The 226,907-nt window shown below is 71.2% G+C and carries 220 protein-coding genes, 2 tRNA genes and 4 pseudogenes (2 of these 226 only partly in view); 109 read left to right on the forward strand and 117 right to left on the reverse strand.

The window, feature by feature from the left end; translation table 11 throughout:
* The 5 genes in view from BZB76_RS22025 to uraD are tightly spaced (at most 13 nt apart) and all read right to left on the reverse strand, a layout consistent with a single transcriptional unit that may run on beyond the window.
* Positions 1-97 carry the 5' end (the start) of a (2Fe-2S)-binding protein gene (locus BZB76_RS22025; protein WP_121436332.1) on the reverse strand. 389 nt of this gene lie to the left of the window's left edge, so only the first 97 of its 486 coding nucleotides appear in the window; it begins with the start codon at positions 95-97; the stop codon falls past the left edge of the window.
* On the reverse strand, positions 97-993 hold the full coding sequence (locus BZB76_RS22030; protein WP_121436333.1) for an FAD binding domain-containing protein: 897 nt from the start codon (positions 991-993) through the stop codon (positions 97-99). The genes BZB76_RS22025 and BZB76_RS22030 overlap by 1 nt, the downstream gene beginning before the upstream one ends.
* A gap of 13 nt (positions 994-1,006) precedes the next feature.
* Positions 1,007-1,888 (reverse strand): factor-independent urate hydroxylase, encoded by an 882-nt coding sequence (gene pucL / locus BZB76_RS22035; RefSeq protein WP_121436334.1) that lies wholly within the window; start codon positions 1,886-1,888, stop codon positions 1,007-1,009.
* A gap of 5 nt (positions 1,889-1,893) precedes the next feature.
* A complete protein-coding gene (gene uraH, locus BZB76_RS22040) occupies positions 1,894-2,208 on the reverse strand; it encodes a hydroxyisourate hydrolase (RefSeq protein ID WP_121436335.1) in 315 nt (104 codons plus the stop codon).
* The gene (gene uraD, locus BZB76_RS22045; protein WP_121436336.1) at positions 2,205-2,669 is read right to left on the reverse strand and encodes a 2-oxo-4-hydroxy-4-carboxy-5-ureidoimidazoline decarboxylase; all 465 of its coding nucleotides are present in this window, start codon (positions 2,667-2,669) and stop codon (positions 2,205-2,207) included. The genes uraH and uraD overlap by 4 nt, the downstream gene beginning before the upstream one ends.
* A 111-nt stretch (positions 2,670-2,780) precedes the next feature.
* On the opposite strand from uraD, the gene BZB76_RS22050 reads away from it, so the two are divergent.
* Positions 2,781-4,262, forward strand: a complete 1,482-nt coding sequence (locus BZB76_RS22050; protein WP_121436337.1) for a PucR family transcriptional regulator — start codon at positions 2,781-2,783, stop codon at positions 4,260-4,262.
* Between the two features lies 1 nt (position 4,263).
* On the opposite strand, the gene BZB76_RS22055 is transcribed toward BZB76_RS22050, so the two are convergent.
* Both BZB76_RS22055 and BZB76_RS34885 read right to left on the reverse strand, forming a co-directional pair.
* Positions 4,264-4,992, reverse strand: a complete 729-nt coding sequence (locus tag BZB76_RS22055; RefSeq protein ID WP_121436338.1) for a Clp protease N-terminal domain-containing protein — start codon at positions 4,990-4,992, stop codon at positions 4,264-4,266.
* 56 nt (positions 4,993-5,048) lie between these two features.
* Entirely contained in the window at positions 5,049-5,426 is a 378-nt protein-coding gene (locus BZB76_RS34885; protein WP_170180706.1) for an SCO2583/SCO2584 N-terminal domain-containing protein, read from the reverse strand.
* Positions 5,427-5,629: 203 nt separating this feature from the next.
* Between BZB76_RS34885 and BZB76_RS22065 the strand changes: the two genes are divergently transcribed.
* The 3 genes from BZB76_RS22065 to BZB76_RS22075 are packed head-to-tail and all read left to right on the forward strand — an operon-like array spanning position 5,630 to position 8,826.
* Entirely contained in the window at positions 5,630-6,916 is a 1,287-nt protein-coding gene (locus BZB76_RS22065) for a glycosyltransferase family 4 protein (RefSeq protein ID WP_121436340.1), read from the forward strand.
* Between the two features lie 43 nt (positions 6,917-6,959).
* Positions 6,960-7,724: a class I SAM-dependent methyltransferase gene (locus tag BZB76_RS22070; RefSeq protein ID WP_211343167.1), complete on the forward strand. Its 765-nt coding sequence runs from the start codon at positions 6,960-6,962 to the stop codon at positions 7,722-7,724.
* On the forward strand, positions 7,714-8,826 hold the full coding sequence (locus BZB76_RS22075; protein ID WP_121436342.1) for a prenyltransferase: 1,113 nt from the start codon (positions 7,714-7,716) through the stop codon (positions 8,824-8,826). The genes BZB76_RS22070 and BZB76_RS22075 overlap by 11 nt, the downstream gene beginning before the upstream one ends.
* On the opposite strand, the gene BZB76_RS22080 is transcribed toward BZB76_RS22075, so the two are convergent.
* Complete coding sequence (locus BZB76_RS22080) at positions 8,807-9,526, reverse strand: class I SAM-dependent methyltransferase (RefSeq protein ID WP_246007111.1); 720 nt, start codon at positions 9,524-9,526, stop codon at positions 8,807-8,809. The genes BZB76_RS22075 and BZB76_RS22080 overlap by 20 nt on opposite strands.
* Before the next feature lie 84 nt (positions 9,527-9,610).
* Here BZB76_RS22080 and BZB76_RS22085 point away from each other — a divergent pair, with 84 nt between their 5' ends.
* The 3 genes from BZB76_RS22085 (at position 9,611) to BZB76_RS22095 (ending at position 11,331) form a co-directional block, all read left to right on the forward strand.
* Positions 9,611-9,820 (forward strand): ferredoxin, encoded by a 210-nt coding sequence (locus BZB76_RS22085; protein ID WP_121436343.1) that lies wholly within the window; start codon positions 9,611-9,613, stop codon positions 9,818-9,820.
* A 111-nt stretch (positions 9,821-9,931) separates the two neighbouring features.
* Positions 9,932-11,020 (forward strand): alcohol dehydrogenase catalytic domain-containing protein, encoded by a 1,089-nt coding sequence (locus BZB76_RS22090; RefSeq protein ID WP_121436344.1) that lies wholly within the window; start codon positions 9,932-9,934, stop codon positions 11,018-11,020.
* Positions 11,021-11,145: 125 nt separating this feature from the next.
* Positions 11,146-11,331: a hypothetical protein gene (locus BZB76_RS22095; RefSeq protein WP_117400368.1), complete on the forward strand. Its 186-nt coding sequence runs from the start codon at positions 11,146-11,148 to the stop codon at positions 11,329-11,331.
* A 205-nt stretch (positions 11,332-11,536) separates the two neighbouring features.
* Here BZB76_RS22095 and BZB76_RS22100 read toward each other — a convergent pair whose 3' ends face one another.
* Both BZB76_RS22100 and BZB76_RS22105 read right to left on the reverse strand, forming a co-directional pair.
* Positions 11,537-14,062, reverse strand: coding sequence for a hypothetical protein (locus BZB76_RS22100; protein ID WP_121436345.1), 2,526 nt, complete (start codon positions 14,060-14,062; stop codon positions 11,537-11,539).
* 112 nt (positions 14,063-14,174) lie between these two features.
* Complete coding sequence (locus tag BZB76_RS22105; RefSeq protein WP_121436346.1) at positions 14,175-14,738, reverse strand: DUF1707 SHOCT-like domain-containing protein; 564 nt, start codon at positions 14,736-14,738, stop codon at positions 14,175-14,177.
* Positions 14,739-14,945: 207 nt separating this feature from the next.
* Between BZB76_RS22105 and BZB76_RS22110 the strand changes: the two genes are divergently transcribed.
* Together BZB76_RS22110 and BZB76_RS22115 are read left to right on the forward strand one after the other, a co-directional pair.
* Positions 14,946-15,530: a Uma2 family endonuclease gene (locus BZB76_RS22110; RefSeq protein ID WP_121436347.1), complete on the forward strand. Its 585-nt coding sequence runs from the start codon at positions 14,946-14,948 to the stop codon at positions 15,528-15,530.
* 198 nt (positions 15,531-15,728) lie between these two features.
* Positions 15,729-16,418 carry a cupin domain-containing protein gene (locus BZB76_RS22115; protein ID WP_246007112.1) on the forward strand — a complete coding sequence of 230 codons (690 nt, stop codon included), beginning with the start codon at positions 15,729-15,731 and terminating at the stop codon, positions 16,416-16,418.
* 39 nt (positions 16,419-16,457) lie between these two features.
* Here the strand turns inward: BZB76_RS22115 and BZB76_RS22120 are convergent, their stop codons facing one another.
* From BZB76_RS22120 to BZB76_RS22135, 4 genes are read right to left on the reverse strand one after another with little or no spacing between them, the layout of a single operon-like run.
* The gene (locus BZB76_RS22120; RefSeq protein ID WP_121436349.1) at positions 16,458-17,066 is read right to left on the reverse strand and encodes a GTP-binding protein; all 609 of its coding nucleotides are present in this window, start codon (positions 17,064-17,066) and stop codon (positions 16,458-16,460) included.
* Positions 17,047-17,436 carry a DUF742 domain-containing protein gene (locus BZB76_RS22125; protein ID WP_121436350.1) on the reverse strand — a complete coding sequence of 130 codons (390 nt, stop codon included), beginning with the start codon at positions 17,434-17,436 and terminating at the stop codon, positions 17,047-17,049. Before BZB76_RS22125 ends, BZB76_RS22120 begins: the two co-directional genes overlap by 20 nt.
* 4 nt (positions 17,437-17,440) lie before the next feature.
* Complete coding sequence (locus BZB76_RS22130; RefSeq protein WP_121436351.1) at positions 17,441-17,881, reverse strand: roadblock/LC7 domain-containing protein; 441 nt, start codon at positions 17,879-17,881, stop codon at positions 17,441-17,443.
* Positions 17,878-20,505 carry a nitrate- and nitrite sensing domain-containing protein gene (locus tag BZB76_RS22135; protein WP_121436352.1) on the reverse strand — a complete coding sequence of 876 codons (2,628 nt, stop codon included), beginning with the start codon at positions 20,503-20,505 and terminating at the stop codon, positions 17,878-17,880. The genes BZB76_RS22130 and BZB76_RS22135 overlap by 4 nt, the downstream gene beginning before the upstream one ends.
* A 401-nt stretch (positions 20,506-20,906) precedes the next feature.
* Between BZB76_RS22135 and BZB76_RS22140 the strand changes: the two genes are divergently transcribed.
* Complete coding sequence (locus tag BZB76_RS22140; protein ID WP_121436852.1) at positions 20,907-21,749, forward strand: sirohydrochlorin chelatase; 843 nt, start codon at positions 20,907-20,909, stop codon at positions 21,747-21,749.
* 49 nt (positions 21,750-21,798) lie between these two features.
* Here BZB76_RS22140 and BZB76_RS22145 read toward each other — a convergent pair whose 3' ends face one another.
* Positions 21,799-22,701, reverse strand: coding sequence for an SDR family oxidoreductase (locus BZB76_RS22145; RefSeq protein WP_121436353.1), 903 nt, complete (start codon positions 22,699-22,701; stop codon positions 21,799-21,801).
* 240 nt (positions 22,702-22,941) lie between these two features.
* On the opposite strand from BZB76_RS22145, the gene BZB76_RS22150 reads away from it, so the two are divergent.
* The 7 genes from BZB76_RS22150 (at position 22,942) to BZB76_RS22180 (ending at position 31,819) form a co-directional block, all read left to right on the forward strand.
* Positions 22,942-24,009, forward strand: coding sequence for an NAD(P)H-dependent amine dehydrogenase family protein (locus BZB76_RS22150; protein ID WP_121436354.1), 1,068 nt, complete (start codon positions 22,942-22,944; stop codon positions 24,007-24,009).
* Between the two features lie 23 nt (positions 24,010-24,032).
* A complete protein-coding gene (locus BZB76_RS22155; protein ID WP_121436355.1) occupies positions 24,033-24,941 on the forward strand; it encodes a glutathione S-transferase family protein in 909 nt (302 codons plus the stop codon).
* Between the two features lie 62 nt (positions 24,942-25,003).
* Complete coding sequence (locus BZB76_RS22160; RefSeq protein WP_117400356.1) at positions 25,004-25,675, forward strand: AIM24 family protein; 672 nt, start codon at positions 25,004-25,006, stop codon at positions 25,673-25,675.
* A gap of 554 nt (positions 25,676-26,229) precedes the next feature.
* Complete coding sequence (locus BZB76_RS22165; protein WP_420534808.1) at positions 26,230-29,898, forward strand: multifunctional oxoglutarate decarboxylase/oxoglutarate dehydrogenase thiamine pyrophosphate-binding subunit/dihydrolipoyllysine-residue succinyltransferase subunit; 3,669 nt, start codon at positions 26,230-26,232, stop codon at positions 29,896-29,898.
* A 95-nt stretch (positions 29,899-29,993) separates the two neighbouring features.
* Positions 29,994-30,173 (forward strand): DUF6104 family protein, encoded by a 180-nt coding sequence (locus BZB76_RS22170; protein WP_121436357.1) that lies wholly within the window; start codon positions 29,994-29,996, stop codon positions 30,171-30,173.
* Between the two features lie 85 nt (positions 30,174-30,258).
* On the forward strand, positions 30,259-31,083 hold the full coding sequence (locus BZB76_RS22175; RefSeq protein WP_121436358.1) for a DUF4097 family beta strand repeat-containing protein: 825 nt from the start codon (positions 30,259-30,261) through the stop codon (positions 31,081-31,083).
* A gap of 7 nt (positions 31,084-31,090) precedes the next feature.
* The gene (locus BZB76_RS22180; protein ID WP_121436359.1) at positions 31,091-31,819 is read left to right on the forward strand and encodes a PadR family transcriptional regulator; all 729 of its coding nucleotides are present in this window, start codon (positions 31,091-31,093) and stop codon (positions 31,817-31,819) included.
* Positions 31,820-31,831: 12 nt separating this feature from the next.
* Here the strand turns inward: BZB76_RS22180 and BZB76_RS22185 are convergent, their stop codons facing one another.
* Genes BZB76_RS22185 through BZB76_RS22200 form a run of 4 tightly spaced genes read right to left on the reverse strand, consistent with a single transcriptional unit; the run spans position 31,832 to position 35,527 of the window.
* On the reverse strand, positions 31,832-32,800 hold the full coding sequence (locus tag BZB76_RS22185; protein ID WP_121436360.1) for a zinc-binding dehydrogenase: 969 nt from the start codon (positions 32,798-32,800) through the stop codon (positions 31,832-31,834).
* Between the two features lie 49 nt (positions 32,801-32,849).
* Positions 32,850-33,632 (reverse strand): amino acid ABC transporter ATP-binding protein, encoded by a 783-nt coding sequence (locus tag BZB76_RS22190; protein ID WP_121436361.1) that lies wholly within the window; start codon positions 33,630-33,632, stop codon positions 32,850-32,852.
* Positions 33,629-34,618, reverse strand: coding sequence for an amino acid ABC transporter permease (locus BZB76_RS22195; RefSeq protein WP_121436362.1), 990 nt, complete (start codon positions 34,616-34,618; stop codon positions 33,629-33,631). The genes BZB76_RS22190 and BZB76_RS22195 overlap by 4 nt, the downstream gene beginning before the upstream one ends.
* Before the next feature lie 3 nt (positions 34,619-34,621).
* On the reverse strand, positions 34,622-35,527 hold the full coding sequence (locus BZB76_RS22200; protein WP_121436363.1) for an ABC transporter substrate-binding protein: 906 nt from the start codon (positions 35,525-35,527) through the stop codon (positions 34,622-34,624).
* A 345-nt stretch (positions 35,528-35,872) separates the two neighbouring features.
* Between BZB76_RS22200 and BZB76_RS22205 the strand changes: the two genes are divergently transcribed.
* Complete coding sequence (locus BZB76_RS22205; RefSeq protein WP_121436364.1) at positions 35,873-37,078, forward strand: NAD(P)-dependent malic enzyme; 1,206 nt, start codon at positions 35,873-35,875, stop codon at positions 37,076-37,078.
* Here the strand turns inward: BZB76_RS22205 and BZB76_RS22210 are convergent.
* Entirely contained in the window at positions 37,026-37,433 is a 408-nt protein-coding gene (locus BZB76_RS22210; RefSeq protein WP_121436365.1) for a S24 family peptidase, read from the reverse strand. The two genes, BZB76_RS22205 and BZB76_RS22210, sit on opposite strands and share 53 nt — an antisense overlap.
* A gap of 172 nt (positions 37,434-37,605) precedes the next feature.
* On the opposite strand from BZB76_RS22210, the gene sodN reads away from it, so the two are divergent.
* Positions 37,606-38,007 carry a superoxide dismutase, Ni gene (sodN, locus tag BZB76_RS22215; RefSeq protein WP_199487475.1) on the forward strand — a complete coding sequence of 134 codons (402 nt, stop codon included), beginning with the start codon at positions 37,606-37,608 and terminating at the stop codon, positions 38,005-38,007.
* Positions 38,008-38,395: 388 nt separating this feature from the next.
* On the opposite strand, the gene BZB76_RS22220 is transcribed toward sodN, so the two are convergent.
* Positions 38,396-38,905 carry a GNAT family N-acetyltransferase gene (locus tag BZB76_RS22220; RefSeq protein WP_121436853.1) on the reverse strand — a complete coding sequence of 170 codons (510 nt, stop codon included), beginning with the start codon at positions 38,903-38,905 and terminating at the stop codon, positions 38,396-38,398.
* Between the two features lie 417 nt (positions 38,906-39,322).
* Here BZB76_RS22220 and BZB76_RS22225 point away from each other — a divergent pair, with 417 nt between their 5' ends.
* Entirely contained in the window at positions 39,323-39,751 is a 429-nt protein-coding gene (locus BZB76_RS22225) for an ATP-binding protein (protein WP_117400345.1), read from the forward strand.
* A gap of 50 nt (positions 39,752-39,801) precedes the next feature.
* Complete coding sequence (locus tag BZB76_RS22230) at positions 39,802-40,560, forward strand: RNA polymerase sigma factor SigF (protein ID WP_117400477.1); 759 nt, start codon at positions 39,802-39,804, stop codon at positions 40,558-40,560.
* A 10-nt stretch (positions 40,561-40,570) separates the two neighbouring features.
* Here the strand turns inward: BZB76_RS22230 and BZB76_RS22235 are convergent, their stop codons facing one another.
* The gene (locus tag BZB76_RS22235) at positions 40,571-41,104 is read right to left on the reverse strand and encodes a hypothetical protein (protein WP_211343132.1); all 534 of its coding nucleotides are present in this window, start codon (positions 41,102-41,104) and stop codon (positions 40,571-40,573) included.
* A gap of 110 nt (positions 41,105-41,214) precedes the next feature.
* On the opposite strand from BZB76_RS22235, the gene BZB76_RS22240 reads away from it, so the two are divergent.
* Positions 41,215-42,147, forward strand: a complete 933-nt coding sequence (locus BZB76_RS22240; RefSeq protein ID WP_337959770.1) for a diacylglycerol/lipid kinase family protein — start codon at positions 41,215-41,217, stop codon at positions 42,145-42,147.
* A 291-nt stretch (positions 42,148-42,438) separates the two neighbouring features.
* Positions 42,439-42,687 carry a WhiB family transcriptional regulator gene (locus tag BZB76_RS22245; protein WP_121436367.1) on the forward strand — a complete coding sequence of 83 codons (249 nt, stop codon included), beginning with the start codon at positions 42,439-42,441 and terminating at the stop codon, positions 42,685-42,687.
* Positions 42,688-42,712: 25 nt separating this feature from the next.
* On the opposite strand, the gene BZB76_RS22250 is transcribed toward BZB76_RS22245, so the two are convergent.
* The gene (locus tag BZB76_RS22250; RefSeq protein ID WP_121436368.1) at positions 42,713-44,383 is read right to left on the reverse strand and encodes a sensor histidine kinase; all 1,671 of its coding nucleotides are present in this window, start codon (positions 44,381-44,383) and stop codon (positions 42,713-42,715) included.
* 74 nt (positions 44,384-44,457) lie between these two features.
* On the opposite strand from BZB76_RS22250, the gene BZB76_RS22255 reads away from it, so the two are divergent.
* The 4 genes from BZB76_RS22255 (at position 44,458) to BZB76_RS22270 (ending at position 47,543) form a co-directional block, all read left to right on the forward strand.
* The gene (locus tag BZB76_RS22255) at positions 44,458-45,630 is read left to right on the forward strand and encodes an 8-amino-7-oxononanoate synthase (RefSeq protein WP_121436369.1); all 1,173 of its coding nucleotides are present in this window, start codon (positions 44,458-44,460) and stop codon (positions 45,628-45,630) included.
* Positions 45,631-45,727: 97 nt separating this feature from the next.
* Positions 45,728-46,471 carry a GntR family transcriptional regulator gene (locus BZB76_RS22260; RefSeq protein WP_121436854.1) on the forward strand — a complete coding sequence of 248 codons (744 nt, stop codon included), beginning with the start codon at positions 45,728-45,730 and terminating at the stop codon, positions 46,469-46,471.
* A gap of 95 nt (positions 46,472-46,566) precedes the next feature.
* Complete coding sequence (locus tag BZB76_RS22265) at positions 46,567-47,256, forward strand: Uma2 family endonuclease (RefSeq protein ID WP_147449494.1); 690 nt, start codon at positions 46,567-46,569, stop codon at positions 47,254-47,256.
* 29 nt (positions 47,257-47,285) lie between these two features.
* On the forward strand, positions 47,286-47,543 hold the full coding sequence (locus tag BZB76_RS22270) for a hypothetical protein (protein WP_121436371.1): 258 nt from the start codon (positions 47,286-47,288) through the stop codon (positions 47,541-47,543).
* A 36-nt stretch (positions 47,544-47,579) separates the two neighbouring features.
* Here the strand turns inward: BZB76_RS22270 and bioB are convergent, their stop codons facing one another.
* A complete protein-coding gene (gene bioB, locus BZB76_RS22275; RefSeq protein ID WP_121436372.1) occupies positions 47,580-48,575 on the reverse strand; it encodes a biotin synthase BioB in 996 nt (331 codons plus the stop codon).
* Positions 48,576-48,578: 3 nt separating this feature from the next.
* Entirely contained in the window at positions 48,579-49,304 is a 726-nt protein-coding gene (gene bioD / locus BZB76_RS22280) for a dethiobiotin synthase (RefSeq protein WP_170180707.1), read from the reverse strand.
* A gap of 133 nt (positions 49,305-49,437) precedes the next feature.
* On the opposite strand from bioD, the gene BZB76_RS22285 reads away from it, so the two are divergent.
* Both BZB76_RS22285 and BZB76_RS22290 read left to right on the forward strand, forming a co-directional pair.
* A complete protein-coding gene (locus BZB76_RS22285; protein WP_147449495.1) occupies positions 49,438-50,226 on the forward strand; it encodes a hypothetical protein in 789 nt (262 codons plus the stop codon).
* Between the two features lie 87 nt (positions 50,227-50,313).
* On the forward strand, positions 50,314-50,817 hold the full coding sequence (locus BZB76_RS22290; protein WP_121436375.1) for a GNAT family N-acetyltransferase: 504 nt from the start codon (positions 50,314-50,316) through the stop codon (positions 50,815-50,817).
* 111 nt (positions 50,818-50,928) lie between these two features.
* Here the strand turns inward: BZB76_RS22290 and bsaP are convergent, their stop codons facing one another.
* The 6 genes from bsaP to BZB76_RS22320 form a co-directional block, all read right to left on the reverse strand.
* Positions 50,929-51,159 carry a biotin synthase auxiliary protein BsaP gene (gene bsaP / locus BZB76_RS36835; protein ID WP_121436376.1) on the reverse strand — a complete coding sequence of 77 codons (231 nt, stop codon included), beginning with the start codon at positions 51,157-51,159 and terminating at the stop codon, positions 50,929-50,931.
* Entirely contained in the window at positions 51,156-52,490 is a 1,335-nt protein-coding gene (locus BZB76_RS22300) for an acetyl-CoA carboxylase biotin carboxylase subunit (RefSeq protein WP_121436377.1), read from the reverse strand. The genes bsaP and BZB76_RS22300 overlap by 4 nt, the downstream gene beginning before the upstream one ends.
* 145 nt (positions 52,491-52,635) lie before the next feature.
* Entirely contained in the window at positions 52,636-54,663 is a 2,028-nt protein-coding gene (gene fusA / locus BZB76_RS22305; protein WP_121436378.1) for an elongation factor G, read from the reverse strand.
* A 134-nt stretch (positions 54,664-54,797) separates the two neighbouring features.
* On the reverse strand, positions 54,798-55,355 hold the full coding sequence (locus BZB76_RS22310) for a hypothetical protein (RefSeq protein WP_211343133.1): 558 nt from the start codon (positions 55,353-55,355) through the stop codon (positions 54,798-54,800).
* Between the two features lie 19 nt (positions 55,356-55,374).
* Positions 55,375-56,355 carry a DUF5954 family protein gene (locus BZB76_RS22315; RefSeq protein ID WP_121436379.1) on the reverse strand — a complete coding sequence of 327 codons (981 nt, stop codon included), beginning with the start codon at positions 56,353-56,355 and terminating at the stop codon, positions 55,375-55,377.
* A gap of 54 nt (positions 56,356-56,409) precedes the next feature.
* Positions 56,410-57,378 carry a TIGR03557 family F420-dependent LLM class oxidoreductase gene (locus tag BZB76_RS22320; protein ID WP_121436380.1) on the reverse strand — a complete coding sequence of 323 codons (969 nt, stop codon included), beginning with the start codon at positions 57,376-57,378 and terminating at the stop codon, positions 56,410-56,412.
* 185 nt (positions 57,379-57,563) lie between these two features.
* Here BZB76_RS22320 and BZB76_RS22325 point away from each other — a divergent pair, with 185 nt between their 5' ends.
* The 3 genes from BZB76_RS22325 (at position 57,564) to BZB76_RS22335 (ending at position 59,492) form a co-directional block, all read left to right on the forward strand.
* Positions 57,564-57,803 carry a hypothetical protein gene (locus BZB76_RS22325; RefSeq protein WP_121436381.1) on the forward strand — a complete coding sequence of 80 codons (240 nt, stop codon included), beginning with the start codon at positions 57,564-57,566 and terminating at the stop codon, positions 57,801-57,803.
* Between the two features lie 97 nt (positions 57,804-57,900).
* Positions 57,901-58,146, forward strand: coding sequence for a hypothetical protein (locus BZB76_RS22330; RefSeq protein ID WP_121436382.1), 246 nt, complete (start codon positions 57,901-57,903; stop codon positions 58,144-58,146).
* Positions 58,146-59,492: a hypothetical protein gene (locus BZB76_RS22335; protein WP_121436383.1), complete on the forward strand. Its 1,347-nt coding sequence runs from the start codon at positions 58,146-58,148 to the stop codon at positions 59,490-59,492. Before BZB76_RS22330 ends, BZB76_RS22335 begins: the two co-directional genes overlap by 1 nt.
* A 62-nt stretch (positions 59,493-59,554) precedes the next feature.
* Here BZB76_RS22335 and BZB76_RS22340 read toward each other — a convergent pair whose 3' ends face one another.
* From BZB76_RS22340 to BZB76_RS22365, 6 genes are all read right to left on the reverse strand, one after another.
* Positions 59,555-60,775, reverse strand: a complete 1,221-nt coding sequence (locus BZB76_RS22340; protein WP_121436384.1) for a PP2C family protein-serine/threonine phosphatase — start codon at positions 60,773-60,775, stop codon at positions 59,555-59,557.
* Positions 60,776-60,914: 139 nt separating this feature from the next.
* Entirely contained in the window at positions 60,915-61,466 is a 552-nt protein-coding gene (locus BZB76_RS22345) for an antibiotic biosynthesis monooxygenase (RefSeq protein WP_246007113.1), read from the reverse strand.
* Between the two features lie 61 nt (positions 61,467-61,527).
* Positions 61,528-62,733 (reverse strand): ABC transporter permease, encoded by a 1,206-nt coding sequence (locus tag BZB76_RS22350; RefSeq protein ID WP_246007114.1) that lies wholly within the window; start codon positions 62,731-62,733, stop codon positions 61,528-61,530.
* On the reverse strand, positions 62,730-63,437 hold the full coding sequence (locus BZB76_RS22355; RefSeq protein ID WP_121436386.1) for an ABC transporter ATP-binding protein: 708 nt from the start codon (positions 63,435-63,437) through the stop codon (positions 62,730-62,732). The genes BZB76_RS22350 and BZB76_RS22355 overlap by 4 nt, the downstream gene beginning before the upstream one ends.
* Positions 63,434-64,507, reverse strand: a complete 1,074-nt coding sequence (locus BZB76_RS22360) for a peptidoglycan-binding domain-containing protein (protein ID WP_121436387.1) — start codon at positions 64,505-64,507, stop codon at positions 63,434-63,436. The genes BZB76_RS22355 and BZB76_RS22360 overlap by 4 nt, the downstream gene beginning before the upstream one ends.
* Entirely contained in the window at positions 64,504-65,046 is a 543-nt protein-coding gene (locus BZB76_RS22365; RefSeq protein WP_121436388.1) for a hypothetical protein, read from the reverse strand. The genes BZB76_RS22360 and BZB76_RS22365 overlap by 4 nt, the downstream gene beginning before the upstream one ends.
* A gap of 169 nt (positions 65,047-65,215) precedes the next feature.
* On the opposite strand from BZB76_RS22365, the gene BZB76_RS22370 reads away from it, so the two are divergent.
* The 4 genes from BZB76_RS22370 to BZB76_RS22385 all read left to right on the forward strand — a co-directional run bounded on the left by BZB76_RS22370 (position 65,216) and on the right by BZB76_RS22385 (position 68,720).
* Positions 65,216-65,872: a response regulator transcription factor gene (locus BZB76_RS22370; protein WP_121436389.1), complete on the forward strand. Its 657-nt coding sequence runs from the start codon at positions 65,216-65,218 to the stop codon at positions 65,870-65,872.
* Positions 65,869-67,083, forward strand: coding sequence for a sensor histidine kinase (locus BZB76_RS22375; protein ID WP_121436390.1), 1,215 nt, complete (start codon positions 65,869-65,871; stop codon positions 67,081-67,083). The genes BZB76_RS22370 and BZB76_RS22375 overlap by 4 nt, the downstream gene beginning before the upstream one ends.
* 271 nt (positions 67,084-67,354) lie before the next feature.
* Positions 67,355-67,921 (forward strand): papain-like cysteine protease family protein, encoded by a 567-nt coding sequence (locus tag BZB76_RS22380; RefSeq protein ID WP_121436391.1) that lies wholly within the window; start codon positions 67,355-67,357, stop codon positions 67,919-67,921.
* A 1-nt stretch (position 67,922) separates the two neighbouring features.
* Positions 67,923-68,720 (forward strand): hypothetical protein, encoded by a 798-nt coding sequence (locus BZB76_RS22385; protein ID WP_121436392.1) that lies wholly within the window; start codon positions 67,923-67,925, stop codon positions 68,718-68,720.
* 67 nt (positions 68,721-68,787) lie between these two features.
* Here BZB76_RS22385 and BZB76_RS22390 read toward each other — a convergent pair whose 3' ends face one another.
* Together BZB76_RS22390 and BZB76_RS22395 are read right to left on the reverse strand one after the other, a co-directional pair.
* On the reverse strand, positions 68,788-69,750 hold the full coding sequence (locus BZB76_RS22390) for a LysR family transcriptional regulator (protein WP_147449496.1): 963 nt from the start codon (positions 69,748-69,750) through the stop codon (positions 68,788-68,790).
* Positions 69,751-69,883: 133 nt separating this feature from the next.
* Positions 69,884-70,813, reverse strand: a complete 930-nt coding sequence (locus BZB76_RS22395) for a helix-turn-helix domain-containing protein (RefSeq protein ID WP_246007115.1) — start codon at positions 70,811-70,813, stop codon at positions 69,884-69,886.
* Positions 70,814-71,106: 293 nt separating this feature from the next.
* On the opposite strand from BZB76_RS22395, the gene BZB76_RS22400 reads away from it, so the two are divergent.
* From BZB76_RS22400 to BZB76_RS22425, 6 genes and pseudogenes are all read left to right on the forward strand, one after another.
* On the forward strand, positions 71,107-72,471 hold the full coding sequence (locus tag BZB76_RS22400; RefSeq protein WP_211343135.1) for an ATP-binding protein: 1,365 nt from the start codon (positions 71,107-71,109) through the stop codon (positions 72,469-72,471).
* Entirely contained in the window at positions 72,468-72,902 is a 435-nt protein-coding gene (locus BZB76_RS22405) for a roadblock/LC7 domain-containing protein (protein ID WP_246007116.1), read from the forward strand. The genes BZB76_RS22400 and BZB76_RS22405 overlap by 4 nt, the downstream gene beginning before the upstream one ends.
* Positions 72,899-73,258 carry a DUF742 domain-containing protein gene (locus BZB76_RS22410; RefSeq protein WP_121436395.1) on the forward strand — a complete coding sequence of 120 codons (360 nt, stop codon included), beginning with the start codon at positions 72,899-72,901 and terminating at the stop codon, positions 73,256-73,258. The genes BZB76_RS22405 and BZB76_RS22410 overlap by 4 nt, the downstream gene beginning before the upstream one ends.
* The gene (locus tag BZB76_RS22415; RefSeq protein WP_121436396.1) at positions 73,236-73,832 is read left to right on the forward strand and encodes a GTP-binding protein; all 597 of its coding nucleotides are present in this window, start codon (positions 73,236-73,238) and stop codon (positions 73,830-73,832) included. Before BZB76_RS22410 ends, BZB76_RS22415 begins: the two co-directional genes overlap by 23 nt.
* Positions 73,829-75,019, forward strand: coding sequence for a cytochrome P450 (locus BZB76_RS22420; protein ID WP_121436397.1), 1,191 nt, complete (start codon positions 73,829-73,831; stop codon positions 75,017-75,019). The genes BZB76_RS22415 and BZB76_RS22420 overlap by 4 nt, the downstream gene beginning before the upstream one ends.
* Before the next feature lie 450 nt (positions 75,020-75,469).
* Positions 75,470-76,843 (forward strand): annotated as a pseudogene (locus BZB76_RS22425) (bifunctional copper resistance protein CopD/cytochrome c oxidase assembly protein); the annotation flags it as partial.
* A 23-nt stretch (positions 76,844-76,866) separates the two neighbouring features.
* Here the strand turns inward: BZB76_RS22425 and BZB76_RS35985 are convergent.
* The 6 genes from BZB76_RS35985 to BZB76_RS22450 all read right to left on the reverse strand — a co-directional run bounded on the left by BZB76_RS35985 (position 76,867) and on the right by BZB76_RS22450 (position 82,241).
* Positions 76,867-78,222: an HD-GYP domain-containing protein gene (locus tag BZB76_RS35985; protein WP_121436859.1), complete on the reverse strand. Its 1,356-nt coding sequence runs from the start codon at positions 78,220-78,222 to the stop codon at positions 76,867-76,869.
* 11 nt (positions 78,223-78,233) lie between these two features.
* A complete protein-coding gene (locus tag BZB76_RS22435) occupies positions 78,234-79,643 on the reverse strand; it encodes an HD-GYP domain-containing protein (protein WP_121436399.1) in 1,410 nt (469 codons plus the stop codon).
* A 597-nt stretch (positions 79,644-80,240) separates the two neighbouring features.
* Entirely contained in the window at positions 80,241-81,170 is a 930-nt protein-coding gene (locus BZB76_RS22440; protein WP_121436400.1) for an NAD-dependent epimerase/dehydratase family protein, read from the reverse strand.
* A gap of 22 nt (positions 81,171-81,192) precedes the next feature.
* A complete protein-coding gene (rsrA, locus tag BZB76_RS22445; RefSeq protein ID WP_117400309.1) occupies positions 81,193-81,495 on the reverse strand; it encodes a mycothiol system anti-sigma-R factor in 303 nt (100 codons plus the stop codon).
* 3 nt (positions 81,496-81,498) lie between these two features.
* A complete protein-coding gene (locus BZB76_RS34890) occupies positions 81,499-81,639 on the reverse strand; it encodes a hypothetical protein (RefSeq protein WP_170180708.1) in 141 nt (46 codons plus the stop codon).
* A complete protein-coding gene (locus BZB76_RS22450) occupies positions 81,636-82,241 on the reverse strand; it encodes a sigma-70 family RNA polymerase sigma factor (protein ID WP_117400471.1) in 606 nt (201 codons plus the stop codon). The genes BZB76_RS34890 and BZB76_RS22450 overlap by 4 nt, the downstream gene beginning before the upstream one ends.
* 325 nt (positions 82,242-82,566) lie before the next feature.
* Between BZB76_RS22450 and BZB76_RS22455 the strand changes: the two genes are divergently transcribed.
* Entirely contained in the window at positions 82,567-83,343 is a 777-nt protein-coding gene (locus tag BZB76_RS22455) for a methyltransferase domain-containing protein (RefSeq protein WP_121436401.1), read from the forward strand.
* Between the two features lie 93 nt (positions 83,344-83,436).
* Here the strand turns inward: BZB76_RS22455 and BZB76_RS22460 are convergent, their stop codons facing one another.
* Positions 83,437-83,778 carry a TraR/DksA family transcriptional regulator gene (locus tag BZB76_RS22460; protein WP_211343136.1) on the reverse strand — a complete coding sequence of 114 codons (342 nt, stop codon included), beginning with the start codon at positions 83,776-83,778 and terminating at the stop codon, positions 83,437-83,439.
* Positions 83,779-83,822: 44 nt separating this feature from the next.
* On the reverse strand, positions 83,823-84,653 hold the full coding sequence (locus BZB76_RS22465; RefSeq protein WP_337959765.1) for an SOS response-associated peptidase: 831 nt from the start codon (positions 84,651-84,653) through the stop codon (positions 83,823-83,825).
* Here BZB76_RS22465 and BZB76_RS22470 point away from each other — a divergent pair.
* The 7 genes from BZB76_RS22470 (at position 84,652) to BZB76_RS22500 (ending at position 92,192) form a co-directional block, all read left to right on the forward strand.
* Complete coding sequence (locus tag BZB76_RS22470; protein WP_121436402.1) at positions 84,652-85,413, forward strand: DoxX family protein; 762 nt, start codon at positions 84,652-84,654, stop codon at positions 85,411-85,413. The two genes, BZB76_RS22465 and BZB76_RS22470, sit on opposite strands and share 2 nt — an antisense overlap.
* A 110-nt stretch (positions 85,414-85,523) precedes the next feature.
* Positions 85,524-86,156, forward strand: coding sequence for a sigma-70 family RNA polymerase sigma factor (locus tag BZB76_RS22475; protein WP_121436403.1), 633 nt, complete (start codon positions 85,524-85,526; stop codon positions 86,154-86,156).
* The gene (locus tag BZB76_RS22480; protein WP_121436404.1) at positions 86,153-86,851 is read left to right on the forward strand and encodes an anti-sigma factor family protein; all 699 of its coding nucleotides are present in this window, start codon (positions 86,153-86,155) and stop codon (positions 86,849-86,851) included. The genes BZB76_RS22475 and BZB76_RS22480 overlap by 4 nt, the downstream gene beginning before the upstream one ends.
* Before the next feature lie 66 nt (positions 86,852-86,917).
* Positions 86,918-88,189, forward strand: a complete 1,272-nt coding sequence (gene aroA / locus BZB76_RS22485; protein WP_121436405.1) for a 3-phosphoshikimate 1-carboxyvinyltransferase — start codon at positions 86,918-86,920, stop codon at positions 88,187-88,189.
* Positions 88,190-88,248: 59 nt separating this feature from the next.
* On the forward strand, positions 88,249-89,214 hold the full coding sequence (gene rsgA / locus BZB76_RS22490; RefSeq protein WP_211343137.1) for a ribosome small subunit-dependent GTPase A: 966 nt from the start codon (positions 88,249-88,251) through the stop codon (positions 89,212-89,214).
* A 39-nt stretch (positions 89,215-89,253) separates the two neighbouring features.
* The gene (locus tag BZB76_RS22495; RefSeq protein WP_121436406.1) at positions 89,254-90,807 is read left to right on the forward strand and encodes a serine/threonine-protein kinase; all 1,554 of its coding nucleotides are present in this window, start codon (positions 89,254-89,256) and stop codon (positions 90,805-90,807) included.
* Positions 90,808-90,812: 5 nt separating this feature from the next.
* Positions 90,813-92,192 carry an FAD-binding oxidoreductase gene (locus BZB76_RS22500; protein WP_121436407.1) on the forward strand — a complete coding sequence of 460 codons (1,380 nt, stop codon included), beginning with the start codon at positions 90,813-90,815 and terminating at the stop codon, positions 92,190-92,192.
* Between the two features lie 6 nt (positions 92,193-92,198).
* On the opposite strand, the gene BZB76_RS22505 is transcribed toward BZB76_RS22500, so the two are convergent.
* Entirely contained in the window at positions 92,199-93,050 is an 852-nt protein-coding gene (locus BZB76_RS22505) for a hypothetical protein (RefSeq protein WP_147449498.1), read from the reverse strand.
* Positions 93,051-93,184: 134 nt separating this feature from the next.
* On the opposite strand from BZB76_RS22505, the gene hisN reads away from it, so the two are divergent.
* The 3 genes from hisN to lhgO all read left to right on the forward strand — a co-directional run bounded on the left by hisN (position 93,185) and on the right by lhgO (position 95,525).
* Positions 93,185-93,988: a histidinol-phosphatase gene (hisN, locus tag BZB76_RS22510; protein WP_121436863.1), complete on the forward strand. Its 804-nt coding sequence runs from the start codon at positions 93,185-93,187 to the stop codon at positions 93,986-93,988.
* Positions 93,989-94,103: 115 nt separating this feature from the next.
* On the forward strand, positions 94,104-94,295 hold the full coding sequence (locus BZB76_RS22515; RefSeq protein ID WP_121436409.1) for a hypothetical protein: 192 nt from the start codon (positions 94,104-94,106) through the stop codon (positions 94,293-94,295).
* A 42-nt stretch (positions 94,296-94,337) separates the two neighbouring features.
* Positions 94,338-95,525, forward strand: coding sequence for an L-2-hydroxyglutarate oxidase (gene lhgO / locus BZB76_RS22520; RefSeq protein ID WP_121436410.1), 1,188 nt, complete (start codon positions 94,338-94,340; stop codon positions 95,523-95,525).
* Here the strand turns inward: lhgO and BZB76_RS22525 are convergent.
* The 7 genes from BZB76_RS22525 to BZB76_RS22555 form a co-directional block, all read right to left on the reverse strand.
* Positions 95,509-96,870 carry a cytochrome P450 gene (locus tag BZB76_RS22525; RefSeq protein ID WP_121436411.1) on the reverse strand — a complete coding sequence of 454 codons (1,362 nt, stop codon included), beginning with the start codon at positions 96,868-96,870 and terminating at the stop codon, positions 95,509-95,511. The two genes, lhgO and BZB76_RS22525, sit on opposite strands and share 17 nt — an antisense overlap.
* The gene (locus BZB76_RS22530) at positions 96,870-99,794 is read right to left on the reverse strand and encodes an AMP-binding protein (protein ID WP_246007119.1); all 2,925 of its coding nucleotides are present in this window, start codon (positions 99,792-99,794) and stop codon (positions 96,870-96,872) included. Before BZB76_RS22530 ends, BZB76_RS22525 begins: the two co-directional genes overlap by 1 nt.
* A gap of 40 nt (positions 99,795-99,834) precedes the next feature.
* Positions 99,835-101,484 carry an AMP-binding protein gene (locus BZB76_RS22535; protein WP_121436412.1) on the reverse strand — a complete coding sequence of 550 codons (1,650 nt, stop codon included), beginning with the start codon at positions 101,482-101,484 and terminating at the stop codon, positions 99,835-99,837.
* A gap of 128 nt (positions 101,485-101,612) precedes the next feature.
* On the reverse strand, positions 101,613-101,969 hold the full coding sequence (locus tag BZB76_RS22540; RefSeq protein ID WP_170180709.1) for a DUF3054 family protein: 357 nt from the start codon (positions 101,967-101,969) through the stop codon (positions 101,613-101,615).
* Between the two features lie 256 nt (positions 101,970-102,225).
* Positions 102,226-102,299 (reverse strand) — tRNA-Met (locus BZB76_RS22545).
* Positions 102,300-102,361: 62 nt separating this feature from the next.
* Positions 102,362-103,993, reverse strand: a complete 1,632-nt coding sequence (gene pruA / locus BZB76_RS22550) for an L-glutamate gamma-semialdehyde dehydrogenase (RefSeq protein ID WP_121436414.1) — start codon at positions 103,991-103,993, stop codon at positions 102,362-102,364.
* Positions 103,994-104,007: 14 nt separating this feature from the next.
* Complete coding sequence (locus BZB76_RS22555; protein ID WP_121436415.1) at positions 104,008-104,916, reverse strand: proline dehydrogenase family protein; 909 nt, start codon at positions 104,914-104,916, stop codon at positions 104,008-104,010.
* Positions 104,917-105,029: 113 nt separating this feature from the next.
* On the opposite strand from BZB76_RS22555, the gene BZB76_RS22560 reads away from it, so the two are divergent.
* Complete coding sequence (locus tag BZB76_RS22560) at positions 105,030-106,109, forward strand: PucR family transcriptional regulator (protein ID WP_121436416.1); 1,080 nt, start codon at positions 105,030-105,032, stop codon at positions 106,107-106,109.
* 1,414 nt (positions 106,110-107,523) lie between these two features.
* On the opposite strand, the gene BZB76_RS22565 is transcribed toward BZB76_RS22560, so the two are convergent.
* The 4 genes from BZB76_RS22565 to BZB76_RS22580 all read right to left on the reverse strand — a co-directional run bounded on the left by BZB76_RS22565 (position 107,524) and on the right by BZB76_RS22580 (position 109,709).
* A tRNA-Met gene (locus BZB76_RS22565) sits at positions 107,524-107,597 on the reverse strand.
* Positions 107,598-107,642: 45 nt separating this feature from the next.
* Positions 107,643-108,692: a YlbL family protein gene (locus tag BZB76_RS22570; protein WP_121436417.1), complete on the reverse strand. Its 1,050-nt coding sequence runs from the start codon at positions 108,690-108,692 to the stop codon at positions 107,643-107,645.
* Between the two features lie 27 nt (positions 108,693-108,719).
* Positions 108,720-109,175, reverse strand: coding sequence for a molybdenum cofactor biosynthesis protein MoaE (locus BZB76_RS22575; RefSeq protein WP_246007120.1), 456 nt, complete (start codon positions 109,173-109,175; stop codon positions 108,720-108,722).
* Positions 109,176-109,184: 9 nt separating this feature from the next.
* The gene (locus BZB76_RS22580; RefSeq protein WP_121436418.1) at positions 109,185-109,709 is read right to left on the reverse strand and encodes a PPA1309 family protein; all 525 of its coding nucleotides are present in this window, start codon (positions 109,707-109,709) and stop codon (positions 109,185-109,187) included.
* Positions 109,710-109,832: 123 nt separating this feature from the next.
* On the opposite strand from BZB76_RS22580, the gene BZB76_RS22585 reads away from it, so the two are divergent.
* Entirely contained in the window at positions 109,833-112,754 is a 2,922-nt protein-coding gene (locus BZB76_RS22585) for a UPF0182 family membrane protein (RefSeq protein WP_121436419.1), read from the forward strand.
* A 398-nt stretch (positions 112,755-113,152) separates the two neighbouring features.
* Here the strand turns inward: BZB76_RS22585 and BZB76_RS22595 are convergent, their stop codons facing one another.
* Positions 113,153-114,235: an NAD-dependent epimerase/dehydratase family protein gene (locus BZB76_RS22595; protein WP_121436420.1), complete on the reverse strand. Its 1,083-nt coding sequence runs from the start codon at positions 114,233-114,235 to the stop codon at positions 113,153-113,155.
* A gap of 89 nt (positions 114,236-114,324) precedes the next feature.
* On the opposite strand from BZB76_RS22595, the gene BZB76_RS22600 reads away from it, so the two are divergent.
* The 3 genes from BZB76_RS22600 to BZB76_RS22610 are packed head-to-tail and all read left to right on the forward strand — an operon-like array spanning position 114,325 to position 116,482.
* Complete coding sequence (locus tag BZB76_RS22600; protein WP_121436421.1) at positions 114,325-115,734, forward strand: zinc-dependent metalloprotease; 1,410 nt, start codon at positions 114,325-114,327, stop codon at positions 115,732-115,734.
* On the forward strand, positions 115,731-115,925 hold the full coding sequence (locus BZB76_RS22605) for a hypothetical protein (protein WP_121436422.1): 195 nt from the start codon (positions 115,731-115,733) through the stop codon (positions 115,923-115,925). Before BZB76_RS22600 ends, BZB76_RS22605 begins: the two co-directional genes overlap by 4 nt.
* Positions 115,922-116,482, forward strand: a complete 561-nt coding sequence (locus BZB76_RS22610; RefSeq protein WP_246007121.1) for an NUDIX hydrolase — start codon at positions 115,922-115,924, stop codon at positions 116,480-116,482. The genes BZB76_RS22605 and BZB76_RS22610 overlap by 4 nt, the downstream gene beginning before the upstream one ends.
* On the opposite strand, the gene BZB76_RS22615 is transcribed toward BZB76_RS22610, so the two are convergent.
* Positions 116,472-117,134 carry a hypothetical protein gene (locus BZB76_RS22615; RefSeq protein ID WP_246007122.1) on the reverse strand — a complete coding sequence of 221 codons (663 nt, stop codon included), beginning with the start codon at positions 117,132-117,134 and terminating at the stop codon, positions 116,472-116,474. The genes BZB76_RS22610 and BZB76_RS22615 overlap by 11 nt on opposite strands.
* Positions 117,131-117,712: a M48 metallopeptidase family protein gene (locus tag BZB76_RS22620; RefSeq protein ID WP_246007123.1), complete on the reverse strand. Its 582-nt coding sequence runs from the start codon at positions 117,710-117,712 to the stop codon at positions 117,131-117,133. The genes BZB76_RS22615 and BZB76_RS22620 overlap by 4 nt, the downstream gene beginning before the upstream one ends.
* Positions 117,713-118,059: 347 nt before the next feature.
* On the opposite strand from BZB76_RS22620, the gene BZB76_RS22625 reads away from it, so the two are divergent.
* Positions 118,060-119,391: an ABC1 kinase family protein gene (locus tag BZB76_RS22625; protein WP_246007124.1), complete on the forward strand. Its 1,332-nt coding sequence runs from the start codon at positions 118,060-118,062 to the stop codon at positions 119,389-119,391.
* Positions 119,392-119,604: 213 nt separating this feature from the next.
* Here the strand turns inward: BZB76_RS22625 and BZB76_RS22630 are convergent, their stop codons facing one another.
* The 6 genes from BZB76_RS22630 to BZB76_RS22655 form a co-directional block, all read right to left on the reverse strand.
* A complete protein-coding gene (locus BZB76_RS22630; protein ID WP_121436425.1) occupies positions 119,605-119,853 on the reverse strand; it encodes a hypothetical protein in 249 nt (82 codons plus the stop codon).
* A complete protein-coding gene (locus tag BZB76_RS22635) occupies positions 119,853-120,131 on the reverse strand; it encodes a WhiB family transcriptional regulator (protein WP_117400278.1) in 279 nt (92 codons plus the stop codon). The genes BZB76_RS22630 and BZB76_RS22635 overlap by 1 nt, the downstream gene beginning before the upstream one ends.
* A 121-nt stretch (positions 120,132-120,252) precedes the next feature.
* Positions 120,253-120,564, reverse strand: coding sequence for a hypothetical protein (locus tag BZB76_RS22640; RefSeq protein ID WP_121436426.1), 312 nt, complete (start codon positions 120,562-120,564; stop codon positions 120,253-120,255).
* 273 nt (positions 120,565-120,837) lie between these two features.
* Positions 120,838-122,628, reverse strand: coding sequence for an alpha/beta hydrolase (locus BZB76_RS22645; protein ID WP_121436427.1), 1,791 nt, complete (start codon positions 122,626-122,628; stop codon positions 120,838-120,840).
* Between the two features lie 235 nt (positions 122,629-122,863).
* On the reverse strand, positions 122,864-123,727 hold the full coding sequence (gene tesB / locus BZB76_RS22650; RefSeq protein ID WP_121436868.1) for an acyl-CoA thioesterase II: 864 nt from the start codon (positions 123,725-123,727) through the stop codon (positions 122,864-122,866).
* Positions 123,728-123,753: 26 nt separating this feature from the next.
* Positions 123,754-125,850, reverse strand: a complete 2,097-nt coding sequence (locus BZB76_RS22655) for an ATP-dependent DNA helicase UvrD2 (protein ID WP_121436428.1) — start codon at positions 125,848-125,850, stop codon at positions 123,754-123,756.
* A gap of 143 nt (positions 125,851-125,993) precedes the next feature.
* On the opposite strand from BZB76_RS22655, the gene BZB76_RS22660 reads away from it, so the two are divergent.
* Positions 125,994-126,284 (forward strand): mycoredoxin, encoded by a 291-nt coding sequence (locus BZB76_RS22660; RefSeq protein ID WP_121436429.1) that lies wholly within the window; start codon positions 125,994-125,996, stop codon positions 126,282-126,284.
* Between the two features lie 158 nt (positions 126,285-126,442).
* On the opposite strand, the gene nudC is transcribed toward BZB76_RS22660, so the two are convergent.
* From nudC to BZB76_RS22675, 3 genes are all read right to left on the reverse strand, one after another.
* Complete coding sequence (nudC, locus tag BZB76_RS22665; protein ID WP_121436430.1) at positions 126,443-127,363, reverse strand: NAD(+) diphosphatase; 921 nt, start codon at positions 127,361-127,363, stop codon at positions 126,443-126,445.
* A 41-nt stretch (positions 127,364-127,404) separates the two neighbouring features.
* The gene (locus BZB76_RS22670) at positions 127,405-128,790 is read right to left on the reverse strand and encodes a dipeptidase (protein ID WP_246007125.1); all 1,386 of its coding nucleotides are present in this window, start codon (positions 128,788-128,790) and stop codon (positions 127,405-127,407) included.
* A gap of 171 nt (positions 128,791-128,961) precedes the next feature.
* A complete protein-coding gene (locus BZB76_RS22675; RefSeq protein ID WP_121436432.1) occupies positions 128,962-129,570 on the reverse strand; it encodes an HD domain-containing protein in 609 nt (202 codons plus the stop codon).
* 203 nt (positions 129,571-129,773) lie between these two features.
* Between BZB76_RS22675 and BZB76_RS22680 the strand changes: the two genes are divergently transcribed.
* Genes BZB76_RS22680 through BZB76_RS22695 form a run of 4 tightly spaced genes read left to right on the forward strand, consistent with a single transcriptional unit; the run spans position 129,774 to position 135,311 of the window.
* Positions 129,774-130,946 (forward strand): ATP-grasp domain-containing protein, encoded by a 1,173-nt coding sequence (locus tag BZB76_RS22680; protein ID WP_246007126.1) that lies wholly within the window; start codon positions 129,774-129,776, stop codon positions 130,944-130,946.
* Positions 130,943-132,535, forward strand: a complete 1,593-nt coding sequence (locus tag BZB76_RS22685) for an IucA/IucC family protein (RefSeq protein WP_121436870.1) — start codon at positions 130,943-130,945, stop codon at positions 132,533-132,535. The genes BZB76_RS22680 and BZB76_RS22685 overlap by 4 nt, the downstream gene beginning before the upstream one ends.
* Complete coding sequence (locus tag BZB76_RS22690; protein ID WP_246007127.1) at positions 132,526-134,238, forward strand: IucA/IucC family protein; 1,713 nt, start codon at positions 132,526-132,528, stop codon at positions 134,236-134,238. Before BZB76_RS22685 ends, BZB76_RS22690 begins: the two co-directional genes overlap by 10 nt.
* Entirely contained in the window at positions 134,235-135,311 is a 1,077-nt protein-coding gene (locus BZB76_RS22695; protein ID WP_121436434.1) for an alanine racemase, read from the forward strand. The genes BZB76_RS22690 and BZB76_RS22695 overlap by 4 nt, the downstream gene beginning before the upstream one ends.
* Here BZB76_RS22695 and BZB76_RS22700 read toward each other — a convergent pair.
* Positions 135,299-136,222 (reverse strand): LysR family transcriptional regulator, encoded by a 924-nt coding sequence (locus BZB76_RS22700; RefSeq protein WP_121436435.1) that lies wholly within the window; start codon positions 136,220-136,222, stop codon positions 135,299-135,301. The two genes, BZB76_RS22695 and BZB76_RS22700, sit on opposite strands and share 13 nt — an antisense overlap.
* Before the next feature lie 32 nt (positions 136,223-136,254).
* Positions 136,255-137,121, reverse strand: a complete 867-nt coding sequence (locus tag BZB76_RS22705) for an EamA family transporter (protein ID WP_211343138.1) — start codon at positions 137,119-137,121, stop codon at positions 136,255-136,257.
* A 278-nt stretch (positions 137,122-137,399) separates the two neighbouring features.
* Between BZB76_RS22705 and BZB76_RS22710 the strand changes: the two genes are divergently transcribed.
* Positions 137,400-138,995 (forward strand): AMP-binding protein, encoded by a 1,596-nt coding sequence (locus tag BZB76_RS22710; protein ID WP_246007128.1) that lies wholly within the window; start codon positions 137,400-137,402, stop codon positions 138,993-138,995.
* Positions 138,996-139,060: 65 nt separating this feature from the next.
* Here BZB76_RS22710 and BZB76_RS22715 read toward each other — a convergent pair whose 3' ends face one another.
* The 7 genes from BZB76_RS22715 to BZB76_RS22745 form a co-directional block, all read right to left on the reverse strand.
* Positions 139,061-139,369, reverse strand: a complete 309-nt coding sequence (locus BZB76_RS22715) for a hypothetical protein (RefSeq protein ID WP_121436437.1) — start codon at positions 139,367-139,369, stop codon at positions 139,061-139,063.
* Between the two features lie 72 nt (positions 139,370-139,441).
* On the reverse strand, positions 139,442-140,221 hold the full coding sequence (locus tag BZB76_RS22720) for a class I SAM-dependent methyltransferase (protein WP_121436438.1): 780 nt from the start codon (positions 140,219-140,221) through the stop codon (positions 139,442-139,444).
* A 99-nt stretch (positions 140,222-140,320) separates the two neighbouring features.
* Positions 140,321-143,701, reverse strand: a complete 3,381-nt coding sequence (locus BZB76_RS22725) for an ATP-dependent helicase (protein WP_121436439.1) — start codon at positions 143,699-143,701, stop codon at positions 140,321-140,323.
* Between the two features lie 81 nt (positions 143,702-143,782).
* Complete coding sequence (locus BZB76_RS22730) at positions 143,783-146,956, reverse strand: ATP-dependent helicase (RefSeq protein ID WP_121436440.1); 3,174 nt, start codon at positions 146,954-146,956, stop codon at positions 143,783-143,785.
* A gap of 80 nt (positions 146,957-147,036) precedes the next feature.
* On the reverse strand, positions 147,037-147,345 hold the full coding sequence (locus BZB76_RS22735) for an MGMT family protein (protein WP_121436441.1): 309 nt from the start codon (positions 147,343-147,345) through the stop codon (positions 147,037-147,039).
* 18 nt (positions 147,346-147,363) lie between these two features.
* Positions 147,364-148,785 (reverse strand): S8 family serine peptidase, encoded by a 1,422-nt coding sequence (locus tag BZB76_RS22740; RefSeq protein ID WP_121436442.1) that lies wholly within the window; start codon positions 148,783-148,785, stop codon positions 147,364-147,366.
* 11 nt (positions 148,786-148,796) lie between these two features.
* On the reverse strand, positions 148,797-149,675 hold the full coding sequence (locus BZB76_RS22745; RefSeq protein WP_147449499.1) for a hypothetical protein: 879 nt from the start codon (positions 149,673-149,675) through the stop codon (positions 148,797-148,799).
* 168 nt (positions 149,676-149,843) lie between these two features.
* On the opposite strand from BZB76_RS22745, the gene moeZ reads away from it, so the two are divergent.
* Together moeZ and BZB76_RS22755 are read left to right on the forward strand one after the other, a co-directional pair.
* A complete protein-coding gene (gene moeZ / locus BZB76_RS22750; protein ID WP_121436444.1) occupies positions 149,844-151,025 on the forward strand; it encodes an adenylyltransferase/sulfurtransferase MoeZ in 1,182 nt (393 codons plus the stop codon).
* A gap of 86 nt (positions 151,026-151,111) precedes the next feature.
* On the forward strand, positions 151,112-151,627 hold the full coding sequence (locus BZB76_RS22755; RefSeq protein WP_121436445.1) for a hypothetical protein: 516 nt from the start codon (positions 151,112-151,114) through the stop codon (positions 151,625-151,627).
* 38 nt (positions 151,628-151,665) lie between these two features.
* Here the strand turns inward: BZB76_RS22755 and BZB76_RS22760 are convergent, their stop codons facing one another.
* Complete coding sequence (locus BZB76_RS22760) at positions 151,666-152,355, reverse strand: sulfotransferase family protein (protein ID WP_121436446.1); 690 nt, start codon at positions 152,353-152,355, stop codon at positions 151,666-151,668.
* A 92-nt stretch (positions 152,356-152,447) separates the two neighbouring features.
* On the opposite strand from BZB76_RS22760, the gene BZB76_RS22765 reads away from it, so the two are divergent.
* From BZB76_RS22765 to BZB76_RS22795, 9 genes and pseudogenes are all read left to right on the forward strand, one after another.
* Positions 152,448-153,977 carry a class I adenylate-forming enzyme family protein gene (locus BZB76_RS22765; protein WP_121436447.1) on the forward strand — a complete coding sequence of 510 codons (1,530 nt, stop codon included), beginning with the start codon at positions 152,448-152,450 and terminating at the stop codon, positions 153,975-153,977.
* Between the two features lie 69 nt (positions 153,978-154,046).
* Positions 154,047-155,621, forward strand: coding sequence for an NAD(P)-binding domain-containing protein (locus BZB76_RS22770; RefSeq protein WP_121436448.1), 1,575 nt, complete (start codon positions 154,047-154,049; stop codon positions 155,619-155,621).
* Positions 155,622-155,626: 5 nt separating this feature from the next.
* A pseudogene (locus tag BZB76_RS22775) lies at positions 155,627-156,685 on the forward strand (alpha-hydroxy acid oxidase).
* A complete protein-coding gene (locus tag BZB76_RS22780; RefSeq protein ID WP_121436449.1) occupies positions 156,670-158,055 on the forward strand; it encodes a cytochrome P450 in 1,386 nt (461 codons plus the stop codon). Before BZB76_RS22775 ends, BZB76_RS22780 begins: the two are co-directional and overlap by 16 nt.
* A complete protein-coding gene (locus BZB76_RS22785) occupies positions 158,027-159,337 on the forward strand; it encodes a cation:proton antiporter (protein ID WP_121436450.1) in 1,311 nt (436 codons plus the stop codon). The genes BZB76_RS22780 and BZB76_RS22785 overlap by 29 nt, the downstream gene beginning before the upstream one ends.
* Before the next feature lie 195 nt (positions 159,338-159,532).
* Positions 159,533-159,769, forward strand: a pseudogene (locus tag BZB76_RS36730) (response regulator); the annotation flags it as partial.
* Positions 159,746-159,845, forward strand: a pseudogene (locus BZB76_RS36735) (DNA-binding response regulator); the annotation flags it as partial. The pseudogenes BZB76_RS36730 and BZB76_RS36735, both read left to right, overlap by 24 nt.
* Before the next feature lie 86 nt (positions 159,846-159,931).
* The gene (locus BZB76_RS36740) at positions 159,932-160,144 is read left to right on the forward strand and encodes a winged helix-turn-helix domain-containing protein (RefSeq protein ID WP_420534818.1); all 213 of its coding nucleotides are present in this window, start codon (positions 159,932-159,934) and stop codon (positions 160,142-160,144) included.
* The gene (locus BZB76_RS22795) at positions 160,141-161,145 is read left to right on the forward strand and encodes a sensor histidine kinase (RefSeq protein WP_121436451.1); all 1,005 of its coding nucleotides are present in this window, start codon (positions 160,141-160,143) and stop codon (positions 161,143-161,145) included. The genes BZB76_RS36740 and BZB76_RS22795 overlap by 4 nt, the downstream gene beginning before the upstream one ends.
* On the opposite strand, the gene BZB76_RS22800 is transcribed toward BZB76_RS22795, so the two are convergent.
* The gene (locus BZB76_RS22800) at positions 161,054-161,809 is read right to left on the reverse strand and encodes a TetR/AcrR family transcriptional regulator (protein ID WP_121436452.1); all 756 of its coding nucleotides are present in this window, start codon (positions 161,807-161,809) and stop codon (positions 161,054-161,056) included. The two genes, BZB76_RS22795 and BZB76_RS22800, sit on opposite strands and share 92 nt — an antisense overlap.
* 179 nt (positions 161,810-161,988) lie before the next feature.
* On the opposite strand from BZB76_RS22800, the gene BZB76_RS22805 reads away from it, so the two are divergent.
* The 3 genes from BZB76_RS22805 to BZB76_RS22815 all read left to right on the forward strand — a co-directional run bounded on the left by BZB76_RS22805 (position 161,989) and on the right by BZB76_RS22815 (position 165,308).
* Positions 161,989-164,175: an MMPL family transporter gene (locus BZB76_RS22805; protein WP_121436453.1), complete on the forward strand. Its 2,187-nt coding sequence runs from the start codon at positions 161,989-161,991 to the stop codon at positions 164,173-164,175.
* A 173-nt stretch (positions 164,176-164,348) separates the two neighbouring features.
* On the forward strand, positions 164,349-164,651 hold the full coding sequence (locus BZB76_RS22810) for a hypothetical protein (protein WP_121436454.1): 303 nt from the start codon (positions 164,349-164,351) through the stop codon (positions 164,649-164,651).
* 144 nt (positions 164,652-164,795) lie between these two features.
* A complete protein-coding gene (locus BZB76_RS22815) occupies positions 164,796-165,308 on the forward strand; it encodes a superoxide dismutase family protein (protein ID WP_121436455.1) in 513 nt (170 codons plus the stop codon).
* An 81-nt stretch (positions 165,309-165,389) separates the two neighbouring features.
* On the opposite strand, the gene ku is transcribed toward BZB76_RS22815, so the two are convergent.
* On the reverse strand, positions 165,390-166,328 hold the full coding sequence (gene ku / locus BZB76_RS22820) for a non-homologous end joining protein Ku (RefSeq protein ID WP_121436456.1): 939 nt from the start codon (positions 166,326-166,328) through the stop codon (positions 165,390-165,392).
* A 113-nt stretch (positions 166,329-166,441) separates the two neighbouring features.
* Between ku and ligD (BZB76_RS22825) the strand changes: the two genes are divergently transcribed.
* From ligD (BZB76_RS22825) to BZB76_RS22860, 8 genes are all read left to right on the forward strand, one after another.
* A complete protein-coding gene (gene ligD, locus BZB76_RS22825) occupies positions 166,442-167,416 on the forward strand; it encodes a non-homologous end-joining DNA ligase (protein WP_121436457.1) in 975 nt (324 codons plus the stop codon).
* Positions 167,417-167,431: 15 nt separating this feature from the next.
* On the forward strand, positions 167,432-168,340 hold the full coding sequence (gene ligD, locus BZB76_RS22830) for a non-homologous end-joining DNA ligase (protein WP_121436458.1): 909 nt from the start codon (positions 167,432-167,434) through the stop codon (positions 168,338-168,340).
* Between the two features lie 116 nt (positions 168,341-168,456).
* Positions 168,457-169,803: a dihydrolipoyl dehydrogenase family protein gene (locus BZB76_RS22835; RefSeq protein WP_121436459.1), complete on the forward strand. Its 1,347-nt coding sequence runs from the start codon at positions 168,457-168,459 to the stop codon at positions 169,801-169,803.
* Complete coding sequence (locus BZB76_RS22840; RefSeq protein WP_121436460.1) at positions 169,800-170,027, forward strand: hypothetical protein; 228 nt, start codon at positions 169,800-169,802, stop codon at positions 170,025-170,027. Before BZB76_RS22835 ends, BZB76_RS22840 begins: the two co-directional genes overlap by 4 nt.
* 142 nt (positions 170,028-170,169) lie before the next feature.
* On the forward strand, positions 170,170-170,799 hold the full coding sequence (locus BZB76_RS22845) for a TetR/AcrR family transcriptional regulator (protein ID WP_121436461.1): 630 nt from the start codon (positions 170,170-170,172) through the stop codon (positions 170,797-170,799).
* A 320-nt stretch (positions 170,800-171,119) separates the two neighbouring features.
* Positions 171,120-171,344 carry a DUF3107 domain-containing protein gene (locus tag BZB76_RS22850; protein ID WP_121436462.1) on the forward strand — a complete coding sequence of 75 codons (225 nt, stop codon included), beginning with the start codon at positions 171,120-171,122 and terminating at the stop codon, positions 171,342-171,344.
* Positions 171,345-171,453: 109 nt separating this feature from the next.
* Complete coding sequence (locus BZB76_RS22855) at positions 171,454-171,762, forward strand: GlsB/YeaQ/YmgE family stress response membrane protein (protein WP_211343142.1); 309 nt, start codon at positions 171,454-171,456, stop codon at positions 171,760-171,762.
* 499 nt (positions 171,763-172,261) lie between these two features.
* Positions 172,262-173,764, forward strand: a complete 1,503-nt coding sequence (locus BZB76_RS22860) for a DEAD/DEAH box helicase (protein WP_246007188.1) — start codon at positions 172,262-172,264, stop codon at positions 173,762-173,764.
* Positions 173,765-173,821: 57 nt separating this feature from the next.
* Here the strand turns inward: BZB76_RS22860 and BZB76_RS22865 are convergent, their stop codons facing one another.
* The gene (locus BZB76_RS22865) at positions 173,822-174,502 is read right to left on the reverse strand and encodes a glycerophosphodiester phosphodiesterase (protein ID WP_121436464.1); all 681 of its coding nucleotides are present in this window, start codon (positions 174,500-174,502) and stop codon (positions 173,822-173,824) included.
* Positions 174,503-174,571: 69 nt separating this feature from the next.
* Here BZB76_RS22865 and BZB76_RS22870 point away from each other — a divergent pair, with 69 nt between their 5' ends.
* Entirely contained in the window at positions 174,572-175,459 is an 888-nt protein-coding gene (locus BZB76_RS22870) for an alpha/beta fold hydrolase (RefSeq protein WP_121436465.1), read from the forward strand.
* Here BZB76_RS22870 and BZB76_RS34895 read toward each other — a convergent pair.
* Positions 175,441-175,911 carry a hypothetical protein gene (locus tag BZB76_RS34895; RefSeq protein WP_170180710.1) on the reverse strand — a complete coding sequence of 157 codons (471 nt, stop codon included), beginning with the start codon at positions 175,909-175,911 and terminating at the stop codon, positions 175,441-175,443. The two genes, BZB76_RS22870 and BZB76_RS34895, sit on opposite strands and share 19 nt — an antisense overlap.
* Before the next feature lie 93 nt (positions 175,912-176,004).
* Between BZB76_RS34895 and BZB76_RS22880 the strand changes: the two genes are divergently transcribed.
* Positions 176,005-176,841 carry a helix-turn-helix domain-containing protein gene (locus tag BZB76_RS22880; RefSeq protein WP_121436466.1) on the forward strand — a complete coding sequence of 279 codons (837 nt, stop codon included), beginning with the start codon at positions 176,005-176,007 and terminating at the stop codon, positions 176,839-176,841.
* A gap of 52 nt (positions 176,842-176,893) precedes the next feature.
* On the opposite strand, the gene BZB76_RS22885 is transcribed toward BZB76_RS22880, so the two are convergent.
* Positions 176,894-177,724: a S1 family peptidase gene (locus BZB76_RS22885; protein WP_121436467.1), complete on the reverse strand. Its 831-nt coding sequence runs from the start codon at positions 177,722-177,724 to the stop codon at positions 176,894-176,896.
* 311 nt (positions 177,725-178,035) lie between these two features.
* Between BZB76_RS22885 and BZB76_RS22890 the strand changes: the two genes are divergently transcribed.
* Positions 178,036-178,500 carry a chromosome partitioning protein gene (locus tag BZB76_RS22890; protein ID WP_121436468.1) on the forward strand — a complete coding sequence of 155 codons (465 nt, stop codon included), beginning with the start codon at positions 178,036-178,038 and terminating at the stop codon, positions 178,498-178,500.
* 631 nt (positions 178,501-179,131) lie between these two features.
* On the opposite strand, the gene BZB76_RS22895 is transcribed toward BZB76_RS22890, so the two are convergent.
* From BZB76_RS22895 to BZB76_RS22915, 4 genes are all read right to left on the reverse strand, one after another.
* On the reverse strand, positions 179,132-179,818 hold the full coding sequence (locus BZB76_RS22895) for an eCIS core domain-containing protein (protein ID WP_211343143.1): 687 nt from the start codon (positions 179,816-179,818) through the stop codon (positions 179,132-179,134).
* 191 nt (positions 179,819-180,009) lie between these two features.
* Positions 180,010-180,687, reverse strand: coding sequence for a class I SAM-dependent DNA methyltransferase (locus BZB76_RS22900; protein WP_211343171.1), 678 nt, complete (start codon positions 180,685-180,687; stop codon positions 180,010-180,012).
* Between the two features lie 334 nt (positions 180,688-181,021).
* Entirely contained in the window at positions 181,022-181,594 is a 573-nt protein-coding gene (locus BZB76_RS22910; protein ID WP_337959766.1) for an ATP-binding protein, read from the reverse strand.
* On the reverse strand, positions 181,504-181,788 hold the full coding sequence (locus BZB76_RS22915; protein WP_121436472.1) for a hypothetical protein: 285 nt from the start codon (positions 181,786-181,788) through the stop codon (positions 181,504-181,506). The genes BZB76_RS22910 and BZB76_RS22915 overlap by 91 nt, the downstream gene beginning before the upstream one ends.
* Positions 181,789-181,990: 202 nt before the next feature.
* On the opposite strand from BZB76_RS22915, the gene BZB76_RS22920 reads away from it, so the two are divergent.
* The 3 genes from BZB76_RS22920 to BZB76_RS22930 all read left to right on the forward strand — a co-directional run bounded on the left by BZB76_RS22920 (position 181,991) and on the right by BZB76_RS22930 (position 185,605).
* Positions 181,991-182,848: a helix-turn-helix domain-containing protein gene (locus tag BZB76_RS22920; protein ID WP_121436473.1), complete on the forward strand. Its 858-nt coding sequence runs from the start codon at positions 181,991-181,993 to the stop codon at positions 182,846-182,848.
* A 113-nt stretch (positions 182,849-182,961) separates the two neighbouring features.
* A complete protein-coding gene (locus BZB76_RS22925) occupies positions 182,962-183,273 on the forward strand; it encodes a DUF397 domain-containing protein (RefSeq protein ID WP_121436474.1) in 312 nt (103 codons plus the stop codon).
* 85 nt (positions 183,274-183,358) lie between these two features.
* On the forward strand, positions 183,359-185,605 hold the full coding sequence (locus tag BZB76_RS22930) for an NACHT domain-containing protein (protein WP_121436475.1): 2,247 nt from the start codon (positions 183,359-183,361) through the stop codon (positions 185,603-185,605).
* 3 nt (positions 185,606-185,608) lie between these two features.
* Here BZB76_RS22930 and BZB76_RS22935 read toward each other — a convergent pair whose 3' ends face one another.
* Positions 185,609-186,112: a DinB family protein gene (locus tag BZB76_RS22935; protein ID WP_121436476.1), complete on the reverse strand. Its 504-nt coding sequence runs from the start codon at positions 186,110-186,112 to the stop codon at positions 185,609-185,611.
* Between the two features lie 190 nt (positions 186,113-186,302).
* Between BZB76_RS22935 and BZB76_RS22940 the strand changes: the two genes are divergently transcribed.
* The 4 genes from BZB76_RS22940 (at position 186,303) to BZB76_RS22955 (ending at position 189,853) form a co-directional block, all read left to right on the forward strand.
* Entirely contained in the window at positions 186,303-187,808 is a 1,506-nt protein-coding gene (locus BZB76_RS22940; protein WP_147449501.1) for a CHAP domain-containing protein, read from the forward strand.
* Between the two features lie 116 nt (positions 187,809-187,924).
* Positions 187,925-188,116, forward strand: coding sequence for a DUF1059 domain-containing protein (locus tag BZB76_RS22945; RefSeq protein ID WP_121436478.1), 192 nt, complete (start codon positions 187,925-187,927; stop codon positions 188,114-188,116).
* Positions 188,117-188,188: 72 nt separating this feature from the next.
* A complete protein-coding gene (locus tag BZB76_RS22950) occupies positions 188,189-189,001 on the forward strand; it encodes an alpha/beta fold hydrolase (protein WP_121436873.1) in 813 nt (270 codons plus the stop codon).
* Positions 189,002-189,115: 114 nt separating this feature from the next.
* Positions 189,116-189,853 (forward strand): sporulation protein, encoded by a 738-nt coding sequence (locus BZB76_RS22955; protein WP_121436479.1) that lies wholly within the window; start codon positions 189,116-189,118, stop codon positions 189,851-189,853.
* A gap of 301 nt (positions 189,854-190,154) precedes the next feature.
* Here the strand turns inward: BZB76_RS22955 and BZB76_RS22960 are convergent, their stop codons facing one another.
* The 4 genes from BZB76_RS22960 to BZB76_RS22975 are packed head-to-tail and all read right to left on the reverse strand — an operon-like array spanning position 190,155 to position 193,270.
* A complete protein-coding gene (locus tag BZB76_RS22960) occupies positions 190,155-191,036 on the reverse strand; it encodes a RecB family exonuclease (protein WP_121436480.1) in 882 nt (293 codons plus the stop codon).
* Between the two features lie 2 nt (positions 191,037-191,038).
* Complete coding sequence (locus BZB76_RS22965; protein WP_121436481.1) at positions 191,039-191,743, reverse strand: MBL fold metallo-hydrolase; 705 nt, start codon at positions 191,741-191,743, stop codon at positions 191,039-191,041.
* 46 nt (positions 191,744-191,789) lie between these two features.
* Entirely contained in the window at positions 191,790-192,620 is an 831-nt protein-coding gene (locus BZB76_RS22970; RefSeq protein WP_121436482.1) for a PHP domain-containing protein, read from the reverse strand.
* On the reverse strand, positions 192,620-193,270 hold the full coding sequence (locus BZB76_RS22975; RefSeq protein WP_121436483.1) for a DUF6758 family protein: 651 nt from the start codon (positions 193,268-193,270) through the stop codon (positions 192,620-192,622). The genes BZB76_RS22970 and BZB76_RS22975 overlap by 1 nt, the downstream gene beginning before the upstream one ends.
* A gap of 94 nt (positions 193,271-193,364) precedes the next feature.
* On the opposite strand from BZB76_RS22975, the gene BZB76_RS22980 reads away from it, so the two are divergent.
* Positions 193,365-193,757, forward strand: coding sequence for an NUDIX hydrolase (locus BZB76_RS22980; RefSeq protein ID WP_121436484.1), 393 nt, complete (start codon positions 193,365-193,367; stop codon positions 193,755-193,757).
* Here BZB76_RS22980 and BZB76_RS22985 read toward each other — a convergent pair.
* Both BZB76_RS22985 and BZB76_RS22990 read right to left on the reverse strand, forming a co-directional pair.
* Positions 193,752-195,008, reverse strand: coding sequence for a CPBP family intramembrane glutamic endopeptidase (locus BZB76_RS22985; RefSeq protein WP_121436485.1), 1,257 nt, complete (start codon positions 195,006-195,008; stop codon positions 193,752-193,754). The genes BZB76_RS22980 and BZB76_RS22985 overlap by 6 nt on opposite strands.
* Before the next feature lie 55 nt (positions 195,009-195,063).
* Positions 195,064-196,011: an HpcH/HpaI aldolase/citrate lyase family protein gene (locus BZB76_RS22990; RefSeq protein ID WP_211343144.1), complete on the reverse strand. Its 948-nt coding sequence runs from the start codon at positions 196,009-196,011 to the stop codon at positions 195,064-195,066.
* A 39-nt stretch (positions 196,012-196,050) separates the two neighbouring features.
* On the opposite strand from BZB76_RS22990, the gene BZB76_RS22995 reads away from it, so the two are divergent.
* Together BZB76_RS22995 and BZB76_RS23000 are read left to right on the forward strand one after the other, a co-directional pair.
* Complete coding sequence (locus BZB76_RS22995) at positions 196,051-196,554, forward strand: hypothetical protein (RefSeq protein ID WP_121436875.1); 504 nt, start codon at positions 196,051-196,053, stop codon at positions 196,552-196,554.
* A 319-nt stretch (positions 196,555-196,873) separates the two neighbouring features.
* Positions 196,874-197,740: an NAD(P)-binding domain-containing protein gene (locus BZB76_RS23000; RefSeq protein WP_121436486.1), complete on the forward strand. Its 867-nt coding sequence runs from the start codon at positions 196,874-196,876 to the stop codon at positions 197,738-197,740.
* 34 nt (positions 197,741-197,774) lie between these two features.
* Here BZB76_RS23000 and BZB76_RS23005 read toward each other — a convergent pair whose 3' ends face one another.
* Positions 197,775-198,674: an RNA polymerase sigma-70 factor gene (locus BZB76_RS23005; RefSeq protein WP_121436487.1), complete on the reverse strand. Its 900-nt coding sequence runs from the start codon at positions 198,672-198,674 to the stop codon at positions 197,775-197,777.
* An 86-nt stretch (positions 198,675-198,760) separates the two neighbouring features.
* On the opposite strand from BZB76_RS23005, the gene BZB76_RS23010 reads away from it, so the two are divergent.
* Complete coding sequence (locus BZB76_RS23010; RefSeq protein WP_121436876.1) at positions 198,761-200,065, forward strand: magnesium transporter MgtE N-terminal domain-containing protein; 1,305 nt, start codon at positions 198,761-198,763, stop codon at positions 200,063-200,065.
* 14 nt (positions 200,066-200,079) lie between these two features.
* Complete coding sequence (locus tag BZB76_RS23015) at positions 200,080-200,559, forward strand: DUF1003 domain-containing protein (protein ID WP_211343173.1); 480 nt, start codon at positions 200,080-200,082, stop codon at positions 200,557-200,559.
* Here BZB76_RS23015 and BZB76_RS23020 read toward each other — a convergent pair.
* Positions 200,556-201,023 carry a MarR family winged helix-turn-helix transcriptional regulator gene (locus tag BZB76_RS23020; RefSeq protein WP_246007129.1) on the reverse strand — a complete coding sequence of 156 codons (468 nt, stop codon included), beginning with the start codon at positions 201,021-201,023 and terminating at the stop codon, positions 200,556-200,558. The two genes, BZB76_RS23015 and BZB76_RS23020, sit on opposite strands and share 4 nt — an antisense overlap.
* Positions 201,024-201,116: 93 nt before the next feature.
* Here BZB76_RS23020 and BZB76_RS23025 point away from each other — a divergent pair, with 93 nt between their 5' ends.
* Positions 201,117-202,256 carry an Mrp/NBP35 family ATP-binding protein gene (locus BZB76_RS23025; protein WP_121436490.1) on the forward strand — a complete coding sequence of 380 codons (1,140 nt, stop codon included), beginning with the start codon at positions 201,117-201,119 and terminating at the stop codon, positions 202,254-202,256.
* A gap of 119 nt (positions 202,257-202,375) precedes the next feature.
* Here the strand turns inward: BZB76_RS23025 and BZB76_RS23030 are convergent, their stop codons facing one another.
* From BZB76_RS23030 to sigE, 5 genes are all read right to left on the reverse strand, one after another.
* Positions 202,376-202,735, reverse strand: coding sequence for a sec-independent translocase (locus tag BZB76_RS23030; RefSeq protein ID WP_121436491.1), 360 nt, complete (start codon positions 202,733-202,735; stop codon positions 202,376-202,378).
* A 102-nt stretch (positions 202,736-202,837) separates the two neighbouring features.
* The gene (locus tag BZB76_RS23035) at positions 202,838-204,613 is read right to left on the reverse strand and encodes a S1C family serine protease (protein WP_121436492.1); all 1,776 of its coding nucleotides are present in this window, start codon (positions 204,611-204,613) and stop codon (positions 202,838-202,840) included.
* A 102-nt stretch (positions 204,614-204,715) separates the two neighbouring features.
* Complete coding sequence (locus BZB76_RS23040; protein WP_170180711.1) at positions 204,716-205,843, reverse strand: sigma-E factor regulatory protein RseB domain-containing protein; 1,128 nt, start codon at positions 205,841-205,843, stop codon at positions 204,716-204,718.
* The gene (locus BZB76_RS35370; RefSeq protein ID WP_211343146.1) at positions 205,840-206,484 is read right to left on the reverse strand and encodes an anti-sigma factor family protein; all 645 of its coding nucleotides are present in this window, start codon (positions 206,482-206,484) and stop codon (positions 205,840-205,842) included. Before BZB76_RS35370 ends, BZB76_RS23040 begins: the two co-directional genes overlap by 4 nt.
* A 63-nt stretch (positions 206,485-206,547) precedes the next feature.
* Positions 206,548-207,243 (reverse strand): RNA polymerase sigma factor SigE, encoded by a 696-nt coding sequence (sigE, locus tag BZB76_RS23045; protein ID WP_246007130.1) that lies wholly within the window; start codon positions 207,241-207,243, stop codon positions 206,548-206,550.
* A 251-nt stretch (positions 207,244-207,494) separates the two neighbouring features.
* Here sigE and BZB76_RS23050 point away from each other — a divergent pair, with 251 nt between their 5' ends.
* Positions 207,495-208,100, forward strand: a complete 606-nt coding sequence (locus tag BZB76_RS23050; RefSeq protein ID WP_121436494.1) for an O-methyltransferase — start codon at positions 207,495-207,497, stop codon at positions 208,098-208,100.
* Positions 208,101-208,183: 83 nt separating this feature from the next.
* On the opposite strand, the gene BZB76_RS23055 is transcribed toward BZB76_RS23050, so the two are convergent.
* Both BZB76_RS23055 and BZB76_RS23060 read right to left on the reverse strand, forming a co-directional pair.
* The gene (locus BZB76_RS23055) at positions 208,184-209,644 is read right to left on the reverse strand and encodes a leucyl aminopeptidase (RefSeq protein WP_121436495.1); all 1,461 of its coding nucleotides are present in this window, start codon (positions 209,642-209,644) and stop codon (positions 208,184-208,186) included.
* Positions 209,645-209,769: 125 nt separating this feature from the next.
* A complete protein-coding gene (locus BZB76_RS23060) occupies positions 209,770-209,937 on the reverse strand; it encodes a DUF3117 domain-containing protein (protein ID WP_083946426.1) in 168 nt (55 codons plus the stop codon).
* Between the two features lie 200 nt (positions 209,938-210,137).
* Here BZB76_RS23060 and BZB76_RS23065 point away from each other — a divergent pair, with 200 nt between their 5' ends.
* The 3 genes from BZB76_RS23065 to BZB76_RS23075 all read left to right on the forward strand — a co-directional run bounded on the left by BZB76_RS23065 (position 210,138) and on the right by BZB76_RS23075 (position 214,403).
* Complete coding sequence (locus BZB76_RS23065; protein WP_121436496.1) at positions 210,138-210,923, forward strand: enoyl-CoA hydratase-related protein; 786 nt, start codon at positions 210,138-210,140, stop codon at positions 210,921-210,923.
* A gap of 121 nt (positions 210,924-211,044) precedes the next feature.
* A complete protein-coding gene (locus BZB76_RS23070; protein WP_121436497.1) occupies positions 211,045-211,809 on the forward strand; it encodes an ABC transporter ATP-binding protein in 765 nt (254 codons plus the stop codon).
* A gap of 5 nt (positions 211,810-211,814) precedes the next feature.
* Complete coding sequence (locus tag BZB76_RS23075; RefSeq protein ID WP_121436498.1) at positions 211,815-214,403, forward strand: FtsX-like permease family protein; 2,589 nt, start codon at positions 211,815-211,817, stop codon at positions 214,401-214,403.
* Positions 214,404-214,443: 40 nt separating this feature from the next.
* Here the strand turns inward: BZB76_RS23075 and BZB76_RS23080 are convergent, their stop codons facing one another.
* From BZB76_RS23080 to BZB76_RS23090, 3 genes are read right to left on the reverse strand one after another with little or no spacing between them, the layout of a single operon-like run.
* Positions 214,444-215,019: a DNA-3-methyladenine glycosylase I gene (locus BZB76_RS23080; RefSeq protein WP_121436499.1), complete on the reverse strand. Its 576-nt coding sequence runs from the start codon at positions 215,017-215,019 to the stop codon at positions 214,444-214,446.
* 14 nt (positions 215,020-215,033) lie between these two features.
* Positions 215,034-215,462, reverse strand: a complete 429-nt coding sequence (locus BZB76_RS23085) for an SRPBCC family protein (protein ID WP_121436500.1) — start codon at positions 215,460-215,462, stop codon at positions 215,034-215,036.
* Entirely contained in the window at positions 215,459-215,854 is a 396-nt protein-coding gene (locus BZB76_RS23090; RefSeq protein ID WP_121436501.1) for a hypothetical protein, read from the reverse strand. Before BZB76_RS23090 ends, BZB76_RS23085 begins: the two co-directional genes overlap by 4 nt.
* 70 nt (positions 215,855-215,924) lie before the next feature.
* On the opposite strand from BZB76_RS23090, the gene BZB76_RS23095 reads away from it, so the two are divergent.
* Positions 215,925-216,290 carry a hypothetical protein gene (locus tag BZB76_RS23095; RefSeq protein WP_121436502.1) on the forward strand — a complete coding sequence of 122 codons (366 nt, stop codon included), beginning with the start codon at positions 215,925-215,927 and terminating at the stop codon, positions 216,288-216,290.
* Between the two features lie 22 nt (positions 216,291-216,312).
* On the opposite strand, the gene BZB76_RS23100 is transcribed toward BZB76_RS23095, so the two are convergent.
* The 6 genes from BZB76_RS23100 to BZB76_RS23125 form a co-directional block, all read right to left on the reverse strand.
* A complete protein-coding gene (locus BZB76_RS23100) occupies positions 216,313-217,662 on the reverse strand; it encodes an alkaline phosphatase PhoX (RefSeq protein ID WP_121436503.1) in 1,350 nt (449 codons plus the stop codon).
* 114 nt (positions 217,663-217,776) lie between these two features.
* Positions 217,777-219,651: a 3D-(3,5/4)-trihydroxycyclohexane-1,2-dione acylhydrolase (decyclizing) gene (gene iolD / locus BZB76_RS23105; RefSeq protein ID WP_121436504.1), complete on the reverse strand. Its 1,875-nt coding sequence runs from the start codon at positions 219,649-219,651 to the stop codon at positions 217,777-217,779.
* Positions 219,648-220,502, reverse strand: a complete 855-nt coding sequence (gene iolB / locus BZB76_RS23110) for a 5-deoxy-glucuronate isomerase (protein ID WP_121436505.1) — start codon at positions 220,500-220,502, stop codon at positions 219,648-219,650. Before iolB ends, iolD begins: the two co-directional genes overlap by 4 nt.
* A gap of 14 nt (positions 220,503-220,516) precedes the next feature.
* Positions 220,517-221,479, reverse strand: coding sequence for a 5-dehydro-2-deoxygluconokinase (gene iolC, locus BZB76_RS23115; protein WP_281273896.1), 963 nt, complete (start codon positions 221,477-221,479; stop codon positions 220,517-220,519).
* Complete coding sequence (locus tag BZB76_RS23120) at positions 221,476-222,372, reverse strand: TIM barrel protein (protein WP_246007131.1); 897 nt, start codon at positions 222,370-222,372, stop codon at positions 221,476-221,478. Before BZB76_RS23120 ends, iolC begins: the two co-directional genes overlap by 4 nt.
* Position 222,373: 1 nt before the next feature.
* Entirely contained in the window at positions 222,374-223,234 is an 861-nt protein-coding gene (locus tag BZB76_RS23125; protein WP_121436506.1) for an inositol monophosphatase family protein, read from the reverse strand.
* A gap of 115 nt (positions 223,235-223,349) precedes the next feature.
* On the opposite strand from BZB76_RS23125, the gene BZB76_RS23130 reads away from it, so the two are divergent.
* Positions 223,350-225,152 carry a thiamine pyrophosphate-requiring protein gene (locus BZB76_RS23130; RefSeq protein WP_121436507.1) on the forward strand — a complete coding sequence of 601 codons (1,803 nt, stop codon included), beginning with the start codon at positions 223,350-223,352 and terminating at the stop codon, positions 225,150-225,152.
* A 9-nt stretch (positions 225,153-225,161) separates the two neighbouring features.
* Here BZB76_RS23130 and BZB76_RS23135 read toward each other — a convergent pair whose 3' ends face one another.
* Both BZB76_RS23135 and BZB76_RS23140 read right to left on the reverse strand, forming a co-directional pair.
* Entirely contained in the window at positions 225,162-225,764 is a 603-nt protein-coding gene (locus BZB76_RS23135) for an LOG family protein (protein ID WP_121436508.1), read from the reverse strand.
* Between the two features lie 21 nt (positions 225,765-225,785).
* Positions 225,786-226,907, reverse strand: partial view of an ABC transporter permease gene (locus BZB76_RS23140; RefSeq protein ID WP_121436509.1) — the 3' portion only. 534 nt of this gene lie beyond the right edge of the window; the window shows 1,122 of its 1,656 coding nt (coding positions 535-1,656); its start codon lies off the right edge, out of view; its stop codon occupies positions 225,786-225,788.

The raw sequence follows: 226,907 nt of genomic DNA on the forward strand, positions 1-226,907 counted from the left end.
GGCCCATCCGTTCCCGAAGCAGGAAGAGCAGGCTCTCGCCCTCCCACACATCGTCCACGGCCTGCCGCGAGCCGTTCACCGTGAGGTTCACGCGCATCAGGAGGCCTCCCTTCCCAGCGAGTCCACGCTTCCGGTGGAGCCCGCGCGATGGTCGTTCCAGGCCCAGGTCAACGTGCGGCGCGCCATCACCGACAGGGCCCGTCGGCGGTAGTCGCCCGTGCCGCGGACGTCGTCGATCGGCGACGCCGCCTCCGCCACCAGCTCCCCGAACCGCCGTGCCGCCGCGTCCGGCAGCGGGCCACGGCCGTCCCAGTCCAGCTCGTGCGCGATGAACGCCTCGGCGGCGGAGGCCCGGCGCGGTGTCGGCGCCGCCGAGCCGAGTCCCGTGCCGACGCGCCTGTCCTCCGGACGCAGCGCGACCGCGAACGAGCACACGGCGATCACCATCGCGTTTCTGGTACCGATCTTGGAGAAGTACTGGGGGCCGGACGCCGGGGCCGCCCAGAACGCCCGGATCAGCTCGTCCGGCGCCAGCGCGTTCCGCTTCACGCCGGTGAAGAACTCCGCGACCGGGATCATCCGGACGCCGCGCGCCGCCGACTCCGCCTCGACCACGGCGTCGCCCGCCAGCAGCGGCGGATGAGCGTCCCCGGCGGGCGAGGCGGCGCCGAGGTTCCCGCCGACCGTGCCGCGGTTGCGGATCTGTGGCGAGCCCACGGTCCGGGACGCCTGCGCGAGGCCCGGCAGGCTCCGTCCGAGTTCGGTGATCAGCCGGGCGTACGGGACGCCCGCGCCGACGCGGAGCCGTCCGCCCGCCGGGTCCCAGTCGGTGAGGGCGTGGACGCCGGTCAGGTCGAGCAGCGCCGCGGGCCTTCGCCGGTCGAAGTTGATCTCGACCATGATGTCGGTGCCGCCCTGGACGGGCAGCGCGTCGGGCCGTTCCGCCTTGATGGCGAGCGCGTCCTGCCAGGTCGCCGGTCGTAGGAAGTCCATGTTCCTCGCTCCCTCAGGTCCAGGCGGACGGAGCGTCCGGCGCGTCGTCGGTGAGGACGGTGCCCTCGACGAGCCCGTACGGGCGGTCGGCCGCGAAGTAGACCTCGTTGTCGTTGTCCATGCCGAACGGCTCCAGATCGACCAGATGGTGATGCCTGTTGGGCATCGACAGGCGTATCTCGCACAGCTCCGGACGTTCGTCCAGGACCCGGCGGCCCATCTGGAACAGCGTCTGCTGAAGCGACAGGCTGTGCGTCTCGGCGAACGCGCGCAGCAGGTGGTTCCGGGCCTCGCGGAAGGACACGTCCCAGTCCTGTGCCGCGATGCCCCGGTGACGCCACCGCGCGGTGATGGCCGTCGCGAGGACCCGGTCGTCGGTCGGGGGAAGCGTCGTGTACTCGTCCCGGAGGAAGCCGTGGAACTCGCTGCCGGTCGAGTTCAGGACGGCGAGGTCCCGCAGCCCGGAGACGACCGATTCGGCGCCGCCGTCGCCGTCGCTGTGCACCAGCGCCGTCCGGACCTCCCCGCCGCTCCGGACGAAGGAGTGCCCACCGGTGATGCGGTCCCAGGCGTACTCGTGGATCTCCACGCGGGCATGGGTGATGGTCGGCTGCGAGTCCACGAAGTGGCGCGCGAGCAGGAGACCGAAGTCCTCGATCGTGGCCATGCCGTGCTTCTTGGCGAACGCGAACACGGTGTTCTTCTGGCTGTCGGTGGGCAGGACCGCGGCGTTGTCGCCGGACAGATGGACGTCCTCCATGGCCCCGGAGAGGAGGACGGTGACGTTCACGTCCTTGATCCGGTGGACCTCGCCGTCCCTCCCGGCGTCCCTGGTGACGCGGACGACGCGCGTCTCCGCCTTTCCGTAGCGGTTGGGCCCGAGCACGATGGCCATCGGCGTTAGCTCCCTCGGTACGTCGAGTAGGCGAACGGGCTGATCAGCAGCGGCACGTGCAGATGCCCGCCGGGGTCGGTGATCGTGAACACCACGGTCACCTCGGGGTAGAAGTCCGACAGCGCGGACGTGTCGAACACCAGGCGATGCGTGCCGGCTCCCGGCTCGGCGTTCCAGTGCCTGATCCGGCCGTCGTCGTCGGTGCGCGCCTCGGCCAGGGTGGTCCAGCCGCCGTCCGGGTCGCGCCGCTCCAGCCGGACGGACGTTCCCACGGCGGGCAGGCCCCTGGCCGCGTCCAGCACATGCGTCGAAAGACTCATCGCGCACTCCCCCGGGTCCGGTCGACGAGTTTGGCCAGCCGAAGTTCCACGATCTTCGTGAGTTCCCTCCGGACGACGGCCCGCTCCGTCGCGGTGTCGTTCGCCAGGCGGGCCCGGAGGTCGCCGAGCATGCCGGCGGCGCCACGGCCCGTGGCGCAGATCAGGAACACGTGGCCGAAGCGCTCCTCGTAGGCCCGGTTCCCGTCGACGAGGGCGGCACGCACGTCCGGGGCGGTTCCGTCCATCCCCGACTGCTCGACCCGGGACCAGCCGTCCACCCGGTCGCCGATGCGTGGGTGCTCGGCCAGGGCCTCGATCACGTCGGGCCAGTCCAGGTCGTCCAGGGCCGCGACTCCGGCCGCCCGCAACTCGTCCAGGTCCCGGTAGGGGCGTCCCGCGAGCGCCGCGACCCACCGGCGGGACGCGCAACACGCCGCCAGGTCCGCATCGGTGAACCGCATCCGCGCTCCCTTCTCGCCTGTCAGTACACACAGGCGTTCGGGAGCCGGTCGAGGGACAGGACATCCGAACTCGGGCACCGGCCGCGCGCGGCGCTTTGTAGGTTTCTCCATATGAAGCTGCGCGCCCTGCTCGCGATGCCGGACCTGCGGCTGGAGGTCGTCACCGGGGAGGACGCCCTCGACCGGCCGATCCGGTGGGTCGTCACCACCGATCTCCTCGACCCCGGCCGCTACCTGCGCGGGCGGGAACTCGTGCTCACCGGGCTCGTCTGGCGGTCGGGTCCGGCCGACTCCGAGACCTTCGTGCGGGCCCTCGTCGACGCGGGCGTGTCGGGCCTCGCCGCCGGGGACCTCGCGTTCGGCACCGCCCCGGACGATCTCGTCGACGCCTGCCGCCGGTACGGGCTGCCACTGTTCCGGGTCCCCGAGGACGTGGCGTTCGCGACGGTGACGGAGGAGGTCGTCCGGCATCTGTCCGGGGCCCGCGCGGCGGATCTGACCGCCGTTCTCGACCGGCACCGCCGCCTCGTCGAGGGCACCGGGCTCGGCGCCGTCCTCGACCTCGTCGACCGCGACCTCGGCATGCGCTGCCGGGTCCTCACCGCGACCGGGCGGCTCGTCGCCGGTCCGCGGCCACCCGATCCCGCCGCCCTGGCCGGGGCGTTCGTCGGCGCGCCGCGCCTGCCGCACCACGTGCCCGGCCTCGACACCTCGCTGTTCGCCGTCGACGAGGGCGGCCGGTGCCGCGCGGCCGACTGGTTCATCGCCTGCGACGGAGACTTCGCCGACTGGCCCGCCGAACGCCGCGCCCTCACCGGCGAACTGGCCGCCATCGTCGCGCTGGAACGGGACATGCTGGACGACCGCCGGAGCGCGGACGACCGCCGCGCCCAGGAGGTCGTGACCGCCGCCGTCACCGGCGACGCGCCGACGCTGGAACGCTCCGGCGTCCTGGCGGACGTCCCGCTGGTCGCGGTCGCCGCCACCGGCCGTGGCGAACCGGGCCCGGAGGAGGTGCGCGCCGTCCTCGCCGAGGTCCTTCGGGACGCGGGCCCGGTCCTCGGCCTGGTCGACGACGAGATCGTCGCGCTCGTCCCCGCGACCGGACGCGACGTCGCCACCGAGATCGAGGACGGACTGGGCGCGCTGTCACCCGGCCTGTCCGGCGGCGGCGTCGCGGTCGGGGTCAGCGACACGGTCCAGGACCCCGACCCGCGCGGCGCCGTGGCGGAGGCCAGGCACGCGCGGCGGCTGGCCGCCGCGCGCCCGGCGCCGGTGTGCGTCGTCCGGCACCACGAACTCGCCACGCACGTCCTGTTGCTGGCCGGCGTTCCCGAGGACGTCCGGCGGATGTTCAAGGCGCGCCTGCTGGACCCGCTGCGCGCCTACGACGAGGAGCACGGCGCCGACCTCGTCCTGACCCTGGAGACGTTCCTGCGGTGCTCGGGCTCCTGGACGCGCTGCGCCGAACGGCTCCATCTGCACGTCAACTCGGTGCGCTACCGGATCCAGCGCGTCCAGGACCTCACCGGGCGCGATCTGTCCCGCCTCGAAGACCGCGTCGACTTCTTCCTCGCCCTCCGGTTGGACTGACTCATCCCCGCCCGGTGAGGGCGGACAGGATCTCGGCGATGGACGCCTCGGTGGCCGCCTTGTCGAGGCCGAGGTCGGAGAGGATTCCGCCGCCGTCCTCGAACTCCAGGAGGGCGAGGAGGATGTGCTCGGTGCCGATGTAGTTGTGGCCGAGCCGGAGGGCCTCGCGGAAGGTCAACTCCAGCGTCTTCTTGGCGTCGGCGTCGTAGGGGACGAGTTCGGGGACGCTGTCGGCCTCCGGCGGCAGCGCGGCCGTGGCGGCCTGCCGGACGGAGTCGAGCAGGACGTCCTGCGCGAGGATGGCCTTGGCCGCGACCGCGTCCGGCTCCGCCAGCAGCCCGAGGACGAGGTGGGCCGGGCGCATGTGGTCGTTGCCCGCGGCCTTGGCCTCGTTCATCCCCGCGACGATGACGTTGCGGGCCCGCGGCGTGAAGCGGGAGAAGCCCTGGGAGGGGTCCAGGTCGGGGGCCGTCAGCCCCTTCGGCACGAACCGTTTCTGCGCGGCCTGCTTGCTGACCCCCATGCTCTTGCCGATGTCCGTCCAGGACGCGCCGGAGCGGCGGGCCTGGTCGACGAAGTGGCCGATGAGGTGGTCGGCGACCTCACCGAGATGCTCGGCGGCGAGGACCGCGCTGGCGAGCTGTTCGAGGGCGTCGGTGTGCACGGTCTTGATGGTGGCGATCAGCTCGTCCAGCCGTACCTGGCCGCTCGCCGGAATGGGTTCCGTCATGCGTCAACCATAGGTTGACGCTCCTATCGCGTCAACCCATGGTTGACGGTCGTCGTTCAGACCTCGGGGATGCCGCTCGGGGACGCGGTCGTCGGGGCGGGAGCGGGCGAGTTCGTGACCGTCGGCACGACCGGTCGCACCGGCTCCTCGTGCCGCGACCCCGAGTTCCACCACCAGAGGGCGAACGAGATCGCGAACAGCACCAGGACGCCCGCGATCACCTGGATCACCGCCAGGCGATGGCTCGGCTCACCGCGTCGGCGCCCCCGGAGGCGGGCGCCGGTCGGGCCCCTCGCCACCCGCGCGGCGCGGCGGGCACGGCGCCGTTCGCGTCTCCCGGGCGGTCGGGCCCGTTCTCGCGCGGACGGCTCGGTGAAAGTGGCGCTCCTGACGAAGTCGTCGTCGAACACGGGCTCGTCGAAGTCTGCGGCCATAGGGATCTCCGGCGCGGGGGGCGGCGGTCGCTTCCAGGCTAGTCCACGATCCGGACGTCGATCGGTCGGTGCCGGGCCGTGCCGACGCGCCGGTAACGTACGGAGACTAAGGTCTAGTTACATCAACGGCATTAAGGGGATGCCGGTGCGCGCACGCCCGGCGCCCCTCGGCTGACGGGAGCGGTGTGTGGGCAGGGGCCGGTGTGGGTGAGGCAGTCGAGTCGGGGGCGTCACGGAGCGGCGGCGACGATCCGTTGCGGGTGGCGGTGCTGTCGTACCGGAGCAAGCCGCACTGCGGCGGGCAGGGCGTCTACCTCCGGCATCTGACCAGGGAACTCATCGACCTCGGACACACGGTGGAGGTGTTCTCGGGGCAGCCGTATCCGGAACTGGACCGTGCCGAGATCGTCCTCACCAAGATCCCGAGCCTGGATCTGTACCGGGACGAGGACCCGTTCCGCACCCCGTCCCTCCACGAGTTCCGCGACTGGGTGGACGTCCTGGAGTTCGCGCACATGCGGACCGGCGGCTTCCCCGAGCCGCTGACGTTCAGCCTGCGGGCGCTGCGGACGCTGCGCCGGCGGCGGCGCGACTTCGACGTCGTCCACGACAACCAGGTCCTCGGCCTCGGCAACCTCGGCATCCCCCGGCTCGGGCTGCCGCTGGTGACGAGCATCCACCATCCGATCAGCGTCGACCGGCGCATCGAGCTGGAGGCGGCCGAGGGCCTGAAGGAGCGGCTCGGCAAGCGCCGCTGGTACGGGTTCGTCGCGATGCAGTCGCAGGTGTCGCGGCGGATCGGGACGGTGCTGACGGTGTCGGAGTCGTCCAAGGTCGACATCGTCCGTGACTTCAAGGTCGACCCGCGCGACATCGAGATCCTGCCGCTCGGCGTCGACACCCGGATCTTCCATCCGCGCGGGCCGCGCGTCCCCGGCCGGATCGTCGCGATGGCCAGCGCCGACGCCCCGATCAAGGGGGTGGACGTGCTGCTGCGCGCGGTCGCCAAGGTCGCCACCGAACGGGACGTCCATGTGATCGTCGTGAGCCGGCCGCGCAAGGACGGCCCGACCGAGAGACTCGTCCGGGAACTGGCGCTCGGCGAGCGGGTCCGGTTCGTCAGCGGCATCAGCGACCAGGAGCTGGGCGCGCTGATGGCGTCCGCGGAGATCGCCGTCGTGCCGTCCCGCTACGAGGGGTTCTCGCTGCCCGCGGTGGAGCACATGGCGTCCGGGACGCCGCTCGTCGCGAGCCGCGCCGGGGCGCTGCCCGAGGTCGTCGGTGACGCGGGCGCCCTCGTCGCGCCCGGGGACGCGGAGGAGCTCGCCGCGACGCTGCACCGGCTGCACGACTCCGCCGCCGAACGCGAACGGCTCGGCGCCGCCGGGCTCGCCCGCGTCCAGGAGCGGTTCGCCTGGCCCGCGGTGGCGAAGGCCACGGTCGAGCACTACCGGGCCGCGCGGAACCGCGCGCGGGCGCGGGCCAAGTGAGGGAACGCCTTCCCGGCGCCCTCCGTGAGGAAGGAGCACGACCCTGCTGACCGTGGATTTCCAGCGGTTCCCCGTCGAACCCGGAGACCGCGTCCTCGACATGGGCTGCGGCGCCGGACGGCACGCCTTCGAGCTGTACCGCCGGGGCGCGCACGTCGTGGCGTTCGACCAGGACGCCGACGAGCTGACCGGGGTGGAGACCATGTTCGGGGCCATGCGCCTCGAGGGCGAGGTGCCGGCGGGCGCGACCGCCGAGACGGTGCGGGGTGACGCGCTCGACCTGCCGTTCCCGGACGACCACTTCGACGCCGTCGTCGCGTCGGAGGTGCTGGAGCACATCCCCGACGACATGCGGGCCATGCGCGAACTGTTGCGCGTCCTCAGACCGGGCGGCAAGCTGGCGGTGACCGTGCCGAGCTGGTTGCCGGAACGGGTGTGCTGGGCCCTGTCGGAGGACTACCACACCGCGCCCGGCGGGCATGTGCGGATCTACACGCGCGCCGAGCTGGAGGCCAAACTGAAGTCGGTCGGGTTCCGGGTCGGCGGTCACCACCACGCGCACGGCCTGCACGCCCCCTACTGGTGGATCAAGTGCGCGGTCGGCGTGAACAACGACGACCATCCGCTCGCCAAGGCCTATCACCAGGTCCTCGTCTGGGACATCATGAAACGCCCCCGCGCCACCCGCCTCGCCGAACGCGTCCTGAACCCGCTGATCGGCAAGAGCGTCGTCGTCTACTTCGCCAAGCCCCCGCGTACGGGGTCGGGAGGGGCCGCCCCGGCCGAGGAGACGGCGGATGCGGTCTGAGACCGTCCCGCCCGCGCTGCCGGGAGTGGTGTCACGGGACGACATCGTCGCGACGGCGCGGAGCATCGTCGCGCAGCAGGAGGCGTCCGGCGCGATCCCCTGGTTCGCGCCGACGGCCGGGGTCCCGGGCCATGTGGACGCCTGGAACCATGTCGAGGCGGCGATGGCGTTGACCGTCGCCGGGTTCGGCGCGCAGGCGCGGCGGGCCTACGAGTGGCTGCTCGGCGTCCAGCGGCCGGACGGGTCCTGGCCCGCGAAATGGGTGCTGGGCGAGGTCACCGAGCCGGGCGGCGAGTCCAACCACGCCGCGTACGTGGCGGTGGGCGTGTGGCACGAGCTGGTGCTGACCGGCGACGAGGACTTCGCGCGGCGCATGTGGCCGGCGGTGCGGCGCGCGATCGACTTCACGCTCGGGCTCCAGACCCGGCGCGGGGAGATTCTCTGGATGCGGCACGAGAGCGGCCGCGCGGCCGACCACGCGCTGCTCACCGGCTGCTCGTCGATCTACCAGTCGCTGCGCTGCGCGGTGGCGCTGGCCGAGCATCTCGGCGAACCGGAGCCGGAGTGGGAGCTGGCCGCCGACCAGCTCGGGCATGTCGTCGCCGCGCATCCGGAGGCGTTCGCCGACAAGAGCCGCTGGTCGATGGACTGGTATTACCCGGTGCTCGGCGGGCCCGTCCGCGGCGCGGCGGCGGCGCGGCGGTTCGCGGACGGCTGGGACACCTTCGTCGTGCCGGGCCTCGGCTGCCGCTGCGTGTCCGACCAGCCGTGGGTGACGGCGGCGGAGAGCTGCGAACTGGTGCTGGCGCTGGACGCGGCGGGCGACCGCGACCGGGCGCTGGAACTGTTCGCGACCGTCCAGCATCTGCGGCACGAGGACGGCTCGTACTGGACGGGCTGGCAGTTCGAGAACCGGCGGCACTTCCCCGGCGACCGGTCCACCTACACGGCGGCGGCGGTGATCCTCGCGGCGGACGCGCTGGCCGACGCCTCCCCCGGCGCCCGCCTGTTCAAGGAGATCGCGGGACGTCCGCTGGGGCCGTGCGCGGCCTCCGACCCGGCCGCCTGCGGATGCGCCCTGGTCACGGCCGCCCGGAGGTGAGCGGGTCCGCGTCGCTGACGCGGTGCAGAACGCGGAGCGAGCCGACCGCGCGGCGTTCCTCGAACACGCCGCCGGCGAGCGCCCGCAGATAGACGTGGTACGGGGCCTGCCCGCCGTCCTTCGGGTCGGGGAACACGTCGTGGATGACCAGGGCCCCGCCGACGGCGATGTGCGGCGCCCAGCCCTCGTAGTCGCCCTGCGCGTGCTCCTCCGCGTGGCCGCCGTCGACGAACAGCAGCGCGAGCGGCGTCCGCCAGAGCGCCGAGACCGTGCGGGACTGCCCGACGACCGCCACCACCTGGTCCTCCAGGCCCGCGGCGGCGATCGTCGCGCGGAACGTGGGCAGCGTGTCCATCCGGCCGGTGCGCGGGTCGACGAGGGACGGGTCGTGATGCTCCCAGCCCGCCTGGTTCTCCTCGGAGCCGTGGTGGTGGTCGACGGTGACCACGACGGTTCCGGCGGCCCTGGCGGCGGCGCCCAGGTAGACGGCGGACTTCCCGCAGTAGGTGCCGACCTCCAGAAGCGGGCCGGTGCCCGCGAGGCGCGTCCCGTACTCCAGGGCCGTCTCGTAGAGGGCGAGGCCTTCGTCGTCGGGCATGAAGCCCTTGGCGGAGCGCGCGGCCCGCAGCAGTTCGAGCGGCATCTCAGGGACGGGCCGTGCGGTCGTCCCCGAACCGGTGGACGCCTCGGTGTCGGTCATCGGTCTCCCTCCGTCCGGGCACCATATCCAAGTGCCATGAACACGGGACGAACCCCCTGTTTCAAACGAAGAGCGGAGAAGGCGATGCGAGTACGGGTGGACCCGCTGGTGTGCGAGGCGAACGCCGTGTGCGTCGGGCTCGCGCCCGAGATCTTCGACCTCGATGACGACGACGTGCTGCACGTCCTGCGGCCGGACGTTCCGCCGGCGGACCGCGACCGCGTCCGCCACGCGGTGCGCTCCTGCCCGAAGGCGGCCCTGTCCATCGAGAGTGTTGATACTGACAACACCTGACCTAGAAACATGGAAAGTCCAAAGGCCTTGTGGCAAGCGCCAATGTACCTGTGACCATGGAGACTGTAGACTTTCACAACACCTGAACCCCCGACGCCATACGGAGGCTCCATGGCACGCGCCGCGGTACTGCACGCGTTCGGCGACAAGGAACTCGGACTACACGACGACGTATCGACGGTCGGGCCGGGTCCCGACCAGGTGAAGGTCCAGATCAAGGCGACCGGTGTGTGCCACACCGACCTGCACCTGATCAGGGGCGTGCTGCGGCAGGGCCTGCCGATGATCGTGGGCCATGAGGGCGCCGGAGTGGTGACGGAGGTCGGCGACCGGGTGACGGATGTCCGCCCCGGCGACCATGTCGTGATCAGCTGGATGCCCGACTGCGGCGAGTGCGCCGAATGCCTGCGCGGTCAGCCGTACCTGTGCCTGACCCTGCGGAACGCGGCGCGCACGGATCCCCGGTTCAAGCTCGGCGACGGCACCGCCGCTTACGGCATGTCGGGCATCGGCACCTGGGCGGAGGAACTCGTCACCCACCACCGCAGCGTGATCAAGGTCGCCGAGGACGTCCCGTTCGAATACGCGGCGCTGCTCGGCTGCGGCGTCCCGACCGGCGTCGGCGCGGTCGTCAACACGGCGAAGGTGACTCCGGGCTCGACGGTCGCGGTCATCGGCGCGGGCGGCGTCGGCCTCTCGGTCATCCAGGGCGCCCGGCTGGCGGGCGCGTCCGCGATCCTGGCGATCGACCCGAACGAGGCCAAGCATCCGATCGCCGAGCGGTTCGGCGCCACCCACGCCGTGACCCCGGACGGTCTGGACGAGGCCAAGGCACGGCTCACCGGCGGCGCGGGCTTCGACTACGCCTTCGAGGTCGTCGGCAAGTCCGTCGCGGTCACCACGGCGTGGAACGCGACAAGGCGCGGCGGCGAGGTCGTCATGGTCGGCGCGGGCGCCGCCGACGACATCTGGAGCCTGCCCACGTCCGCGCTGCTGTTCGAGGGCAAGACCCTCAGGTCGGCGGTGTACGGGAGCAGCGACCTCCGGCGTGACATCCCGCGGTTCGTCGACCTGTGGCGGGCGGGGCGGCTCGACATCGAGGGCCTCGTCACCAGCAGGATCGGCTTCGGCGACCTCAACGACGCCGTCCGCACCCTCGCCGAGGGCAAGGCGATCCGCCAGATGGTCCTCTTCGACTGAACGACCCCTATTTCGGACACGACCTAATGTCGGCCGTTCCTGTTCGATAATTCGGGCGGCGTTTTCTCCCGGAGGGGTGGGGCACCAGGCGATCGCCAGACCCCCACCGGGAGGAGACACCGTCCATGAGGACCCGATACCGGCCGCACATCGGCATCGTCGGCCTCATCTATCTTGTCATCGGCCTGTTCGTGGCCTTCGACCGCGACTACATCGACGCGGATCTGATCCGCCGTGTCGGCAGTGCCCTGCTGGCCGTCTTCCTGTGGTTCCTGATTCTGCTGGGCGTGGACCTGCACATCCGCGCCTAGCCACAGACCCGGGCACGGGCCGTCCGTAACCCCCGCCACGTGACGGTCCGTGTCCGGTACGACAGAACCCCCTCGCGTCCCGGTCATAGACCGTGGAGTGCGGCAGGAGTTACCGTCCGCGCATGACGATGAAGGACTGTAGTTGTGGACACGGCGGCGGCTGCTCCTGCCCGAAGGGATGCGGCTGCGGCTGCAACGGCTGACCCTACTTCGGGACGGGCGCCGACCAGAGCAGAGGCACCTCGGACCGGCCGTCGTCGACGACGCCGGTCGCCACCACGGCGGGGCCCAGGGTGGTCACCTCGGTGAGGCGCTGGTCGCCGGGGCCCGTCAGACCCGGGACCTCGACGCGGCGCCAGGTGACCCCGTCGGCCGACGCGAGGACGGCCCCGTCCTGCCCCGAGGCGCTCGCCGTCACGACGAACCCGCTCGGCGTCGCGGTGACGGCGGTGGCGGTGACGTTCGCGCCGAGGTTCTGCGGCGTCCAGGTCGTCCCACCGTCCCCGGACACCAGCGCCGCGGAGTCCGCGCCGATCGCCACCAGGACGCCGCCGTGGGCGGCGATCCCCGTGAGCGGGGCCGAGGCGAGACCGGGCGGTAGCTTCGCGGGCGTCCAGGCCGCCCCGTCGGGCGACGTCCACACGGCCGGTGCCGCCCCCCGGCCGCCGACCGCGACATAGCCGCGCGCCGTCGCCGTCACATCGGCCGGGGCGCCGTCCAGGACGGTCCGCCGCCACGCGGCGAGATCCGGCGAGGCCCACGCCGACTCGGCGCCGACCGCGACATAGCCGGACGGCCCCGCGGCGACGGCCACGGGCGGTGGGCCCGCGGGGAACGGCGACCGCCGCCACACCGCCCCGTCCTGCGAGGTCATCGCCAGCGGGCCGGGCGCCGCGCCGGAGGTGCGTCCCACGGCGAGCCAGCCCCGGTTCCCGCGCACGACGTCCGCGAGCCATCCGGGCGTGGCCGGGAACCCGGCCCGGGTCCACGCGCGGCCGTCGGGGGCGGACCAGATCGCGGCGCCTCCGTTCGTGGCGCCCACCGCGACGGCGCGGCCGGGGCCCCCGGCCAGCGACCGGATCGAGCGGTCCGGACGGACGGCGCCCGGCACCGTCCGCAGGGCGACACCGGACAGGTAGGCGTCATCGCCCTGCCGTCCGGCGATCATGAGCGTGCCCGCGGACACCGTCAGACCACCGGTCCCCACCGGCGCGGGGACGGTGCCGCCCGGACGCCAGGCCCGGCCGTCGTCGCTGCGCAGGACGGCGCGGGCGCCCCGCGCGCCGCGGACGATGACCGCGAGACCGTCCCGGGTCCCGCCGAAGCGCTCGATGCCCGCACCGCCGAACCGGCTCGCGGCCTGCCATCGGAGCCCGTCCGTCGAGGTGAACAGCACCCCGAACCGGTTGATCTTCCGCCTCTTCTTCCGCCGGACCACCTGCCGGGCCTCCCGGACGGTCGCGAACCCGCCCGGCCCGACCGCGAGGCCCTTGGTCGGGCCGTGGGAGCCCTGGGCCTGCGGCACCGCGACGGGCGTCCAGGTCCGTCCGGCGTCGGTGGAGCGCCAGAGGCCCTCGCCCAGCACCGTGCGCACGGCCTTCTTCCGGCCCTTCCTCACGACGACCCGCCGCGCCTGCGTGCCGTGCGCCACGAGCACGTTGCCGTACGCGGCCACGCCGTCGAGGCTCGTGACACCGGTGAGGCCCTCGACACGCCGCCAGGTCTCGCCGTCCGGCGACGTCCACACGACGGCACGGCCGGACGAGTCCCCGACCGCGACGAAGCCGGCGCCGGTGCGGGTCAGGTCGTTCACCCGGTCGGTCGGCGTGAACCCGGCGCCGAGTTGCCGCTTCGTCCAGGTCGTGGCGTTCACGCTCGTCCAGGCCACCGGGCCGCTCCCGCCGGCCGACGCGCCGAACGCCGCCCAGCGACCGGCCCCGCCCGCGACATGGCGCGGGACGTCGCCGCGCGGGGGAACGGAACCGTCGGTCGCGCGCACGCCCGCGACCGACCAGGTGCGTCCCGCGTCCGTGGAGAGGAGAAACCGAGCCCGCTCCCGTCCGGGAACGCCGGGGCCCTCGGTTCCGGCGGCGACGACGGTCGAGCCTGTCGAGGTGACGGCGGTGAGTTCCTGGACGAGCCCGTCGGTCGCGGCGGCCGGGTCGGCGGCGAACAGCGCGTCGGCCGCCACCGCACCGGGGACGGCCGGAACACGAGGCTCCACGGTCTCGTCCCCGCCCCGCGTCACCCCGACGAGCACACCGCCCGCGACCGCGACGAGCCCCACCACGACGGCCAGCCGGACCCCCGACCTCTCCGCACGCGCCTTCTCCGCGCCCGCCTTCTCACGCACCTTCTCCGGACGCGCCGGAACGGGCGGTGGCTGAGCCTCCGCGGGGCCCGCGACCCGCACGTCCTCGGGGTCGGGTTTCGAGCGGGCCGCGTCGCCGGGGGCGAGATCAGGGTCGGGCTTGGAGGCGGGCGGCTCCGCGGGGGCAGGGGGTTCCGCTGGTGTGGCCGGGCGTTCGCGGGGCGGGGCGCCGTGGCCCCAGGTCAGTCCGGCGGTCCGCCACGCCTCGTAGGCGCGCTGCCAGGGCGACAGCGTCGCGGGCATTTCGGCGAGATCGCCGGCGACGCCGAACGTCAGTCGCCGCCGGGCCCGGCGGGAGCCCGCGGGCTCGTCCTCGGCCGTCCGCCGGGCCTCGTTCTGCTCCGGAGTCCTCGCCGTCACACGCGCTCCTTCACGGTCCTCTCGGACCACCATCAAATCGCGCCACGCTCATCCATGTACGGACATCGACGTGAACGGCGGCCAATGGGGGCCGCGGGAGCGTTCTATCACCTCAAGGGCGGCGTATACGATCTTTCGCTTCGATCGACCCCTTGTAGCCGTAACCCCGGATGTGAACGACCGGTGAACCGGCGCGGGGATCGCCGTGGACCTCGGCGGACACGCCGACACCGTCCGTCTCCACGCGCACACCCGGCGGCACGATGATCTCGACCGTGGACTTGTAGGCAAGCACCCGCAGCCTCGTGACGGAGGCGTCCAGCTCGGCGGCGCGCAGGTCCAGCAGGCCGGTGCCCTTGTACACCGCGACCGTGAACCGTTCGGGCAGCCGCCAGCGGCCGGCCCTCGTGACGGAACTCTTGTACGCGACCTGGAAGCGTCCCACCGGGCCGCGCTCGGTGCCCTGGGGAACGACCTCGCGCCCACCGGGCGGCAGGTCGGCGGCCACGGCGCCGAGTTCCCCGTGTGTCCGGGCGGCGAGCACCAGGTCCATGCGCTCGTCGAGCTCCGCCTCGCTCAGCCGCCCCTCCGCGAAGGCCGTGTGCAGCCGGACGAGCATGTCGTCGCGATCGCGGTCCGAGGCCCGCACGGCCGGGGGGTGCCGCTCGACGCTCATCGCATCTCTCCCTTCGGGTGCCTCCGCAGGATCGGCCCTCCACCGACGGGAGGGTCAAGGCCGAGAACGATCGAGATGTATCGTAACCAGTTTCCGCTCGGTTTTCGAGACATTGACCGCATCCCGACGCGCGATCATGAATGCGCGGCCTTCGGACGTCCGTCCGCTAGATTCGGAAACGGCCCGGGAACGAGGGGGGACGATTTCATGGGCGGGACGTCCGGTCGCGCGCACGGTCCGTACACCCTGTACGACCTGGACGCGCTCCCGGAGGACGGCCGCCGCTACGAACTCGCCGACGGCTGGCTGAACGAGCTGCCGGGCGACCTGTGGCACGACCACGCGGCGGACCAGTTGAAGGCCGTCCTCAAGGAGGCGGCCAGCCACGCCGACGCCGACGTCCACGTCGCCGGCGCCCCGCAGGACGTGACCACCCCCGCGGGCGTCCGCAAACCGGACGTCTTCGCCGTGAGCCGCGACACCGCCCGCGCCGCCCTGGAACGCCGGACCCGCACCTACTACGGACCCGACCTCATCCTGGTCGCCGAGGTCGTCACGCCCCGCACGGTCAGCGAGCAGATCGACCGCGTCCGCAAGGTCGACGAGTACGCCGCCACCGGCATCCCCCACTACTGGCTCGTCGACCTGGAGCCACGCCCCACGATCACGCTTCTCGAACTCGTGGACGGCCGTTACGAGGTCACCGGCAAGGCCCGCTCCGGCGAGACCGTCACCCTGCGCCACCCCTACCCCGTGACCTTCGACCCCGCGCGTCTCTCCGAGATGGACTGACTGTACTTATTGCAGGAACGGCCCACTTCGCTCGCCTGGCGGCTCGCTACGTGACCGTCCCTGGGCGAACGCGCATCGCTTCGCGATCCGCCCGGCTCCGCTCGCCTTCGGCTTCGCTGCGCCGGGCGGGTCACGCGTTCGGCGCGGGCTGAGGCCCTCGCTTCGAACACGATCTAGGCTCGGGGGGTGATGTTGCTGATGACGGTTGAGGGGTGGCTGGGGCAGCGGGGGCCGCGGTTCGTGCTGTCGGAGGCGGGGGCGGTGTGGGCGCCCACCGACGACGCCGGTGCGCTGGCCGTGGCCGACGACGTGTTCGCGGACGGGCAGGTCGTCGCCGTCACGCTCGACCCCGAGCCCGGCGCGATGCCGCCACGCGGGGCGATCGACCGGACGACGGCGTCCCGCGTCCGGTACGCGCGCCGCGGGCCCGCCGGCCGGCATGTGGCGCTCCTGGACCGTCCGGCGACGGCCGAGGCGCTGGACCTGCTGCCGCACCCCGAGGGCGGCTGGTTCCGGGAGACGTGGCGGTCGGAGGTGACCTTCACGCCGGATGGCTACCCGGGCGAGCGGGCGTCCGCCACCGGCATCTACTTCCTGCTGCCGCCGGGCGAGGAGTCGATGTGGCACACCGTCCGGTCCGCCGAGCTGTGGCTGTGGCATTCGGGCGGCCCGTTGACGCTGTTCCTCGGCGGCGACGGCGAACGGCCCGCCGAGACGCCGGACCCGGTCACCCTGGGCCCGGACGTGCTCGACGGGCAGGCGCCGCAGGCCGTCGTACCGCCGGGAACCTGGCAGTCCGCGCGCCCCGCCGGGCCCACGGAAGTGCTGGTCAGCTGCGTCGTCTCGCCCGGATTCGACTTCGCCGACTTCCGGGCGCCCGGCGGCTGACCAGCACCGACCGGATCGTTCCGACCGTCAGTAGCCGGGTCAGTAGCTGACCGTCGCCTGCGGGCCGCTCATCGTGCGCATGATGTGCTCGATCAGCGCGATGAGCACCTGCTTGGCGTCCTCCCGGTCGCGCACGTCGCAGGAGATCACCGGGATGTCCGGGGACAGGTCGAGCGCGTCGCGGACCTGCTCGGGCGAGTGCCGTCCGGCCCCGTCGAACCGGTTCACGCCGATGATGAACGGCACGCCGCGCCGTTCGAAGTAGTCCACCGAGGCGAAGCAGTCGGCGAGCCGCCGGGTGTCGACGAGGACGACGGCGCCGAGCGCTCCCTTGGCCAGCTCGTCCCACATGAACCAGAAGCGGTCCTGACCGGGCGTGCCGAACACGAACAGGACGAGACCGTTGGGCAGGGTGATCCGCCCGAAGTCCATCGCCACGGTCGTCGTCGTCTTGCCCGCGACCGCGCTGGTGTCGTCGATCCCGATGCTCTTCTCGGTCAGGGCCTCCTCGGTGCGCAGTGGGCGGATCTCGCTGACCGCGCTGACCAGGGTGGTCTTGCCGACGCCGAAACCACCGGCCACGAGGATCTTCACCGTCAGCGCGGACTCACCCTGGCCGGCGGCCGCGTCAGAGCGCACGGATTCCATCGATCACTTCCTTGAGTACGCGCTCGCTGGGGAACTGCGCCACCGGCGCGGGACGCCGGACCTGTAGCAGCGAGCGGTCGAGCAGATCGCCGAGCAGGACACGGACGACCCCGAGGGGGAGTTCCAGATCCGACGCTATCTCGGCGACCGACAGCGGTGTGCGGCAAAGTTCCAAGATCATATGATGTTCGGGCGCCAGCGGCGACGCCGAGGCGGGGTCCGGTGCGGACTCCGGGGGTTCCACGGCGGCGATCAGGGCGACGAGATCGAGTTCCGCGCCCTCGTAGTGCGTGCGGCCGCCGGTGAGCGCATACGGGCGGACGACCGGCCCCGCCGCGTCATCGTCTTCGTACCAGGTGCCGTCCTCCATGACGTCAACCGCCCGTCCCGGCCGCGGCCCGCGGGTCGGCCGACAGGTGCCGCCCGACGCGGGTGACGAGCATCGCCATCTCGTAGGCGATGATGCCGAGGTCGGCGTCGGCGTCGGCGAGGACGGCGAGGCACGCGCCCTGCCCGGCGGCGGTCACGAACAGGAACGACGACTCCATCTCGACGATCGTCTGTCGGACGGGCCCGCCGCCGAACGCCTCCCCGGCCCCCTTCGCGAGGCTCTGGAAGCTGGCGGCCACGGCGGACAGATGCTCGGACTCCTCACGGGACATCCCGCTCGAGGCCGCCATCCGCAGGCCGTCGCTCGACAGCACCACGGCGTTCTGCACGGCGGCGACCTTCTGGACGAGGCTGTCGAGCAGCCAGTCCAGCTCGCCTCCGGCTCCGCCCGGAGTCTCCGCACCGGACTGCTGGGCCTGTGTCATCGGGTGTCGCCCTCCTGGTGACCTGGTTTCGGAGCGGCCTGTGGTTTCGGCTTCCTGGCGGGTGGTCTCGCCCTCTTGGCGGACGGTCTCGGCCGCTTGGCGGGTGGTTTCGGAGCGGCCGGGGCCTCGGCGCCCTTCGTGCCCTCCGTGCCCTCCGTGCCCTCGGCGCCCTCGGCGCCCTCGGCGTCCTGTCGGCCGCGTTCCCAGCCGCGCTGCATGGCGGACAGCATCGACCGCATCGTCTCGGGCGAGCGCTCCCCGCCCTCCTCGGCCCGGTCCTTCTCGGGGGCCGGGGCGGCGTCCGCCGGGACGGGCGCGGACAGCGGCATCGTCCCGGCCGGTTCGGGCGGGGCGTTGCGCTGCGCGGCCAGGCGCGCGTCCACCCGCTGCCTCAGCTGGGGAGCGAGATGCTGCTGCCGCCGCCGCTTGGGCAGCTCGCCCTTCTTCAGCGGTGTCGCGGGCGGGGGCGGGGCCTCGGGTTCGGAGACGTCTCCGGCGGCGTCCCCGTTCGCGTTCTCAGGCGCCTCCTCGGCGGGGGCCTCGGCGACCAGCCGCACGATCCCGCCGGTCTGGGTGCCGCCGGACGCGGCGGCCGTGTCCTGCACGGTCTGGATCGGGCCGGTCGCCCGGCGCACCGGGGGCTCGTCGGCGTTCTCCACGACGATCGTGCCGGGGATCAGCGCGACGGCGGTCGTCCCGCCGTAGGGGGACGGCCGGAGCGTCACCGTGATCGAGTGCCGTTCCGCCAGCCGCGCGACGACGAACAGCCCGAGCTGGGCGGTGTCGGACGGGTCGAACTCCGGCGGGCGGGCGAGCCGTTCGTTCGCGACGCGCATCGCCTCCTCGGTCATGCCGAGCCCGCGGTCCTCGACCTCGATCGCGAAGCCGTTGGCGACCGCCTGGCCGCTGACCCGCACCGGCGACTGCGGCGGCGAGAACGTGGTGGCGTTCTCCACCACCTCGGCGAGCAGGTGGATGACGTCGGCGACCGCGGAGCCGAGCAGCGCGACCCGTGGCAGCGGCTGCACCTGGACGCGCGGATAGTCCTCGACCTCGGCGACCGCGCCGCGGACCACGTCCACCAGCGGGACGGGACGGCGCCAGCCGCGTCCGGCCGTCCGTCCGGCGAGGATGACCAGGCCTTCGGCATGGCGGCGCATCCGGGTCGCGAGATGGTCGAGGCGGAACAGGTCGGACAGCTCGGACGGGTCCTCGGTGCGACGCTCCATCGTGTCGAGCAGGCTGAGCTGGCGGTGCAGCAACGCCTGGTTGCGGCGCGCGAGGTTGACGAAGACCTCGCTGATGCCGCGCCGGGCCGCGACCTCGCCCTCGGCGGCCAGCCGCACGGCCTCGTGGGCCCGGTCGAACGACTCGGCGATCTGCCGGATCTCGTCGATGTGGTAGGCGACGTCCGGCGCCGGTTCCGGTTCGGGGGTGCGTCCGGCGCGGATCTGCTCGGCCAGCTTCGGGAGCCGCTCGCGGGTGAAGGCGACGACGCCGGAGGCGAGCGTCCGGCACTCGCGCAGCAGCCGCCGGGAGACGCGGACCGCGAGCAGGGCCGACACGATGATGGCGACAAGTCCGAGGCCGCCGGTGAGGCCGAGCCGCAGGAACGCGTCGACCGCGATCTCCCTGGCGTGCTCGGTGACGTCGTCGAGGACCTTGATCTCCAGGGCGTACAGGTCGGCGTTGGCGGTGTCGAACACCGACCGCCAGGTGGCGGGGTCGATGACCTCGACGCGCGCCCTGGCCGGCGCGGCCTCTCGCGCCGGGGCGGCGGCCCGGCCGGCGCCGGGCGCCTGGCGGGTCTTGCGCGGCTCGGCGGCCCCGGGCGGCTCCGCGCCACGGATGACCTGGTCCTCCAGCTCGCGGAGCTGGACGAACCGCGCGGATGCCACGAGACCTTCGTAGCGGGTGCGGTCGGGGTCCGGCAGGTTCGTCGCGGCGTCGGTGAACAGCATCCGCTGGGCCCCGACGAGCTGCGCGAACATTCCGCGCTCGGCGGTGCTGACGCGTCCGGCGGCGAGCGCGCCGGTCAGCAGCGCGTCCTCGCGGGCCATGAACTCGCGGGCGCGGCCGATCTCGGCGAGGGTGCGGGAGTGCGCGGTGATGGAGCCGTCGCCGGGCGCGGTCGCGCCGTGGACGGCGAAGCTCGTGTCGATGAGCGTGTTGTAGTCGCGGAGGATCTGGCCGCGGTCGGCGGTCCGCTGGTCGACGTTCCGGCGGATCGTCTGGAGCGTGTCGAGGCCCCGGACGAGCGCGTCCACCCGCCGGACGGTGTGCGCCGGGAGCGCGTCGCGCAGGTCCCCGTCCGCGCTGCCCGCGCGGACGTCCGCCGCCGCCTTGTCGGTCGCCCGGCGCTGCTCCCGCATCGCTCCGGACGCCGCGAGCCGCCCGCCGACGAGCTCGGCCATCGAGAGGCGCCGCTCCTTCTGCAGCCCGTGGACGAGCCGTTGCATCGGCAGCAACGTCTCCTGCTGGAACTTGCGGCTCTGGATGAGCTCGTTCGCGTCGCCGTAGGTCGTGCCGGTGAGGAAGACCCACAACGAGGCCAGCGCCAGCAACGGCACGAGGACCAGGACGGTGATCCTCGCCCGGATGGAGGAGAATCGAGGAACCTTCACGGCTTCGGCCTCCGGGGGCGGGGCATGCGGGGTTTTCCTCCCGATCTGTGGGAGTAAGGGGCGTGCCGGAGCCTACTACGTGGGCGCGCGTTCCGGGCCGGCATCACGGCCTGCCGCGAAACGGTCACCCCCGGCACCAACGGAGCCCGGATAAACGAATCAACGGCCACAAGATTGCGGCAAAGCGGGATAATTTACATCATTTCGCACTGTTGTCCCGCGCCATTGCGCCATACTCTCGTTCTTCACCCACTGCTCGGCCCCATGGCCGGCACGGGAAGGAGAGCACGATTCACACAGGCGACCCCCACGTCCCCCACGCAGGCGACGGCGGCGACCGGGACGGGAGACCGAGACCCTGGACCGAGGGCGTCCGGGGCGAGGACGTTACGATGCCCGCCGTGAGTTCCGAGAGCCAGGTACCCGACGCACTGCCGTCCCGGCGGCGCCGCGCCCCCCGTGGCGGCCGGCATCGCGGCGACGAGTCCTTCCTGCTGCCCCCCGGACTGCCCACCCTCGTCCTGGCCGTGCCCGGCTCGGCCCGGCGGCCCGGCACCGAGCTCGCCATCGAGCTCGCCCGGCTCGTCGAGATCGAGCACACCGGCCAGCCCGCCCGGGTCGGGTTCCTCGAGGGCGACGAGGCGAACCTGCACACGGTCCTCGCCGGGATGCGGCGTGAGGACGACGAGCTCGCGGCGGTGGTCGTGCCGCTGTCCACCGGGCCCGACCCGGTTCTGGACGCGGCCCTGCACGCCATCGTCACGAACGCACCGGCGCGCGCGGTCGCCGCCGAGCCGCTCGGCCCGCACCCGTTCATCGCCGAGGCCCTCCACGACCGGCTCGCCGACGCCGGCCTCGCCCGCGCCGACCGCATCCGGATGATGACGATGGTGACCGCCGCGTCCGGTGTCATCGTCGCCACCCCCGGCGACGTCACCGCCGTCCGGCAGGCCGAGGTCACCGGCGTACTGCTGGCCTCCCGGCTCGCCGCCCCGGTGTTCACCGCCTCCCTGAGCGACGAGTCGTCCGTCAAGGCCGCGGCGGAGCAGCTGCGCGCGGCGGGCGCCACGTCCATCGCGCTCGCCCCGCACCTGGTCGGCCCGGAGCCGGACACGGCGCTCGTCGCGTCCGCCGCGGCCGCCGTGGGCTGCCCGTACTCCGCCCCGCTGGGCGCCCACCCCGCCCTGGCCCGCCTCGCCGCCCTCCGCTACGTGGAGGCGCTCTCCCTGGCGCTGGCCGAGTAGGGCGGACCGGGCCGGACGGGCCTCGTGGACACCACGGCGTGCCCGCCGTTCAGGTGGTGTGCTGCCGGATCAACGGACCCATCTGCTCCATCATGCTCCGGTGCACCGTCATCGGCGCGGCCGCGTTGACGGCCGCCCAGTTGTCGCGGACGTCCTCCGCCGAAAGCGTCTCCCGCCGCCCGTAGCCGGGGCCCTCCGCCACGAAGACCTTCGCGACGCGGCCGCCGCCGACGGTGTAGACCTCGCCGGACTCCCCGTTGGACTCGTGGACGAGGTAGGTCACGACCGGTGTGACCTGTTCGACGCCGAGCCGGTCGGCGAGGTCGGCGGGCAGCAGGTCCTCGGTCATGCGGGTCCAGGCGATCGGCGCGATGGCGTTGACCTTGATGTCGTACTTGGCGCCCTCGTGCGCCAGGGTCCGGGTGAGTCCGACCAGGCCCATCTTCGCGGCGGCGTAGTTGGCCTGGCCGAAGTTGCCGAACAGGCCCGCCGGGGACGAGGTGTTGACGATCCGTCCGTGACCGTTCTCGCGCAGGTGCGGCCAGGCGGCGCGGGAGACGAGGAACGAGCCGCGCAGGTGCACCGCCACGACCGCGTCGAACTCGTCCACGGTCATGTTCTTCACCGACCGGTCGCGCAGGATCCCCGCGTTGTTGATCACGATGTCGAGCCCGCCGAACGTCTCCAGCGCGGACCGGACGATCGACTCCGCGCCGTCCGGGGTCGCGACGTCGCCGGAGTTCGCGACGGCCTCGCCGCCGTTCTCGGCGATCTCGTCCACGACCTGTTGGGCGGGCCCGGCCGAGGTGCCGGCGCCCGACCGGTCGCCGCCGACGTCGTTGACGACGACCCGGGCGCCGCGCGCGGCGAGTTCCAGCGCGTGCCGCCTGCCGAGACCGTGGCCCGCGCCGGTCACGATCGCCACCCGGCCGTCGAATCGCAGTTCCGCCATCTCCGTCTCCTCCGTCCCGCCGGACGTCTCTCCGGCCGCGCCCCGGGCCGATCATCCAGGGTCCCCCAGTGGTACCACTCGACCGAATCCCGCTCGGCCATGCCCCCCTGTTCGCGATCCGCACTGGACGAGAAATCTTGCCCGCGTACGATGGGAGCTGTCAGAAAGTTGCATGGAAAGCCCCATTTCGCCCGCTGACCGGCGCAGTCTCCTCGCGAGGAGCAACGGAGGTCCCGCCCCATGAGCACTTTCGACGCGGTCGACCCGGGCCCCCGCCCGTACCGGGTCGTGCAGTGGGCGACGGGGGCGATGGGACGCTGTGTGATCAGGGGTGTTCTGGAACGGCCCGACATGGAGCTGGTCGGCGCCTGGGCGCACACCCCCGCCAAGGCGGGCGTCGACGCCGGGACCCTCGCCGGACGCGACCCCGTCGGCGTCGCCGCGACCGGCGACGTGCAGGACATCCTCGACCTCGACGCCGACTGCGTCGTCTACGCCCCGACCCCGGCCCTCGACCGGTACGCCGAACTGGACCTCATCTGCTCGCTGCTGGCCTCCGGCAAGAACCTCATCGCCACGAACGGCTACGTCTACCCGCAGGCGCACGGCCCGCTGTTCGCCGGCGAGCTGGAACAGGCGTGCAAGCGCGGCGGCGTCTCGGTGCACGGCAGCGGCGTCAGCAGCGGGTTCATGGCCGACGTCATGCCGCTGGTGCTGTCGCGGCTGTCCCGCGGCATCACCCATGTCTACGTGCGGGAGTGCACCGACTTCTCCCGGCACCCGTCCTGGCAGATGGTCCACCACCTGATCGGGTTCGGCAGGGACGAGGACGCCTACCTGCGGTCGCTGCGGCCCGTCCGCACCGCGATGTGGGCGCTGTTCACCGAGAGCCTGCACCTGATCGCGACCGGGCTCGGCGTCGATCTCGACGAGATCGACATGGACGTGGAGCACCGGCTCGCCCGCGCCGACCTCGCCATCGCCGCCGGACCGGTCCCGCGCGGCACCGTGGCCGCCACCCGCTGGACGTTCAGCGGCCTGGCCGCCGGCCGGCCCGTGATCACCATCGAGATCGTGCACCGCGCCGACGCGTCCCGGACGTCCGACGAGTGGGGCCGTCCCGGATACTCCCTGCGCGTGGACGGCCGCCCGTCCGTCACGCTGGCGGCCGACGAGAACTGGGTGTCCGACCCGATCGCCGCGGCGGCCGCCCACGTCCTGAACTCCGTCCCGGTCGTCTGCGCCGCCCCTCCCGGCATCCGCACCCACCTCGACCTGCCGGTGGTCTGCGGCCGCATGCGAGTCTGAGGGGAGAGCGAAGGGAGCGCGCCATGACGACACGAGAGATCGAGGACGGACGCTTCGTCCGGCAGCCGAACCGCTTCACCGGGCGGATCACCGCGGACGGGACCGGGGGCCTGCCCGCCGAACCCGGACGCTACCGGCTCTTCGTGTCCTACGCGTGCCCGTGGGCACAGCGCGGCATGATCGTGCGGCGGTTGCTGGGCCTGGAGGACGTGATCGGCCTCGCCGTCGTCGACCCGATCCGGGACGAGCGCGGCTGGCGGATCCCCGGCCGCGACCCCGTGACCGGCGTGGAGTTCCTCTCCGAGCTCTACCTGCGCACCGACCCGTCCTTCGTGGGCCGTTTCACCGTCCCGTGCGTCTGGGACACCGTCACGGAACGCCTGGTGACCAACGACTTCCCGGCCATCACCACGATGATGGAGACCGAGTTCACCGCCCACCACCGTCCCGGCGCGCCCGACCTGTACCCGCAGGCCCTCCGCCCCGAGATCGACGAGCTGAACCGCCGCGTCTACACGACCGTCAACAACGGCGTCTACAAGGCCGGGTTCGCCACCGCCCAGGACGCCTACGAAGAGGCCTTCGACGCCCTCTTCGCCGCCCTCGACGACCTCGAGGCACGCCTCGCGAACCGGCGTTACCTGTTCGGCGACGCGATCACCGAGGCCGACGTCCGCCTCTACACCACGCTCGCCCGTTTCGACGCCGTCTACTACACGCACTTCAAGTGCAACCTGCGCCGCCTCGTCGACTACCCGAACCTGTGGGACTACGCCCGCGACCTGTACTCGATCCCCGCGTTCGGCGAGACCACCGACTTCGACCACATCAAGCGCCACTACTACCTGACGCACCCCCACATCAACCCGTCGGGCATCGTCCCGAAGGGACCGTTCCTCGACTGGACGGCCCCCCATAACCGGGAACGTTGACTCCATCTCCTCGTTATGCTGACGGATCTCTAGCAACCCGATGAGAAGGAACGAACCCGACCATGCGCAGCCAGTTCTTCGGAAACCTTGATCAGGGCCAGCAGCTCCCCGGCCACTTCGCGCTCCAGAACTCCAAGATGCTCAGAGTCCACCTCAACGGGGAGGTCCTGGCCCGGCAGGGCTCCATGGTGGCGTTCCAGGGCCAGATGGAGTTCGACTACGAGGGTTCCGGCGGCATCGGCAAGTTCATGAAGAAGGCCCTCACCGGTGAGGGCGTCCCGCTGATGCGCGTCAAGGGCCAGGGCCTGCTCTTCTGCGCCAACGACGCCGACGACATCCACCTCTTCTACCTGGAGAACGAGGGCATCACCGTCAACGGCAAGAACATCCTCGGTTACGACGCGCACCTCCAGTCGGACATCCAGCGCGTCCAGGGCGCCGGAATCGCGGCGGGCGGCCTTTTCAACACCACCCTGACGGGCACCGGCTGGGTCGCGCTCACCACCCACGGCACACCCGTGATGCTCGACTGCGGCCGCGCCCCGACCTTCGCCGACGGCCAGTCCGCCGTCGCGTGGAGCACCAGCCTCCAGGTCGGCGTCAACCGCACCTTCAAGGCCGGCGCCCTCATCGGACGCGGCAGCGGCGAGGCCATGCAGCTCGCCTACCAGGGCCAGGGCTTCGTCCTCGTCCAGGCAAGCGAAGGCCCCACCGTCCCCCACCACACTCATTAAATGGCATTTCTCTCCTCCTTCGGGCGCGGAGCGCCCTCCATCGTCGAGAAACGCGGTGCGATCGCTGGCATCGCTTCGTCTCGCCTGGCGGCTCGCTGCGCGATCAGGTTCTCGCAGGCTCGAACCTGCCTTCGGACGCGATCGCAGTGGTTCAGGTTGTCGCGGGGTTGCGCAGGCAGGCTGAGGTCAGCTCGTACGGATGACTGAGGTGGTCGCGGCCGGGCAGCTGTGTCGCTTCGGCTCGTCTGGCGCCTCGCTGCGCGATCAGGTTTCTCGCAGGCTCGAAACCTGCCTTCGGACGCGATCGCAGCCGTTGGGGTCGGTTCGGGGTTGCTGTGCGGGTCCCGCTGGTGATTCCTGTCGAAGCCGAGGCCCCGGCTTCGACAGGTTCGGCCGGGGTGGGGCGGCGGGATAGGGGTTACCTTGCCCTACTGGCCTGGGAGGGGGTCGGAGGCGAGTAGCCTTGATTGGTCTTAGAAATTACCTGCGAGCTGCGGAAGAGGGCGATCTCCGCCGTGTCGACAGAGTCGTCGCAAACTAGTGCCGACCCCAAGATGACAGATTTCGGTGCCAACGAGTGGCTGGTCGACGAGCTGTACCAGAAGTACCTCGAAGACCCGAACTCGGTTGATGAGGCCTGGTGGAACTTCTTCGCGGACTACCAGCCGGACAGCCGGCCCACGTCCGTGACCCCCGCCTCCCCCCAGGCGCCGACCGAGGGCGCGGCCGGAAAGGCCGCGAACGGCACCGCGGCCGCTCCGCCGACACCGCAGCAGCCCGTGAAGCCTCCGGCCAGGCCCGCGGCGAAGCGTGAGCAGAAGGCGGAGCAGAAGCCCGCCCCGCCGCCCGTGCCCGAGGGCGCCGAGGAGGTCCGGTTGCGCGGGGTCGCCGCGCGGACGGCGTCCAACATGGAGGCCAGTCTGGGCGTGCCGACGGCGACGAGCGTGCGCGCCGTCCCGGCCAAGTTGCTGATCGACAACCGCATCGTGATCAACAACCATCTGAAGCGCGGGCGCGGTGGCAAGGTCTCGTTCACCCATCTGATCGGTTACGCGATCGTCAAGGCGCTCGCGGTGATGCCGGAGATGAACGCGGCGTTCACCGAGGTCGACGGCAAGCCCGTGCTGATCAGGCCGGAGCATGTGAACTTCGGGTTGGCGATCGACCTGCAGAAGAGCGACGGGTCCCGGCAGCTGGTCGTGCCGAGCATCAAGGCCGCCGAGACGCTCGACTTCCGCCAGTTCTGGGCCGCCTATGAGGAGATCGTTCGCAAGGCCCGCGGCGGCAAGCTCACGTTGGACGACTTCCAGGGCACGACGATCAGCCTGACGAACCCGGGCACGATCGGCACCGTCCATTCGGTGCCGCGGCTGATGCCGGGCCAGGGGACGATCATCGGTGTGGGCGCCATGGAGTACCCGGCGGAGTTCGCGGGCGCGTCCAGCGACACGCTGTCGCGCATGGGGATCAGCAAGGTCATGACGCTGACCTCCACCTACGACCACCGGATCATCCAGGGCGCGCAGTCCGGCGACTTCCTGCGCCGCATCCACGAGCTGCTGCTCGGCGCGGACGGCTTCTACGACGAGATCTTCGAGGCGCTGCGCATCCCGTACGAGCCGGTGCGCTGGGTGAAGGACATCTCCGCCACCCACGAGGACGACGTCGCGAAGGTCGCCCGCGTCCACGAGCTGATCCACGCCTACCGGGTCCGCGGCCATCTGATGGCCGACACCGACCCGCTGGAGTACAAGCAGCGCCGCCACCCCGACCTCGACATCCTCAAGCACGGCCTCACCCTGTGGGACCTGGAGCGCGAGTTCGCGACCGGCGGGTTCGGCGGCAAGCCGACGATGAAGCTGCGCGAGATCCTCGGCGTGCTGCGGATGGCGTACTGCCGGACGGTCGGCATCGAGTACATGCACATGCAGGACCCGGAGGAGCGCGCCTGGATCCAGGAGCGCGTGGAGGTCCCGCACGACAAGCCGTCCCGCGAGGAGCAGCTGCACGTGCTGCGGCGGCTGAACAGCGCGGAGGCGTTCGAGACGTTCCTGCAGACGAAGTTCGTCGGGCAGAAGCGCTTCTCGCTGGAGGGCGGCGAGTCCGTCATCCCGCTGCTGGACGCGGTGATCTCGGCGGCGGCGAAGGAGAGCCTGGACGAGGTCGTCATCGGGATGGCGCACCGGGGACGGCTGAACGTCCTCGCCAACATCGTCGGCAAGTCCTACGGGCAGATCTTCGGCGAGTTCGAGGGCAACCTCGACCCGCGCAGCGCGCAGGGCTCCGGTGACGTGAAGTACCACCTCGGCGCGTCCGGTGACTTCGTCGCCGACGACGGCTCCAAGATCCACTGCGAGCTGGTGGCGAACCCGTCGCATCTGGAGACGGTCGACCCGGTGCTGGAGGGCGTCGTCCGCGCCAAGCAGGACCTCCTCGACGTCGGTGAGGCCGGGTTCAGCGTGCTGCCGATCCTGGTCCACGGCGACGCGGCGTTCGCCGGGCAGGGCGTCGTGGCGGAGACGCTGAACCTGTCGCAGCTGCGCGGCTACCGCACCGGCGGCACCGTGCACGTGATCATCAACAACCAGGTGGGCTTCACGACCGCGCCGGAGTACTCGCGGTCCAGCGTCTACTCCACGGACGTCGCCCGGATGATCCAGGCGCCGATCTTCCATGTGAACGGCGACGACCCGGAGGCGTGCGCGCGGGTCGCGCTGCTGGCGTTCGAGTACCGGCAGACGTTCAAGAAGGACGTCGTCATCGACATGGTGTGCTACCGGCGGCGCGGGCACAACGAGGGCGAGAACCCCTCGTTCACGCAGCCGCTGATGTACGACCTGATCGACGCGAAGCGGTCGGTGCGCAAGCTGTACACCGAGGCGCTGATCGGCCGCGGCGACATCACCGTCGAGGAGGCCGAGCAGGCGCTCCGCGACTACCAGGAGCAGCTGGAGCGGGCGTTCACCGAGACCCGCGAGGCGGTGAAGAAGCCGCTGGAGCCGGGTTCGGTGGTGAAGCCGGACGTCGAGGAGAGCATCCCGATCGACCATGGCGGGGCGGGTTCGGCGATCCCGGCGGAGACCGTCAAGCGGATCATCGAGTCGCAGGTCAGCCTGCCGGAGGGCTTCACGCCGCATCCGCGGCTCCAGCCGATCCTGCAGCGCCGCGCGCAGATGATCGAGGACGACGCGATCGACTGGGCGACCGGGGAGCTGCTGGCGTTCGGTTCGCTGCTGATCGACGGTCATCCGGTGCGGCTCGTCGGGCAGGACACCCGGCGCGGGACGTTCGGCCAGCGGCACGCGGTGCTCGTCGACCGCAAGACGGGCGAGGAGTACACGCCGCTCAAGCAGTTCGGGCACGGGGTGTCGAAGTTCTACGTCCACGACTCGCTGCTCAGCGAGTACGCGGCGATGGGCTTCGAGTACGGCTACTCCATGACCCGCCCGGACGCGCTGGTCTGTTGGGAGGCGCAGTTCGGCGACTTCGCCAACGGCGCCCAGTCGATCGTGGACGAGTACATCTCGTCCGGTGAGCAGAAGTGGGGTCAGCACTCCAGCGTCGTGCTGCTGCTGCCGCACGGCTACGAGGGGCAGGGCCCCGACCACTCGTCCGCGCGGATCGAGCGTTACCTCCAGTTGTGCGCGCAGGACAACATGACGGTCGTGTACCCGACGACCCCGGCGAACTACTTCCATCTGCTGCGCTGGCAGGTGCTGTCGGGCCGGAAGAAGCCGCTGGTCGTGTTCACGCCGAAGTCGCTGCTGCGGCTGAAGGCGGCCACCTCGCCGGTGGCGCAGATCACCGGCGGCGCGTTCCAGCCGGTCATCGCGGACGCCGATCCGGCGATCGACCCGGCGAAGGTGCGGCGCGTGCTGCTCACCACCGGCAAGATCTACTACGAGGTGGCCAAGGCGCGGCAGGAGTCCGGCGCGACCGACACGGCGATCGTCCGGATCGAGCGGCTGTACCCGCCGCCGGTGGACGAGATCAGGGCGGAGCTGGCGAAGTACCCGTCGGACGTCGAGGTCGTGTGGGTGCAGGACGAGCCGGCGAACATGGGCGCCTGGCCGTTCATGGCGTTGAAGCTGCCGCACCACATCGAGGGGCTGCGGATGTCGCGGGTGTCACGCCCGGCGTCCTCGTCCCCGGCCGTGGGCTCGGCGAAGCTGCACCAGGCCGAGCAGGAGGCGTTGATCGCCCGCCTGTTCGGGCAGAAGTAGGTCCCTGGACGGTTGGATCCGAGGGCTCCGGTGCGCGACACCGGGGCCCTCGGCCGTCTTCGGCAGGGAATTTCGGCAGGAAAGAGAACCAGGCGATGTACTTCACCGACCGGGGCATCGAGGAGCTGACGGACCGGCGCGGCGCCGAGGAGGTCAGCCTGGCGTGGCTGGCCGAGCGGCTGCGCGAGTTCGTCGACCTGAACCCCGAGTTCGAGACGCCCGTCGAGCGGCTGGCCACCTGGCTGGCCCGGCTGGACGACGACGAGGACGACTGACCCCCTAACGCGATACATCTTGACTTTCGCTAAACGCGACATATCGTGTTTAGCGCAGCCGTTCAGGACGAAAGGGCAGATCGCGATGTCGCGCTGGACGATCGACGAACCCACCACCCTGGACTTCGACGGCGTGGTCGCGCTGCGGGCCACGCTGATCGCGGGGAACGTCTCCGTGCTCGCCTCCGACGAGCGGCCGGCCGTCATCATCGGCGCTGTCGAGGGCCCTCCCCTGCTGGTCACCCATGACGCGGGCATGCTGACGATCACCCACGAGAGGGTGTGGGAGGGCGTGCTGAGCTGGCTGCGCACCGAGCCGTGCAGCGCGACCGTCACGGTGACCGTCCCGCACGACTGCCCGGTCGGCCTGAACCTCGTGTCGGCGGACGCGGTCGTGACCGGCCTGACGTCCCGGACGTCGGTGAAGAGCGTCTCCGGCGACGTGACGCTCGACGGGGTGACGGGCGCGATCAACGCGAACACCGTCTCCGGCCGGATCGAGGCACAGGGTCTGGACGGCGCGGTCTCGTTCGTCTCGATCACCGGTGACCTGTCCCTGGCGGGCGGGACCGTCGACCGGCTGACGGCGCGGACGGTCGGTGGGCGCATCGCCGCCGACGCGGCCCTGTCCGGCGACGGCCTGGTCGAGGTCACCACCGTGTCCGGCGGGGTGGCGCTGCGGATCCCCGACTCCACCGACGCGCGGGTCGGCCTGAACTCGGCGGCCGGCAGGATCGAGACGACGTTCGTCGAACTCGACGAGCAGGAGAGCTTCGTCGCGCGCGGCCGGTCGGGGACGCTCGGGAACGGCTCGGCGCGCCTCACCGTCAACACGGTGTCCGGCTCGATCACCCTCATCGGGCGGGACGACGCCGCCCCCGACACCACCACCCCGCGAAGGGACAAGTGAGGATCACGTGAGCCCCGTTTTCGGCCACGGTCGCCTGCGGCTGTACCTGCTGAAGCTGCTGGAGGAGAGCCCGCGCCACGGGTACGAGGTGATCCGGCTTCTCCAGGACCGGTTTCTCGGGGTGTACTCGCCGTCCCCCGGCACGATCTACCCGCGGCTCGCGCGGCTGGAGTCGGACGGCCTGGTCACCCATGAGGTGATCAAGGGCAAGAAGGTGTACTCGCTGACCGACAAGGGCCGCGAGGAGCTGGAACGCCGGATGGACGAGCTGGCCGAGCTGGAGGAGGAGATCTCCGCGTCGGCGCAGGAGTTCGCCCGCGGCGTGCAGGAGGACGTCCGGCAGACCGTCCGGTCGCTGCGCGAGGAGCTGACCCAGGCCGCCCGGACGATGCGCGCCCAGGGCAAGGCGACGTCCAAGGACGCGTGGAAGGAGACCGGCGAGCGCCAGAAGGAAGAGTGGAAACGCCACAAGGAGTACTGGCGCGAGCAGCGGCAGGCGTGGAAGGAAGAGTGGCGGCGGAACTGGGAGGACGCCTGGAAGACGGCGACCGGCACCCGCGAGGACGTCGCCCGCCTCAAGCTGGAGCGGCTGCTCCGCACGTTCGTCGAGGACGTCCGCGAGGCCGCGACGTCGTCGGGACTGGACGACGACGGTCTCGCCGCCGCCCAGTCCCTTCTGGACGAGACCCGCGACCGGCTGCGGGCCGAGGTCTTCCACCGCACCGACCGGGACTGACTCCGGCCGCCCTCAGGGCGTGAAGACGATCTTGCCGAAGAGGTCGCCCTCGGCCATCGCGGCGAATCCCTCCCGGGCCCGGCTCAGCGGCAGCGTCCGGTCGATCAGCGGCCTGGTCCCCGTCTTGACGAGGAACCGCGCCAGCCGCTCCAGCTGGTCACGCGTGCCCATCGTGGAGCCGACCACCGACAGCTGGAGGAAGAACACCCGGTTCAGCTCCGCGGGGGGTACCGGCCCGCTGGTCGCGCCGGACACCACGATCCGGCCGCCGGGGCGCAGCGACTTCAGCGAGTGCGACCAGGTCGCCTGCCCGACGGTCTCGATGACGGCGTCCACGCGCTCGGGCAGCCGCGCGCCCGTCTCGAACGCCGCGTCCGCGCCGAGTTCCAGCGCCCGCCGGCGCTTGGCCTCGCTGCGGCTGGTGGCGTAGACGCGGAGCCCGGCCGCCGACGCCAGCGCGATCGCCGCGGTCGCGACCCCGCCGCCCGCGCCCTGCACCAGCACCGACGCCCCCGGCTCCAGTTCCGCCTTGGCGAACAGCATCCGGTACGCGGTCAGCCACGCCGTGGGCAGGCAGGCCGCCTCCTCGAACGACAGTCCGGCGGGCTTCGGGACGAGGTTGCGGCGCGGCACCGCGACCTTCTCCGCCAGCGTTCCGGGGTGGATCTCCGACAGCAGCGACCGCTTCGGGTCGAGGGTCTCGTCGCCGCCGCCCCGGTCCGGGTCGCCGATCACCGCGTGCACGATGACCTCGTTGCCGTCCTCGTCGACCCCGGCCGCGTCGCAGCCGAGGATCATCGGGAGCCGGTCGGCGGGCAGCCCGACCCCCTTGAGCGACCACAGGTCGTGATGGTTGAGGGCGGCCGCCCGCACCGTGACGGTCGTCCAGCCGTCCGGCACCTCGGGGTCGGGCCGCTCCCCGGTCGTCAGCCCGTCCAGCGGATTGTCTGCGTCGATCTGCGTAGCCGTGACAGCGAACATGGACGCACGATAGTCCTCCGTCCCATGTCCGAAATGGTCCGGCCCCCGGTCAGAGCACCTTGGACAGGAAATCCCGGGTGCGCTGGTGGCGCGGTTCGGTCAGGACGTCGCGGGGCGTGCCCTTCTCGACGACGACACCGCCGTCCATGAACACCAGCGAGTCGCCGACCTCACGCGCGAAGCCCATCTCGTGCGTCACCACGACCATGGTCATGCCGTCGAGCGCGAGCTGTTTCATGACCTCCAGGACCTCGCCGACCAGCTCGGGGTCCAGCGCCGAGGTCGGCTCGTCGAACAGCATCAGCGCGGGCTCCATCGCGAGCGCCCGCGCGATCGCGACCCGCTGCTGCTGCCCGCCGGACAGTTGCGCCGGGTGGCTGCCCGCCTTGTCGCCGAGGCCCACGCGCTCCAGCAGCGCCAGGGAACGCGACCTGACCTCCGCCTTCGGCTGCCGCTTCACCCGGTACGGCGCCTCCATGATGTTCTCCAGCGCCGTCATGTGCGGGAACAGGTTGAACCGCTGGAAGACCATGCCGATGTCACGGCGCTGCGCGGCCACCTCGCGATCGCGCAGTTCGTAGAGTTTGCCGCCCGACTCCCGGTAGCCGACCAGGTGGCCGTTCACCCAGAGCCGTCCCGCGTCGATCTTCTCCAGGTGGTTGATACAACGCAGGAACGTGGACTTGCCCGACCCGGACGGTCCGACGACGCACATCACCTCGCCGGCCTTGACCTCCAGATCGATGCCGCGAAGCACGTCGAGCCGTCCGAAGCTCTTGTGCACCGCCTCGGCCTTGACCATCAGACCGCCGGTCTCGTCCGCCGTGGTCATGCTCCGCCACCTCCCCCTGCGGCTCCGCCTCCGCTACCGAAGCCGAGGGCGCGCAGGGCCGTCCGCTTGTCCCTGGGCTGCTCTCCCGCGCCGCGGGCGAAGTGCCGCTCGATGAAGTACTGACCCGCCAGCAGGAAACTGGTCAGGATCAAGTACCACATGCAGGCCGCGACGAGCATCGGGAAGACGTTGAACGTCCGGGAGCCCACCGCCTGGAGTTGGAAGAACAGCTCGTTGGTGACCGGCACGAAGGCCACCAGCGAGGTGTCCTTCAGCATCGCGATGGTCTCGTTGCCGGTCGGCGGGATGATGACCCGCATCGCCTGCGGCAGGATGATCCGCCGCAGGGTCAGCGCCCGCGACATCCCGAGTGCGCCCGCGGCCTCCTCCTGGCCCGGGTCGACCGACAGGATCCCGGCCCGGACGATCTCCGCCATGTAGGCGGCCTCCGACAGCGCGAGCGCCAGCAGACCGGCCATGAAGCCGCTCAGCAGGGTGCGCGCGTCGACGGTGAACAGCGTCCCGTCGATGTCGACGCCCATCAGGTCACCGAGCGGGCCCGCGAACGGCACGCCGCCGATGTGGTACTTCGCGTACAGGATGCCCATGTTGCCGAACAGGATCGCGAGCACCAGCCGGGGAACGGCCCGGAAGAACCACGTGTAGAGCCAGGCGACACCGCTGAGGATGGGGTTGTCCGACAGCCGCATCACGGCGAGCACCACACCGAGGAGGACGCCGATCACCATCGCCAGCACGGTCAGCGCGATGGTGGTGTAGACCCCCTCGACGATGTTCGGCCGGAAGGCGTTGTCGATGATGAACGACCACTTGAAGTTCTCGTTCGTCACCAGCATGTTGACGAACATCGCGGCCAGGACGGCGATGACCACCACCGCCACCCAGCGGCCGGGGTGCCGGACCGGCACGGCCTTGATGGCCTCGGGCCGCGCCGGGTCCGGCGTGTCCTTGGAGAGATCGGTCATGGGTTACGGGTTCACGACCGAATCGTTGATCGCCCCGGCCTGGACGTTCCACTTCTCCAGGATCTTCTTGTAGGTGCCGTCGCCCTGAAGCGCCTTGGTCGCGCCCGCGATGGCCTTGGCGAACCGCGACTGCTCCTTGGCCACGACGAAGCCGTACGGGGCGGCCTCGTAGATGTCGCCGAGCAGTTCGAGCTGGCCGTTGGTCTTCTGCACCGCGTAGGCGATGATCGGCGAGTCGGCGAGCCCGGCGTCGTCCTTACCGGACACGACCGCCGCGGTCGCCTGGTCCTGCCCCTGGTACTGGTCGATGGTGATCGCGGGCTTCCCGGCGTCCGTGCACGCCTTCGACCGCTTCTGCACGTCCTCGACCTGGACGGTGGCCTTCTGCACGGCGACCTTCTTGCCGCACGCGTTGTCGGGCTGGATCCCCGCGGGGTTGCCCTTCTTGGTCGCCCACTGGGTGCCCGCGTTGAAGTAGCTCACCATGGTGACGGCCTGCTTGCGCTCGTCGTTGATGGTGAACGAGGAGACGCCCGCCTCGTACTTGCCGGACTGCACGCCCGGAATGATGTCGTCGAACTTGCTGGTGACCCATTCGGTCTTGAGACCGAGCTTGGCGGCCACCGCGTCGAACAGCTCGCGGTCCCAACCGACGACGGTCTTGCCGTCGGACTCCAGGAACTCGTTGGGAGCGTAGGACGAGTCCACGCCGATCACGATCTTGCCGTCCGACTTGATCGAGTCCGGGACCATGGCGACCAGTCCCTGGTCCACGCCGCCGGAGGCGGTGATCGACGGGCCCGCACCCGTGTCGTCCTTCTTCTCGCCGCAGGCCGACAGCGCGAGCGCGCCCGTCAGCACAAGCACGCTCGTCACGATCCCGTGACGGCGCAGAGAACCGGTGATCACTGGTCCCCCTTCAGGTGGTTGCGTCGGATCCGCGTAGATCCAAAGGTCAGGTGCACATCTTTCACCACAACTTCCTTGATCCGGATAAAGGGTGCGAAACAATAACGCAACGAGCGGGCCCCGGACCCGTGCACCAACCCCCCTTTACCCCACGGACGGCAACCGGACGGCTACAGGTCGGCAACGCTCGCGTGACTGTCACCACCACCCCGGCCCACGGGCCCGCGACGGCGGGTATGGCACAATCGGACAACGGGTGACCCCCGTTTGTCGCACGAGATGACCACCGGGTGACCGGCCACCACACCACTCCACCTCGGCGGCGTCCAAGAGAGCCATTTCTTCATGACAGGGGTCGCTGTGTCCGCTCAGCCCGTTTCCACCGATCCGTCCTCACTGGACGACGATCCGGCCTTTCCACTGCATCGCGGCGGAAAGCTGGAGATGCGCTCGACCATCCCCGTCCGAAACAAGGACGACCTTTCCCTGGCCTACACACCCGGCGTCGCCCGCGTGTGCACGGCGATCGCCGACCGCCCGGAACTGGCGTACGACTACACGTGGTCGTCGCGGGTCGTCGCCGTCGTCACCGACGGCACCGCCGTGCTCGGCCTCGGCGACATCGGCCCCGCCGCGTCCATGCCGGTGATGGAGGGCAAGTCCCTGCTGTTCAAGGAGTTCGCCGGGGTCGACTCCGTGCCGATCGCGCTGAGCTGCACGGGCGTCGACGAGATCGTCGACACGGTGGTCCGGATGGCGCCGAGCTTCGGCGGCATCAATCTGGAGGACATCAGCGCCCCCCGCTGCTTCGAGATCGAGGACCGGCTCCGCGCCGCGCTCGACATCCCCGTCTTCCACGACGACCAGCACGGCACCGCGATCGTGGTGCTCGCCGCCCTCACCAACGCGGCCCGCCTGGTCGGCCGCCCGCTCTCGGACCTGCGCGCGGTCGTCGCCGGCGCGGGCGCCTCGGGCATCGCGGTCTCCCGGATCCTCATCGAGGCGGGCATCGGCGACATCGCCCTCGCCGACAGCAAGGGCATCATCTACGAGGGACGCGACGGCCTGAACCTGCACAAGGAGCGGATCGCCGCCATCACCAACCGGTCGAAGCTGAAGGGCTCCACCGAGGAGGCGCTGCGCGGCGCGGACGTGTTCCTCGGCCTGTCCGGCAGCACCGTCCGGGAGTCGTGCATCGCCACGATGTCGGACGACGCGATCGTCTTCGCCCTCTCCAACCCCACCCCTGAGGTCCACCCGGAGGTGGCGCGCCGGCACGCCAGGGTGGTCGCCACGGGCCGCAGCGACTATCCCAACCAGATCAACAACGTGCTGGCGTTCCCCGGCATCTTCCGCGGCGCCCTGGACGTCCGCGCCCACTCGATCACCGAGGGCATGAAGCTCGCGGCGGCGACCGCCCTCGCCGACATCGTCGGCGAGGACCTGTCCGCCGACTACGTCATCCCCGGCCCCTTCGACGAGCGGGTGGCCCCCGCCGTCACCGAGGCCGTGGCCGAGCAGGCCCGCCGCGACGGCGTCGCCCGCGCGTGACGAGGGGCCAGTAGCGTCCGACGACCCGTCCGACGATGAGCGCGTCGGGAACGGCGCCGAAGTCCCAACTGTCCCGCCGTCCCGGCGCGCTCTGGTTGTCGCTCTCCAGCCACCACCCGTCCCCCGACCGGCGAACCGCCCGCTTGACGATGAGCACGTCCTCCCGCTCGGGATGCCGCGCCACGACAAGGTCACCGACCCCTGCCCGGACACCGGCACGCACGAGCAGCCAGTCCCCGGGCCGCAGCCCCGGCGCCATCGATTCGCCGGTGACCTCCACGGTCAGCAGCCGCCGACGCGCCCACACCAGGACGAGTACGGCCACACCGACCGACCAAACCGCCGGGTGCCGCATGGTCCTCCTCAACCGCCCGCATACATCGACGGACGGCGGTCATGAAGTATTTCCGGGGCCAGACCCCGGGTCTTAGGCCGAATTACCGAGCGCCCTGGCCGGACGGCCCCGGTGCCACAAGGGTAATGTCGGTGACCTGAGCATGATCCGCAACGAGGGAAGGGATTCGCAGGTGTTGCTCAAGCTTCTGCGCCCGAAGACCACGGTGTCCGCGCACTGCGACCTGCCGTGCGGCGTCTACGACCCGGCGCAGGCCCGGATCGAGGCCGAGTCGGTCAAGGCGATCGCCGAGAAGTACGCGGCCAACGACGACCCGGAGTTCCGCGCCCGCGCAATCCTGATCAAGGAGCAGCGCTCGCAGCTCGTCAAGGAACACCTGTGGGTCCTGTGGACCGACTACTTCAAGCCGCCGCACTTCGAGAAGTACCCGCAGCTCCACCAGCTCTTCAACGAGGCCACCAAGCTGGCGGGGGCGTCCGGCACCAAGGGCAGCATGGACGTCAAGGTCGCGGACGAACTGCTCGCGAAGATCGCGGAGATCGACAAGATCTTCTGGGAGACCAAGCAGGCCTGACCCGCACCGTCGAGGCCCGACCCCGCTCCGGGGCCGGGCCTCAGCCATGCCGAATTCGATTTTCGGACGGGAAGAACGTTGCCGGGCGCCCCGTGCGCCGGTCATCCTTCTAGGTGGGTGTCCGGGCAAGGTCGTGCCCGGCGCGGACTGCGAACGTGGCGGTGCGTGTGAGCGACGAGATCGAATGCCCGGAGTGCGGCGGAACAGGAGAGGAGCGTCTAGGCTCCCTCCGCCTGTTGTGCGCGTTCTGCCAGGGCCGCAAACAGGTCGGCGGCACAGGCGAGCCACCCGAAGACGAACCACGCGCGGTATGGGAACACCCGGCCGTCAGAGGCTCGGGCCTGTGCCCCCATTGCCTGGGCGCAGGGGTAGTAGTCGCAGGCGGCAACTACACCGAAGCCCCCTGCCCGGTCTGCTCAGGCCGCGGCCGATAATCACCCGCCGCCGCGATCGCGTCCCCGGTCAGCCGGTACACCATCCACTCGTCCTGCGGCCGAGCCCCCATCGCCTCATAGAACGAGATCGCCGGCTCATTCCACGTGAGAACAGACCACTCGACCCGCCCGTACCCCCGCTCATCCGCGATCCGCGCCAACTCGCCCAACAACGCCTTCCCGTACCCGACCCCCCGCACCCCAGGCTCCACATAGAGATCCTCCAGATAGATCCCATGCGTCCCGTTCCAGGTCGAGTACGTGAGAAACCACACAGCGAACCCGACCACACGCCCCTCATGCTCAACGACATGAGCAAACACCTTGGGATCGTCCCCAAAAAGACTCTCCCGCACCTGCTCCTCGGTCGCCTTCACCGACTCCAGGCTGCGCTCATACTCCGCGAGCTCCCGAATCAGCCGCAAAATCTCAGGAACGTCCTCAACCACAGCACCCCGGATCACCACCCCAGGCTATAAGACCCACCCACCCCCAAACCCCACCCGGCGGCCACGCACCCCGCCTCCCATGCAGCCCACCCACCCGCACCGGATCACCAACCAGGACCCGCAGACGCACCAATCAGCACCCCCAGACGCAACAACCCCAGCCACCACAGCAACCACAGCAACCACGCGACAACATGGGGCACTGCGATCGCGTCCGAAGGCAGGTTCAAGCGAAGCGAGAACCTGATCGCGCAGCGAGCCGTAAGGCGAGTCGAAGTCGATGCAGCGATCGCACCGTAGTACGTGGCGGGCGAGGCCCCCCAGGGCCTCGCCCGCCACGTACTACAAATAAACACAGCGCGGCGAAGTCTCGCAGTGGGGCTCTCAGGCGGTAGTTTCGGAAGCAGCGGGACCATCCTGCGAGGGAGTGACGTGACCGAGGAAACCGCTGCAATGCCGACCAGTACGAAGTTGTCCGTCCGCGACGTGGTGACGGTGAAGTTGCCTGCCGCGAGCGCCTACCTGTCCGTCCTGCGGACCGCGACCGCGGGTCTTGCGGCGAGGTTGGACTTCACGCTGGATGAGATAGAGGACTTGCGCATCGCCGTGGACGAGGCGTGCGCGATGCTGCTCGCCCAGGCGCTGCCGGGGACGGACCTGGTGTGCGAGTTCGAGTTGACGGGGGACGCGATGCGCATCTCCGTCTCGGTGCTCACGGTGGACGGTGAGGTGCCGAGCCGCGACACGTTCGCGTGGACGGTGCTGTCGTCGCTGGCGGGCGAGGTGGACGCTCAGGCGGGCGCCGACGACCGGGTCACCGTGACGCTGCAGAAGCGCCGCGGTTCGGCGGGGGTCTCGTGACGGAGAAGACGACGATCGCCGGTGCGGGCAACGAGCGGTCCGACAGCGCGGTGCCGGACCGTGCGCGGGCGCGTGCCTTGTTCGAGCGCCTCGCGGTCCTGCCGGAGGGCGATCCGGAGCGTCAGCGCATCCGCGACGAGCTGGTGGAGTTGCATCTTCCGCTGGTGGAGTATCTCGCCCGCCGGTTCCGTAACCGCGGTGAGTGGCTGGACGATCTCATCCAGGTCGCCACGATCGGTTTGATCAAGTCGATCGACCGGTTCGATCTGGAACGTGGGGTGGAGTTCTCCACGTATGCGACGCCGACGATCGTCGGTGAGATCAAGCGGCATTTCCGCGACAAGGGCTGGGCGGTGCGGGTGCCGCGGCGGCTGCAGGAGTTGAAGCTGTCGCTGACGAAGGCGATCAGTGATCTCGCGCAGCGGGAGGGCCGCGCTCCGACGGTGAGCGAGCTGGCGGCGCATCTGCAGATGAGCGAGGAGGAGGTGTTGGAGGGCCTGGAGTCCGCCAACGCCTATTCCACGGTGTCGTTGGACGCGCCGGACTCGGGTGACGAGGACGCTCCGGCGGTGGCCGATTCGCTCGGGATGGTGGACGAGTCGCTGGAGGGCGTCGAGTACCGCGAGTCGTTGAAGCCGCTGTTGGAGAAGCTTCCGGCGCGGGAGAAGAAGATCCTTCTGCTGCGGTTCTTCGGGAACATGACCCAGTCGCAGATCGCGGCGGAGCTCGGCATCTCGCAGATGCACGTGTCCCGGTTGCTGGCCCGGACGTTGGCGCAGCTCCGGGAGGGGCTCACCGCCGACGAGTAGGGCGCCGGGGTCAGTCCTTGGTGGGCTGTTCCTTGAGGCGGTCCTTGAGGCGCTGCCCGAGGCTGCGGGGTTCGCCGGGGCGTGCCGCGGGCTCGGCGGCCTTCGGGGCCGCTTCGGCGTCGTCTCTGTCCTCACCGTCGTCGCCGTGCTCGGTGTCGTCGTCTTCGTCGTCTTCGAGGAGCCAGGCGGTGCTGGGCGGGCTGAGGACGGCGATGAGGGCGAGGACGGCGACGACGCCCATGGGGATCGCGATTGCGGGTCGTTCGGACTGCCACAGCGACCATGCGATGGGCAGGGCGAACAGTTGGGTGAGGACCGTGGGGGCGCGGCTCCACTGGTCGGCGCGCAGGAGTCCGCGGGCGCAGACGAGCATGCCGAGTCCGCCGGCGAGGGCGAGGACGGTGACGCCGATGGCGCTGGCCGCGTCGACGGCGGCGCCGGTGGCCGTCTCGTAGCCGGTGTAGACGCCGAATCCGATGGCGCCGGCGCCTTCGAGGGCTTCGAGGGCGGCGGCGGCCCGCACGGTGTTGGGACGTTTCGACACAACCCGAAACCCTACTCGCCCGGGGTGGGGCCTCGCGCGGAGGCGAACACGGGGCGAACGCGGGGCGAACGCATTTCGGAACGATCGATACCCTGAACGCCGTGCGCGCGATGCTCATCGCCAACCCCATGGCGACCTCCACCTCCCGGCGGGCCCGTGACATTCTCATCCGGGCGTTCTCCGGTGATCTCGATCTGGTTCTCGCGGAGACGGCCCATCGCGGTCATGCGATGGAGTTGTCCCGGCAGGCGGCGGTGGACGGCTATGACGTCGTGATCACGCTGGGTGGGGACGGCACGGTGAACGAGGCGGTGAACGGGCTGCTCGCGGAGGGGCCGTCGCCGGAGGTGCCGGCGCTCGCGGTGTTGCCGACGGGGAGCACGAACGTGTTCGCCCGGACGCTGGGCCTGCCGGGCGATCCGATCGGCGCGACGAAGGCGGTGCTGGAGGCGCTGCGGGCGGGCCGGTACCGGACGATCGGGCTCGGCACGGCGTCCGATCCGGACGGCGGCGAACGCTTCTTCACGTTCTGTGCGGGCGTCGGGTTCGACGCGGAGGTCGTCCGGGAGGTGGAGCGGCGCCGCGCGGCGGGGGCGACGGCCTACAACTCGTTGTACGTTCGGACGGCGCTCCGGCATTTCTTCTCCGGGACCGATCGCCGGCACCCGGCCCTCACTTTGGAACAACCCGGACGTCCGCCGAAAACTGGACTGTTCCTTGCTTTCATCTCGAATACATCGCCGTGGACTTTCATGGGCCGCCTTCCGGTGAATCCGAGTCCCAAGGCGAACTTCTCCCGGGGTCTGGACGTGTTCGGAATGCGTTCACTGGACGTCGGCGCGACGCTCGGCGCGGTGGCGCAGATGCTGACCGCGCGGCACCGTCCCGTCCTGGGACGACACGTGGTGAACGTGCATGACGCGGCGGAGGTCACATTGCGCGCGGAGCGTCCGATGGCCTTTCAGTTGGACGGCGACTACCTTGGTGAGCAGCGCAGTGTGACGTTCCGGTCGGTCCCGAAGGCGATACGCATCGTCATTTGACTCCGTAAGCCCCGCCAGGTGAGAGCCAAGTAACAGGCCTGACCTCCGGGTGTGACACATGCGACACCCATACTTTGAGAATCCTTTCTCAAAGGTCTTGCGTCGCCCCACACCCCCCTGACACGCTCAAAGTGCGCCCGCCGATGAGAGACCCCAACGCCGTCGGTCTCCGTCTCGCAGCGCCGCCGAACATTCACCCTGGACCTGGCCACCGCCACCCGGGTGTTCGCGACATGTGAAATCGTTCACAAGAGTGGAGTTCCTCCACTACCCGACGAAGGAGTGGACCGCATGGACTGGCGCCACCGCGCAGCCTGCCGTGACGTGGACCCCGAGTTGTTCTTCCCGATCGGCAACACCGGACCCGCGATTCTCCAGATCGAAGAGGCCAAGCAGGTGTGTCGCCGCTGCGACGTGAGCGACGCCTGTCTGCGCTGGGCGCTGGAGTCCGGCCAGGAGTCGGGCGTGTGGGGCGGCATGGGCGAGGACGAACGCCGCGCGTTGCGGCGCCGCGTCTCCCGGGCCCGCGCACGCGTCTGACCGCGCCCCTTTTCGAGGCCACGGCTCAGGTCGTCCCGGGCGGCGGTTGGCGCCGCTGGAACTGCGGGTTGGTGAGGGGCACGTCCACGACCACCTCGGTGCCGCCGCCGGGCCGGGGCCGAAAGTCGAGGCGACCGCCCAACTCCCCGACGATCAGCGTCCGGACGATCTGAAGGCCGAGGCTGGTGGCGCCCTCCACGTCGATGTCCTCCGGAAGGCCGACACCGTCATCGGCGACGATCGTGACGAGCCGGCCGCCTGTGTCGTCCGACCCCGCACTCCCCGCCCCCTCACCGTCAGGCCTCTCACCCGAGGCTTCGCGGTCGGCGGGGCCGTCGCCGTCGCCGTAGCGGTGCGCGACCACTTCGAGGGTCCCGAAACGGTTCGCCAGGCCGTGCTCGAGGGCGTTCTGGAGCAGCTCGGTGAGCGCCATCGCCAACGGTGTGGCGATCTCGGCGGGCAGCACCCCGAAACTGCCGGTCCGCTTCGGGGTGACCTTGGTCTCCGGGGTGGAGACCTCCCCCGCCATCGTGATGACCCGGTCCGCGATGTCGTCGAAGTCGATCAGCTCGTCGGGGGTGTGCGACAGCGTCTCGTGCACGATCGCGATGGATCCGACACGGCGGACCGCCTCGTCCAGCGCCGCCCGTCCCTCCGGGATCTGCAACCGCCGCGCCTGGAGCCGCAGCAGCGCCGCGACCGTCTGCAGGTTGTTCTTCACCCGGTGGTGGATCTCCCGGATGGTGGCGTCCTTGGACAGCAGCTCACGGTCCCGCCACCGCAGTTCGGTGACGTCCCGGCACAGCACGATCGCGCCGATCCGCTCCTCGCTGACGACCAGCGGGATCGTCCGGAGCTGCATGATCGACCCGTGCGCCTCCACCTCGACCTCGCGGGGCGCCCGGCCCGACAGCACGACGCTCAGCGCCTCCTCCCGCGGCTCCCCCGTGTCGCACAGGTCGGCGGTGACCTGCCCGAGCGCCTCCCCGACGAGGTCGGCCGGGTAGCCGAGCCGCCGGTACGCCGACTGCGCGTTCGGGCTGGCGTAGACGACGCGGCCGGAGCGGTCCAACCGCATCAGACCGTCGCCGACGCGCGGCGAGCGGACCATGTTGGGCCCGTCGTCCGACGCGGGGAACGTCCCCTCGCAGATCATCGTCGCGAGGTCGCTGGCGCTCTGTAGATACGTCAGTTCCAACCGGCTCGGGGTCCGGGCGGAGCTGAGGTTCGTGCTCCGCTGGATCACGCCGAGGACCTTGTCGGCGCGGCGCACCGGGATCGACTCCTCCCGGACGGGAATGCCGCTGCCCCACTCGGGGTCGCCCTCCCGGACGATCCGTCCCTCGCGCCACGCCACGTCGATCAGCCCGCGCCGGCCCGTCCGGACGATCTTCCCGACGAGATCCTCCGGGTAGGCGGTCGGCCCGGTCGTCGGCCGCATCTGCGCGATCGCCACCCAGCCCGGCACGCTCGCCCCCGGGTCCGGCGCGGGACGCCGACCGCCGCGGGAGTGCCGGTCGGTGTCCGGCGCGGCCGCGTCCAGCGCGTCCGCCGACCGCAGCGGCACCCAGAGCAGCAGGTCCGCGAACGACAGGTCGGCGAGGAGTTGCCAGTCGGACACCAGCGCGTGCAGCCACTCAAGGTCTTCGGCCGCGAGATCGCTGTGATCGCGGACAAGATCGGTCAAGGTAGGCACGCCACCATCATCGCCGATGGGTTTTGGTGCCCCGGCCCGCACCCCGAATTCCGGCGACCTGGGAGAATTCCCGCATGTTCGCAGCAGGGGATCCGCTGGCCAGGCTTCGTGACGCGGCGGCGCGGCGCGCCGAGGCCGGGCTGCGCCGGACGCTGCGTCCCCGGCACGGCGGCCCCGGCGGGCTCGTGGACCTGGCGTCCAACGACTATCTCGGGCTCGCCGCCGACCCCCGCGTCGTCGAGGGCGCCGTCGCCGCGGCCCGCGCGTGGGGCACCGGCTCGACCGGTTCCCGCCTCGTCACCGGGACGACGGAACTGCACGCCGAACTGGACCGGCGGCTCGCGGCGTTCACCGGCAGCGCAGCCGGGCTCGTGTTCTCCTCCGGCTTCCTCGCCAACCTCGGCGCCGTCACCGCCCTCGCCGGGCCGGGCACGCTCGTGGTGTCCGACCGGGTCAACCACGCCTCGATCGTGGACGCCTGCCGGCTGTCGCGAGCACGGGTCGTGATCGCCCCGCACCGCGACGTCGCCGCCGTCGACAAGGCCCTCGCGGACCGGGACGAGGAGCACGCGGTCGTCGTCACCGACGCCGTGTTCTCCGTGGACGGCGATCTCGCGCCGCTGCGGGCCCTGCACACCGTCGTCCGCACGCACGGCGCGCTGCTGGTCGTCGACGAGGCGCACGCGCTCGGCGTCGTCGGCGACCACGGCCGCGGCGCCGCGCACGCCGCGGGCCTCGCGGGCGAACCCGACGTGATCCTCACCGTCACGCTGTCGAAGTCGCTGGCGGCGCAGGGCGGCGCCGTCCTCGGCGCCGCCGAGGTGATCGACACGCTGGTCGACACCGGCCGGTCGTTCATCTTCGACACCGGCCTCAACCCGCCCGCCGCCGGGGCCGCGCTCGCCGCGCTCGACATCCTCGAGACCGATCCCGGCCTTCCCGTCCGCGCCCGCGGCCGGGCCCGCCGGATCGCGGACCTCGCGGCCGGTTCCGGCCTGGAGACCGCCGACCCGGCCGCGGCCGTCGTCCCGGTGTTCCTCGGCGAACCGCACACCGCCGTCCACGCCGCCGAGATCTGCGCCGAACACGGGCTTCACGTCGGCTGCTTCCGGCCACCGTCCGTCCCCGTGGGCCGCGCGTGCCTGCGTCTCACCGCACGCGCCACACTGGACGAGGCGGACCTCGTCCACCTCCGGGAGGCCCTGGCCAAGATCGCTTGTTCTACCGGCCGTAGTCTTCACACGTAACATCGGGGAAAACCGGTGATGAACGTGAGGAGATGCCGTGACGGAGGTCAGGGGCGGGCCCCGGCACGGGGGCGGATTCGAGCACGGGTACGACCGGGTGTCGCTGGGTGACGTCGGCAAACGCCACCCGAACCAGGCGCCCCGCATTCCCAAGTACTACAAACTCAAAGAGCTTCTGGTCGAGCTGATCCAGTCGCTTCCCCCGGGCAGTCCGCTGCCTCCCGAACGGGCCCTCGCCGAGAAGTACGAGACGTCCCGCACGACCGTCCGCCAGGCCCTCACCGAACTCGTCGTCGAGGGGCGCCTGCAACGCATCCAGGGCAAGGGCACCTTCGTCGCCAAACCGAAGGTGTCGCAGGAACTCCAGCTCGTCAGCTACACCGAGGACATGCGGCACCACGGGCTCCGCCCCGAGACCCGCATCCTGGACGCCGGTTACGTCAGCGCCGACGAACGCCTCGCCACCCTCCTCGCCATCCGTCCCGGCGGCCGTGTCCTGCGCGTCCACCGGCTCCGTCTCGCCGACGGCGAGGCCATGTCGATCGACACCTCGCACCTGCCGGCCCGCCGCTTCCCCGGCCTGCGCCGCGAACTCCCCCGGCACCGCTCCCTGTACGAGACGCTCGCCACCGCCTACGACGTCCACCTCACCGAGGCCGAGGAGACGATCGAGACCGTCCTCGCCACCCCCCACGACGCGCAACTTCTCGGCGTGGACGTCGGCCTCCCCATGCTGCTGCTCTCCCGGCACGCCTTCGACACCACGGGCCAGCCCGTCGAGTGGGCCCAGTCCCTCTACCGGGGCGACCGTTACAAGTTCGTCACCCGCCTCCGGCGCTGACCCCGGCCAGCCACCGCGTCCAGATTTCGACCACAAGTTCGAAGGATCTGGCTACGCTGAGTACAAACCTTCTCTACGATGACCGGGAGCAGATCGTGAGGGAAAGGTCGCAGAACGTGGCGGAGACCCTGGTTTTCAACCTTGACGACCTGTCCGACAACACCTTGTGGGACATGTGGGTGCGCGGCGAAGTGGAGGACCTTCTCGATCTTCCGTACGAAGGTATACGGGTCGAGATCATCGGGGGTCAGATCGTCGTGTCACCGGCACCGACCGTGGCGCATGCAGTGATTCTCACCGACATCAGCACGGCGTTTACGACCGCCCCGTCGAGGGACCGCGACGTCCCATGGGTGCCCACGCAGGTCGTCAACCTGTGGCGAGAGACGGCGGGCAAGTCCGCGATCCCCGATCTCGTCGTTCTGGCGGCGGACGTGCTGGAAGCGGCCGCCAACGCCGACGCTTTCGGGCTGTCGCCCGACGAGGTCGAGATGGTCGTCGAAGTCACCTCGCCCAGCAACTCCGAACAGGACCGCCCACCGACAGGCGGGCGCCGACTGGCGGAACCCAACAAATGGTCCCGCTACGCCCAAGTCGAGATCCCCTACTACCTTCTCGTCGATCGATCACCGAAGGAGGCCAAGACGACCCTCTACTGCATCCCAGACAGATCCACGGGCGCTTACCTACATCGGGAGTCGTGGGAGTTCGGCGAGACGATCCAGTTGCCGGAGCCGTTCAACGTCGAGATCGAGACCAGGCATTGGCAGCCGTGGAAGAAGTAGAGCAGGAAGCAGCGGCCAGGATTCCCCCCATGGCCACGACGGTCGACCAACGGACCAAGATTGTCGTTCATGGCGTGGTCTACCCCAAGGACCCCCGCGACATGACCGCCGAAGAGGTCCGGGAACACCTCTTCCTGCCGGAGGAAGCCGGCATCGAGGTCCTCGATCATCAGGACGAGGGGACCCTTACCGAGGTCGGCATCTCCTGGGCCGAAGGCGTCGACGACAAGACCGTGCTCTACCACCTTCGTCGCATCATCCGGGAGCGGATGATCCATATCGTGTGAACGCGCGGCTGACGGGCCACGTGCTCACCATGAGGGTCACAAGGTCTGGCTGAGGGCCTTGATGGGCATTTTCAGGGTGTTGAGGAGTTCCAGGTCCTTGGCGGCGGGGCGACCGAGGGTGGTGAGGTAGTTGCCGACGATGAGGGCGTTGATGCCGCCGAGCATCCCGTCGCGGGTGCCGAGGTCGCCGAGGGTGAGTTCACGACCGCCCGCGTAGCGGAGGATGGTGCGGGGCAGGGCGAGGCGGAACGCGGCGATCGTCTTCAGCGCCTCGGTGCCCTCGACCAGCGGGAAGTCGGCGAACGGGGTGCCGGGACGCGGGGCGAGGAAGTTCAGCGGAACCTCGTCGGGGTCCAGTTCGGCGAGCTGACCGGCGAACTCGGCGCGCTGCTCGACCGATTCGCCCATGCCGACGATGCCGCCGCAGCACACCTCCATTCCGGCGTCCTTCACCATGCGGAGCGTGTCCCGGCGTTCCTCCCACGTGTGGGTGGTGACGACGTTCGGGAAATGGGAGCGGGCCGTCTCCAGGTTGTGGTTGTAGCGGTGGACGCCCATCGCGGCCAGCTCGTCCACCTGCTTCTGGGTGAGCATTCCGAGCGAACACGCGATGTTGATCTCCACGGCCTCGTTGATGGCGGTGATGCCGTCGCGGACCTGGGCCATCAGCCGTTCGTCGGGGCCGCGGACGGCCGCGACGATGCAGAACTCGGACGCGCCGGTCCGCGCGGTCTCCTTCGCCGCCTCGACCAGGTCCGGGATGTTCAGCCACACCGACCGGACCGGTGACTCGAACCTGCCGGACTGCGAGCAGAAGTGGCAGTCCTCGGGGCAGCCGCCGGTCTTCAGCGACACGATGCCCTCGACCTCGACCTCCGGTCCGCACCACCGCATCCGCACCTCGTGGGCGACGGCGAGCAGGGCCTCCAGCCGGTCGTCGGGGAGGGTGAGGCATTCCAGGGCCTGCTCGGCGGAGAGGCCCGTGCCCTCGTCCAGAACCTGGCGGCGGGCGACGTCGAGGATGTCGGTCACGTGTTACTCCTTGTCGAGGCCGTGACGGTCGCGGAACTCGGCGGGGTCGAACGCGCCGCCGAACGAGGGGGCCAGGCCGCGGTGCGCGGCCAGGAGGAACTCCGCCGGGTCGAGCGCGCCCGCCCCCACGTGCAGGACGCCCGACAGCGGCCGGGCCGCGATGGTCTCCAGGTCGCGGATGTTGCTGCGCATCGCGAGGTCCGGGTCGTCCGGCCACGCGCCGACGACGACGCCCGCGAGTTCGACGCCGCGGTGCGCCATCGCCTCCAGTGTCAGCGCCGTGTGGTTGAGGGTGCCGAGGTCGGGGCGGGTGACGACGACGGCGGCGGCGCCGACCTCGCGCGCCAGGTCGGCGATCGTGGCGCCCTCCTCGTCATAGCGGACGAGGAGACCGCCCGCGCCCTCGACCAGCACCAGCCGACGGTCGGCGGACAGGTCCCGGACGTGGTTCGCCGCGTCCGCCAGCCGGACGGGCGCGGCACCGGCGCGCCGGGCCGCCGCGGCGGGCGACAGCGGGTCGGGGAAACGGGCGAGTTCGTGCACGTCGTCGACGGCGGCGAGGCGTCGCACCTCGTCCACGTCACCGGGCTCCCCGTCGCCGACACCGGTCTGGCCGGGTTTGACGACCGCGACGGACGCGCCCCGCGCGGCGGCGACCGCCGCCAGTGCCGCGGTGACGACGGTCTTGCCGACACCCGTACACGTCCCGGTCACCACGAGCACACTCACAAGGCGGCACACTAGCGCGGGCCCGGCACGGCCACGACGCCCGCATCCCCTCCCCCGGCGGAACCACGCGGAACCGGGCGGCGCGGTCAGGCGTCCAAGGGTCATGGCCGGTTCACACACACGCTCCCACCGGGTGCCGGCGTTCGCCGCCGTGGCCGTCGCGACCTGCGCGGCGCTGACCTCCTGCGGCGACGGCTCCGAGACGGCCGGGCCGTCACCGTCGTCCACCGCACCCGCCACGTCCGCCACGGCGCCCCCGACCGGGTCCCCCGCCGAGGACTCCCCCGCCGAAGAGAGACTCGTCCTGCGCTGGCGCGAGACCGGCGGCATCGCCGGGCTCGGCGGCCCCGGCAGCATCCCGGAGTTCTCCCTGTACTCCACCGGACGCGCGGTCGTGTCGTCCGGCCCGCCGCAGTACGCGCTGACGGAGTACCGGCTCAAGCCGGAGGCGCTCCAGCGGCTCCTCGACGAGGCCCGCGACGCCGGTCTGAGCCGCTCCCACACCGTGGGCTCCGACCAGATCATGGACGCGATCATCGCCGAGATCACGATGGGCGACGCCACGACCCGCGTCATCCAGCCAGGGTCCGAGTCCGCGACCGCCCCGGAGGCGAGGTTCCTCAAGCGCCTCGACCCACGTGTCTGGCCCGCGTCCGACCAGGCCGCACCGCCCAAGCCGTACCGGCCGGAGAAGACGGCCGTCCTCGCGGGCGAGACCAGCGGCGGCGCCAAGGTCAAGAACTGGCCCCTCGCCCCGCTCGGCAGGGGCGAGGAGGCGGCGGGCGCCCGCTGCACGGTCGTCCCGGCGTCGAAGCTCCCCGCCACCGCGCCCGACACCGTCTGGCGCAGCGAGGGCAAGACGTACTCCGTGCGGCTCCGCCCGCTCCTGCCCGCCGAGTCCACCTGTCAGGACGTCATCTAGATCTCGCTCCCGCCGGGTGGATTCACGCGAGACGGTTGTTCATGCATACACTTTCCTGTGCACATGGGAAGTGATGACATAGGAGAAATGTCGTATTCGGACGGTGCGGTGGTCGTCCGGGCGGCGCGGGTGGACGAGTACGACCTCATCGGCGATCTGACCGTGGAGGTCTATGTCGGCGGCGGGCTGATGTCGCCCGCGTCGCCCTACATAAGCAAGCTCCGGGACACCGCGAGCCGCGCCGCCGAGTCTGAGCTGCTCGTCGCCGAGATCGGCGGCAAGATCGGCGGGGCCGTGACCTACTGCCCGCCGGGCAGCCCCTACGCGGCGCTGGCCGGGCCGGACGAGGCGGAGTTCCGGATGCTCGCCGTCCTGGACGAGGCGCGCGGCCACGGCCTCGGACGTGCCCTGGTGTGGGCGTGCGCGGATCGGGCACGCGCGGCCGGACTCACCGCGCTGCGCCTGTCGACCCAGCGGAACATGACGCAGGCGCATCGAATGTACGAAGGCATGGGATTCGTCCGCACCCCCGACCGCGACTGGGAAGTAGAGCCAGGGGTCAACCTCTTGACCTACGCGCTAAAGCTCTAGGGGCCTGTCAGGAACGTCGGGCCACCGCGCGAGCGCGTTACCTGGTCGAGGAGGCGACGCCGAAGGCGAGCCTCCTTGACCAGATCGCGAAGCGATGCAGCGCTCGCACAATCACGAGCAGGGTTGCGAGCCGCCAGGCGAGCAGCCCTGATCGAGATTGAATGAACAGGTGCAGTGGGCTGTCCAGGTCAGTGGGCTGACTTGGACGATCATGCGGCGGCGGCATTGGGGGCAGTAGCGGGGCGGTTCCAATTCGCGGGCGGCGCGGCAGGCGGTGTGGTCCGTGCTCGCGGTGGGTTCTCCGCAGCGGTCGCAGAAGGGGTGGTTCTGCGGGTCGGTCATCGGTGGCCGTTCATGCGTTCCGCGATGGCGGTGTCGTAGGTTCCGGCCGCGAATTCGGGGTGGTCGAGGAGTGCGCTCAGGAAGGGCAGGTTCGTGCGTGGGCCCTCGATGCGGAACGCGTCGAGGGCGGCGCGGGCTCGGCGCAGGGCGTGGGCGCGGTCGTCGCCGTGGACGGACAGCTTCGCGAGCAGCGAGTCGTAGTGCGGGGTGACGGTGTTGCCCTCGGCGTATCCGGCGTCGATGCGGATGCCGTCGCCGACGGGCTCCTCCCACACCTTGATCTCCTCCGTGGAGGGGGCGGGCGGGTGTTCGGCGTGGACGCGGAACTCGATGGCGTGGCCCCGCGGGGCCGCGTTCGGGAAGGAGACGGGTTCGCCTGCGGCGACGCGGAACTGCTGTTCGACGAGGTCGATTCCGGTGACGAGTTCGGTGATCGGGTGCTCGGTCGTGAGGCGGGTGTTCATCTCCAGGAAGTAGTACTCCTGCGCGGCGGGGTCGACGAGGAACTCCACGGTGCCGGCGCCCCGGTGCCCGACCGTCTCGGCGGCGTGGACGGCGGCGGCGAGCATCCGTTCGCGCAGCGGCGCGGCGACACCGGGCGACGGGGTCTCCCCCGCCATCTTCTGGCTGCCGAGCTGGACGGAGCAGTCGCGGTCGCCGAGCGCGACGACGGCGCCGTCGGCGAGGCCGAGGATCTGCACCTCGACGTGCCGGGCGCCCGCCACATACCGTTCGAGCAGGATGTCGCCCTGCCCGAAGACGCGTTCGGCGTCGGCGCGGGCCCTGGCGTACGCGGCGCGCAGCGTCGTCTCGTCATGGGCGGCGGCGAGACCGACGCCGCCCGCGCCGGCGGCGGGCTTCACCATCACCGGGTAGCCGATGCGCTCGGCCTCCTCGACGGCGGTCCCGACGTCGGGGACGGGCTCCCACACGCCGGGGGCGACGGGAAGGCCCGCCTCCTTCATCAGGTTCCGGGCGTTGATCTTGTCGCTCATCCGGGCGACGGTGAGCGGCGGCGGACCGATCCAGACGAGGCCGCGGTCGACGACGGCGCGGGCGAACTCGGCGTGCTCGGCGAGATATCCGCAGCCGGGGTGGACGGCCTGCGCGTTCGTGCGGTGCGCGGCCTCCAGGATCGCGGGCACGTTCAGATAGCTGCGGGCGGGGTCGGCGGGGCCGATGAGGATGGCCTCGTCCGCCTCGGCCACGTACGGCAGGTCGGCGTCGGCGTCCGCGTACACGGCGATGGCCTTGACGCCCATCGCGCGGGCGGTGTGGACGATCCGGCCGGCGATCTCGCCGCGGTTCGCCACGAGCACGGACTCGAACACCTGCGGACCCCCTCGCGGTCTTCGGGGCCGGGCGGCCCCGCCCCGGCCGAGACTAGCGGTTTCCGGGGCGCGGTGGTGCCGCGGTTCCGGGTCGTCCGCCCGGCACGGACGGCGGGGACCGTGTCCCCGCCGTCCGTTCTCCCGGTCAGGTGCCGACCGTCCGCGCGATCGAGGGCGGAACCTCGGCGTAGGAGTCGAACTCCATGACGAACATGCCTCGGCCCGACGTCATGCCGCGCAGGTCGCCGACATAGCCGAACATCTCCGACAGCGGCACCAGGGCGCGGACGATCCGGGCCCCGGCGCGCTCGGCGGTCCCCTCGACCCGGCCGCGGCGCCGGTTCAGGTCGCCGATCACCGAGCCCAGATGGTCGTCGGGGACGGTGACCTCGACGGCCATGACCGGTTCGAGCAGCACCGGGGACGCGCGGCGGACGGCCTCCTTGAACGCCATCGAACCGGCGACCTTGAAGGCGAGTTCGGACGAGTCGACCGGGTGGAAGTCGCCGTCGAGCAGGGTGACCCGCACGCCGGTCATCTCGTGTCCGGTGAGGACGCCCATGAGCATCGCCTCCTGGCAGCCCGCGTCCACGGACGGGACGAACTCCCTCGGGATCCGCCCGCCGGTGACCTTGTTGACGAACTCGTACCCGTCCTCGATCGGCTCGACGGCGATCCGGACCTTCGCGTACTGGCCCTTGCCGCCGTCCTGCTTGCGGTGCAGGTGGTCGACATCGCGCACCGGCCGCCGGATCGTCTCGCGGTAGGCGACACGGGGACGGCCGACCCTGGCGTCGACCTGGAACTCCTCCTTCATCCGGTCGATGAGGATCTCCAGGTGGAGTTCGCCCATACCGCCGATGACGGTCTGCCCGCCGTCCTCGCGGACCTGGAACGACGGGTCCTCCTCCGCCAGCCGCCGGAGGGCGACGCCCAGCCTGTCCAGGTCGCCCTTCGACGTCGGCTCGACCGCGACCTCGATGACCGGGGCAGGGAAGTCCATCGACTCCAGGATCACCGGATGGTCGGCGTCGCACAGCGTCTCACCGGTCGTGGTCCGTTTCAGGCCCATGACCGCGACGATGTCGCCCGCGCCCGCCGACTCGATCTCCTCCCGGTCACCCGCGTGCACCCGGTAGATCTTGCCGATGCGCTCCTTGCGCGCCTTGACGCTGTTCAGCACCGAGGCGCCGGACACCAGCCGTCCGGAGTAGATCCGGACGAAGGTGAGCCGCCCGAGGAAACGATCGGTCATGATCTTGAAGGCGAGCGCGGACAGCGGCGCGTCGTCGTCCGGCACGCCGTGCGCGGCATCGACGTCCAGCGGCGACGGCAGATACCGGACGACGGCGTCCAGCAGCGGCTGGACGCCCTTGTTCCGGTACGCGCTGCCGCAGAACACGGGTGTCACCACGGATGCGACCGTCAGCCGCCGGATCGCCGCGTGCAACTGCTCCGGCGACGGTTCCGTGCCGCCGAGGAACAGGTCCATGAGCTCCTCGTCGTGCTCGGCGACCGTCTCGACCAGCGCGGCCCGCCACCGCCGGGCGTCCTCGGCCAGGTCTGCCGGGACGTCGACGACCGTGTGCCGGTCGTCCGGCCAGACGTGCGCCCGCCCGGACACCAGGTCGACGACGCCCTCGAACCCGGCCTCGGCCCCGATCGGAAGCTGCATGACCAGCGGAACGGCGCCGAGCCGTTCCCGGATCATGCCGACGCAGCGGTGGAGGTCGGCGCCGGCGCGGTCCATCTTGTTGACGAAGCAGATCCGCGGCACCCCGTACCGGTCGGCCTGCCGCCACACCGTCTCCGACTGCGGTTCGACGCCCGCGACGCCGTCGAACACCGTCACCGCGCCGTCGAGGACGCGCAGACATCGTTCGACCTCGACGGTGAAGTCGACATGTCCGGGCGTGTCGATCAGGTTGACGGTGTGCTCGGTGCCGTCGACCGTCCAATGGCAGGTCGTGGCGGCGGACGTGATCGTGATGCCGCGGTCGCGTTCCTGTTTCAGGAAGTCCAGCGCGGCGGCGCCGTCGTGCACCTCACCGATGCGGCGCGAGACGCCGGTGAAGAACAGGATGCGCTCGGCGGTCGTCGTCTTCCCGGCGTCGATGTGCGCCATGATCCCGGTGTTGCGGACGGTGGTGAGGCTGCGAACCGTGGTTGTCATCGGGGATCTCCTTTCCTCTCTGATGACGACCGCCGCAAAACAAGATCGTTCCTGCGGCAGCCTGCACCGTAACCGCGCGGAATGTGCGGGCGCGAAGGGTTTTCCGAGGAGGAGGCCGCTACGGCGCGGTCCGTTCAGATGGAGTCGACCCGCTGGACGAGGCCCCACACGAAATGCGCCACGTAGGTGGCGTCGGAGATGTGGAACGTGGTGTGCCAGCGGCTCGGGGCCTCGCCGTCCTGGTGGGCGACGGATCCGAAGCGCGCGTCGACGTCACCGACGACGCATGACCAGGGTGTGATGTCGGCGACCGTGTCCAGCCGCGGGACCGGAACGCCGTCGTCGCGGACGAGCCACTCGTGCGCGACGGAGCCGTCCAACCCCGTCATGATCTCGAAGCGCAGGCCGGGCCACAGCGGGAACGGCGGCCACCATGCGACCTCGCACGTCACCGACGGGCCGGCCGGGCGCCGTTCGACGGCGGCGGGCGGGCCGAGGACGGCCTCGTAGCGGCGCCGCCCGGGGGGAAACGTCCGGGATCGGACGATGCGCTGCCACCGGGCGTTGACCTCCCGCATCTCGGTGCGGGACGCGTCCAGCTCGCCCATCGCGTTCTCGACGAGGCCCGGCTGGTAGTCGGCCATCCGGCGGAGCAGGACGAGCTGGAACTCCCGCCGCGCGAGACCTTTCACCTGCCCCTCACCCGCCGACTCACCAGTCGTCGTCGATGAGGTCGTGCGCGCCCTCGGGCTCGCCGGTGAGGGGTTCCTCGGGGTCGTAGTCGGACGGCCGGGGACGCTCCGGCCCGTCCGTCCCGACACGGACCACGTACTCGACGCGGATGACGCGGAAGCGGCGTCCGAGGACGGTCACCTCGGTGCGTCGCGTCCCGTCGCGGAGCAGGTCGGCCGCGTGCCGGTACTCGGCGAGCACGTCCGGGGACGACGGCAGCATCATCGGCACGATCGTGTCGAAGTAGGTGGCCAGATGGTCGCGGACGGACGCGGGGCTGTGCAGGAACGGGCCGTGCGGCGGCCACGTCCCGTTCTCCCGCTCGGCGGCGGTGAACCGGACGGCGAGCCGGGCGATGCCCGGGTGGGTGACGAGCGCCCGGCGGGCGTCGCGGGTCACCTCGGACGGGACGAGCGGCCCGTCGGGGACCGTCTCCCACCGTTCGCCGAGCAGCTCCGGCGACCCGGGCGCGTACGCGGGCGGCAGCAGCCCGTGGTCGAACCGGCGGGCGTCGCGGCGGGTGCGCGGCTCCGGCAGGTCGTCGGGGTCGGTGGGCCGCGGCTGTTCGGGACCGTCCACGCCGAAACGGCAGAACCGGTCGGCGCGGACGACGCGGAACACGCGCCCGGCGACGGTGAGTTCGTCGGGACGGCCGCGTTCGAGGAACGCCGCGCCCTCCCGGTACTGCGGGCGGTGCGCGTCGGGCGTCCCGGGGTTCCGGGCCATGTTCCGGAACCACCACGCCAGGGAGTCGCGGGCGTCCTGCGGTGTCATCCGCTCCATCCCGGACATCATCCATCCGTTCGCGACGCGTTCCATCACCCCGTACGTCGGGCCGTACCAGAGCACGAGCGGATGGGTTCGCCGCGCCCGTACCTCCGCGCGCCGCGCCGACGTCGCCGCGCCCGACAGGCAGTGCGGCAGATCGCCGGCGAGTGCCGCGCCATCGCTTCCGGTCATACGTCCATCGTCACAGGCGCGGCCCCTCGGCGCTCGCAAATCCCCGAACCGGATTCAGCCGAAGCGTTCGCGGAGGGCGGGAAGCAGGTCGGCCTCCGCCCAGGTTCGGAAGTCTTTCTGGTGGTCGGGGCCGGATTGGCAGAACGCGATGTGGGTGAAGCCCGCGTCCGCCCACTGCTGGACGGCCCGTAGATAGTCGTCCACGTCGTTCCCGCACGGCACCGACGCGGCGACGTCCTCCGGTCGGACGGTCTCCGTCGCGGCCTCGAAGTTCCCCGGGCCGGGCAGCTCGGCCATCACCTTCCAGCCGGGCGCCGAGAACTTCCAGTAGCGGTGTGCGCGGCGCACGCACTCGTCGTGGTCGTCGCCGTACGCGACGGGAATCTGCCCGTACACGGGTCGGTCTGCGCCGCCCTCGCCGTGGAAGAGGTCGACGACGTCCTTGACGGGCTGGTCGGAGATCAGCAGGTCGGCGTGCCGGGCCGCGAGCCGGCCGGCGCGCGTGCCGTAGGCGGCCATCCCGATCCGGACGGGCTGGTCCGGCAGGTCGTACAGCTTCGCCGAGTCGACGGTGAAGTGCCGGCCCCGGTAGTTGACGTACTCGCCGCCGAACAGGGCCCTGATGATCTCGACGGCCTCCTCGAACATCTCGTGGCGGACGTCCACCGAGGGCCAGCCGCGGCCGACGACGTGCTCGTTGAGGTTCTCGCCCGAGCCGAGGCCGAGGGTGAACCGGCCGTCCGACAGCACGCCCATCGTGGCGGCCTTCTGCGCCACCACGGCGGGGTGGTACCGCATGATGGGGCAGGTCACGAACGTCATCAGCGGGATGCGGTGGGTGGCCTGCGCCAGCGCGCCGAGGACCGACCAGGCGTAGGCGGAGTGGCCCTGGTCCTCCAGCCAGGGGAAGTAGTGGTCGGAGATGACCGAGTACTCGAACCCGGCCTCCTCCGCCTCGACGAGGTCGGCGACGAGTTGCCTGGGCGGTGTCTGCTCGCACAGCAGCGTGTATCCGAATTCCATGCGGGATCGCCTACCCCGTCCGCACGACGATTCACGGCTCGGCTCCGCCGCAGGCCACCCCCTTCTTGGCCACTGTCTGTCACATCTGATATACGTAGAGCTACCCCGCTCCGATCTGGTGCGGGGGCAGAGACATCCGGTCCCCACCGAGGGATTCCGGGCGTGACAAGGGAGACGAGAACCACATGAAGTCTTTCAGCTACAGCGAACTGGACAAGCTGGCCGGCGAGGTTCTGCCGGAGCGCGCGGTGCTGTCCACCCTCCTCGCAGGTGGCGGCGGCAACGGCGGCGGCGACACGGTCGTCTCCAGCTCCTGCTCCAGCAACAACAACCAGCCGCAGATGGGCCTCCTCAGCCTGTTCACCACGGCTCCTGCGGGCAACTCGCAGATCTGCACCACGACCAACACCGCGATCAACGGCTGACCTCAGGTCTGACGTAGCGGGCCGCGGCCCGCACGGGAAGGGCTGGCGTATTCCCGCCAGCCCTTCCTCCCTGTTCCCGCACAAAGAAAGTGGTCACATGAGCCCCAAGCACCCGCAGAGCCTCACCTACGCCGATCTCGACCGGCTCGACGCCGAGGTGCTGCCGCAGCGCCTGGCGATGTCCGCCCTCCGCGGCGACGGCCATGGCACCACCGTGGTCGCCTACGCCTGTTCGGCCAGCTACTCGGCCGGCACCACGGGCCTGCTCGGCACCGGCCTGTTCGCCCAGCCCGCCTACTCCTCGATGACCTGCATGCCCGCCACCGTGGTCACCAAGGACTGATGGGCACGCCCGCGACACCGGCCGTGGGCGGCGCGGAGCCTCCCACGGCTCTCACGCTGCCCACGCTGGTCGACGGCGCGGAGTTCGTCGGCGAGTTCAAGAACTCGGGCTACCGGGAGCCGCCGCAGCTCGTCCGGTTGCCCTCCGGCCGGCTCGTCCGGCTGCCACCGCTGCTGTTCCTCGTCGTCAAGGCCCTGCACGAGCACCGCGACCTCGCCGACACCGACGTCGCGCAGGCCCTCGACCGGGTGGCCGACACGGTCAGCGCGCGGGCCGGGGCGCGACTGACCGCCGAGCAGATCGTCTACCTCACCGACCAGAAGCTCGCCCCACTCGGCGTCACGACCTACAGCGACGGCACACCGCCGCCGGACACCAAGAACGACCCTTTCCTGGCGTTGCGGTGGAAGGTCGCGGTCTTCCCCTCGTCGTTCAGCTCGTTCGTCGGCGGGCTCTTCTCCTGGCTGTTCCGGCCCGTGGTGCTGGCGGTGATGCTCGCCTCTTTCGTGACCGCCGAGGTGTGGGTGCTCACCAGCCGGTCGGTGGTGAGCGCGCTCTCGGCCCTGATCCTCAACCCGGTGAGCATCCTGCTGGTCATGGGCCTCGGCATCGCGTCGGTGGCGTTCCACGAGGTGGGGCATGCCGCGGCCTGCCGGTACGGCGGGGTCCGGCCCGGCGTCATGGGCTGCGGCATCTACCTGGTGTGGCCCGCGTTCTACACCGACATCAGCGAGTCGTACCGGCTCGGCCGGGGCGGACGGCTGCGCGCCGACCTCGCGGGCGTCTACTTCAACGCGATCTTCGTCGTGGGGTTGACGGTGGCGTACCTGCAGACGGGCTTCGAGCCGCTGCTCGTCGCCGTCCTGTACGTCAACCTGGAGATGGTCCAGCAGTTGCTGCCGACACTGCGGTTCGACGGCTACTACATCATGTCGGACCTGATCGGCATTCCCGACCTGTTCAAGTACATCGGGCCGATCCTGCGCCGGACGCTGCTGCGGCGTCCCGCCGACGCGCGGCTCGACGACCTGAAACGCTGGCCGCAGATCTTCGTCACCGTGTGGGTGCTGACCGTGATCCCGGTGCTGCTGTTCCAGCTCGGTCTCATCATCAGCCAGATCCCCCACCTGGTCGCCAAGGACTGGTGGATGATGCGGCGGCTCGCGACCGAGGCCGCGCAGGGGGCCGGGGTGCTCGATCTGGTCACCTCGGGAATGCAGATCATTTTGCTGGTGCTGCCGCTGGCCGGTGTGGCGCTGATCCTCTACGGGGTGGCCGCCGGGCTGGTGCGGTGGGCCGTCCGGTACGTGCGCGGTTCCGCGCCGGAACCGATGCCGCACGCCTGAGAACACCGCGTCCGGAACGCGCCGCGCGCCGGGCCCCGCGAGGGGTGCCCGGCGCGTGGCGTTCAGGTCTGCCGCATCGGTGCAATCGGGTCCTTGGGCACCGAGGGCGGTCCGTGCCATTCGAGGAGCAGGACGGTCGCGTCGTCGTCGAGGGTTCCGGCGTGGTGTTCGAGGATGCTGTGGACGAGGCGCCGCAACGTCTCCGGCACGGCCATCCCGGCGGCGTTGCTGCGGATGATGAAGTCCACGAACCGTTGCAGGCCGAACTCCTGCTTGCGCGGGTCGCGGGCCTCCACGATGCCGTCGCTGTAGAGCAGGACCCGGTCGCCCGGTTCGAGCTGCTCGGTGCACAGCTCCGGAACGACGCCGAGGCCCGTGCCGAGCGGCGTTCCGGGTCGGCACTCCAGCGAGCTGACCCACCGGCTCTTCCGGATGATCACCGGTGCGGGATGGCCGTGCGTGATCCACGACAGCAGGCCCGACTGGAGGTCGATCTCCATCAGCACGGCGGTGACGAACCGTCCGTCCCGGTCCTGCTCCATCAGGGTCTCCTCGATGGCCTGGCCCGTTTCGACGAGGCCCGCGCCCTGGAGCCGGCTGTTGCGGCAGGCCGCGACGGCGAGGTTGGACGTCAGCCCGGCGGTGGTGTCGTGCCCCATCGCGTCGAAGATCGCGAGATGGACGGTGTCGTCGGCCAGCGCGTAGTCGAAGGTGTCGCCGCCGAGCATGTACGCCGGTTCCAGCGCGGCGCCGATCACCACCTGGTCGTTGGCGAAGGTCAGGGGCGGCATCAGCCGCCACTGCATCTCCGCCGACACCGTCATGTCCCTGGTCCGCACCAGCCGGGAGTAGGAGTCGCTGTACGGCCCCTTGCTGACGATCATCAACGCGACCATTCCGGCCAGATACTCGGCGTCGTCCCTGGCCTGCGCGTCGTCGCGGCCGATGGTGACCCTGAGCACCCCGACCCGTTCGGCCCCGTCGAGGATCGGGATCCAGTAGTGGCAGGTCCCGTCGTCGAACCCCTGCCCGACCACCGGCTCCATGGTCTGGAACGCCCGTCCGGCGATGGTTCTGTTGATCTTGAGTTCCGGGGCCTCCGGACCGGGGTCCCGGGCGGCGTCGCTCCCCTTGCCGGTCAGCAGCCGCAGCACGGTCTGCTGCAGGTCCGCCACGTAGATCACCGCGTCGTGGAGGCCCGCGTCCGCCGCGTGCCGGGCCATCGTGCCCGGCAACTGTTCCAGGGACATCAGATGGCTGGCCGCCACCAGTTCTCTCAGCATCGGTCGCCGTCCCGCATCGTCCGCTCCCGCCGAGGTACCGTTCCGAGCCCCTTACCCGTCCTGGCGGCGCCTAATTTTCCGGCGCGTCGCGTCCCGAGTTCGGGTCCCGCGTGTGGTGCGGCTTCGCGGTCGGTGCCGGTCAGCGGCCGGGTTTCGCCGGACGGTGCGTCCGTCCGATCGGATACAGCCACCGCCTGAACAGCCTGCTCAGCGTGGGCATGACGAACAGGGTGAGCAGGGGGATCACGATGACCGGGAACGTCAGGGCCTTCAGGGGCAGCGGCCACGACTGCGTCGCCGGGGTGACGAACGCCTGGAGGAGGAGGCTCAGCGGGTAGACGGCGCAGAACGTGACGACGATCATCTTGAGGTCGGACGGCGGCGGAACCGACTCGCCGGGCAGGCTGAACCAGGTCTCCAGGCCGGTGGTGTCGCGGTGATGCTCCTTCGCGATCCCGCGCACCCGGTCGATCCACTCGGCGCGTTCCGCGGACCCCAGCCACGCGTCGAGCCGCTCCCGGTCGGCGAAGTTGACCACGGTGTAGTACCGGTGGCGGGACCCCTCGGCGCGCAGCCAGGTCGCGCCCTGGTGCCCCGGGTAGCGGGTCGCGGCCCGGTGCAGGCCCGCGGCCCACTCCTCGAAGTCGCGTTCCCGACCGGGCCTGACATCCCAGGTGAGCACCGTTGTCACGGCTTCTCCGTCTTCTTCCTGCATGTCCCGACTTTGACCGGTTCCGCCGTGTCCATGCGCATCAGGGTGCCGCAAGCGCCTCCGTGGGGCTCAGGCGCGACGCGCGGATCGCCGGGTAGAGCCCGGCCAACGCGCCGATGACCAGGGTCGCCGCGACGCCGCCCAGCACGGCCCACGCCGGGATGACGATCGGCCACCCCTGGTAGAGCCCGTACCCGGAGGTCACCACCGCGCCGAGAAAGGCGCCGCCGACGCCGCCGAGCGCCGACAGCAGCAGCGACTCGGCGAGGAACTGCGTGCGGACCTGGCCCCGGGTCGCGCCGAGCGAACGGCGCAACCCGATCTCCGAACGCCGCTCCAGCACCGAGATCACCATGGTGTTGGCCACCCCGACACCGCCGACGAGCAGCGCGACCGCGCCGAGGCCGAGCAGCAGCCCGGTGAAGGCCTCGCCCGCCGCCTTTCGCGCGGCCAGCGCGTCGGACGGCCGGGACACCTCCACCTCGTTCGGCGCCTCCGGGTTCGCGGTCGCGCCGAGCACGCTCCGCACGTCCTCGACGTTCGCGTCCCGCGACCGGGTGTAGATCGTCGTCGGATGCCCGTCGAAGCCGAGCCGCGCCTGCGCCGCCGTCCAGCCGACCAGCGCGGCGGAGTCGAGTTCGGGGGCGAGCGGCGCCCGGTCGAGGATGCCGATGACCGTGAACCGGTGGCCGCCGACGAGGACCTGGACGTCCGGTCCCGCGCGGCCGATCCCGAGACGTTCCGCGGCGGTCGCCCCGAGCACCGTGGCCGGGTAGGAGCCGGTCGCGGCGTTCAGCCAGGCACCGCCGCGCAGCCGCGCCCCCGTCGCCTCGCGCAGGTCGGTGCGGGCGGCGTAGGTCGCGATGCCCTTGGTCTCGGTCTCGGGCATCCTGCCGTGCCGGTAGACCTTCGCGTCGTCCAGCAAGGCGATGGCCGACACCTCCCGCACCGGCGTGATCCGCGCGACCATCGCCTCCGACTCGACGGGAAGCTGTGCCTCCTCCCCGGTCAGGGTGTTGCCGGGCGACACGGTCAGCACGTTCGTGCCGAGGGCGGCGAGGGCCCGGTCGAGGTCGGCGCGCGACGACGACGAGACACCGACGACCGCGACCATCGCCGCGATCCCGATCGCGATGCCGAGCGCCGACAGGAACGCCCGCATCGGACGGGTCCGCAACCCGACCGCGCCGACCCGGACGACATCGCCGGGCCACATCCGCGCCGGTCGCAGCGCCCCGGCGGTCACGGCGTCGCCCCGGTGAGCGACGTGTCCCCGGTGTCCGCTGTGTCCGCTGTGTCCGCTACCAAGCGGCCGTCGCGCATCCGGACCTGCCGGGCCAGCCCCGCCGCGATCTCCCGGTCATGCGTGATGATCACCACGGTGGTGCCGGCGGCGTGCAGGTCGCGCAGCAGCTCCATCACCCCGTCGCCGGACGCCGTGTCCAGCGCGCCGGTCGGCTCGTCCGCGAGCAGCAGCGGCGGTTCGCCCGCGACCGCCCGCGCGATCGCGACACGCTGCCGCTCGCCGCCGGACAGCTCGTGCGGCTCGTGGTGCAGCCGGTGGCCGAGACCGACCCGTTCCAGCGCCGCGACGGCCCTGCGCCGCCGCACCGCCGCGCGCAGCCCCGAGTAGAGGAGGCCGTCGGCGACGTTGTCGAGCGCCGGTGTGCCGGCCGCCAGGTGGAAATGCTGGAAGACGAAACCGATACGGCTCGCCCGCAGTGCCGACAGCTCGGCGTCCGCCAGCCGTCCCACATCGTGCCCGTCGATGTGGACGGTGCCCGAGGTAGGCCGGTCCAGCGTGCCGAGGATGTTCAGCATCGTCGACTTGCCCGAGCCGGACGGCCCGACGATCGCGACCTGTTCGCCCGCGTCGATGTGCAGGGACACCCCGGCGAGCGCGTGGACGCCGCCGGAGTACTCCTTCGTCACCTCCCGCAGTTTGATCATTTCGGCACCCCCACGACGGTGCCCGCCGCGACGCCCCGCCCGGAGATCTCGACCTTCCCGTCGGCGAACAGGCCCGTCTCGACCGGGACATAGGACGACGTGGCGCCGCGCACGACCTCGACTCCGAAGCCGCCCTCCCGCAGCGCCACGAGCGCCGACACCGGAACGGTCAGCACGTTCTCACGCGTCCCGGCGGTGAACGTGACGTCGACGGAGGCGAGCGCGTACGCGGCGGCGGCCTTCTTCGCCTTGGCCGAGTCGAGCCAGATGGTGACCTCGACCTTCGTCGTCGGGTCCTCGTTCTGTTGCCCCGGCTTGATGACCGTGGTGACCTCGTCGATCTCGGCGGTGACGGTCTCGTTCTCGGGGAGCGTCACCTCGACCGCGGCGCCCTTCTTCGCCAGCCGCTGGTCGGCGGTGTCCAGTTCGACGGTGACGGCCTTCGCGGTGCCGGTGTGGTCGAGGACCTTCCTGCCGGGCGCCGTCGGCTCACCCGGGCCGGCCTGGACGGTCTCCACCCGGACCGGCCCGGACGCGAACGCGACCCGTCCGAGTTCCACGATCCCGGTCTCCTCGACGCCGATGTCGTCCTGCCACCGCCGGACGGCGTCGGCGGTGCCCTCGGTGTACTCGTCGTCCACGGTGAAGCCGTCGTAGCCGAGCGCGGCGAGGTTCGCCTCGAACCGCTTCACGTCGGAGCCCTCCGTCCCGACCCGAAGCGGCCGGTACGACGGCTTGGACCCGTACATCAGCACCACCGGATCCCCGTCCACCTCGTACAGCTCGTGCCCACGGGTGATCTCGTCGCCGCTGTCGGGAAGTTTGGTCAGGGTGCCCTTCGTCTGGCTCGTCACCGTGTGCGCCGGGCCGTGGCCGAGCCGCCCGTCCTCGGTCCGGGTGTCCCTGAGGGTCTGTTTCGTGACCTTCGTGGTGCCGGGCGGCAGGCCGGTGGCCGTCCCGCCGCCGGACCCGCCGCCGCCCGCGAAGGCCGCCACGGAGGTGAATCCCCCGGCCGCGACCAGCACGGCGACGCCGAGCGCGACGCGCGGCCGGGTGAGGCGGCCCGTCACTTCCGCCCGCCCTGGAGGACGTCCTGGCACGCGCGCTGCGCCGACTCCAGGTCCGGGTCGTCCCCGACCGTCCTCTTGTCGATCATGATGCCGCGCTGGCCCGGCTTCGGGTCGGGGAACTTCTCGACGCCGTTGCGCCGCATGCACTCGGCGAACTTGCGGCCCCGCTCCTGCTGGGCCGGGTCCGGCGCTCCGGTGGCGTTGGCCTGCGGGTTGTACTGGCGGCATGTCTCCATCGCCTTGTCCACGGTCGCCTTGGGCACGTCCTTGATCATGAGCCGGACGGGTTCGCCGGGCTTCGGGTCGTCCATGTGCACGCCGTTCTCGCGCATGCACTGCGCGAACTTCACGCCCATCTCGTCCCGGCTCAGCTTCGTGCCGCCACCGGTCGCGCCCCCCTTGGTACCGGTGCCCTTCGTCCCGGCGTCCTTCGTGCCTTCCGCCGACGCCACCCCCTCGCCGCCGTCGTCACCGCCGCACCCGGCCGTCAACGCCAGGGTCAGCGCGACGGGCAGCGCCGCGAGAATTCGAAGTCGCATGTGTCCCACTCCTCGCCTTCGCGGCCGGAACGGCTCCGACCGGACGAGAAGCGATGCAACCGGCCCGTGTGTTTCCCCTCCGTTTCCCGCCGCGGCGGCCACCGGCTAACGGAAACGAAACAAGCGATCCGCCACCATCACGACGGAGCAGGTCTGGGGAAGGAGCGCGATGCGGGTTCTGGTGGTGGAGGACGAGCGGCTTCTCGCCGACGCGATCGCCGAATGGCTGCGCGACGACGCGCACGCCGTCGACCTCGCCTACGACGGGGCCTCCGCCCTGGAACGCGTCGGCGTCAACGACTACGACGTGGTGGTCCTCGACCGCGACCTTCCGCTGGTGCACGGCGACGACGTCTGCCGCGAGATCGTGGCCGGGGAGACGGCGGCGCGGGTGCTGATGCTCACCGCCGCCGCGGAGATCACCGACCGGGTCGACGGTCTCGGGCTCGGCGCGGACGACTATCTCACCAAGCCGTTCGCGTTCCCCGAGCTGGCGGCGCGCGTCCACGCGCTCGGCCGCCGGTGCCGTCCCGCCGCGCCGCCGACGCTGCGCCGCGCGGGCATCACCCTCGACCCGGCGCGCCGCGAGGTGTTCCGGGACGGGCGCTACGTCCCGCTCGCGAGGAAGGAGTTCGCCGTCCTCGCCGAACTCCTGCGGGCCGACGGCGCCGTCGTCTCCGCCGAACGGCTGCTGGAGAAGGCGTGGGACGAGCACGCCGACCCGTTCACCGGGGCCGTCCGCCTCACCGTCCTGAAACTGCGGCGCAAGCTGGCCGACCCGCCCGTCGTCGAGACCGTCAAGGGAGCGGGGTACCGGATCCCATGAGGCTCTCGCTGCGCGCCCGGCTGACCCTCACCTTCGGCGGTCTGTTCTTCGTCGCCGGGGTGGTGCTCCTCGCCGCCACCTACGCCCTGTTCGACCAGCAACTGTCGCGGTCGGGCACGAACTTCATCGCGAAGGTGAACAATCCCCCGGCCACGTCACCCACGTCACCCACCTCGCCCTCGACGCCGCAGGGGCGGCGGATTCTGGGCGATGACCCCGCGTTCGTGGGCGAGGTGGAGCGGATGATGCGCAGGCAGCGCGAGGAGGTGCACGACGCGGCCGTCACCTCGCTGATCACGCAGGGGTCCATCGCGCTCGGCGTGGTCGGCGGCGCCGCGGTGGGCTTCGGCTGGCTCATCGCCGGACGCGTCCTGAGCCCGCTGCACCGCGTCACCGAGACCGCCCGCCGCATCGCCGGCTCGGCCGCCGCCGACCGCGGCCTGCACGAGCGGATCGCGCTGCGGGGGCCGCGCGACGAGGTCAGGGAACTCGCCGACGCCTTCGACACGATGGTCGAACGGCTCGACCGGTCCTTCGACGGCCAGCGCCGGTTCGTCGCCAACGCCTCCCACGAGCTGCGCACGCCCCTCACGCTCGGCCGCGCGCTGGTCGAGGTCGCGATGCACCGCGCGTCGGCGTCCTCGGACGTCGTCCGGCTCGGCGAGACCCTGCTGCAGATCAACGCGCGGCACGAGCGTCTCATCGGCGGGCTGCTGCTGCTCGCGCGCTCGGAGAACGAGATCACGGGCCGGGCGCCGGTGGATCTGGCCGACATCGTCGGGCATGTCTCGTCCCAGGCGGCCCGGGAGGCCGCGGAGTCCGGCGTCACCGTCGAGGCGGACGCCGCCGAGGCCATAACGACAGGTGACGCCCTCCTTCTCGAAAAGGTCGTGCAGAACCTTCTGGAGAACGGACTGCGCCACAACGTTTCGTCCGGCTGGGTCAAGGTGTCGTGCAGGGCCTGCCAGGACTCCGCCGTCCTGGAGGTGTCGAACTCCGGGCCCGTGATCCCGCCCTACGAGATTCCCGCGCTCTTCGAACCGTTCCGGCGCCTGGACGCCGACCGGGTCGTCACCGCGAAAGGCGCGGGCCTCGGGTTGTCGATCGTCCGGTCGATCATCCGCGCGCATGACGGCACCGTCACCGCCACGCCCCGCCGTTCCGGTGGTCTGGACGTCACCGTCACCCTGCCACGAGCCGCCGCGCCCTGAATCCCGAAGTTCCTGAGCCGCCCGGACATAAGCCCTCGTTATGACGTATTGGCATTACCCGGATTCGGCCACGGATGAGACTTTTATCGCGTTCCCTCTGCCTCTCGCGCGGGGATCCCACCCCGGAACTCCCCGGCACCGGGAGGGAACGCCCGGTGGGCGGCTCCCCGTTTTCCGTGGCGGCCAGGCACCGCCTCAGCCCCCTGGATGACGCACGCGCACCACCCGCGCGAGAGGCCGTACAAGACGCCGGGAGAAAAGGCGGAAGCCAATGACAACGCGTACCCGACCCGCCCGGGCACGCCGGCGGCTCGCGGTCGGAATCGCGGGGGTGGCCATCACCACCTTCGCCTCGACCGGGGTCGCCTCGGCCGGAGTACTGCAGATCCAACAGCTCGTCCAGGAACAGAACCAGTGGTGCTGGGCCGCCAGCGGACTGACGATCGCCAAGTTCCACGGTAAGGGCAACGTCAGCCAGAACGAGTTCTGCAACATGGCGAGGAACCGGTCGAGCGGCCAGTGTCCGAACCAGCCCGGCTACCTCGAATGGGACCAGGTGGCGTTCCGCAAGCTCGGCCTGTCCGCCGGCACGGTCAGCGGACCGCTGTCGTACCAGCAGGTCGTCACCGAGATCGACGGCAGGCGCCCGATCGAGACCGGCATCTACTGGACCGCCGGCGGCGGCCACGCCCAGGTGATCTACGGGTACAACGGCCAGACGCTCTCCTACGGCGACCCGTGGCCCTCCAGCCCCAGGTACGCGGAGATGAGCCACAGCAGCTACCGCAGCAACGGCCAGTTCCGCTGGGGACAGGCCCTGTACCAGGTAGGAGCCTGACATGCGCACTACCGCCAAGGTCACCGCTGCCGCTCTGATCGGTGGAACCGTCCTGCTGGGCGGCAACGCGGCGATGGCCGCCGGACCGCCGTCGGCCGACGAGGCCGCCGCCGCCAAGGTCGCCTCGTCCGCGACCGTCAAGCAGCGGCTCGGGACGTTCTTCGTCCACCTCGACCAGCACCAGAAGGGTCAGACGACGAACCAGGCCGTCACGCAGGCCGCGGCCGCCGCCAAGGCGCCGAAGGTGGAGGGTGACGTCCAGCGCGTCTACTCCCTCAGCCCGGCGTTCGTGAAGGGCACGCCGAACGCGGCCGTCGCCGACTTCGTCTACCTCGCCGTCGGCGCGAAGTCCGCGTCCGGGCAGCAGGCGACGATGTGGCTGACCAAGTCCGGCAAGAGCTGGAACGTCATGAACATCATCTCCGGGAACGACGAGTCCGCGTACCCGGCGATGGCGGACGGCGGCCTGGTGTTCACCGAGCCGCAGATCCGCGCCTGGTACCGGGTGAAGGACGGCCGTGTGACCGGCCTGAACGACGCCGCCAAGACGTCGGTCGGGAAGGGCATGACGGTCGGGTCGTACCAGAAGCTCGTCCAGACCAGGTACGCCGACAAGCTCCCGGGGTCGGCCTACCAGCGGTCCGGTCAGCTCGGCGGCTACTCGCCGACCACCGGGGTCGGCGACCGGGCGCCGGACAGGGGCGCGGCGCCCGTGCTGCTGGCACTCGGCGCGGGCGGCGCGCTCACCGCGGCCGCCGGCGTCGCCGTGGCGCGGCGCCGCCGCCTGGGCAGCTACTAGCCGCCCTGCGCGGGTTCCGGGAACCGCCCCCCTTCCCGGAACCCGCGTCCCGGCCCGCGGCGACCGGTCACGCTCCGACCGGTCCCGCGGTGACCGGGACCGCGGGATGCGCCTCGGGATGCGCGTCCCACCAGTCGCTGTAGACCGGGTGGGCCCGGACGAGTTCCAGGTAGATGTCGCTGAAGACGGCGCGGAGCCGCCGCGCCGCCTGTTCGGCCTCAGGGCGCCACACCAGGACGACGCGCTGGCCGATCGGATCGCCGGTAAGGCGACGGAACGCGATCCCCTCGCGGGCCCGCGCCGTCGGATGGTACAGGGCGATGGCGCGTCCCGAGCGGATCAGTGAGGAGGAGATCTGCCAGTCGCTCGACCAGTACCGCACCCGCGGCTGGAACCCCGCCCCGGCGCACACGCCGCGGACGTAGGCGGGCCACGGCCCGTCGTCGAGCGGGTCGTCGAGCCAGTCCTCGTCGGCGAGGTCGGCGAGGTCCACGGTGATGCGCGCGGCGAGCGGGCTGGACGAGGACATGCCGACGAGGAGCGGTTCGCGTTCGATGAGGACGAGCCGTTCCAGCGCGTCGCGGGGACGCGGCACGTGATCGACCGGCTCATGGAACAGGCCCACGTCGAGCGCGCCCGAGGCCAGGAGCGCGGGGATCCGTCCACCGCCCTGATCCACCCGCAGGTGCAGGCGCGACACCGGTGACAGCGCGCCGAGATGGTCACCGAGCCCGGTCAGCGCCGGACAGGCCTGCACCCCGACCCGCAGCAGCGGCATCGCGGAGGGGTCGCGGATCCGGTGCGCCAGGGCGGCGTTGAGGTCGTCGATGCTGGCCAGGGCCGCGCGTGCGCGGGTGGCGACCTCAGCGCCGACCGGGGTGGGCGTGACACCCTCCGGAGAGCGGACGAACAGCTGCACGCCGAGATGGGTCTCGACGCGCCGCAGCATCGTGCTGACCGCCGGTTGGGTGAGGCCGAGCCGGGCCGCGGCCTTGCTGATGCTGCCCGTCGCGGCGATCGCTTCGATCATCCTGAGATGGTGGGGTCCGAGGTCCACGAGCGCGCTCCTGTACCGTCTTCGCCCCGTATAACTCAACTCACTCGAAATGCTAACCCCGCACGAACCTTCGCAATATGGAAATCCGTGCCAACCGAATCCGGCGTCATCGTGCGGCGCGCCGCCGGTCCCGCTGCCGTAGTTCGCGCGGGCTGACACCGAAGCGGCGCCGGAAGGCGTGGCTGAGCGCGCTCGCCGAGGAGAACCCGGTGGCGTGCGCGAGGTCGGTGATGGTGACGTCCCCGTCCAGGGGGTTGCGGAGCCGGTCCCGGACGAGCCGGAGCCGCTCCTCGCGGATCAGCTCGCGCGGTGTCGTCCCGGCGCGCTGCAACGCCAGCTGGATCTGTCGCAGCGACCAGCCCAGGTCCTGTGCCATCGCGGCGCCGGTGAGCCCCGGGTCGGTGGCGTGCGCACGGACATGGCGGCGCACGACCGCCTCGACCTCGGCGAGATGACCGGGCCCGGACGGGCGGGCGCCGTCCGCGTCGTCGAAGTCGGTGACGACGATGCACAGCAGCTCGGTGATCCGGTCGCAGGCGGCGTCGAACTGCCGGGCGGTGAGCGTCTCGTGCTCCTCGCCGACGGCCCGGACCATGTCGGCGACGACCCGGCCGAGCCCGGTCGTCAGGTCGAGGTCGGCGGCGAGCGGCGCGGCGCGCGAGGCGACGCCGTGCAACCGGCCGTCCACCTCGTGCGCGGGAATCGTCATGACGAACGCCCGCGCGGGCCGGTGCGGGACGACCCGGACGGGCGCGGTCGACGAGACGAGCCCGCCGGTGCCCGGCCGCAGCCGCGCCTCCGCGCCGTCCCGGAGCATGAGCATCTCGCCGTGGAGCGGCAGCAGGAACCGGTAGGCGCCGCCCCCGGGGGTGCGGTCGGGCGCCCGACCGGGGTCGTGCTCGGGGGCGTCGTCGGGGCCGGAGGCGGCCTCCGTGGAATCGGACGTCCGGATGTGGTCGCCGCCGTCCGACCGGTACAGAACGAGCCGGTAGGCGGTGTCCCCGCGCCGGTCCGGGCCGCCGAGGAAGTCGTCCACCGCAGGCTCCTCCACCGATCCGACCTGCCCAGAGAGCGTATATGACCAGAAATATCTATCAGGCCGGTTTCCCGGGAACGGACGCGGCTCCACACGCCGCTCCGCGCGGGCGTGATCACCCGATGCGTCCGGCCGCAAAATCTTTGCGCGCACGCACATGCGCGCACGCGCATTTCCGTCTTACGGTGCCGAAACCGCGGCGCATCCGCACGCCCGCAACCCACCCCCGATCCGGCCATGAGGCTGCCGACGCCGGTCCGCCTCCACCCGACTTCGTGTGCACCGAGGATGTGATGGAGCCCTTCCTCCTGGCGACGGCGTTCGTCGTCGTGGCCGGCGCCTGCATCGCCGCCACGGTCCAGCTGGTCCGCGAGCAGCGGGCGTCCGCCGTGCTCCGTGAACGGAACGCGGCCCTGACCCGCGGTATCGAGCTGCGCGAGCAGGAGCTGCGGCACCTGGCCGACGTCCGGCTGCCCGAGCTGATGGAGTCCCTGACGAACCCCGGCGGGGACGTCAGCGGCCCCCTGCACGACCTCGCCCGCGAGGCGCCCGCCTACGACAAGGCCCTCCGGACGGTTTTGGAGCTGTTCGCCGGATCGGCCGAAGGCGTCAGGCAGCGCTCCGACCAGGCCGCGAAGGCGACGCTGCGGGCGATGATGCGCGCCGTGCAGAGCCTCGCCAACGAGCAGCAGCTCGCCATCACCACCATGCAGGAACGCCACGACGACCCCGACGTCCTGGAGGGCCTGCTCCGCATCGACCACATGAACGCGCAGCTCGGCCGCCGCGCCCAGGCCACCGCCGTGCTGTGCGGGTCATGGCCGGGACAGCAGCGCTCGGCGTCCTCGCTGAGCGATGTGGTCCGCGGCGCGACCTCCCGCATCCGCGACTACCTTCGCGTCAACCTGGAGGGGGCGGCCGGCAACGCGGTGACGAGCCGGGCCGTGGAACCGCTCGTGCTGACGCTGGCCGAGCTGCTCGACAACGCCGCGCGGCACTCCCGGCCCGACACCACCGTCGAGGTCAACTTCCGGCCCGCGCACAACGGCGTCGCCGTCATCGTCGACGACGCGGGCGTCGCGATGGAGGCCGAGGAGCTGCAACGCGCGTCGGAGCTGCTGTCCGGGGAGGTGTCGGTGGACGTGCACCGGCTCGGCGACCCGCCGCGGATCGGGTTCGCGGTGGCGGGCGTCCTCGCCGCCCGCTACGGCTTCCGCGTGACGGTCGACAGCCGCTCGCCGTACGGCGGTGTGCGGGCCGTGGTGTTCGTCCCGAACGCGCTGCTCACCACCGTCCCGGAGGCCCGGCGGCCCGAACCGGTGCCCGCGTCCCTCCCGGCCGTGGCGGCGGGCCCCGAGCCGGGCGGCGCCCCGGCCGTGCCGTCCGTGCCGTCCCTGCCGTCCACCGCGGGTGGTCTGCCCAAGCGGACCCGGGCCGCGGTTCCCCGGCCAACGACCGACGCGCCCGACGCCGCGGCCGAGCCGCCGCCCAGACCGGCGCGGGAGACCGCCGCGGGCCTCGGCGCCTGGCAGCGCGGAACGCGGTCCGGCCGCGCGTCCACGCCGCCCGACCTCGACGGACCCGCCGACCGTGCTCCTTCCGATACTTCTTCCGACGCTCCCTTCGACGCTCCTTCTACGGAAGGCGAACGGCCATGAACGAGGGGTGGAACGGCGCGATGGACGACGGCACGAACCGGCTCGGCTGGATGCTGGACGACGCACTGCGGATGCCGGAGACGAGGTACGCGATCCTCCTGTCGGCCGACGGCCTGCTCATGGCGCACTCCGAGCGGATCGGCCGTGACGACGCGGAACGGCAGGCGGCGGGCATGGCGGGCCTGCAGTCGCTCGCCCGCAGCACCGCCGAGTTCTGCGGCGACGCCGGCACGACGTGGCGGCAGACCGTGAACGAGTTCGACGACGGGTACGTGTTCCTCGTCGCCGCGGGGCCCGGCGCCTACCTCGCGGTGTCGGCGACCCAGCACGTGGACATGGAGACGGTGTCGTTCCGGCTGCAGGAACTGGTGCAGCGGCTGGGCAAGGAGCTGACCAGTCCACCGCGTCCCGTCACGGACCGTCGCGCATGACCCCGCGCCGGAACGAGCGGGCGCTGGTGCGGCCGCACGTCGTCACCGGCGGGCGCGCCCACCCTTCCCGCAACGTCTTCGACGTCGTCACGCTCGTGTTCGCGACCGGCGACCTGCCGCGCACGGGGCTGTCCCCGGAGAAGGTCCGGATCGTGGAGTTGTGCCTCGGCGGCGCGCTGTCGGTCGCGGAGGTCGCCGGGCATCTCGGCCTGCCGGTCGGCGTCACCAAGGTCCTGCTCTCCGACCTGGTCGACAGCGGACATCTCACCACCCGCGCGGGCGCGTCCGCGGCGGCCCGGTCGTCGAAGGTCCGGCTTCTTCAGGAGGTGCTCGATGGACTCCGCGCTCGCCTCTGAGACGTTCCACCTGCGCGACACCGTCCGCACCGCCGTCAAGATCCTCGTCGTGGGGCATTTCGCCGTCGGCAAGACCACCTTCGTCGGGACCCTGTCGGAGATCCGGCCGCTGCGCACCGAGGAGCGGATGACGCGGGCGGGCGCGTCCGTCGACGACCTCGCCGGCATCCGGGACAAGACGACCACCACGGTCGCGATGGACTTCGGCCGGCTCACCCTGACCGACGAGATCGTCCTGTACCTGTTCGGCACCCCGGGCCAGCAGCGCTTCTCCCGGCTGTGGGAGGACCTCGCGCGCGGCGCGCTCGGCGCGCTGATCCTGGTCGACACGGCCCGGCTGGAACAGTCGTTCGCGATCATGGACGTGGTGGAGCGGCAGGGCCTCACCTACGCCGTGGCCGTCAACCACTTCGACGGCTCGCCCGCCTACCCCGAGGACGAGGTCCGCGAGGCCCTGGACCTCGCGCCCACCACCCCCCTGGTCGTCTGCGACGCCCGCGACCGCAGATCGTCCACCGAGGCGCTGATCTCACTCGTCGACCACCTCCTCACCCTCGACACGGAGAGCACGTGACCGTCCCGACAGATCAGGAGCAGAGCCGGACCCCCCTGTACGGACCGGAGTTCACCGAGACCCCCGAACGCGTCTACGAGCGGCTGCGCGCCCACGGCGACCTCGCGCCCGTCGAACTGGCGCCGGGCGTCCCGGCGACGTTGGTCCTCGGGTACGACGCCGCCCTGGAGATCCTGCGCGACCCGGACCGGTTCCCGCGGTGCAGCGAGGTGTGGGAGGCGGAGGTCGGCCCGGACTGCCCCGTCCTGCCGATGCTGGCGGCCCGGCCGAACGCGCTGTTCACCAACGGGCCCGTGCACGCCAGGTTCCGGTCGGCGATCGTGGACAGCCTCGCCCGCGTCCACCCGGCGGCGCTGCGCCAGTACGTGGAGGAGGCCGCGGACGGGCTCCTCGACGCGTTCGCGGGCGACGGAGAGGCCGACCTCATCGCCCAGTACACCCGGCCCCTGCCGCTGCTGGTGTTCGCCGAGCTGTTCGGCTGCCCGGGTGACATCGCCGACCGGCTCGAACGCGGCATGACCGGCATGATCGAGGGCGTCGATCCCGGGGCGTCGCTCGCCATGCTCATCGAGGCGGCCACGGAGCTGGTGGCGCTGAAGAGCGAGAAGGCGGGCGCGGACGTGCCGTCCTGGATGCTGCGGCATCCCGCCGGGCTCGACGAGGAGGAGGTGATGAACCAGGTCGGGCTGCTGCTCGCCTCCGGCACCGAGCCGGCCAACTCCCTCATCGCCAACGGCGTCCGGCTGCTGCTGTCGGACGACCGGTTCTTCGGCGACCTGTCCGGCGGCAGCCTGCCCGTCGAGGACGCGCTGGACGAGATCCTGTGGACCGACCCGCCGATCTCCAACTACGGGCCGACGTTCCCCCGCCAGGACGTGAACTTCCACGGGTACCGGCTGCCCGCCCACCAGCCCGTCATCATCAGCTACACGGCCGCGAACACCGACCCGTCCCGGTCGACGGAGAACCGGACGGGCAACCGGGCGCATCTCGCGTTCGCCGGCGGACCGCACACCTGCCCCGCCAAGAACCACGCCCGGCTGATCGCGTCGGTCGCCATCGAGAAACTCCTCGATCGGCTCCCCGACATGGAACTCGCCGTACCCGTCGACGAACTGGAATGGCGGCCCGGCGCGTTCCACCGCGCCCTGGCCGCCCTCCCCGTGACGTTTCCCCCCGCCCCCTGAAACGGCAGCAGCCGTTGAACCGTTCGGGCGGGTCGGTGCGTACGTCCACGCGTGGCGACAGAGGCGACCGATGAGCGGCGGACTCCCCCGGCCGCCGGGCCGATGCTCGCGATCGGTGCGGCGGCGGTCGCGCTGGTCGTCCTCGCGCTGGCGGTGCGGCTCGGCGGGGCGCTCAGCGCCACGGCCGCGCCGGGACTGTCACAGGCGGGGGCGCTGACGAAGGTCGGGCTGTCGGTCGCGAAGCTCGGCGTGAACGTCGCGGCGGTCCTCACCGTCGGGTGGCTGCTGGTCGCGGCGGTGTTCGTCCGTGCGCCGTCGCCGACGGCACGTCGCTGCCTGCGCGCCGTGTCGCTCACCGCGTCGGCATGGGCCCTCAGCGCACTCGCGCTGATCGTGTTCACGGTCCTGGACCTGTTCGGCACCGGGGTCGGCGGCGTGACCGCCGGCATGATGCGGACGTTCCTCATCGAACTGCCGCAGGGCCGGGCGTTGCTGCTCGTCGTCGCGGTCGCGGTCGCGCTGGCGGTCGCGGCGACCCGGCCCTCGGCCGCCGACCACGCCGGACATCTCCTGGCGGGCGCGCTCGCCGGGCTGCTGCCGCCGCTGTTCACCGGGCACGCGGCGGACGCGTCCCACCACGCGCTCGCCGTCCACAGCCTGGCCGCGCACGTCGTCGGGGCGGCGCTGTGGATCGGGGGGCTCGTCGCCCTCGTCACCGTCGCGCCGGACGTGCCCGGCGGGCTGGCACGGCTCGTCGAGCGCTACAGCACGCTGGCGCTGGTGTCGTTCACGGTCGTCGCGGTGAGCGGCGCGGTGAACGCGTGGGTGCGGCTCGGCGGTCTCCATCTCGGGTCGCGGTACGGGGCGCTGGTCGCGGCGAAGCTCGTGGCGCTCGCCGTCCTCGGCGCGCTCGGCCGGTGGCATCGCCGTGTCACGATCCCCGCGCTCGGGGACGGAGCGGGGACGCGGGCGTTCGTCCGGCTCGGCGCGGTGGAGATCCTCATCATGGCGGCGACGGTGGCGCTCGCGGCGGGACTGGCCCGCACGCCGCCGCCCGAGAACCCGCCGGGCACCCTCGACGTCGTCGCGCTGCGCCTCGGCTTCAGGCTGCCCGGCCCGGCGGGTCCCGGCCGCTACCTGGTCGACTGGTGGATCGACCCGCTGTTCCTCGTGCTGATCGTGACGGGCGCCGTCCTGTACGGGGTGGGCGTGGCACGGGTGCGGGACCGGCCGTGGCGGCGCGTCGTGTCCTGGGCCGCGGGGCTGCTCGTCCTGCTCCTTGCGACATGCGGGGGGATCTCCCGGTACAGCATGGTCCTGTTCAGCGCGCACGCCGTCCAGCACGTCCTGGTCGGGGTGGTGGCGCCGCCGCTGCTGCTGTACGGGGCGCCGCTGCGGCTGGCGCTGCGGGCCGTCCGGGGCGAGGGCCCGCAGCTGCTGGCGGGGGTCGCGGGCAGCCGAGCGATTCGGGCGTTGACGCATCCGGTCGCCGCGTCCGCGCTGCTCCTGTCGAGCCTCTACGCGTTTCCCGTGTCGCCGCTGTTCGGGGCGTCCCTCGCCAACCATGCCCTGCACTCGCTCGCGCTGGTGTGCTTCGTCGTCATCGGCCTGGCGTACTTCCACGGGACGTCCGGGACGCTCCTACCGGCATTCGTCCTGCCGCTGCACGTGGCCGCCGGGCTGGCGCTGACGCGGGACGGGACCGTCCACGGCGGCTGGTACGAGGACCTCGGCCGCCGCTGGGGCGCGTCACCCCTCGCCGACCAGCGGCTGGGCGCACTTCTCCTCTGGACGGTCGCCGCGACCGTCACCGTCGCCGTCCCGCTCGCCGTCACGCTGACGCGGCGTCACTGGCGGGGCAGGCGGTCCACGACCCGGCTGAGCGCCTCCACGACGGTCGGGTCGTACTCGGCGGCGGAGTCCAGCCTCAGCCGCTCCAGCACGGCGGCGCCGCGGTCGCGGTCGGCGGAGTCGCCGACCAGGTCGTCGTAGGCGTTGGCGACCTTGATGATACGGCCGGCGAGCGGCGGCGGCAGCGGCCTGCTCGCGGCCTCCCCCGTCGTGTCGTCGGCGACGGGCTCGGCGCCGGGCTCGCGGCCCGTCCGGTACGGATGGGACGAGAGCTGGACGATATGCGCGACCCGGTCCAGCACCCCGGTCTGTTTGATCACCTCGGCGCCGAGTTCGGCGATGCGCCGCTGCTCGGCCGGGGACGCCAGCACGGTCGCGCCGCCGGGGATCGGATCGCCGAGGGACAGCTGCCCGATGTCGTGCATGAGCGCCGCGTACTCCAGTTCGAGCAGTTCCTCCTCGGTCATACCGAGTTCGCGTCCCATCGCGACCGCGAGCCGCGACACGCGCCGCGAGTGGCCCGCCTCGACATAGCCGCCGACCTCGGTGACGCGGGACAGGGCCCGGACGGTCTGCAGGTAGGTGGCGCGGGTGCCGGCGTAGCGGCGGAAGGCGAACTGCGTCACCAGGATCGGCAGCGTGAAGATCAGCAGCGCGGCCTCGCCCATCGCGGTGGTCGCCACGGCGATCAGCATGGCGGTGGCGCTGGTCGCCGCGCACAGCGCCATCTTCGCCTCGATCTCGTCGCGCAGCGCGATGCCGAACCGCACCCGGACGGCCTCCGCCCGGATCACCGCGGCGATCAGCACATCGGTGAAGCAGGAGGCGATCACGACGCTGCTCATGACGGCGAGCAGCAGTTGCCAGGGCAGGTCGAGGGTCAGCACGGGCCGGAAGCACAGCGCCACGAGCGCGACGGTGAACAGCCGCAGCGCCATCGCGTCGGGGCGCGGCCACCGGCCGACCGCGACATGCGGCAGCGAGCCGACCAGCATGCCGACCGCGGTGACGGCGACGACCTGGAGGGCCGAGTGGTCGGCGGCGACGACGCCGAGCGGCGCGTCCTCGGGGGCGCCCTCGGGACCGAGGCCGACCAGCAGCGCGTAGCCCAGCGCCCCGGCTCCGGCGATCGGGGCGACCTCCCGGTTGCCGGGCATGACCATCCGGAACAGCTCGCCGAGCGCGATCAGCACCCCGAAGATGATCGCGACGTCCGGCTGGCGCAGACCGGCGGCCGCGACCTGCGCGAGCGCGACGACGACGAACAGCCCGACGGTGGCGATCAGCAGTAGCTGGCCGGTGTCGATCGGCTGCCATACGGCCCGCTCCCGGACCTGGCTCTCACCGCTCATGGGGGCGCCGTTCACCGCCGCACTTCGTCGCCGGGCCGTTCTCGCGTGGGTGGACGTCCTCCCCCGCCTCCCGGCTCCTGCCGTTCCTCGTCACCGGCCACGCGCAGGGGCGTGCTCGGGTCGTCGTGGTCCTGCTGGGTGGTCTCGACGATGTCGTCGTCGGGGAGCACGACGGGACGCGGCGGCTCCCAGCCCTCCCGGTCGAGCGCCCGCAGGAACGCCTCGACCATCGCGGGGTCGAAGTGGTCGCCCATGGAACGGCGCAGCTCGGCCACGGCCTCGTCGACGCTGCGGGCGGGCCGGTAGGAGCGGGTGGAGGTCATCGAGTCGAACGCGTCGGCGACGGCGATGACCCGGGCGAACTCGGGGATCTCGTCGCCCGCGAGGCCCATGGGGTAGCCGCGGCCGTTCATCTTCTCGTGGTGGTGCATGATCCCGGCGAGCGCCTCGTCCAGGAACCCGATCTCCCGGACGATCTGCAGCCCGCGCATCGGGTGCAGCTGGATCGCGGCGAACTCCTCCTCGGTCATCGGACCGTTCTTCTGGAGCACCTTGGTGGGCACGCCGAGCTTGCCGACGTCGTGCAGCATCCCGGCGTAGCGGATCGCCTCGACCCGGTCGGCGCGCATCCCGATCTCCTGCGCGATCATCACCGAGCCGCGGGAGACGCGTTCGGAGTGGCCGCGGGTGTAGTAGTCCTTGGTCTCGACGGCCTGGCACAGCGCGGCGAGGGTGGCGGCGTGGGCCTGCTGCTGCACGTACGCCTGGTCCATCGCCCACCGGGCGATGAGCAGCGGCAGCAGCACGAGCACGGCGGCGAACGGCCCGACGCGCGGCCACAGCCCGGCGATCAGCAGGCCGACCATGCCGTAGCCGAGGTAGCCGACCGACAGCTGCCCGTACTCGTGCAGCAGCTCGCGCGGCTTGACCTGCCGGCTGAGCAGCAGGACCCCGGCCATCAGCGTCAGGTTGACGACGACGAAGGTGACGAGGGCGCCGAGGAACGGGCCGATGACGTTCTCGACCCAGCGGATCTGCCCGGGGTCGAAGCGGTCGCCGCCGAGGAGGTTGAAGACCGTTCCCGCGACGAAGCCGCTGAGGGCGAGCTGCGCGCCGTTGAAGACGCGTTTGACCGGTGCGAAGAACCGCTGGCCGGTGACCACGGCGCAGATGCCGAGCAGCGCCGCGCCGGCGGCGCCGAACAGCACGACGGAGGCCAGGCTGGCGGCGAAGCTCATCGACACCCGGGCCCGGGCGACGTTCAGCCGGGCGGGCGCGGAGTCGCAGACGAGGAACAGCAGGGCCAGCACGGCGAGTTCGGCCCAGTCGATGTCCGTGAAGGACGACGTCGCGATCAGTCCGGTCGCGAGTGCGACCACGCCACTGACGTACGCCCAGGCAGCGAGAGGTAGTCCACGCATTGCCGCCCCCTCGGGGAGTGAACGCCTTTCCTCCGGCGTCTCCGCGACGGCGCGGCCTGCGCGGGCGCGGCCGGTGCGGGGTCGCCGGAAACGAAAGGTGTTCGGTGACGAAAGGCGGGCCACCGGGCGGAACGCGTGCCTACCGGCACTACACCCAGGACACGCCCTCGGGCATCATCAGCGACGACGCCGAGGCGCTCCGGCGCCGGACGGTCTCCGCCGGCGTCACGCGCTTGAGCATGGCTCCTTGCCTCCCCCCGCGAACCGGGCCGTCCGGCCTCGCGGCCGGTCACCGGGACCGGGACGGTCCAGGCTTCCGGCCGTGCACATACCCCGGAATTCCCGGGTATGCACATGCTCCCGTCGCTGATTTCGGCTCAAGCCTAACGCGGACCGGCAAGGTCACACAGGCATGCACGAAAACGTGAACGAAGCGTGAACCAATCGTCACGTGTTGTGATCATTTGTTCGGCAGGAATACGGGTTACGTATGCGCACCATATCCCGGGGCAGCGGAAATCATGTGCAAATGCAATAGCAACTGACAGCGCATCGGGACGAGGTTACGAAACGACAACATCCGGCATTAGGGGGTATTCAGCCGCGCGCCTCGGCGTTGCGCTCCCGCGCCCACGCGACCGTCGCGGCGAGACCGTCCCGCAACCCGACCTTCGGCTCCCAGCCGAGCGCCTCGCGCGTGCGTCGCGGATCGATGGACATCGCGGGGAGGTCGCCGAGCCGGGGCGGCGCGAACTCCGGGTCGTCGGGGGCGCCGGCCGCCTCGGCGACCAGCGTGTGCAGGTCACGGTCGGTGGTCTGCACACCGGTGCCGACGTTGAGGCGGCGCCCGCCGCCCCCGCCCTCGGCGGCGCGGGCGAACGCGTCCACCACGTCCAGCACGTACACGTAGTCGCGGGTCTGGGTGCCGTCGCCGTAGACGCGGGTGGGACGGCCGGACAGCAGCGCGTCGGTGAAGATCGAGATGACGCCCGCCTCACCGTCGGGCGTCTGTCTCGGCCCGTACACGTTCGCCAGCGTCAGCGTCGTGTGGTCGATGCCGTGCAGGGTCGTGTACATCCCCGCGTAGATCTCGCCGGACACCTTCGACGCCGCGTACGGCGAAGCGGGCCGCAGCTCGGCGTCCGGCGGGACGGGCAGCGCGTCCGGCACCCCGTACACCGCGCAACTGGAGGTGAACACGACCTTGCGCGCGCCCGCCGCCCGCGCCGCCTCCAGGACGTTCGCCGTCCCGACCACGTTGGTCCGCGCGTCATGAAGCGGGTCGGCGACGCTGGCCCGCACGCTGACCTGCGCCGCCAGATGGCAGATCACCTCGGGCCGCCGCGCCGCCGCCTTCTCGACGAGGGTCGGGTCGGTGACGTCCGTCTCCCACAGCTCCACGCCGGGGCGCACGTTCCGGCCGGACGACAGATCGTCCACGCCGATGACCTCGTGGCCGTCGGCGACGAGCCGGTCGACGAGATGGGACCCGATGAAACCGGCGGCGCCGGTGACGAGTGCGAGCACCCGCGAAACGATACCGGGGCGCTCAGCCGCCCGCGGACCCGGTCTTCTCGGCGCCTCCGGACGCCTTGATCTCGCCGCAGATCTCCTCGATGCGGCCGAGCACCTTGGCGCGCAGGTCGGTGGGCGCCGACTCGCAGCCGCAGGACTTGTTCACCAGTTTCTTGACGGCCTCTTCGAGCCCGTACTCGCGCAGGCACGGCCCGCACTCGTCCAGGTGCTGGCGCACCTCGCCGCAGCCGCCCTGGTCGAGCTCGCCGTCAAGATAGGTGTAGACCCGTGCCAGGACCTCGTCGCACGGGGTCTCATGGTGGTTGCCACAGCTCATGGCTCACTCACCCTTCTCGCACACCGCGCCATGGCAGGGCACGATGTCCGGCGTCACAGTGTCCGGCTTCACGGTGTCCGGCATCGCGACCACGCTCGTCGAAACCACGCTCGTCGAAACCACGCTCGTCGAAACCGCGCTCATCGGGACCCCCCGCTCGCCCGCGTGAGGCCCCTCTCTTCAGCGTAGTCCTCCAGCATGACGCGCAGCTGCCGTCTTCCGCGATGCAGTCGCGACATCACCGTGCCGATGGGCGTGCCCATGATCTCGGCGATCTCCTTGTAGGCGAAGCCCTCGACGTCGGCGAGGTAGACGGCGATGCGGAACTCCTCGGGCAGTTCCTGCAGCGCCCGCTTGACGTCCGTGTCGGGCAGGTGCTCCAGTGCCTCCGACTCGGCGGACTTCAGCCCGCTGGAGGTGTGCGACTCCGCGCGGGCGATCTGCCAGTCCTCGATGTCCTCGGTGGCGGCCTGCTGCGGCTGTCGCTGCTTCTTGCGGTAGGAGTTGATGAACGTGTTGGTCAGGATTCGGTAGAGCCACGCCTTGAGGTTGGTGCCTTCCTTGAACTGGTGGAAGGACGCGAACGCCTTGGCGAAGGTCTCCTGGACGAGATCCTCGGCGTCCGCGGGGTTGCGCGTCATGCGCAGCGCGGCCGAATACAGCTGGTCCAAGAACGGGAGCACGTCGCGCTGGAACCGTTCCTGACGCTGCTCCACGGTTTCCGTGGTGCCCGGTACCTGACCCACCTCCTCGGCTGTGGCGCCCTTGGCCCCGACTAGGCCCGTGGCGTCGTATCCCACAGACGATATCGGTCCGCGCGGCATGCCGAGGCGGGCGGGTGCCCGCGCGGCGTCGCGCGCCGTCCGCTGCTGATCGGCAACGGCTGTGGTCATCGGTGTGCACCTCCGCTGTACTCCCTGTGCGTCGGTGCAACACCGCTACATCGCCGCCGATTCCCCGTCAGGGAGTGACGAAAAGAACAGGCGTCCGCGCCCTCGTCGTGTACGGAGGGTGCTGATCACCGCGGAACGGGGAAGGACGAGACGTATACGGCGAGAACAGGAGCAAACGGTGCATCCGGTGCTTCCGGCGCAACCTTCCGAGCCCACCATCGCCAGTCTGCGTGACACCGACGGGGACTCCCTGGCGCGCTACTGGAGGTTCTACTGGGCGGTCGCGGCCGCCCAGCTGGCCCGCTGGCTCCCGCGCGGCCCGTCCCGCGTGCTGGACGTCTCGGGCGGGCGCTGTGCCGCCCAGGCCGCCGCGGCCGGACACACCGTCCTCGAGGTGCGCGATCCGGGCGAGACATCGGAACCCGGACGGCCCGCGCAGGGCACCGCGATCCCGATCATCGGCGACACCGGCACGCTCGGCTTCCTCGCCGACGGCACCATGGACGCCGTCATCGCCGAGAACCGCGTGCTGTCCCGGCACCTGGCCACGGAGACGACGATCGCCGAGATCGCCCGCGTCCTGCGTCCCGGCGGCCGTGTCCTGCTCTGCGTCGACTCCCTCACCCTCGGCATGGCGCTGCTCGCCGAACGGAACTACTGGGCGCACCTGTCCGACCTGCCGAGCGCGGAGGTCTGCCTCGTCCCCTGGCCGGACGGGACGATCACGCGTTCCTTCTCCGCCCACCAGCTCCGCGAACTCCTCGCCGACGCGGGCCTAGAGGTCGAGTGGATCAGGCCCCGCACGGTGCTGTCCCCCTCGACCGTCGAGCATGTCCTCGCCCAGCGGCCCCGCGCCCTCGGGAGACTCGTCCGCACCGAACTCAACGCCCCGGCCTCGGACGAGTCCCTCGGCATGGGCCTGCTCGCGAGCGCCGTCCGCCGCGCGTCACCGTGAGTCGCGGGTCACCGTGAGTCGCGGGTCACCGTGAGTCGCGGGTCACCGTGAGTCGCGGGTCACCGTGAGTCGCGGGTCACCGTGAGTTGCGGGTCACCGTGAGTTGCGCGTCGCCCGGTCGTGTTTGGACTGGCAGGTGATGCAGCGGGCGGCGTCCGGACGGACCTCCAGGCGTCCCTCGGGGACGGCCTTGCCGCAGCCCAGGCACCGGCCGTAGACACCGGCGTCGATCCTCTCCAGGGCGGCGGCGACGCCGCGCCGGTGCCGGTCCAGGGACTCCAGGGCGGCCTCCACCCGATCGTGGTCGGTGAGACCGGCCCCGGCGTCCGCGGCCGAATTGTCGCGTTCTGAACTTTCGCCGCTGAGAATGGCGATGGAGCGGTCCAGGTCCTGGAGCATGGCCTCCAGGCGGGAGCGGGCTACGGCGGTGTCCACGATGCTGCGAACTCCTCCCGGTGGGGGGCTCCGGGCAATGCGGTTCAGAACAAACCGTCGGAATGGTTGCCAGAACTATCCCCAGAAGCCGCCGGTTCTATGAGTTCCGGTCCGTTGTTTTTCACGCTGTTGACGGCCTTCGACACAGGGTAGGCGTCCATTGTTCCGGCCATGGCGGGCACGAGCAGTCCGTGCACCTCCTCGGTGTCGGTGAGCGCCGGGTCGAGCCAGGCGTCCCAACGGTCCCGTTCGACGATCATCGGCATGCGGTCGTGGATGCGGCCGAGGTCGTCTGGGGCGTTGGTCGTGATGACGGTGCACGTCCAGACCCACTCGTCCTCGGGCGACTTCCACAGCTCGTAGAGACCGGCCATCGCCATGATCGCGCCGTCGTTGGGGCGGATGAAGAACGGCTGCTTCTGCGGCTTCTTCGCCTTCTTCTCGCCGTCGGCCGGATCCTGCTGGAGGGTGTACCACTCGAAGTAGCCGTCGGCGGGCAGCAAGCAGCGCCGCCGGGCGAACGCGCGGCGGTACGACGGCTTCTCGTGCACGGTCTCGACCCGCGCGTTGATCATGCGGGAGCCGATGGACAGGTCCTTGGCCCAGGACGGGACGAGGCCCCAGCGGACCGTGCGGAGCTGCCGGACGGCGGGCTCCTCCTCCGGCGCGTCCTTCGGGCGCCGGTCGAGCACGACCGGGACCTGTTTGGTCGGAGCGACGTTGTAGTCGGGCTGGATGTCCCCGTCGACGGCGTCGAGCTGCACCTGGAACTCGTCCAGCAGCTCCTGACGCGCGCGGGTGGTGGCATAACGTCCGCACATGGCCCCCATCCTGCCGCGCTTGAGGCGCGGCCCGCTGGGCATGTAGCGGGTCATGCGACCCTTCACCACTCTCGCCCGCCCGTTCGTGGCGGCCCCGTACATCATGAACGGCCTGGACGCGCTCCGGGATCCGCGCGAGCGCGCCGAGCGGGTCGGCCCGACGGTCAAGCCGGTCGCGGACCGGATCGACTGGCTGCCGAAGGACCCGGAGTCCCTCGTCCGCCTCCAGGGCGCCCTCAGCCTCGGCACCGGCGCGCTGCTGTTGACCGGTAGGTTCCGGCGGCTCACGACCATGCTGATGGCGGCGCAGCTGGTGCCGGTCCTGGCGACCGAGCACCGCTACTGGACGGAGGACGACCCCGAGCGCCGCGCCGGCGAACGGTCCCATCTGCTGAAGAACGCCGGGCTGTTCGGCGCGCTGCTGATGGTCGCGTCCGAGCCGCGCCGCCCGCCGCGCCTGGCGGAGGTGCGGCGGCAGGCGCGGGAGGCGCAGATCAAGAGCGGCGCGGAGGCGAAGGCGATGCGCCGGGAGGCGGCCCTCGCGCTGCGGGACGCGCGCCGCGAGGCGGCCCGGCAGGTGCGCACGGCACGCGCCGAGACCGGCCGCAAGGCCGCGAAGGCCGGGGCCAAGACCGGTAAGGCCGGCATCAAGGCCGGCAAGGCCGCCAAGGTCGGTAAGACGGCCAAGGCCGGTAAGACGGCGACCGCGGGAGTGGTGAAGAACGCCGGGCGCGCGTTCCGCCCGGGGCGGACGTCCAAGCCCGGTCGCGTGGCCGCCCAGGCGGGCAGGGTCAAACAGGCCGTGAAGCGCTGAGGTTTCCGAAGGGAACCTTAAAGGAGGCTCAAATCCGTTGAACCCCGGGGCGGCTCGGTTCCGTACTGCCAGATGACCGGCTCGTAGACGAGGACGGAGACGCCCCGGCCATGGCAGTTCCCGGATCGACCGGTCGGCAGACCGGCGGGCTACGGAGCCTGCTCCGCCGCCCCGGCACGCGCGGTGACGACCGTGAGGTGGACGGTGTCGCCGACCGTGCCGCCCCCAGTGCCGCCGACAGCGACGAGGACATCGCCGCTGGGTTGTACCGCGAGTACCATCGCCCGCTTCTCGCGTTCGTCCTCCGGCTGACCGGCGGTGACCGTCCGTGGGCCGAGGACGTGGTGCAGGAGACCATGATCCGGGCGTGGCGGAGCGCGGACCGGCTGGACGACCGCACGTCCTCGCTGATGCCGTGGCTGGCGACCGTCTCCCGGCGTATCGTGATCGACAACCGGCGGCAGCGGGAGGTCAGGCCGCCGGAGGTCGGCGACGCCCCCCTGGAGAACCTGCCAATGGCGGACGAACTGGACGGCCTGCTGCGCAAGGTCGTCGTGACGGAGGCGCTGGAGTCGCTGTCCCCGGCGCACCGGCAGGCGCTCACCGAGACGGTGCTGCGGGATCGGACGGTCAACCAGGCCGCCGAGTACCTCGGCATCCCGGTGGGGACGGTCAAGTCCCGGGTCTACTACGCGCTGCGCGCGTTGCGCGTCGCCCTGGAGGAGAGGGGGGTGACCTCGTGAGCTCCCAGGTCGAGCACACCGATGTCGGCGCCTACGCGCTGGGACTTCTGGAGGACGGGGACCGCCGGGCCTTCGAGGCGCATCTGCGCGGGTGCGCGCCCTGCCGGGCCGAGCTGAACGAGATGTCGGGAACGGCCGGGATCCTCGCGTCCCTCGGGGAGGCGGCCGCGGCGGCGCCGTCCCCGCCTCCGGCGCCGGTGGTCGACATGATGCGGCGCAAGCGGAGCGCGGACCGGCGTTCGTCACGCCGCGCCGTCCTCGCGACCGGCGCCGCCGCCGCGGCCGTCGCGCTCGCCGCGGGCATCGGTGTCGGAACGATCCTCGGTGACGACGACACGACACCGACGCCGACGCCGCCGGTGGAGCAGGCGTTGCCCGGCGACAGGTTCCGGGCGACCGACCCGCGGACCGGCGCGTCCGGCACGGTCGGCCTGGTCGACAAGGGATGGGGAACGCAGGTCAGCCTGGAACTGCGCGGCATCAAGGGCCCGCTGCGGTGCCACCTGGAGGCCGTGTCCCGGGACGGCGAACGCAGCGTCGTCGCCGGATGGCGCGTCCCGGACAAGGGGTACGGCGTCCCCGAGCAGCCGAAGCCGCTCGTCATGCGGGGCGGAACGGGCCTGACCCGCCAGGAGATCACCCGCTTCGAGGTCCGCCTCGACACCGGCGGCACCCTGCTGAGCATCCCCCTCTGACCGCCACCGCTGACCGCCCCGCCGAACGTTTCCCGCCGGGAGCGGACCGGCGGATACCCTTGGATCATGCCCTCTCCGCACTGGTCCGCCCCCGTCGCGCATGCCCCGGTGGACGCCGTGGTGCCGCTGCCCGGGTCGAAGTCGATGACGAACCGGGCGCTGGTGCTCGCCGCGCTCGCGGACGCGCCGTCCCGCATCGTGCGACCGCTGCGCAGCCGCGACACCGACCTGATGGCGGGCGCCCTGCGCGCGCTCGGCGTGGACGTCGCCGACGACGACGCCGACTGGCTGGTCCGTCCGGGCGGCCTGACCGGTCCCGCGCGGGTCGACGTGGGTCTCGCCGGGACGGTGATGCGGTTCCTGCCGCCCGTCGCGGCGCTGGCGTCCGGTGACGTGGCCGTGGACGGCGACCCGCGCGCCAGGGAACGTCCGATGGGCCCGATCATCACGGCGCTGCGGGCGCTCGGCGCCGTGATCGACGACGGCGGTCGGGGCGCGCTCCCGTTCACCGTCCGCGGAACGGGCACCGTCAACGGCGGCGAGGTCACGATCGACGCGTCCGGGTCGTCGCAGCTGGTGTCGGGGCTGCTGCTGGCCGCGCCGCGCTTCGAGAAGGGCGCGCAGGTCAGGCATGCGGGCCCGCCGGTGCCGTCGGCGCCGCACCTGGCGATGACGGTCCGGATGCTGCGGGACGCGGGCGCGACCGTCGAGACGGAGCCGGACCTGTGGCGGGTCGCGCCGGGCCCACTCCGGGGCGGCGAATGGAAGATCGAACCGGACCTGTCGAACGCGGCGCAGTTCCTCGGCGCGGCGCTCGTCACCGGCGGCCGGGTCACCGTGCCCGGCTGGCCGGCGGAGACGACGCAGCCGGGCGACGCGCTGCGCGGCCTGCTCACCGGGATGGGCGCGCGGGTGTCCCTCGGCCCGGACGGTCTCACGGTCCGCGGCGGCGACGGCTTCCGCGGGCTGGACGCCGACCTGCGCGAGGTCGGTGAGCTGACCCCGGTGCTCGCGGCGCTCGCCGCGCTCGCCGACTCGCCGTCCCGGCTGACCGGCATCGCGCACCTGCGCGGCCACGAGACCGACCGGCTCGCGGCGCTCGTCACCGAGATCAACGGGCTGGGCGGCGATGTCAGGGAACTGCCGGACGGGCTGGACATCCGGCCGCGCCCGCTGCGCGGCGGCGTGTTCCACACCTACGACGACCACCGGATGGTGATGGCGGCGGCCGTGCTGGGCCTGGCCGTTCCCGGCGTCGAGGTGGAGAATCCGGGCACCGTGGGCAAGACTCTTCCGGATTTCACCGAGTTGTGGGCGTCGATGCTCGCGCCCGCCTGAGAGCAGGGACAGGACCACTGGCACGACGAACAGGGGACTACGACGAGGACGATGTCCGGGTGCGGCCGGGGCGGCGCGGGTCGCGGCCACGCACCCGCCGCCGTCCCGCGCATGAGGACGCCTCGCCCGGTTTCGTGATCGCGGTGGACCGGGGCCGGTACCGTTGCGTCGTCGACCGGGGCACCGACGACGAACGCGGCGTCACCGCGATGCGGGCCCGCGAACTCGGCCGCAAGGGCGTGGTCGTCGGCGACCGGGTGGCGCTGGTCGGGGACGTGTCCGGCGCGCCCGACACCCTCGCCCGCATCGTCCGCGTCGAGCCGCGGACGTCGTCGCTGCGCCGCACCGCCGACGACACCGACCCGTTCGAACGGATCGTCGTCGCGAACGCCGACCAGCTCGTGATCGTCACGGCGCTCGCCGATCCCGAACCCCGCCCCCGCATGATCGACCGGCAGCTCGTCGCCGCGTACGACGCGGGGATGGACCCGCTGCTGTGCCTCACCAAGGCCGACCTCGCGGGCCCCGACGATCTGATCGCCGAGTACGCGCCGCTCGGCGTCCCGTACGCCGTGACGCGCCGCGACGGCGACCCGGACGAGCTGCGCCGCCATCTGACCGGCCGGACGAGCGTCCTCGTCGGCCATTCGGGCGTCGGCAAGTCGACGCTGGTGAACGCGCTCGTCCCGGACGCCGAACGGGCCGTCAGCCATGTCAACGCGGTCACCGGCCGGGGCCGGCACACCTCGTCCTCGGCGATCGCGCTGGAGCTGCCCGACGACGACGGCTGGATCATCGACACGCCGGGCGTGCGGAGCTTCGGGCTCGCGCACGTCGAACCCGAGCATGTCGTCGACGCGTTCGAGGACCTCGCGGCGGGCGCGGCGGAACGCTGTCCGCCGCACTGCGACCACCTACAGGACAGTTGCGGGCTGGACGGCTGGGTCGAGGACGGGCACGCCAGCCGGGCCCGCCTCGACTCGCTGCGGCGCCTGCTCGCCAGCCGCGAGGGAGAGCCCGAATAGCGGGCGACTCGCCCGGCTCGCGTCGGTATCGTCGCTGCCATGGTCCAGTTGATCGCAGCGCGCTACGAGCTGGTGGAGGTGCTCGGACGCGGCGGGATGGGCCGCGTGTGGCTGGCCCGCGACCGCACGCTCGGCCGCGAGGTGGCCGTCAAGGAGGTGGCGCTGCCACCGGGCCTGGACGAGGCGCAGGTGGAACGGACGTACGCGCGGACGTTCCGGGAGGCGAGATCGGCGGCGCGACTGGATCACCCCGGCATCGTGACCGTCCACGACGTCGTCGAGGAGGACGGCCGCCCCTGGATCGTGATGCGGCTCGTCCGCGCCGAGAGCCTCGACAAGCTGATCGCGTGTGAGGGGCCGCTGCCGCCGCAGCGGGTCGCGGCGATCGGCGCCGACCTGCTGGACGCGCTGCGCGCCGCGCATACCGCCGGGGTCGTGCACCGGGACGTCAAGCCCGGCAACGTGCTGCTGCCCCCGGACCGGGCGGTGCTCACCGACTTCGGCATCGCGACCGTCGCCGGGGACGAGACCCTCACCCAGGCGGGCGCCATCGTCGGGTCGCCCGCCTACCTGGCGCCCGAGCAGGCCCGCTACCAGAAGGCCACGCCCGCGTCCGACCTGTGGTCTCTCGGCGCGACCCTGTACGCCGCCGTGGAGGGCCGTCCCCCGTACAAACGGCCGGACGTGTGGGGGGTGATGGCCGCCGTCCTGTCGGACGACCCCGATCCGCTCCAGCTCGCCGGGCCTCTCGCCCCCGTCCTGTACGGCCTGCTCCACAAGGACCCGGACCGGCGGATGAGCCCCGACGAGGCGGGGCGGCTGCTCCGCCAGATCGCCCAGGGACCCGCCGCACCCCTTGCACCGCCGCCGCGGTTCGCGCCGCCGCACAACCTGACGCTTCCGCCGCCACCGGCCGCGCCGACGGTCCCCGGGACCGTGCCGCCGCATCCGCCGCGCCCGCCGAGACGCGTGCCATGGCCGCTGATCGTCCCGGCCGGGGTCTTCGCCGCCGCGCTGGTCATCGCCATCGCCTCCATCGTGATCTTCACCGCCGACGGCGACGACGACCCGGGGACGTCGGCGTCGGGCAGGCCGCCGGCGTCCGGCCAGGCGTCCACGTCGCCGCGACAGATCGCTCCCCGGCCCGCCGGGTACCGCCTACATCGCGGTTCGGCCTTCGTCGCGGCGGTTCCGCAGGGCTGGCAGGCCGAGGTCTCGGGTGACGACCTGACGCTCAAGGACCCGACCGAGGGAGTGGTGCGGGGCCTGGCGATCCAGCGTCTGGTGTCCACGGCCTTCCCCGATCCGGGAAACGGCCTGGCCTCCGCGCTCGGCAAGATGAAGGCGGACACGACCCAGTACCCGAAGTTCAAGGAGGAGAGTTTCGACCGGAAGATCCCCTACCAGGGGGACATGGCCGCCGAGGCCCAGTTCACCTTCGTCCGGAACGACATTCCCGGCCGGGCCCGTGTCCGGGTGTTCCGTTTCGACGGCGCCATCTATCAGATCATCCTCATGGCGAGCCAGAAGGACTGGAACGGAGCGGTCCCGGTCTACAAGACGTTCCTCGACACGCTGCGCGGCACCGCCTGACGGCCATGGGCGGTTCCGGCGACTGGAACGCTCCGGAACGCGGCCTGGACGGCACGCTGATCCGTCCGTCGGACGCCTTGTACGTCGAGGCGCGCCGCCTCCACATCCCGCGCCACGACCGCATCACTCCGGCGGCCATCGCCTACTGCGCGACACCCGAGGACGTCTCCGAATGCCTCAGGTTCGCGACGCTGACACGAACGCCGGTCGCGGTGGGCAGCGGCGGCCACGGTTACGCGGGCTGGTCGACCGGCCCGGGACTCGTCGTCGACGTGTCCCCGATGGACGCGGTGCGACGCGACGGCGACCACGCGACCGTGGGCGCGGGAACCCGTCTGATCGACCTGTACGCCGGCCTGGCCCGCGAGGGCATGAGCGTCCCGGCGGGCAGTTGCCCGACCGTGGGCGTGGCGGGCCTGACGCTCGGCGGCGGCCTCGGCGTGACGTGCCGCGCGTACGGGCTGACCTGCGACGCCCTGGAGTCGGCACGAATCGTCACCGCGACCGGCCGGGTCCTGACCTGCGACGCCGAGCGCCACCCCGACCTGTTCTGGGCGTGCCGCGGCGGCGGGGGCGGCAACTTCGGTGTCGCGGTGTCGTTCACGTTCCGCGTCCACAAGGCAGGCGATGCCACGCCGTTCACCATGCGCTGGCCCTGGTCGGACGCCCCCGCCGTGATCCGCGCCTGGCAACGCTGGGCACCGAACGCGCCCTCCGAGGTATGGACGAGCCTGCACCTCGACACCGCACCGGACCGCGCGACCCCGAGCATCGAGGTCATCGCTGTCGCACTGGCCGACGCGACCGACCACATGAACGCGCTGACGGCAGCGACCGGCGCCGACCCGGAATCGGTTACCGCCGAGACACTCCCCCACCTGGAAGCCATGAAGTCCATGGCCGGATGCGCGGGCCTGACCATCGACCAGTGCCACACACAAGGCACGCTGCCAGGCCAACGCCCCACGGGCACGTCCCCGAGAACCGACTACGCCGGGAAATCCCACATCGCCTACAACCCGCTACCTGAGGCCGCCATCACCTCACTACTGGACCGCTTCCAGCAGGGCAACGACGTCCGGAACCGTTCCGTCCTCATGGACGCGATGGGCGGCGCGATCGCCCGCGTGGGACCGGGCGACACCGCCTTCCCACATCGCAAGGCCCTGTTCTGCGTCCAATACCTGGCCTCGGAGGCCCCATGGCTCCGCGCCACCCACACAACAATGGAGCCCTACATGGGCGGGTCCGCCTACGTGAACTACGTCGACCCGGACCTGAAGAACTGGCCGCACGCCTACTACGGCCACAACCTGGACCGCCTCAGACGAACAAAAGCCAACTACGACCCGGCCAGACTGTTCGACTTCCCGCAGGCGCTCTGACCCCGCCTAGCTGTTGGAAGGTTCCTCGAACAGGCTCCGCGCCCGCGCCTCGGCGTCGTTGAGGGCCTTGATGTGGTCGGGCGCGAGTTCCTCCACGCACCGGGTCATCTCCTCGGTGACGCGGCTGAACGCGCTCTCCTCCGCGCCGCGCAGTGCCGCCCGGACGCTCGCCGACCGGGCGCCGAGCGCCGCCCATTCCAGTTCGAGGCGCGCGACGGCCTCGTCGAAGGCGCGGGCCGTCTCGGCGCCGGCCTCCTTCAGCTCCTCCGGGACCGGTCCACGTCCCGCCTTGCGGGCGTGGCCCGACAGCGTCGAGATCCGTCCGGCGAGAGCGAGCCCCTCCCGGGCCAGGGGGAGCACGTCGTGGATCAGGTCGGTGACGGCCCGCGCGAGGTCCTCCACACGGGTGAGCAGGGTCTGTGTCGCCTCCTCCAGCGCCGTCGAGGTGCGTTCGGCGACCCGTTCGGCGACGTCCCGCTGCCGCTGCGACAGCACCGGCACGATGTCACGGTCCAGCCTGCGTCGCAGTTCCCGCTCCCGGTCGTCGCGCCCGGCGGGCCCGGCCCGTCCGGCCCAGTCCGCGACGACCCGGTCGATGCGCTGCTCTCCCGACGCGGCGATCTCCGAGGTGATCTCGTCGAGGGCCTCGCCCACCCGGGCCTTCAGCCGCTCCACGCGCCCGTAGAGGGCCTCGCGCTTGAACGGGTCGTTGAGCTCGTTGAGCTGGGTCTGCAGCCGCCGGGACACGTCGATGGCGTGTTCGGCGAGCGGGACGAGGCGGTCGGCGAGCTCGTCGAGCGTCTCCGCCCGGCGCGGGTCGGTCAGCTCGGCCACCCAAGCGGGAAGATCGTGCGCCATGCGCCCATGCTGCCATTCCCGGACGCGATCATCGGGCCGGAACGCCGCGCCGCGCCGTAGGCGGCCGACCGAAAAGCCGGAACGGCCGGGTAAGTGTGTCTGGATCGGCGGTGCTCAGGGTAGCGTTGCTCGCCGTGGCGGGCTATTCCGATGACCTGCGTCTCGCTCATGTGCTGGCGGACGGGGCCGACGACATCACGACCAGGCGTTTCCGTGCGCTCGATCTCGACATCGAGACCAAGCCGGACCTGACGCCGGTCAGCGACGCCGACCGCAGCGTCGAGGAGCAGATCCGCGGCACGTTGAAGCGGGCCCGTCCCCGCGACGCGGTGTACGGCGAGGAGTTCGGCAAGACCGGCTTCGGAAACCGGTGCTGGATCATCGACCCGATCGACGGGACGAAGAACTTCGTGCGGGGCGTGCCGGTGTGGGCGACGCTGATCGCGCTGATGGAGAACGACGAGATCGTCGTCGGGGTCGTGTCGGCGCCCGCGCTGAACCGCCGCTGGTGGGCGGCGCGCGGCGGCGGCGCCTGGACGGGCCGTAGCCTCACCCGCGCCACCCGGATGACCGTGTCGGCGGTGTCGGAGCTGACGGACGCGTCCCTGTCGTTCTCCAGCCTGAGCGGCTGGGAGGAGCAGGGCCGTCTCGACCGGTTCCTCGACCTGACCCGCGAGGTGTGGCGGACGAGGGCGTTCGGCGACTTCTGGTCGCACATGATGGTCGCCGAGGGCGCCGTCGACATCTCCGCCGAGCCGGAGGTGTCGCTGTGGGATCTCGCCGCGCTCCAGGTCATCGTGGAGGAGGCCGGGGGAATGTTCACGGACCTGTCCGGCAAGCCCGGCGTGGAGGGCGGCAGTGTCGTGTGCACGAACGGCAAACTGCACGCCGAGGTCCTGCGCACGCTCGGCGGAGGCCAGCTCTCGCTGCGCATCTGACCGGGGCCCGGACGGGTCGCGGTGGTGGCCAACGCCCAGACTCGCGACATATCGTGGAACAGCGGTCGCGGGGCGGCCGTTGTACTAGGTGGCGGCCCGTCTACGGAGGTACCAGATGTCGGCCCAGACAAAGTTCGTGATCGGCGGCGTCGTCGTCGGCTTCCTGACCCTGTTCATCTTTCCCTGGTGGCTGACCGCGCTGATCATCCTCGGTGTCCTCGGCACACCGCTCGTCGGATACCTGATGCTCGACCCGTCCCAGCGCAGACGCGTACGCGCGCAGGGGCGCAAGCGCCTCGGCAGCTGACCCGGGGAGTTCGCGCGTACCCCGCCGAACTAGGGTGCGGGTGTGGCGAACGTACAGGTCGGCGTGGTCGGCGCGGGCATCGTCGGGCTGGCGATCGCGCGCCGGCTGGCGCGGACGCGCCCGGACGTGACGGTCACGGTCCTGGAGAAGGAGGACCGTGTCGCGGTCCATCAGACCGGGCGTAACAGCGGGGTCGCGCACGCGGGTCTCTACTACGCTCCGGGTTCGTTGAAGGCGACGCTGTGCAGGCGCGGAATCGTCAAGCTCAGGGAATATTGCCATGACCGTAACCTGCCCTACGTGGAGTGCGGCAAGATCGTCGTGGCGCGGAACGCGGCGGAGCTGGCCGCGCTGGACGAGATCGAGCGCCGCGCCACCGCGAACGGGGTCCCCGGGCTGCGGCGGCTGACGCCGGGCGGTCTGCGCGAGATCGAACCGCACGCGTCCGGGATCGCCGCCCTGCACTCCCCCACCACCGCGATCACCGACTTCGGCGCGGTGGCCCAGTCCTTCGCCGACGACATCGTGGCGGCAGGCGGCGAACTGAGGTTCGGCTTCGAACTCAGGCGACTCGACCGGACCGGAGACCGGGTCACGGCCGTCTCCCCCCACGACCGCGTGACGTTCGACCGGCTGGTGATTTGCGCGGGCCTGCACTCCGACCGGGTGGCAAGGCTGGCGGGCGACACGGCGGCACCGGCGATCGTCCCGTTCCGGGGCGAGTATCTACGCCTGCTCCCCTCTCGGACGGACCTGGTCCGCGGCCTGATCTATCCCGTCCCCGACCCGCGCTACCCGTTCCTCGGGGTGCATTTCACGCGCCGGGTGGACGGCGGCGTGGACATCGGCCCGAACGCCGTCCTCGCCCTGGCCAGGGAGGGCTACCGGTGGCGTGACGTGCGTCCGGCGGACGTGTGGGAGACGGTCCGCTGGCCGGGTTTCCGCAGGCTGGCCCGCGCGCACTGGCGGACGGGCGCACGGGAACTGTACGGCTCGGCGGTGCGGCGGGCGTTCATCAAGGAGGCGCGGAGCTTCGTCCCGGAACTGGAGGCGAGCGACGTCGTCCGGGCACCCGCAGGCGTCCGCGCCCAGGCCGTCGACCGAGACGGCTCCCTCGTCGACGACTTCCGCGTCAACCAGCTCGGCCCGATCGTCACCCTCCGGAACGCCCCCTCTCCAGCGGCGACGTCGTCCCTGGCCATCGCGGAACACATCACCGCGACGCTCTAGGCTCCAGCGCTTCGAGGCGGACGGGCAGCCCGTCCTTCGGCGACGGCAGGGACGTGGTGTCGAGGGGCATCTCGTACCCCGCGGGCACGCTCCAGCGGTGGCGCCGCAGCATCTCATGCATGATCGTCTTCACCTGCATGCCGGCGAAGTGGATGCCGATACAGGTGTGCGCGCCACCACCGAACGGCGACCACGCGTACCGGTGGATCTTGTCCTCGCGGCGTTCCGGGGAGAAGCGCTCCGGATCGAAGGTGTCCGGGTCGGGCCACCAGTCGGCCATGCGATGGTTACTGAGCATCGGCACCACCACAGTAGTACCGGCAGGGATGTAAAACCCCAGCACAGCGGTGTCCTTGACGACCTTTCGCGGCAGCGCCGGAACGGGCGCGACCAACCGCATGGACTCCTTCATCACCGCATCCAGACCGTCGAGAGCGCCCAGATCCTCGAACGCGAGCGCAGCGGGCCCAAGCGCCAGCGACTCGTCCCGAAGCCTCTCCTGCCATTCGGGATATCGAGCAAGGTGGTACGCCATCGATGTCAGCGTGATGGTGGTCGTGTCATGTGCCGCCATCAACGCGAAGATCATGTGGTTGACGACATCCTCGTCGGTGAACCGTTGCCCCTCATCGGACTCCGCCGAGCACAGCGCCGCGAACAGGTCGTTCCCGCCGTCCCGCCGCTTGGCGGGCAGGTGCCGACGAAAGAACTCCTCCAGCGCCCGCCGGGCCCGAAGCCCGCGATGCCAACGCAGCCCGGGAACGGGAAAACGCACATAAGCCGTTCCAGCCCGCACGGCGTCAATAAAGGCACCATTGACCCGCCGACGCTCGACGTCCCCCAACTCGACGCCCATGAGCACGTCCACGGCAAGGTCAAGAGTGAGCTGCTTGACATGGTCATAGACCCGAAACCCCGAACCAGCCCTCCAAGCCCCCACCCCCTCACTCACACCGGGCGCCATCGCGTCCAGATAAGCGCGAAGCCGGGGACGGGTGAACGCCTGCCGCATGATGCGCCGGTGGTGCAGGTGCTCCTCGAAGTCGAGAAGCATGAGCCCCCGCCGGAAGAACGGCCCGATGAAGTAACTCCACGCGGGTCCACTCGCGAACGCGTCGTCCCGGTCGACGAGAACGACTTCGGCGGCTTCCGGCCCGTGGACGGTGACCATCCGCTGCCCGAGCAACCATCCCCAGCCGACCGGCCCGAGTTCCGCATATCGTTTGCGTGCCATCCCCACCGGATCGCGCATGACAGCGACAGTGCTGCCGATCAGGGGGATGCCGCCCCCACCGGGAACCGCTTTGAGGCCGCTGCCCGCCGGTGGCGGCGCGAGATCGCCCATCAGCGTCCGCCCAGCAGCCGCCGCCGCGCCGTAACGGTCAACGGCCGGTACGCGCCCGCCTTGTCCCGGTAGTACGTGACCGCCTCCCCAGGGACAGGAACACCTTCGTCCCGCAACGGCGCCGTCCACAGCCGCCGCCCGGCCGTGACGGGCACCTCGTCCACCACCCGGACGATCGAGGGCCGCAACCCCGGTTCGACCCGCAGCAGCGCCTCCGAAAGATCCACCGCCTTCAACCCGACGGCATCCCGAAGGCTCACAGCCGCCCCGACCACTTCCGACTCCCCCACCGGAATTCCATAAACGGCCACGGTATCGACGTAGGGCAGGTCGCCGAGCGCGTCCAGGATCGGCCCAGGCGGAACAAGCCCATCGACCGTCCGAATGAGTTCACTCTCCCGCCCGACCAACCAGAAGTCACCATCGCCGTCCCTGCGGAACAGATCTCCAGTAATCGCCCACGCGTCTTCGGCCTCGAACACACCTCGCAAGCACCGCACCTCCGCCCCAGGGCGCACCCGCGCGAGTAGCATCCCGATCTCGCCGGCCCCACATTCGACGGCGAACCCGTCCGTCCCCTCACACAGCCGCCCGTTCTCCAGGTCATACCGGGCGAGCCGCACCTCCGCACCCCCAGGCAGCGGCCGCCCCAACGCCCCGGGTTTCCTCCCGGTCAGGTTGACCAGGATGGCCTCCCCCTCCGTCGAGGCGTAGAACTCCAGAACCCGGGCCGGGGCGAACCGTTCCTCAACTCGCCGCCACAGCCCGCGCGGCATTCCAGACCCGATGAACAGCCGAATGGCGTGGTGCCGTTCCGCCGGATCGATCGGCGCGTCCACCAGGTCACTCAGCAACGTCCACGTATAGGACGCGACGGTGACGCCATAACGGCGCGCCTCGTCCCAGAACGTCTCCGGGTCATAGCCACTGGCGAGCGCGAGCCGCGCACCTCCCGCGACGGCACCGCCGAGACTCATCAACAACGCGGACGGATGCTGAAGCGGCGTGCTGCTGTACACGGTGTCGGACGAGGTCAGCGCCGCGGACGACGCCGTCCCGAACGCCGACAGCGCCCACCGCCGATTGGTGATCCGACTCGCCCGCAGCCGCTCCCCGTCCCCCCGAAAAACCACGAACGCGACATCCCCACCCCGCCCCGGATTCGCCACATACCACCCAGGCAGGTGCACACCCTCAGGGTCAATGGCCTCCATATCGACCAACACCCCGCGCTCACCCCGCCCAGGCGCACCAAGCAGATACGCCTCGACCCCCTCGATCTTCGCGGCGAGATCCGCATGCTCCGGATCAGCGATCACCCTGTTCACACCACCCAGCCGCACCTCGGCGGCCGGGTCGCCATCGGACCGCAACAGCACGGCGACGGCCCCGAGACGGCTGATCGCGGCGACGAGCGCGAGCGCGGTGGGCCGGGTTCCCATCAGCACGCCGACCGCGTCGCCGCGCCGCACCCCGATGTGGATCAGCCCGCGCACCACGGCGTCGACGCGTCCCCTGACGGCGCCGTGCGTGTAGGGCCGCCCCTTGTACAGGAAGAACACCTCGTCGGGCATCCGCCGGGCCTGTTCGTCCAGCAGCAGCCCCAGGGACATGCGGGTGTCGGTGTGGATGCGTTCCAGTCGCGTCAGCCGTGGCAGGTTCCGCGCGGCCTCACCGGTGAGCTGCCGTGTGCCGTGCACCACCCGCGACGCCGTCCGGTACGCCGATCGCGCGGCGCCGCCGCCGACGCCCAGGGCGAGGTGGAGCCCGTATCCGGTGGGACGGCCCGCGGGTTCGGCCTCCTCGTCCCCGGAGACGGGCGCGACGATGTCGGGCAGCCCGCCGTCGCCCGCGCGCCACCGCGCCCAGGCGGCCACGGCGGGCCAGGTCCGCGCGACCGCGTGCCCGCCGACGACGAGCCCGAAGTGCCCGGCGTGCAGGGACGCCTCGTACACCTGGGCGCGGGGCGCGGCCCGCCGGATCCCGCGGACGGTCGGCGGCGGCGCGATCTCGTCGACCTCCCCGACGAACGTCAGCACGGGGCAGGTGATGTCGGCGAGCGTCACGATCCGGTCTCCGATGACGAACCCACCGGTGAGCATGCGGTTGTGCTGGACGAACTGGCGGACGAACTCGGCGAGCGCCGGTCCCGGCCACGAGACCCAGCCTTCCCGTTCCAGGAACCTCCGTTGCCGTTCCCTGGACGCGAGCCGTTCCCGATCGTGCAGCTGCATGAGGAACTCGACCCGTGACCGCACCGACTTCACCGGGCTCAACACCTGGAACCCGAGCCGGGTCACCCACCCGGGGACGGCGAATCCGCCGAGCGCCCAGTCGGGGAGCCGTTCGACCCCTTCGGACGCGAGCCAGCGCGGCAGCCCGAACGGAAGCCCGACACTCGTATCCGTAGGGCTCCCGAACGTCACCACAGATGCGATGCCGTCGCTGCGCCGGTACGCCGCGGCCTGGTAGACGAACATGCCGCCCTGCGAGTACCCGGCGAGATGCACATCGCGCCCCGTCAACCCACGAATGCGCTCCACGGCGTCCGACACCGCCAGAACATGATCGCTGACGGTCCGTTCGAGCCCACCCGGTTCACGTTCGGGCGCCCCGAAGTCGACGATCCATGGATCGATCCCGTTCTCCCGCAGCACCCGCACCGCGCTGATCCGCGACGCGATGTCGTACACCTCCGCGGTGATCATCAACGGCGGCACGAGCAGCACAACGGGTCCCTCACCCCCCGGAAAGTAGTGCCGCAACCGGTAGACCCGCTGCTCGGCCACGACCTCGAAGGACGAGGCGTCCTCCTCGATGTCGAACCCCCCGAACCGTGCGATCTCCAGGGCGTTCTGGGCGGTGGAGCCCACACGGGCACCCAGACGGAGCACCGTGGCGGCAATTTCCGGCATCGAGGACATCACCGCCATGGTGTCCTGCTGTCCCCGACCTAATCAAACCTCAGGGCACCACCCGCGCCCCGTCCATCTTCCCGGCCCGCAGCCGTTCCCACATGTACCGGCGCCGCGGTTTGCCGCTGGACGTCCGCTGGATCAACCCACTCCCCACCACGACCGTGATTTCGACATCGCCACCCAGCCTGCGACGCAACATCTCACGAACACCACCAACCCAGGCCTCGTCCCGAGTCTCGGCGAACAACGCGAGCCCCTTCTGCCCAGCCCCGGGCACCCCCACCACCACGATCCGCCCTTTCCCGAGCCCACTGGCCTCGGCGATCTTCGCCTCGAGATCCTCCACATAGACGGACCGCCCCCGAACCTTGATGCTGTCGCCCATCCTCCCGAGAACGAACAACTGCCCCCGATGGAAGAACCCGGCATCCCCCGTGAAAACCGTCCCACCAACAAACCGCGTCGACTTCCCCTCAGCCCCCGCGTAGTACCCAGGACAGGCGGAAGCGCCCCCCACCACGATCTCCCCGAGCGTCCCCTCCCCCAACTCAACCCCGTCATCGTCCACGATCGTCACCGGCACACCCGCCTCGGGCGTCCCGCACCCGACGACCCACCCCGCCTTGGCACCAAGCGATTCGGGCCCGAGCGGGTGCTCCTCCAGGATCCGAACGCTCTGCCCGAACGCCAGCGACTCCGGATCGGGCCGCACCGTCAACGGGTCACGCCGCTCCTGGTCCATGGTCACCAGCAGCGTGGTCTCCGCCATCCCGTACGCGGGTTTGAACGCCGTGCGGGAGAACCCGAACGGTTCCAAGAGCCGCGCGAACGATTCGAGGGCGTGCGGGTCGATGGGTTCGGCGCCGACGATCGCCGTCCGCCAACCGGACAGGTCGACACCCTCCAACTGCTCGGCCTTGACGCGCCGCGCGCAGTACGCGTACGCGAACGGCGGCGCGGCCGTATGCGCGGCCTCCGAAAAACACCGAATCCACCGCGCCGGATCCCGAATGAATTGATCCGGCCGCATGAGCCGCAACGTCGCCTGCCGCGCGATCGGCGTCAGGAAACACCCGATCAACCCCATGTCGTGGTAGAGCGGCAGCCAGGACGCGACCGAGTCATCATCCGTGAACCCCGCGGCACGCCCGATCAGCTCGCTGTTGGCCTCCAGGTTGCCCCAGGTGACCATGACCCCACGAGGCGCTCCGCTGGACCCGGACGTGAACTGCAGAAGCGCCAGCTCGCCGACCGGCTGCACCTCGGCCTCCTCCGCGGCCTGCCGCGGCTGCCACGGCTCACCGCTCAGCCCCGCCGCGTTCATGGCCTGTGCGGCGTACTCGCTCAGTTCCTTGGACGCGACGACAAGCACGGGCGCGGCCTGCCGCAGAATGGCCGCGACGTGCGCCACGTAATCGTCACCGTCCTGAAACAGCGGCGGCGTGATCAGACAAACGGTCGCCCCCGCCGCCCACACCCCGAAGTAGGCCTCGATACAGGTGAAGTCCGTGGAGAGGATGAGACACACAACGTCCCCGGGCCGAACCCCCTCCTCAATGAGCGCCCCCGCGGTCCGCCGCGCGGCGGTGGCCAGTTCCCCATACTCGCGGAACTCCCACCCGCCATCGTCAGTGGCGAGGTGCACACCCCGTCCCGCGGTCGGTTCGTCCAGCCAGCCGCGCAGCCCAGATGCCATCGTGTCTCTCCTCGCCCACTCGGGAAACTCGCCGGTAACTTCACCAGCACGCGCGAACCCCGTCAATCACCCCGACCAGCAAAGACACCGGCGACCCGTTTGGAGACGTCCCACAACCCAGGACCGCACTACAGACGCCGAGCCAGGGCCCGCCCACCCACGACCCTCCACCCAAGCAACGCGGCCCCCAAGAACAGGGTCGCCACAACCACGAACGCAACCGCAGTCCCCTGCCCCGAAAGCACCCGCAACACCATCCCCAAGCCCACGGTCGTCCCCCACACACCAACCCCCGAGGGCAGGATCACCTCCGGCCGCCGCCAAACCCGCCAAGCACCCCACCCGACTCCCAGCCCCACAAGAAACGGCCAGAGAGCAGACAAAAACCCCACAAGGTCACCCGCATCATCATGCGTGGCCCGCCCAACCCCCACGAAGACGAGCACACAGACGACATCAAGCACAACCCCCACAACAACCCGCACACAAAAACCTTAACCACCCCACCCACCAACCCCCGAAGGGGGTCGAGGGGCAAAGCCCCAAGGGCCAAGCGAAGACCCGGGCCGCCCCCACCATCAGCCCCCACCTGCACCGGCAGGGGGGACAGGGGCGGAGCCCCGGGGGCGGGCGGGTGGGGGACGGCGGAGGCACCGGGGGGCACGGGGGGTCGCCCCCCCGAAAAAAGCGAAGGATCCCCACGGAAGGCGCAAAGCGCCGACCGTGGGGACCCCAGATCCGTAGCGGGGGCAGGATTTGAACCTGCGACCTCTGGGTTATGAGCCCAGCGAGCTACCGAACTGCTCCACCCCGCGGTGATGGGTTAACTGTATGGGGCGGGGGGTGGTTGTGCAAACCGGTTTGATCGGGGGTGGGCTCAGCCCATGTGGGGGTACCGGTGGTCGGTCGGCGGCACGAGGGTTTCTTTGATCGATCGGGTTGATGTCCAGCGGAGGAGGTTGAAGACGGATCCGGCTTTGTCGTTGGTGCCGGATGCGCGTGCGCCGCCGAAGGGTTGTTGTCCGACGACGGCTCCGGTGGGTTTGTCGTTGATGTAGAAGTTGCCCGCGGCGTAGCGGAGAGTGTGGGCGGTGTGTGCGGCGGCGGCGCGGTCGTTGGCGATGACGGCGCCGGTGAGGGCGTAGGGGGCGACGTTTTCCATCTGGGTGAGCATGGCGTCGTACTGGTCGTCGTCGTAGACGTGGATGCCGAGGATGGGCCCGAAGTATTCGGTGCGGAAGATGTCGTTGTCCGGATCGTCGGAGAGAAGCAGGGTGGGCCGGACGAAGTATCCAGTGGAGTCGTCGCAGGTTCCACCAGCAATGACATCGACGTCGGGGTCGGCTTGGGCCCGTTCGATGGCGGCTTTGTTCTTGGCGAAGGCCCGTTCGTCGATGAGGGCGCCCATGAAGTTGGAGAGGTCGGCGACGTCACCCATGGTAAGCGCATCGGTCTCGGCAACAAGCTCCTCCCTGAACCCGCCATCCCAAAGGCTCCGCGGAACATAGGCACGCGACGCGGCAGAGCATTTCTGCCCCTGATATTCGAACGCCCCCCTGATGAGCGCGGTCTTCAGCACATCCCGGTCAGCGGACGGATGCGCGACAACGAAGTCCTTGCCTCCCGTCTCCCCCACAAGCCGCGGATACCCACGATACCGATCAATATTCGCCCCCACCCTCTTCCAGAGATGCTGGAATGTGGCGGTAGACCCGGTGAAGTGAATCCCTGCCAACTCGGGATGCTGAAGAGCAACCTCGGAAACAGCGAATCCGTCCCCAGTAAGAAGGTTGATGACACCGGGCGGCAGCCCCGCCTCCTCCAGAAGCCGCATCAACAACACAGCCGAATATGTCTGCGTCGGGGACGGCTTCCAGATGACGACATTGCCCATGAGCGCCGGAGCGGTCGGAAGGTTGCCGGCGATCGCGGTGAAGTTGAACGGCGTGATCGCGTAGATGAACCCTTCGAGGGGCCGATGGTCGATCCGGTTCCACACGCCGGGGCTGTTGATGGGCTGTTCGGCGAGGATCCGACGGGCGAAGTGGACGTTGAACCGCCAGAAGTCGACGAGTTCGCAGGGGCTGTCGATTTCGGCCTGCTGGACGGTCTTGGACTGCCCGAGCATGGTGGCGGCGAGCAGCGTCTCGCGCCAGGGCCCGGCGAGCAGATCAGCGGCCCGAAGGAAGATCGCGGCCCGGTCGTCGAAGCTCAGCGCCCGCCACGCCGGCGCGGCCTTGAGAGCGGCCGCGATGGCCTCCCGAGCATCGTCCTCGGTAGCCGTCCCGAACGTCCCGAGCACAGACGAATGCTTGTGCGGCTGCACAACGGCGACTTTCGCTCCACCCCCCAACCGGCGCCGCCCGCCGATGGTCATGGGCAGGTCGATCGGCGCCTGGGCGGTCAGTTCGGCGAGTTTGCCTTCGAGCCGGGTCCGTTCGGCGCTGCCGGGGGCGTACCCGCGTACCGGCTCGTTCTCGGGCGTCGGAACAGTGGTCACGGCGTCCATCGGGAGGCTCCTTCTCAGCGGTTGACGAACGAACGGAGAAAGAAGACGAGGTTGGCGGGCCGTTCGGCGAGGCGGCGCATGAAGTACCCGTACCAGTCGGCCCCGTAGGGCACGTATACGCGCATCTGGTGGGCCTCGGCAAGCCGCCGCTGTTCGGCGACGCGAATCCCGTAAAGCATCTGGAACTCATAGGACGACGGGGCTCTCCCCGAGGCCAGCGAAAGCGCAATGTCGATCATCCGCGGGTCATGGCTGCCGATCATCGGATACCCGTCACCCTTCATAAGAACCCGCAGCCCCCGCACATAAGCCCGGTCAACGTCCCTCTTCCCCTGGAACGCCACCGACGCGGGCTCCGCGTAAGCCCCCTTCACCAACCGCACCCGCGACCCTTCACCCACCAACTCCCGAAGATCCCCCGCCGTCCGCCGCAACATCGCCTGAACGGCCACACCCACCCACGGGAAGTCGACACGCAGCTTTCCAAGGATCTCCAACGTGGAGTCCACAGTCGTGTGGTCCTCCATGTCGAGGGTGACGGTCATGCCGACCCGTCCCGCCGCCGCACAGATCTCCCCCGCATGGTCGAGCGCCAAGTCCCCGTCCAACCCCTGCCCGAGCGCAGACAACTTCACCGAAGCGTCAGCACCCCCCGCGAACCCCCACTCCTCAAAGGCACCGAACAAATCCAGGTAAGCGTCCCGCACAGCCACGGCCTGCTCACGCTCAACGGTGTCCTCACCAAGGTGATCGAGAGTGACCTTCAGCCCACCCTCCCGAAGCTCCCGCACCACCCTAAGAGCCGCACCAAGATCCTCCCCGGCGACGAACCGGTCAACGACCCCTCTGGTCAGTGGCACGGACGTAACAAAGTCACGCGTCCGCCGACTGCGTGCGGCGGCGAGCAGAAGTGTGCTGAGCATCAGGACCTCCGACGTTGAACACCTCGCACGCTAGGAGCAGCCACCCCAACCTCGTATAGTCAGATGCCACTTTCATTACCCCGATACTTCATACAAACGTACGAAGGACCAGGATGGACCTCCAGGAGATCACGGAACAGGCGGCCGACCTGCTCCGAGCCCCCGCCACACTCGAGGACCGCGATTTCCACCTGGTCGCCTACGCCGCCCACGGCGACACGATCGACCCGGTCCGGATGAACTCGATCCTGCACCGCCGCGCCACGGCCGCCGTCCGCACCCGTTTCGAGAGCTACGGCATAACCCGCGCCACGACACCCGTCCGGATCCCGGCCGACCGGTCGATCAACCAGCTGGGCCGCCTCTGCCTCCCCATCCGCTGGAACAACGTCACCTACGGCTACCTCTGGCTCCTGGACGACGAGGAGCGGATAACGAACACCCGGGCCACCCGCGCCATGCCCCTCTGCGAACGCGCCGGCCTACTGATGGCCCGCCAGGCCCGCGAACGCGACGACCTGGGCTGGAAGCTCGCCGACCTACTCTCCACCCACCCCGACGCCCGCACCCAAGCAGTGGACGACCTGACCAACGCCGGCGTGACGGACCCACCCTTCACGGTGGCGGTGCTCCGCACCCCAAGCCCCGAGCCCCTGAACCCGTGGCTGCTCCCCCACTCCACCCTCACCACGGTGTGGCAACGAGACCACGTCCTCCTGCACCCGGCGGAAGCCCCCACCACGGCGGACCGAGCCCGCCGCCTCCTGGAGGAACGCAACGTCCCCGTCCGCACAGGCGTGTTCTCCCCCTGCCCCACCCTCAACGACGTCCACGAGGGCTGGCAACGCGCCCGCGTGGCCGCCCGAACCGCCGCCCCCGGCGAGACCCGCGACTGGACGTCCCTGGGCGTCCTCCGCCTCCTCCGCACCGCAGGCGACGAGGCCCTGACCCAGGCAACCCACACCGAAGGCATGGCCCGCCTCCAAGAACACCCCGTCCTCCTGGAAACAGCCCGCACCTACCTAGACCTGGCAGGCAACACCCAAAAAACCGCCCAGTCCCTAAACATCCACCGCCAAACCCTCTACCACCGCCTAACCCGCATAGAAGCACTGACAGCCCTCTCCCTAACAAACGGCCAAGACCGCCTAACCCTCCACCTGGCCCTAACCCTGACCCCCCACCTGGACTAGCTGTGTTGATTGCAGGCGTGTTTGTTGCAGGACCGGCCCACTACGCTCGCCTGGCGGCTGTACTTATTGCAGGCCCGGCCCACTTCGCTCGCCTGGCGGCTCGCTGCGTGACCGTTCCTGGGGCGAACGCGGCATCGCTTCGCGATCCGCCCGGTTCCGCTCGCCTCCGGCTTCGCTGCACCGGGCGGGTAACGCGTTCGCGCGCGGGGCTGAGGTCGCTGTGTTGATTTCAGGCCCGGCCGCACTGTGCTCCCCTTGCGGCTCGCTGCGTGACCGGGCCTGGGGGAACGCGGCACCGCTTCCCGATCAGCCTGGTTTCGCTTGCCTTCGGCGTCGTTGCGCCGGGCGGGTCACGCGTTCGCGCGCGGGGCTGAGGTCACACCGAACGCCGGTCGGCGGCGCGGGACCTTCCACGTAGACGAGAACGGGTCCGCCGCAACGCCGCCCGCATCACCCATGCGCACTTGAAATCGAAGAGGCCCAGTCGTACAACGGCACAGTCGAGGACGCCCCACCCCGAAGGCTGAGACTCGATCCGCCGCCGATGCTCTGGACCCCACCCCACGAAGAGGCACAGCCCCGTGGCAGACCGCCCGGCTCGGTGTCCTCCGAAGCAAGACAGAGCCTCCAGAACCACCGCTAGCACCAACCATCTGCCCGCCACCCGCACGGAAGGGGTCAGGGGCCTGCGATGACGAGAGGCGAAAGACCGACGGAAGCCGAAGCACCGATCTCCTCCTGCCCCGGAACCGAACGGGAGGAGGTCTAGAGGCGAAGTTGCAGGTCCACACAGGAGCGGCGGTAACGCAGAAGCTCCTGCCCACACCCGAGCGAAGCGAAGAACCAGGAGACCCGCAGCCCCCGACCATGTGCCGCCGCTTGTACGGCAGGGGGCCAGGTACGAAGTACTGAAGCACAGCCCTTCTACGCCCCACCTGAACTGGAAGAGGTCCAGAGCGAAGCTTCAAAGCCAGGCTGGGCTGGTAGCGACACAAAGGCTTCGGGCTGCCCTCGAGCGAGGCGAAGGATCCAGAAGGGCCGCAAGGCCCCGATCACCCGCCACCAGCTGCACCGCAGGGGGCAGGGGCGAAGCCCGAAAGGCAGGCGGCAGTTGGCGACGGCACCGAGAGGTGCCTCCGAAGAGGCAAAGGATCCGAGGAAGCCGAAATGCACCAACCTCCTACTCCCACCAGACGGGGGCAAGCCTAGGGACGAAGCCCCAGGGGCCAAGCGGAGATGCTGGCGCCCCCAACCATTAACCACAACCTGCACCAACGAGGGGGACAGGGGCGGAGCCCCGGGGGCGGGCGGGTGGGGGATGGCGGAGGCACCGGGGGGCACGGGGGGTCGTCCCCCCGAAAAAAGCGAAGGATCCCCACGGAAGGCGCAAGCCGACCATGGGGACCCAGATCCGTAGCGGGGGCAGGATTTGAACCTGCGACCTCTGGGTTATGAGCCCAGCGAGCTACCGAACTGCTCCACCCCGCGGTGATGGTTTAAGTGTAGGGCATGGGGTGGGGTGGTGGGGACGGGTTATCGGGTGCAGCTGGGGATGGGGCCTTTGCCGGTGTTGAGGGCGTTGATGGCTTGGACGGTGCTGTGGAGGGTGTCGGCGCGGATGAGGCGGAGGCCGTCGGGGCGGGCGGCGGCGGCGTCGGCGCAGTTGTCCTTGGGGGTGAGGAAGACGGTGGCGCCGGCGCGGCGGGCGGCGATCATTTTTTGTTGGATGCCGCCGATGGGGCCGACTTCGCCGTTGGGGGTGATGGTGCCGGTGCCGGCGATGAAGCGGCCTTTGGTGAGGGGGCCGGGGGTGAGTTTGTCGATGATGGCGAGGGAGAACATGAGGCCGGCGGAGGGGCCGCCGATGTCGCCGACGCTGATGTCGATTTTGAAGGGGAATTTGTACTGGTCGGCGATGACGATGCCGACGGCGGCGCGGTCTCCGCCGGGGGTGGCGACGGTTTTGAGGGTGGCGGTGTGGGGTTTGCCGGCGCGGGTGTAGGCGACGGTGACGGTGTCGCCGATCTTGTGTTTGGCCATGGTGCCGGTGACCTGGGCGACGTTGGTGACCTTGGTGCCGTCCACAGCGGTGATCTCGTCGTCGGGTTTGAGGATGCCGTCGGCGGGGCGGCCTTTCTGGACGCCTTCGACGATGACGCGGGTGGTGACGGGGATGCCGAGTTCGTGGAGGGCGGCGGCTTCGGCGTTCTGTTGGGAGTCTTCCATCTGGCGGGTGTTCTCTTCGTCGACCTGCTTCGGCGTTTCGTCCTGGGGGAAGATGGTTTCTTCGGGGACGATGGCGGTGTCGTCGGCGAGCCAGCCGCGGAGGGCGGTGAGGAGGTCGATGCGGCCGCCGGGTCCGCCGCGGTAGGTGACGGTGGTGAAGTTGAGGTGGCCGGTGTCGGGGTAGGTCTGGCGGCCTTCGATCTTGATGAGGGGTTGGCCTTTGTCGTTGGTGCCGAGGGTGTTGCTCGTCGGTCCGGGGGTGAGCGCGACGTACGGGACGCGCATGACGGAGCCGATGACGGCGAGCACGAGGACGATCAGGCTCGCTGCGGTGAGCGTGGCGGCACGACGGGACATGGTCGGAACTCTATTCGGTGCGGGGGGTCAGCAGGCGCCGACCCATTCGTCGCCGCCGTCGGTGAAGGTCTGGTGTTTCCAGAGTGGTACGTGCGCCTTGAGGTCGTCGATGAGGCGGCGGCAGGCGGTGAAGGCTTCGTCGCGGTGGGCTCCGGCGGCGGCGACGATGACGGCGGTGTCGCCGACGCGGAGGTCTCCGACGCGGTGGACGGCGGCGAGGCCGAGGACGGGGTGGTCGACGGCGACTTTCTCCATGACGGCGCGGAGCCGCTGGTGGGCGGTGGGGTGCGCACTGTAGGAGAGGGCGTGGACGGCGCGGGCGTGGTCGTTGTCGCGGACCGTTCCGATGAAGACGGCGGTGCCGCCGACGCCGGGCGCGGCGACGGCGGCGAGCGCTTCGTCGACGGACAGGGGCGTGTCGCGGACGTCGACCAGCTTGATCACCTCGTCGGTGGAGGTGGTGGCGGCGCTGTCTGTGGTCACGTCGGCAGGCTACCCGTCCGTGGCCGGTTCGTCCGGTTCGAGGGTGGCGGCGAGGGCTTCGGGGAGGTTGCGGACGAGTTCGGTGCCGGTGAGGACGGCGTCTTCGCTGTCGTGGCTGCGCATGCGGATGGCGGAGAGGCGGGCGCCGTCGCGGAGGACGCCGATGACCATGCGGACGTCTTCGCGGGCGGGGTGGGCGCCGACGAACGCTTCGGCTTCGGCGGCGTCGTCGGGGATCTCGGCTTCGACGTCGGCGGGGAGGATGACGCGTTCGAGGACGAGGGCGCAGCCGTCGACGGTGTCGGGCCAGACGATTCCGGCGAGGGATCGTTCGAGGTCGTTCGGTTCGGGGAGGGTGTCCTGTTCGACGGGGACGAGGGCGTCGGCGTCGGGGGGAAGCTGGTCGGCGATGCCCGGTTCGGCGCGGCGGAGGACGCCGCTGCGGACGAGGGCGTACAGGCTCGGCGGGGCGTCCCAGCCCTTCTGGGCCGAATGACGTTCGAGGTCGAGGACGACTTCTTCCAGATGGTTCACGGGCCCATCTTTCCCCCTTTCGCCCTGGGGACATGCGGGAACCCCCGTGTCAGTCGGTAAGTTGCTTATTCAGCGCAGCACCGGCGGGCGGCCGGTGGCGAGATTCTCGATCGGAGGGGTCAGTTGACCTTCCGGACTCCCGGCTTCGGGCGCCGGCTCGGTACCGGACGGACACGGCTGGTGTTGCCGACACTGGTGGTGCTCGCCGTCCTCCTTGTCGCGTTCATGGTGTTCACGGCGACGTACACGAATGTCCTGTGGTACGACTCCATCGGCTTCCAGAAGGTGTACACGACGCAGCTTCAGGCGAAGGTGGTGCTGTTCTTCGGGGCGGGGCTGCTGATGTCGCTGGTGGTGGGCGCGAATGTGGCGGTGGCGTATCGGCTGCGTCCGGCGTACCGGCCGTTGTCGGTGGAGCAACAGGGCCTGGAGCGGTACCGAACCGTGATCGATCCGCGCCGGCGGCTGATCGCGTGGTCGTTGTTGGGGCTGCTCGGGGTGTTGACGGGTTCGTCGGTGGCGGGCCAGTGGGCGGTCTGGTTGGCGTTCCTGAACCGGACGTCGTTCGGTGTGGAGGATCCGCAGTTCCACAAGGACGTGTCGTTCTACGTCTTCACGTATCCGTTCCTGCGTCTCGTCCTCGGTGTGGCCTTCGCGACGTTGATCCTGTCGATTCTGGCCGCGGTGGTGGTGCACTACCTGTACGGGGGGCTGCGGCTGCAGGGGCCGGGTGACAAGGCGAGCCCGCCCGCGCGCGCCCATCTGTCGGTGCTGTTCGGGCTGTTCATCCTGTTGAAGGCGGTCGCGTACTGGTTCGACCGGTACGGTCTGGTGCATTCGGAGCGGGGCGTGACGACGGGCGCGTCCTATACCGATGTCAACGCGCTACTGCCTGCGAAGACGATCCTCATGATCATCGCGCTGTTGTGCTCGGTGATGTTCTTCAGCAACCTGATGCGGCGCGGGATGATGCTGCCGGGCGTGGGGGCGACGCTGCTGGTCCTGTCGGCGATCCTGCTGGGCGGGGTGTATCCGCTGCTGATCCAGCAGTTCCAGGTGAAGCCGGACGAGCTGGCCAAGGAGCAGACGTTCATCCAGCGCAACATCGAGTTCACCCGTAAGGCGTACGGCGTCGACAAGGCGAGCGTCGTCCAGTACGGGTCGCAGCCGGTGACCGACAAGGAGAAGCTGCGCCAGGAGGCGGACAAGCTCGTCCAGGGTGGTGTGCGCGTCCTCGACCCGGCCGTGCTGGGCGAGACGTTCGAGCAGCTTCAGCGCATCAGGCCGTTCTACAAGTTCCCCGACACGCTCGACGTCGACCGGTACCAGGTGGACGGCAGGATGGTCGACACGATCGTCGCGCTGCGGGAGCTGTCCGGGGCGCCTTCGGGGCAGCGGAGCTGGGTGAAGGACCACATGGTCTACACCCACGGCTACGGGCTGGTGTCGGCGTACGGGGATCGTTTCGACGGCAAGCTGCCCGACTTCATCACCAAGAACATGCCGGTCTCCCCGCAGCACAAGATCCAGGTGGCGAAGCCGGAGATCTACTTCGGGGAGCGGTCGCCGCGGTACTCGGTGGTCGGCGGGCGCGGCCAGAAGGAGCTGAACTACCCGGACAACAGCAAGGCGGGGCAGCAGAGCAGCAACTACGACGGTGACGGCGGCGTCCCGATCGACTCGTTCTTCCACAAGTTGCTGTTCGCGTCGAAGTTCCAGGACAAGAACCTGCTGCTGTCCGGCGCGATCAACAAGGACGCGAAGATCCTCTACGACCGGTCGCCGCGGGAGATGGTGCGCAAGGCGGCGCCGTGGCTGACGCTGGACGGCGACCCGTACCCGGCGGTGGTCAAGGGGCGCATCCTGTGGATCGTGGACGGCTACACCACGTCCAACGCCTACCCGTACTCGGAGGAGATGAGCCTGGCGGAGGCGACCCGTGACACCATCACCGACACGCGGTCGGCGGTGGCGCGGCAGGCCGACGACCACATCAATTACATGCGCAACTCGGTGAAGGCGACGGTGGACGCCTATAACGGGTCGGTGCACCTGTACCAGTGGGACGAGAACGACCCGATCACGAAGACGTGGATGAAGGTCTTCGACAAGACCGTCCAGCCGAGGTCGTCGATCCCGCCGGACCTGGAGGCGCATTTCCGGTACCCGCAGGACCTGTTCAAGGTGCAGCGGAAGATCCTCACCAAGTACCACGTGACGGACCCGTCGGCGTTCTACAACGGTGAGGGTTTCTGGGAGGTGCCGGAGGACCCGTCCACGAAGGACAGGCGCCAGCCGCCGTACTACCAGAGCATGCGGATGCCCGGTCAGGACTCCGAGTCGTTCCTGCTCACGACGGTGTTCAACCCGCGCGGCAACGCCCAGTTGGCGGCGTTCATGGCGGTGGGGTCGACGCCGGGACGCGACTACGGGCAGATCCAGATCCTGCAGATGCCGCGGGACGCGCAACCCGCCGGGCCGGGGCAGGTACAGAACTCGTTCGAGACGGACGACCAGGTGAAGGGCGATCTGTTCGCGCTGAGACAGGGCGGTACGAAGACCGTGGCGGGCAACCTGCTGACGATCCCGTTCGGCGGGAGCCTGCTGTACGTCGAGCCGATGTACAAGAAGGCCGCGGGCGGTAAGGAACAGCAGCCGTATCCGATCCTCGGCAAGATCCTCGTCCAGTACGGGAACAGCAGCGCGTCGGCGGACACGCTGAAGGAGGCGCTGGCGAAGATCCTCGGCGGCACCGGCGCGCTACCGCCGGCGGACGCTCCACCGGGGACGGCGCCGGGCGGGCAGCTCAACGCGGAGGCGCAGAAGGCGGTCGGTGACCTGCAGAAGGCCATCCAGGACTTCGAGACCGCCCGCAAGGACGGCAACTACCCGGAGATGGGCAAGGCCTGGCAGCGGATCAAGGACGCGCAGGCGGCGCTGTCGGCGGCGAGCCAGGCGAAGCCCGCGGCGCCGTCTCCGTCGCCGCGCCCGAGCGGGTCGCCGTCCGGTTCTCCGACCCCGACCACGACACCGTCCACGGGCTGAGGCTGTATTCGTCACGGCTCCGGCCCACGGCGCTCGCCTGCCGGCTCGCGCCGTGTCCGGGCCTGGGCGAACGCGACATCGCCTCGCGATCCGCGCGGTGAGGCTCGCCTCCGGCGTCGCCTCGCCGCGCGGGCGACTGCGTATTCTGGTTGCGGGTCAGCTATCCGCGGATGCGCAAGGACCAGTTGTAGAAACTCGCCTGGGCGTGGCTGATACCGCTGTCGCTGGCGCAGCTCGCCCTCACCGGCGTGCTGAAGGTCGTCCCCTGACCACGGGCTCTGACCGATGGCTTTGACCGCGAACCCTCGGCGGGCGTCACCTCGGGAAGAGCGTTCGCGTGCGTGACAGATGCCGAAAAGGCGAGGCGTCTGCCTGAGGCCGTGGCCCGCGGCCCGGGTTCAGCGGCGGCGTTTGCGGGCGCGGCGGATGGCGGCGGCGGCACCGATCGCGGCGACGGTGGCACCGGCGGCGGTCGCCATGGTGGCCTCCTTGCCGCCGACACGGCGGCCGACGACGGCGTGCCGTCCCGCGGTCTCGTCGACCAGCGCGCGCAGCGCGGTGGCGTTGTCGTAGAGGGGTTTCCAGCCGGCGGCGCGCAGCCGCGCGCAGTCCACGACCCAGGGGTAGGCGACATAGTGCAGGTCGGTGGCGGGCGCGGGTGTCATGCCGAGCCTGTGCAGCCGCTGCGCCATGCCGAAGGTGAGCGCGGCGGGCAGTTCGAAGGTCCGCTTCCCGGTGATCTCGGTGACCTCGTCGGGGCCGAGCCAGCCGTCGCAGCCGACGGCGACGGGCCCGGCGACCTTCTCGGTGACGACGACGTCCAGCGCGGACGCGAGGTCCTCGATGTGGCAGAACTGCCAGCCGGGGGTGCTGCCCTTGACCGACAGCAGCCGCGGCGCCTCGAAATGCCGGGTGATGACGGTGTCGACGCCGGGCCCGGTGAGCGCGGCGGGGCGGACGACGGTGACGTCCAGTCCCGGGTGGGTGATCGGCGCGGTCGCGGCCAGTTCCTCGATCTCCAGGTAGTCGCCGGCGATGCTGGTGCTGGCCTCGGCGAGCAGCGGCGCGTCCTCGTCCAGCGGCACCTCGTTGCCGGGTTCGGCCCCGTACACCATCGCGGACGTGACGAGGACCACGCGGCGGACGCGGGCGGCAGCGGCGGCGGTCACCACGGTCTGCGCGCCGCGGACGTTGTGGGTGCGGCGCTCGCGGGGGTCCACGTCCGGGGAGTCCTCGACGTCCAGGTTGACGATCACGTCGACGTCCGAGAGCCGGTTGGACAGCAGCGGGTCGCGGATGTCGACGACACGCCACGTGACGGCGGGCACATCACCGCGGTGCCCGTCGATGGCGACGACCTTGCGGATCTCTTCCCGTTCGGCGAGCCGGGCGGCGAGCAACCGTCCCGCGCCGGTGGCGGCGCCGGTGACGGCGACGACCGGGCCCTTGCTACGCCGAGGGCGAACCTTGCCCGTTGCCACGGAGGCGCCCCCTTCCTTGTGTACGCGACCTTGCCGGGACCGGCTAACGTTGCGGATATGAGCCCATCATGCATCCCAGGGGCAAACCGATGAGTGACAACCCGTTCGGTTTCAACCGTCCCGGCAACGGTGACGACGACGACCGGCCCCAGGATCCATTCAAGGGCATGGGCGGCGACATGGCGCAGTTCGCCGACATGCTGCACCGCTTCGCGGACATGATCGGCGGCCAGGGCCTGGGCGGCGGCGCCGCCGGCGGCGGTCCCCTGAACTGGGATCTGGCCAAGAACATCGCGCGGCACACGGTGGTGGAGCAGGGCGACCCGTCGATCGTCGACGCCGAGCGGCGCCAGGTGGAGGAGGCGCTGCGCCTCGCCGACCTGTGGCTGGACGAGAAGACGACTTTGCCCGCCGGTATCCGCACGCCGCGGGCGTGGAGCCGGTCCGAGTGGATCGAGCAGACGCTGCCGGTGTGGGCGAAGGTGTGCGACCCGATCGCGGACCGCATGGTCGACTCGATGGGCGGAGCCCTCGGCGGCGGGGAGATTCCCGCCGACATGCAGGCGATGGCGGGTCCGCTGATCGGGATGGTCAAGCAGATGGCGGGCGCGATGGTCGGCGGCCAGGCGGGGCAGGCGCTCGGCGCGCTGGCGCGCGAGGTGACCGGGTCCGCCGATGTGGGCCTGCCGCTCGCCCCGGACGGCGTCGGCGCGCTGCTGCCCGCGGGCGTCGAGGCGTTCGGCTCCGGGCTGGAGGTCTCCGCCGACGAGGTCCGGCTGTATCTGGCTTTGCGGGAGGCCGCGCACCAGCGGCTCTTCGCGCATGTGCCGTGGCTGCGGTCGCATCTGCTGGGCGCGGTCGAGGAGTACGCGCGGGGCATCACGGTCGACCTGTCGGGCATCGAGCAGGCCGTCCAGGGCCTGGACCTGTCGAATCCGGAGGCGATCCAGGAGGCGCTCGGCGGCGAGATCCAGCTCCAGCCGGAGGAGACGCCGCGGCAGAAGGCGGCGCTGGCCCGGTTGGAGACGACGCTCGCGCTGGTCGAGGGCTGGGTCGACACGGTGGTCAACGAGGCGGCGGAGGGCCGGCTGCCCGACTCGGTGAAGCTGGCCGAGGCGGTGCGGCGGCGCCGCGCGACGGGTGGCCCGGCGGAGCGGACGTTCGCGACGCTGGTCGGCCTGGAGCTGCGGCCGCGGCGGCTGCGGGAGGCGGCGGCGCTGTGGCGGACGCTCACGCAGGTGCGGGGCGTGCAGGACCGGGACGCGATCTGGGATCACCCCGACCTGCTCCCGACGTCCGATGATCTCGACGATCCCGACGGGTTCGTCCATGGTCGCGACGAGATCGAGGGCCTGTCCGACCTGGACCTGTCCAAGCTCACCAAGGCCGAGGAATCCGGAAAGCCCGACGAGAGGGCCGACGAGAAGCCCGACGACCGGGATCTCGGTGACGATGAGAGGCCGGGCGACGACTCCGGACAGGACGGGCCCCGAGCATGAGCCGGTCCCGTGAGTCGCACCTGCCGCCGGTGGTCCGTGTGAACGGCTGCCGGTACGAGTCGTGCTCGTCGACGAACGCGATCAGGCGGCGTATCGCGCGGGCGAGCCTGTGCTGGCACCGTCCGGTCGATCAGGAACGGCGGCGCCGCACCCTGGACAACTCCCGTTACCCGCGCGTGGGTCGCCGGTGACGCGGGAGCCCCTGTACCGGGAGCCTCTGTACGCGGACGCGGTGCGCGTCCTGTCGGCCTGGGAGGCGCCCGACGCCGGTCAGGAGGACGTCCGGCTCGGTTTCCTGCGGCATCTGGAGGAGCATCCGGCGGACGGCATGTGGCGGGAGTGCGCGGCCGGGCACATCACCGCCAGCACGGCGGTGCTCGACGCGTCCAGGTCCCGGGTGCTGCTGACCCTGCACGCGAAGTTCAAGGCGTGGTTCCAGCTCGGCGGGCACTGCGAGCCGGGGGACGTCACGTTGGCGGGCGCGGCGCTGCGGGAGGCGACGGAGGAGTCCGGGATCGCGGGGCTGCGGCTGCGGCCGGTGCCCGTCCGGCTCGACCGGCACGCCGTCCGCTGCCATCCGGAGGGAACCTGGCATCTGGACGTCCAGTATGTCGCGATAGCCCCGGTGGACGCGCGGCACACGGTGAGCGACGAGTCGGACGCCCTCGACTGGTTCCCGGTGGACGATCTTCCCGGTTCTACGGACGACGTCGTCCGCGACCTCGTGGCGCACGCCGTCAGGAGTTGAGCGGGTGGCCTTCGAGGAGGGCGCGGGTGCATTCCCAGCCCTCCAGGCCGGGGTCGAGGAACCGCAGGTCGTGGACGGTGCGGATGCGGTGCCAGCCCGGCCCCTGCGGGACGAGGCCGGGGCGCGGGGCGGCGGCGCGGAGCCGGGCCAGCGCGTCCGGCGTGTCGAGGTCGACGTCGTGCAGGGCCGTGGCGAGCCAGCCGGGGAGCGGGAGCCGGGCGGCGAGCGCGACGAGCCCGTCGGGGCGGGCGGCGCAGGCGGCGGCGGGGGCGGCGCCGAGGGCGCGGAAGAGTTTGCCGACGAGCAGCGGCGGCAGGTCGGGGGCGTCCGCCGCGACCAGTGCGGCGGTGTCGGCGCCGCGCGCGTGCAGCGCCGCGAACGCGCCCGCGAGGGTCGGCTCTCTGACGATGGGGGTGCCGGGCCAGGTGACGGCCTCGGCTTCCGGCTGGTCGGGCGGGTCGAGGACGAGCGCGCAGGTCACCAGTTCGAGCCCGGCGACGGCTTCGTAGGTGTCTTCGAGCAGCGCGAGCCGGAACTCGTCGGGGTCGACGCCGGGCGGGACGCTCGACCGCGAGCCCGACCGGGCGGGGAACGACAGGACGGCGGCGTAACGCGCCGGGACACCGGATGGTGGCACCGGGGCGTCGGTCATCCGGCGACCTCGTGGGGGAAGTCGTCGCCGTGGTGGACGGCCTCGCCGGCGATCTCGCCGTCCGGCGCGTCCGCCTCCAGCGGCAGGTGCGCGGCGGCGGCGACGCCCTCCAGGTAGCCGCGGGCCCGGTCGGCCTTCGGATAGTTGCCGACGAGTTCCCAGAAGTCGGCGCCGTGCCCGGGGATCAGCAGATGGGCCAGCTCGTGGACGAGGACGTAGTCGACGACCCAGCCCGGCATGCCGCGCAGGCGGGTGGACAGCCGGATCGTGCCGTCGTCGGGGGTGCACGATCCCCATCGGGTGCGTTGGTTGGCGACCCAGCGGACGCTCACGGGGTCGGCCCGGCCGGCGAGGTAGCGGCGGGACAGTTCCCTGGCGCGCGACTGGAGGTCGGCGTCGCTCGGCCGCCGGCGGCGCTCCCGCTCCGCGAGGCGCTCGAGGATGGTCGCGATCCACTGTTCCTCTTCGGCTTTGCTCAGCCTGGACGGAACCATCACCACCACCTTGTCGCCATCGCGGTAGGCGGACACGGTGCGCCGGCGCCTTGCGCTGCGGCGGACCTCAACGTTAGGGGGCACGCCTGAACCGTACTCGAAATTTTGCGTTCACCACAGGGGGTGTTTGACGTTGCCGCAGGTCAGAACCTATGTTTTGGACGGGTGTCCACCCATCGAGGCGATGCGCGGGAGGTGCTTGCCGGCATGGCGTCCACGCCGGTTCGGCGGCGCCGCGACCCCGTACTCGCGGGCCGTCGCGCATTCGGCGCACTCTGTGCTCCCGCCTCGTCCATGCTCCCCGGGGACGGCGTGAAAAAGCGCACACTTACCACGACGTCGCAGGTCGTGGGGTTCGACGGCACTCGGGTCCGGCGAGACTTCCTGGTGGTTGTGGCGTGAACGACAATCGATCATCGACAATGGTCAGCGTGAGCGATCTTCCCCGCCGCGCGGTGACGCGGTCAGCAAAGCTGGCGTCCCTCCCCATCGGTTTCGCGGGGCGCACCGCGCTCGGCGTGGGGAAGCGGACGTTGGGGCGCCCGGCCGAGACCGTCGCGGCGGAGATCCAGGCCCGGACCGCCGAGCAGCTGTTCAAGGTGCTCGGCGAGCTCAAGGGCGGGGCGATGAAGCTCGGCCAGATGCTGTCGATCTTCGAGGCGGCGCTGCCGCCGGAGATCGCCGGCCCGTACCGCGCCACGTTGACACGGTTGCAGGAGGCCGCTCCCCCGCTGCCCGCCGCGACCGTCCACCGGGTGCTGGCGGAGTTCCTCGGTGACGACTGGCGCGACTACTTCGAGTCGTTCGACGACGAGCCGGCCGCGGCCGCGTCCATCGGGCAGGTGCACCGCGCCGTGTGGCACGACGGCCGCGCGGTCGCCGTCAAGGTGCAGTATCCCGGCGCCGGCAAGGCGCTGATCAGCGACTTCAACCAGCTCGCGCGGCTCGGCCGACTGTTCGGGGTGCTGATGCCCGGCCTGGACGTCAAGGCGATGCTCGCGGAGCTGAAGGAACGGGTGGTCGAGGAGCTCGACTACACGATCGAGGCCGAATCCCAGACGATCTTCCGCAACGCCTACGCGGACGACCCCGACTTCTACATTCCCGAGGTCATCGCGCAGAGCGGCGACATCCTGATCACCGAATGGATGGACGGCACGCTCCTCTCGAAGATCATCAGCGAGGGCGACCAGGAGACGCGTGACCACGCGGCCCTGCTGTACTGCCGGTTCCTGCTGTCGGGGCCGAAGCGGTCCGGGATGCTGCACGGCGACCCGCATCCCGGCAACTTCCGGCTGCTGGAGGACGGCCGGCTCGGCGTCCTCGACTTCGGCGCCGTCGACCGCATCCCCGGCGGTTTCCAGCGGCGCCTCGGGCTGCTGCTGCGGATCGGCACGATGGCCGACATCGACGAGATCGAGGAGGCGCTGCGCCGCGAGGACTTCATCCGGGAGGGCGTGGAGATCGACGCCGACTCCCTCCAGGCGTTCCTCGCCCCGATCACCGAGCCGTTCGTCACCGACACGTTCAGGTTCAGCCGCGAGTGGCTCCGCGACATGGCCGCCCGCGTCACCGACCTGCGCCCGTCCAACGTGGTCCGGCAGCTCAACCTGCCGCCCCAGTACGTCATCATCCACCGGGTCCTGTCGGCCGGGACCGGGGTGCTGTGCCAGCTCGAATGCGAGATCCCGGCGCGGGCCGAGTCGCTGAAGTGGGTCCCCGGGTTCGCCGACGACGAGGACGGCGAACTCGTCGCCACCTGATTCCTTCGAGAAAGCCCGGCGGGCCCCGCGCATTGATGAGATGCGCGGGGCCCGCTCATTCGCGCGTCCAGGTCGTGGGAGTCCGGACGCGCTCCACATGCCCGCCGGGAGGCGCGCCGCCCGTCAAACCATCCAAGAAAGAACGGGCGACGGCCTGCGACCTGCGCGGGCGGTTCGATCATTCATCGGTGTCGATCTCTCGGTGCCGATCTCTCAGTGCCGATCTCTCGGTGTCCGTTGCGTGTACGTGCCGTCGGGAACGGTCGGCGCGAGCAGGACGCGCCGCACGCGCGACGCCCTCGTCCGGGCGTCGCGGCGCGCCCGCCGCAGGGCGTGCAGGCGCACGGCCAGGTCGGCGGGCACGTCCCGGGCCTCGACCGGGTCCGCTCCGGTGTCCCGGAGACGCGCCCCCCGTGCGGGGAGCGTGTCTCCGGGGCCGGCGACCGTGGGCGCCGTCGGCATCACACGGTCACTTCGTCGGGCCGCGGGTGCTTGCGCGGGCGGCCACGCGGCCGCTTGCGCGGAACGATCACACCGCGGACGAACAGTTCGCCGCCCCAGACGCCCCAGGGCTCCTTGCGCTCGAGCGCCCCGGCGAGGCACTCCTTGCGAAGCGGGCACTCCAGGCACAGGGCCTTGGCGAGCTCGACATCGGCGGGAGCCTCGGCGAAGAACAGCTCCGGGTCAGTCCGGCACGGAAGAGTGAGGTCCTCCTCGCTGATCGCGAGAGCCCCCTGCATCACAGTCACCCTTGTTCCTCTCGTTGGATCTCAACGGGCGTGTCGGTGGGTTGTCCGGGCAAATAAGAAGGCCGCGGATCCGGTTCGGGATCCGCGGCCTGGGGGGCTTGCCGGTCTGTTTCTAAACCGGTTGCCTCCAGGGGTACGGACCCGACACGTCACCCGTGACGGTGACGCCCACGTGGGCCGTGGCCGGAGCCTGGACGGTCATGCCTTCGAGAAGGTGTTCGAAGACACTCCGCCCTTGGTCCTGGATTCGCTGCTCTATGCGCAGATCGGTGCCGCACATGGTCAGCCCGCGCAGTCCGCGCAGTCGCGCTCCGGGGTTCGTCGCTTCGGCGACGGAGGCGCCGTACAGCGGGGTGCCGAACATCGAGGTGCCAGAGCATGCGGCGGCGGTCCAGGACGCGGATTTGATCAACGTGTTGCTCACCGGACTGCACACCACCTTTCTGGCTCCTCGGGGCCGCACCGGCGGATCGAAGATCGATCCGCACCGGCGCGCGCCGGTTGATTGCTCGCGTTCGAGACTACGGGGATCTTGGCGAATCAAGCAAGATATTTTTGACCTGCGACTTTGTGGGTGACTTCACTCTTTCCTTCGCGGAATACGCGCCGGGCCGGACGGGCGGTGAGCCGGACGGGCCGGGCCGGTCCCCCGCTGACCCGACCCGTCCGGCGTCACGTCCATCTACGTCCGCTCAGGTCACCTCGTGCCGAGCAGGGTGGACGGCGGCACGCGCGTGGCGACCGGCGGCAGGTGCGTGGGCCTGTCGGCGGCGGGCACCCGCGTCGTCGTCGCCCCGGGGTTCGCGGGCGCCGGGGCGTCGAGCGCCGACACGGGGTCGTTCTCGAACGGCTGGATGTCGCCGACGCAGACCTTGCCCACGGGCGGGAGTTCGCCGCGGAGCAGGTAGGCGTCGACGGCGTTCGTCACGCACGCGGAGGTGCCGTAGGCGGTGTGGCCCCAGCTGTCGCTGGACAGCAGGCGGCTGCCGGGCAGCAGTTTGCTGGACGACACCGCGTCGTCGTAGTTCGTGGCCGGGTCGTAGTAGTTCCCGACGAACAGGACGGGCGCGTTCGTCCGCCGGTTGAACGGGCCGGTGTAGGCGTCCTTGTCGCGGACTTTCCAGGCGTCACCGGCGCACTGGACGGACGACCAGCCCCACGCCCGACCGAAGTGCGGCGCGCGCTTGTCGGACGCGGCGGTCAGCGCGGGCCAGTCCCCGGCCTTCTTCGGGTGCAGGGCGTCGGTGCAGATGACGGAACTCGTCGCCTCGAAGGAGTTGTCGTAGGGGAAGCCCTTGGCGGCGTCGAGCCGCGCCGCCTCGGCGCGCCGCTTGGCGATGCGGGCGGCGATGGCCTTGCGCGCCTTGTCCGCCCGCGCCTTTGTCGAGGTGGGCGAGGACGCCTCCCACAGCTCGGTGAGCTGCATGTCGATGAACGTGTAGCCGTCCACGTCGTAGAGGCCGGACAGCGCACCGCCGATGAGGTCGGCGTAGGTGACCTTCCAGGGACCGAGGTCGAGGGGCTCGGCCTTCAGCCGCGCGGCGAGGACCTCGAAGTTCTTGACGGGGTCGCCGTACGCCGCGAACGTGCATTTCACCTCGCCCGCCTTCCCGCACCGGACGAGCATCTCCCGTAGTGCCCGGTAGGCTCCGTCGCCGGACTTCAACCGGTCGTCGATGAGCTGGTTCGCGGTCTTCTTGGTGCCCGCCCAGGAGACCGGGTTGAGGATGGCGTCCACGGCCAGGGCACGCAGCCGGTCGGGGAACATGTTGGCGTAGTACTGGCCGAGCGCCGACCCGTAGCTGAAGCCCAGGTAGGTCAGCTTCTTGTCGCCGACCGCGCGTCGCAGGACGTCCATGTCCCGCGCGACCTGGGCGGTGGACATCGCGCCCGCCAGCTTCCTGCCGGTGGTGGCGCACCCCTTGCCGAGCGCCTTCGCGGACTTGATGTAGGCCGCTTCCTCCTTCTCGCCCATGGGGAACGCCACGTTCATCCCGGCCAGCGCGAGCTTCTGGTCCCTGTCGCTCTTGAAACACTTGACCTGGTCACTGAAGTTGATACCGCGCGGGTCGAAGCCGACGATGTCGAAGCGGTCGAGTATGTCCTCGCCGAGGAACAGCGGCGCGTCGATGGCCATGAGGGTGCCGGAACCGCCGGGTCCGCCGGGGTTGAGGAACAGGCTGCCGATCCGCTTCTCGGGGTCGCGGGCCTTCAGCCGCGCGACGGCGATCTCGGTGGTCGCGCCCTTCGGTGAGTCATAGTCCAAGGGCAGCCGGACGGTCGCGCACTCCGCGGAGCCGAAGCACTCGTACCAGCCGAGTTTCGGGGTGGGCACGCCGTCGACGCGCTTCTTCTCGGCCGCGCTCGTCCTGTCGCCCGCGGCGGCGGGGGCGGGGGCGCCGGGTTCGGCGAGGGCGGTGGCGGCGGCGGCCGGTACGAGCGCCGCCCCGGCCACGGCGACCGCGAGAATTCTGGTTCTCAGGTGCATACGGTTCCCCGGTGGGATCAGTGGACATGTCCACGCAAATACGCGGATTGGATTACATGATCTTGGGGGTACACCCATTGCCGCGTGATCCACCGACCGGCGGCTCGTGAAGTCGGGCGAATCAGCCCACAGGAGGATTGACGCGCGACGTCATCCTCTGAAACAGCAGGCACCGACCTCGCCCGGCCCGTCGCCGCGGCCATCGGCGCCGTAGAACCGTCCTGTCCTGTTCCGGTCAGGAGCCGGCGACCCGGATCAGACCTTCCTGCATCACGGACACGACCAGTTCCCCGGAACGGGTGAAGACCTGCCCGCGGGCGAGACCGCGGGCACCGCCGGCGAAGGGAGTGTCCTGGTGGTAGAGAAGCCATTCGTCGGCGCGGAACGGCCGGTGGAACCACATCGCGTGGTCGAGGCTGGCGCCCATCGTCCGCTTGTCGCCCCAGAACAGCCCGTGGTTGAGCAGGACGGTGTCGAGCAGCGTCATGTCGGACGCGTACGTCATCAGGCACACGTGGAGCAGCGGGTCGTCGGGGAGTTCGCCGTCCACGCGCAGCCACACCTTCGACACGGGCGTCACCAGCGACGGGTCCTTCGCGGCCTCCAGGGACAGCGGTGTCGCGTGCCGGATGTCGAACGGCCGCCGGGTGACGAACTCGCGCGCCCCGACCTCGCCGAAGTACGGGGTCATGCGGGTCAGGCCGTCCGGCAGCGTCTCGGGTGGGGGCGCGTCCGGCATCTCCGCCTGGTGGGTGGGCCCGTCCTCCACGATCTGGAACGACGCCGACAGCGTGAAGATCGCCTTGCCGTGCTGGACGGCGGTGACCCGCCGCGTGGTGAAGGACCGTCCGTCCCGGACCCGGTCGACGGTGTAGACGATCGGGACGAGCGGGTCGCCCGGACGGATGAAGTAGGCGTGCAGCGAGTGCACGGGCCGGTTCACTGGAACGGTCCGACCGGCGGCGACGAGGGCCTGACCGGCGACCTGCCCGCCGAAGACGCGCTGCCGGCGCTCGTCGGACGTGCGTCCGCGGAAGATGTCGTTCTCGATCTGTTCGAGGTCCAGCAGGTCCAGCAGCGCCTTCAGCGATTCCCTCACGCCCGTCAGTCTCCCCCAGCGCGTGCTCAGCAGCCGCACAGGGTCAGCACCTCGTCGCCGTAGCGGTCGAGTTTGACCTTGCCGACGCCGGGGATCCGCGCCAGTTCCTCCCGCGACCCGGGGCCGTGCTCGGCGATCGCCTGGAGTGTCGCGTCGGTGAAGACGACGTAGGCGGGGATCTTCTGCTCGGCGGAGATCCGGGCGCGCCACTCCTTCAACGCGAGAAGGAGTTCCTCGTTCAGTTCGGAGGGGCAGTCCTCACAGCGGCCGAGTTTGCGTTCGACGGCTGCGGTCAGCGGCCGGCCGCACACCCGGCACGGTTGCGGCCCCTTCGTCGCGCGGCGTTTCGTGCGGTCGGCGCGGGGTGGCGCGAGGGTCGCGGCCTTGCTCGTCAGGCCGTTCAGGAAGCGGGACGGGCGGCGGTGCCGCGCCCCGCCCGGCGCCCGTGACAGCGCCCACGACAGCGACAGGTGCACGCGCGCCCGGGTGATCCCGACGTACAGCAGCCGCCGCTCCTCCTCGATCTGGGCCGGGGTCTCGGCGTAGACGATCGGCAGGGTGCCCTCGACGACCCCGACGAGGAACACCGCGTCCCACTCCAGGCCCTTGGCGGCGTGCAGGGACGCCAGGGTGACGCCCTCCAGCGGTGGCGCGTGCTGGGCGGCGGCGCGTTCCTCCAGGTCGGCGACGAAGTCGGGCAGGCCCGCCTGCGGGTCGTCGGCGGCGATGTCCTCCGCGAGCTGCGCCAGCGCGGCCAGCGACTCCCAGCGGGCGCGCACCGCGCCCGCGCCCTCGGGCGGCCGGTCGGAGAACCCGGCCCCGGACAGGACGTGCCGGACGGTCTGGATCAATCCCATGCCGTCGGTCTCGGCGTCCGCGCCGACCCGGGTGGCGGCGCGCAGCATGAAGACGGCCTGTTTGACCTCGGGCCGCTCGAAGAACCGTTCCGCGCCGCGCAGGACGTACGGGACGCCCGCCGCCGCCAGCGCCGACTCGTACGTCTCCGACTGCGCGTTGATCCGGTAGAGGATCGCGATCTCCCGCGCGGGGACGCCCTCGTCGATGAGCTTGCGGGCGCGCCGCGCCGCGTCGTCGGCCTCGGCGATCTCGTCGTCGTACTCGTTGAACACCGGCTCGGGCCCGGAGTCCCGCTGGGCCACCAGCTCCAGCCCGTGATCAGCCGGACGGCCACCGGGGGCGTCCGGCGCCGCGCGTCTCCCCTGCCCGATCACCGCGTTGGCGAGCCGGACGACCTGCGGCGTCGACCGGTAGTCCCGGACGAGCTTGACGACCTTCGCGTCCGGGTGCTCGCGGGTGAAGTCGAGCAGGTGCGACGGGCTCGCGCCGGTGAACGAGTAGATCGTCTGGTTCGGGTCGCCGACGACGCACAGGTCGTCGCGGTCGCCGAGCCAGGTGTCGAGAAGCAGCTTCTGGAGCGGGTTGACGTCCTGGAACTCGTCCACGACGAAGTGCCGGTACTGCTCGCGGACCTGGTTGGCGACCTCCCGGTGCTCGGTGAGGACGGCCGCGGTCAGCTCCAGCATCCCCTCGAAGTCGAGCAGGTTGCGTTCGCGTCTGAGCTGCTCGTACATGGCGTAGACGCGGGCGACGTCGACGACCTCGGCGGGCGGTCGCCGACCGGCCTTGGCGACGGCCGCCGGGTAGTCCTCGGGACGGTTCTGGGTGACCTTCGCCCATTCGATCTCGCTCGCGACATCGCGCAGTTCCGTCCGGCCGAGCGACAGCCGGCACGCGCGGGCCGCGTCGGCGACCAGCCCCGCCTTCTTCTCAATGATCTTGGGCGGGTCGCCGCCGACGACCCGCGGCCAGAAGTAGGTGAGCTGGCGCAGCGCCGCCGCGTGGAACGTCCGGGCCTGGACGCCGGGCGCGCCGAGCTGCCGCAACCGGCTGCGCAGCTCCCCCGCCGCGCGCGTGGTGAACGTCACGGCCAGCACCCGCTGCGGCGTCACGACGCCGGTCAGGGTGGCGTAGGCGATCCGGTGCGTGATGGCCCTGGTCTTGCCGGTCCCGGCGCCCGCGAGCACGCACACCGGACCCTGCACCGCCTCGGCCACCGCCCGCTGTTCGGGGTCGAGTCCCTCCAACACCGACTCAGCCATCATCCCCCCATACTCGCAGGCCGCCCCATCCGTATCAGCCATACCTCAGCCCCGTGAAGGGGGCGGAACGGCGCGGAATGCGCGGGCCCGCGACACTGTTCTCCGGTAGGCCGACGTGTGACACGAACGAGGGAGACGACACAGCGATGGCGACGCCGACGACCGACCGGGCGAAGGACCAGGCCGGCCAGCTCACCATGTACACGACGTCCTGGTGTGGGTTCTGCCGGCGGCTCAAGAGCCAGCTCGCCCGTGACGGCATCGAGATGGTGGAGGTCGACATCGAACGCGACCCCGCCGCCGCCGAGTTCGTCATGAGCGTCAACGGCGGGAACGCCACCGTGCCCACGCTGGTCTTCCCCGACGGCACGGCCGCGACCAACCCGAGCGCCAAGGAGGTCAAGCGCCGCCTCGCGGAAATCGCCGCCGCAGACTAGGCCCTTTCGAAGTGGCCCAAGCCCCGCGCGCGAACGCGTTACCCGCCCGGTGCGGCGACGCCGAAGGCGAGCGGAACCGGGCGGATCGCGAAGCGATGCCGCGTTCGCCCCAGGGACGGTCACGTAGCGAGCCGCAAGGCGAGCGAAGTGGGCCGGGACTAGGCAAACACAGCGGGCATGTCAGGCAACGGACCGCCGTACCAGCGCATGATGAGTTGCGCGGCGATGGACAGCGGGCCGGGCGCGACGAGTTCGCCGGTGTCGATGGCGGTGCGGAGTTCGGCGCGGGTGTACCAGGCGGCGTCCGAGATCTCCTCCGGGTCGGGACGGAGCGGGACGTCGCCGTCCGCCCTCGCGGTGAAGCCGAGCATGAGGCTCTGCGGTAGCGGCCACGGCTGGCTGCCGAGGTAGCGGATGTCGCGGACGGACAGCCCGACCTCCTCGTGCACCTCGCGCGCGACGGCCTGTTCGAGGGATTCGCCTGGTTCGACGAAACCGGCGAGGATCGACCGGCGGTCGGCGGGCCACTGCGGGCCGCGGGCGAGCAGGATCCGGTCGGCCTCGTCGGTCACCAGCATGATGACGGCGGGGTCGACGCGCGGGAAGTGCTGGGAGCCGTCCTCGGGGCACACGCGCACGTGCCCGGCGGAGGCCACCCGCGTCGCGGCGCCGCAGCGGGTGCAGTGCAGGTGGGTCCGGTGCCAGTTCTCCAGCGCGACGGCGTGCGTGAGCAGACCGGAGTCGCGGTCGCCGAGGAGCGCGCCGACGCGGCGCAGGCCGACCGGGCGGGCGCCCTCGATGGTGGGCAGCGGGCCGGACGTCCCGAAGTAGACGGTTCCGTCTTCGTCTTCGCCGAGGAGCCAGCGGTCGCCGTCCGGCGCCTGGTCCGGCGGGACGAGGACGAGCGCGGGTTCGGGCCCGTCCGTCACGAGCGCCCGGCCGTCGTCGACCACGACGACCCGGGTTCCGGAGGCCGTCCAGGCGTCGTCCAGCCAGGTGTCGTCGCGGCGGTTCAGCGCGACCCGGTCGAGCGTTCCCCGCGCGAGCGCGAGCCACCCCAGCGGAGCGTGGTGCGTCATCCGCCCAGTCTCCACGCTTTCCACGTACTCCACGTGGGTCGTCAGCGCAACGCGGTCGCGAGCTCTTCCCACAGGTACGCGGCGGCCTCGGCGCCCTTGAGGAGGCGCGGTATCTCGACGTGCTCGTTCGGCGCGTGGATGCGGTCGTCGTCCAACCCGACCGCGACGAAGATCAGCGGCGCCTCCAGGATGTCGGCGAGGTCCGCTTCGGGGCCGCTGCCGCCTTCGCGGGTGAACAGCACCTCGGTGCCGAACGCCCGTTCCATCGCGCGCCGCGCGGCCTTGACCCCGGGAGAGTCGATCGGCGAGAAGCACGGCCGGACACCGCCGCCCGGAACGCGCACCTCGGCCTCGACACCCGCCGGGACGTGCTCGGCGACCCACGACTCGAACGCCATCTGGATCTTGCTGGGGTCCTGGGCGGCGACCAGCCGGAACGAGATCTTGGCGTGCGCCTCGGCCGGGACGATCGTCTTGCCGCCGGGCCCGGTGTGCCCGCCCCACATGCCGTTGACCTCGGCGGTCGGCCGCGCCCAGATCCGTTCGAGGGTGGTGTGGCCACGCTCTCCGTGGGCGGCGCGGCTGTCGCCGGCGGTGCGCAGCCACTCGTCCTCGTCGAACGGGAGACGCGCGAACAGCTCCCGTTCCTCGTCCGTCAACGGGATGACGTCGTTGTAGAAGCCGGGGACGGTGACGCGGCCGTCGGCGTCGTGCAGCGCGGCGAGCAGGTCCGCCATGGCGTGCAGCGGGTTCGGCACGGCGCCGCCGAACGAGCCGGAGTGCAGGTCGCGCGACGGTCCGCGCAGCGTGACCTCGGCCTCGGTGAGCCCGCGCATCCCCGTGCACATCGACGGGACGTCCGCGCTCCACATCGTCGTGTCGCTGATGACGACGGCGTCGCAGGCGAGCCGTTCGCGGCGTGCCCGGAGCAGCTCGGCGAAGTGCGCCGAGCCCGCCTCCTCCTCGCCCTCGACGAGGACCTTGACCGTGACGGGCGGCGCCTGCCGGCCGGACGCGGCGAGGCCCGCGCGGAGCCCGAGCGTGTGGAAGAGGATCTGGCCTTTGTCGTCGGACGTGCCGCGCCCGATGAGCCGATCGCTCTCCTCGACGGGGTCGAAGGGGTCGGTGTCCCACTCGTCCAGCGGCTCGACGGGCTGGACGTCGTGGTGGCCGTACACGACGACCGTGGGGGCGTCCGGGTCGTCGGCGGGCCATTCGGCGTAGACGGCGGGGTGCCCGGGGGTCTCCCAGATCTCGACGGTCGGGAAGCCCTGTGCGCGCAGGTGGTCGGCGAGCCAGTCCGCGGAGCGACGCACATCCGCGGCACGACCGGGGTCCCCGGAGATCGACGGGATCGTCAGCCACTCCTTGAGGTCGGCGACGAACCGGTCCCGCCCGGCCTGGATGTACGCGACTACGTCGTTCACCTGCATGCCCCTTCGCATGTCGTGCCGTCAGGCGGAGTTCTTCCGTGTTGCTCCGTGTTTCTTCCGTGTTCTTCCGGCCGGGAGACGAGAGAATTACAGTAAGGGATCCCGTCGCCGGAGCCCATGCCTCGCGCTCGTCCCCTCGGCGGCGTCCGTCGGTGCCGTCGATCCTCAGGCGCTCAGCAGCGTCAGCTCCGTGCGGATGTTGTTCCGGGCGCGTCGTTCGTAGCGTTCGTGTGCCGTGGCCGTGTGGAAGAGCTTCGGCAGCGCGAGCAGCCCGTTGAGGACCTCGGACCGTCCGGCGCGGAACAGCTCGTCGGGGACGAACGCGTACTCCTCGCGGACGGCGGCGGCGTAGGCGGCGTACCGGTCGGGTTCCGCGCCGAGGATCGCTAGGTCGGCGTCGCACAGGACCTGGCCGTCGCGGTCGTCGTCCGCCGGGGCGTGCGTCGCGGTCAGCTCCACGAGGCGGACGACCTGCTCGACGTCGGCCGCCGGGAGGTCGGTGTCGGCGAGCATCCGGGCGGCGAGGCGGGCGCTGCGCTCCTCGTTGTCGGCGCGTTCCGGGTCGTAGACGGCGTCGTGGAACCACGCGGCGAGCCGGACGACGTCGGGCGCGGCGGCGTATCCGGCCAGCTCGTCGACGACGTCGAGCACCTCGGTCAGGTGGTCCCGGGTGTGGTGGCGCCGATGAGGCTCGCCATATCGCTTGTCCAGTTCCGTTCCGATATGCCGGGTGTGCGGTCCCGCAAGCGCGACCCACCGGTCGACAAGATCCATGGCCACATCCTGACGGACGACCGAACGACCGGAACAGGCGGTCGGAGCAGACGGCCGGGTCAGGCGCGGGCCCGACCGGAACACGCGTCCGGGACACGCGAGCCGCCGTCCTTGCCCCCGCGGACCGCCCCCGCCACTATGGTGCTGCGGGTTAGGCAAGCCTTACCTCACTGTCCGGGATCGTGCACTGGAAAGGCCGATGCGTGGCCGCCTCTGTCAACCTGTCCGCCGGTAAGGCGACCCTCCATCTGGTCGCCGGCAAGCCGACCGACGCGGTGACGCACGGCTTCCTGCCCGCCGCCGCCCGCCTGGGCCTGGACGTGACGCTCCTCACCGACCGTCCGGCGGACCACGCCGACAGGCACGACGGCCGGATCGTCGAATGCGACGTCTCCGATTACCGCGAGATCATCGCCGCCGTCGACCGCGACCCGGCGGCCGTGTTCTCCAACAGCGACTTCCTCCAGGCGCCCACCGCGCTCGCCGCCGCCTACTTCGGGCTCCCGGCCAAGGACTGGCGGGCGGCGACCCGGACGAAGGACAAGGCGCTGATGCGTCGCCATCTGGCGCCGATCGACCCCGTCTTCTCGGCGGACGCCCGCCACGTACCGGCGGACGCGCCGTATCCCCTCGTCCTGAAGCCCCGTGCGGGCGTCGCCAGCGAAGACGTGTTCCTCGTCCAGAACGCTCTGGAGCTGCACACGCGCGTCGACGAAATCGCCGCGCACCGGAACGATCCCCTGGTGGTCGAGGAATTCCTTCCAGGCCGTCTTCACACCCTCGAAACGCTCGGTGACGGACGGGAACTGCGCGTCCTGGGCTCGTTCCGTACGACGCTGTCTCCGCCGCCCTTCTTCATCGAAGAGCGCCTTGAGTGGACGGCCCCGCCACCGGAAACGCCACAGGTTCTGGAGCAGCTCGACGCGCTCGGCGTGGGTTTCGGTGCCTGCCACACGGAGTTCGTCGTCCACGAGGGTCGCGCCCGGATCATCGAGGTCAACTACAGGCTGATCGGCGACCACTGTGACTTCCTGCTGGCCGACCTCCTCGGAGTGCCGCTGTTCGAGGAGATCCTGACCGTCCATCTGGGCGGACGTCTCACCGACCGGCGCACTCCCCGCGAACGTCACGCCATAGCCGAACCGGTCATCGCCGACCGGTCCGGCACACTCGCGTCGGCTCCAGGCCCACTGCATATCGACGACGGGCCGGTCCGGGTCTCGTACCGTCCGCAGCGCGCGGTCGGCGAGCCCGTCGCCGTCACCCGCACCAACCGCGACTATCTGGGCACCGTCCGCGCCATCGGCCCCGGACCGGACGAAGTGAACGCCGCCCTGGCCCGCTTCCGCGCCGCCCACGAGTGGACGATCACGTGACCGGCGACCACGTCGAGGGCCGCCTCGCCGCACGCGTACTGGACGCGCTGCTGCGCGAGAACTACGCGGGGCTGAAGGGTCTCGTCCAGGACCGGACGTTAAGGCTCCCGAACCGATCCGTGCGCCTGATACGAGCACGTCCGGCCTTCCTGTCCGAACTCGTCGTGGACCCGGCGCAGGACGTCCGGCTGAGCGAGGTCCTCACCGCCGTCCGCGCCCTGGCGGACCCGCGCGACGACACGGCCGCGTTCGAGCGGGAATGCCGCGACGCGCTGGCGACGATCAGGCTGCATCGGGACGCGCGACCGGCGGTCCACCGGCGGCTGGCCCGCCTGCCGGACGAGCTGCGGACCGGCCCCGGCGCCTTCTACGAGACGCTGGCGGCCTACAACGACCATCCGGTACACCCGACCGGCCGGAGCCGCGCCGGGCTCTCCATGGCCGATCTGAGCCGCTACGCGCCCGAGTTCGCGCCGTCGTTCCCACTGCGCTGGGCGGCGGTGCGGAACCCGACCCTCGCCGGGTCGCCGCCCGGCTGGTGGCCGACCCCCTCCGACATCGGCCTCGACGCCTCCGACGCCCCGTCCCCGGCGCATCTGTTCCCCGTCCATCCGCTGGCGGCGCGGCAGGTGGGCGAACTCCCCGGCGCGACCCTGGCACCCGACCCGTACCTCCAGGTCAGCCCCACCCTCTCCATGCGAACCGTCGCCGCGGCGCCGCTCGACCACCTGAAGATGCCGCTGCCGACCAGCACGCTCGGCCTCCGCAACCGCCGCACGATCATGCCCGGGACGCTTCCGGACGGCGCGCTCGTCGAACGCCTTCTCCGCGAGGTCCTGCGACGGGAACCGGGCCTTCCCGTCCTGCTCGCCGACGAGCAGACCTACGGCCACGCACAGCACCCGCTCCTCGGCTATCTGGTGCGACGCTTCCCACCCGAGACCGCGCACGCGCACATCGTCCCGGTGGCGGCCCTGCTCGCCGAGGCCCCCGACGGCAGCGGTCATGTGATCGAACGCTGGGACGTCCGTTCCCTCTTCGACGCGTACCTGTCGGCGCTGTTCTCCTGGAACGTCACGCTGTTCCGGTACGGCATCACGCTGGAGGCGCACCAACAGAACGTCGCCCTGGTCCTGGACGAGGGCCCGCCGTGCCTCCTGGTCAAGGACAACGACGGCGCGCTCATCAACCCGGCGCGTCTCCGCGAGCGCCTCACGCCGTCCCACGACACGGATCCGCGCGACCTCGTCGACCACCGCATGACGACCAGGGACGACGAGGCGTTGGCCCGCGTGTTCGTCACCATCACGCTGCACCTGTGCGCGGCGGCGCCCGCCCTGGGAATGGCGGAACGGGGGCTGCTCCCCTGGCGCACCGGGCTGACAATGATCCGTGACCGGCTCGACGAGGCGCTCGGCCCCGAGGAGGCGTTCCTGCGCGCCCGCACGCTGGACGCCGACACGCTCCCCGGCAAGGCCATGGTCACCGCCGGAACCCTCGTCGACAAGGCCAGAACCGGCGCGGCCGACATCAACAAGCACTACGGCCCACCGGGCCCCAACTATCTACGGGACGCGACGTGCCCGTGACACGACCCGACCGTCCAGACCAACCCGCGCTATCGACCGGATGCGACGTGCTGCTGTCACAACCCACAGAACTGACGGAACCGGCCATCTCCGCCGACGAGACCACCTCGACCGCGCTGCTCAACTGTTTGATCCGTGAGGTGTGCGCGCCCGAGCACCAACTATGGCCGGACGACGCGCATCTGCTGGCGCGCCTTCCCCGTGTCGGAGTCATGCTGCGCACGGGCCTGGCCCGTCCCCCGGTCGGCGCCACCCACCGTCTGGCGCCACCGTATGAGGAGCGCCGCGGCGACGACTGGATCCCCGCCCCCTGGGACAGGCTGGCGAACCTGGTGGCCGGTGAACTGGAACTGGCGACCGGCCGTCCTAACCCGGAGTTCCTCGCGCAGGTGCACGACAGCCACTCCGCCCTGGCCGCGATCATCACCGCCCGACGCGAACACACCCCGTCGAACGACCTCTATGTCGACTCGGAGCAGTCTCTGGTGGCGGGCCATCGTTTCCACCCGTCCCCGAAGTCCCGGCAGGGTTCACCGACCGACTGGCTCCGGTACGCGCCGGAGACGAGGGCCCGGTTTCGTCCGCTGTGGCTGGCGGTTCCCGAAAACCTCGTCGCCGAGGAGGGGGCCGGAGAGGCGTTCACGGCCCTTGAGTCCTACGGCCCCGGCGTTCCGTCTGGGCGCAGACTGCTGCCCGTCCACCCGTGGCAGTTCTCTCTGTTGGCGGACAACCCGGTCTTGCGTCGAGCGTTGGATCGGGGTCTGGTGCTGAACCTGGGCCCGTCCGAACTCGAAGCGGTGCCGACGTCGTCCGTCCGGACGGCCTACCTGCCGGACGCGGACGTGTTCTGCAAGTTCAGCCTGGACGTGCGCATCACCAACTGCGTCCGCAAGAACGCCTGGTACGAACTGGCCAGCGCGATGACCCTCAACGACCTGGTGCCGCCCATCTTCAGGAAACTTAACTCCGCGTCACCGCACCCGGACACCGAACGATTCTCGTTCCTGACGGAACCCACCTATCGCAGCCTCAACCTCGCCGACCGTCGCCTGTACGAAGGTCTGGGCGTGATCCTGCGGGAGGGCGTCAGCTCCCTCCCAGGCACGCCTCTCCTCGCGGGCGCCCTCGCCGACCCCTACGGCACGTTCCTCGCGGACCTGCCCGCCCTCACCGACCCCGACGGCGCCCAAGCCTGGTGGGACGCCTACGTGACACTTGTGGCGCCTCCGGTCCTGGGCGCCTACCTCGACCACGGAGTCGTCCTGGAACCTCACCTTCAGAACGTCCTCATCTGCGTGGACGCGGAGGGCATGCCCATACACGCCGCGTTCCGCGACCTGGAGGGCACAAAGCTCACGGCGGGCCACTGGGACCTGACGCACCTTCCGTCCCGGGTCGCCGAAAGCCTCACCTACGCACCCGACCGAGGGTGGAACCGCATCGTCTACTGCCTGGTCGTCAATCACCTCACCGAAATCGCGGCCGCGATAGCCGACCTCCATCCCGTGCTGGAGAGAACACTGTGGCGAACAGCGAGGAAGCACTTCACCGTGTACGACGACCATCCGCAGGTAAGGGCCTTGCTGGCCGGGGTGCCGCTGCCCGCCAAGGCGAACCTCCGCACCCGCTGGTCACGTACCGCCGACCGCGGCGCCACCTACGTCCCGGCCCCCAACCCGCTCGCCGCACCTCGACCGCTATGAACGAACACGCCATCGACCTCAAGAGCTACCCGGCCTACATCTACGACCTCGCCGGGCTGGAAGACCACATCACCGCGATCCGCGCGTCACTACGCTCCACGGAGATCTTCTACGCCGCCAAGGCCAATCCCGACGCCGAGATACTCCGCACGCTCGCCCCCCATGTCGACGGAATAGAGGTGTCGTCCGGCGGGGAACTCAACCACGTCCGGAAAACACTTCCCAAAACCCCCACGGTCTTCGGCGGCCCCGGCAAAACGAACGAGGAACTCGCCCTCGCCCGCCGGGCCAGCCGAATCCACGTCGAAAGCCCGAGCGAACTGGCCCGTCTGGCCCCGCTGGGCTACGCGGACGTCCTCCTCCGCGCGAACCTCCCGCTGCGCACACCGAACGCCGCGCTGACCATGAGCGGCCCTTTCGGCATGGACGAGGACGCCCTCAACGAATGCGCCTTCCTCCTGACCGACCACCCGCAACTCACCCTGCACGGCATCCACGCCCACCTCGCCTCGGGCCTGGACGCGCCCACCATGCTCAAGCTGGCGTACCGCATAGCCGAATGGGCGCTCCCCTGGCTGAAGGCCCAGGGCGTGGACAATCCCGAACTGAATCTGGGCGGCGGAATGGCCGTCGACTACACGCGCCCGCAGAACCGTTTCGACTGGGAAAGCTACGGCGCGGGCCTCAGCCTCATCCCCGCCAAAACGCGCATCGAACCCGGCCGCGCGATAACCGCCTACCACGGCTGGTACGTCACCGACGTCCTGGACGTCAAAACGACACACGGCGAGACCTACATCATTCTCCGGGGCGGCACACACCACCTGCGAACCCCCGTGACGAAGGGCCACAACCAGCCCTTCAAGGTCCTCACGACAAGCGGCCCGGAAAGCCCCGCCACCCTGGTGGGCCAACTGTGCACGCCCAAGGACGTCTTCGCCCGCGACGTCCTCGTCCCGCCCCTGACCCCCGGCGACGTCATCGCCTTCACGATGGCGGGCGCCTACGCCTGGAACATCTCCCACCACGATTTCCTCATGCACCCCAAACCAACATTCCACTACATCCGCTGACCGTGTGACGCGCGTGCGGCGGCCTCGTGGAGGGCCGCGAGCCCCGCGGCCACGGCGGGCCGCGCGCCGCTCCCCCGGCGCACGCAGGTCAGCAGGCGGCGCCGGGGGAGGGGCGCGCCGCGCAAGGGGACGCGGACGACGCCGGCGTCCGCCCGCACGGGCGCGAGCCGGGGCATGAGGCTCACCCCGAAGCCCGCCCCGACGAGGGAGACGATGGCGTTCCACTCCTGAGCCCGGTGACCCACGCGAGGGACGAACCCCGCCGCCTGGCAGGCGGCCAGGATGAGTTGATGCTGGTCGATGCTGCCGGGCGCGGCGACGAAGGTCTCCTCGGCGGCGTCGGCGAGTTCGACCGGGCCGCCTCCCGCGAGCCGGTGCCCGGCGGGGACGATGAGGTCCTGGACGTCGTCGACGAGCGCCTCCTGCTCGAACCGCTCGTCGTGCCGGGTCGGGTCGTCCGGCAACGGGACGACGATCCCGATGTCGATGGACCGGGACAGCAGCAGGTCGAAGCACTCGGAGGATTCCGCCTCGACAAGCTCCAACGACAGTTCCGCGTGTGCGCGCCGGAGTTCACGCGCCGCGGGCGCGACCAGCGCGGCGAGCGCGGTCGGGAACGCGCCCAGGCGCAACGGGCCTCCACTGCCCTCGCGGAGCGCGGCCAGTTCCGCCTCCGCGCGCTCCCACTGCGCGTAGATCTCGCCGCCGTGGCGCAGCAGGACGTACGCCGCCGGCGTGAGGACGGCGTGCCGCCCCTCGCGCCGCACCAGTTCCGCGCCCACGTCATCGCCCAGCGAATGCAGTTGCTGCGAGACCGCGGACACCGTCAGGTGCAGGGCCGAGGCCGCGGCGGTCACCGACCCGTACTGCTGGACGGCGCGCAACACGTGAAGCCTTCGCACATCGATCACCGGCCGCTTCTCCTCTCGGGCGGAAGGCGGTATCAGTCCCTTCCCTGTTCGCGGGTCTTCACCGTCCTGACGCGGCCCCGGCGTGGCGTGAGGACGGCGCCCAACGAGGAGACGACCACGCAGGACATGGCGACCCACTGCGAGCGATCGAGGATCTCGCCGAGGATCACGGCGGCGGCGATCCCCGCGACCACGGGTTCGAGGCACTCCAGCACCGCGACGACCCTGGACGGCAACCGGCGGAGCGCGGCCATGTCCAAGCTGTACGGGAGCACCGCCGACAGCACCGCCACCCCCAGGCCCGCCAGCAGGACGGACGGTCGGAGCAACTGTGGACCCGCGTGCGCGAGCCCCGTCGGCAGGGACAGCAGCGCGGCCCAGACGACGGCGTAGGCGAGCTGGCTCCCGTCCGGTGACCGGGCGCCCGCCCGTTTGTTGAGCACCACGTAGGCGGCCATCGAGGCCCCGGAGACGAGCGCGAAGATCAATCCTGTCACCGGCACCGCGCTCCCCGAACCCAGCGGGTCCACGAACAACCAGACCCCGCACCAGGCAAGGCCCGCCCACAGCACGTCAAGGGCCCGGCGCGAGCCGAGCAGCGCGAGCACCAGAGGCCCGAGGAACTGGACGGAGACCGCGACGCCCATCTCCAGACGCTCCAGGGCCAGATAGATCACGTTCATGCCCGCGACCGCCGTGCCCAGCGCGAGAACCAGGCAGAGTTCCCGCCGGCTCGACGGCAGCCTCGGCCGCCGCACCAGCACCAACACCGCGGCGGCGAGGACCAGGCGCAATGTGACCACCCCGAAGGCCCCCACGGCGCCGAAGAGCTCCTTGCCGCACGCCTGGCCGACCTGAATGCTGACCACACTCCCGACCACGTAGAAGGCCGGTGTCACGGGAAGACGCCCCCGTCTCCCGCTCTCTCCTTCCGACAACTGCCGCTGCGACCACCCAGTTACAGCCATAAGGGAAGGCTGTTCGTGAGAACGTCAACAAAACTCTGAAATGTCCTTAGCTCATACTTCAGTCGCGCCTAAACCGACCCGCCTCCGGACGGTGAGCGTGCAGACATCCACGAGCAGCGCCCCGGCCTTCATCTCGTGCAGTGCCAAGCAGATCAATATCTTGGGTAAAGCCGGGTATGCGGTGAGCAGGAGCCGGAGGGAAGCGTTCAGTGCGGATACTCGACCGGGTGGACGACCTCGCCAACCGTGGAGCACGGGCGGCCCGCGCCGTACGGGACGTCGGGGTCATGCGGCCGATACGGCCCGACAGAGCCGTGCGGCTGCTGTTCGCCTATGCGCGGTTCGGGCCTGTTCCCGCGACGATCGGCGCCATGTCGGCGTTGCGTTTCCCGGGCCGGACGGCGTTGATCGACGAACGCGGAGCGCTGTCGTACCGGGAACTCGAACGGCGGGCGGCGTCACTCGCCACCGCGCTGCACCATCGGCTGGACGGCGACAGAGTCGGAATCCTGTGCCGTAACCATCGAGGATTCGTCGAAACGGTGCTCGCCGCGTCCCGGCTGGGCAATGACGTGGTGCTGCTCAACACCGACTTCTCCGCCACCCAACTGGGTCAGGTCATCGAACGCGAACACATCGGGGTGCTCGTCCACGACGAGGAGTTCGGCTCGACCGTGGCCGAGTCGGGATTCGCCGGGCGTCAACTGCTCGCCTGGACGGACGACGACGCACACGAGTCGATCGACGCGCTCATGGCCGACACCGAACCCGAGCCGCTCAACCCGGCGAACACCAGCCGCGTCATCGTGATGACCTCGGGCACCACCGGCACACCGAAGGGCGCCAGACACGACATCTCCCTCTCGGCGCTGCTGCCCGTGGCGCTCAGCCATCTCATGCGCGTTCCGGTCAGGTCGGGCGCGCCGATCGTGATCGCGCCGCCGCTTTTCCACATTCTGGGTTTCGCGTACACGGCGGTCGGGCTGGCGCTCGGCATGCCGCTCGTCCTGTCCCGCCGCTTCGACGCGCACGCCATGTTGCAGGCGGTCGCGGACAACGAAGCGGAGGCACTGGTCGCGGTCCCGGTGATGCTCCAGCGCATTCTCGACCTGGAAGAGCGGCCGGGAACACCGTCGCTCCGCACCGTCGTGTGCGGCGGTTCGGCGCTCCACCCGCACCTGTCGGACGCGTTCATGGACGAGTTCGGCGACGTCCTCGTCAACGTGTACGGCGCGACCGAGACGGGTTGGGCCACGATCGCGACCCCCGACGATCTGCGGAAGGCGCCCGGCACGGCCGGAAAACCCACCTTCCGCCTCACCATCAAAATTCTCAACGAGAACGGCGAAGAAGTGCCGATCGGCCACACCGGCGAGATCTACACCGGTGGCGGGCTGCGGTTCGCCGGGTACACGACCGGCGGGGGCAAACGGCTGCGCGACGGTCTCACCGGCACCGGCGACCTCGGGCATCTCGACGAGGCCGGGCGGCTGTTCATCGACGGACGAACCGACGACATGATCGTCTCGGGTGGCGAGAACGTGTTCCCCGGCGAGGTCGAGGCCCTGCTCGACGGTCACCCGGAGATCGCCGAGGTGTCGGTCACGGGCGTGGACGACGAACGATTCGGCCAGCGTCTCGCCGCGCACATCGTCCGCAAACCGACATCGCAGATCACAGAGGACGAGGTCAGAACTTACGTAAAGGAGCACCTCGCCCGCTACAAGGCCCCAAGGGACGTCACCTTCGTCGACGAACTCCCGCGCACCAGCACCGGCAAGGTGAAGGCGAGCACCCTGCGCTGAGGAGCGGAACGCCCGGGACCAAGGCCGCACGGCCCCGGACGCCCACTCCCGCACGCAGGGAGCCGTCAGGCGACCTCGACGCGCCCCTTGGCCGCCATGCAGATGCGGGCGAGGTCGTTCAGGGCGTCGGCGCGCCGCTCGTCCAAGGTGCGGCGGTCACCCGGGCCCGCCTCGGCGAGCGTGTCGATGACCAGGGAGAACACGGGCCATTCGGCGGGGCCGATGGCGCCCTGGAAGTCGATGCCGTCCTCCAGGTCGTCCACGTCGAGGTTGCGGGCGAAGGTGGCGAGGGCGGCCTCCGCCGCGACGACGCCGATGCGCATCGCCAGCGCGGCCGGTTCGCGATCGAGGGCACGCACATTGGTAGAACCCATGTTCGACAACCTAGACCACACGAGCCACACCCGTCGAACGTTTGATCGAATCGTTGCCGGACGATCCAGGATCTACTCGGCGATCGACTGCTGGAAGAGATACGAGTGCGTGAAGTGCAGGACCCCGTCCGTCTTGCTCGGCCGCATCCCCGTCGCGGGGCCGCCCTTCAACTCCTCTTCCAGCTCCCGTCTGATCTGCGCGGCGACCTCGTCCGGCGTCTGCGAGAGCTCCAGCCACGGCTCCAGCGGCCGGACGAAGTCGAACCGCTCGGCCCGTTTCACTTCCGCGCCCGCCGCCGTGACGAACTCCGTGATCTGGGCCTCGGTCAACACGGTCCCGTGCGAGGGATCACGCAGCCGCTCGATCCGATCGAGGTCACCGTCCAACCCGTCCGGACGCACCAGATCCGCGATGATCAGCGCCGCCCCCGGCCGACTGACCCTGACCATCTCCTGCACGACGGCCTTCGGATCGGCGACCTGGTGCAGCGAGAACCGGGTGACGACGAGCGTGAACGACCGGTCGACATAGGGCAGCTCCGCGGCGTCGCCGCGCGTGAAGGTGACGTTCGTGAGCCCCGCGTGGTCGGCGCCGCGCTTGCCCTCGACGAGCATCGCGGGCGTGAGATCGAGCGCCGTCGCGTGACGGACGCGGGGGGCGATCGCGCGAGAGACGAGTCCGGTCCCGGCGGCGACCTCCAGCACGACGTCCTCAAGGTCGAGTTCGGGCTCCATGAACCGGACGAGCCGGTCCAGATGGCGGGTGAACGCGACGTTCAGCCCGGGATCGGTGAACCCCGCCGCCTGCTTGGAGAACTCCCGTACGACTCTCTCGTCATGCGTCACGGTCACGTCGCCTCCTCGGATGTTTGTCCCGGATCATCCCCGAAACGCCCCCCGGTGAACAGAGGTGAGTGAGACTCCTCACCTGTGGCGAAAGCAACGCGGGTCTCAGGCGGTGGGGACGGTGTCGAGGAGGGCGGCGAGGCCTTCGGCGTCCAGGAGGTCGGTGGGGCGGACGGTGAGGTTGGCGCGGACGTAGTGGAAGGCGGCGCTGACCCGGTCGACGTCCACCCCGGCCAACTCCGCCCAGGCCAGTCGGTACGCGGCGAGCTGCACCGACGCGAACTTGGCCTCGTCTCCGGAGGGTGGGGCGCCGGTCTTCCAGTCGACGATCTCGTAGCCGCCGTCGGACGAGCGGAACACGGCGTCCATGCGGCCTCGGATCAGGCGGTCGCCGATGATGGTCTCGAACGGGACCTCGATGTCGAGCGGTTCCCGGGCCGCCCATTCGGATTCTTCGAACCGGTCGCGCAGGCGGGCGAGTTGGGCGTCGTCGGCGGCGCCCTCGTCGGCTGCGCCGGGGAGTTCGTCGGGGTCGAGGAGGCGCTGCTGGCCCCAGCGGCTTTCCAGCCAGGCGTGGAACGCGGTGCCGCGCCGGACGTAGGGGGCGGGCGGGCGTGGCATGGGACGGCGGATCTGCCGGGCCAGGGCGGCGGGGTCGCGGGCCAGCGACACCAGTGACGAGACCGACAGGTGCGCGGGCAGTTCGACGAGCGTTCCGTCGCCGCCGCGGCCACGGTCGCGTTCGGCCAGGAGGAGTTCCACGTCGCGGGCCCAGGCGGTCATGAGGGCGCGGTCCGCGTCGGACAGTCCGGCGTGGCCCGCCCAGTGCCGGGTTCGCCCGGCGATCTCGTCCTCGACCATGCGGGCGGCCTCGACGACGGCCTCGTACCGTTCGCGGGCGGTGATGTCGCCGCCGCCGCGTTCGCCGGGCGCCACCGGCCACCGCGCCTCGTCCGCGTCGGCGAGCAGCGGGTTCTGGGCGTCCTCCTCCGGCGGGTCGGCCCACTCGGCGACGGTTCCGGCGCCCGCCATGCACACGGCCCGGATCTCCTCCAGGTACGGGGACGGTCCGAGCGGACGCCCCGACGAACCCCACCAGTAGCCCGTGGCGATGAGCAGGCTCGACGCCCGGGTGACCGCGACGTAGGCGAGCCGCCGCTCCTCCCGCAGGTCACGTTCGGAGCACGCCTCGTCGAAAGCGGTGAGGTCGTCCTTCTCCAGACCGTTCAGGGGTGGGAGGTCGGCGCGGTCGCCGCGCAGCATGAAGGGGAGGACGCGCGGGTTGGCGGTCCAGCGGGTCGCGTTCTGGGGCGGCGACGGGAAGATCGACCCCTTGGCGGGTGCGCCGTTCTTCTGCGGGACGTAGGAGAGGCCGGGCACGATCACGACCGGCCATTCCAGCCCCTTGGACGCGTGGACGGTGAGCAGTTTGACGCTGTCGGTCTCGCCGACGCGTCCGGCCTCCAGCCCGAACTCCTCCGTCTCGGCGGCCTTGAGGTAGGCGAGGAACGCGCCGAGCGTCGGGTCTTCGGCGTCGCCGGCGAAGGTGGTGGCGGCGTCGATGAAGGCGTCCAGGTCGGCGCGGGCGGTGATCGGGTCGAGGCCGGAGCGGGCGGCGACCTCGATGTCGAGGCCGAGGGCGCGTTCGACCTCGTTGACGAGGTCGGGCAGCGGAAGGCCGACCTGGCCGCGCAGCGTGCGCAGTTCGTCGCGAAGGCGCCGGAGCCGCCCGTAGCCCTCCGGTGAGTAGGCCTGCGGCGGGCCGAGGTCGTCGAGGGCGTCGACGAGGCTGCCCGTCTCCTGGTTCAGTTCGCTGACGAGCTGCCGCAGCGGGTCGGACGACGGGTCGTCCGACGGCGGGGTCTCGGGTGGGGGGTCGTCCGGGGGGCTCTCCGGTTCCGAGGTCTCCGGGCGGGTGATGTCGCGGGCGGCCTCCTGGGCGAGGGTGCGGGCGCGGCGGCCCAGGGCGACGAGGTCGCGCGGGCCGAGGCGCCAGCGAGGGCCGGTGAGCAGCCGGGCGAGGGACGCCCCGGCGGTCGGGTCGTGCATGGTCCGCAGCGTCGCGACGACGTCCTGGACCTCGGGGACGGTGAGCAGCCCGCCGAGACCGACCACCTCCACCGGGATGCCGCGCGCCTCCAGGGCCCGTCTGATCAGCGGGAACTGCGATCGTTTACGGGCGAGGACGGCGATGTCGCCGTACCGGAGCGGCGCGGAGTGCGGGCCGCCGTCCGGTGCCGTGTCGGGGTCGGCGGCGGCCATGAGACCGGCGATGCGCGCGGCGATGCGCTCGGCCTCCTCCTCCACGGTGGTGAACAGCGCGCATTCGACGCGTCCGCGGCCTTCGCGTCCGGCGCCGGGGATGAGGCGCGGTACGGCCTTCGTCTCCGCGCGCAGCTCGTCCTGGACCCGGGCGGCCGCCTCAAGGATCTGTTCGCCGTTGCGGAACGACCGGCTCAGTTGGACGACCGGCGCGGGCGTCGGACGCCCCCCGGCCACCCCGGGCCGCAGCGGGAAGTCGTAGGCGAAACGCAGCAGGTTCCCGGCGCTCGCCCCGCGCCAACCGTAGATCGACTGGCAGGGGTCGCCGACCGCCGTCACCGGGTGCCCGCCCGCGAACAGCGACTTCAGCAGGACGAGCTGCGCCTGGGACGTGTCCTGGTACTCGTCCAGCAGGACCACCGAGAACCGGGACCGTTCGATCATCCCGACGTCGGGATGCCGGTGGGCGATCCGGGCGGCGAGGGCCATCTGGTCGCCGTGGTCGACGACCTCCCGGTCGGCCTTGGCGCGTCCGTACGCCTCGATCAGCGGGAGGAGCTGCTCCCGGACGGCCTGTTTCCCGAGAATGTCGCGCTGCGCCTTGAGCGGTTTCTTCAGCGCGGCGAACCGTTCGCCGAGCCAGGTGCCGACCTTGCGGACGTCGTCGGCGGTCCGCAGATGCTCCGACAGGTCACCGGCGAGTTCCATGACGGCCTTCGTCACGGTGTCGGGCTGCCATTCGACGAGGTCCATGGGCCCGTCGTAGGCGTCGACGACCCGCGAGCAGATCTGCCACGCGACGGCCGGTGAGATCAGCCGCATCGTCGGTTCGAGCGCCTCGCGGAGCGCGTGGTCGCCGAACAGCCGCGCCGCGTACGAGTGGTACGTCGACACCATCGGCTCGCCGTCGAACAGCGCCTCCCCGCCGAGCCGTTCCAGCTCGTCGTCGGGCAGGACCTCGCGGAGCTTGTCGAGCCGCTTGCGCACCCGCGCGCCCAGTTCGGCGGCGGCCTTACGGGTGAACGTGAGGCCGAGCACCCGTTCCGGCCGGACGAACCCGTTGGCGACGAGCCACACCACGCGCGCGGCCATCGTCTCGCTCTTGCCCGACCCGGCGCCCGCGATCACCGCCATCGGCGCCAGCGGCGCCTCGATCACCCGGGCCTGCTCGTCGGTCGGCTCCGGGATCTCCAGCAGCCGGGCCAGCTCTGCCGGCGTGATCACCTCGCTCCCCCCGAGCTCGTCGATCCCTGCGGCCCGCTCGTCCGCGGCGCCGCGTCGGCAGCAGCGTAGAGGACCGGGCGGTCAGCCGCCGACCTGGCCGCCCTCGTCGTGGACCGGGCAGCAGGAGCGTACGGGGCAGGTCCGACACTTGTCGTTCGCCCGCGCCTGGAACACCTCGCCCGCCATCCCGGTCGCGACGATCTCGACGAGTTTCTTCGGCCACTCGGGGTCGGCGTCCTCGGCGGGCGGCGGCTGCTCCTGCTCGCGTGCCCTCGCGGCGAACGCGGCCTTGCCGACCTGCACGAGCTTCGCCCCGCCCGGCTCGATCAGCCCGTGCCGTTCGAACGCGCCGAGCATCACCGCGTACTGGTAGACGCCGAGCTGCGGATGCCGGCCCAGTTCGTCCTTCGGCACGGCCGTCGACGATGTCTTGATGTCGATGATGACGGCACGGCCGTGCTCGTCGCGTTCGGCGCGGTCGATGCGGCCCTTGATGACGACGCGACCGAGGTCGACCTTGAACGACTCCTCCAACGCGACGACCTCGTTGGGGTTGTCGCGGTGCCAGGCGAGGAACTTGTCGACCATCCGCGACGCCTGTTCGCGTTGTTTCTCCGAGTACCAGGAACTGCGGAAGTCCAGGTCTTTCCAGATCTCGTCGAGGCGTTGGGCCACATGCACCTCGTCGATGCCGTCGTCCGCGCCCGCCATCTCGGCGACCGCGTGGACGACCTTGCCCATGGTGCTGTACTCGTTCGGGCCGCCGTCCTGCGCGCCGACCGCGGACGCCAGCAGCCACCGCAGCCCGCACGTCGTGAACGCCTCGACCTGGGACGGCGAGATGGTGATGGACTCGTCCTCACCGAACGCGGGCCCGGAGTCGGACAGCGCGGTGATGGCGTACCAGTTCTCCGGCTTCGCGCCGCGCACACCCGCCCGCGCCAGACGCGCCAGGTGCCCGGCTGCGGCGCGTCGAAGCGGTTGGGGACGGCCCGGGTCCGCGACGACGGAACGCAGGTCGGCGACCAGCGCCGACAGTGAGAGCCACCGTGTCTTCTCGTCCAACTGCGATCGCTCGATGGCGCCCGGAAGAAGCTCGTTCAGAAACCGGGACGGTCGTTCCTCGGTGTCGTCACCGCCCACCGCCGTCACGACGAGCCGTTTACGTGCGCGCGTCACCGCCACGTAGAACAGGCGCCGTTCCTCGTCGAGCATCTTCGCCGCCATCGACGCACCGGCGGCCTCCTCACCGTCCGGCTCGGCACCGGCGGCGTGCTCGATCAGCTCCTCGATGCCCAGCAGCGACCCGCGCAGCCGCACGTCGGGCCACACACCCTCCTGGACGCCGGCGATCACGACGACGTCCCACTCCAGGCCCTTGGCGCGGTGCGCGGTGAGGATTCTGACCGCTTCACCGTCCGGCGACTGTTCGGCGAGCGTGTCACCGGCGATCTCCTGGGACGCGATGTTGTCGACGAACAACTCCGGCCCGGCTTGAGGCAGCCGGTCGACGAACCGTGCCGCATGGTCGAACAACGCGACGACGGCGTCGAGGTCACGGTCGGCCGCCGCGCCCCGGGTTCCGCCCTTCGCGCTCTGCTCCAGCAGGACGTCCGCCTGTCCGCTCTCCTCCCACACGGCCCAGAGGACGTCTTCGGCGGAACCACCGTCGTGGACGCTGCGCCGTGCCACCTCGATGAGCCGCGCGACCCGTTCGGCCGGTGCGCGGACCTTCTCATGGATCAGGACGAGTTCGCGCGGGTCGTCCAGGGCCGCGACCAGCAACTCCCCGAGCGGCCGGTCGCCTCCCGACAGTTCCTCCAGGTCGCGCAGGGCTCGTTTCAACCGCCGCATGGCCAGCGCGTCGGCGCCGCCCAGCGGGCCCGTCAACAGGTCTTCGGCGACGACGCCGTCCAGGAAGCCCTTCCTCAACGCCGCCCGCAACAACACCAGGAACGGACGGACGGCAGGCTCGCCCATCAGCGGAACCTCGTCACCCGCCACGACCACCGGCACGCCCGCCTGGGCCAGCGCACGCCGCAGGGCCGGGACCTGCCGTACGGCGCTGCGCACGAGCACCGCCATCCGTGACCAGGGAACGCCGTCGAGAAGATGCGCGCGACGGAGTTCATCCGCGACGAGAGCCGACTCCTGGCTTTCGGAGTCGGCGATGACGGCACGCACTTCACCGTCCTCAAGCGTCTCCAGAGAAAGCAGGGCGCGGTGCTCGGCCGCCCCGGCGGACCCGGCGGGCAGGCGCCGCGCGATCCGCCGCGACGCGGTGAGGATCTCCGGGCCCATACGGCGGCAGGTCCGCAACGCCACGACGGGCGCCGGGTCGCCGTCCAGGGTGAGGAACCGGTTCGGGAACTCCTGGATGCCGCGCACGTCGGCGCCCCGGAACCCGTAGATCGACTGGTCGGGGTCGCCGACGACGACGAGGTCGCGCCCGTCGCCCGCGAGATGGTGCAGCAGCACTTCCTGCGCGGGGTCGGTGTCCTGGTACTCGTCCACGAACACGACGTCGTAGGCGTCCTGCTCCCGGATCCGGGTCTCCTCGTCCGCGAGCATGGCGGCGGCCACGTGAATCAGCTCGCCGTAGTCGTACGTCGGGACGGGGTCGAGCGCGAACCGGTCCGCGTACCGTTCCATGAACTCGCCGATGGCAGGCCAGTCGTCGCGTCCGCGCATGCGTCCGAGCGCGACGAGTTCGTCCCCGACGACCAGTCGTTCCGCCGCGCGCAGGGCGAAGTCACGAAGTTCTTCGGCGAACCCGCGTGTCGCCAGGGCGGCTCTCAACCGTTCCGGCCAGGCGCGGGCGCCGTCCGTCAGCTCTCCTTCCAGGAACCGCCGCACCTCCAGGAGTTGCTCCGGCCCGGACAGCAGCCGAGGCGCGGGCTCCTCGTCGAGGACCGCGTCGCGTCTGAGCAGCGCGTAGGCGTAGCTGTGGAACGTGAGCGCGAGGGGGGTCCGCGTCGTCCGCTGCAACCGTCCGGTGATCCGCTGCCGCAGCTCCCCCGCCGCCTTGCGGCTGAACGTCAGGACGAGCACGCGCTCCGGGTCGACGCCGCGGTTCTCGATGCGGTCGACGACGGCCTCCACGATCGTCGTCGTCTTCCCGGTTCCGGGCCCCGCGAGCACCAGCAGCGGCCCGCCCGCATGCTCGACGACCCGCCGCTGCTGCTCGTCGAGCACAGGCGGAACGGCCCGCGCGGGACCGGCGCGGCGAACGAGACGGTAGGAACCTGACGGCACAACAGGCTATTGGAACAGATCAGCGGGGCCGTTCTGGCCACAATGCACGCATGTCGTCAGAGAAACCACGGCGACGCGGCCTACGACCGCCCGTCCCAGCGGGCGCGCGCCATGTCGACACGGCGACCGTCGGGACGCAGCGGCGTGCTCTCGGCGCGGTAGTTCTCGTGCGCCTCGATCTCGTGACCGCTCGGCGGGCTGCCGTCCGCCCGGACGACCCGCCACCATGGCACGGCGCCCCCGTAGAGGGACATCACACGTCCGACCTGCCGGGGTCCACCGCGCCCGACCAGCTCGGCCACATCGCCGTAGGCGAGGACGCGGCCCGGTGGGATCCGCTCCACCGCGTCCAGGACGGTCTCGGCGTACTCATCGGGTTCCGACGACATCCGGAGATTCTCCCGCGCTCAGGACGGCGCGTCGGGCGGTCCGAACATCGGAGACCGCCCCGACCCCAAGGGCGGCGGACCCGACGGCGGCGGACCCGTCCGGGGCGGCAGCGGAGGCGGCCCGGACCGGTGACCACCCGTCGGCGGCCCGGGAGGCGGCCCCATCGGACCCATCGGACCCATCGGCCCGGTCGGTCCCACCGGCGGACCGCCCGCGACACGCGGATGACGGCGCCGGAAGGCCAGCGCGATCGCGCCGGCCGTGACCGTCCCACCGAGCCCGAGGAGAACCAGCCCGATGATCAGCGGCCGGACCCAGGCGGGCCGGGGAATGATCTGCACCGGTCCGGGATCGTTCTTCCCGAACCGCTGCCCGGCGGGCTTGTCGCGCGTCGCGGAGGCCTCGGCGAGGGCATCGGCCGCCGACAGCGCCCGGGCCGCGTGGACCTCGCCGAACCCGACCTCGGAGTCGTACCCGCCGGACGGCCTGTGCCGGGTGCTCTGGATCAGCGCCTGCGAGACCAGCGCCGGTGACAGGTCCGGGTGCCTGGCGCGGATCAGCGCGGCGATGCCGGACACGAGCGCGGTGGAGTCGCTGGTGCCGCGGCTGGCGAAGTACTGGCCGCCGGGGGCCGCGACGGGCACGTCCATCCCGGGAGCGGACAGCACCACCGAGTAGTTCCGGTTGGAGAACGGCGCGCGAGCGTGGCCGGGCTCGGTCGCCGCGACCGCGATGACCCCCGGATAGGACGCCGGGTACGAGTACGGCGCGTACCCGTCACCGTCGATCTCGTCCGGATCGTCGCCGTCGTTCCCGGCGGCGGACACCACGACGACACCCTTCTGGATGGCGTAGGCGATGGCCGCGCGCTCCTCGGCGACCTCGTTCTTCTTGCCCAGCGACAGGTTGATGACGTCGGCGCCGTGGTCGGCGGCGTAGCGGACGCCGCGGGCGATCGCCGTGTCGGCCCGTTCGGACCTCCGGTAACGGGCGAAGCTCCGGTCCTCCGGCTCGGCGATGGCCCGGATGGCGAGGACGCGGGACTCCGGCGCGATCCCGATGACCCCGGAGCCGCGCCCCGGGCCGTGCCCGTGGCCCGCGATCAGCGATGCCATCCCGGTCCCGTGCAGCCGGGCGGGCTTCGTCGTCCCGTCGATCTCGGCGATCATGTTCGGGCCGGTGGTGACGGAACCGGTCAGGTCCGCCTGTGTGGCGTCGACACCGGAGTCGACGACCGCGACGGTCACCCCCTTCCCCTTGGTGACCTTCCAGGCGGCGTCCATGCCGAGGACGTTCAGGATGGGTTTCTGCCGGTCGCGGACGATGTCGGCGTGCGCGGGCACGGGCGTCAGCCACGTCCCGGCCAACGCCACCGCGAACGCGCCGCCCGCCACCCGGACCGCACGCCGCGTCCCGGCCCCCGCCTCACGCCCCCGCATCCGTGCTCCCGTCAGCATTCCCACTCGGGACTGTCGCAGTCCGGCAGGGCCTTCGCCGACAGCGACCGGGCGACCGCGTGCCCGATCTGCGGCGCCCCGACGAACGGCTCACCGGGCCGCTTCCTCTTGATCGCCGCGGCCGGGCGCCCGTCGGTCTGGCCCGACGTCGTCAACACCACGTACGGGCCGCCGCGGTCGATGGTTCGGTCCTGCCGCGCCTCGTCGGTGAACCGGGCGGCGGCCGTCCCGGGGAACGCCGCCGCGTGGAGCGCCGGGCGGACCGTGCCCGTCCCGTCCGGGCCCTGCGAACCGGGCAGCTCCTTGTACGCCTTGTCGGCCCTCCACGGGTCGGGGAACACCACCACGCCGACCGTGGTGACGATGCCCTGGAGCTGGTCGACGTAGGTGGCGCGCAGCACGGCCCGGCACCCGTGCCTGCTGATCGTCGCCATCATCTCCGTGTCGACGCCCTGCGCGCAGGCGGTGTCGGGGACGATGCCCATCCGCGTCGCGTACTCGCTGTGCCCCGTCACCGGCCGGTAGCTGATCCGCTCGGGAAAGATGCGGCTCGCGGGCCACGCCTGCCACCGGCGCGCCACTTCCTCGTTCGCGGCCACCTGCAGCTCGGCGTTCGTGGGTTCGCGGTTCAGCGTCGCCCAGGCACCGGTGAGAGAGATACCACTGGCGACCAGGTAACAGAAGGCGACCACGATCGCGACGACCATCCACTGCCGTCCCCGCAGCCCGAGCACCGTCGGCGGCGGCGGACCCATGTGGACGGGAGGAGGAGGCACCACACCGGGCGGGCCTCCCGGCGGCCCGGCGGGCATGCCGAACCGCTGCGGGGGCCGCGGCGGAGGCGGCTGCTGGGAGGGGGGCAGGAATGCCACAACAGCCAAGATTATCTGTGCTTCACGACATTACGCCCTTACATTGCGGTGAGGGGACGGTCCGGTGTGGGCGACGCCCGGGAATGCCGCAGCACATGGCAAGGTTGTGCGGTGAGAAGGACGAAAGACGTCCCCGCCCCAACTCGCGTCAGCACAGGAGCACCCACCGTGTCGTTGCCACCTCTGGTCGAGCCCGCAGCGGAGCTCACCCGCGACGAGGTCAACCGCTACTCGCGGCATCTGATCATCCCCGACGTGGGCATGTCCGGGCAGAAGCGCCTCAAGAACTCGAAGGTCCTGGTCGTGGGCGCGGGCGGCCTGGGCTCCCCCGCCCTGCTCTACCTCGCCGCCGCCGGAATCGGCACCCTCGGCGTGATCGACTTCGACGTCGTCGACGAGTCCAACCTCCAGCGCCAGATCATCCACCGCCAGTCGTCCCTCGGCAAGCCGAAGGTCGAGTCCGCGGCCGAGACCGTCCGTGAGATCAACCCGCTGATCAACGTGGTCGTGCACGACACCGCGCTCGACCGCGACAACGTCATGGACATCTTCAGCGGCTACGACCTGATCCTGGACGGCACCGACAACTTCGCCACCCGCTACATGGTGAACGACGCCGCCGTCCTGCTCGGCAAGCCGTACGTCTGGGGCTCCATCTACCGCTTCGACGGCCAGGCCTCCGTCTTCTGGGCCGAGCACGGCCCGTGCTACCGCTGCCTCTACCCCGAGCCCCCGCCGCCCGGAATGGTCCCGTCCTGCGCCGAGGGCGGCGTCCTCGGCGTCCTGTGCTCGTCGATCGGCTCCATCCAGGTGAACGAGGCCATCAAGCTCCTCACCGGCATCGGCGAGCCCCTGGTCGGCCGCCTGATGATCTACGACGCCCTGGAGATGAACTACCGCTCGGTCAAGGTCCGCAAGGACCCGGAATGCACGCTGTGCGGCAAGAACCCGACACAGACCGAACTCCTCGAGGACTACGAGGCGTTCTGCGGCGCCATCTCCGACGAGGCCGCCGAGGCCGCCCAGGACTCCACGATCACCGTCCTGGACCTGAAGGCCATGCAGGACCGTGACGACGACATCTTCCTGGTGGACGTGCGCGAGCCCAACGAGTACGAGATCGTCTCGATCCCCGGGGCGACCCTCATCCCCAAGGGCGACTTCCTGAACGGCTCCGCGCTGGAGCGCCTCCCCCAGGACAAGAAGATCGTCCTGCACTGCAAGTCGGGCGCCCGCTCCGCCGAGGCCCTGGCCGTGGTGAAGAACGCGGGCTTCGCCGACGCCGTCCACGTGGGCGGCGGCGTCCTGGCCTGGGTCAACCAGATCGACCCGTCCCAGCCGACCTACTGACCCGTTCGGCCCCCGGACCCCACAAGGGTTCGGGGGCCGACGACGATCTTGTCGCCACAATTCCAAGATCCTGACAAAGTGGCCATGTGTCGAGAAGTCCACAGACGTTCGGCGGGCGCGTCGCCCTCTGGCTGATCCTCGGCGCCCTGACATTCGGCGCCGGTGCGATCACCTACTCGATGTACAACCAGGCGAACCTTCGCTACCAGGTCGGACACGGCTCGGCGGGCACACCTGGCACGGTCCACATCGACTACTGGATGAGCGGCAAGTCCTCGGGTTGCTACGGACGCTTCCGTCCCAACACCGGCGAACCCTCATCAACCGTCATCCGCATCAACGGCCTAAAACACGAGGCCTGCAAACGCAACACCACGGTCCCGGCCCGCCTCCTCAAGGGAGACGGCGGCGGCTTCCTCAACACCGACGACCGCGACGAGGCCTTCACCGCCGACAGCAATGGCGGCTGGCTCACCCACGCCGTCGTCGCCACCGTCTTCGCCATCCTGACCCTGATCCTGGGAATCCCCTGGGCCCTCCTCACCGTCCTGACGCCCCTGGCCGCCCTGACAATAACAAAGCCCGAACACCCCCACTCCTGAAATCCGCGGCCATTGACCGTCCATATGCAGAGTGGTGGTCAGCGGCCGTGGAGAAGGAGGTGGAGGAGGCGGCGGGGGCGTTTGCGGTGCCAGGTGGTGCGTTCGTTGGATTGTGGGAAAGGCTCGTCGGGGATCGGGACGGCGAGGAAATCGCAGAGGGGGCTCCAGCCCTGACTGACGTCGAAGATCAGGAGTCGGTCGGGTGGGAGCGTGGACTCGACCTCGGTGATGTGGCGGTCGAAGACGGTGAGGACGTGGTCGCGGTCGGCGATGCGGCCGTCGAAGACGCGGTCGAAGATGGTCGCTCGGGCCATGCGGGGGTAGAGGGCGAAGTCCGGTGAGCGCCGCGCTACCAGCCATCGGAGGAGCCTTCGGCGCAAGGACGGCGGGCGGCGCTCCGCGAGGGCGCGGGCGAAGATGGTGGACGCGACGCTGTCGTACCAGCGTTCCCCGTCTCGGACGGTGAGGATCACCTTGGCGTCCGGGTAGTGGTCGGCGAGTTCGCGCCAGTAGGACGCGGCGGGCCAGTCCAGGGCCGACTGGAACCCGGCGAAGATCTCGTCCCAGTCGGCGGGGGCGCCCTCGCCGATGTCGAGCCACTGGCGGACGCGGTGGGGCTCGGCGATGACGGTGGACATGTGGTAGCAGGGGCCGAGGCCGAGCCGTTCCAGTGCCGCCTTCAGGGAGGCGGTGCCCGTCCGGCCGAAGCCCGCGCCGATCACCTGCATCAGCGTCTCCGTTCCTCTTATCGAGTTCTTATGAGCGCCGCCTACGTTGAGGTGGGACGACCGAATTGTCAGCGGAATCGAGGAGCGGAGCAATGAGGCTCTTTCCCGGATCTCTTCTGGACGCGCTTCGAGAATCGCCCGGAACGGCCGCGTTCGAGCACGGCGGGCGGGTGGTCACGCGGGCGGAGTTAACGCAGCTCATCGGCAGGTTGGCGGCGGGGCTGCGGGACGCGGGCCTCGGGCCGGGCGACGGTCTGGCGATCCGGACCACGGTGTCGCCGGAGGCGTTCGCCGCGCACATCGCGGCGCATGTGGTCGGGTGCCGCGTCATCGGCGTCCGGCCCGGGTACGCGGCCGGGCAGCTCGCGCACGTGCTCGGGATGGGCGTCGACGCCGTGCTCGTCGACGCGGAGGCCGTGGCCACGACGCCCGGTCTGTTCGGCGCGGCGGGACCGGTGCAGGTGTTGTCGCTCGGGCCGTGCGAGGCGGCGCGCGACCTGTTGGACGGTTCGAGCGAGGAGACGCTCGACATCACGGCCCGTCCCGACGACGTGGCCCTGCTGGCGTTCACGAGTGGGAGCACCGGGCGACCGAAGGGGTGTGCGACCACCTACCGGGCGTTGAGCGAGCACTGGGCGTGGCAGCCGCACGTGTGGGGGGAGGTGGCCGAGGACTTCGCGGCGGCGTTCGAGCGGTACCTGCTGTTCGGCACGCTGGCCAGCATGGTGGTGTTCGAGTTCCTCGCGCCGTGCCTGCTCGGCGGCGGCACCGCCGTGATTCCCGAGGACGACGGCCGTCCCGTGTTCCCGTACGCGATCGAGCGGCACCGGATCACCGGGTCGATCATCACCGTGCCGAAGTTGGGGCGGATGCTCGACGTGCTGCGGGACGACCCGGTCGACGTGGGGAGCCTGCGGGCGCTGATGGTGTCGGGGTCGCCGCTCGGCCCGCAGCGGCTGGCGGAGGCGGTCACGCGGCTCGGGCCCGTCGTCTACAACGGATACGGGCAGACGGAGACCGGTTCGGTGTCGATGCTGACGCCCGCCGACATCGCGGCGGGCCGCCTGGCGTCGGTCGGACGGCCCCATCCGGGCGTCGAGATCAGGGTGCGGGACGAGGGCGGCCGGGTCCTGCGCCGGGGCCGGACCGGCGAGATCTACGTCCGTGCCCCGTACATGATGGCGGGCTACTGGGGAGACCCGGTGGAGAACCGGGACACGGTGCGCAACGGCTGGATGCGCACCCGCGACCTCGGACATCTCGACCGGGACGGGTTGCTGTACCTCGACGGCCGCGCCCGCGACGTGATCATGGTGAACGCGATGGTGGTGTACGCGGGCCCGGTCGAACGGGTGCTGGCCGGGCATCCGGACGTCGCCGAGGCGTACGTGGTGGGGGCGCCCGACGAGCGGACGGGTGAGGCCGTGCACGCGTTCGTCGTCCCGGCGGTCGGCCGGTACCCGGACGGGACGGCGCTGAAGGAGATGGCCGCGCTCGTCCAGGACGAACTCGGCGAGGACTCCGTCCCGCAGACGATCACCGCGGTGCCGGTGGTGCCGACCGCCGCGAACGGCAAGCCCGACAAACGGGCCCTGCTGCGGCGGCACCGTCCGGGTTTCTGATCAACCTCTGAGAATCGGGGCCTTCACTTGGGTTGAGCATTCAATCATCTCGTCGTCGCGGAGGGTGTCATGGCGAACCGGTCCCTGGACCACCTGATCATCGGCGCGGGACCTGCCGGTCTCCAGCTGGGCCAGCTGCTCCAGAAGTCGCGGCGCGGCTATCTGATCCTGGAGGCGGGCGACGCGCCCGGCACGTTCTTCCGGACGTTCCCCCGCCACCGCACGCTCATCTCCAGCAACAAGAAGCACACCGGGACGGACGACCCGGAGCTGAACCTGCGCATGGACTGGAACTCCCTCCTGTCCGACGACCCGGAGCTGCTGTTCACCCGCTATAGCGACCGGTACTTCCCCGCCGCCGACGACATGGTCCGCTACCTCGCCGACTACGCCGAGCGCTGCCGCCTGAACATCGCCTACGGCACGCGGGCCACGAATGTCACCCGGACCGCCGAGGGCGTGTTCCGGGTCACCTGCGATACCGGCGACACCTACGAGGCGAAACGGCTGATCGTCGCGGCGGGCTTCACCCGGCCGAACGTCCCGCCGATCCCGGGCGTCGAGACCGCCGACCTGTACGGCGAGCACTCCACCGACCCCGCCGAGTACGTCGACAAGCGGGTGCTGATCATCGGGAAGGGCAACTCGGCGTTCGAGACGGCGGAGAACCTGATCGAGTCGGCCGCGGTGATCCACGTCGCCGGGCCCCGCTCCCTCCGGCTCGCGTGGCGGACGCACTTCGTCGGGCACGTGCGCGCCGTCAACAACAACTTTCTCGACACCTACCAGCTGAAGTCGCAGAACGCGATCCTGGACGGCGAGGTCAGACGCATCGAACGGCGCCCGGACGGCGGCTACCTCGTCACGGTAGCGTTCGTCCGCGCGGACGAGGTCACCAAGGACATCCCCTACGACCGGGTGATCGTCTGTACCGGCTTCCGGCTGGACGCCTCGATCTTCGACGGGTCCTGTCGCCCCGAACTGACGATCGACGAGCGGTTCCCGGCGCTCACCCCCGCCTACGAGTCCGTCAACGTCCCGGACCTGTACTTCGCCGGGACGCTGACGCAGTCCCGCGACTTCAAGCGCGGCACGAGCGGCTTCATCCACGGTTTCCGGTACGGGACGCGGGCGCTGCACCGCGTCATGGAGTACCGCCACCACGGCGCCGAATGGCCGGGCCGGACGCTCACCGCCGACCCGCGGGACCTCGCGGACGCGGTGCTCGCCCGGGTCAACCGCAGTTCGGCGCTGTGGCAGCAGTTCGGCACGCTCGCCGACGTGATCGTCCTGGATTCGGCGGGCGGCGCCCGCTACCTGGAGGAGCTGCCCGTCGACTTCGGGGACGCGCCGGTCTCCGACGCCGGTCCCGGCGGTCACTTCACGATCACCCTGGACTACGGGCCGGACCACGACAAGGTCGACCCGTTCGACGTGTCCGTCACGCGGATCTCGCAGCGCGACGCGGGCCGCGCGCACGAGGGTCACTACCTGCATCCGATCGTCCGGCATCATCGGGGCGGCGAGGTGACGGCCGTCCATCATGTGACCGAGAACCTGGAGAACGACTGGACGTCCGAGGACGTCCACGCCGAGCCGCTGCGGGAGTTCTTCGCCCGGCAGACCGCGTCCACGCCGGTGTGACCGCCATGCGGTCACCCTCCGACCTGCGCGGGTTCGAGGCCGTCGCCCGTGAACGCCTCGACCCGGCGCACTACGACTTCTTCGCGGGCGGCGCCGGAGACGAGATCACGCTGCGCGCCAACGAGGCGGCGTTCGGACGGCTCGCGCTGCTCCCCCGCGTCCTGCGCGGCACCGACAAGCCGGAGCTGGGCGTGACGCTCCTCGGCCGCCGCGCGTCGATGCCGGTCCTGGTGGCGCCGACCGCGTTCCACCGGCTCGCCGACCCGGAGGGCGAGCGGGCCACGGCGCGGGCCGCCGCCACCGCCGAGACGATCATGATGGTGAGCATGGCCTCGACGGTCGCCGTCGGGGACGTCGCGGCCGCCGCTCCCGACGCCCGGTTGTGGTTCCAACTGCACGTCCAGCCGGACATGGCGTTCACCGAGACGCTGGTCCGGCGCGCGGAGGCCGCGGGTTGCGGCGCGCTCGTCGTCACGGTCGACGCGCCGGTCTTCGGCAGGCGCGGTCGCGACGACCGCAACGGCTTCCACGACCTGCCGGACGGTCTGTGCTGCGAGAACATGCGGGACGGCGACCGCATCCGCTCCATCGGGTTCTCCCCCACGATCTCGTGGGAGCACATCGGCCGCCTCATGGAACTCACCTCGCTCCCGATCGTTGTGAAAGGCGTCCTGCATCCGCAGGACGCCCGGGCGGCCCTCGACCACGGCGTCTCGGCGCTGATCGTCTCCAATCACGGCGGACGGCAACTCGACACGGCCCCGGCCACGATCGACGTCCTGCCGGAGGTCGTGGCGGCGGTCGCGGGGGCGGTGCCGGTGCTGCTGGACGGCGGCGTCCGGCGCGGCACCGACGTGCTGAAGGCGCTGGCGCTCGGCGCGGACGCCGTGGCGGTCGGACGGCCGGTCCTGTGAGGCTTGGGCGCGGACGGCGAGAGGGGGGTCGTCCGCGTCCTCGGCCTGTTGCGAGCGGAGATCGAGGACGCGCTGGCCCTGTGCGGCGTCGCGTCCGTCCACGACCTCGAACCGGGCATGGTGAGGCGGGCACGGTGCGGGGCGTCGTGATCGCGGCGCTCGCCGCTCTGGTGAGCCTGCCGTGGTGGCTGCCCGGCCGGGTCGTGGCGCTGCGCGGATGGCTGTTCGCCCGCGTCAACGGTGACGAGGGCATTCCCGTTCCCGGAGACCTGGTCGGTGTGGAGGAGTTCAGGGACGTCTACTCCCACCCGGCGGCAGGCGGCCGCAGCAGGGGCGCCGCGCTGTCGGACCTGTTCTGGTACTGGCTGTCGCCGGGCGCGCACGTCCATCAGGAGCACCTGGAGGCGGGCGAACGGTACGACGAGGTGGCCCGTGCGACGCGCCGGTTCCTGGCCGTCCCGCGCGCGGAGGCCGAGGAGCTGACGGTCCGCTGCGTCACCCGCGTCCTGCGCGAGCGGCTTCCGCGCGGGGACGCGGCGCGGATCGTCCGGCTGCGCGACCTGATGATGCCGGTCTGGGCGGAGTTCTACTACGAGCTGGTGTTCGGTGAGCCGTGCCCGCGCGCGGCACGCGATCTGATCGTCGGGAACGCCGACGACGTCGTCACCGCGCTGAAGTGCTGCGGGCTCCGCCACATGGGACGCCGCCACCGGCTGACCCGCTACCTCGCCGGACGGCTCGACCACGTCCGGCATCCGCTGCCCGCGGGCCTTTCGGACGAGGAACACGCCTACTACCTGCAAGGAACGTTCTTCAACACCGCGGTCGTGCAGATGTCGGAGGCGATGGCGCACCTGCTGATGGTCCTCGCGCGGCACCCGGACGCGGCGGCGACCGCGCTCACCGGCGACGAGCGCGCGTTCGACCGGGTGCTCCAGGAGACGATGCGGCTCTACCCGCTGTTCGGGGTCGCGCACCGCATCACCACCGGGGACATCGGTCTCGCCGACGGGACGACCATCCCGGAGGGATCGGTGCTGTGCTTCGGCTACCCCGAGTTCCACCGCGCCGGATTCACCGACCCGGACCGGTTCGACCCGGACCGGTTCCGGAACGGTCCGGCCGCCAAGGACCTGAACCACATCCCGTTCGGTGTGGCGACGAACCGGCCCTGCCCCGCCTGGCGGCTCGCGCCGATCACGATGCGGGCCGCGGCGCGGGAGGTGCTGCGCCGGTACTCGCTCGCCACGTCCGCGTCGCACACCAGGTCGATGCCCAACCGGGGGCCGTGCCTGCTCGTCCCCCGCCACACCACGCCCCGCCGGTCGGTCCGGTCGTCGCGACGTGCGGCCCTGCTGTTCCTGCGCTCACGCGACCGGGTCGAGGACGTGTGGCGCGGCGTCGTCCAACTCGTCCTCGGCACCTTCATGGTCTGGGACGCCCGCAGGCAGCGACTCTGCGAACGCCACTTCGCACACTTGGAGGACAGTCATGCTCCCTCTCGCAGCGGCCCCCGCTGAGGACCCCAACCTCGCGCTGACCCTGAAGGTGCTCCCGGCCCTCGTCGTCATCCTCCTCGCCGCGGGCGTGTGCGGACGCCTGGCCCGGACGGTCGGCCAGCCGCGCGTCCTCGGCGAGATGGTCGCCGGCGTCCTGCTCGGCCCGACGCTGTTCGGGCAGGTGTGGCCGGACGCGCAGGAGAAGGTGTTCCCGAGCGAGGTCGTCCCCGTCCTGTACATCGTGAGCAACATCGGGTTGACGCTCTACATGTTCCTCGTCGGCGCGGGTTTGGACCACGGGTCGCGGACGCCGGGCGAGGGACGGCGCGCGCCGCTGCTGGCACTGTCGGGGATCCTGCCGTCGATCGTCCTCGGTTTCGTCGTCGGCGCCGCGCTGTACGGCACGCTGTCGCGCGACGACGTCGGCCGGTGGGAGTTCGCCCTGTTCGTCGGCGGCGCGCTCTCGCTCACCGCGTTCCCGATGCTGGCGCGGATCCTGTACGAGCGGGGGCTGGAGAACTCGCCGCTCGGACGGCTGTCGCTGCTGGCCGCGTCGATCGACGACGCGGCGGCCTGGTGCCTGCTCGCCGTCCTGTCCGCATGGCATCTCGGCACCGGTCCGGGCGGGGCGCTGCGCACGATCGCGCTCGCGGGCGTCTTCGCGGCGGTGATGCTGCTGGTGGTGTCCCGGCTGCTGCGTCCGCTGGGCCGGGAGGTCGCCCGGGCGGGTTCGCTCGGCCCGACCGCGCTGTACATCGTCGTCATCGTGCCGTTGACGGCGGGCTGGTTCACCGACTGGATCGGCGTCTACTCGGTGTTCGGCGGGTTCGTCGCGGGTCTGGCGATGCCCCGCGACCGGGAGTTCCGGGAGGCGCTGCACGCGAAGACGATGGGGATCGTCTCGACGCTGCTGCTGCCGGTGTTCTTCGCCTTCTCCGGGCTGAACACCGAACTCGGCGGCATCACCGGCGCCACCATGCTGCTCTCGTTCGCCGCGATCATCACGGCGGGCTTCTGCGGCAAGTACTTCGGTTGCGCGCTGGCGATGCGCGGGCTCGGGTTCGGCTGGCGTGACGCCTACGCGGTCGGCGGGTTGATGAACGCGCGCGGTCTGATGATTCTGATCTTCATCAATATCGGCCTGGCCCAGGGCATGATCACCCGGGAGCTGTTCGCGATGCTGGTGCTGGTCGCGGTCATCACCACCGCGGCGGCCGTCCCGCTCTACCGGCTGGCGCTGCCGGACCGGCTGGAACGCGCCCGCATCCCCGAGGACCCCGAGCCCGTCCCCCGGGCCGCCTGACGCTCGGGGCGGCGCTGGCGCAAGACGAGCGACCCGACGATTCGGTTCAAATTTAAAGAAAGTTGTCCACTAGTGTCCGTGTCTCTGGTGGGACGGGGACGACGGTGGGAGCGTGGGATCGTGGCCGATTCAACGGGCCCCGGCGACCCGCCACGCCGGCTGTTGATCGTCGAGGACGACCGCGAGCTCGCCCGGATGCTCGCCGCCCTGTTCGTCGAGCAGGGCTACGCGGTCGACCTCGCCGCCGAGGGCCAGCGCGGGCTGCATCTCGGGCTGAGCAGGAACTACGACGCACTGATCATCGATCGTGGGCTGCCCGTGCTCGACGGCGTCGAGCTGGTCCGCCGCCTGCGCGGCCGGGGTGTCACCGCGCCCGCGCTCGTGCTGACCGCGTTCGGATCGCTCGCCGACCGGGTCACCGGGCTCGACGCGGGCGCCGACGACTACCTCGTCAAACCGTTCGAGATCGACGAGCTGCTCGCCCGGGTGCGGGCGCTGCACCGCCGCCATCTGGACCGCGCGCAGGTGCTGCCGCTCGGCGCGGGACGGCTCGACCCGCTGTCCCGGCTGGTGAGCCTGCCGACCGGTGAGCATGTGGCGCTGTCGGGGCGGGAGGCGCGGCTGCTGATGGCGCTGGCGACCCGTCCGGGGCAGGTGCACACGCGCGCGTCGCTGCGGCAACGCGTGTTCGACGAGGCCCGGACGGAGTCGATCGTCGACACCTACGTCTACTACTTACGCAGCAAGTTGGGCGCGGACGTCGTGCGCACCGTGCGCGGCGTGGGCTACCGGCTGGGTGAGCTGTGAACGGCCGTCCCATCCGGGACCCGGACCGGCGGCTGCTGTCAAAGATCCGCGGCGATGTCACCGTCCAGGTCGCGGGTGTCGCCGTGCTGCTGTTGGGGATCCTCGGTACGGTCGTCTACCGCACGGCCGCGACCGGTCTCGACGCGCCCGCGCGGCGCAGGCTGCTGCGGACGGTCGCCGCCACGGAGGCCGCGGCCCTGCCGGTCGCGCTGCTGACCGGCCGCGCCATCGCCGACCGGACGCTCGCGCCGCTGGACGAGGCCCTCGCGCGACGGCGACGGTTCGCGGCGGACGTCGGCCACGAGCTGCGCGCCCCGCTGACCCGCTTACACACCCGCGCGCAGCTCACCGCGCGGCGGCTGCGCAACGGCACGGACGTCACCGCGGACGTGGACCGGCTCGTCACCGGCACCCGGCAGCTCGGCGAGGTCGTCGAGGACGTGCTGGCGTCGGCGGTGCCGCCGGGGCGGGGTCCGGCGGCGCTCGTCCCCGTCGACCTCGGCGCGCTCGCCCGGGAACTGGCCGCCGCCGAGTCGGCGCGGGCGCTGGAACGCGGCGTGACGATCGAGGTCACCGGACCCGACGGCGCGTCCACCGGCGGGCCCGTCGTCCCGGGGCGGGAGACGGCGCTGCGGCGGGTGCTGTCCGCGCTGGTCGACAACGCGCTCGGCCACACGCATCGCGGCGGACGTGTCCGGCTGTCGCTGTCGAGCACACCGGCGCTGGTGGAGTTGACCGTCCGCGACGACGGCGACGGCTTCGACCCGCGCGGCGCGGGGCACCTGTTCGACCGGTTCGCCAGCGGACGGAGCGGTGGTCACGGCCTCGGTCTCGCCCTGGCCCGGGAGGTCGTGGAGGGTCTCGGCGGCACGCTCACCGCCGAGGGCGGGCCGGGCGCCGGAGCGGCGTTCACGATCCGTTTTCCGACCGACCCCCATGTGCGGGCGCGCGGTCGTCGGGTGGACTGTAGGTCAGGCCGAGCGTGCCGGAGACCTCGATGAGCATCAGCTCGAACATCGGCTCGGCGTCGTCCAGCGAGAAGTCGAGGTGGCCGAAGGCCTCCAGGCTGACGCCGCCCTGCAACCTGATCCAGCACTTGAGGAACTGCTGGATCACGCCGAGCGGCAGCTCCACGCCGATCTCGTCGCGGTAGCGGCGGAGCTGCGGCCGCAGGACGGGGTCGATCTCGTCGTCGGCCGGGATGGGGAACGGCTTCTTCCGCCACAGCTCCAGGAACAGGTTCATGAACGTCCAGCCGAACCTGCGGGCGCACTCCTCGGCGAAGTCGGCCCTCTCCTGGTCGGTCGCGCGGCCGCGCACGGGCGCCCCGAACAACAGCCCGTACTCGCGGGGATGCGACAGGGCCCAGCGCCGGAACTGGCGTGACACGGCCAGGAACTTGCCGCTCATGTCGCCCGGCGTGACCCGGTGGATCGCCTCGTGCAAGTCGTCGGTCAGCTCGGTGAAGATGTCGCCGACGACGTGCCGGAGCAGCTCCCCGTGGCTGTCGAAGTAGCGGTAGAGCGCCGGGGCCGTCATGCCCATCTCCCGGGCGATGGCCCGGAGCGTCACCGCCTCCGGGCCCTGTTCGACAAGGATCCGCCGGGCCGTCTCGGAGATCTCCTTGACCGTCGCCGCCCGCAGCCGGTCACGCCGGGATTCCACAGCGTCGCCCCTCCTCTCTTGGTCCGCGGTTCCGCTCACCGGTTCCCCCGCATGATTCCTCAAGAACACCCTTGACGACAGCGAACGACGTATGCATAGTTAACAGCGTTCTCAGTTTACAACGTTCACTACGGTGACGGGATGTCACACCGCGTGCCGGACAGGCAGGAGGAACGGGGATGTTCGAGCGATGGGGACGATGGGTCCATCGGCGCCGCAGATGGGTCCTCGCCGTCGCGGGCGCGGCACTGGTCTTCGCCGGTGTCTGGGGGACGGGCGTGTTCGGCGCGCTGGCGTCGGCCGGCGGCTTCCACACCCCCGGCAGCGAGAGCGTGCGGGCGGCCGAGATCGCCGAGCGCGATCTCGGGCGCGACGCGGCCGACGTCGTGATCCTCTACGAGGGCCGCACGACCGTCGACGATCCGCGGTTCCGCGCGTCGGTCGAGCAGGCGCTCGGTGCCCTGCCCAAGGACAAGATCGCCGGGACGACCACCTACTGGACGACCGGCTCCCCGCAGTTCGTCAGCGAGGACAAGACCGCCACCTACGCGGTCCTGCGGCTCGCGGGCGCCGACGAGGCGGCCCGCGAGGACGGCTATGAGGCGATCCGGGACGATCTCACCAAGGTCGGCGGCGGGCTGACCGCCAAGGTCGGTGGGGGCGTCGGCACCGAGACCGCCGTCAACGAGCGCGTCTCGTCCGACATCGCCCGCGCCGAGAGCATGGCCATGCCCGTGCTGCTCGTCCTGCTGGTGCTGATCTTCGGCGGGCTGGTCGCGGCGAGCCTGCCGCTGCTGATCGGGGGTTTCGCGATCCTCGGCTCGTTCACCGCGCTGCACGCCCTCACCTATGTGACCGACGTGTCGATCTTCGCGGTGAACATCACCACGTTCCTCGGGCTCGGCCTCGCCATCGACTACGGCCTGTTCGTGGTGACCCGCTTCCGGGACGAGTCGCGCAAGCCCGGCGTCACCCCCGAGGACGTCATGGCCACGACGATGGCCACGGCCGGACGCACCGTCGCCGTCTCCGGCATCACCGTCGCCGTGTCACTGTCCGGGCTGCTGCTGTTCGACCAGGCGTTCCTCGTCTCCATGGGCTACGGCGGCATCGCGACCGTGATCGTCTGCATGATCGGCGCGCTGACCGTGCTGCCCGCGATGCTGGCCGTCCTCGGCCCGAAGGTGAACGCGCTGTCGGTCCGCGGGCGCCGGGGCCGCCGCGCCCGGGAGGCGGGGGGCGAGAGCCGGTTCGACGCCTGGTGGGGACGGCTCGCGGTCAGCGTCATGCGCCGTCCGATCGTCTACATCGTCGCCACGTTCGCGCTGCTCCTCGCGCTCGGCGCCCCGTTCCTGCACGTCAGTTGGGGCGGCCTGGACGCCAGGGTGCTGCCCACGGGCACCGACGCCCGGGTCGTCGCCGAGACGCTGGAGACCAGGTTCGAGCGCAACTCCACCGTTCCCATCGAGGCCGTGGTGACGGGGACGTCCGACCAGGCGGCCGTCCAGGCGTACCGGGGCCGCCTGGACGCGCTGCCGGGAGTCACCGCCGCCACCGTGACCGGCGCCAAGGGCACCACGACGCGGATCGCGCTGCAGTACGAGGTCGACCCGAACTCCGGCGCCGCCCGCGACCTGGTCCGGCAGGTGCGGGACGTGCCCGCCCCGCCCGGCGCGCAGGCCCGGATCGGCGGCGACACCGCCGAGCTCGTCGACCAGCTCGACAGCATCGGCTCGAAACTGCCATGGCTCGCCCTGTTCGTCGGCGGCGCGACGTTCATCCTGCTCTTCCTGGCCTTCGGATCGCTGCTGCTGCCGCTGAAGGCGATCCTGATGAACATGCTGTCGCTGACGGCCACGTTCGGCATCGTCGTGCTGATCTTCCAGGACGGCAATCTGTCCGGGCTGCTGAACTTCACCGCGACCGGCGACCTCAGCCCGGCCATGCCGATCCTGATGCTGGCCATGCTGTTCGGCATCTCGATGGACTACGAGGTGTTCCTGCTGTCGCGGGTCAGGGAGCAGTACGACAAGACCGGTGACAACACGGCCGCGGTCGCCGCGGGCGTGCAGCGCACCGGCGCCATCATCACCAGCGCGGCGCTGCTGTTCATCATCGTGATCGGCGCGTTCTCCACGTCCGGCATCACGTTCATCAAGATGACCGGCGTCGGCATGGCGATCGCGATCCTGCTGGACGCGACCGTCGTCCGGGCCCTGCTGGTGCCCGCGACGATGCGGCTGATGGGCCGCGCGAACTGGTGGGCGCCCGGCCCGCTCGGCCGCGTCTACGGCCGGTTCGGCATCCGCGAGGGCGGCGACGCGCCCGACCCGGCGCCGCGACCCCCGCTGGAGCCCGTGGCCTGACCCGGCCGTCCGCACGCTCATCTCCGCATATCAGTGCCCCGGACCTCGCGAGGGCCGGGGCACTGATATGCGCAAACCACTTGTGATCCGCCTCACCCGCCAAGACACTGAATCCAATTCCACCCCCCGCCGCGCCCTTTCTTGCGCGCGCTCTTGTGCATTTGGAGGAAAGCATGTCCGCGCAGGTGATCATCGAAGGGGAGGAGGCGCTCGGGCACCTGGAGCGCCTCACCGCCGAGCTGCGCTCCCGCGGTTGGACGGTCGAGGTCGCCGCTCCCCACGACCGCCGTCCGTCCGCGATCGTCGCCGACCCGCGGAACCCGCACCTGAGCGACGGCGTCATCGCCGCCCAGGAAGGCCCGGACGGCTCCTGGTCGTACTTCTACGCCTGGGGCGAGCGGATCGCTTCGTGCGCCGACCCGTCCGCCGCGGCGGCGGCGCTCGGCCGCGTGCTCGACGCACGTCGCGACGCCTGAACCGTTCGGCGCACGGGAACGACCTCTCACCGCACCCAAGGGGTGAGAACTCCCGCCCGGTGGGGATGATCGTGAGTCATCGACCGCGGGGGACCGGTCCGCACCGGTGCCCCGCGACCGCTCCCGCAACCGAAGAAGGACGTCATGCGAACAACCGCCCGCGCCGCCCTCACCCTGGCGGCCGCCGGAGCCGTGCTCGTTCCGCTCGCGACCCCCGCCCTGGCCCGTCCCGACAAGATCGTCGTCAATGGCCCGACCTACGTCTACGACCAGGCGTTCAAGGACGTCAAAACCAAGATCACGGCGCAGCGCACGAAGGACACGACGAGCGTGCTGCTCCAGGCGTCGGGCTTCCCCGCCGAGGCCGCCGGCAAGACCTTCGGCGTCCACGTGCACGTGAACCCGTGCGGACCGAAGGGCGAGGACGCCGGCCCGCACTACATGAACCCCGACGGCTCCCACGACCTGCCGATGGAGCAGATGGAGATCTGGCTCGACGTCACGGTCGCCAAGGACGGCACCGGCCACTCCGGTGACACCGTGCCGTGGAGGGTCGCCAAGAAGGCGGCCGGTTCGGTCATCATCCACGCCCTGCCCACCGACCCCGCGACCGGCGGCGCCGGGGCACGGAACATCTGCACCACCGTTCCGTTCTAGCGGAGCCCGTCGAACCGCCGCGGTCCTGACCCTCGCGGTGGAACACGTCGACGCGCGGCCGCAGGACGACCTGTGGCGGGGTCAGGCCGACTTGCGGCCGCGGCTCTTCGCCGGCTCCTTCTTCGAGCCGGACTTCGACGACCCTCTCCCGGTGGACTTCTTCTCGTCCGACTTCCCGGACGCGGCCCCGCTCTTGCCGCCCTTGCCACCGCCCTTGGCGGTCTCCTTGGCGCCGTCCCGTTCGCCGCGGCTCTTCTTCGCCGCCTCGACGCTGGCGCGCAGCGCGCTCAGCAGGTCGGCCGCCGGTTCCTCCGCCGCCTCCTCGGCGGGCCGCGCGACCTCCCGACCCTCGACCTTGGCGTCGATCACCGCCTGCAGCGCCTCCCGGTAGGCGTCCTTGTACTCCGCCGGGTCGAACTCGCCCTCCATGGACTCGATCAGCGACGTCGCCATCGACAGTTCCTGCTTGCGGACCTCGATGTCCTCGTCCAGGAACGGGAAGTCGGGGGTGCGGACCTCGTCCGGCCACAGCATCGTCTCCAGCACGAAGACGCCGCCGCGCACCCGCAGCGTCGCCAGCGACTCCCGCTGCCGGATCGCGATCTTGACGATGGCGACCTGCCCGGACTCCTCCAGCGCGTCGCGCAGCAGCACGTACGGCTTGGCGCCCTGCGCGTCGGGCTCCAGGTAGTACGACTTCGCGAAGTAGATCGGGTCGACCTCCTCCTGTTCCACGAACTGGAGGACGTCGATACGGCGGCTGGACGACAACGGCAGGTCGGCGAAGTCCTCGTCGGTGAGCACGACCATCTCGCCGCTCGGCAGCTCGAACCCCTTGGCGATGTCGGAGTACGGCACCTCCTCACCGTCGGCCGTGCACACCCGCTTGTACTTGATGCGCGCCCCGTCCTCGCGGTGCACCTGGTGGAAACTGACGTCCCTCTGCTCGGTCGCCGAATACAGCTTCACCGGTATCGTCACCAGCCCGAACGAGATGGCGCCCTTCCAGATACTGCGCATGACCAGTCCCTACCCAGCGCGTTCCTGCCCCTAGCGTCGCAAAATCGCTCGATTTCGCGCCACCGGGGCCCCTTGATCCTTTGCCGTGCGGTGGTATCGGGTAAGACGGCGGTATGACCATGCCGTGGCCCGTTGAGCCGATGATGGCCGCCACCGGAGACCTCCCCTCCGACGGCGAGAAATGGGGCCTGGAGCTGAAGTGGGACGGCGTCCGCGTCCTGTCGCACGTCTCCGCGGGAGGCGTGCGGGCCTGCGGGCGCCGCGGCGGGGACGTCACCGGCCGCTACCCCGAGCTCTCCGCCCTGGCCGACCTTCTCCCCCACCACGACGTGATCCTGGACGGCGAGGTCGTCGCCTTCGAGGAGGGACGACCCAGCTTCGGACGGCTCCAACGCCGTATGCACGTGGCCCACCCCGACCCGAGACTGATCCGCGAGGTTCCCGTCCGCTACGTCGTCTTCGACGTCCTCTACCTGGACGGGCACTTCCTCTACGACATGCCGTACGCGCAGCGCCGCACCGTACTGGCCGAACTGGACGTCGCGGGCTCCGGGCCCGTGGAGGTGCCCCCCTACCTGCACGGCGGCGACACCGCCCAGGTGGACGAACTCCTCGACTTCACCCGCGAGCAGCACCTGGAGGGGCTGCTCGCCAAACGCCTGAACTCCCCGTACCGTCCCGGCCGCCGCGTCGACTTCTGGCGCAAGGTGAAGAACTTCCTGACCCGCGAGGTCATCGTCTGCGGCTGGAAGCCCGGCAAGGGACGCCGCGAGGGCGGCGTCGGCTCGCTGCTGCTCGGCGAGTACGACGTGAAGGGCCTGCTCGGCTTCGTCGGGCATGTCGGCACCGGCTTCAGCGACCGCGCCCTGGACGAGCTGTACGAGACGCTGTGGCCGCTGCGCCGTCCCACCAGCCCCTACGACGAGCCCGTTCCGCGCGAGTTCGCCCGCGACGCCCAGTGGGTCGAACCGCTGCTCGTCGGCGAGGTCGCCTACAGCGCCCGGACCAGGGACGGCCGCCTGCGCTTCCCGTCCTGGCGCGGCCTCCGCGACGACAAGGACCCCCTGGAGGTCACCAGTGAAGAGTGAGAGTGAGAGTGACGCGTGACCTCGAAGCGCACGACCGTGGAGGTCGAGGGACGGCAGGTGTCGCTGTCCAACCTCGACAAGAACCTGTATCCCGAGTTCACCAAGGGCGAGGTCATCGACTACTACGCCCGGATCGCCCCCGTGATGCTACCGCATCTGAAGGACCGCGCGGCGACCCGTATCCGCTGGCCCGACGGCGTGGACGGCGCCAAGTTCTTCGAGAAGAACGCGCCGTCCCACACCCCCGACTGGGTCCGGACGGCGACGATCCCGACGCCCGGCAGTTCCACGGGCCGCGACACCCTCGACTTCGTCGTCGTCGACGACCTGCCCACGCTCGTGTGGTGCGCCAACCTCGCCGCGCTGGAACTGCACGTCCCGCAGTGGAAGGTCGGGCCGCGCGGCGGGGTGCGCAACCCCGACCTTGTCGTCTTCGACCTCGATCCGGGCGAACCGGCGACGATCGTGGAGGCGTGCGAGGTGGCGCACCTGCTCCGCGACCTGCTCGCCGAGGACGGTCTGGAGTCGTATCCGAAGACCAGCGGCAAGAAGGGCCTGCACCTGTACGTGCCGATCAAGGAGCCGACGAACGCGGAGCGGACGTCGGAGTACGCCAAGACCGCCGCGCGGCGGCTCGCCGAGGAGCATCCCCGGCTCGTCGTCGCGAAGATGGAGAAGCGGCTGCGCAAGGGCAGGATCTTCGTCGACTGGAGCCAGAACAACCCGGCCAAGACGACCGTCGCGCCCTACTCGCTGCGCGCGGCCCGGCGGCCGTCGGTGTCCACGCCGGTCACCTGGGACGAGTTGGAGTCCTGCGCCGACGCCGCCGACCTGGTGTTCACGCCCGCCGAGATCCTCGACCGCGTCGACGAGCACGGCGACCTGCTCGAACCGCTGCTGAAGGACCACCGGCCCCTCCCCTGAACGGCTCGGTCGAACGGCTCGGCACCCCAGACCGATGCCGCATGTAGTCGAACCGGCACGCTCCGCCGCCGCCGTCCGCCACCATGGTCCGCGGGGGACCACCATGGTTCGGAGGGATGAACGTGTCGCAGAACCACCACTACGACGCCGTCGTGCTGGGCGGGGGAACCGCCGGGGAGCTGGTGGCGTCCGGCCTCGCCCGCGCGGGACGGGACGTCGCGCTCGTCGAGTGCCGTCTCGTCGGCGGCGAGTCGCCGTACTTCGCGTGCGTGCCGTCGAAGTCGCTGCTGTCGTCGGCGCGGCGCGGCGAGACCTGGGAGCTGGCCGTCGCCCGCCGGGACGAGCTGACCCGGCGCCGCTCCGACGACCCCGCCGTCGCGCGGATGGCCGAGGCGGGCGTGACCGTGCTGCGCGGCCGGGGCCGCGTCCTCGAACCCGGCCGGATCGAGGTGGCCGGCGCGGTGCACGGTTACCGCGACCTCGTCGTCTGCACGGGCGGGGAGCCGGTGATCCCGCCCGTCGACGGCCTCGCCGACGTTCCGCTGTGGACCAGCGCCGAGGCGCTGTCGGTTCCCGACCTGCCGCGCCGCCTGGCCGTCCTCGGCGGCGGCCCGGTCGGCTGCGAGCTGGCGCAGGTGTACGCGGCGTTCGGGTCGCAGGTGGCGGTCGTCGAGGCGTCCGGGCGGCTGCTGACCGCCGAGGCACCGTTCGCCGGGGAGGTCCTCGCCGACGCGCTCCGCCGGATGGGCGTCGACCTGCGGCTCGGCGCGGCGCTCACCTCCGTCGAACGCAAGGACACCGGGCTGCGGCTGTGGCTGTCGGACGGCGGAACGCTCGACGCCGACCGGATCCTCGTCGCCGCCGGCCGCCGCCCGCGCGTCACGGGTCTCGGACTCGAGAAGCTCGGCGTCGTCGTCCGGCCCGGGCACGGGCTGCCGGTGGACGAGACATGCCGGGTGCCGTCCGAGTCGGGCGGCGTGTGGGCGGCCGGTGACGTCACCGGAGTCGCCCGGACGACGCACGCGGCCCGCCACCAGGCGGGGGTGGCGCTGTCCAACCTCCTCGGACACCGCCGCGAGGCCGACTACCGCGCCGTCCCCCGCGTCGTCCACACCACGCCGACCGTCTACTCCGTGGGCGTCTCGCCGACACGGGCCGCCGAACTCGGCATAGACCTGCTCACCGCCGGGTACGACCTCGCCGCGACGGCCCGGGCGGCGGTCGAGGCGGACGAGCGCGGCCGGGTGGAACTGTACGCCGACCGCGACCGCGGAGTACTGATCGGCGCGGCCGCGGCCGGAGTGGGCGCGGCGGAGTGGATGGGCGAGATCGCGCTGGCCATCCGCGCGGAGACACCGCTCCGCCTGCTCGCCGACGTCGTCCACCCGTTCCCGACCTATGGCGAGTCCGTCGAGGCGCCGCTGCGGGAACTGGCCGAACATGTGCGAGGAGGACCCGAATGAGCGAGATCGACGACCTGGAACCCCCGGTGCCGGGCGACGCCGACCCCGCGGAGGCCGCCCGGATCGGCCGGGCCGACGAGGCGGACGCCGCGGAGCAGCTCGCCGCGATCGACGACGAGGAGACGCCACGCGAGTGGTTCGCGCAGCTCCCCGACGACGTCAACGAGGCGGACGCGGCCGAGCAGCGGCTCGAGGTCCCGCTCGACGAGGACGACTACCGGTGACCGCAATACACTGACCCGCGTGGCGGACCCCCGGCGGCCGTTGTCCGTGACCGACGGAGTTACCCACGCGTAGGATGGTGGGATTGTTCCCGCGCGGCGGACACCCCTGATCCGTCGCCAGAACGGCTGATCGGAGAGTGTGGTGACCGCGACCCCGGACGCACGCCCCCGCGGCACGAGGCTGCCACGGCTGGCGCGCCGCAGGCAGTTGCTCGGCGCGGCGCAGGAGGTGTTCGTCGCCCAGGGGTACCACGCCGCGGCGATGGACGAGATCGCCGAACGCGCGGGCGTCAGCAAACCCGTTCTCTACCAGCACTTCCCCGGAAAACTGGAGCTGTATCTGGCGCTGCTCGACGAGCACGCCGAGGCACTGGTGAAGATCGTCCGGGAGGCGCTGGACTCCACGTCGGACAACAAGCTGCGCGTCCAGGCGAGCATCCGGGCCTTCTACGACTTCGTCGCCGGTGAGGGCGAGGCGTACCGGCTGGTCTTCGAGTCCGACCTGCGCAACGTCGCGCCCGTCCGCGCCCGCGTCGACCGCGCCAACCAGCAGTGCGCCGAGATGATCGCCCAGGTCATCGCCGAGGACACCGACGCCCCGAGCGACGAGGCCCACCTGCTCGGCATGGGCCTGGTCGGCATGGCCGAGGTCAGCGCCCGCTACTGGCTGTCCCAGCACCGCGCCATCCCCAAGGACACCGCCGAGAAGATCATCGCCCGGCTGGCCTGGCGCGGCATCTCCGGCTTCCCCCGCTCCGGCGACCTCTCGTAACTGTGTTGATTGCAGGACCGGCCCACTTCGCTCGCCTGGCGGCTCGCTACGTGACCGTTCCTGGGCGAACGCGACATCGCTTTGCGATCCGCCCGGTTCCGCTCGCCTTCGGCTTCGCTACACCGGGCGGGGCACGCGTTCGTGTGGGCGGCTGAGGCCACTTCGCAACAGGCCTTCGACCCGGCGCGCCGGCCGGACGCCGGTTTCACCCTCGGCCGAACCCCGGGACGGCGCGTCCGGCCGTCCGCGTGCGACCATCGGAAGGGTCCGCCGGTGGTCGGTGGGACATATGGGTCTTGTGGGACGAGGGGAGCATTCGCGTGCAGGTTCGCATCGGCGTGCAGAACATCGCGAGGGAACTCACGGTCGACACCCGGCAGTCGGCCGACGAGGTGCAGGCCGCGCTGGCCGACGCGCTCGCCCAGCCGCACGGGGTGCTCGTCCTTCACGACCGCCGCTCCGGACGCGTCGTCGTCCCCGCCGACCAGGTCGGCTACCTGGAGATCTCCGAGGACGAACAGCGCAGCGTCGGCTTCGGCGGCTAGCTCTTCCGCGGGCATCTCGACCGGGACTTGACCCGGGTTTTGTTTGAAACTTGCACGGTGGGCACAACGATCTCCGACCACGGGCTTCGGCCCCACGGAAAAAGAATGGATGATCGACATGCTCACGACGATCCTCTGGTTCATCGTGGTCGGTGCCGTCATCGGAGCCTTGGCACGACTGCTCGTCCCGGGACGGAACCCGATCGGAATGCTGCTCACGGTGCTCGTCGGGATCGCCGGCGCCATCGTCGGTGGCGTGATCGCCGGCGCGCTCGGCGCGGGGAGCCTCGTCGCCTTCGTCTTCGCCGTGCTGATCGCGGCGCTCGGCGTCGTCGCGCTCACCTCGGCGAACACCCGGGGCCACGGTCGGCGCGGCGGCTGGCGGGGCGGCTGGCGACCGCGCCGCCGCACCTACTGACCCACCGATCTCCACGCATCGAACGGGGAGGCCCCCGCCCCTGAACGGCGGGGGCCTCCCCGTTCCCGCGTCCCATGTCCGGAAGTGGCCGTCGCGGAGGCGGTGCCCGACCCGCCGTCCCGCCCGCGTCCCCGCCACGAGAAGGCCCTGGCGGGCAAGGCTTGGAATAGACCGAACCACACGAACGTTAGGTACGGAGATCGGCTATTGGTGTATGCAATCAACGGTCGGTACACTGCGTCGCGGAGTGTGACCGCACGCAGCCACAGCGAGTGACTGCTTTCAACCCCTGACTGCGGTCGCCGAGAGATTTGAGCAACGGCTGGTCCCTCCCGCGCGAGCGCGCGGCCGGAGGAAACGATCGGCGGGCGCGACCGTACGGGGAGATCCGTACGACGACCGCCCTCCGCCGTGCCGCGCCGCACCCGGGAGCGGAGACCCCGCACATTGGAGGCTGAAAGCCCTGACTACCTTTCGTGAACTCGGGGTCGTCCCCGAAATAGCAGATGCCCTCGAGGCCGAGGGCATCGTCGAAGCGTTCCCCATCCAGGAGCTCGCCCTGCCGATCGCGCTGGGCGGGCACGACATCATCGGCCAGGCCCGCACGGGCACCGGCAAGACCCTCGCGTTCGGCGCCGCGCTGCTCCAGCGCATCGAGCACGGCGGCCGTGAGCCGCGCGCGCTCGTGGTCGCGCCGACCCGCGAACTGGCCCTCCAGGTCACCGACGACCTCCTCGTGGCGGGCGGCAAGCTCGGCACGCGTGTCCTGTCGGTGTACGGGGGGCGGGCCTACGAGCCGCAGATCAGCGCGCTGCGCGACGGCGTCGACGTCGTCGTCGGCACGCCCGGGCGGCTGCTCGACCTCGTCAAGCAGAAGCATCTCGACCTCTCCAAGATCGGGGTCCTGGTGCTGGACGAGGCCGACCGGATGCTCGACCTCGGGTTCCTGCCCGACATCGAGCGGATCGTCGAGCGGATCCCGGCGCAGCGGCAGACCATGCTGTTCTCCGCGACCATGCCCGGCGAGATCGTCGCGCTGTCGCGCCGGTACCTGACCCGGCCCACCAACGTCCGGGCCGAGTCGCACACCGAGTCGGACGCGACGCCGCAGGTCGTCCAGCACGTCTTCCAGGCCCACCAGATGGACAAGCCGGAGATGCTGGCCCGGCTGCTCCAGGCCGAGGGCCGTGGTCTCACCATGGTCTTCTGCCAGACGAAGCGGGCGTGCGACCGGGTCGCCGCCGACCTGGAGCAGCGCGGCTTCGACGCCGCCGCGGTCCATGGCGACCTCGGGCAGAGCCAGCGGGAGCGGGCGCTGCGCGCGTTCCGCAACGGCAAGATCGGCGTGCTGGTCGCCACCGACGTCGCCGCGCGCGGCCTCGACGTCGACGACGTGACCCATGTCGTCAACTTCGAGTGCCCCGACAGCGCCGACACCTACGTGCACCGCATCGGCCGGACGGGCCGCGCGGGCAAGGAGGGTGTGGCCGTCACGTTCGTCGACTGGTCCGACCTCACCCGGTGGAAGCTGATCAACGGCACGCTCGACCTGCCGTTCGCCAACCCGGAGGAGACGTACTCCACGTCCCCGCACTTCTTCGAGACGCTCGGCATTCCCGAGGGCACGAAGGGCCGCCTGCCCGCCGACCAGCGGAACGGGCGCGCCGGGCTGGCGGCCGAGGAGCTGGAGGACATCGGCGAGACCGGCAAGGTCCGCACCGGCCATGTCCGGGAGGACCGGGAGCGTCCGCGGCCGCGTCGCCGCAAGCGCAACCGGGCCCGTACCCGCGCCGGGAAGCCCATCGAGGCCGGCGCCGCGGCCGGCACCGCGGCGAGCGCGGCGCGGTCCGACAAGGCGACCGCCTCGTCCGGCGACAACGTCGTCGACGCCGTCGCCACCGAGCGCAAGCGCAGCCGTAACCGGCGCCGCACCCGCTCGGGCAAGCCGACCGGCGCACCGGCGGCGACCGGGGCCGACACGGCCGGGTCGCAGAGCGCCTGAGGGCCGACCGCGAGACTCCCGTTCGTCTCGCGGTGGCCCGCCCGCCTCGTCTCCGACCTACCCGTCCCGCAGTTTCAACGCGGTGGCGGGATGGTCGGTGACCAGCACGGCGACGCGCGGATCACTGAGGAAGCGCTGCATCACGGGCTCGGCGTTGACCGTCCACACCATGGCGGGGATCCCGGCGCGCCCGCACTGCCGCAGCACGCCCACCCGCGCGAGGCGGTGGTTCACGGCGACCATGTCGGCGCCCGCCTTCCGGATGAGCCGCAGCGGCGCGAAGTCGTGCGCGGCGCCGCGTTCCCACAGGTTGCGGCCGACCGACAGCGCCGTCCGGACGCCGGGAAAGCTCTTCTTGATCTCGACCAGGGAGAGCACCTCCCGGGTGGTGACGACGAAACGGTCCCGTCCGAACGCCTCCATGGCCATCGCGACGGTCTCGTGCTCGCAGCCGCGTTCCTTGAGGTCGAGGTGGCCCATCGCCCGGGTCGCGATGATCTGCATCGCCTCGCCGACCAGCGGAACCGGACGCGGCGAAAGCTCCTGCGCCCGCTCGTAGGTGAGGCGTTTCAGGGGCAGCCCCGCGAGGTCGGGGTCATGGTGGACGACGAGTCGCCCGTCCGCCGTCCGCCGGATGTCGATCTCCACATACTCGGCACCGGACTCGACGGCCTCGGTGAGGCCCGTCAGCCCCGCTTCGTCGCGGCGATGCGCGGAGACGGCAGGCTTCGGACGCACCCTGCGACGCTACCACCGGCGGGTTTTCGGCATGGGTCCGCCGCGGGGCTTTGAGTATGGTTGTCACCTGTGAGTACGCCCCGGTTCCTGAAGCTGCCTCCCGGCGTTCGCCGGACCACCATCGAGACCTCCCGCGGCGCCTTCGCCGTCCTGGAGGCCCTGCCGGGTTCCGGCGTTCCCGAACGCCGTCCCGCGCTCCTCGTTCCGGGTTTCACCGGCAGCAAGGAGGACTTCCTCGGCGTGCTCCAGACGCTCGCCGCGTCCGGGCGCCGCGTCGTGTCGATCGACATGCGCGGCCAGTACGAGTCGATCGGCGGGGACGACCCGTCCGCGTACACACGTGCCGCCCTGGCCGAGGACCTCACCTCGCTGCTCGACGCGCTCGGTCCCGAGCCCGCCCATCTGGTCGGCCACTCGTTCGGCGGCCTGGTGTGCCAGGAGACCGTCCTCGCGGCCGAGGCCCCGGTCTCGTCGCTCACGTTGATGAGCTCCGGGCCGTCCGCCGTCACCGGGCAGGCCGCCACGAAGGCGCAGATGCTCCGCGACGCCATCCCGGAACTCGGCATGCCGACGATCTGGGAGATCGCCCTCGGGCCCGACTACGGCAAACGCGGCCTCCAGGACGAGATCGTCGCGTTCATCAAGGCCCGCACGCTCGGCAACTCCGAGACCGGCCTGATCGGCATGGCCAACGAGATCCTCACCGCCGCCGACCGCGTCGACGATCTCATCAAGCACTGCGCCGACACGGGCCTGCGCACCCTCGTCCTGTACGGCGAGGACGACGACGTGTGGACGCCCGAAGCGCAGGCGGCGATGGCCGAGCGGCTCAACGCGTCCAAGGTCGTCATCCCCGGCGCCGCGCACTCCCCCGCCTGGGACGCGCCCGAGACGACGGCGACGGCCCTGACGACGTTCTGGAACAGGTGCGAGAACCCTCAGACGTCGTCGCGGTAGGCGACCCCGGCGAGGGCCTCGGCGTCACCGAGCATGTGCAGGACGACCGGTTCGTCACGCCGCAGGCCCTCGCGCGCCACCTCCAACGGATCAACGTGCCGTTCGCGACCGTCCCCACCGGTCACCGTCACCACGTACCGAGGGCCGTCGTCGGCTGCGACGACGTCCCAGCGCCCGCCATGCTCGCTCAGCAGGACGAGCGCGATGAACGCGGCGATCTGTGTCCGGAGCCACGACCGGTCGTCGTCGTCGAACTCGCCGAGGGGGAGGCTCGACAGGAACCCGTCCCAGGGGCCGAGCAGGACCAGCGGGTCCTCCTCGACGTCCCGCGCGGGCACCCCGAGTTCCTCGGCCATCGACAGCGCGGCGTCGCGCCCCTCCCGCGCCCACTCCCCGAGCCCGGCCCGCGCCTCGGTCAGGCGGTCCGGCCCGTCGCTCGATAAGTCAGCCATGCCTCTCCTTCGCGATCAGACCATTGTCGTCGCGATCACGTTCGGCTACCGAAAGACCGCACACCGGAGCCGAATTCGCCCTAGGCTGGGCGTATGCCGGTGGATTACCGAGCCCCGAACATCAATGCCCGGAGCCTGGGGCAACAACTGCGAAAGATCCGGGAAATCCTCGAACTGTCCTACACCGACGCGGCCTCGCTCCTCAACCGGAACGCCGACTGGCTCGCCCGCGTCGAGACGGGCTTCGGGCACGTCACGCCCGACGAGGTCGCCGCGATCCTGGACGCCTACGGCGCGCCGCTCAAACTCCGCGACTTCCTGGTCGACCTCGCGTCCCGCCCGGACGGCCCGCCGTGGCTGGCCCGCCATGTCGGCAGGCTGAAGGCACTGGTCCGCGACATCTACACCGTCGAGTCGGAGTCGCCGCTGATCCACACCTTCGGCATCGCGCGGATACCGGAACTCGTCCGCTGCGAGGCGTACGCCCGGCTGATCTTCGAGCACAACGTCCCCGAGGTGGACGTCGACGAGGAGTGGGACCTGCTCGCCCACCGCCAGCGCCACCGCCCCGGCGGCGAGCCCCGCACCTTCGACGTGATCCTCGACGGCTACATGCTGGAGCATCACGGCGGCCCACCGGCCGTCATGCACGCCCAGCTGACCCACCTGCTCGACCTCGGCGCCGACGGCCGGTCGACGGTCCGCGTCATTCCCACGTCCACGGGTGGCCACGCGGGCCTGAACGGCTCCTTCGACGTCCTGGACTTCCCCGGCGTCACCGACCGGGTCTCCATCGTCCACACCGCCCTCGGCATCGACGCGGCCAGCGCCGACCTGTGGGACACGTGGACCGATCTCGAGGCCGTCACCCTCACCGCCGCCGATTCCCGCGTCCTCCTCGAAACCCACCGCGCCGCCCTGAACGTCTAGCGGACGGCGAGGCCGGTCCGGCCCCCTCTCCGGACCGACCTCGCCCCGACCGCTACGAGCCGGACATCACGCTCTCCAGCCATTCCCGATGCACGGTCACATCGGTGTAGATGCCCAACCCCGTCGAACAGTCGGCGATGTGGCTGTCACGCGGGATCTCGACGCGGCTGAACGCGCCGAGCAACCGCCAACCGGTGGCGGTCCGGCGCAGCAACGGCCCACCGGAATCTCCGAAGCAGGGGCCGCCGACGTCGGTGTCGCCCGCCGGGTTACCGGCGCACAGCTCGGTGTTCTTCTCGATGGGCGCTCTCACGTTCACGCATTCCGCGACCTGGTGGACGGTCGAGTCGAGCTGCTGCAACGTCTCGGGCATGTCGCTGGGGCAGCGGTCGACGTCCCTCTTGGGCGCGGTGCATCCCCATCCGAGCATCCGGACCCGGGTACCGGTGGGCGGGCGGACGTCCAACGCGACCGGGGCGTACGAGACGGGCTCGTCGAGCTGGATCAGCGCGATGTCGAAATAGGAGGGGTCGCCCTCGGGGTGCAGGACGATCCGCTCCGCGCCGCGAAGGCTTCCGCCTTCCGACTTGTGGGGACTGCCGATCCGGAGCCGGACGTCCTCGGGTTCGGTACCGAAATCCACGCAGTGAAAGGCGGTGACGACCCATTCGGGGTCGATCAGGCTGCCTCCGCAGAAGTGCCCGACCTCGTCGCTCTGCAACGAGGCCATGAACGGATACGGTTCGGTCGCGTCCCGCCCACCAATGATCATGGTGGAGGGGCCGCCGCCGGGCTCGGGTCCGGCCAGCGCGGCCGGCGTCCCGAGGCCGAGCCCCAGCAGCGTCACGGCCCACGCGAGCAGCGCGAATCGGAGATTGTGCACGGTGCACGTCCTCCCGATGTCGAAGGGATGATCTTGCGCTTCGACGCTAGGACCCGCCGACCACAGCAGACGATCCAGCCACCACGTCAACCTCGGTACGGCGACCTGTACTTCGCCGGGCCCGGGAAAGACCGTCGGCGGGCGTCGGATCGCCGGTCCCGTGCGGTTCGAAAACCCCGAGCCCGATCCTCTGCCGCGAAGATCGGCCGGATTCGGTCTGGATCATTGTGGGTGACTGGGGGCCGGACCGATGAAAGTGTGCACCAATAGGTTCTGTCCCGTGCGGGCAGGAGGCGGAAAGGAGGCGTCCGGTGACGGGGACCGAGTGGGTGGCGGAGACCGCGGTCGGGTTTCTGGTGCGGAGGCTTCGGCGGGCGGATTCGGAGGCGGAGCGGGCGCTGGACGCGGGGATGGACGCGGTCCACGACCTGATCGTCGCCCGGCTGGGCGCCGATCCGGCGCTGGCGCTCCTGGCCGAGCAGGCGATGGTCGGGCCGGTGAGCGACCGGACGGTGCGACGGGTCACGGACGCGGTCGCCGAGGAGGCCGACACCGACCCCGACTTCGCGGAGCGGTTGCGATGCCTGGTGGAGGATCTCCAGCGCGCCGAGCGCGCCGTGACGGCGTCGGGTGAGCGGTCGGTCGCGATCGGCGGCGACAACTCCGGCATCGTCTCGACCGGCGACGACGCGACGAACACCGCCCAGCACGCGAAGGCGTCCGGAGACGCCGTCGTCTACCAGGCCGGACGGGACCAGACGTTCAACGACCGATGACCGGCACCCCACCGGCGGAAGGCGTGCGCGGCACGCGGTCGCCTCGGGGTTCGCGAAGGTGTTCCAGGCCGCCGGAGACCTGTCCCGTCCGCGCGCCCGCGAATTCGGCCCGGCTCGCGGGCGTGGGAGCGGCCGAGCGTGCTGCTGCGGGCGTCCAACGAGCTGGTCGGGTTCACCGGCCGCACCGAGGAACGGCGGCGGTCACGGGAGTGGCGGGACGAGCCGGTGCCGCTGCCGGTGCGACTCGTGCGCGGCCCCGGCGGGCAGGGCAAGACCCGGCCGGCCGGGCAACTCGCTCACGAGTGGACGGCGCGGGGATGGCGCGCCCTCTGTCTTCGGCCGACCCCGCATCGGCCACCAGCTTCAGGAACCTCCGCCCTCGGGCGGCGGCTTCGTGCCGTCATGGTGCGGTCGGCTGCCCGTGGACCAGAAGATCCGATCGCTGCGGCCCTTCCCCGAGGCCGTCAGTCCCTTTTGCCGTGAGATCAGCCACTGGTGGTAAAGCTGCCGGTTGGCCGCGTACTTCTCCCACAGCGTGGGGTCGGCGCAGACGACGATCTGTAGGGCTGGGACTGCGGGAGCAGGTGGGGCTTGGGTTGCCCGACGCCCGCTGGACATGCATGGCGGCGCGCTAAACGCGCCCGCCACCGGTGGCGCGGTCCCCGGGCGACGTCAGGTCGGGGGCCTCTCCCCGCGCCATCCGCCGCCCGTTCTCGGAGGCCTGCACCTCGAAGGGGTCGCGGGGGCTGGAGATCTTCGTCCCGGTCCCGTCGTCGGTGCCGGCCACCTCGCCCATGGCCTGCTGCCAGACGTGTCCGGCCTCGTGGTACAGCGTCTCGTCGTCGAGGCCCGACCGGCCACTGATGATGTGCGAGCCGGTGGTGTAGGCCATGGCGCCGTGGTCGTCCGCCGAACGCTGCGCGACGGGACCGTCATGGATACGGACGTGGCCGAACTTCATCGGGTACGCCTGCTCCATGCGCTCGACGATGTGCGCGGGCAGCGGCCTGCCGGGGGTGGCGATCGCCTCGGTCGGCGACACCCGGCGCTGCACGGGTGTCTCCCCGTGGCCGCATCCCGGACCGTGCTCGTGCAGATCGGTGTCCACGCGGCGCTGCACCGAGGGATTCGCGTGCCCGCACCCGGGCCCGTGCTGGTGCCGGGCCTCGACGATCGCGCCGGAGACGGCCGCGTTCCCGGCCAGCCGCTGGAGCGAGAGGAACCGGCCCGCCAACCCGGGCGGCTGAGGCGGCCGGGGCCGGTGCCCGGCCGGCTCGTTGCCACGGTCCCGGTCCTTGCCGGTGTCCTGCGCGCGCACGAGCGCCTCCTCCAGCGTGGTTGCACATCCGTACGACATCGTCCTCCGGCCCGCCCGGACCGGGTAGGGCCATGAGGGCACCTTCGGGGGCAGAGGGACTGCCCCCGAGAACCCTTCGGCGGACGCGGGTGGCCGAAGGCGTCCGACCACCGCCCGCCGGAAGGCGGGGTGGAACCGTCCGGTGGTCGACCTCAGATCGGCTTGCGCCACACGGAGACGTGCTTCGCGGAGTCCTCGGTGAACGGCGTCCCGTCCCAGTCCGCGACGCGACGTTCCAGCTCAAGGCCCGCGATCCGTGCCATCAGGTCGAGTTCCGCGGGCCAGGCGTACCGGTGCCGGGAGCTGTCGCGACGGTAACGGCCGTCGTCACCGTCGCGGGTGAGGTGGTGCGAGACGAGGATCTGCTCCACCAGGTCGAAGGTGTCGAAGCCGAGATGCCGCTCGGAGACGTCGAACGGCACCGCGACCTGGCCCGGCGGCAGGAACCGCAGCGACGGCACGCCCAGCTCGATGACGAACCGGCCGCCGGGCCGCAGATGGCGTGCGGCGTTGCGGAAGCATTCGACCTGCTCGTCCTGCGTGAGCAGGTTGGAGATCGTGTTGTAGACGAGATAGACCAGGGCGAACTCGCCGGGAACGACGGTGGTGGCCATGTCCCCGATGGTCACCGGGAGGGTCTCCTCGTCGATCTTGCGCCGCAGCACGGCCGCCATGTGCTCGGACAGCTCGATGCCCGCAACCGGTACGCCGCGTTCCCGGAGCGGAACGCCCACCCGTCCCGTTCCGATGGCGAACTCCAGCGCCCGGCCATCCCCGGCGAGTTCGGCGAGGAAGTCGAGCGTCGGGCCGAGAACGGCGGCCGAGGACATCTCGGTCTCCTCGGCGTCGTAGCGGTCTGCGGTCGCACGAGTCCACAGTTCACTGCTTGTCACAGGCGGCCACTCTGCCGCGAGCCGAGGGGCGATGTCGACGCATTTATGGTCTTCGCTCGCCGGTGGCGCCGCCGATGCGTTCGCGGAGAAAGTCGGCGCGGCCGTTGCGGCGAGCGTGGACGTCCAACGCCACGACCACGCCGTGACGGTGTCGGGCGAACGGTCGGTCGCGATCGGAGGCGACAACTCCGGCATCGTCTCGACCGGTGACCGGCACCCCACCGACCGACGCCATGCACCGGCACGCGGTTCGCGAAGGTGTTCCGGGTGATCACGGGCCTGGTTTTCCCGTACTCGTCGAAGTGATCACCCTCGTCCGAGTGCCACCGGGTTCACCGGCCGGACGATCGTTGTCGTCGGGGACGAGCGTGTGCGGGAGTTCGAACCAGACGCGGAGGCGGCCGTCGTCGAGGTGCACGAAGCCCCACGACTTGGCGAGCGCCCCCAGGATCGGCAGGCCGCGCCCGGACTCGCCGTCCGGGTCGTCGCGATGGTGCGGCAGGGTGCTGCCGCCCTCGTCGGTGACCTCGATCCGGACGTTGAGGGCGTCCACGAAGACGTCCACCTCCACGAAGGCACCGGTGCCGTGGACGATCGCGTTGGTGAGCGTCTCGGAGAGCAGCAGAACGCCCTCCTCACAGACACTGTGCTCCGGGCCGAACAGCGGTTCGAGCAGAGCCATCAGCCACCGGCGACCATTCGCCACGTTCTGGGGCGCGGACGGGATGGCGCACGCCCCCAGGTGAAGCCGCTTCACCGGACACCCGCCGTCCACGCCACCCGCGCGGCGGTCTCGGCGACGTCCGCCGCCGCGCACCACTGGCCGCCGAAGGCGTAGAGCCACCGCCCCCGGTAGTCGACCGCCGCAACCCCTAGCCACTGCCGAGGCCACGCCGCCCCCGCCACCCACAGGACGGACTCCCCCGCCTTCGGGTGGACGAGCATGGACGTGCACCGCTGCCGCTCCCCCAGCCGGTAACAGAGATCAGCCAGGAGGCCGAACCGCACCTCGTGCGGTCGCTGATCCACAGACATCATCGGACGCCCCTTCTCCGGGCAAGCGGGCACCAGAAATCACGGACTTTATTCCGTGATCACCCACCTACCGTGCGTGATTGTCGCTACGGTCAGAGTGTGAGCCGACGACGTCCAATCCGCAACAGAAACGAACTGAACTATCGCAGTTTGTTTCTTTGATCTTGGTTGCAGAGCACCCTAAATGGGGCATTAGGAGGACAAGGTGACCACCCGCAAAAGCCCAACCGTCCGCAAGCGTCGCGTCGCCGCTGAGCTCCGACGACTCCGCAAGGAGGCTGGGCTAACGCGAGAACAGGTCGCCGACCAGATCGGCTGCGCGCCCGTAACGATCACACGCATCGAGACAGGCCAGAGCGGCGCGCGGGTAGGTGAAGTGTCTCTGATGTTGGAGGTGTACGGCGTCACCGGGGAAGAGCGCGAAGCCTTCTTGCAGGTCGCCAAGGATGCCCGCAAGCGCGGCTGGTGGCATCAGTACTCCAGTGCCATGCCTAAGTGGTTCGAGGTCTACGTCGGCCTGGAAGAGGAGGCCGCCGAGATACTTGACTATTCGCCAGAGACGATTCCCGGTCCACTTCAGATCGAGGACTACATTCGCGCGGTCTCGCTCGCCAATCTTCAGCCACCGCCCGAAGGCGAGCTGGAGCGACGAGTCGCCCTCCGGCTGAGGCGGAAGGAGCGGTTGACCAGCAACGACGCGCCAAGGCTATGGGCCGTCCTCAACGAGGGCGCCATCCGCAGACAGGTTGGAGGGGAGGAAACCATGCGAGCTCAGCTCAACCATCTCGTCGAGCTGTCACAGATGAGCCATATCAATCTGCTCGTCCTGCCGTTCAGCGCCGGTGCCCACCCAGCCATGCACGGCCCTTGCACCGTCCTTCGTTTCCCGCATCCCGCCGACTCGGATGTCGTATACGTTCAGTATCGCCGCGGGAGTGTGTACTTGGAAGATCCGACCGACGTTGAGCACTACATCGGACTCTTCGATCAGCTACGCGCCAGAGCGCTAGGTCCAGGCGAGTCTCGCGCCTTGATTGTTAGGGTAGCTGACGAAATGTCCTAGTGTCTGTAACCGATGTGGGTTGACTCGCGCAGAGGCGTCGATCGAGAACGGCTGCCTTCCCGGCAATGCTCACGTCGGTACCGACGCTAGCTGGCCGATGAGAGGCGTGAACGATGCTCGTGAATCTCTCCCGCGTTATCTGGCGCAAGAGTCGCAGGAGCGCCGACGAAGGACACTGTGTCGAAGTGGGTGCCTGGCGCACCAGCAGCCACAGCGCCCAAGAGGGCAACTGCGTGGAGTTGAGCGCATGGCGGAAGAGCAGCCGGAGCACCGACGAAGGTAACTGCGTTGAGATCGCTGGCGACGAGGCGATGGTGTTGGCGCGGGACTCCAATGATCCGGACGGGCCGGTACTCGGCTTTGGGGTCGAGGCCTGGGGTGTCTTCCTCAGTGCTGTGAAGAGTGGGCGGCTCGACCTGCGTTAGGGGCTTGGTGGGCGGCTTTTCGTGACGGCGTCGGTCGTTGTTGGGATGCTTGGGGGATGGGTCCGACGATGCGCCGGGGCGGCTGATGGCGTGGAAGCGGAAGCCGGACGTCGTCGCCAGGTTCGGGAAGCAGAGCGTCGCTGAGAACCGGGTGGGCGGGGACGTTGCGCTCGTTCAGCAGGTCATCGTGGACGGGCGGTCGCCGGAAAGCCGGGCCGTCAGGCTGCTTGCCGAGTCGGTGGATCGGCAACTGTCGGCGGAAGTGCAGCGGCAGCAGTTGGAGCGTCCGGCGCCGATCGTGTTGCGGGTGCGGGAGACCGAACGTCCGGTCGGGCCGCTGCCGGGGGCCGTGTCCGGCGAAGTGCGGCTGGAGGGGGACACGAGCCGGATGGTCGACCTTTTCCAGGGGTTGCCGGATCGGCAGTTGGTGATCCTCGGGGAGCCCGGGGCCGGGAAGAGCGTGCAGGCAACGCTGCTGGCGCACGGTCTGTTGCGGGCGCGCGAGCCTGACGGGCCGGTGCCGGTGCTCTTTCAGATGTCGTCGTGGCGTCCGCACACCATGCCGCTTGAGGCGTGGATGGAGAAGCGGCTGCTGGAGGATCATCCGCTGTTGGGTGACCAGGAGATGGCGCGGCGGCTCGTCCAGGGGCGGCGTATCTTGCCGGTGCTCGATGGGCTGGACGAGATCACGGCGGAGTCCTTCCGTGATGTGATCATGAAGCTCGATCAGGCGCTCGACAGTGGTACGCCGTTCGTCTTGACCTGCCGGGCCAAGCAGTACGAGGACGCCGCGACCGAGTTCGGCCAGCGGCTCACTCGGGCGCCGGTCATCGAGATCGAGCCCGTCCGGAGCGGCGACGCCCTTCGTTTTTTGGAAGGCGCCGTTGGGGACGACGAGCGTTGGCGGCCCGTACTCGACCATCTGCGTGCTGAGCCGGGAGGGACGCTCGCCGAGGCACTGACGACGCCGTTGATGTTGTTCCTCGCGCGGGTCGCCTACAGTGCGCCGGGGTCGGATCCGAAGGCGTTGTTGTCCTTCACCGAGCGGGCGGACGTCGAGAAGCATGTGCTGGAGGCGTATCTTCCGGCCGTTTACGCGGAGTACCTGTATCCGCGTTATCCCGAGCGGAAGGCTCGTCGGTGGCTCGCGACGTTGGCGAGCGGGCCCCGGGAGATCCGCTGGTGGAACGTGTCCTCGCGTAACGCCGAGGCCGCGTCCTGGCTGTTGTACGCGCTCGGGACCGCCTGGATCGTCTGGCTCGGCTGGAACCTCTGGTTCGCGATCGCGACCGCCGCCCTCGTGCTGGGTGTCAACGCCTGGTTCCACGCCGGGCTCCTCGCGGACAAGGTCGAGATCGTCGCGACCGAGCGCGAAGCCGCCGATCCCCGCTCCCATCTGCGGCGTTACGGCCTGTTCGCGGCGCTGTTCTCGGGGGTGTCCGGGGCCCTGGTCGGCGCGGCGATGGGCGCGTGGTTCGGCGGTGCCTCGATCGGCGCGGACTCCGCCACGGCCCGGGGGTACGCCCTCGCCGCCGGGCTTCTCTTCGGCACCGCCACACTGATCACCACGGCCTGGGGACGGTACCTGCTGGCCCGCTGTGAGTACGTCCTCCGGGGACGGCTCCCGTTGCGGCTCGGCGCGTTCATCAAGGACGCCGGGGAGCGCGGGGTGCTGCGCCGTCCCGGATCGGTCTACCAGTTCCGGCACGCGCGGGTTCAGGACGTGCTGAGGGCGGAGGGCCCGGCGCTCCTGGACGACGAGCCCTACGCCGTGCTTCCGCCGGACACATCGCGGGCCCGCCTGATGGCCAAGCTCTTCACCGTCCCATCGATGCGGCTGTTCGCGCACGCCTGCACGGTCGGGGTGACGTTGGCCGTCCTCGGCGGGGTGTTCGCCCAGGTGAGTGTCGACTACGAGTCCGGTGTGAAGCCCAGAAGCGGAACGAACACCTACTGCCTCAAAGACGGCTGCGCCAGCGTTGACTACCTCTCCTGGCGGATGCCCGGGGGCGCTTCGGCCACGACCGTCTTCCGTCCGGGCACCCGCTTCCGGGACGCGCCGTTCGACGGACTCGACGGCCAGATGAACATCTTCGACTGCGACGGCGCCGAGATCTTCATAGAGGTCAGGGCGGACGGCTCGTCCCCCCGCCACCGGACGATCACGGACGGCCGCTGGCAGAGCCTCCGTGGCTGGCCGCTCCCCGCATCCTTCGAGCACCTCACGGTCGCCGTTCGCCGTCTCGACACCAAGTCCTGCACCGCCAGGCTGGTGTGGGAGAGGGCGGGGCTGACCACGAACCAGTACTTCCAGATCAAGGAGCGGCTCTGAACCTCACTCGCCGGTGGCGCCGTCGATGCGTTCGCGGAGGAAGTCGGCGTGGCCGTTGTGGCGGGCGTACTCCTCGATCATGTGGGTGAGGATCCAGCGGAGCGAGAAGTCGCTGTCGCGGTGACGCATGGTGGCGTCGAGGGAATCGGCGGCGTCGACGATGGCGCGGGCGTGCGCGCATTCCTCGTGCCAGGCCGCGAACGCCTCGTCGGGGTCGGCGTCGTCGACCTCGAAGTCGGTGTCGTCACCGGAACCCTTGATCCAGCGTCCGGGGAGGGGCTCGCCGTTGAACCTGATCCGGAACCAGGCCCGTTCGACCTCCGCCATATGCCGGACGAGACCCAGCAGGGTGAGGTTCGACGGCGGGACGGCCTGCTGTCTGAGCTGCTCGGTCGTCAACCCCGCGCATTTCATGGCCAGTGTGTCGCGGTGATATTGGAGGAACCCGGCCAGCGTCGCGCGTTCGTCGCCGGTCTGGGGTGGATCGATTCTTCCTTGATCATCCATCGAACAATCCTGCCACGGCCGGGGTGATGGTGCCCGCTCACGCGGGTGAGGAAGGTATGTCCACGACGGCCACTGGTCGTCGCACGCGGATTGGGTGAACCATTGTCCAGCCGGGGCTCCACCACCCTCATGCGTCCTGTGAGGTGGTCGCTTTCACATCGCGCCGATCGGCGCGTGCGGGGAGAGAAACGTGAGCTCTTGTCTGCGGCAACGACTGTTATTCCTGTTCGCGTCCATGCTCGTCGTCGTGGGGCTGGTGGCTCCGGGGCAGGTCGGCACGGCGCACGCGGCGGCGACCGGCGGCTACCCCTACGCCAATGACTCGTCCGCCGCGATCGATCCGTGGGGGTTCTACAAGCGGTACTGCACCAGTTACGTCGCGTGGAAGCTGAACCAGAACGGCGCGGGATTCTCCAACGGAATGGCCGGGCCCAACGGCGCGGCGGGACAATTCGGGGACGCCAAGAACTGGGACGACAACGCGCAGACCATCGGGTTCGCGGTCGACCAGACACCGGCGGTCGGTGCGGTGGCCGTATGGAACGGCGGCACGTACGGGCACGTGGCCTACGTCGAGTCGGTGAACGCGAACGGGACGGTGAACGTCTCCGAGTACAACCACGGCGTCAGCCTAGGGTACGGGACGCGGCAGAACGTCACCGCCGACCGCTACATCCACATCAAGGACATCGGCGGTTCCGGGCCGGGTGAGGTCGCGCCCAACGTCGTCCGGGTGAAGAAGAAAATGGCGTCGGACGGCGCCCACCTGGTGTACGCGGCGACGCGATCACGCGTCTACGAGAGCTGGTGGCGGCCCGGTGGCGACGGCGTCCACACGGCTCAGCTGATCCACATCGCGCAGAACGACATCGTCGACATCGACAAGGTCGAGCAGCCCGACGGGACGCACAACCTCTACACCGCCGTGGGCGACGGGGTCTGGGAGACGTGGTGGCGTCCCGGGCAGGGCCTGCACCACAACAAGATCATCTCTGGGCTGTCCGGAGTGCGGCGCGTCATCGCGCTCAACCAGACGGACGGCGGCCAGCTCACCCACCTGGTGTACGTGCTGGCCGCCGACGGGCCGCACGAGTACTGGTGGCGCGACGGCGGCGACGGCATCCACCACTCCCGGCTGGCGCACCTGATCGACCCGGTCGACTTCGTCAGGTCCACCACGGCCAACGGCGCCGCCCAACTGCTGACCGCCACCGCGGGCGCGGTGTGGGAGACCACGTGGGTCCCCGGGGGCACCGTCAGCACCCGCAACGTCATCGGCATCTCCCAGAACGACATCGTCGCCGTGGACAAGTACGCCATGCCCGACGGCACACAGATGCTCTACACCGCCGTCGCCGGAGGCGTCTGGCAGAGCAGGTGGCAGGGAACCGGCGCTCCCGCCCACACCCATGTCGTGAACAACCTGCCGAACGTGGTCGGCGTCAAGGGCCGCCTGGACTCCGACGGCGTCCACCAGCTCTACGTCGCCGCCACCGGCAAGGTCCAGGAGTACTGGTGGCATTCGGGAGGCAGCGGCGGAAGCACCCTCGTCGTCGCCGCCGGGATCAAGGATCTGGCCATCAGCAAGAGCGGCGGGGACTACCAGCTCTACGTCGGCAGCAACGCCAACGTCCTGGAGACCTGGTGGCGCCACGGACGGGCGCCCGGCACCAGCGAGATCGCCAGCTTCGACTGACCCACCCGGGTTCCGTCTGACCTGGGCTTATGTCACGATGAAAAGGAGATGCGAAAGCGGTCGGCGCCGCGATGTCGCTTCCTCGCGGGCCGACCGGCCAAGAGGGGGGAGACGCCATGCGGAAGGTGGCCGACTGTCGGGACCAGCCCAGTGAGATGAACTGCACGCTCATGATCAGCGGCGAGGAGGACGAGGTCGTCCGCGCCGCCGCCGAGCACGCGGCCTCCGTGCACGGGCACGCCGACACCCCGGAGTTCCGGGAAGAGATCCGCGGCATGTTGAAGGACGAAGAACCGGCCATGCACTGACCGGCGATGAGTTTCGGCCAGGTTCGGGGTCTGCTCCTCCGAACCATGGCCGTTCTCATGCCGGGAGGATCGATGACAACTGTTTCGTCCACGCTGCGGGTCCCCGACGGACGTCTGCACTACGAGGTCCGCGGGCGGGGGCCGCTGGTGGCGCTCGTCGGCTCCCCCATGGGCGCGGCGGCGTTCGAGCCGCTCGCCGACCTGCTCGCCGACGGCTTCACCGTCCTGACGACGGACCCGCGGGGCATCAACCGGAGCCCCCTGGACGATCCCGCGCAGGACTCGACGCCGGAGCTGCGCGCCGACGATCTCGCGCGGCTCATCGGGCACGTGGACGCGGGACCGGCCGTGGCGTTCGGCTCCAGCGGCGGGGCGTGCACCGTCCTGGCGCTGGCGCAGGCCCACGGTGAGCACGTCCGGGCGGTCATCGCGCACGAGCCGCCCCTGGTGGAGCTGCTCGACGACCGCGACGCGCAGCACAAGAAGACGGACGAGCTGATCGGCACCTATCTCGGCGGCGACGTACTCGGGGCCTGGGGGATGTTCATGGAGCAGGCGAACATCCAGCTGCCGCCGGGGGCGCTGGAGCACATGTTCGGCGGGGAACGCGACCTCCAGCAGATCGCCGACGAGCGGCGCTGGTTCGAACACGAACTGCGCGAGACCACGCGGTGGCGGCCCGATCTCGACGCGCTGGGCAAGGCGCACGTCATCGTCGGCATCGGGGAGGACTCGGCCGGGGAGCTGTGCGACCGGACGTCCAGGGTGCTCGCCGGTGCGCTCGGCGCCGACCTCGTGATGTTCCCCGGCGGCCACACCGGCTTCGAGGAGGACCCCGAGACGTTCGCCGTCCGGCTCCGCCCGGTTCTGGACGCGATCGAGTAAGGCTTCACGTCAGCCGGAAGCGGGCGTTCTCGTCGTGGCGCGCGGCTCCACGGGCGTCCCAGACCCTAGTCTTGGACGCCCGTTTTGGGACCGTTCCTCTGGAGGTGGCCGCACATGGCGTTCCGCACGTTCCTCAGCTCGTTCGGCATCAACGCGCCCGAGGTGACGACGGTCCTGGGCTCCCACGAGGTCCGGCCGGGCGGCACCCTGAACGCGCGGGTGACCGTCAGGGGCGGCGCCGCAGACGTCCGGGTCGAGCGGATCGCCGTGCAGCTCGTCACGCGGGTGGAGGCGGCCGAGCCGACCGAGAAGAGCTGGGACAACCCGGGGGTGGTCGCCCTCCAGGCTGTTCCGGCCTTCGACCTCGCCGCCGGTGAGGAGCGGGAACATCGGCTCGCGATCGAGGTCCCCTGGGAGATGCCCGTCACGCACGCGCTGGGCCGGAACCTGCGCGGCACACGGGCCGCCGTCCGGACGATCCTGGAGATCGACAACGCGGTCGACCGGGGCGACTTCGACGAGATCGCCGTCCACGCCCTGCCCGCGCAGGACCTGTTCGTCGACGCCTACCAGACGCTCGGGTTCCGCTTCGACGAGGCCGAGGTCAAGACGGGCCGGGTGAACGGCGGGCACAACCAGCTCTCCAAGTTCTGGCAGGAGCTGGAGTTCTTCTTCCCGGCGGACTACGGACGCGGCCCCAACGCGCAGTTGGAGACGGTGTTCATCGCCCGCCACGACTCACTGGACCTGATCACCGGCCCGCACGGCCCCTACCCGTTCGACTACGCGGGCCTCACCCTCGACCAGTGCGTCACCTGGCTGGACCGCCACTGCCGAGCCCTCTGGGGGTAGCGCTGGGACGCTTGCTTCGATGGCCGCTCTGCGATGGCAGGGCAGCCATGGGAGGGGCGCGAATCTCCGGTAGCAGTTCGCCCCATGCCCTCGGCGCCCGCACAGTCACCGACGGCCGACATCACCCAGAGCGGCGCGACGCACGTCTTAGGTGACGTCCGCCTGGCCTTCGGGGCACACGAAGGTCCAGTAGCAGTTCAGGCAGGACGCCCGGTCATTGATGTTCTCGGTCAACCCATGCTTTCGGCACCCGCACGGTCGCCAACAGCAAACGTCATCCGGAGCGGGCGCGGTGCACGTCTCAGGTGACGTCGACCGGGAGGGCGGCCCAGGGTTCCTTACGGGGGGCCGCGGCCTGGCCTTCGGGGCAGTGGCGGGCGAAGTCGCACCAGGAGCACAGGGTGCCCGGACGGGGCGGGAACGCGTCGTCGTGCGGGGTGTGGTCGACCTCGGCGTCGGCCGACGGGCGGGGCCGTGGGACGCGGGCGCGGTACGTCTCGTCGGCCGCGGCGGCCTCGGCGGCGATCTGCTCGGCGCGGCGCAGGTGCCGGGCCAGCGACTCGTCGGTGTGCTCCCACACCGCGACCTCGCCGGACGGCAGATGGTGCAGTTCGACGCGGCGGCACGGGCGGCGCAGCACCCGGGACGCGGACACCGCGTAGATCGCGAGGGCGAGGGAGCCGCGGGCGTCGTCGGAGGTCGGGACGTGGCGGCCCGTCTTGTAGTCGACGACGGCGAGTTCGGAACCCCGGGCGTCCAACCGGTCGATACGGCCCGACACGGCGATGCGGTCGGTACGGGTCGCGACGGTACGTTCCACGCCGAGCGGCTCGTCGTCCGGGTCGAGGCCCGCGACGTACCGTTCGGTCATCTCGCGGGCCTTGTCACGCCACTGCGCCGACTGGGCCTCGTCGCGGAAACCGTCCGTCAGCCAGCCCCGGGCCAGCAGGCGTCCGGCGGCCTCGGGGGTGCGTTCGGAGACGGGCAGCCGCCACCAGCCCGCCAGCGCGTTGTGGACGCTGGAGCCGACGCTGTTGTGCGCCCACCGCGGCCCCCGCTGCGGCTGCGGACGGTCCAGATACGTCATCCGGTACCGGCGCGGGCAGTCCAGCCACGTGTTGAGTCGCGACGGCGTGCACGGATACAGCCGCCGGGGCATGCCCTCTAAACCGAGCTGCTCCACCCTCAGTCGTCTTCTTGCGCCAGCTCGCCCCACGACTCCCAGCGGGCGTCCTCGTCGCCGACCGTGGTCTCCTCGCCCTGCGCGGGCAGGACCTGGAGGTCCTTCGGCAGCGGGGTCAGCAGCGCGCCGATCGAGTTGAGCTGCTTGCGCAGGTCCTCGTAGACGCCGCCGACCGAGCCGGGACGGCCGCGGTGCAGGGTGTCGCCGGAGAACAGCGTGCCGAGCTGCTCGCTGATCACGCAGACGCTGCCGGGGGTGTGACCGGGCGTGTGCACGATCTCCAGCTGGGCGTCGGCGATCTCGAAGACGCCGCCGTCCTCCAGCCAGATGTCGGGTTCGAGGGCCCGCAGCGCCTTGGCGTCGTCCTCGTCCTCCTCCTCTTTGGCGAGGCGGCCGAAGTAGTCGCGCCACAGCAGCCGGTCGGCGCGGTGCAGCGCGATGGGAGCCCAGTTCTCCTCGTCCTCCTCCCCTCCGGCGGCGACCTCGAGCACCACGCTCAGGCGGTGTTCGTTGCCGTCGGTGAGCAGGACGGCCATGACCTCGCGGTCACCGACCTCCTTGAGAACGGCCTCGGCGTCGTTCGCCGGATCGATCACGATGACCTCGTCGTCGTCGCCGACGATGTAGGTGTTGTTCTCGACGTCGTACTCGGTGTCGTCCAGGGTCAGCGTCCCCGACGTCACCACCTGTTCGATGCGCGCGTCCACGCCACGCACCCTACCGTGATTCGCGCCACTCGACGGCATCGGATGATCATCCGGTGGACGCGGCGGCGGTGAGCCGCTCGAACGCGTCCGGCGCGGTGGTCTCGACGCCGAGCCGGTCACCGGTCAGCGCGCCGTGGTCGTCGCTGGACCCGGTCGCGGCCAGGCCCAGCGCGGCGGCGAGATCGCGCAGGTGGGCGCGATCCTCCGGAACGTGGCCCGGGTGATCGACCTCGACTCCGGCGAGCCCGGCCTCGGCGAGGGTTTCGATCACCTCGTCCTCGAACACGTAGCCTCGGCCGCGTGCCCGGGGGTGGGCGAGGACGCACACTCCCCCGGCCGCGCGGACGAGCCCGACCGCCCGGACCGGGTCCAGCGCGTACCGTTCGACATAGGCGCGGCCGCCCTGGGCGATCCACTGCGCGGTGAACGCTTCGTCGGGGTCCGCGATCGCGCCCGCGTCGACCATGGCGCGGGCGATGTGGGGGCGTCCCACCGCCTCGCCCCTGGCGAGGGCGCGGACCATGCCCCAGGTCACGTCGACGCCGAGTTCGCGGAGCCGGTCGACCATGCTCCGCGCCCTGATCACCCGGTCGTCGCAGATCCGGGCCAGTTCGGCGGCGAGCGTGGGCTCGTCCGGGTCGAACAGGTAGCCGAGGAGGTGGAGGCTGCGTCCGCCTTGGGAGCAGGACAGTTCGATGCCGGGGACGAGGGTCAGGCCGTCGGGCAGCGCGGCGGCGGCCTCGTCCCATCCGGCGACGGTGTCGTGGTCGGTGAGCGCGAGGACGTCCAGGCCCCGCTCCCGCGCCCGCCGGACGACCTCCGCGGGCGGGCGGGTTCCGTCGGACGCGTCGCTGTGGCTGTGCAGGTCGATGCGCATCAGTCGTCGAGCCTAGGGCTGTGCGCGCCGTACGGCAGGTCGATCTCCATTCCCGGTTCGCGCAGGTCGAGAAGGCGCTGGTTCTCCAGCATGAGGACGCCCGCGTCGGCGGGCCACAGCACCGCCCACAGCCACTCCCCCATCGCCTCCCCGACATGGACGGCCCGGTCGGGTTCGGCGCCGACCGCCCACATCGGCACCGACCGGCCGCAGGTCGCCGCCGGCCCGCTGAGGTCGAGTTTCACATGCGGCGGGCTGCTGTCGAACACCTCGGGTCCGGGGTCGGGGCCGTCCAGGCCCGCGTAGTGGGCGCCGAGGCCGATGCCGGGCTCCTCGGCGATCAGCAGCAGGTCGGCGGGGCCGCTGACCAGCCCCGGCCCGGACAGGGCGACGGCCGACGCCCGTCCGCCCGACCGCTCGTCCCCGACCGTGGTGAACCCCGTGACGAGCCAGCCCAGCGGAAGGGGCCAGGGCGTCCAGACGGGGACCTTCGTGTCGCGCAGCACGGCGGCCAACCCCTCCGGGCCGGGCCGCTTCGACGGCTGCCTCGGCAGAACGGCGCCGTGCACGTCGCACGTCCAGTCGCTCGACCAGAGGCTCGGCGTGTGCAGCGGACCCGCGCAGCGCGGGCAACTGGGCTCCGCCCTCATGACTATCCACCCTGCGCGGCGACGTCCCGGCTCGTCAAGCCGGGTGGGTTCCGACCCGGGCAACGCGCGGGAAAGTTGGGGACAATGGGGAGTCATGCGGGTGCGTTGTGTCGGCGGCATCGTCCGGGACGAGGGCGGGCGGCTGCTCATGGTGCGGCGGGGACGTCCGCCGAGCGCGGGCCTGTGGTCCATTCCGGGCGGGCGGGTCGAGCCGGGCGAGGACGACGTGTCGGCGGTCGCGCGGGAGCTGCGGGAGGAGACCGGGCTCGACGTCTCCGTCGCGGATGCCGAGGTGGGGATGGTGGAGCGTCCCGGGCCCGGTGGGGTCGTCTACGAGATCCACGACTACGCGGCGACGGTGACGGGCGGGACGCCGCGCGCCGGTGACGACGCGGCGGAGGTCCGCTGGGTGTCCGCGGCGGAGCTGCGGGAACTGCCCGTGGCCCCCGGCCTGCTCGACGCGCTCGCCGCGTGGGGGCTGCTATGACACGGGCGCCGGATACGCGGGCGACGCGACCGGCACGCCGCCCTCGTCGTCCGGCCCGGCCGTGACGGTCTGGACGCGCATCCGCCGCGCCAGCCACACCACGGCCGCCGCGTACAGCGCCATCGGGACGATGTCGGCCACGACGACCTGCCACGGCACGCCGCCCTGCTCGATGTCCAGCTCGCCGATCGCCGCCGGGATGAGGAACGCCATCAGGTTGTTGAACACGTGCAGCGCGATGCTCGCCTCCAGGCCGCCGGTGCGGACCGCCAGCCACGCCGCGATGGCGCCGAACGCGAAGATGTCGAGAATGCCCCAGCCGGTGTACCCGTGCCCGGACGTGAACAGGGCCGAGCCGACGACGATGCCGGGCCACGGGGTGCGGAACACGACGCTGAGGGCCCGTCCGACGCGGCGCCTGGCGTTCTCCAGCGTGCAGGAGGCCACGGCCTGGAGCATCCAGCCGCGGAACACGTACTCCTCCGCCGTCGCCTGGAACGGCACCAGCACGATGATCAGGACCGCGGGGAGAAGGAAGTCGCCCCAGCCCACCCAGTGGGCGTCCTCGCTGGTCTTGTCGTCCAGGGTGACGCCCGCGAGGATCGACGTCCCGAACGACACCACGCAGAACAGGATCGCCAGGCCGGAGCAGGCCAGCATCCAACGCCAGCGCAGGCGTCCCGCGACCGACGAGAGGGTGCCGGGCCGGCGCCGCGTGACGCCCCACGCCACGAGCAGCGCGACCGGCAGGAACACCGCGAGCGCCGCGAGGTTGAACGCCAGGTCGGCCGTGTCGTTGCCGAGGAGCGTGTCCGAGTCGGGCCCGGACGACTCGGGCAGATCGCCCGTCACCCCGAGTCGGACGATCATGCCGACGAGCAGGAGCAGCATGGCCAGGAACATGCCGCCCGCGGCGATCGCCAGCGTTCCGACCAGCGGCCGCCACCAGCGGTGCGCCTCGGTGCGGGCCATCCGGTGGAACGGCGTGCCCTTCGGGGGCGAGGTCGTCCAGGGCGGCTTCACCGGCGGCGGCCCGTAACCGCCGTACGCGGCGCCGTACGGGCCCTGCGGCCACGCGTAGCCGGGGGCCTGGCCCGCCTCGTGCGGCTGCGGCCAGCCGTAGGGATGCGCCTGCGGGGGTGGTTGCGGATGAGCGGGTGGTCGCGGGGGCTGCTCGGGAGGGGGTGTCTCGTCGTTGGGGAGGCTCGGGTCGAGCGGGGCCCAGCCGTCGGCGTCCCCTCGTTCTGACACGTGCGCCCCTCCCGATTTCCCCCACGAGCTTTTCGCGTAGGTGGGACGAATCGTATTAGGCGTCAGTTCCCGGCGGGTCGAGGCGTGTGGTGCGGCCCAGTCCGGCCGCACGGCCCTTCACCGCGACCGCCAGCGCCATCTTCCGGGACGCCTCGTCGATCATCTCGTCGCCGAACCGGACGGCGCCGCGTCCCTCGACGCCGGTGGCGTGCTCGTAGGCCTCCAGGATCGACTCCGCGCGGTCGTAGTCGTCCTGGGACGGGGCGAACACCTCGTTCCCCGCCTCGACCTGCGACGGGTGCAGCACCCACTTGCCGTCGAAGCCGAGCGCCGCCGACCGCCGCGCGACCCGGGTGAAGCCGTCCACGTCCTTGATGTTGAAGTACGGACCGTCGATGGCCTGGAGGCCGTTGGCGCGGGCCGCCACCAGGATGTGCATGAGGATGTAGTGGTAGGCGTCGCCCTCGGTGTAGCCGGGCGGCTGCTCGCCGACGACCAGGGTCTTCATGTTGAGCGACGCCATCAGGTCGCCGGGGCCGAGGACGAGGGACTCCAGCCGCGGCGAGGACGCCGCGATGGCGTCGATGTCGATCATGCTGCGGGCGTCCTCGATCTGCGCCTCGATGCCGATGCGCCCCACCGGAAGGCCCATGGCCCGCTCGATCTGGGTGAGGAGCCGGTCGAGCCACTGGACGTGGGTGGCGTCCTGCGCCTTGGGCAGCATGATCGCGTCGAGTCGGGCGCCGGCGCCCTCCACGACCTCGATCACGTCCCGGTAGGCGTGGTGGGTGTCCAGGTCGTTGATGCGGACCACCCGGACCTTCCCCGACCAGTCGCCCTCGTTCAGCGCGGCGACGACGGCCTTGCGGGCGTCCTCCTTCGCGGAGGGGGCGACGGCGTCCTCCAGGTCCAGCAGGACCTCGTCCACAGGGAGACCCTGCGCCTTCTCGATGAAACGGGGGTTGCTGCCGGGCACGGAGAGGGTGGTACGTCGAGCGCGCATGGCCCGGATGCTATCCCGCCGGTGTGAGACCCTCGGAGGATGGGTGAGCTGAACGCGGCGCTGGTGGAGGAGGCGGCCAAGAAGTCCGGGCTGCTGTGGCTGGATCTTCCCGGCCTTCCGCAGCCGAGGGCCGCCTGGCATGTGTGGCACGAGGGCTCGGCGTACGTGCTGACCGGCGGGGAGGGCGAGCAGCCGCTCCCCGGGCTGCCGGACGCCGAACGGGTGACGGTGATCCTGCGCAGCAAGGACAAGGGCGGACGGCTCGTCACGTTCACCGCCGCCGTCGAGATCGTCGAACCGGGCACCGAGACGTGGGACGCCGTGGCGCCGCAGCTCGCGAAGGACCGCCTGAACGCCCGCTCCCACGAGGGGCAGGTGGAGCGGTGGGCCACCGAGTCGTGGATCGTGCGGCTCACCCCGGTCGACGGGGTCGTCGAGGCGGCGGACGAGTACGCGACCGTCCGGCCCGTCCCTACCCCCGCGACGACCGCGGGCCCGCCGCCGCGCCTGTTCGGCGGCAAACGCCGCGCCGTCGACCGCTAGTTTCTGCAGTCCCCGGCCCACTCCGCTCGCCCGGGCCGTGTCTCGAAGTCTCGTGTGTGACGGTGTGTCGTGATCGGCTGGGGGTCGCCCGCTCGGGGCCGGTCTGCCGATGCCGCCGCCGGGGGTGTTCCTGATCGCGGCGTCGGTGCCGGTCCCGCGCCGTTCGAACGTGGGGCGCGCAAGCCTGCGTCCTGCCCGGTGTCGGCTGCACCGCGCTCGCCATGATCACCATCGCGATGGTCGCGCGGCCGGTCCGGGCGGGCGCGCCCCAGGGCCCCGGGTTGACCTGAAGTTAGGTTGATGTTCCAGGGTAGGTGGCATGGCGGAGAACAAGCACGCGCGGAGCCGCGTGGCAGTGGTCGGGACGGGAGCGATCGGGACCGCGGTGGCGCGGCGGTTGCTCGGCGGTGGCCACGAGGTGGTGGTGTGGAACCGGACGGCGAGCCGGACGTCCGGCGCGGTGGACGCGGGCGCGTCGGCGGCCGGGTCGGTCGCGGAGGCGGCGGCGTCCAGCGACCTGATCCTGCTCACCCTCACCGATCACGCGGCGGTGCGGGACTGCCTCGACCGGCTGGACGCGGACGTGTCCGGACGGACGATCGTCGCGCTGACCACCGGGACCGCCGACGACGCCCGGGAGGCCGCCCGGCGGGTCACCGCGCTCGGCGCGCACTACCTGGACGCGGGCCTGCAGACCTCGCCCGAGATGATCGGCACCGCCGCGGCGACGATCCTGTACAGCGGCTCGCGTACCGCGTTCGAGGAGCACCGCGCGACGCTCGGGCTGCTGAGCGAGCCCCGGTTCGTCGGGGACGCGCCGGACGCCGCCGCGATCTGGGACCTCGCCCTCTTCGGCGTCTGGTACGACGCCCAGCTCGGCCTGCTGCGGGCGCTCGACACCGTCCAGGCCGCGGGCATCGACGTCGCCGGGTTCTCGTCCACGGCGGCGGCCCAGCTCGGTCATGTGGTCTCGGCGGTTCCGGACACGGTGTCGGAGGTGGAGCGGGCCGACTATCCGAGGGGCCCGGCGAACCTCGCCGAGCACCTGGTGGTGCTGCGCCACCTCATCGAACTGCGGGCCGGGCGGCCGCTCGGCGACGGCGGGCTGGCGCCGGTGGCGGACAGGATCCAGCGGCTCATCGCGGACGGGCGAGAGGCCGAGGGCCTGACCGCGACGATCGGCTAGCGCCTGGTTCGCCGGCAAGGCGTACTCGTCCTGGTCACATCGAGAGCGTGCGGCCCTCTGCGACGGAGGTGAGTTTGTCGGGGTTGGCGACGAGGTGCACGGCCCGGACGCGTTCGTTCTCGTCGACCTCCACGGTGATCGTGGCGAGCGGTTCGTCCGGCCCGTCCACGATGAGGGCCGGCTCTCCGTTGAGATCGACGCGGCGGATGCGCATGTCGGCGGCCTCGACGCCCCGGTAGCTCTGGCCGACGACCATGGACAGCCAGCGGGCGACCTTGGTGACGCCCTCGATGACCCGGCGGGCCGCGCGGACCTTGCCGCCGCCGTCCGTCCACAGCGTCACGTCGGGGGCGAGGACCTCCATGAGGCGATTGATGTCGCCGCCCACGACCACGTCCAGGAACCGTTCGGTCGCGGCGCGCCGCTCCGTGCCGCCCGCCTCGAACCGCGGTCGCCGCGCCTCCACGTGCTTGCGGGCGCGCGTGCCGAGCTGCCGGACGGACGTCTCCGACCGGTCCAGCGCCGCCGCGATCTCCGCGTACGGGTAGCCGAAGACGTCCTTGAGGACGAACACGGCGCGTTCCAGCGGGCTCAGCGTCTCCAGGACGACGAGCATCGCCATCGACACCGACTCCGACAGTTCGGCGTTCTCGGCGACGTCCGGGGAGGTCAGCATCGGCTCCGGCAGCCACGGCCCGACATAGGTCTCCCGCCTGGCCCGCACCGACCGCAACCGGTCGAGCGCGACGTTCGTGGTGATCCGGACGAGATAGGCCTTGGGATCGGCCACTCCGGACCGGTCGGCGGCGGACCAGCGCAACCACGCGTCCTGAACGGCGTCCTCCGCGTCGGCGGCCGTGCCCAGCATCCGGTAGGCGACGGCGAACAACAGGCTGCGGTATTCCTCGAACGGCTCGGTCTTGACGTCGCTCACGCCGTCAGCCTCTCATGGGATGCCGGACGCCCGGTTACCCCCCCTTGTTCCGGATCAGGACGTCGATCATGGGTAGTGTCCGGTTCATGAGCGGAGCGCCGACACGGGTGTTCATCGCCCGGCTCGCTGGCATCGCGGTGTTCGACCCCGCCGGAGACCAGGTCGGCAGGGTCCGGGACGTCGTGGTCGCGATGCGGCTCGCGCCACGGCCGCCGCGGGTGCTCGGGCTGGTGGTCGAGGTCGCGTCCCGCCGCACCGTGTTCCTGCCGATCACCCGGGTGACGATGATCGAGGCGGACGCCGTCGTCTTCGACGGGCGCCTGAACATGCGGCGGTTCCAGAAACGCGAGTCGGAGACGCTCGTGATCGCGGAGCTGCTGGACCGAACGGTCCGGTTCGGCGAGGCCGGGGAGCCGGTGTCCGTCGTCGACGTGGCGATGGAACCGACCCGGACCCGCGACTGGCTGGTCAACAAGGTCGCCGTCCGCCGCCGGACGGGGCGTGGATTCCGCAAACGCGGGGAGAGCCTCGTCGTGGACTGGGACGACGTGGAGGGGTTCTCCGCCGTCGAGCACGGGCAGGGCGCGGCGGGGCTCATCGCCGCGTTCGAACGGATGAAGGCCGCCGACCTGGCGAACATCGTCCACGAACTGCCGGAGAAGCGGCGCGCGGAGGTCGCGGTCGCGCTCGACGACGAGCGGCTCGCCGACATCCTGGAGGAGCTGCCCGAGGACGACCAGATCGAGATCCTCGGCAAGCTCGGCGTGGACCGGGCCGCCGACGTCCTGGAGGCCATGGGCCCCGACGACGCGGCCGACCTGCTCGGCGACCTGCCCACCGAGCAGCGCGAACAGCTGCTGATGCTGATGGAGCCGCGCGACGCGGCGCCGGTGCGGCGGCTGCTGACCTACCCCGACCAGTCCGCGGGCGGGCTGATGACGACCGCGCCGGTGATCGTCGCGCCGGACGCGACGGTCGCGGAGGCGCTGGCGCTGATCCGCCGCCCCGACCTGAACCCGGCGCTGGCGGCGCAGGTGTACGTGTGCCGGCCGCCGACCGCGACGCCCACCGGCCGCTACCTCGGCACGGTGCACTTCCAGAAGCTGCTGCGTGAGCCGCCGCCGACGCTGGTCAGCGGCATCGTCGACGCCGAACTCGACCCGCTGCGGCCCACCATGTCGCTGGAGGCCGTCGCGATGTTCCTGGCCACCTACAACCTCGTCGCGGGCGCCGTCGTGGACGAGAACGGGCATCTGCTCGGCGCGGTGACCATCGACGACGTCCTCGACCATCTGCTTCCCGAGGACTGGCGGGAGGCCGTCATGGACGCCGGCGCGACCGAGATCATGGAACGCGATCCCGAAGAAGAGGCTCTCCGGGGGGACAGGTGACGACGACACGCCAGATGACCGCACGCCTCGACCAGCCGAGGGAGATCCGGCGGACGTTCGTGCCGCGCGTCCACTACGACCCGGACTCGTTCGGGCGGCTGTCGGAACGGATCGCGCGGTTCCTCGGCACCGCCCGGTTCCTCGTCTACATGACGGCGTTCGTCACCGTGTGGATCGGGTGGAACATGCTGGCGCCGTCGTACCTGAAGTTCGACCCGTACCCGTTCATCTTTCTGACGTTGATGCTGTCGCTCCAGGCGTCCTACGCCGCGCCGCTGATCCTGCTCGCGCAGAACCGGCAGGACGACCGTGACCGCGTCCAGTACGAGCAGGACCGGTCGCGGAACGAACGCAACATCGCCGACACCGAGTACCTGACGCGGGAGATCGCCGGGCTGCGGGTGGCGCTGAGCGAGGTCGTCACCCGCGACTTCCTCCGCTCCGAACTCCAACAGATCTTGAAGGAGTTGGACGGCAAGGACGGCCCCCGCTAGACCTGCGGCCGAACGGGCTCCGGTTCGTCGGCGAGCCTGCCCAGCAGGGCGCCGAGGGCGCGCAGGTCGGGTTCGTCCAGCGCGCCGAGCATGGCGTCGCGGACGCCCTGCCGGTAGGTCGGGGTGGCCTCGGCCAGGCGCTCCCGGCCCGCGGGGGTGAGCACGGCGTACAGGCCGCGCGCGTCGCTCGTGCACGTCTGCCGGTCGACGAGCCCCTCCCCCTGAAGCCGGTCGACGAGCCTGGTCAGGCCGCTGCGCGACAGCAGGACACGGTCGGCGAGGTCGTTCATGCGAAGCCGCCCGCACGGGGCTTCGCCGAGGTGCGTCAGGACGTCGTAGGCGCCGAGCGCGAGGTCGTGGCGGTCCAGCAGATCGGCCTGGAGCCGTCGGGAGATCCGCGCCTCGGCGCGGAGCAGGGTGCGCCAGACGGTCAGCTCGGTGGCCGAGAGGGTGCTGCGTGTCACGGACCGACATCGTACGGCCCCGCCGCCGCCGGTGTGACGAACCCGGGACACCCTGGTTGGCGAGGAGCGCCGCGTGGTCCATACCATGGGGACATGGCCTCCCAGTTGACGACCGAGCAGGTGACCGCGGCGCTGGCCACGGTGATCGACCCGGAGATCCGCAAGCCCATCACCGAGCTCGACATGGTCAAGGACATCGACATCGCCGCGGACGGCGCCGTCCGCGTCGGGGTGTACCTGACCGTCGCGGGATGTCCGATGAAGGACACGATCACCCGCAGCGTCAAGGACGCCGTGTCGAAGCTGGACGGCGTCACCGGCGTCCAGGTCGAGCTGGACGTGATGAGCGAACAGCAGCGCAAGGACCTCCAGACCAGGCTGCGCGGCGGTGAACCGGCCAAGGAGATCCCGTTCGCCAAGCCGAACTCGCTGACCCGCGTGTACGCGGTGGCGAGCGGCAAGGGCGGTGTCGGCAAGTCGTCGGTCACCGTGAACCTGGCCGCCGCGCTCGCCGCGCAGGGCCGCAAGGTCGGCGTGGTGGACGCCGACATCTACGGCCACTCGGTGCCGCGGATGCTGGGCGTGGACAGCCCGCCCACCAAGGTCCAGGACATGATCATGCCGCCGTCCGCGCATGACGTGAAGGTGATCTCCGTCGGCATGTTCACCGCCGGTAACCAGCCCGTCGTTTGGCGCGGTCCCATGCTGCACCGGGCGCTGCAACAGTTCCTCGCCGACGTCTACTGGGGTGACCTCGACTTCCTCCTCATGGACCTGCCGCCCGGCACCGGCGACATCGCGATCTCGGTGGCGCAGCTGCTGCCGTCCGCGGAGATCCTCGTGGTCACCACCCCGCAGCAGGCCGCCGCGGAGGTCGCCGAACGCGCCGGAGCGATCTCCGCGCAGACCCATCAGCAGGTCGTCGGCGTGATCGAGAACATGTCGTATCTGACCTGCCCGCACTGCGGGGAGCGGCAGCACATCTTCGGCGAGGGCGGCGGCACGCGCGTCGCGGACGCGCTGACGAGGACGCTCGGCACCCGCGTTCCGCTGCTCGGCCAGGTGCAGATCGACCCGCGGCTGCGCGAGGGCGGCGACAGCGGCGTCCCGCTGGTGCTGTCCGACCCCGACGCGGGCGCCGCCAAGGAACTGCGCACCATCGCCGACGACCTCGCGAGCCGCAGCCGCGGCCTCGCCGGAATGTCGTTGGGCATCGCCCCCAAGCGCCGCTGAGTCCGTTGAATCGCGGTCAGGGCCGCTCGCCTGACGGCCCGCGACCCTGACCGCGATATGCGAACGCCGCATCCTTCGCGATCTGGTCGAAGCCCGCTACAAGCCCTCGGGCCGGGGTGTCAGGTGGCTTCGGGGTCGAAAGGGGGGCGTTCGCCGTTGGCGAGTTGGGACTTGGCGCGGGACGTCGTCGTCGCGAAGGACGGTTCGTCGTCGAAGAGGCCGCCCTTGCCGTTCAGCGGATCGTCGTCCTCGAACAGGTGCTTGCGGACGAACGTCTTCGGGTTGAGGTCGGCGATGTCGAAGTCCTTGAACTCCGGGCCTAGCCCCTCCTGAAGGTCCGCCTTGGCCGAGTTGGCCATCTCGCGGAACTGCCGCAGCATCCGGCCTGCCTGCCCGGCGACCTGGGGCAGCTTGTCCCCGAAGATGACCAGGGCAAGGACGACGAGGACCGCCATCTCACCGAGTCCGACGTCGAACACACGTCCTCCACAAGCCGCCGCAGGGGACCGGCCCCGCGATCGGGCCGGTCCCCCCAGCGTATCCCCAGCCCGGATCACCCGGACATGAACATCTCTGCCTGATCAGTCGGAGCCCAGCGTCACCTCGACGGTGCTCTCCTGGGCGCCGCGGCGGAACGTGACCTTGACCCGGTCGCCGGGGGCCCGGCTGCGGATCTGCGCGATCAGGTCGGTGGCGTCCTCGATCGGCCGGCTGTCGATCGCCGTGATCACGTCGCCGGGCTTCAGGCCCGCCTTGTCGGCCGGGCCGCCCTTGGTCACCGGGTCCTGCCCGTTGACGCCTCTCGGCATGATGCGGGCACCGCCGTCCTGGAACTCCGGATCGGGCAGCACACCGAGCTTGGCCTGCCGCACGGTGCCCGCCCTGATGATCTCCTCGGCGACCCGCTTGCCCTGGTTGATCGGGATCGCGAAGCCGAGGCCGATGCTGCCGCTCTGCGGCTGGCCGCCGAGCCCCCGCCCGCCGAGCGTGGCGATGGCGGTGTTGATGCCGATCACGCGGCCCCTGCTGTCCACCAGCGGCCCCCCCGAGTTGCCGGGGTTGATCGCCGCGTCGGTCTGGATCGCGTTCAGGTAGGACAGGTCGGAACCGCCCTCGCCGCCGGTGGGCACGGCGCGGTTCAAGGAGCTGACGATGCCGGTGGTGACCGAACCCTGGAGGCCGAGCGGGGAACCGATCGCGATCACCGGGTCGCCGACGGCGATCTTGCTGGAGTCGCCGAGGGCCAGCGCGGGCAACGAGTGCGCGCCCTCGGGCTTCAGGACGGCGAGGTCCGAGCTCTTGTCGACGCCCTTGACGGACGCGGGCAGCGCCTTCTTGTCGTTGAACACGACCTGGATCTGGCCGCCGCCGGCACCGTCCACGACGTGGTTGTTGGTGATGACGTAGCCGCCGTTGACGATGAAGCCGGTGCCGCCGACCTCGGACTGCGCGGACCGCACCCGGATCGACACGACGCTCGGCAGCACGCGCTGCGCCACGCCCGCGACCGAGTCCGGCGGGCGGGACTGCACCTCGCCGCCGCTTCCGCCGCCACCGCCGAGGCTCACCGAGCCGCCGTCGTCACCACCGTCGTCGGTCGCGATGACGCCGACCCCGGCGCCGACCGCGCCCGCCACCAGCGCGACGATCAACGCGATCACCGCGAACAGCCCCAGGCCGGGGCCGCCGCGCGACGACGACGGGAGCGCGGGTACGGGCGCCCAGTTCGGACCGCCGCCGGGCGGCATCCCGAAACCGCCCATCGGGCGGGGGCCGCCGGGCGGCGGTGGGCCCATCGGCGCGGGCGGCGGGCCCATCGGCGGGCCGCCCGGCGCGGGCGGCGGGCCCTGGTGGGACTGGTGGGGCTGGTGGGACTCGCGCGCCCAACCGCCGCCGTACGGCTGCGGGTGCGCGGCCCTCGGGTCCTGATCGTACGGAACGAACCCGGGCCGCTGCCGGTCGCCGGGCGCGTCGGCGATGGGCTTGTCGAGCGGCACGGGCGGCGGCTGCGGCATGTCCCGGGGCGACGCGTCCTGCAACGGCACCTCCCGCGGGCCCATGTCGGCGGCGACGTCGTTGCGGAGCACGTCCTCGCTGGTGTCGGGCGGGCCCCCGAAGGAGTCCGGCGGCGCGAACCCGCCCGCGACCAGCCGGTCACCGCTCTCGGGCTCCGGATCGCCGGTCTCGGGGGCGGGGTCGTGGTCGGACTCCGGCTCGGACGCGTCCGTGGCCTCGTCCAGCGGGATCTCCTGGTCGGTCACCGTCTCGGGAGGAGCCGCCTCCTGCCGCTCGGGGTCGGGGACGAGATCGTCGTCCTCCGTACGAGCCCCGACCGGACCGCGGTTGTCTTCCGTCATCCCATCTCTCCTACCGAGCAGGTCCTCGTCATCGTTGCTCATCGTGCCGCGCACGGCATGTGGCGAGCATAAGACCTCCGAACACCGTGATCATCCCGCGGATCAGTCGAAGGGGTTCACCGTGGACAGCAGTCTTCGGGCGCCACGGGACACGCGCGTCCAGAACGAGGTGGTGTCGTAGGGCAGGCTCGCGGCGACCATGTCGGCCGTGCCCTGCGGCGCGGCGGTCAGGACCGTGTACACGTACCCGTCGCCCGACGACACCGCCCAGCGCCACAGGGACTCGCGGCGGAACACCGTCCGCCCGTGCCGGACGGCCCGCTGCCAGCCGGTCATGCCGCGTTCGTCGAGGCTGCCGCGCTGCACGAAGACGGAGACGGCGGCGAGGCCGTCGGAGTACCTGAGCTGGACGGTGCCGCCGACGCTGTCGCGGCGCGCGTCGTGGAGGCTGAAGCGCCCCGGCAGGTTCTGCGGGACGGGCCAGCCACGGTCGCGGAGCCCGGCGAGTTCGGCACGGTCCAGCCGGTCGTCCCACACGGTCGCGCCGCCGGCGGTACTCGTCGTCTCGGCGAGGCCGGGCAGCCGGGCGGTGCCGCCGCGGGGAACGCCGTGCGGGGCGCCGCGCGGCGTGTCGAGACCGTAGGGCGCGGGTTCCCGCGCCGGCACGGTGTAGCTGATCTCACTGAATCCGGCGGCGACCACGCGGCGGCCGGTGGCGTCGATCAGTTCGCGGCGCAGCATCAGCCCGGTCTCGGCGTCGACCCAGAACCGTCCGGCGGGACTGCCGTCCTCGCGGCGCGCCTCGACGACGCGGGCGCGCCGGTCGCAGACCTGCGCGTCGGCCGCGTGAGTCACCGAGTAGTTGCGGGTCAGCAGGTCGAGCGGCGCCTGGGCGATGGCGGTGGTGTCCTGGACGGCGTGGGCGGGCCCGATGCCGCCCGTCCCGGAGCCGTAGCGGACGCCGTCGCCCGGGGTGTGGGACACCGCGGCGCTGAACGTGCTGGCCCGGCCGCGGGTCCAGGTCGTGAGGAACCGCCTGCCCTCGTACGGGACGCGGCGGGCGGCGTCGGCGGCGGCGCGGAGCAGGCCCACGGCGCCGGGGTCGCTGCGGACGCGGCGGGTGGTCGTCGGGTCACCGGACAGCGCCGCGGCGAGGGCGAGCAGCCCCGCGAGCCCGCACACCAGGACGGATCTGCGCCGTCCCGGACGGGTCACGGTCTGCGCGATCACGGTCCCGGGGAGACCTGGACCTGGTTCACCGGGTCGGTGAGCGGGTCGGTCACGGGCGCGTCGCCGGACGTCAGCGCGTGCTGCACGGCGTGCTTGTCGAACGCCGGGCTGATGGTCGGCGCATCGTCGCCGCCGACCGCGTAGGAGGCGGCGCCGAGCCCGAGGAACAGGGTCGCGGCGCCCATCACCAGGTAGCGGCGACGGGGCTGGACCTGCAACGCGACGGCGCGTCCGGCGGGACGGGTGTCGCGCGGGCGGGCGACCGGCGATGATCTGAGCGGGCGGGCCGGGCGGGCCTGCCGGACGGGCGAGCGCGGCGGCCACGGGGAGTCGGGCGCCGGAGCGCTCCCAAGAGGCCCGGCGGCCGGTTCGGTCACGACGTCGCCGGAAGCCGAAGACGCGGCGGACGTCGGCATGGAGAGCAGTCTGGACAGGAAGTCGCCGGACGGGAGGTCGTCGGCGCCGTCGTCGCGGAGCGGGTGCTCCGAAAGCTCCCGCAGCCGCCCCTTGAGCATGCGCAGCGAGGCGACCTCGGACCTGCACCGGTCGCAGCACGCGAGATGGGCGAGTGCGCGGTCGCGCTCCTCGTGGCCCAGCTCACCGTCGACCAGAGCGGTCAGACGCTCCCCCAGACAACTCACGCGGCCTCCGTCTTTCCGTCCTGTTTCGTCCGCGCGGTCCCGTACCGCGCGGTGAGCACAGCCTTACACGCCCTCCGGCTGCGGCATGGCGCCGCCCGCCGTGGCGGTCTCCGCGATCTGGAAATCGTTGCGCGTGCCGGGGCGGCGCCGTGTCGGCGCGCGGTGCTCCAGCGCGGCGCGCAGCTGGGCCCGCCCCCGGTGGATGCGGCTGCGCACGGTGCCGAGCTTGACGCCGAGCGTCGCGGAGATCTCCTCGTACGACAGGCCCTCGATGTCGCACAGCACGACGGCCGCGCGGTACTCGGGGGCCAGCGCGTCGAGCGCGGCCTGGACGTCGGCGTCGAAGTTGCTGTCGTCGAACGCCTGCGCGGGGGTCGGTTCGCGCCCCTGGAGGCGTTCGGCCGCGTCGTCGGCGAGGCCCTCGAAGCGGATGCGCTGGCGGCGCCGCGCCATGTCGAGGAACAGGTTCGTGGTGATCCGGTGCAGCCAGCCCTCGAACGTCCCCGGCGTGTAGCTCGACAGCGAACGGAAGACGCGGACAAACACTTCCTGGGTGAGGTCCTCGGCGTCGTGCTGGTTGCCGGTCAGGCGGTACGCGAGTCGGTAGACGCGCCCGGAGTGCTCCCGGACGACCTCGTCCCACGACGGCGGCGCCCATTCGGCCTCGGGGGCGTTCTCGCGGGTCCGCGCGGCGCTACCCAACCCCTGCCTGGGGCCGACCCCCACAGCGCTTCTGAAACTGAGTGCTGCGACTCCCATGGTGCCGGGCTGTTCCTCTCTCGTGAGCCAAGGTCTCGCCTTGGAACGGCACGGTCTCGCCTGGGCTGGGGCGGTTCTGGACCGACTCGGTTCTCGTTGGTTCAACCCGCGCATGACGGGTTCCTTCACCGGCTACAACGCGCTGAAACGCCGGTCGGTTCCCTGTCAGCGATATGGTCTTTCCAGCATGAGCCAGGCGGGGGTCCCGCGAGGAGGCAGCCATCGACGCCGATCAGGCCACTCTGGCCTATGTGGAGGAGTTCCTCCCCGAAGACGAGCCGCTCCTGAACGCCAGGCGCCGCGGCGCCGAGGTCGGCGCGACGCCGATCTCACCGGCGGGCGGCGCGGCGCTGCGTTTCCTCGCGACGTTGCTCGGCGCCCGGACGGTCGTGGAGGTCGGCTCCGGCTGCGGCGTGTCCGGCATCTGGCTGATGCGCGGCATGCCGAAGGACGCGGTGCTGACGAGCGTGGACATCGAGCCCGAGCATCAGCGGCTGGCGAAGCAGGCCTACCGGGAGGCAGGTCTCGGGTCCTTCCGCACCCGGATGATCGCCGGCCCCGCGCTTGAGGTGCTGCCGCGACTCACCGACGGCGCGTACGACATGGTGTTCTGCGACGCGCAGAAACGCGAGTACCCCGAGTATCTGGCGGACGCGCTGCGGCTGCTGCGGCCGGGCGGCGTCGTCGCGTTCGACAACGCGCTGTGGGGCGGTCAGGTCGCCGCCTCCGACCGGCGCGACCCGGAGACGGAGGCGATCCGGGAGGTGCACCGGACGGTCCGCGAGGACGACCGGCTCGTCCCGCTGCTGGTCCCGGTCGGCGACGGGCTGCTGTGCGCGGTGAAGCGCGACGGCTGAGCCCGCCGCCCACGCTCGTCAGGCACGGTCGTCAGGCGGTGTCGTCAGGCGGTGTCGTCGGGCAGGGTCGTCAGGCGGGCCCGTCAGGCGGTCAGCCAGGACAGCAGCAGGCGGGCGCCGAAGCCGGTCGCGCCGCGGGTGAGTTCGGCGTCGTCGGCGGTGGCGCGGCCCGGTCCGGCGATGTCCAGGTGGGCCCAGGGGCGGTCGCCGACGAACTCGCGCAGGAACAGCGCGGCGGTGATGGCGCCGCCGCCGTAGCCGCCGCGCCCGATGTTGTTGATGTCGGCGACGTCGGAGTCGATCGCGGCCCGGTAGTCGTCGACGAGCGGCAGCCGCCACACCGGCTCGCCCGCGGCGGTACCCGCGGCGGTGAGCGCGCCGGCGACCGCGTCGTCGTTGGCGAACAGCGCCGCGTGCCGCAGGCCCAGCGCGACCTTCGCGGCGCCGGTCAGCGTCGCCACGTCCACGACCACGTCGGGGTCCAGTTCGGCGTCGGCGTAGGCGAGCGCGTCGGCGAGGACGAGCCGTCCCTCGGCGTCGGTGTTCAGCACCTCCGACGTCTTCCCGCCGTGGTGGACGATGACGTCGCCGGGACGCATGGACGACCCGGACGGCATGTTCTCCGCCGCCGCGACGAGCCCGGTGACACGGGCGCGGACACCGAGGTCGCGCAGCGCGCCCATCACGGCGAGCACGACCGCGCCGCCCGCCATGTCGGTCTTCATCGTCTTCATTCCGTCGTTCGGCTTCAGCGACAGTCCGCCGCTGTCGAACGTGATGCCCTTCCCGACGAGGACGACGTGCCGGTCGGCGGGCCCGTCCGGCCGGTAGGACAGCTCGATCAGCCGGGGCGGTCGGGACGAGCCGCCGCCGACCGCGACGATGCCCCCGAAGCCCTCCTCGACCAGTTCCTTCTCGCCCCGCACGCGGACGGTGAGGCCGGAGTCGGCGGCGACCCGCTCGGCCCGCGCGGCGAGCCAGGCCGGGTCCTTCTCCCGGGACGGGGTGTTGGCGAGGTCGCGGGCCAGGGCGGTCGCGCGGGCCCGCGCGGTGCCGAGTTCGATGGCGGGCGCGTCCGCGTCCGGACCGGCCTCGGTGAGGACGGCGAGCGTGCCGAGGGGCTTCTTCGCGGACGGCGCGCCGATCCTGAACTCGTAGGCGGCGAGCAGGGCGCCCTCGACGAACGCCGCGAGGTCGCCGGCGGGCACACCCGCGACCAGGGCCGTGCGGCCCCGGCCGCGGCGGGCCAGCGCGGCGCCGGCCTTGCGCAGGTCGGCCGGGGCCGCGTCGCCCACCCCGTACAGCAGCAACTCCCGCATCCGGTCACCGACCCGCACCTGGGTCGCGGTGATCTCGCCCGGTTCGCCCTTGGCCCGGTGCAGCTCCAGCAGCTCGTCCAGCGTGAACGGCAGCGAGGCGGCCACCTCGGCCGCGGGCGCGACCGGTCCGGACGGCACGGGCACGGCGACGACCTCGGCGTCGAGCTCCGCCGCGGTCTGCGACACGGTGCCGCCCGCGCCGTGAACGCGGGTCTCGATGGGCATGGCGGCGGATCCCCCAGTCGGTCGGTGCGGAATTGGCGGCGGTACGGAATTCGGCGGGCGAGAATGGCAAGGGCCCCGGCGAAGTCGCCGGGACCGTCACCAACAAGCGGGAGCGGCGGAGCCGGTCAGCCCACGACGCCCTTGAGGGCCTCGCCGAGTTCCTTGGCCTCGTCGGCGGAGAGCTCGACCACGAGACGGCCACCGCCTTCGAGGGGGACCCGCATGACGATTCCGCGTCCCTCCTTGGTCACTTCGAGCGGACCGTCTCCCGTCCGCGGCTTCATCGCCGCCATGCGTTATCCCCTTCCTGCGTTAGGGCCGCGGCCGCCGCACACCGTTGGCCGCGTGGCCGCGTGTCGCATCCGCGTCATCAGTAGTGGTCCATTATCTCGTCTTCCGGGCGCGAAGTGGTAACGATCAGCCTCCAGAACGGAACCCGGGGGCATGAACGGCAGATGGGAAGATCTTCGGGAGCCGGAGCGGAAGGAACACTATGACCGAGACCGTGCTGTACGACGTGACGGACGGCGTGGGGACGATCACACTCAACCGCCCGGACGGGATGAACGCGCTGACGGTCCGGATGAAGGAGCTGCTGCGCGCGACGGTGGTGCGGGCGGCGGCCGATCCGGCGGCCCGCGCGGTGATCCTCACGGGCGCGGGCCGGGCGTTCTGCGCCGGTCAGGATCTGCGCGAGCACGCCGACAACCTCGCCGCGGGCAAGGGTCTGGACGGCACCGTCCGCGACCACTACAACCCGATCGTGCTGGCCCTCGCGGGGATGCGCAAACCGGTGGTGGCGGCGGTGAACGGCGTCGCGGCGGGCGCGGGCGCGTCGCTGGCGTTCGCGTGCGACCTGATCGTCGCGTCCGACCGGGCCCGGTTCGCGACGGCGTTCACCGGGATCGGTCTCGCGCCCGACAGCGGCATGTCATGGACGTTGCAGCGGCTGGTCGGCCGCGCCAGGGCCGCCGAGCTGCTGCTGCTCGGCGAGCCGGTCACGGCGGCGCGGGCGCTGGAGCTGGGCCTGGTGAACCGGATGGTGGCGGCCGACGAGCTGGCCCCGGCGGCGGTGGAGCTGGCCCGGCGGCTCGCCACCGGACCGACGTTCGCCTACGGCGCGATCAAGGCGGCGCTCGACTTCGCGGCGACCCACGACCTGGCCGCCGCCCTCGAACGCGAGGCGGAACTCCAGGACGAGTGCGAGCGCACCGCCGACCACCGAGGCGCCACCGAGGCGTTCCTGAACAAGCGACAGCCCACCTTCGAAGGCCGCTAGCGGCTCGCGCGTCCGCCCCCGCTCATGGACTCCTCCGCGGCTCAGGTGGGGCCTTCCCTACCTGCGACCGGGGAGTGTGCGCCAGTGTGGTCGAAGGGTCACCGGCGGTTTGCTTGAGAGCATGACGTACTCAACCGCCGTGCCCCCTGCCTCGCTCGCCCACGACCATGTCGCCGTGGCCCGAGACGTCGTGAAGTCGTACGGGTCGGGCGACAACGCGGTGACCGCGTTGCGCGGTGTCTCCGCGACGTTCCCCCGCGGGCGGTTCACGGCGATCATGGGACCGTCCGGGTCCGGGAAGTCGACGTTTTTGCACTGCATGGCGGGCCTGGACACGGTGTCGTCCGGGTCGATCCTGATCGGCGACGTGGACATCACCAAGCTCTCCCGGACGGCGTTGACGAAGCTGCGCCGCGACCGGCTCGGGTTCGTGTTCCAGTCGTTCAACCTGCTGCCGATGCTGACCGCCGAGGAGAACATCCGGCTCACCGGACGGCTCGGGAACCGGCGGGCCGACCGGCAGTGGTTCGACACGATCGTGGACGCGCTCGGCCTGCGGCACCGGCTGGGACACCGGCCGAGCGAGATGTCGGGCGGGCAGCAGCAGCGGGTCGCGGTGGCGCGGGCGCTGCTGACCCGGCCGGAGGTGCTGTTCGCCGACGAGCCGACCGGCAACCTCGACTCGCGGTCGGGCGCCGAGGTGCTCGGCTTCCTGCGCACCGCCGTAAACCACTACCGGCAGACGGTGATCATGGTGACGCATGACCCGGCGGCCGCCGCGCACGCCGACCGGGTGCTGTTCCTCGCCGACGGGATGATCGTCCAGGAGCTGCACTCCCCCACCATCGACCAGGTCCACGCCGCCATGCGGCGGATGGAGGGCTAGCCGAAATGTGGCTCATCGCGCGCCGCTCGTTCACCGGCGGCTGGAAGCAGCTCACCGCCACGCTGCTGGCGGCGATGTTCGCGATCGGGTTGATGGCCGGGGCGTTGCAGTTCACGTTCCGGGCGCAGAACGCGGTGACGGGCACCGACGCCAGCGAGTACGCCCGCGCGGACGTGCTCGTGCTGGGCGGCACGACCGACCCCGGCGACGTCTACGACGTCCCGGACGGACGGGTGCCGATCGACCTGGTCGCCGGACGGCCGGGCGTCGCGGCGGTGGCCGGGGACGCCTCGGTCCCGGTGACCGCCACCGGCGCCACCGGCAAGATCATCCTGCCTCCGGCCGGGGCCGGCACCATGCTGCGGCCCTGGACCGCCGAGCCCCGGCTCAACCCGTACCACCTGGAGGACGGGCGGGCGCCCGCCGCCGACGGCGAGGTCGCCGTCACCCGGCACGTCGCCCGCGCCGGGAAGCTCGGCGCCGGCGACCGGCTGCGGACGACGCTGCCACGGCAGACCCGCGATCTGAAGATCGTCGGGATCGTCACCGTGCAGGGACGCGGCGCCGTGGCGAGCGGCGACCTGCTGCTGGCGCCGCCGGAGACGGTCCGGCAGGCGGCGGCGCTGCCGCCCGGAACCTGGCACGGCGTGTGGGTCAAGGCCGCTCCCGGCGTCACGGCGACGCAACTGCGCGACGGGTTGAGGCGCGACCTGCGCGGCGAGGACGTCACCGTCCGGTCGGCCGCCACGGTGCGGAACGCGCAGTCGGCCACCCTGGACTCCGCGAGCGTCTCGGTCGGCGGCGCGCTGGGCATGGTGTCGTCCATCTCGGTGTTCGTGGGCCTGTTCGTCGTCGCCAACACCTTCGGCACCCTGGTGCGGCAGCGGACCCGGCGGCTCGCATTGCTCAGCGCGATCGGCGCGACCCCGCGCCAGATCAGGCGGCTGATCCGGCTGGAGGCCCTCGCGCTCGGCGTGGTCGCGTCCCTCGGCGGCGTCGTGGTCGGTTACCCGGTGGCGGGCGTGCTCACCGACCTGTTCGCCAAGGACGGCTTCGACATCTCCGGCGCCGACGCCGACTTCGGCTGGCTCGCGCTGTCGCTGCCCGCCGCCGCAGGAATCCTCGTCACCCAGCTCGCCGCGTGGCGCGCGGCCCGCAAGGCGTCCCGGATCGCGCCCTTGCAGGCGCTGCGCGCGGCGAGCAACGAGTCGGTGGGCCGCCGCTGGCCCCGGATCCTCGGCGCGCTCGCCGTGTTCGCGCTCGCGGGCATGTTGTACGGCACGGTGTTCGCGATCAGGTACGAGGAGCCGCCGGGCATGGAACGCACCATCGGCGCCAGCGTGGTGATCCTCATGGGGTCCATGACGGCGGTGGCGGGCCTCGCCGTCCTCGCCCCGTTCTTCGTCGGCCCGCTCGGCGGCCTGGTCGGACGGATCGGCACGGCGGTGAGCGGTGAGGCGGGACGGCTCGCCCGCGCCACCATCACCCGCAGCCCGCGCCGCGTGTCGTCGGCCGCGTCCTCCCTCATGCTCGGCGTCGCGCTCGTCTCCGCGACGGCCATGCTCGTCCTGTCGGTGAACGACCGCTTCGACACGACGGGCAAGCAGGTGATGCTGGCCGAGCACGCGATCGCCGCGACGGACAAGACGGCGTCCGGCCAGGCGCCGCTGCCCCGCGACACCGTCGCCAAGGCCGCCGCCGCGCCCGGTGTGTCCCACGCGATGGCGCTGACCGGCACGTCGGCCCGGCTGGTGTCGCCGCCGCCGAAGCCGCTGGACCCCGGAGAGCCGGCCGAACCGGTGTTCCTCGAGGTGACGGGCGCCGATCCGGCGACGTTGCCGTCCGTCCTCGACCTCGGCGGGAACCTGCGGCCGCTGCGTCCCGGGGAGATCGGCGTCACCTCGACGGTGATGGAGGCGAACGAGCTGAAGAAGGGGCAGCGGATCGTGGTCCGCGGCACCCGCGGCAAGGTCACGCTGACCGTGGCCGGGGCCTACCACGACCCGTCCCACCTCTTCGCCGACCAGGCGCTGGTGTCCACGGCCACCATGGAGAACCTGGACCCGGGCGCGGGCACGAAGGCCGTCCTCGTCCGCGGCGGCACGAAGGACGCGCTGGCCCGCGCGGTCGCGGACGTGCCGGGCGCGAAGGTGCTCGACGAGTCCGCGTACATCAGGACGGCGGCGAAGGGGATGACCAGCGGCGTCCAGGTGATCTACGGGTTCATCGGGATGGCGCTCGTGCTGGCGCTGTTCGGCATGGCGACGACGGTGTCGATGAGCGTCGCGGAACGGACCCGCGAGTTCGGCCTGCTCGGCGCCGTCGGCGCCACCGCCGCGCAGATCCGCTCGGTCATCCGCTGGGAGGCCGCGACCGTCGTGCTGCTCGGGACGCTCCTCGGGCTCGGCACCGCCCTCGGCACCGGCGTCCTGATGCACGTCGCCACCGGCAGCTCGTTCCTGGCGCCGAACCCGCCCTGGTGGCTGTTCCCCGTGGTCATCGCGGGGGCTGCGATCGTCACGCTCGGGACGTCCGCGCTCCCGGCCCGGCGCGCCGCGGGCGTGCCCGTCCTGGAGGCCGCCAAGGCCGAGTGACCCCGCCCTGCCCGCTTCCGTGCCGCTTCCGTCGCGGCGCCTACCGGTAGGCGCCGCGGCGGAAGCAGCCCTCAAGGTGGTCGTCGACGAGGCCGCACGCCTGCATCAGGGCGTAGGCGGTGGTGGGGCCGACGAAACGGAAACCGTGCTTCTTCAGCTCCTTGGCCAGGGCCGTCGAGCCGTCGGTGTAGGCGGGCATCTCGGCCATGGAGGCGTACACCGGGGCGTCGGGGTCGGCGTAGCGCCAGGCGGTCGCGGCGAGGCCGCCCGGCAGGTCGAGCGCGGCACGGGCGTTGGCGATCGTCGCCTCGATCTTGGCGCGGTTGCGGACGATCGAGGCGTCGCCCATCAGCCGCTCGACGTCGCCGGGGCCGAACGCGGCGACCTTCTCCGGGTCGAACCCGGCGAACGCGGCGCGGAACCCCTCGCGTTTACGGAGGATCGTCAGCCACGACAGCCCGGACTGGAACGCCTCCAGGCAGAGCTTCTCGTACAGGCCCAGGTCGTCGCGGACGGGACGTCCCCACTCGTCGTCGTGGTAGGCGACATAGTCGGGCGCCGACAGGCCCCAGGGACAGCGGGTCAGACCGTCCTCACCCGGAATCGCGGTGCTCACCCGCCCGTTCTACCTCACGCCTCCGACAGGGCGGCGAGGCGGCGCAGCCCGAGACGCATGAACGCCTTCGCGACCGGGCCGACGACGAGCCACCCGGCGCGGCCGAGCGGCCCGAACGGAAGGTCGACGCGCTCGGCCCACACGACGCGGCTGCCGGACCCCTCGGGGACGACCCTGAACCACGCCTCGCCGCGCACCACACGGCCCGTGTGCCGGACGGCGACCCGGCTCCCCGGCCGCCAGTCGGTGATCAGCATGGTGTCGAGGAACCCGACCGGGCCGACGCCCGTCCACGCCCGCAGTTCCTCGCCGACGTCACGGCCGCCCTCCGCGCTGGTGAACGGCATCCACTCGGCGTGCCTCGGCCAGTCGGTCAGGACGTCGAAGAGCCGGTCGGGCGGCGCGGCGGACACCGCCTCCGCGTGGACGGCGACACGGCTCACGGACGTTCCTCCTCGTCCTTGCGGAGTGAGGCGGCGCCGTTCCCGGCCGGGTCGTCCAGGCCGTGCAGGGCGCCGACCGAGCCCGCGCCGTGCCGCAGGTCGTAGAGCTGCTGTTCGAGGACGGCCACGCGGGCGTCGCGCTCGGACAGCGCGTCGGCGACCCGGCGCAGGGCCTCGTCCATGGTCTGCGGCTGGTAACCCCAGAACGTGCGCGGAAACCGCATGCGCAGCACGTCCGGGCCCGTGATGGGACGCTCGCCGGTCCCGAGCGGGAGCCGCGGGAAGTCGGGATGGGTGTCGGCGAGTTCCCCGCCCCTGCCCATGGCGAGGACGACCACGGCGCCCAGCACGGCCACGCCGGCCAGGACGAGCACCACGACGACCACGATCACGCTCCGATCTGCCTTCGTCCGTCCCTGTGAAGGACGATTCCCGCACCCAGATCGTGCCACGCTTTGCCGTATGGGGTTGCAACAGCGAGGGGTGCTCTCCCCGGACGCGCCCGTGCCGGACGGTGTCGTCGACGCGGGAACGGCGCCGCCGGTGAGCCGGGTCGAGGCGCTCATTTCCGCGAGCACGATGGCGGGCACGATGGCGGGCAGGGCGGCGGGCAGGGCGGCGGGCAGGGCGGTGCTCGTCACGCTGGAGACGGACGCGCGGGAGCCCGATCCTGGGCTGCTCGCCGCGGCGTCCGTCTACGCGTGGCTCGGCGTGACGCTGTTCCGCGTGCCGGAGGCGCAGGCGGACGGGGTGCGCCAGGTGTTGGACATGGTGGCGTCCATCCAGGGCGTCCGCCCGCCGGCGCTGGCCCGGCGCGGTCTCGCCTGACCCGCTCTCGCCTGGACGGTGACTAGCCGCGCAGGCGCTCCCAGGGGCCGGTGATCGCGAACGTGGCGCCCGGGTCGGACTGCCGGTTGGCGAACAGGATCCTGCCGTCCGGAGAGAACGTGACGCCGGTGAACTCGCTGCCGTTGAGGGCGTTGCGGGCCATCGCGAACGGCTTGTTCTCGCGGGTCGTGCCGACGAGGTACTGCTCGCCGTCGCCGTCCTCGGCGAGGATCACGCCGCCACCGTAGGGGGACACGGTGATGTTGTCCGGGCCGTCGTAACGGCCGCCCGGCTTGAAGATGAGCTGGAGTTCGATCTCGTTGCGGCGCGGGTCGTAGGTCCAGACCTGTCCGGCGTGCTCCCCGGCGGAGCCGGCCTTCTTCTCGGCGAAGCTGGCCACGAAGTACGCCTTGCCGTGACCCCACCAGGCGCCTTCGAGCTTCTGACTCCTGGTGATCTTGTCGAACTGCTTGCGGATGGACGTCTGCTTCGCCGCCGGGTCGGGGACGGCCACCCAGCGGGCGTGCAGCCGGGTCCCGGGCTCGGTGACGAGCGACAGGTCGGGGACGTCCCGCACGTTCAGCGCCTCCAGCCGCCCGCCCGCCAGGTAGGAGTGGTAGCCGCCGCGGTGTTCGCGGGGACGGAACCGGTAGAACAGCCCGAACGGCTTGGACGCGTCCTCGGTCAGGTAGGCGATGTTGGTGTGCGGGTCGACGGCGACGGCCTCGTGCGAGAACCGGCCGAGGCCGGTCAGCGGGACGGGCTTGGTGTCCCTGCCGTACGGGTCGACCTCGAAGACCCAGCCGTGGCTCTTGGTCTCCCCGCCGATGCCCTCGGTCTCCTCGCAGGTCAGCCAGGTTCCCCAGGGAGTGCGGCCGCCCGCGCAGTTCACGGCCGTCCCGGCGAGGCTGACGTACTGCGACACCAGGTTCCCGTGGCGGTCGACCTCCAGGGTGGTGGTGCCGCCGTAGGCCGCCGGGTCGTAGGTCAGCTCGGGCGGCGCGACGGCGCGCGTGCCGCCGTTGCCCTGCTCGTGGTTGCGCACCAGCAGGGTGTTGCCGCGCCTGCCACTGGCCTTGCCGTTGCCCTTTCCGGGACGGCTCGCGGGGAACGTCGCGGTCCCGTCGTGGGCGCCGGGGACGACGACGCCGTCGGAGATGGGGTCGCCCTCCACCGACAGCGTCTTGTACGAGAAGCCCTTGGGCAGGTCCAGGACGCCCTTGGGGTCGGGGATCAGCGGGCCGTAGCCGTACGCCTCACCGGTGTCGGCGCCCGCGGAGGTCTGGAAGATTCCGTCCAGGCTTCCGGCGAGGGCGATCGACAGCGCGCCGGCCGCGCCGCCCTTGACAACTCCGCGACGGGTCACGGTCATGGGGACTCCTTCACGTGGTGGGATCACGCGGGAGCCTGGTCGCCGCCCTTGAACCGGCGGTGAACCGGCACCGGCGGTGCGGCGAACCCCCAGGACAATCTTGTTTCGGACATGTCAGAGATGGCGACGCTGTGTGGTTTTTTCCGTTTCGTAGCGTGCGCGGGCACGCCGGGTGTCGTCGCGTGTCGACGTCTCGGCGACGGGGACGTCCCACCACGCGCCGCTGTCCGGCGCGGGGGCGAGCGGGTCGGTCTCGACGTGCACGACCGTCGTCCGGGACGAGGCGACCGCCGTGCGGAGCGCCTCGCGGAAACCGTCGGTGTCGTTCGCGCGGAGCACGTCCGCGCCGAGGCTGGCGGCGTTCGCGGCGAGGTCGACCGGGAGCGTGTCGCCGTCGAGCCCGGTGGCGGTGCGGGCCCGGTACCGGGTGCCGAACCGGGCCGCGCCGACCGATTCCGACAGGTTCCCGATCGAGGCGAACCCGTGGTTCTGAACGAGGACGACGACCAGCTTGATCCCTTCGGCGACGGCCGTGACCAGCTCCTGCGCCATCATCAGGTACGAGCCGTCCCCGACCAGGACGAACACCTCGCGGTCGGGCGCGGCCATCTTCACGCCGAGCCCGCCCGCGATCTCGTAGCCCATGCACGAGTAGCCGTACTCGACGTGGTAGCCCTTCGGATCGCGGGTCCGCCACAGTTTGTGCAGGTCGCCCGGCATGGAACCGGCGGCGCAGACCACCACGTCCCGGGGTCCGGCCGCCGCGTTGACGATCCCGATGATCTCCGACTGGGTGGGCGGTGTTCCGGTCTTCGCCCCGGCGCGGGGCCGGTACGCGTCGTCGACGACGGTGTTCCATCTGGCCATCAGCGCCCTGGCCTCGTCCTGGTAGGCGCGGGCGACGGTGTGGCCGCCGAGGGCCTTGTCGAGACCGCTGAGGGCCTCCCGGGCGTCGGCGACGACGGCCGTCCCGCCGAGTTTGACCGCGTCGGGACGGGCGACATTGATGTTCACGAACCGGACGTTCGGGGCGGCGAACAGGCTGCGGGACGCGGTCGTGAAGTCGCTGTACCGGGTCCCGACGCCGACGACGACGTCGGCGCGGCGGGCCAGCGCGTTGGCGGCGGTCGTGCCGGTGGCGCCGATCGCGCCGACCGCGCGTTCGTGGTCCCAGGGCAGGGCGCCCTTCCCGGCCTGCGTCTCCGCGACAGGGATGCCCGTGCGTTCGGCGAACGTCCGCAACACGTCGGTGGCGCCGGAGTAGATGACGCCGCCGCCCGCCACGACCAGCGGTCGTTCCGCCGCCAGCAGGACGGCGGCCGCCTCCTCCAGCGCGGCGGGCTCGGGCACCGGACGAGGGATCCGCCACACCCGGCGGGCGAACAGCTCCTCCGGCCAGTCGTACGCCTCGGCCTGCACGTCCTGCGGGAGGGCGAGGGTGACCGCGCCGGTCTCGGCCGGGTCGGTCAGCACCCGCATCGCGGCGAGCAGCGCGTCCGGCAACTGTTCAGGCCGGTTGACGCGGTCCCAGTACTTCGAGACGGGCTTGAAGCAGTCGTTGACCGACACGTCGTAGGAGCGGGCGTCCTCCAGTTCCTGCAGCACCGGGTTGGCGACGCGGGTCGCGAAGATGTCGCCCGGCAGGAGCAGCACGGGCAGCCGGTTGATCGTGGCCAGCGCCGCGCCCGTCACCATGTTCGTCGCGCCCGGCCCGATGGACGTGGTGCAGGCGAACGTGGCGGTCCGGTCGTTCATCCGCGCGTATCCGGCGGCGGTGTGCACCATCGCCTGCTCGTTACGCGCCATGTAGTACGGGACGTCGTTGTTCTCCAGCAGCGCGTTCTCCAGCAGCGCCTGGCCGATCCCGGCGACGTTGCCGTGCCCGAAGATGCCGAAGCAGCCCGCGAAGAAGCGGCGTTCGTGGCCGTCCCGCTCGCTGTGCTGCGCCGCGAGGAAACGGACGACGGCCTGCCCGACCGTGAGCCTCATGTTCGTCCCTCCGCCGAGGTCAGCGGCAGCCGCGGATCGACCGCCTGCTCCTGCCAGGTGTCGCGGATCCAGGCGTGCGCCGGGTCGTCACAGATCCGCCAGGCCCGCTCCGCTCCCGGTCCGGCCATCACGTTCAGGTAGTACAGGTCGTGTCCGGGCACCGCCATCGACGGCCCGTGCCAGCCGCTCGGAACCAGCACCACGTCGCCCGTGCGGACCTCGGCCAGCACGTCGGGCCCGCCGTAGACGCGCTGGTAGCCCATCCCGGTCTCGCCCGCGACCTCGAAGTAGTAGATCTCCTCCAGCACCGACTCGCCGGGCCGGTCCTCGTCGTGCTTGTGCGGCGGGAACGACGACCAGCAACCGCCCGGTGTCAGCACCTCGCACGCGATCAGCTTCTCGGCGAAGGGGAACGCCTCGGGCGTGCCGAAGTTGTTGACCTGGCGGCTCGCCGGCCCGGCGCCGCGCAGCTCCACGGGGACGTTCCCGGCCGGGCCGTAACGCGGTTCCAGCCGCGTCGCGCAGCGGGCCCCGGCCAGCGCGAACCGGCCCCTGCCCCGGACCGTCACCCGCGCGTCACGTGGGACGTACGCGAAGTCGCCGACCCGGCTGAAGACGCTGTCCCGGCCTTCCAGTTCGAACGTCGTCCCGTCGCATTCGACCGCACACGACCCGGCCAAGGGCAGCACGATCGTCTCGAACTCGCCCGTGTCGAACTCGTGCGCGCCGCCGTCCGGCAACTCCAGGACGCGGAGCGCCGCGTACCCCCATCCGGCCGACTCGGGCGTCACGACCAGGTCGTACGGGCCCTCACCGGCGGTTCCCGCGGGCAGGTGCAGGTTCTTGTTCACAGGCCCTCCACTGTTCAGGGGGCGGTCTCGCCCATCAGCGTCTCGACCTCGTCGCCGTCCGGCATGGCCGCCGCGCACGCGAGGCGGGACGCGACGATCGCGCCCGCCGCGTTCGCGAACGCCATGACACGCGGCAGGCTCCAGCCGGACAGCAGGCCGTGGCACAGCGCCCCGCCGAACGCGTCGCCCGCGCCGAGCCCGTTGACGACCTCGACCGGGACGGGCGGCGACTCCACCGTCTCGCCGCCGGAGTCGACGGCGAGGACCCCGTCCGGGCCGCGTTTGACGACGGCGAGCCGGACGCCCCGGTCGAGGAGCGCCCGCGCGGCCCGCATCGGGTCGCTCTCACCGACCGCGACCTCGCATTCGGTGGTGTTGCCTACCGCGACCGTGGCGTGTTCGAGCGCCTCGCCCGCCGCGCGCCGCGCCTGCGCCGCGGACTCCCAGAACATGGGCCGGTGGTCGAGGTCGACGACGGTGACCTCGGCGCGGCGCCGCCAGGACAGCGCGGCGAGCGTCGCGGCCCTGGACGGTTCGGCGCACAGCCCGGTCATGGTCGTCCACAGCACGCGGGCCGTCTCGATCGCGGGCCGCTCCAGCTCCTCGACCTTGATCTCCAGGTCGGGGGCCTTTGGCTGCCGGTAGAAGTACAGCGGGAAGTCGTCCGGCGGGAACAGCTCGCAGAACGTCACGGGCGTCGGGAGGTCGGGGACGTCCGCGACGAACCGGGCGTCCACCCCGTACTCGGCGAGCGCGCGGCGGACGAACCGGCCGAACGGGTCGGCGCCGGTGCGGGTGATCACGGCGGAGCGGCGGCCGTGCCGGGCGGCGGCGACCGCGACGTTGGTGGGGCTGCCGCCGAGGAACTTGCCGAACGTGTCCACCTCGTCCAGCCGGACGCCGGACTGGAGCGGGTACAGGTCGACGCCGACGCGGCCCATGGTGATGACATCGAAGGGGTCCGCGCCGCCGGTCACGAGGCGATCCCGGCGAGGTAGTCGACGCAGGCGCGCACGTCCGTCACCGGGCCTGCTCCAGGGGCGGGTTCGTGGTCGATGACGGTGTCCTGCTCCAGGACGTACCAGCCGTCGTACCCGGCGTCCTCCAAGGAGCCGATGATGCCGGGGATGTCGATGTCGCCCGCGCCGAGCGGCCGGTAGATGCCGGTGCGGACGGCGTCGGTGTAGGTCGTCCGGCCCGTCTGGACGTCGTCGGCGAGGGCGGCGTCCACGTCCTTGAGGTGGACGTGCGCGATACGCGTGGCGGCGCGCGCGGCCAGTTCGACGGGGTCGGCGCCACCGATGAGCAGGTGGCCGGTGTCCAGGCACAGCGGGATCGCGGACCCGTCGAGGACACGCTCCACCTCGGTGGACGTCTCCACCATCGTGCCGACATGGGGGTGCAGCACCGCCCGGACGCCGGACTCGGCGGCGAGCGCGGCGATCCGGTCGAGGTTGGTGAGAAGCGCCGTCCAGCCCGCGGCGTCGAGCGGTGGTCGCCCGTCGTAGCCGTCGCGGCCGTGCACGGCGGCCAACACCAGCGTCAACGCACTGTTGCCGCGTTCCATGGCGAATCCGGACAGAACCATCCGCGCCTCGGGAAGCGGGTCGCACTCCGGATCGTGCAGCACGAGCGGCGCGAACCCGCCGACCGGACGGAGCCCGTACTCGTCCAGCACGGCGGCGCGCCCGGCGGCGTGCCGAGGCAGGAAGCCGTCCGGGCCGAACTCCGTGGCGGCCAGCCCGAGGTCTTGCATCTCCGCGAGCACCCGTCCGGGGGCCAGCTGGTGCCCCCAGCCGGGCACCTCGCACACCCCCCACGAGATCGGCGCGCCCGCCACCCGGTCCTTGTTCACCGACTCGCCTCCCACCTCATCGAACGGTGGCCGCCCCCACCTCGTCGCCGCGAAGGTCCGCGACCTCGATCATGACCGAACCGGCCAGGTCGAACCCACCGACGCACGCCAGATATCCGGGGGCGTCCCAGTCGTCGCCGCCGGGCCGTCCGCCGAGGGGCAGGTACGTCCCGCCCGCCTGCCGGACCAGCAGCAGCGCGGCCGCGACGTCCCAGGCGTTGATGGACGCGTCGTAGGCGACGTCCGTCCAGCCCGCCGCGACGTGCGCGAGGGTGAGCGCGGCGCTGCCCGGTTTGCGGACGTGGGCGAACGCGTCGGTCATCAGGCCGTACCGCCGCAGCACCTCGTCCCGGTCGCCGACGCGCAGGTCACGGACGCTGGGGTAGGACGTGGCGACCACGGCCGTCGCGTCATGGGTCGCGCCACGGCTGCGGAGCGGCTCGCCGTTGCAGGTGGCGCCGTCCAGCGAGGCGAGGAACATGTCCTCACGGACCGGGTCGTACACGGCGCCCGCGACCAGCTCGCCGCCCGCGACGGCGGCGACGGACACGCAGAAGAACGGCAGGCCGACCGCGAAGTTCGCGGTCCCGTCGATGGGGTCCACGTACCAGCGGATCCCGTCGTCGGAGTCGGCCGAGCCGCCGCGCGTCCCGCCCTCCTCACCGACGACGACGCTGCCCGGGGAGTGCTCGGCGAGCACGTTCCGGATCGTCTCCTCCGCCGCGCGGTCGTGCTCGGTGACCGGGTCGTGGCGGTCCTTCTTCTCATCGACCTTGGGGCGGGAGCGGAACGCCTCGCGCAACCGCCCGCCGGGGGCGCGGGCCGCGAGTTCGGCGATCTCGGCGAGCTTCCGGGAGGCGGGCACGTCGACGTTCATTCGTCTCCTTCGAGTGGTGGCGAAATCGGGCGCGCTCGTCTCGACCGTATCCGAGCGCCCGCGTTACACGTCTCCCGGCACGGGCAGGGGACGACCTACGACCGAGGAGGCAGCGATGGCACGACAGGTGGCCGACTACGTCCTTCGGCGGCTGACCGAGTGGGGCGTGGAGCGGGTCTTCGGCTATCCCGGGGACGGCATCAACGGGATGCTCGGCGCGTTCGACCGGGCCGAGGGGAAGCCGGAGTTCATCCAGACCCGGCACGAGGAGATGGCCGCGTTCATGGCCGTCGGGCACGCCAAGTTCACCGGCGAGGTGGGCTGCTGCGTGGCGACGTCCGGACCGGGCGCGATCCATCTGCTGAACGGCCTGTACGACGCGAAGCTGGACCACCAGCCCGTGGTCGCGATCATCGGGCAGCAGAAGCGGCTCGCGCAGGGTTCCCACTACCAGCAGGAGGTCGCGCTGGAGAACCTGTTCTCCGACGTGTCCGAGTACTGCCAGATCTGCATGCACCCCGGGCAGGTCCGGCATGTCATCGACCGGGCGTTCAAGACCGCACTGACCGCACGCGGCGTCGCGACCATCATCATTCCGGAGGACGTCCAGGAGGCGGCCGCGGAGCCGTCGCCGCCGAAGGAGCACGGCGCGGTGTACTCCAGCGTCGGCTGGAGCCGCCCGCGCGTCCTGCCGAACCGGGAGGAGCTGCGCAAGGCCGCCGACATCCTCAACGAGGGGCAGCGGGTCGCGATGCTCGTCGGGCAGGGCGCGGCGAACGCGCGGACCGAACTGGTCGAGGCGGCGGACCTGCTCGGCGCGGGCATCGCCAAGGCCCTGCTCGGACGGGAGGTCGTGCCCGACACGCTGCCGTTCGTGACCGGGCCCATCGGGCTGCTCGGCTCCAAGGCCAGCGATGAGATGATCATGAACTGCGACACCCTGTTCATGATCGGCACCAGCTTTCCGTACGCCGAGTGGCTCCCGGACGAGGGCAGCTGCCGCGGCGTCGAGATCGACATCGACGGACGCATGATCGGCATCCGGTATCCGATGGACGCCCATGTCGTCGGCGACGCCAAGGAGACCCTCAGGGAGCTGCTCCCGATGCTGCGGCGCAAGAAGGACCGAGCGTGGCGGGAGGAGATCGAGGAGAACGTCCGGGCCTGGAACAGCGTGATGGAGAAGCGCGCCGGGCAGAGCTTCGACGGCAAGATCAACCCGCAGGCCGTGGCGCACGAGCTGTCGCCGCTGCTCCCGGACGGCGCCATCCTCACCGCCGACTCCGGGTCGGCCACCAACTGGTGGGCCCGCCATCTCAAACTCCGCGACGGTATGCGGGCGTCGCTGTCGGGGACGCTCGCCACCATGGGACCCGGCGTCCCGTACGCGATCGCCGCGCGGTTCGCCTACCCGGACCGCCCGGTGATCTGCTTCGTCGGCGACGGCGCGTTCCAGATGAACGGCATGAACGAGATGCTCACCGTCAAGCGGTACGCCGAACGTATGGCGGGCGGCCCGCCGCTGATCTTCTGCGTGTTCAACAACCAGGACCTCAACCAGGTCACCTGGGAGCAGCGCGCGATGGGCGGCGACCCGAAGTACGAGGGCTCGCAGTCCATCCCCGACTTCCCGTACGCCGAGTTCGCGGAGATGTGCGGGTTGAGGGGCGTCTACTGCGACGAGCCGGAGCGGGTCACCGCGGCCTGGCAGGAGGCCCTGTCAAGCGACCGTCCGGTCGTGCTGGAGTTCGTGGTGGACAGTGAGATCGCCCCGATCCCGCCGCACATCATGTCGGACCAGGCCAAGAAGTCCCTCAAGGCGACCCTCAAAGACCCGCAGAGGCTCGGCATCGCCGCCCGCGGCTTCCGGCAGAAGCTCACCGAGATGTACGAGAACATGCCCGGCCGCAAGCACTGACCGGGCCGCTCACAGCTCCGCCTCGGCGTAGTCCTCCGGGGAGAAGTCGATGCGGGGCTGGGAGCGTTCCAGCAGATCGAACGCCTCCGGGACGGACGTCGACCAGCCGATGGCGTCCCAGATCCCCGCGCGGGCGAAGCCCTGCTCGGTGAGGCCCCGCATCAGCTCCCGCAGCGGGTCGTAGACGCCGGTCGGATCGAGGATCACGATGGGTTTGCGGTGCATGGCGAGGACCCGGGCCGTCCACACCTCGAACAGTTCCTCCAGCGTGCCGATGCCGCCCGGCAGGATGAGGAACGCGTCGCTGCGGCGGTCCATCTCGCCCTTGCGTTCCCGCATGTCGCCGGTGACGACCAGCTCGTCGTTGTCCTCGTCGGCGATCTCCACGCTGACGAGGGCCTCGGGGATGACGCCGACGGTGCGGGCGCCGCCCGCCCGCGCGGCGCGTGCGACGGCGCCCATGCACGACACCTTGGCGCCGCCGCTGACGAGACTGTGCCCGCGCCGGGCGAGTTCGGCACCGGCCTCGGCCGCGAGGTCGACGTACCGGCGGTCGATCGTCCCGCTGGAGGAGCAGAAGACGCAGACGGCAAAGGGCTCGGCGGTTTTCACCGGCCCAATCCTACGGGTCGCTCAGTGGGCCGACAGGTCTCTGCGACGGAAGCCCGCCATGCCGAGGGCGGTGAGCGCGGCGGCGATGGCGGCCAGCCAGAGCAGCGGCAGGACGGCGAAGTCCTGCCCGATCTTCGGGACGTGGGTGAACGGCGAGACGTCCAGCGCCCACGATGACATGTCGAGGCTCGGCCCGAACATCGTGATCAGCGCGAACAGGCCGACCGCCGCCCAGGCGCCGCCCGCGGTGAACCGGGGCGCCAGCCCGAACAGCGCGAGCGCGATCGCGCCGACCAGCCACACGGCGGGCAGCTGCGCCATCGCCGCGCCGAACACCCGGGGCAGTTCCCCGCCCACGTCGCCGCTGTTCAGGCCGTGCGTCAGCCCGGCGGCGGCGCCGGTGACGGCCAGCGCGGCGGCGGATCCGAGCGCGGCGAACACGCCGTGACTGGACGCCCACCGCAGCCGTCCGGTCGCCGTGGCGAGCAGCGGCTCGGCGCGCTGCGCGGCCTCCTCGGTGCGCAGCCGCAGCGCCGCCGACACCGCGTAGGCCGCGACGATCAGGCCGACCGTGCTCATCACCGACGCGAAGTAGGCGTCGATGATCGCCGACTGCCCACCGTCCTCCAGCCCCCGCCCACCACCTTCAATCGACGAGCTACGCTCGGCACCCATCTTCGTGAAGATCTCCTTGAGTTCGGGGTTGTCGGCCACCATGTCCTCGACGCCGTTTCCGAGGGCTCCGTAGACGACGCCGAGCGCGGCGAACCCGGCGAGCCACCCGTACAGGGGACGGCTCTGCAACCGCCAGCCGAGACCGAACGTCCCCGACAGCCACTCCGGCGCCGCGGGCGACCCGAGCCGCGGCGGCAGGATTCCGGCGCCGACGTCGCGGCGTGCCGACAGGGCCCCGGCGGCGCTCACCAGGACGGCGACGAGGGCCACCACCAGCGCCAACGTCCACCAGCGTTCGTCGCCGAAGGCGCGCACCCGGTTGGTCCAGCCGAACGGCGACAGCCAGCCGAGCCAGGACAGCGCGTTGCCCGCCCCGCCGACATCGGCGGCCATCCGGACCGCGAACGCGACCCCGACGGCCGCGATGGCGATGCCCCGGGCGGCGCCCGCGCCCTCGCCGAGCTGGGC

The organism is Actinomadura pelletieri DSM 43383 (assembly GCF_003634705.1).
Taxonomy (GTDB): Bacteria; Actinomycetota; Actinomycetes; order Streptosporangiales; family Streptosporangiaceae; genus Spirillospora; species Spirillospora pelletieri.

Excerpts from the sequence above, each read along its gene's own strand:
- BZB76_RS22240 (WP_337959770.1), top strand. The coding sequence starts at position 41,215 with ATGCTCATCGCCAACCCCATGGCGACCTCCACCTCCCGGCGGGCCCGT.
- BZB76_RS22955 (WP_121436479.1), top strand. The coding sequence starts at position 189,116 with ATGGCGTTCCGCACGTTCCTCAGCTCGTTCGGCATCAACGCGCCCGAG.
- BZB76_RS23075 (WP_121436498.1), top strand. The coding sequence starts at position 211,815 with ATGTGGCTCATCGCGCGCCGCTCGTTCACCGGCGGCTGGAAGCAGCTC.
- BZB76_RS22075 (WP_121436342.1), top strand. The coding sequence starts at position 7,714 with ATGCGGTCTGAGACCGTCCCGCCCGCGCTGCCGGGAGTGGTGTCACGG.
- BZB76_RS22915 (WP_121436472.1), bottom strand. The coding sequence starts at position 181,788 with ATGATGTCTGTGGATCAGCGACCGCACGAGGTGCGGTTCGGCCTCCTG.
- BZB76_RS22175 (WP_121436358.1), top strand. The coding sequence starts at position 30,259 with ATGTCGCGCTGGACGATCGACGAACCCACCACCCTGGACTTCGACGGC.
- BZB76_RS22900 (WP_211343171.1), bottom strand. The coding sequence starts at position 180,687 with ATGTCCTCGGCCGCCGTTCTCGGCCCGACGCTCGACTTCCTCGCCGAA.
- uraH (WP_121436335.1), bottom strand. The coding sequence starts at position 2,208 with ATGAGTCTTTCGACGCATGTGCTGGACGCGGCCAGGGGCCTGCCCGCC.
- BZB76_RS22715 (WP_121436437.1), bottom strand. The coding sequence starts at position 139,369 with ATGGGTTCTACCAATGTGCGTGCCCTCGATCGCGAACCGGCCGCGCTG.
- BZB76_RS22970 (WP_121436482.1), bottom strand. The coding sequence starts at position 192,620 with ATGCGCATCGACCTGCACAGCCACAGCGACGCGTCCGACGGAACCCGC.
- BZB76_RS22315 (WP_121436379.1), bottom strand. The coding sequence starts at position 56,355 with ATGACCGGAAGCGATGGCGCGGCACTCGCCGGCGATCTGCCGCACTGC.
- BZB76_RS22335 (WP_121436383.1), top strand. The coding sequence starts at position 58,146 with ATGGGCACGCCCGCGACACCGGCCGTGGGCGGCGCGGAGCCTCCCACG.
- rsrA (WP_117400309.1), bottom strand. The coding sequence starts at position 81,495 with ATGAGCTGTGGCAACCACCATGAGACCCCGTGCGACGAGGTCCTGGCA.
- BZB76_RS22530 (WP_246007119.1), bottom strand. The coding sequence starts at position 99,794 with ATGTCCTCGATGCCGGAAATTGCCGCCACGGTGCTCCGTCTGGGTGCC.
- BZB76_RS22205 (WP_121436364.1), top strand. The coding sequence starts at position 35,873 with ATGACAGGGGTCGCTGTGTCCGCTCAGCCCGTTTCCACCGATCCGTCC.
- BZB76_RS22435 (WP_121436399.1), bottom strand. The coding sequence starts at position 79,643 with ATGCGTGGACTACCTCTCGCTGCCTGGGCGTACGTCAGTGGCGTGGTC.
- BZB76_RS22355 (WP_121436386.1), bottom strand. The coding sequence starts at position 63,437 with ATGATCAAACTGCGGGAGGTGACGAAGGAGTACTCCGGCGGCGTCCAC.
- BZB76_RS22405 (WP_246007116.1), top strand. The coding sequence starts at position 72,468 with ATGAACGAGGGGTGGAACGGCGCGATGGACGACGGCACGAACCGGCTC.
- BZB76_RS22600 (WP_121436421.1), top strand. The coding sequence starts at position 114,325 with ATGAGTGACAACCCGTTCGGTTTCAACCGTCCCGGCAACGGTGACGAC.
- BZB76_RS22925 (WP_121436474.1), top strand. The coding sequence starts at position 182,962 with ATGCTCGTGAATCTCTCCCGCGTTATCTGGCGCAAGAGTCGCAGGAGC.
- BZB76_RS22880 (WP_121436466.1), top strand. The coding sequence starts at position 176,005 with ATGCCGGTGGATTACCGAGCCCCGAACATCAATGCCCGGAGCCTGGGG.
- BZB76_RS22495 (WP_121436406.1), top strand. The coding sequence starts at position 89,254 with ATGGTCCAGTTGATCGCAGCGCGCTACGAGCTGGTGGAGGTGCTCGGA.
- BZB76_RS22415 (WP_121436396.1), top strand. The coding sequence starts at position 73,236 with ATGGACTCCGCGCTCGCCTCTGAGACGTTCCACCTGCGCGACACCGTC.
- BZB76_RS22770 (WP_121436448.1), top strand. The coding sequence starts at position 154,047 with ATGGCGAACCGGTCCCTGGACCACCTGATCATCGGCGCGGGACCTGCC.
- BZB76_RS22475 (WP_121436403.1), top strand. The coding sequence starts at position 85,524 with ATGGCAGTTCCCGGATCGACCGGTCGGCAGACCGGCGGGCTACGGAGC.
- BZB76_RS23015 (WP_211343173.1), top strand. The coding sequence starts at position 200,080 with ATGACCGCACGCCTCGACCAGCCGAGGGAGATCCGGCGGACGTTCGTG.
- BZB76_RS22630 (WP_121436425.1), bottom strand. The coding sequence starts at position 119,853 with ATGCCGACGGCGCCCACGGTCGCCGGCCCCGGAGACACGCTCCCCGCA.
- BZB76_RS22555 (WP_121436415.1), bottom strand. The coding sequence starts at position 104,916 with ATGCTCAGCACACTTCTGCTCGCCGCCGCACGCAGTCGGCGGACGCGT.
- BZB76_RS22675 (WP_121436432.1), bottom strand. The coding sequence starts at position 129,570 with ATGGATCTTGTCGACCGGTGGGTCGCGCTTGCGGGACCGCACACCCGG.
- aroA (WP_121436405.1), top strand. The coding sequence starts at position 86,918 with ATGCCCTCTCCGCACTGGTCCGCCCCCGTCGCGCATGCCCCGGTGGAC.
- BZB76_RS22365 (WP_121436388.1), bottom strand. The coding sequence starts at position 65,046 with ATGCGACTTCGAATTCTCGCGGCGCTGCCCGTCGCGCTGACCCTGGCG.
- BZB76_RS22120 (WP_121436349.1), bottom strand. The coding sequence starts at position 17,066 with ATGGAATCCGTGCGCTCTGACGCGGCCGCCGGCCAGGGTGAGTCCGCG.
- BZB76_RS22385 (WP_121436392.1), top strand. The coding sequence starts at position 67,923 with ATGCGCACTACCGCCAAGGTCACCGCTGCCGCTCTGATCGGTGGAACC.
- BZB76_RS22195 (WP_121436362.1), bottom strand. The coding sequence starts at position 34,618 with ATGACCGATCTCTCCAAGGACACGCCGGACCCGGCGCGGCCCGAGGCC.
- BZB76_RS22095 (WP_117400368.1), top strand. The coding sequence starts at position 11,146 with ATGAGGACCCGATACCGGCCGCACATCGGCATCGTCGGCCTCATCTAT.
- BZB76_RS22975 (WP_121436483.1), bottom strand. The coding sequence starts at position 193,270 with ATGAGGGCGGAGCCCAGTTGCCCGCGCTGCGCGGGTCCGCTGCACACG.
- BZB76_RS23010 (WP_121436876.1), top strand. The coding sequence starts at position 198,761 with ATGAGCGGAGCGCCGACACGGGTGTTCATCGCCCGGCTCGCTGGCATC.
- BZB76_RS22760 (WP_121436446.1), bottom strand. The coding sequence starts at position 152,355 with ATGCAGGTGATCGGCGCGGGCTTCGGCCGGACGGGCACCGCCTCCCTG.
- BZB76_RS22855 (WP_211343142.1), top strand. The coding sequence starts at position 171,454 with ATGATCGACATGCTCACGACGATCCTCTGGTTCATCGTGGTCGGTGCC.
- iolD (WP_121436504.1), bottom strand. The coding sequence starts at position 219,651 with ATGAGGCTCACGGTCGGGCAGGCCGTCGTCCGTTTCCTCGCGGCGCAG.
- BZB76_RS22515 (WP_121436409.1), top strand. The coding sequence starts at position 94,104 with ATGTCGGCCCAGACAAAGTTCGTGATCGGCGGCGTCGTCGTCGGCTTC.
- pruA (WP_121436414.1), bottom strand. The coding sequence starts at position 103,993 with ATGGACGCCGTGACCACTGTTCCGACGCCCGAGAACGAGCCGGTACGC.
- BZB76_RS22270 (WP_121436371.1), top strand. The coding sequence starts at position 47,286 with ATGGCCACGACGGTCGACCAACGGACCAAGATTGTCGTTCATGGCGTG.
- BZB76_RS22470 (WP_121436402.1), top strand. The coding sequence starts at position 84,652 with ATGCGACCCTTCACCACTCTCGCCCGCCCGTTCGTGGCGGCCCCGTAC.
- BZB76_RS22935 (WP_121436476.1), bottom strand. The coding sequence starts at position 186,112 with ATGGATGATCAAGGAAGAATCGATCCACCCCAGACCGGCGACGAACGC.
- BZB76_RS22840 (WP_121436460.1), top strand. The coding sequence starts at position 169,800 with ATGAGCGAGATCGACGACCTGGAACCCCCGGTGCCGGGCGACGCCGAC.
- BZB76_RS23070 (WP_121436497.1), top strand. The coding sequence starts at position 211,045 with ATGACGTACTCAACCGCCGTGCCCCCTGCCTCGCTCGCCCACGACCAT.
- BZB76_RS22660 (WP_121436429.1), top strand. The coding sequence starts at position 125,994 with ATGGCGACGCCGACGACCGACCGGGCGAAGGACCAGGCCGGCCAGCTC.
- BZB76_RS22465 (WP_337959765.1), bottom strand. The coding sequence starts at position 84,653 with ATGACCCGCTACATGCCCAGCGGGCCGCGCCTCAAGCGCGGCAGGATG.
- BZB76_RS22525 (WP_121436411.1), bottom strand. The coding sequence starts at position 96,870 with ATGGGCGATCTCGCGCCGCCACCGGCGGGCAGCGGCCTCAAAGCGGTT.
- BZB76_RS22695 (WP_121436434.1), top strand. The coding sequence starts at position 134,235 with ATGAACGAACACGCCATCGACCTCAAGAGCTACCCGGCCTACATCTAC.
- BZB76_RS22655 (WP_121436428.1), bottom strand. The coding sequence starts at position 125,850 with ATGATGGCTGAGTCGGTGTTGGAGGGACTCGACCCCGAACAGCGGGCG.
- BZB76_RS22190 (WP_121436361.1), bottom strand. The coding sequence starts at position 33,632 with ATGACCACGGCGGACGAGACCGGCGGTCTGATGGTCAAGGCCGAGGCG.
- BZB76_RS22160 (WP_117400356.1), top strand. The coding sequence starts at position 25,004 with ATGCGCAGCCAGTTCTTCGGAAACCTTGATCAGGGCCAGCAGCTCCCC.
- BZB76_RS22150 (WP_121436354.1), top strand. The coding sequence starts at position 22,942 with ATGAGCACTTTCGACGCGGTCGACCCGGGCCCCCGCCCGTACCGGGTC.
- sigE (WP_246007130.1), bottom strand. The coding sequence starts at position 207,243 with ATGGGAGTCGCAGCACTCAGTTTCAGAAGCGCTGTGGGGGTCGGCCCC.
- BZB76_RS22330 (WP_121436382.1), top strand. The coding sequence starts at position 57,901 with ATGAGCCCCAAGCACCCGCAGAGCCTCACCTACGCCGATCTCGACCGG.
- BZB76_RS22170 (WP_121436357.1), top strand. The coding sequence starts at position 29,994 with ATGTACTTCACCGACCGGGGCATCGAGGAGCTGACGGACCGGCGCGGC.
- BZB76_RS22835 (WP_121436459.1), top strand. The coding sequence starts at position 168,457 with ATGAACGTGTCGCAGAACCACCACTACGACGCCGTCGTGCTGGGCGGG.
- uraD (WP_121436336.1), bottom strand. The coding sequence starts at position 2,669 with ATGCGGTTCACCGATGCGGACCTGGCGGCGTGTTGCGCGTCCCGCCGG.
- BZB76_RS22165 (WP_420534808.1), top strand. The coding sequence starts at position 26,230 with ATGACAGATTTCGGTGCCAACGAGTGGCTGGTCGACGAGCTGTACCAG.
- BZB76_RS22210 (WP_121436365.1), bottom strand. The coding sequence starts at position 37,433 with ATGCGGCACCCGGCGGTTTGGTCGGTCGGTGTGGCCGTACTCGTCCTG.
- ligD (WP_121436457.1), top strand. The coding sequence starts at position 166,442 with ATGACCATGCCGTGGCCCGTTGAGCCGATGATGGCCGCCACCGGAGAC.
- BZB76_RS22050 (WP_121436337.1), top strand. The coding sequence starts at position 2,781 with ATGAAGCTGCGCGCCCTGCTCGCGATGCCGGACCTGCGGCTGGAGGTC.
- BZB76_RS22325 (WP_121436381.1), top strand. The coding sequence starts at position 57,564 with ATGAAGTCTTTCAGCTACAGCGAACTGGACAAGCTGGCCGGCGAGGTT.
- BZB76_RS22500 (WP_121436407.1), top strand. The coding sequence starts at position 90,813 with ATGGGCGGTTCCGGCGACTGGAACGCTCCGGAACGCGGCCTGGACGGC.
- BZB76_RS22370 (WP_121436389.1), top strand. The coding sequence starts at position 65,216 with ATGCGGGTTCTGGTGGTGGAGGACGAGCGGCTTCTCGCCGACGCGATC.
- BZB76_RS22950 (WP_121436873.1), top strand. The coding sequence starts at position 188,189 with ATGACAACTGTTTCGTCCACGCTGCGGGTCCCCGACGGACGTCTGCAC.
- BZB76_RS22130 (WP_121436351.1), bottom strand. The coding sequence starts at position 17,881 with ATGACACAGGCCCAGCAGTCCGGTGCGGAGACTCCGGGCGGAGCCGGA.
- BZB76_RS22605 (WP_121436422.1), top strand. The coding sequence starts at position 115,731 with ATGAGCCGGTCCCGTGAGTCGCACCTGCCGCCGGTGGTCCGTGTGAAC.
- ku (WP_121436456.1), bottom strand. The coding sequence starts at position 166,328 with ATGCGCAGTATCTGGAAGGGCGCCATCTCGTTCGGGCTGGTGACGATA.
- BZB76_RS22990 (WP_211343144.1), bottom strand. The coding sequence starts at position 196,011 with ATGCGCGCTCGACGTACCACCCTCTCCGTGCCCGGCAGCAACCCCCGT.
- BZB76_RS23125 (WP_121436506.1), bottom strand. The coding sequence starts at position 223,234 with ATGAACGTCGACGTGCCCGCCTCCCGGAAGCTCGCCGAGATCGCCGAA.
- BZB76_RS22080 (WP_246007111.1), bottom strand. The coding sequence starts at position 9,526 with ATGACCGACACCGAGGCGTCCACCGGTTCGGGGACGACCGCACGGCCC.
- BZB76_RS23065 (WP_121436496.1), top strand. The coding sequence starts at position 210,138 with ATGACCGAGACCGTGCTGTACGACGTGACGGACGGCGTGGGGACGATC.
- BZB76_RS22645 (WP_121436427.1), bottom strand. The coding sequence starts at position 122,628 with ATGCACCTGAGAACCAGAATTCTCGCGGTCGCCGTGGCCGGGGCGGCG.
- BZB76_RS35985 (WP_121436859.1), bottom strand. The coding sequence starts at position 78,222 with ATGAGCGGTGAGAGCCAGGTCCGGGAGCGGGCCGTATGGCAGCCGATC.
- BZB76_RS34885 (WP_170180706.1), bottom strand. The coding sequence starts at position 5,426 with ATGGCCGCAGACTTCGACGAGCCCGTGTTCGACGACGACTTCGTCAGG.
- BZB76_RS22340 (WP_121436384.1), bottom strand. The coding sequence starts at position 60,775 with ATGCTGAGAGAACTGGTGGCGGCCAGCCATCTGATGTCCCTGGAACAG.
- BZB76_RS22055 (WP_121436338.1), bottom strand. The coding sequence starts at position 4,992 with ATGACGGAACCCATTCCGGCGAGCGGCCAGGTACGGCTGGACGAGCTG.
- BZB76_RS22125 (WP_121436350.1), bottom strand. The coding sequence starts at position 17,436 with ATGGAGGACGGCACCTGGTACGAAGACGATGACGCGGCGGGGCCGGTC.
- BZB76_RS22185 (WP_121436360.1), bottom strand. The coding sequence starts at position 32,800 with ATGTTCGCTGTCACGGCTACGCAGATCGACGCAGACAATCCGCTGGAC.
- BZB76_RS22155 (WP_121436355.1), top strand. The coding sequence starts at position 24,033 with ATGACGACACGAGAGATCGAGGACGGACGCTTCGTCCGGCAGCCGAAC.
- BZB76_RS22945 (WP_121436478.1), top strand. The coding sequence starts at position 187,925 with ATGCGGAAGGTGGCCGACTGTCGGGACCAGCCCAGTGAGATGAACTGC.
- BZB76_RS23095 (WP_121436502.1), top strand. The coding sequence starts at position 215,925 with ATGGGGTTGCAACAGCGAGGGGTGCTCTCCCCGGACGCGCCCGTGCCG.
- BZB76_RS22290 (WP_121436375.1), top strand. The coding sequence starts at position 50,314 with ATGTCGTATTCGGACGGTGCGGTGGTCGTCCGGGCGGCGCGGGTGGAC.
- BZB76_RS22030 (WP_121436333.1), bottom strand. The coding sequence starts at position 993 with ATGGACTTCCTACGACCGGCGACCTGGCAGGACGCGCTCGCCATCAAG.
- BZB76_RS22375 (WP_121436390.1), top strand. The coding sequence starts at position 65,869 with ATGAGGCTCTCGCTGCGCGCCCGGCTGACCCTCACCTTCGGCGGTCTG.
- BZB76_RS22995 (WP_121436875.1), top strand. The coding sequence starts at position 196,051 with ATGGGTGAGCTGAACGCGGCGCTGGTGGAGGAGGCGGCCAAGAAGTCC.
- BZB76_RS23000 (WP_121436486.1), top strand. The coding sequence starts at position 196,874 with ATGGCGGAGAACAAGCACGCGCGGAGCCGCGTGGCAGTGGTCGGGACG.
- BZB76_RS23055 (WP_121436495.1), bottom strand. The coding sequence starts at position 209,644 with ATGCCCATCGAGACCCGCGTTCACGGCGCGGGCGGCACCGTGTCGCAG.
- BZB76_RS22505 (WP_147449498.1), bottom strand. The coding sequence starts at position 93,050 with ATGGCGCACGATCTTCCCGCTTGGGTGGCCGAGCTGACCGACCCGCGC.
- BZB76_RS34895 (WP_170180710.1), bottom strand. The coding sequence starts at position 175,911 with ATGGCTGACTTATCGAGCGACGGGCCGGACCGCCTGACCGAGGCGCGG.
- BZB76_RS22785 (WP_121436450.1), top strand. The coding sequence starts at position 158,027 with ATGCTCCCTCTCGCAGCGGCCCCCGCTGAGGACCCCAACCTCGCGCTG.
- nudC (WP_121436430.1), bottom strand. The coding sequence starts at position 127,363 with ATGACGCACCACGCTCCGCTGGGGTGGCTCGCGCTCGCGCGGGGAACG.
- BZB76_RS22740 (WP_121436442.1), bottom strand. The coding sequence starts at position 148,785 with ATGCGGGGGCGTGAGGCGGGGGCCGGGACGCGGCGTGCGGTCCGGGTG.
- BZB76_RS34890 (WP_170180708.1), bottom strand. The coding sequence starts at position 81,639 with ATGAGCGCGGTTTCGACGAGCGTGGTTTCGACGAGCGTGGTTTCGACG.
- BZB76_RS22380 (WP_121436391.1), top strand. The coding sequence starts at position 67,355 with ATGACAACGCGTACCCGACCCGCCCGGGCACGCCGGCGGCTCGCGGTC.
- BZB76_RS22255 (WP_121436369.1), top strand. The coding sequence starts at position 44,458 with ATGTTCGCAGCAGGGGATCCGCTGGCCAGGCTTCGTGACGCGGCGGCG.
- BZB76_RS22815 (WP_121436455.1), top strand. The coding sequence starts at position 164,796 with ATGCGAACAACCGCCCGCGCCGCCCTCACCCTGGCGGCCGCCGGAGCC.
- BZB76_RS22735 (WP_121436441.1), bottom strand. The coding sequence starts at position 147,345 with ATGTCGTCGGAACCCGATGAGTACGCCGAGACCGTCCTGGACGCGGTG.
- BZB76_RS22765 (WP_121436447.1), top strand. The coding sequence starts at position 152,448 with ATGAGGCTCTTTCCCGGATCTCTTCTGGACGCGCTTCGAGAATCGCCC.
- BZB76_RS23060 (WP_083946426.1), bottom strand. The coding sequence starts at position 209,937 with ATGGCGGCGATGAAGCCGCGGACGGGAGACGGTCCGCTCGAAGTGACC.
- BZB76_RS22635 (WP_117400278.1), bottom strand. The coding sequence starts at position 120,131 with ATGCAGGGGGCTCTCGCGATCAGCGAGGAGGACCTCACTCTTCCGTGC.
- BZB76_RS22930 (WP_121436475.1), top strand. The coding sequence starts at position 183,359 with ATGGCGTGGAAGCGGAAGCCGGACGTCGTCGCCAGGTTCGGGAAGCAG.
- BZB76_RS22615 (WP_246007122.1), bottom strand. The coding sequence starts at position 117,134 with ATGACCGACGCCCCGGTGCCACCATCCGGTGTCCCGGCGCGTTACGCC.
- BZB76_RS22085 (WP_121436343.1), top strand. The coding sequence starts at position 9,611 with ATGCGAGTACGGGTGGACCCGCTGGTGTGCGAGGCGAACGCCGTGTGC.
- BZB76_RS22090 (WP_121436344.1), top strand. The coding sequence starts at position 9,932 with ATGGCACGCGCCGCGGTACTGCACGCGTTCGGCGACAAGGAACTCGGA.
- BZB76_RS22810 (WP_121436454.1), top strand. The coding sequence starts at position 164,349 with ATGTCCGCGCAGGTGATCATCGAAGGGGAGGAGGCGCTCGGGCACCTG.
- pucL (WP_121436334.1), bottom strand. The coding sequence starts at position 1,888 with ATGGCCATCGTGCTCGGGCCCAACCGCTACGGAAAGGCGGAGACGCGC.
- BZB76_RS22390 (WP_147449496.1), bottom strand. The coding sequence starts at position 69,750 with ATGATCGAAGCGATCGCCGCGACGGGCAGCATCAGCAAGGCCGCGGCC.
- BZB76_RS22980 (WP_121436484.1), top strand. The coding sequence starts at position 193,365 with ATGCGGGTGCGTTGTGTCGGCGGCATCGTCCGGGACGAGGGCGGGCGG.
- BZB76_RS22560 (WP_121436416.1), top strand. The coding sequence starts at position 105,030 with ATGGACCTCCAGGAGATCACGGAACAGGCGGCCGACCTGCTCCGAGCC.
- BZB76_RS23035 (WP_121436492.1), bottom strand. The coding sequence starts at position 204,613 with ATGACGGAAGACAACCGCGGTCCGGTCGGGGCTCGTACGGAGGACGAC.
- BZB76_RS22320 (WP_121436380.1), bottom strand. The coding sequence starts at position 57,378 with ATGGAATTCGGATACACGCTGCTGTGCGAGCAGACACCGCCCAGGCAA.
- BZB76_RS22105 (WP_121436346.1), bottom strand. The coding sequence starts at position 14,738 with ATGAGCGTCGAGCGGCACCCCCCGGCCGTGCGGGCCTCGGACCGCGAT.
- bsaP (WP_121436376.1), bottom strand. The coding sequence starts at position 51,159 with ATGACCGACCCGCAGAACCACCCCTTCTGCGACCGCTGCGGAGAACCC.
- BZB76_RS22570 (WP_121436417.1), bottom strand. The coding sequence starts at position 108,692 with ATGTCCCGTCGTGCCGCCACGCTCACCGCAGCGAGCCTGATCGTCCTC.
- BZB76_RS23025 (WP_121436490.1), top strand. The coding sequence starts at position 201,117 with ATGGCCTCCCAGTTGACGACCGAGCAGGTGACCGCGGCGCTGGCCACG.
- fusA (WP_121436378.1), bottom strand. The coding sequence starts at position 54,663 with ATGACAACCACGGTTCGCAGCCTCACCACCGTCCGCAACACCGGGATC.
- BZB76_RS23100 (WP_121436503.1), bottom strand. The coding sequence starts at position 217,662 with ATGACCGTGACCCGTCGCGGAGTTGTCAAGGGCGGCGCGGCCGGCGCG.
- BZB76_RS22400 (WP_211343135.1), top strand. The coding sequence starts at position 71,107 with ATGGAGCCCTTCCTCCTGGCGACGGCGTTCGTCGTCGTGGCCGGCGCC.
- BZB76_RS22805 (WP_121436453.1), top strand. The coding sequence starts at position 161,989 with ATGTTCGAGCGATGGGGACGATGGGTCCATCGGCGCCGCAGATGGGTC.
- BZB76_RS22115 (WP_246007112.1), top strand. The coding sequence starts at position 15,729 with ATGACGGTTGAGGGGTGGCTGGGGCAGCGGGGGCCGCGGTTCGTGCTG.
- BZB76_RS22535 (WP_121436412.1), bottom strand. The coding sequence starts at position 101,484 with ATGGCATCTGGGCTGCGCGGCTGGCTGGACGAACCGACCGCGGGACGG.
- BZB76_RS23130 (WP_121436507.1), top strand. The coding sequence starts at position 223,350 with ATGGCACGACAGGTGGCCGACTACGTCCTTCGGCGGCTGACCGAGTGG.
- BZB76_RS22245 (WP_121436367.1), top strand. The coding sequence starts at position 42,439 with ATGGACTGGCGCCACCGCGCAGCCTGCCGTGACGTGGACCCCGAGTTG.
- BZB76_RS22410 (WP_121436395.1), top strand. The coding sequence starts at position 72,899 with ATGACCCCGCGCCGGAACGAGCGGGCGCTGGTGCGGCCGCACGTCGTC.
- BZB76_RS22110 (WP_121436347.1), top strand. The coding sequence starts at position 14,946 with ATGGGCGGGACGTCCGGTCGCGCGCACGGTCCGTACACCCTGTACGAC.
- BZB76_RS22145 (WP_121436353.1), bottom strand. The coding sequence starts at position 22,701 with ATGGCGGAACTGCGATTCGACGGCCGGGTGGCGATCGTGACCGGCGCG.